General features: G+C 66.5%; 206 protein-coding genes, 9 tRNA genes and 2 pseudogenes (1 of these 217 only partly in view). 89 read left to right on the plus strand and 128 right to left on the minus strand.

Going from position 1 to position 220,530, the window contains the following annotated elements:
* Positions 1-816, minus strand: partial view of a M48 family metallopeptidase gene (locus tag AC5P8C_RS03930; protein WP_019660530.1) — the 5' portion only. The gene continues 81 nt to the left of window position 1, outside the view; the window shows 816 of its 897 coding nt (coding positions 1-816); its start codon is at positions 814-816; the stop codon falls past the left edge of the window.
* An 88-nt stretch (positions 817-904) separates the two neighbouring features.
* Complete coding sequence (locus AC5P8C_RS03935) at positions 905-2,791, minus strand: formylglycine-generating enzyme family protein (protein ID WP_021202163.1); 1,887 nt, start codon at positions 2,789-2,791, stop codon at positions 905-907.
* Between the two features lie 84 nt (positions 2,792-2,875).
* Between AC5P8C_RS03935 and rnd the strand changes: the two genes are divergently transcribed.
* Entirely contained in the window at positions 2,876-3,955 is a 1,080-nt protein-coding gene (rnd, locus tag AC5P8C_RS03940; protein WP_019660532.1) for a ribonuclease D, read from the plus strand.
* Positions 3,956-4,087: 132 nt separating this feature from the next.
* Here the strand turns inward: rnd and AC5P8C_RS03945 are convergent, their stop codons facing one another.
* A complete protein-coding gene (locus tag AC5P8C_RS03945; protein ID WP_428702216.1) occupies positions 4,088-6,418 on the minus strand; it encodes a TonB-dependent receptor domain-containing protein in 2,331 nt (776 codons plus the stop codon).
* Positions 6,419-6,598: 180 nt separating this feature from the next.
* Positions 6,599-7,180 carry a TetR/AcrR family transcriptional regulator gene (locus AC5P8C_RS03950; protein WP_010486565.1) on the minus strand — a complete coding sequence of 194 codons (582 nt, stop codon included), beginning with the start codon at positions 7,178-7,180 and terminating at the stop codon, positions 6,599-6,601.
* Positions 7,181-7,281: 101 nt separating this feature from the next.
* On the opposite strand from AC5P8C_RS03950, the gene AC5P8C_RS03955 reads away from it, so the two are divergent.
* The 4 genes from AC5P8C_RS03955 (at position 7,282) to AC5P8C_RS03970 (ending at position 10,338) form a co-directional block, all read left to right on the plus strand.
* Positions 7,282-8,337: a sugar phosphate isomerase/epimerase family protein gene (locus AC5P8C_RS03955; protein WP_495218356.1), complete on the plus strand. Its 1,056-nt coding sequence runs from the start codon at positions 7,282-7,284 to the stop codon at positions 8,335-8,337.
* A 21-nt stretch (positions 8,338-8,358) separates the two neighbouring features.
* Positions 8,359-9,252, plus strand: coding sequence for an alpha/beta fold hydrolase (locus AC5P8C_RS03960; RefSeq protein ID WP_019660535.1), 894 nt, complete (start codon positions 8,359-8,361; stop codon positions 9,250-9,252).
* A complete protein-coding gene (locus AC5P8C_RS03965) occupies positions 9,242-10,168 on the plus strand; it encodes an alpha/beta hydrolase (protein ID WP_100478501.1) in 927 nt (308 codons plus the stop codon). The genes AC5P8C_RS03960 and AC5P8C_RS03965 overlap by 11 nt, the downstream gene beginning before the upstream one ends.
* 94 nt (positions 10,169-10,262) lie before the next feature.
* Positions 10,263-10,338 (plus strand) — tRNA-Ala (locus AC5P8C_RS03970).
* A 62-nt stretch (positions 10,339-10,400) separates the two neighbouring features.
* Here the strand turns inward: AC5P8C_RS03970 and AC5P8C_RS03975 are convergent.
* Entirely contained in the window at positions 10,401-10,571 is a 171-nt protein-coding gene (locus tag AC5P8C_RS03975) for a hypothetical protein (protein ID WP_019660537.1), read from the minus strand.
* Between the two features lie 159 nt (positions 10,572-10,730).
* Between AC5P8C_RS03975 and AC5P8C_RS03980 the strand changes: the two genes are divergently transcribed.
* Positions 10,731-11,216, plus strand: coding sequence for a hypothetical protein (locus tag AC5P8C_RS03980; RefSeq protein WP_233653915.1), 486 nt, complete (start codon positions 10,731-10,733; stop codon positions 11,214-11,216).
* A gap of 6 nt (positions 11,217-11,222) precedes the next feature.
* On the opposite strand, the gene AC5P8C_RS03985 is transcribed toward AC5P8C_RS03980, so the two are convergent.
* Positions 11,223-11,984: an SDR family oxidoreductase gene (locus AC5P8C_RS03985; protein WP_233653914.1), complete on the minus strand. Its 762-nt coding sequence runs from the start codon at positions 11,982-11,984 to the stop codon at positions 11,223-11,225.
* 132 nt (positions 11,985-12,116) lie between these two features.
* On the opposite strand from AC5P8C_RS03985, the gene AC5P8C_RS03990 reads away from it, so the two are divergent.
* Positions 12,117-12,959 (plus strand): bifunctional transcriptional activator/DNA repair enzyme AdaA, encoded by an 843-nt coding sequence (locus tag AC5P8C_RS03990; protein WP_233653913.1) that lies wholly within the window; start codon positions 12,117-12,119, stop codon positions 12,957-12,959.
* 73 nt (positions 12,960-13,032) lie between these two features.
* Here AC5P8C_RS03990 and curA read toward each other — a convergent pair whose 3' ends face one another.
* Positions 13,033-14,058 (minus strand): NADPH-dependent curcumin/dihydrocurcumin reductase, encoded by a 1,026-nt coding sequence (gene curA, locus AC5P8C_RS03995; protein ID WP_495218357.1) that lies wholly within the window; start codon positions 14,056-14,058, stop codon positions 13,033-13,035.
* A gap of 364 nt (positions 14,059-14,422) precedes the next feature.
* Between curA and AC5P8C_RS04000 the strand changes: the two genes are divergently transcribed.
* From AC5P8C_RS04000 to dxs, 7 genes are all read left to right on the plus strand, one after another.
* Positions 14,423-14,498: transfer RNA gene (locus tag AC5P8C_RS04000), tRNA-Phe, on the plus strand.
* 71 nt (positions 14,499-14,569) lie between these two features.
* Positions 14,570-14,645, plus strand: a tRNA-Phe gene (locus AC5P8C_RS04005).
* A 160-nt stretch (positions 14,646-14,805) separates the two neighbouring features.
* On the plus strand, positions 14,806-15,357 hold the full coding sequence (locus tag AC5P8C_RS04010) for a lipocalin family protein (protein ID WP_495218358.1): 552 nt from the start codon (positions 14,806-14,808) through the stop codon (positions 15,355-15,357).
* Positions 15,358-15,519: 162 nt separating this feature from the next.
* A complete protein-coding gene (locus tag AC5P8C_RS04015) occupies positions 15,520-15,996 on the plus strand; it encodes an LEA/WHy family protein (RefSeq protein WP_010486516.1) in 477 nt (158 codons plus the stop codon).
* A 65-nt stretch (positions 15,997-16,061) separates the two neighbouring features.
* On the plus strand, positions 16,062-17,852 hold the full coding sequence (locus AC5P8C_RS04020; RefSeq protein WP_495218359.1) for an acyl-CoA dehydrogenase C-terminal domain-containing protein: 1,791 nt from the start codon (positions 16,062-16,064) through the stop codon (positions 17,850-17,852).
* 598 nt (positions 17,853-18,450) lie between these two features.
* Positions 18,451-19,116: an HNH endonuclease gene (locus AC5P8C_RS04025; protein ID WP_019660544.1), complete on the plus strand. Its 666-nt coding sequence runs from the start codon at positions 18,451-18,453 to the stop codon at positions 19,114-19,116.
* A 107-nt stretch (positions 19,117-19,223) separates the two neighbouring features.
* Positions 19,224-21,131 carry a 1-deoxy-D-xylulose-5-phosphate synthase gene (dxs, locus tag AC5P8C_RS04030; protein ID WP_032953273.1) on the plus strand — a complete coding sequence of 636 codons (1,908 nt, stop codon included), beginning with the start codon at positions 19,224-19,226 and terminating at the stop codon, positions 21,129-21,131.
* 143 nt (positions 21,132-21,274) lie between these two features.
* On the opposite strand, the gene AC5P8C_RS04035 is transcribed toward dxs, so the two are convergent.
* From AC5P8C_RS04035 to AC5P8C_RS04045, 3 genes are all read right to left on the minus strand, one after another.
* Complete coding sequence (locus tag AC5P8C_RS04035) at positions 21,275-21,478, minus strand: hypothetical protein (protein ID WP_005417823.1); 204 nt, start codon at positions 21,476-21,478, stop codon at positions 21,275-21,277.
* 168 nt (positions 21,479-21,646) lie between these two features.
* On the minus strand, positions 21,647-22,210 hold the full coding sequence (locus tag AC5P8C_RS04040) for a DUF3011 domain-containing protein (RefSeq protein ID WP_346469268.1): 564 nt from the start codon (positions 22,208-22,210) through the stop codon (positions 21,647-21,649).
* 133 nt (positions 22,211-22,343) lie between these two features.
* A complete protein-coding gene (locus AC5P8C_RS04045; protein ID WP_495218360.1) occupies positions 22,344-22,550 on the minus strand; it encodes a hypothetical protein in 207 nt (68 codons plus the stop codon).
* 401 nt (positions 22,551-22,951) lie between these two features.
* On the opposite strand from AC5P8C_RS04045, the gene AC5P8C_RS04050 reads away from it, so the two are divergent.
* Complete coding sequence (locus tag AC5P8C_RS04050) at positions 22,952-23,236, plus strand: hypothetical protein (protein WP_019660548.1); 285 nt, start codon at positions 22,952-22,954, stop codon at positions 23,234-23,236.
* Positions 23,237-23,248: 12 nt separating this feature from the next.
* Complete coding sequence (locus AC5P8C_RS04055; RefSeq protein ID WP_019660549.1) at positions 23,249-23,482, plus strand: DUF1653 domain-containing protein; 234 nt, start codon at positions 23,249-23,251, stop codon at positions 23,480-23,482.
* Between the two features lie 141 nt (positions 23,483-23,623).
* On the opposite strand, the gene AC5P8C_RS04060 is transcribed toward AC5P8C_RS04055, so the two are convergent.
* Positions 23,624-23,818 carry a hypothetical protein gene (locus tag AC5P8C_RS04060; protein WP_495218361.1) on the minus strand — a complete coding sequence of 65 codons (195 nt, stop codon included), beginning with the start codon at positions 23,816-23,818 and terminating at the stop codon, positions 23,624-23,626.
* Between the two features lie 113 nt (positions 23,819-23,931).
* Between AC5P8C_RS04060 and AC5P8C_RS04065 the strand changes: the two genes are divergently transcribed.
* Complete coding sequence (locus tag AC5P8C_RS04065) at positions 23,932-24,264, plus strand: SMR family transporter (protein ID WP_019660551.1); 333 nt, start codon at positions 23,932-23,934, stop codon at positions 24,262-24,264.
* Positions 24,265-24,286: 22 nt separating this feature from the next.
* On the opposite strand, the gene AC5P8C_RS04070 is transcribed toward AC5P8C_RS04065, so the two are convergent.
* The 5 genes from AC5P8C_RS04070 to AC5P8C_RS04090 form a co-directional block, all read right to left on the minus strand.
* Positions 24,287-24,460, minus strand: coding sequence for a DUF1328 domain-containing protein (locus AC5P8C_RS04070; RefSeq protein WP_021202178.1), 174 nt, complete (start codon positions 24,458-24,460; stop codon positions 24,287-24,289).
* Between the two features lie 94 nt (positions 24,461-24,554).
* Positions 24,555-25,196, minus strand: coding sequence for a LysE family translocator (locus tag AC5P8C_RS04075; protein WP_495218362.1), 642 nt, complete (start codon positions 25,194-25,196; stop codon positions 24,555-24,557).
* 98 nt (positions 25,197-25,294) lie between these two features.
* A complete protein-coding gene (locus AC5P8C_RS04080) occupies positions 25,295-25,903 on the minus strand; it encodes an ATP-dependent Clp protease proteolytic subunit (RefSeq protein WP_111102443.1) in 609 nt (202 codons plus the stop codon).
* 37 nt (positions 25,904-25,940) lie between these two features.
* Entirely contained in the window at positions 25,941-26,291 is a 351-nt protein-coding gene (locus tag AC5P8C_RS04085) for an SRPBCC family protein (protein WP_019660555.1), read from the minus strand.
* Positions 26,291-26,647, minus strand: coding sequence for an ArsR/SmtB family transcription factor (locus AC5P8C_RS04090; RefSeq protein WP_227845061.1), 357 nt, complete (start codon positions 26,645-26,647; stop codon positions 26,291-26,293). Before AC5P8C_RS04090 ends, AC5P8C_RS04085 begins: the two co-directional genes overlap by 1 nt.
* Positions 26,648-26,688: 41 nt before the next feature.
* Here AC5P8C_RS04090 and AC5P8C_RS04095 point away from each other — a divergent pair, with 41 nt between their 5' ends.
* Complete coding sequence (locus AC5P8C_RS04095; RefSeq protein WP_026347077.1) at positions 26,689-27,381, plus strand: aspartate/glutamate racemase family protein; 693 nt, start codon at positions 26,689-26,691, stop codon at positions 27,379-27,381.
* A 24-nt stretch (positions 27,382-27,405) separates the two neighbouring features.
* On the opposite strand, the gene AC5P8C_RS04100 is transcribed toward AC5P8C_RS04095, so the two are convergent.
* Positions 27,406-27,801: a hypothetical protein gene (locus AC5P8C_RS04100; protein ID WP_019660558.1), complete on the minus strand. Its 396-nt coding sequence runs from the start codon at positions 27,799-27,801 to the stop codon at positions 27,406-27,408.
* Positions 27,802-28,044: 243 nt separating this feature from the next.
* Here AC5P8C_RS04100 and AC5P8C_RS04105 point away from each other — a divergent pair, with 243 nt between their 5' ends.
* Both AC5P8C_RS04105 and AC5P8C_RS04110 read left to right on the plus strand, forming a co-directional pair.
* The gene (locus AC5P8C_RS04105; RefSeq protein ID WP_019660559.1) at positions 28,045-28,554 is read left to right on the plus strand and encodes a DUF3011 domain-containing protein; all 510 of its coding nucleotides are present in this window, start codon (positions 28,045-28,047) and stop codon (positions 28,552-28,554) included.
* A gap of 85 nt (positions 28,555-28,639) precedes the next feature.
* Positions 28,640-29,089, plus strand: a complete 450-nt coding sequence (locus tag AC5P8C_RS04110) for a GNAT family N-acetyltransferase (RefSeq protein WP_495218363.1) — start codon at positions 28,640-28,642, stop codon at positions 29,087-29,089.
* On the opposite strand, the gene AC5P8C_RS04115 is transcribed toward AC5P8C_RS04110, so the two are convergent.
* The 5 genes from AC5P8C_RS04115 to AC5P8C_RS04135 form a co-directional block, all read right to left on the minus strand.
* Entirely contained in the window at positions 29,068-29,409 is a 342-nt protein-coding gene (locus AC5P8C_RS04115) for a low molecular weight protein tyrosine phosphatase family protein (protein WP_019660561.1), read from the minus strand. The two genes, AC5P8C_RS04110 and AC5P8C_RS04115, sit on opposite strands and share 22 nt — an antisense overlap.
* Positions 29,406-29,606 (minus strand): hypothetical protein, encoded by a 201-nt coding sequence (locus AC5P8C_RS04120; RefSeq protein WP_495218364.1) that lies wholly within the window; start codon positions 29,604-29,606, stop codon positions 29,406-29,408. Before AC5P8C_RS04120 ends, AC5P8C_RS04115 begins: the two co-directional genes overlap by 4 nt.
* Positions 29,607-29,723: 117 nt before the next feature.
* Positions 29,724-29,793: transfer RNA gene (locus tag AC5P8C_RS04125), tRNA-OTHER, on the minus strand.
* A gap of 229 nt (positions 29,794-30,022) precedes the next feature.
* Positions 30,023-30,586 (minus strand): M35 family metallo-endopeptidase, encoded by a 564-nt coding sequence (locus AC5P8C_RS04130; RefSeq protein WP_180876562.1) that lies wholly within the window; start codon positions 30,584-30,586, stop codon positions 30,023-30,025.
* 38 nt (positions 30,587-30,624) lie between these two features.
* Positions 30,625-31,323, minus strand: coding sequence for a hypothetical protein (locus AC5P8C_RS04135; RefSeq protein ID WP_495218365.1), 699 nt, complete (start codon positions 31,321-31,323; stop codon positions 30,625-30,627).
* 988 nt (positions 31,324-32,311) lie between these two features.
* On the opposite strand from AC5P8C_RS04135, the gene AC5P8C_RS04140 reads away from it, so the two are divergent.
* Positions 32,312-32,773 carry a carboxymuconolactone decarboxylase family protein gene (locus AC5P8C_RS04140; RefSeq protein ID WP_019660562.1) on the plus strand — a complete coding sequence of 154 codons (462 nt, stop codon included), beginning with the start codon at positions 32,312-32,314 and terminating at the stop codon, positions 32,771-32,773.
* 115 nt (positions 32,774-32,888) lie between these two features.
* Here AC5P8C_RS04140 and AC5P8C_RS04145 read toward each other — a convergent pair whose 3' ends face one another.
* Both AC5P8C_RS04145 and AC5P8C_RS04150 read right to left on the minus strand, forming a co-directional pair.
* Entirely contained in the window at positions 32,889-33,371 is a 483-nt protein-coding gene (locus AC5P8C_RS04145) for a RidA family protein (RefSeq protein WP_495218366.1), read from the minus strand.
* Between the two features lie 31 nt (positions 33,372-33,402).
* Entirely contained in the window at positions 33,403-33,690 is a 288-nt protein-coding gene (locus tag AC5P8C_RS04150; protein ID WP_019660564.1) for a hypothetical protein, read from the minus strand.
* Here AC5P8C_RS04150 and AC5P8C_RS04155 point away from each other — a divergent pair.
* Positions 33,623-34,315 carry a tyrosine-type recombinase/integrase gene (locus AC5P8C_RS04155; protein WP_233653906.1) on the plus strand — a complete coding sequence of 231 codons (693 nt, stop codon included), beginning with the start codon at positions 33,623-33,625 and terminating at the stop codon, positions 34,313-34,315. The two genes, AC5P8C_RS04150 and AC5P8C_RS04155, sit on opposite strands and share 68 nt — an antisense overlap.
* Positions 34,316-34,397: 82 nt before the next feature.
* Here AC5P8C_RS04155 and AC5P8C_RS04160 read toward each other — a convergent pair.
* The 9 genes from AC5P8C_RS04160 to thrS all read right to left on the minus strand — a co-directional run bounded on the left by AC5P8C_RS04160 (position 34,398) and on the right by thrS (position 42,241).
* Positions 34,398-34,474, minus strand: a tRNA-Pro gene (locus AC5P8C_RS04160).
* Between the two features lie 68 nt (positions 34,475-34,542).
* A complete protein-coding gene (locus tag AC5P8C_RS04165; protein ID WP_005410431.1) occupies positions 34,543-34,899 on the minus strand; it encodes a MerR family transcriptional regulator in 357 nt (118 codons plus the stop codon).
* A complete protein-coding gene (locus AC5P8C_RS04170; RefSeq protein WP_005410432.1) occupies positions 34,880-35,179 on the minus strand; it encodes an integration host factor subunit alpha in 300 nt (99 codons plus the stop codon). The genes AC5P8C_RS04165 and AC5P8C_RS04170 overlap by 20 nt, the downstream gene beginning before the upstream one ends.
* A 27-nt stretch (positions 35,180-35,206) precedes the next feature.
* Entirely contained in the window at positions 35,207-37,603 is a 2,397-nt protein-coding gene (pheT, locus tag AC5P8C_RS04175; RefSeq protein ID WP_495218367.1) for a phenylalanine--tRNA ligase subunit beta, read from the minus strand.
* A 121-nt stretch (positions 37,604-37,724) separates the two neighbouring features.
* Positions 37,725-38,720: a phenylalanine--tRNA ligase subunit alpha gene (gene pheS, locus AC5P8C_RS04180; protein ID WP_019660567.1), complete on the minus strand. Its 996-nt coding sequence runs from the start codon at positions 38,718-38,720 to the stop codon at positions 37,725-37,727.
* Positions 38,721-38,913: 193 nt separating this feature from the next.
* Positions 38,914-39,273, minus strand: a complete 360-nt coding sequence (gene rplT, locus AC5P8C_RS04185; RefSeq protein WP_005410435.1) for a 50S ribosomal protein L20 — start codon at positions 39,271-39,273, stop codon at positions 38,914-38,916.
* 11 nt (positions 39,274-39,284) lie between these two features.
* The gene (gene rpmI / locus AC5P8C_RS04190; protein ID WP_005410436.1) at positions 39,285-39,482 is read right to left on the minus strand and encodes a 50S ribosomal protein L35; all 198 of its coding nucleotides are present in this window, start codon (positions 39,480-39,482) and stop codon (positions 39,285-39,287) included.
* Positions 39,483-39,748: 266 nt separating this feature from the next.
* Complete coding sequence (gene infC / locus AC5P8C_RS04195; RefSeq protein WP_019660568.1) at positions 39,749-40,291, minus strand: translation initiation factor IF-3; 543 nt, start codon at positions 40,289-40,291, stop codon at positions 39,749-39,751.
* 48 nt (positions 40,292-40,339) lie between these two features.
* Positions 40,340-42,241: a threonine--tRNA ligase gene (gene thrS, locus AC5P8C_RS04200; RefSeq protein ID WP_019660569.1), complete on the minus strand. Its 1,902-nt coding sequence runs from the start codon at positions 42,239-42,241 to the stop codon at positions 40,340-40,342.
* Positions 42,242-42,671: 430 nt separating this feature from the next.
* On the opposite strand from thrS, the gene AC5P8C_RS04205 reads away from it, so the two are divergent.
* The 3 genes from AC5P8C_RS04205 to AC5P8C_RS04215 are packed head-to-tail and all read left to right on the plus strand — an operon-like array spanning position 42,672 to position 44,801.
* Entirely contained in the window at positions 42,672-42,968 is a 297-nt protein-coding gene (locus tag AC5P8C_RS04205; RefSeq protein ID WP_019660570.1) for a hypothetical protein, read from the plus strand.
* Positions 42,968-43,231, plus strand: coding sequence for a hypothetical protein (locus AC5P8C_RS04210; protein ID WP_019660571.1), 264 nt, complete (start codon positions 42,968-42,970; stop codon positions 43,229-43,231). Before AC5P8C_RS04205 ends, AC5P8C_RS04210 begins: the two co-directional genes overlap by 1 nt.
* A gap of 10 nt (positions 43,232-43,241) precedes the next feature.
* Positions 43,242-44,801, plus strand: a complete 1,560-nt coding sequence (locus AC5P8C_RS04215; RefSeq protein WP_019660572.1) for a PepSY-associated TM helix domain-containing protein — start codon at positions 43,242-43,244, stop codon at positions 44,799-44,801.
* A gap of 126 nt (positions 44,802-44,927) precedes the next feature.
* On the opposite strand, the gene AC5P8C_RS04220 is transcribed toward AC5P8C_RS04215, so the two are convergent.
* The 28 genes from AC5P8C_RS04220 to AC5P8C_RS04355 all read right to left on the minus strand — a co-directional run bounded on the left by AC5P8C_RS04220 (position 44,928) and on the right by AC5P8C_RS04355 (position 74,039).
* Positions 44,928-46,118, minus strand: coding sequence for a glycoside hydrolase family 18 protein (locus AC5P8C_RS04220; protein WP_233653903.1), 1,191 nt, complete (start codon positions 46,116-46,118; stop codon positions 44,928-44,930).
* A 281-nt stretch (positions 46,119-46,399) separates the two neighbouring features.
* The gene (gene pnp, locus AC5P8C_RS04225) at positions 46,400-48,508 is read right to left on the minus strand and encodes a polyribonucleotide nucleotidyltransferase (RefSeq protein ID WP_005417884.1); all 2,109 of its coding nucleotides are present in this window, start codon (positions 48,506-48,508) and stop codon (positions 46,400-46,402) included.
* A 151-nt stretch (positions 48,509-48,659) separates the two neighbouring features.
* Complete coding sequence (gene rpsO, locus AC5P8C_RS04230) at positions 48,660-48,920, minus strand: 30S ribosomal protein S15 (protein WP_005417886.1); 261 nt, start codon at positions 48,918-48,920, stop codon at positions 48,660-48,662.
* A 174-nt stretch (positions 48,921-49,094) separates the two neighbouring features.
* Entirely contained in the window at positions 49,095-50,003 is a 909-nt protein-coding gene (gene truB, locus AC5P8C_RS04235) for a tRNA pseudouridine(55) synthase TruB (RefSeq protein ID WP_019660574.1), read from the minus strand.
* 108 nt (positions 50,004-50,111) lie between these two features.
* The gene (rbfA, locus tag AC5P8C_RS04240) at positions 50,112-50,495 is read right to left on the minus strand and encodes a 30S ribosome-binding factor RbfA (RefSeq protein WP_019660575.1); all 384 of its coding nucleotides are present in this window, start codon (positions 50,493-50,495) and stop codon (positions 50,112-50,114) included.
* A gap of 165 nt (positions 50,496-50,660) precedes the next feature.
* Positions 50,661-53,303: a translation initiation factor IF-2 gene (infB, locus tag AC5P8C_RS04245; RefSeq protein ID WP_019660576.1), complete on the minus strand. Its 2,643-nt coding sequence runs from the start codon at positions 53,301-53,303 to the stop codon at positions 50,661-50,663.
* 92 nt (positions 53,304-53,395) lie between these two features.
* Positions 53,396-54,907 (minus strand): transcription termination factor NusA, encoded by a 1,512-nt coding sequence (nusA, locus tag AC5P8C_RS04250; protein ID WP_019660577.1) that lies wholly within the window; start codon positions 54,905-54,907, stop codon positions 53,396-53,398.
* A gap of 4 nt (positions 54,908-54,911) precedes the next feature.
* The gene (rimP, locus tag AC5P8C_RS04255) at positions 54,912-55,502 is read right to left on the minus strand and encodes a ribosome maturation factor RimP (protein WP_019660578.1); all 591 of its coding nucleotides are present in this window, start codon (positions 55,500-55,502) and stop codon (positions 54,912-54,914) included.
* A 365-nt stretch (positions 55,503-55,867) separates the two neighbouring features.
* Positions 55,868-55,944: transfer RNA gene (locus AC5P8C_RS04260), tRNA-Met, on the minus strand.
* Positions 55,945-56,026: 82 nt separating this feature from the next.
* Positions 56,027-56,103 (minus strand) — tRNA-Met (locus tag AC5P8C_RS04265).
* A gap of 127 nt (positions 56,104-56,230) precedes the next feature.
* Positions 56,231-57,691: an NADH-quinone oxidoreductase subunit NuoN gene (gene nuoN, locus AC5P8C_RS04270; protein ID WP_019660579.1), complete on the minus strand. Its 1,461-nt coding sequence runs from the start codon at positions 57,689-57,691 to the stop codon at positions 56,231-56,233.
* A gap of 15 nt (positions 57,692-57,706) precedes the next feature.
* Positions 57,707-59,215 (minus strand): NADH-quinone oxidoreductase subunit M, encoded by a 1,509-nt coding sequence (locus tag AC5P8C_RS04275; RefSeq protein ID WP_019660580.1) that lies wholly within the window; start codon positions 59,213-59,215, stop codon positions 57,707-57,709.
* 23 nt (positions 59,216-59,238) lie between these two features.
* Entirely contained in the window at positions 59,239-61,407 is a 2,169-nt protein-coding gene (nuoL, locus tag AC5P8C_RS04280) for an NADH-quinone oxidoreductase subunit L (RefSeq protein WP_019660581.1), read from the minus strand.
* A gap of 7 nt (positions 61,408-61,414) precedes the next feature.
* Positions 61,415-61,720 (minus strand): NADH-quinone oxidoreductase subunit NuoK, encoded by a 306-nt coding sequence (nuoK, locus tag AC5P8C_RS04285; RefSeq protein ID WP_005417921.1) that lies wholly within the window; start codon positions 61,718-61,720, stop codon positions 61,415-61,417.
* A complete protein-coding gene (locus tag AC5P8C_RS04290) occupies positions 61,717-62,373 on the minus strand; it encodes an NADH-quinone oxidoreductase subunit J (protein ID WP_019660582.1) in 657 nt (218 codons plus the stop codon). Before AC5P8C_RS04290 ends, nuoK begins: the two co-directional genes overlap by 4 nt.
* 9 nt (positions 62,374-62,382) lie before the next feature.
* Positions 62,383-62,871: an NADH-quinone oxidoreductase subunit NuoI gene (gene nuoI / locus AC5P8C_RS04295; protein ID WP_005410456.1), complete on the minus strand. Its 489-nt coding sequence runs from the start codon at positions 62,869-62,871 to the stop codon at positions 62,383-62,385.
* Between the two features lie 4 nt (positions 62,872-62,875).
* Positions 62,876-63,970: an NADH-quinone oxidoreductase subunit NuoH gene (gene nuoH, locus AC5P8C_RS04300; RefSeq protein ID WP_058982298.1), complete on the minus strand. Its 1,095-nt coding sequence runs from the start codon at positions 63,968-63,970 to the stop codon at positions 62,876-62,878.
* On the minus strand, positions 63,967-66,201 hold the full coding sequence (gene nuoG / locus AC5P8C_RS04305) for an NADH-quinone oxidoreductase subunit NuoG (RefSeq protein WP_495218368.1): 2,235 nt from the start codon (positions 66,199-66,201) through the stop codon (positions 63,967-63,969). The genes nuoH and nuoG overlap by 4 nt, the downstream gene beginning before the upstream one ends.
* Positions 66,198-67,538, minus strand: a complete 1,341-nt coding sequence (nuoF, locus tag AC5P8C_RS04310) for an NADH-quinone oxidoreductase subunit NuoF (protein WP_005417934.1) — start codon at positions 67,536-67,538, stop codon at positions 66,198-66,200. The genes nuoG and nuoF overlap by 4 nt, the downstream gene beginning before the upstream one ends.
* Before the next feature lie 4 nt (positions 67,539-67,542).
* The gene (nuoE, locus tag AC5P8C_RS04315) at positions 67,543-68,070 is read right to left on the minus strand and encodes an NADH-quinone oxidoreductase subunit NuoE (RefSeq protein WP_014647867.1); all 528 of its coding nucleotides are present in this window, start codon (positions 68,068-68,070) and stop codon (positions 67,543-67,545) included.
* Between the two features lie 97 nt (positions 68,071-68,167).
* The gene (locus tag AC5P8C_RS04320) at positions 68,168-69,475 is read right to left on the minus strand and encodes an NADH-quinone oxidoreductase subunit D (protein ID WP_005417935.1); all 1,308 of its coding nucleotides are present in this window, start codon (positions 69,473-69,475) and stop codon (positions 68,168-68,170) included.
* A complete protein-coding gene (locus AC5P8C_RS04325; protein ID WP_005410462.1) occupies positions 69,472-70,221 on the minus strand; it encodes an NADH-quinone oxidoreductase subunit C in 750 nt (249 codons plus the stop codon). Before AC5P8C_RS04325 ends, AC5P8C_RS04320 begins: the two co-directional genes overlap by 4 nt.
* A 33-nt stretch (positions 70,222-70,254) precedes the next feature.
* On the minus strand, positions 70,255-70,809 hold the full coding sequence (locus tag AC5P8C_RS04330) for a NuoB/complex I 20 kDa subunit family protein (protein ID WP_005410463.1): 555 nt from the start codon (positions 70,807-70,809) through the stop codon (positions 70,255-70,257).
* Complete coding sequence (locus tag AC5P8C_RS04335; protein ID WP_010486426.1) at positions 70,800-71,156, minus strand: NADH-quinone oxidoreductase subunit A; 357 nt, start codon at positions 71,154-71,156, stop codon at positions 70,800-70,802. The genes AC5P8C_RS04330 and AC5P8C_RS04335 overlap by 10 nt, the downstream gene beginning before the upstream one ends.
* Before the next feature lie 111 nt (positions 71,157-71,267).
* Positions 71,268-71,352 (minus strand) — tRNA-Leu (locus AC5P8C_RS04340).
* 51 nt (positions 71,353-71,403) lie between these two features.
* Positions 71,404-71,841: a preprotein translocase subunit SecG gene (secG, locus tag AC5P8C_RS04345; RefSeq protein ID WP_019660586.1), complete on the minus strand. Its 438-nt coding sequence runs from the start codon at positions 71,839-71,841 to the stop codon at positions 71,404-71,406.
* A gap of 31 nt (positions 71,842-71,872) precedes the next feature.
* The gene (gene tpiA / locus AC5P8C_RS04350) at positions 71,873-72,628 is read right to left on the minus strand and encodes a triose-phosphate isomerase (RefSeq protein WP_019660587.1); all 756 of its coding nucleotides are present in this window, start codon (positions 72,626-72,628) and stop codon (positions 71,873-71,875) included.
* A 433-nt stretch (positions 72,629-73,061) separates the two neighbouring features.
* The gene (locus AC5P8C_RS04355; RefSeq protein WP_050563262.1) at positions 73,062-74,039 is read right to left on the minus strand and encodes an isopenicillin N synthase family dioxygenase; all 978 of its coding nucleotides are present in this window, start codon (positions 74,037-74,039) and stop codon (positions 73,062-73,064) included.
* Positions 74,040-74,191: 152 nt separating this feature from the next.
* Here AC5P8C_RS04355 and AC5P8C_RS04360 point away from each other — a divergent pair, with 152 nt between their 5' ends.
* From AC5P8C_RS04360 to AC5P8C_RS04370, 3 genes are read left to right on the plus strand one after another with little or no spacing between them, the layout of a single operon-like run.
* Positions 74,192-76,078, plus strand: coding sequence for a DUF3413 domain-containing protein (locus AC5P8C_RS04360; RefSeq protein ID WP_019660589.1), 1,887 nt, complete (start codon positions 74,192-74,194; stop codon positions 76,076-76,078).
* A 20-nt stretch (positions 76,079-76,098) separates the two neighbouring features.
* The gene (locus AC5P8C_RS04365; protein ID WP_019660590.1) at positions 76,099-77,244 is read left to right on the plus strand and encodes a glycosyltransferase family 4 protein; all 1,146 of its coding nucleotides are present in this window, start codon (positions 76,099-76,101) and stop codon (positions 77,242-77,244) included.
* Complete coding sequence (locus AC5P8C_RS04370; protein ID WP_019660591.1) at positions 77,237-78,094, plus strand: polysaccharide deacetylase family protein; 858 nt, start codon at positions 77,237-77,239, stop codon at positions 78,092-78,094. Before AC5P8C_RS04365 ends, AC5P8C_RS04370 begins: the two co-directional genes overlap by 8 nt.
* 79 nt (positions 78,095-78,173) lie before the next feature.
* Here AC5P8C_RS04370 and glmM read toward each other — a convergent pair whose 3' ends face one another.
* The 5 genes from glmM to trpB all read right to left on the minus strand — a co-directional run bounded on the left by glmM (position 78,174) and on the right by trpB (position 83,339).
* Positions 78,174-79,535, minus strand: a complete 1,362-nt coding sequence (glmM, locus tag AC5P8C_RS04375) for a phosphoglucosamine mutase (protein WP_019660592.1) — start codon at positions 79,533-79,535, stop codon at positions 78,174-78,176.
* Positions 79,535-80,410 (minus strand): acetyl-CoA carboxylase, carboxyltransferase subunit beta, encoded by an 876-nt coding sequence (accD, locus tag AC5P8C_RS04380; RefSeq protein ID WP_019660593.1) that lies wholly within the window; start codon positions 80,408-80,410, stop codon positions 79,535-79,537. The genes glmM and accD overlap by 1 nt, the downstream gene beginning before the upstream one ends.
* A 214-nt stretch (positions 80,411-80,624) precedes the next feature.
* A complete protein-coding gene (gene trpA / locus AC5P8C_RS04385) occupies positions 80,625-81,434 on the minus strand; it encodes a tryptophan synthase subunit alpha (protein WP_019660594.1) in 810 nt (269 codons plus the stop codon).
* Position 81,435: 1 nt separating this feature from the next.
* Positions 81,436-82,125 (minus strand): hypothetical protein, encoded by a 690-nt coding sequence (locus tag AC5P8C_RS04390; protein WP_233653899.1) that lies wholly within the window; start codon positions 82,123-82,125, stop codon positions 81,436-81,438.
* On the minus strand, positions 82,122-83,339 hold the full coding sequence (trpB, locus tag AC5P8C_RS04395; protein ID WP_014647880.1) for a tryptophan synthase subunit beta: 1,218 nt from the start codon (positions 83,337-83,339) through the stop codon (positions 82,122-82,124). Before trpB ends, AC5P8C_RS04390 begins: the two co-directional genes overlap by 4 nt.
* Before the next feature lie 96 nt (positions 83,340-83,435).
* Between trpB and AC5P8C_RS04400 the strand changes: the two genes are divergently transcribed.
* Entirely contained in the window at positions 83,436-84,323 is an 888-nt protein-coding gene (locus tag AC5P8C_RS04400; protein ID WP_019660596.1) for a LysR family transcriptional regulator, read from the plus strand.
* A gap of 48 nt (positions 84,324-84,371) precedes the next feature.
* Here the strand turns inward: AC5P8C_RS04400 and AC5P8C_RS04405 are convergent.
* The 9 genes and pseudogenes from AC5P8C_RS04405 to prmB all read right to left on the minus strand — a co-directional run.
* Positions 84,372-84,800 (minus strand): annotated as a pseudogene (locus AC5P8C_RS04405) (peptidoglycan-binding protein); the annotation flags it as partial.
* Between the two features lie 68 nt (positions 84,801-84,868).
* Positions 84,869-85,525, minus strand: a complete 657-nt coding sequence (locus tag AC5P8C_RS04410; RefSeq protein ID WP_019660598.1) for a phosphoribosylanthranilate isomerase — start codon at positions 85,523-85,525, stop codon at positions 84,869-84,871.
* Entirely contained in the window at positions 85,522-86,292 is a 771-nt protein-coding gene (gene truA / locus AC5P8C_RS04415) for a tRNA pseudouridine(38-40) synthase TruA (protein WP_019660599.1), read from the minus strand. Before truA ends, AC5P8C_RS04410 begins: the two co-directional genes overlap by 4 nt.
* Before the next feature lie 32 nt (positions 86,293-86,324).
* A complete protein-coding gene (locus AC5P8C_RS04420; RefSeq protein WP_019660600.1) occupies positions 86,325-86,687 on the minus strand; it encodes a VOC family protein in 363 nt (120 codons plus the stop codon).
* A 26-nt stretch (positions 86,688-86,713) separates the two neighbouring features.
* Positions 86,714-88,774, minus strand: a complete 2,061-nt coding sequence (locus AC5P8C_RS04425) for a FimV/HubP family polar landmark protein (protein WP_233653897.1) — start codon at positions 88,772-88,774, stop codon at positions 86,714-86,716.
* Between the two features lie 130 nt (positions 88,775-88,904).
* Complete coding sequence (locus tag AC5P8C_RS04430; protein WP_019660602.1) at positions 88,905-89,933, minus strand: aspartate-semialdehyde dehydrogenase; 1,029 nt, start codon at positions 89,931-89,933, stop codon at positions 88,905-88,907.
* A 91-nt stretch (positions 89,934-90,024) separates the two neighbouring features.
* On the minus strand, positions 90,025-91,062 hold the full coding sequence (locus AC5P8C_RS04435) for a 2-hydroxyacid dehydrogenase (protein WP_019660603.1): 1,038 nt from the start codon (positions 91,060-91,062) through the stop codon (positions 90,025-90,027).
* Positions 91,055-92,158, minus strand: coding sequence for a chorismate synthase (aroC, locus tag AC5P8C_RS04440; protein ID WP_019660604.1), 1,104 nt, complete (start codon positions 92,156-92,158; stop codon positions 91,055-91,057). The genes AC5P8C_RS04435 and aroC overlap by 8 nt, the downstream gene beginning before the upstream one ends.
* Entirely contained in the window at positions 92,155-93,084 is a 930-nt protein-coding gene (gene prmB, locus AC5P8C_RS04445) for a 50S ribosomal protein L3 N(5)-glutamine methyltransferase (protein ID WP_021203410.1), read from the minus strand. Before prmB ends, aroC begins: the two co-directional genes overlap by 4 nt.
* A 122-nt stretch (positions 93,085-93,206) precedes the next feature.
* Here prmB and AC5P8C_RS04450 point away from each other — a divergent pair, with 122 nt between their 5' ends.
* Positions 93,207-93,857, plus strand: a complete 651-nt coding sequence (locus AC5P8C_RS04450; RefSeq protein WP_019660606.1) for an SCO family protein — start codon at positions 93,207-93,209, stop codon at positions 93,855-93,857.
* The gene (asd, locus tag AC5P8C_RS04455) at positions 93,854-94,696 is read left to right on the plus strand and encodes an archaetidylserine decarboxylase (RefSeq protein WP_021203408.1); all 843 of its coding nucleotides are present in this window, start codon (positions 93,854-93,856) and stop codon (positions 94,694-94,696) included. Before AC5P8C_RS04450 ends, asd begins: the two co-directional genes overlap by 4 nt.
* Before the next feature lie 107 nt (positions 94,697-94,803).
* Here asd and AC5P8C_RS04460 read toward each other — a convergent pair whose 3' ends face one another.
* Complete coding sequence (locus AC5P8C_RS04460; protein WP_019660608.1) at positions 94,804-95,151, minus strand: ribonuclease E inhibitor RraB; 348 nt, start codon at positions 95,149-95,151, stop codon at positions 94,804-94,806.
* A gap of 24 nt (positions 95,152-95,175) precedes the next feature.
* Positions 95,176-96,780 carry a transglycosylase SLT domain-containing protein gene (locus AC5P8C_RS04465; protein WP_233653895.1) on the minus strand — a complete coding sequence of 535 codons (1,605 nt, stop codon included), beginning with the start codon at positions 96,778-96,780 and terminating at the stop codon, positions 95,176-95,178.
* A 122-nt stretch (positions 96,781-96,902) separates the two neighbouring features.
* On the opposite strand from AC5P8C_RS04465, the gene AC5P8C_RS04470 reads away from it, so the two are divergent.
* Together AC5P8C_RS04470 and greB are read left to right on the plus strand one after the other, a co-directional pair.
* Positions 96,903-98,408 (plus strand): helicase HerA-like domain-containing protein, encoded by a 1,506-nt coding sequence (locus AC5P8C_RS04470; protein ID WP_495218369.1) that lies wholly within the window; start codon positions 96,903-96,905, stop codon positions 98,406-98,408.
* A 93-nt stretch (positions 98,409-98,501) separates the two neighbouring features.
* Positions 98,502-99,008, plus strand: a complete 507-nt coding sequence (gene greB / locus AC5P8C_RS04475) for a transcription elongation factor GreB (protein ID WP_019660611.1) — start codon at positions 98,502-98,504, stop codon at positions 99,006-99,008.
* 158 nt (positions 99,009-99,166) lie between these two features.
* Here the strand turns inward: greB and AC5P8C_RS04480 are convergent, their stop codons facing one another.
* Together AC5P8C_RS04480 and rimO are read right to left on the minus strand one after the other, a co-directional pair.
* Positions 99,167-99,997: a DUF3025 domain-containing protein gene (locus AC5P8C_RS04480; protein WP_495218393.1), complete on the minus strand. Its 831-nt coding sequence runs from the start codon at positions 99,995-99,997 to the stop codon at positions 99,167-99,169.
* Positions 99,997-101,358, minus strand: coding sequence for a 30S ribosomal protein S12 methylthiotransferase RimO (gene rimO / locus AC5P8C_RS04485; protein WP_495218370.1), 1,362 nt, complete (start codon positions 101,356-101,358; stop codon positions 99,997-99,999). Before rimO ends, AC5P8C_RS04480 begins: the two co-directional genes overlap by 1 nt.
* A 204-nt stretch (positions 101,359-101,562) precedes the next feature.
* Between rimO and AC5P8C_RS04490 the strand changes: the two genes are divergently transcribed.
* Genes AC5P8C_RS04490 through AC5P8C_RS04500 form a run of 3 tightly spaced genes read left to right on the plus strand, consistent with a single transcriptional unit; the run spans position 101,563 to position 102,836 of the window.
* Positions 101,563-102,234 carry a dienelactone hydrolase family protein gene (locus AC5P8C_RS04490; protein WP_312545096.1) on the plus strand — a complete coding sequence of 224 codons (672 nt, stop codon included), beginning with the start codon at positions 101,563-101,565 and terminating at the stop codon, positions 102,232-102,234.
* The gene (locus AC5P8C_RS04495; protein ID WP_019660615.1) at positions 102,231-102,653 is read left to right on the plus strand and encodes an HIT domain-containing protein; all 423 of its coding nucleotides are present in this window, start codon (positions 102,231-102,233) and stop codon (positions 102,651-102,653) included. Before AC5P8C_RS04490 ends, AC5P8C_RS04495 begins: the two co-directional genes overlap by 4 nt.
* A 15-nt stretch (positions 102,654-102,668) precedes the next feature.
* Positions 102,669-102,836, plus strand: coding sequence for a LiaI-LiaF-like domain-containing protein (locus AC5P8C_RS04500; RefSeq protein ID WP_005410498.1), 168 nt, complete (start codon positions 102,669-102,671; stop codon positions 102,834-102,836).
* 95 nt (positions 102,837-102,931) lie between these two features.
* Here AC5P8C_RS04500 and dcd read toward each other — a convergent pair whose 3' ends face one another.
* Both dcd and apbC read right to left on the minus strand, forming a co-directional pair.
* The gene (gene dcd / locus AC5P8C_RS04505) at positions 102,932-103,504 is read right to left on the minus strand and encodes a dCTP deaminase (RefSeq protein WP_005410499.1); all 573 of its coding nucleotides are present in this window, start codon (positions 103,502-103,504) and stop codon (positions 102,932-102,934) included.
* A gap of 75 nt (positions 103,505-103,579) precedes the next feature.
* Positions 103,580-104,434, minus strand: coding sequence for an iron-sulfur cluster carrier protein ApbC (apbC, locus tag AC5P8C_RS04510; protein ID WP_031270225.1), 855 nt, complete (start codon positions 104,432-104,434; stop codon positions 103,580-103,582).
* Positions 104,435-104,647: 213 nt separating this feature from the next.
* Between apbC and AC5P8C_RS04515 the strand changes: the two genes are divergently transcribed.
* From AC5P8C_RS04515 to AC5P8C_RS04555, 9 genes are all read left to right on the plus strand, one after another.
* The gene (locus AC5P8C_RS04515) at positions 104,648-107,443 is read left to right on the plus strand and encodes a TonB-dependent receptor domain-containing protein (RefSeq protein WP_019660618.1); all 2,796 of its coding nucleotides are present in this window, start codon (positions 104,648-104,650) and stop codon (positions 107,441-107,443) included.
* 353 nt (positions 107,444-107,796) lie between these two features.
* The gene (locus AC5P8C_RS04520; RefSeq protein ID WP_019660619.1) at positions 107,797-110,604 is read left to right on the plus strand and encodes a TonB-dependent receptor domain-containing protein; all 2,808 of its coding nucleotides are present in this window, start codon (positions 107,797-107,799) and stop codon (positions 110,602-110,604) included.
* 381 nt (positions 110,605-110,985) lie between these two features.
* The gene (locus tag AC5P8C_RS04525; protein WP_058981090.1) at positions 110,986-113,793 is read left to right on the plus strand and encodes a TonB-dependent receptor domain-containing protein; all 2,808 of its coding nucleotides are present in this window, start codon (positions 110,986-110,988) and stop codon (positions 113,791-113,793) included.
* 169 nt (positions 113,794-113,962) lie between these two features.
* On the plus strand, positions 113,963-115,996 hold the full coding sequence (locus AC5P8C_RS04530) for an alpha/beta hydrolase family protein (RefSeq protein WP_495218371.1): 2,034 nt from the start codon (positions 113,963-113,965) through the stop codon (positions 115,994-115,996).
* A 180-nt stretch (positions 115,997-116,176) separates the two neighbouring features.
* Positions 116,177-119,038: a TonB-dependent receptor domain-containing protein gene (locus AC5P8C_RS04535; protein WP_019660622.1), complete on the plus strand. Its 2,862-nt coding sequence runs from the start codon at positions 116,177-116,179 to the stop codon at positions 119,036-119,038.
* A 188-nt stretch (positions 119,039-119,226) separates the two neighbouring features.
* Positions 119,227-121,329 (plus strand): M13 family metallopeptidase, encoded by a 2,103-nt coding sequence (locus AC5P8C_RS04540; RefSeq protein WP_019660623.1) that lies wholly within the window; start codon positions 119,227-119,229, stop codon positions 121,327-121,329.
* Positions 121,330-121,551: 222 nt separating this feature from the next.
* The gene (locus AC5P8C_RS04545; protein ID WP_019660624.1) at positions 121,552-123,558 is read left to right on the plus strand and encodes a M13 family metallopeptidase; all 2,007 of its coding nucleotides are present in this window, start codon (positions 121,552-121,554) and stop codon (positions 123,556-123,558) included.
* A 125-nt stretch (positions 123,559-123,683) separates the two neighbouring features.
* Positions 123,684-124,178 (plus strand): VOC family protein, encoded by a 495-nt coding sequence (locus tag AC5P8C_RS04550; protein WP_019660625.1) that lies wholly within the window; start codon positions 123,684-123,686, stop codon positions 124,176-124,178.
* Positions 124,179-124,254: 76 nt separating this feature from the next.
* Positions 124,255-125,838 (plus strand): phytoene desaturase family protein, encoded by a 1,584-nt coding sequence (locus AC5P8C_RS04555; RefSeq protein ID WP_495218372.1) that lies wholly within the window; start codon positions 124,255-124,257, stop codon positions 125,836-125,838.
* Positions 125,839-125,942: 104 nt separating this feature from the next.
* Here the strand turns inward: AC5P8C_RS04555 and AC5P8C_RS04560 are convergent, their stop codons facing one another.
* The 7 genes and pseudogenes from AC5P8C_RS04560 to AC5P8C_RS04590 all read right to left on the minus strand — a co-directional run bounded on the left by AC5P8C_RS04560 (position 125,943) and on the right by AC5P8C_RS04590 (position 131,466).
* A complete protein-coding gene (locus AC5P8C_RS04560; RefSeq protein WP_164144891.1) occupies positions 125,943-126,617 on the minus strand; it encodes a rhomboid family intramembrane serine protease in 675 nt (224 codons plus the stop codon).
* Between the two features lie 93 nt (positions 126,618-126,710).
* Positions 126,711-127,049 (minus strand): MGMT family protein, encoded by a 339-nt coding sequence (locus AC5P8C_RS04565; protein WP_239502454.1) that lies wholly within the window; start codon positions 127,047-127,049, stop codon positions 126,711-126,713.
* The gene (locus AC5P8C_RS04570) at positions 127,046-127,966 is read right to left on the minus strand and encodes a DMT family transporter (protein ID WP_019660628.1); all 921 of its coding nucleotides are present in this window, start codon (positions 127,964-127,966) and stop codon (positions 127,046-127,048) included. Before AC5P8C_RS04570 ends, AC5P8C_RS04565 begins: the two co-directional genes overlap by 4 nt.
* 159 nt (positions 127,967-128,125) lie before the next feature.
* Positions 128,126-129,484, minus strand: coding sequence for a glutathione-disulfide reductase (gene gorA / locus AC5P8C_RS04575; RefSeq protein WP_019660629.1), 1,359 nt, complete (start codon positions 129,482-129,484; stop codon positions 128,126-128,128).
* Positions 129,481-129,624 (minus strand): annotated as a pseudogene (locus AC5P8C_RS04580) (amino acid dehydrogenase); the annotation flags it as partial. The gene gorA and the pseudogene AC5P8C_RS04580, both read right to left, overlap by 4 nt.
* A 15-nt stretch (positions 129,625-129,639) precedes the next feature.
* Positions 129,640-130,884 (minus strand): DUF418 domain-containing protein, encoded by a 1,245-nt coding sequence (locus tag AC5P8C_RS04585; protein WP_495218373.1) that lies wholly within the window; start codon positions 130,882-130,884, stop codon positions 129,640-129,642.
* Positions 130,885-130,983: 99 nt separating this feature from the next.
* Positions 130,984-131,466 (minus strand): FKBP-type peptidyl-prolyl cis-trans isomerase, encoded by a 483-nt coding sequence (locus tag AC5P8C_RS04590; RefSeq protein WP_111098588.1) that lies wholly within the window; start codon positions 131,464-131,466, stop codon positions 130,984-130,986.
* 111 nt (positions 131,467-131,577) lie between these two features.
* Here AC5P8C_RS04590 and AC5P8C_RS04595 point away from each other — a divergent pair, with 111 nt between their 5' ends.
* Positions 131,578-132,117: a C40 family peptidase gene (locus AC5P8C_RS04595; RefSeq protein WP_031270212.1), complete on the plus strand. Its 540-nt coding sequence runs from the start codon at positions 131,578-131,580 to the stop codon at positions 132,115-132,117.
* 131 nt (positions 132,118-132,248) lie between these two features.
* Positions 132,249-133,022 carry a C40 family peptidase gene (locus AC5P8C_RS04600; protein ID WP_005414115.1) on the plus strand — a complete coding sequence of 258 codons (774 nt, stop codon included), beginning with the start codon at positions 132,249-132,251 and terminating at the stop codon, positions 133,020-133,022.
* Between the two features lie 220 nt (positions 133,023-133,242).
* Here AC5P8C_RS04600 and AC5P8C_RS04605 read toward each other — a convergent pair whose 3' ends face one another.
* The gene (locus AC5P8C_RS04605; RefSeq protein ID WP_019660634.1) at positions 133,243-134,577 is read right to left on the minus strand and encodes a dicarboxylate/amino acid:cation symporter; all 1,335 of its coding nucleotides are present in this window, start codon (positions 134,575-134,577) and stop codon (positions 133,243-133,245) included.
* Positions 134,578-134,730: 153 nt separating this feature from the next.
* Between AC5P8C_RS04605 and AC5P8C_RS04610 the strand changes: the two genes are divergently transcribed.
* The 5 genes from AC5P8C_RS04610 to AC5P8C_RS04630 all read left to right on the plus strand — a co-directional run bounded on the left by AC5P8C_RS04610 (position 134,731) and on the right by AC5P8C_RS04630 (position 139,986).
* Positions 134,731-136,437, plus strand: a complete 1,707-nt coding sequence (locus AC5P8C_RS04610) for an alkaline phosphatase (RefSeq protein ID WP_019660635.1) — start codon at positions 134,731-134,733, stop codon at positions 136,435-136,437.
* A complete protein-coding gene (locus AC5P8C_RS04615; RefSeq protein WP_019660636.1) occupies positions 136,434-136,979 on the plus strand; it encodes a WG repeat-containing protein in 546 nt (181 codons plus the stop codon). The genes AC5P8C_RS04610 and AC5P8C_RS04615 overlap by 4 nt, the downstream gene beginning before the upstream one ends.
* Positions 136,980-137,534: 555 nt before the next feature.
* Positions 137,535-138,821 carry a tRNA lysidine(34) synthetase TilS gene (gene tilS / locus AC5P8C_RS04620; protein WP_233653889.1) on the plus strand — a complete coding sequence of 429 codons (1,287 nt, stop codon included), beginning with the start codon at positions 137,535-137,537 and terminating at the stop codon, positions 138,819-138,821.
* 36 nt (positions 138,822-138,857) lie between these two features.
* Positions 138,858-139,118 (plus strand): exodeoxyribonuclease VII small subunit, encoded by a 261-nt coding sequence (locus AC5P8C_RS04625; protein WP_005410522.1) that lies wholly within the window; start codon positions 138,858-138,860, stop codon positions 139,116-139,118.
* Positions 139,108-139,986 (plus strand): polyprenyl synthetase family protein, encoded by an 879-nt coding sequence (locus AC5P8C_RS04630; protein WP_233653888.1) that lies wholly within the window; start codon positions 139,108-139,110, stop codon positions 139,984-139,986. The genes AC5P8C_RS04625 and AC5P8C_RS04630 overlap by 11 nt, the downstream gene beginning before the upstream one ends.
* 111 nt (positions 139,987-140,097) lie before the next feature.
* Here the strand turns inward: AC5P8C_RS04630 and AC5P8C_RS04635 are convergent, their stop codons facing one another.
* Both AC5P8C_RS04635 and pmbA read right to left on the minus strand, forming a co-directional pair.
* Positions 140,098-140,469 (minus strand): DUF4870 domain-containing protein, encoded by a 372-nt coding sequence (locus tag AC5P8C_RS04635; RefSeq protein WP_019662100.1) that lies wholly within the window; start codon positions 140,467-140,469, stop codon positions 140,098-140,100.
* 87 nt (positions 140,470-140,556) lie between these two features.
* Complete coding sequence (pmbA, locus tag AC5P8C_RS04640) at positions 140,557-141,924, minus strand: metalloprotease PmbA (RefSeq protein ID WP_019662101.1); 1,368 nt, start codon at positions 141,922-141,924, stop codon at positions 140,557-140,559.
* Between the two features lie 67 nt (positions 141,925-141,991).
* Here pmbA and yjgA point away from each other — a divergent pair, with 67 nt between their 5' ends.
* Entirely contained in the window at positions 141,992-142,582 is a 591-nt protein-coding gene (yjgA, locus tag AC5P8C_RS04645) for a ribosome biogenesis factor YjgA (protein WP_019662102.1), read from the plus strand.
* A gap of 41 nt (positions 142,583-142,623) precedes the next feature.
* Here yjgA and tldD read toward each other — a convergent pair whose 3' ends face one another.
* Genes tldD through AC5P8C_RS04665 form a run of 4 tightly spaced genes read right to left on the minus strand, consistent with a single transcriptional unit; the run spans position 142,624 to position 150,103 of the window.
* Positions 142,624-144,069 carry a metalloprotease TldD gene (gene tldD / locus AC5P8C_RS04650; protein WP_019662103.1) on the minus strand — a complete coding sequence of 482 codons (1,446 nt, stop codon included), beginning with the start codon at positions 144,067-144,069 and terminating at the stop codon, positions 142,624-142,626.
* A gap of 60 nt (positions 144,070-144,129) precedes the next feature.
* Positions 144,130-147,984, minus strand: a complete 3,855-nt coding sequence (locus AC5P8C_RS04655; RefSeq protein ID WP_495218374.1) for a YhdP family protein — start codon at positions 147,982-147,984, stop codon at positions 144,130-144,132.
* Positions 147,985-148,014: 30 nt separating this feature from the next.
* Entirely contained in the window at positions 148,015-149,502 is a 1,488-nt protein-coding gene (gene rng, locus AC5P8C_RS04660; protein ID WP_019662105.1) for a ribonuclease G, read from the minus strand.
* The gene (locus AC5P8C_RS04665; RefSeq protein WP_021204306.1) at positions 149,495-150,103 is read right to left on the minus strand and encodes a Maf family nucleotide pyrophosphatase; all 609 of its coding nucleotides are present in this window, start codon (positions 150,101-150,103) and stop codon (positions 149,495-149,497) included. Before AC5P8C_RS04665 ends, rng begins: the two co-directional genes overlap by 8 nt.
* Before the next feature lie 130 nt (positions 150,104-150,233).
* On the opposite strand from AC5P8C_RS04665, the gene AC5P8C_RS04670 reads away from it, so the two are divergent.
* The 4 genes from AC5P8C_RS04670 to AC5P8C_RS04685 all read left to right on the plus strand — a co-directional run bounded on the left by AC5P8C_RS04670 (position 150,234) and on the right by AC5P8C_RS04685 (position 156,409).
* On the plus strand, positions 150,234-150,971 hold the full coding sequence (locus tag AC5P8C_RS04670) for an SIMPL domain-containing protein (protein ID WP_021204307.1): 738 nt from the start codon (positions 150,234-150,236) through the stop codon (positions 150,969-150,971).
* Between the two features lie 216 nt (positions 150,972-151,187).
* Complete coding sequence (locus AC5P8C_RS04675; RefSeq protein WP_019662108.1) at positions 151,188-151,838, plus strand: energy transducer TonB; 651 nt, start codon at positions 151,188-151,190, stop codon at positions 151,836-151,838.
* Between the two features lie 191 nt (positions 151,839-152,029).
* Positions 152,030-154,858, plus strand: coding sequence for a TonB-dependent receptor (locus tag AC5P8C_RS04680; RefSeq protein ID WP_019662109.1), 2,829 nt, complete (start codon positions 152,030-152,032; stop codon positions 154,856-154,858).
* Positions 154,859-154,987: 129 nt separating this feature from the next.
* Complete coding sequence (locus tag AC5P8C_RS04685) at positions 154,988-156,409, plus strand: basic amino acid/polyamine antiporter (RefSeq protein WP_207049889.1); 1,422 nt, start codon at positions 154,988-154,990, stop codon at positions 156,407-156,409.
* Positions 156,410-156,509: 100 nt separating this feature from the next.
* Here the strand turns inward: AC5P8C_RS04685 and AC5P8C_RS04690 are convergent.
* The 8 genes from AC5P8C_RS04690 to AC5P8C_RS04725 all read right to left on the minus strand — a co-directional run bounded on the left by AC5P8C_RS04690 (position 156,510) and on the right by AC5P8C_RS04725 (position 163,398).
* Positions 156,510-156,586, minus strand: a tRNA-Asn gene (locus AC5P8C_RS04690).
* 22 nt (positions 156,587-156,608) lie between these two features.
* Positions 156,609-157,079 carry a 23S rRNA (pseudouridine(1915)-N(3))-methyltransferase RlmH gene (gene rlmH, locus AC5P8C_RS04695; protein WP_019662111.1) on the minus strand — a complete coding sequence of 157 codons (471 nt, stop codon included), beginning with the start codon at positions 157,077-157,079 and terminating at the stop codon, positions 156,609-156,611.
* Between the two features lie 64 nt (positions 157,080-157,143).
* On the minus strand, positions 157,144-157,554 hold the full coding sequence (rsfS, locus tag AC5P8C_RS04700) for a ribosome silencing factor (protein ID WP_005410536.1): 411 nt from the start codon (positions 157,552-157,554) through the stop codon (positions 157,144-157,146).
* Between the two features lie 58 nt (positions 157,555-157,612).
* On the minus strand, positions 157,613-158,278 hold the full coding sequence (gene nadD / locus AC5P8C_RS04705; protein ID WP_019662112.1) for a nicotinate-nucleotide adenylyltransferase: 666 nt from the start codon (positions 158,276-158,278) through the stop codon (positions 157,613-157,615).
* A gap of 3 nt (positions 158,279-158,281) precedes the next feature.
* Positions 158,282-159,319: a DNA polymerase III subunit delta gene (holA, locus tag AC5P8C_RS04710; protein WP_019662113.1), complete on the minus strand. Its 1,038-nt coding sequence runs from the start codon at positions 159,317-159,319 to the stop codon at positions 158,282-158,284.
* Between the two features lie 9 nt (positions 159,320-159,328).
* Positions 159,329-159,913 (minus strand): LPS-assembly lipoprotein LptE, encoded by a 585-nt coding sequence (locus AC5P8C_RS04715; protein WP_019662114.1) that lies wholly within the window; start codon positions 159,911-159,913, stop codon positions 159,329-159,331.
* A 134-nt stretch (positions 159,914-160,047) separates the two neighbouring features.
* Positions 160,048-162,690, minus strand: a complete 2,643-nt coding sequence (gene leuS / locus AC5P8C_RS04720) for a leucine--tRNA ligase (protein ID WP_026347280.1) — start codon at positions 162,688-162,690, stop codon at positions 160,048-160,050.
* Between the two features lie 105 nt (positions 162,691-162,795).
* Positions 162,796-163,398: a DUF998 domain-containing protein gene (locus tag AC5P8C_RS04725; protein ID WP_019662116.1), complete on the minus strand. Its 603-nt coding sequence runs from the start codon at positions 163,396-163,398 to the stop codon at positions 162,796-162,798.
* Between the two features lie 125 nt (positions 163,399-163,523).
* Between AC5P8C_RS04725 and trxA the strand changes: the two genes are divergently transcribed.
* The 4 genes from trxA (at position 163,524) to AC5P8C_RS04745 (ending at position 168,341) form a co-directional block, all read left to right on the plus strand.
* Positions 163,524-164,381 carry a thioredoxin gene (gene trxA, locus AC5P8C_RS04730; RefSeq protein ID WP_019662117.1) on the plus strand — a complete coding sequence of 286 codons (858 nt, stop codon included), beginning with the start codon at positions 163,524-163,526 and terminating at the stop codon, positions 164,379-164,381.
* 107 nt (positions 164,382-164,488) lie between these two features.
* Positions 164,489-166,189 carry a FecR family protein gene (locus AC5P8C_RS04735; protein ID WP_019662118.1) on the plus strand — a complete coding sequence of 567 codons (1,701 nt, stop codon included), beginning with the start codon at positions 164,489-164,491 and terminating at the stop codon, positions 166,187-166,189.
* Positions 166,186-167,811 carry a CHASE2 domain-containing protein gene (locus AC5P8C_RS04740; protein WP_233653884.1) on the plus strand — a complete coding sequence of 542 codons (1,626 nt, stop codon included), beginning with the start codon at positions 166,186-166,188 and terminating at the stop codon, positions 167,809-167,811. Before AC5P8C_RS04735 ends, AC5P8C_RS04740 begins: the two co-directional genes overlap by 4 nt.
* A 77-nt stretch (positions 167,812-167,888) precedes the next feature.
* Positions 167,889-168,341, plus strand: coding sequence for a DUF4442 domain-containing protein (locus AC5P8C_RS04745; RefSeq protein ID WP_019662120.1), 453 nt, complete (start codon positions 167,889-167,891; stop codon positions 168,339-168,341).
* Between the two features lie 7 nt (positions 168,342-168,348).
* Here the strand turns inward: AC5P8C_RS04745 and AC5P8C_RS04750 are convergent, their stop codons facing one another.
* A complete protein-coding gene (locus AC5P8C_RS04750) occupies positions 168,349-169,665 on the minus strand; it encodes a hypothetical protein (protein ID WP_233653883.1) in 1,317 nt (438 codons plus the stop codon).
* A gap of 76 nt (positions 169,666-169,741) precedes the next feature.
* Here AC5P8C_RS04750 and AC5P8C_RS04755 point away from each other — a divergent pair, with 76 nt between their 5' ends.
* The 9 genes from AC5P8C_RS04755 (at position 169,742) to rnfB (ending at position 178,843) form a co-directional block, all read left to right on the plus strand.
* A complete protein-coding gene (locus tag AC5P8C_RS04755; RefSeq protein ID WP_005414135.1) occupies positions 169,742-170,437 on the plus strand; it encodes a DUF502 domain-containing protein in 696 nt (231 codons plus the stop codon).
* Positions 170,434-171,219: a queuosine precursor transporter gene (locus AC5P8C_RS04760; RefSeq protein ID WP_010482923.1), complete on the plus strand. Its 786-nt coding sequence runs from the start codon at positions 170,434-170,436 to the stop codon at positions 171,217-171,219. The genes AC5P8C_RS04755 and AC5P8C_RS04760 overlap by 4 nt, the downstream gene beginning before the upstream one ends.
* Before the next feature lie 95 nt (positions 171,220-171,314).
* Entirely contained in the window at positions 171,315-173,255 is a 1,941-nt protein-coding gene (locus AC5P8C_RS04765; protein ID WP_495218375.1) for a DUF885 domain-containing protein, read from the plus strand.
* A 16-nt stretch (positions 173,256-173,271) separates the two neighbouring features.
* On the plus strand, positions 173,272-174,342 hold the full coding sequence (locus AC5P8C_RS04770; protein WP_019662123.1) for a serine hydrolase domain-containing protein: 1,071 nt from the start codon (positions 173,272-173,274) through the stop codon (positions 174,340-174,342).
* Entirely contained in the window at positions 174,339-174,743 is a 405-nt protein-coding gene (gene gloA2, locus AC5P8C_RS04775) for an SMU1112c/YaeR family gloxylase I-like metalloprotein (RefSeq protein WP_019662124.1), read from the plus strand. Before AC5P8C_RS04770 ends, gloA2 begins: the two co-directional genes overlap by 4 nt.
* A 367-nt stretch (positions 174,744-175,110) precedes the next feature.
* Positions 175,111-175,554: a DUF2147 domain-containing protein gene (locus AC5P8C_RS04780; RefSeq protein ID WP_012480941.1), complete on the plus strand. Its 444-nt coding sequence runs from the start codon at positions 175,111-175,113 to the stop codon at positions 175,552-175,554.
* A 99-nt stretch (positions 175,555-175,653) separates the two neighbouring features.
* Positions 175,654-177,735, plus strand: a complete 2,082-nt coding sequence (gene metG / locus AC5P8C_RS04785; protein WP_019662125.1) for a methionine--tRNA ligase — start codon at positions 175,654-175,656, stop codon at positions 177,733-177,735.
* A 78-nt stretch (positions 177,736-177,813) separates the two neighbouring features.
* Positions 177,814-178,404 carry an HAD family hydrolase gene (locus AC5P8C_RS04790; RefSeq protein ID WP_495218394.1) on the plus strand — a complete coding sequence of 197 codons (591 nt, stop codon included), beginning with the start codon at positions 177,814-177,816 and terminating at the stop codon, positions 178,402-178,404.
* A gap of 25 nt (positions 178,405-178,429) precedes the next feature.
* A complete protein-coding gene (rnfB, locus tag AC5P8C_RS04795) occupies positions 178,430-178,843 on the plus strand; it encodes an Rnf electron transport complex subunit RnfB (protein WP_019662127.1) in 414 nt (137 codons plus the stop codon).
* Positions 178,844-178,995: 152 nt separating this feature from the next.
* Here rnfB and AC5P8C_RS04800 read toward each other — a convergent pair whose 3' ends face one another.
* The gene (locus tag AC5P8C_RS04800) at positions 178,996-179,343 is read right to left on the minus strand and encodes a RidA family protein (RefSeq protein WP_005410556.1); all 348 of its coding nucleotides are present in this window, start codon (positions 179,341-179,343) and stop codon (positions 178,996-178,998) included.
* A gap of 192 nt (positions 179,344-179,535) precedes the next feature.
* Here AC5P8C_RS04800 and mprF point away from each other — a divergent pair, with 192 nt between their 5' ends.
* Complete coding sequence (gene mprF, locus AC5P8C_RS04805; RefSeq protein ID WP_233653880.1) at positions 179,536-182,100, plus strand: bifunctional lysylphosphatidylglycerol flippase/synthetase MprF; 2,565 nt, start codon at positions 179,536-179,538, stop codon at positions 182,098-182,100.
* A 29-nt stretch (positions 182,101-182,129) separates the two neighbouring features.
* Here the strand turns inward: mprF and AC5P8C_RS04810 are convergent, their stop codons facing one another.
* From AC5P8C_RS04810 to AC5P8C_RS04825, 4 genes are all read right to left on the minus strand, one after another.
* Complete coding sequence (locus AC5P8C_RS04810; RefSeq protein ID WP_275949214.1) at positions 182,130-183,476, minus strand: AcvB/VirJ family lysyl-phosphatidylglycerol hydrolase; 1,347 nt, start codon at positions 183,474-183,476, stop codon at positions 182,130-182,132.
* Positions 183,477-183,554: 78 nt separating this feature from the next.
* A complete protein-coding gene (locus tag AC5P8C_RS04815) occupies positions 183,555-184,172 on the minus strand; it encodes a DUF998 domain-containing protein (RefSeq protein WP_019662131.1) in 618 nt (205 codons plus the stop codon).
* The gene (locus tag AC5P8C_RS04820; protein ID WP_080112560.1) at positions 184,169-184,342 is read right to left on the minus strand and encodes an oxidoreductase-like domain-containing protein; all 174 of its coding nucleotides are present in this window, start codon (positions 184,340-184,342) and stop codon (positions 184,169-184,171) included. The genes AC5P8C_RS04815 and AC5P8C_RS04820 overlap by 4 nt, the downstream gene beginning before the upstream one ends.
* Before the next feature lie 50 nt (positions 184,343-184,392).
* Positions 184,393-184,995 (minus strand): HD domain-containing protein, encoded by a 603-nt coding sequence (locus AC5P8C_RS04825; protein ID WP_019662132.1) that lies wholly within the window; start codon positions 184,993-184,995, stop codon positions 184,393-184,395.
* 228 nt (positions 184,996-185,223) lie between these two features.
* Here AC5P8C_RS04825 and AC5P8C_RS04830 point away from each other — a divergent pair, with 228 nt between their 5' ends.
* A complete protein-coding gene (locus AC5P8C_RS04830; RefSeq protein ID WP_019662133.1) occupies positions 185,224-186,378 on the plus strand; it encodes a transglutaminase domain-containing protein in 1,155 nt (384 codons plus the stop codon).
* A gap of 6 nt (positions 186,379-186,384) precedes the next feature.
* Here AC5P8C_RS04830 and AC5P8C_RS04835 read toward each other — a convergent pair whose 3' ends face one another.
* A complete protein-coding gene (locus AC5P8C_RS04835; RefSeq protein WP_019337002.1) occupies positions 186,385-186,720 on the minus strand; it encodes a zinc ribbon domain-containing protein YjdM in 336 nt (111 codons plus the stop codon).
* Positions 186,721-186,901: 181 nt separating this feature from the next.
* On the opposite strand from AC5P8C_RS04835, the gene AC5P8C_RS04840 reads away from it, so the two are divergent.
* From AC5P8C_RS04840 to AC5P8C_RS04850, 3 genes are all read left to right on the plus strand, one after another.
* Positions 186,902-188,263, plus strand: coding sequence for an Hsp70 family protein (locus tag AC5P8C_RS04840; protein ID WP_111098030.1), 1,362 nt, complete (start codon positions 186,902-186,904; stop codon positions 188,261-188,263).
* Between the two features lie 228 nt (positions 188,264-188,491).
* On the plus strand, positions 188,492-188,785 hold the full coding sequence (locus AC5P8C_RS04845; RefSeq protein ID WP_080112561.1) for a YkgJ family cysteine cluster protein: 294 nt from the start codon (positions 188,492-188,494) through the stop codon (positions 188,783-188,785).
* Positions 188,786-188,796: 11 nt separating this feature from the next.
* Positions 188,797-188,979, plus strand: coding sequence for a hypothetical protein (locus AC5P8C_RS04850; RefSeq protein ID WP_005410566.1), 183 nt, complete (start codon positions 188,797-188,799; stop codon positions 188,977-188,979).
* Between the two features lie 49 nt (positions 188,980-189,028).
* Here AC5P8C_RS04850 and AC5P8C_RS04855 read toward each other — a convergent pair whose 3' ends face one another.
* From AC5P8C_RS04855 to AC5P8C_RS04865, 3 genes are read right to left on the minus strand one after another with little or no spacing between them, the layout of a single operon-like run.
* On the minus strand, positions 189,029-189,910 hold the full coding sequence (locus AC5P8C_RS04855; protein ID WP_019662136.1) for a DUF4097 family beta strand repeat-containing protein: 882 nt from the start codon (positions 189,908-189,910) through the stop codon (positions 189,029-189,031).
* 10 nt (positions 189,911-189,920) lie between these two features.
* A complete protein-coding gene (locus tag AC5P8C_RS04860) occupies positions 189,921-190,454 on the minus strand; it encodes a hypothetical protein (protein ID WP_019662137.1) in 534 nt (177 codons plus the stop codon).
* Complete coding sequence (locus tag AC5P8C_RS04865) at positions 190,451-191,029, minus strand: RNA polymerase sigma factor (RefSeq protein ID WP_019662138.1); 579 nt, start codon at positions 191,027-191,029, stop codon at positions 190,451-190,453. The genes AC5P8C_RS04860 and AC5P8C_RS04865 overlap by 4 nt, the downstream gene beginning before the upstream one ends.
* 124 nt (positions 191,030-191,153) lie before the next feature.
* Here AC5P8C_RS04865 and AC5P8C_RS04870 point away from each other — a divergent pair, with 124 nt between their 5' ends.
* Together AC5P8C_RS04870 and AC5P8C_RS04875 are read left to right on the plus strand one after the other, a co-directional pair.
* Positions 191,154-191,333 (plus strand): hypothetical protein, encoded by a 180-nt coding sequence (locus tag AC5P8C_RS04870; protein ID WP_019662139.1) that lies wholly within the window; start codon positions 191,154-191,156, stop codon positions 191,331-191,333.
* Positions 191,334-191,368: 35 nt separating this feature from the next.
* Entirely contained in the window at positions 191,369-191,962 is a 594-nt protein-coding gene (locus tag AC5P8C_RS04875) for a mechanosensitive ion channel domain-containing protein (RefSeq protein ID WP_019662140.1), read from the plus strand.
* 272 nt (positions 191,963-192,234) lie between these two features.
* Here AC5P8C_RS04875 and AC5P8C_RS04880 read toward each other — a convergent pair whose 3' ends face one another.
* Entirely contained in the window at positions 192,235-192,501 is a 267-nt protein-coding gene (locus AC5P8C_RS04880; protein WP_495218376.1) for a DksA/TraR family C4-type zinc finger protein, read from the minus strand.
* A 169-nt stretch (positions 192,502-192,670) separates the two neighbouring features.
* Positions 192,671-193,228 (minus strand): DUF2058 domain-containing protein, encoded by a 558-nt coding sequence (locus tag AC5P8C_RS04885; RefSeq protein ID WP_019662142.1) that lies wholly within the window; start codon positions 193,226-193,228, stop codon positions 192,671-192,673.
* Positions 193,229-193,291: 63 nt separating this feature from the next.
* On the opposite strand from AC5P8C_RS04885, the gene AC5P8C_RS04890 reads away from it, so the two are divergent.
* The 3 genes from AC5P8C_RS04890 (at position 193,292) to AC5P8C_RS04900 (ending at position 196,200) form a co-directional block, all read left to right on the plus strand.
* Positions 193,292-193,792, plus strand: coding sequence for a M48 metallopeptidase family protein (locus tag AC5P8C_RS04890; RefSeq protein ID WP_021203991.1), 501 nt, complete (start codon positions 193,292-193,294; stop codon positions 193,790-193,792).
* 47 nt (positions 193,793-193,839) lie between these two features.
* The gene (locus tag AC5P8C_RS04895; RefSeq protein WP_019662144.1) at positions 193,840-194,538 is read left to right on the plus strand and encodes an RNA pseudouridine synthase; all 699 of its coding nucleotides are present in this window, start codon (positions 193,840-193,842) and stop codon (positions 194,536-194,538) included.
* A 69-nt stretch (positions 194,539-194,607) separates the two neighbouring features.
* On the plus strand, positions 194,608-196,200 hold the full coding sequence (locus AC5P8C_RS04900; protein WP_026347283.1) for a phospholipase D family protein: 1,593 nt from the start codon (positions 194,608-194,610) through the stop codon (positions 196,198-196,200).
* 3 nt (positions 196,201-196,203) lie between these two features.
* Here the strand turns inward: AC5P8C_RS04900 and AC5P8C_RS04905 are convergent, their stop codons facing one another.
* Positions 196,204-197,280, minus strand: coding sequence for an HDOD domain-containing protein (locus AC5P8C_RS04905; protein WP_019662146.1), 1,077 nt, complete (start codon positions 197,278-197,280; stop codon positions 196,204-196,206).
* A gap of 277 nt (positions 197,281-197,557) precedes the next feature.
* Here AC5P8C_RS04905 and AC5P8C_RS04910 point away from each other — a divergent pair, with 277 nt between their 5' ends.
* A complete protein-coding gene (locus AC5P8C_RS04910; protein WP_019662147.1) occupies positions 197,558-198,655 on the plus strand; it encodes a Glu/Leu/Phe/Val dehydrogenase dimerization domain-containing protein in 1,098 nt (365 codons plus the stop codon).
* 46 nt (positions 198,656-198,701) lie between these two features.
* On the opposite strand, the gene AC5P8C_RS04915 is transcribed toward AC5P8C_RS04910, so the two are convergent.
* Positions 198,702-201,542: a S8 family serine peptidase gene (locus AC5P8C_RS04915; protein ID WP_495218377.1), complete on the minus strand. Its 2,841-nt coding sequence runs from the start codon at positions 201,540-201,542 to the stop codon at positions 198,702-198,704.
* A 183-nt stretch (positions 201,543-201,725) separates the two neighbouring features.
* Here AC5P8C_RS04915 and AC5P8C_RS04920 point away from each other — a divergent pair, with 183 nt between their 5' ends.
* The 3 genes from AC5P8C_RS04920 to AC5P8C_RS04930 all read left to right on the plus strand — a co-directional run bounded on the left by AC5P8C_RS04920 (position 201,726) and on the right by AC5P8C_RS04930 (position 203,934).
* Positions 201,726-202,901, plus strand: coding sequence for a thiolase family protein (locus tag AC5P8C_RS04920; protein WP_019662149.1), 1,176 nt, complete (start codon positions 201,726-201,728; stop codon positions 202,899-202,901).
* Positions 202,902-203,025: 124 nt separating this feature from the next.
* Positions 203,026-203,367, plus strand: a complete 342-nt coding sequence (locus AC5P8C_RS04925; protein ID WP_019662150.1) for a hypothetical protein — start codon at positions 203,026-203,028, stop codon at positions 203,365-203,367.
* Positions 203,368-203,523: 156 nt separating this feature from the next.
* Complete coding sequence (locus tag AC5P8C_RS04930) at positions 203,524-203,934, plus strand: hypothetical protein (RefSeq protein WP_019662151.1); 411 nt, start codon at positions 203,524-203,526, stop codon at positions 203,932-203,934.
* 447 nt (positions 203,935-204,381) lie between these two features.
* Here the strand turns inward: AC5P8C_RS04930 and AC5P8C_RS04935 are convergent, their stop codons facing one another.
* On the minus strand, positions 204,382-206,019 hold the full coding sequence (locus AC5P8C_RS04935; RefSeq protein ID WP_019662152.1) for an acyl-CoA dehydrogenase family protein: 1,638 nt from the start codon (positions 206,017-206,019) through the stop codon (positions 204,382-204,384).
* 113 nt (positions 206,020-206,132) lie between these two features.
* Here AC5P8C_RS04935 and AC5P8C_RS04940 point away from each other — a divergent pair, with 113 nt between their 5' ends.
* The 4 genes from AC5P8C_RS04940 (at position 206,133) to pdeM (ending at position 211,822) form a co-directional block, all read left to right on the plus strand.
* Entirely contained in the window at positions 206,133-207,131 is a 999-nt protein-coding gene (locus AC5P8C_RS04940; RefSeq protein WP_019662153.1) for a ligase-associated DNA damage response exonuclease, read from the plus strand.
* Positions 207,128-208,735: an ATP-dependent DNA ligase gene (locus tag AC5P8C_RS04945; RefSeq protein ID WP_019662154.1), complete on the plus strand. Its 1,608-nt coding sequence runs from the start codon at positions 207,128-207,130 to the stop codon at positions 208,733-208,735. Before AC5P8C_RS04940 ends, AC5P8C_RS04945 begins: the two co-directional genes overlap by 4 nt.
* A gap of 77 nt (positions 208,736-208,812) precedes the next feature.
* Positions 208,813-211,191, plus strand: a complete 2,379-nt coding sequence (locus tag AC5P8C_RS04950) for a ligase-associated DNA damage response DEXH box helicase (protein WP_425605114.1) — start codon at positions 208,813-208,815, stop codon at positions 211,189-211,191.
* The gene (gene pdeM, locus AC5P8C_RS04955; RefSeq protein ID WP_019662156.1) at positions 211,181-211,822 is read left to right on the plus strand and encodes a ligase-associated DNA damage response endonuclease PdeM; all 642 of its coding nucleotides are present in this window, start codon (positions 211,181-211,183) and stop codon (positions 211,820-211,822) included. Before AC5P8C_RS04950 ends, pdeM begins: the two co-directional genes overlap by 11 nt.
* A gap of 1 nt (position 211,823) precedes the next feature.
* On the opposite strand, the gene AC5P8C_RS04960 is transcribed toward pdeM, so the two are convergent.
* From AC5P8C_RS04960 to rlmD, 9 genes are all read right to left on the minus strand, one after another.
* Entirely contained in the window at positions 211,824-212,093 is a 270-nt protein-coding gene (locus tag AC5P8C_RS04960) for a hypothetical protein (RefSeq protein ID WP_019662157.1), read from the minus strand.
* Positions 212,094-212,273: 180 nt separating this feature from the next.
* The gene (locus AC5P8C_RS04965) at positions 212,274-213,542 is read right to left on the minus strand and encodes an FAD-dependent oxidoreductase (RefSeq protein WP_019662158.1); all 1,269 of its coding nucleotides are present in this window, start codon (positions 213,540-213,542) and stop codon (positions 212,274-212,276) included.
* Positions 213,543-213,644: 102 nt separating this feature from the next.
* The gene (locus AC5P8C_RS04970; protein ID WP_005410590.1) at positions 213,645-213,851 is read right to left on the minus strand and encodes a cold-shock protein; all 207 of its coding nucleotides are present in this window, start codon (positions 213,849-213,851) and stop codon (positions 213,645-213,647) included.
* Positions 213,852-213,939: 88 nt separating this feature from the next.
* A complete protein-coding gene (locus AC5P8C_RS04975) occupies positions 213,940-214,686 on the minus strand; it encodes an S-methyl-5'-thioinosine phosphorylase (protein ID WP_049430529.1) in 747 nt (248 codons plus the stop codon).
* 82 nt (positions 214,687-214,768) lie between these two features.
* On the minus strand, positions 214,769-215,323 hold the full coding sequence (locus tag AC5P8C_RS04980) for a hypoxanthine-guanine phosphoribosyltransferase (protein ID WP_005410592.1): 555 nt from the start codon (positions 215,321-215,323) through the stop codon (positions 214,769-214,771).
* The gene (gene nagZ, locus AC5P8C_RS04985; RefSeq protein ID WP_495218378.1) at positions 215,323-216,330 is read right to left on the minus strand and encodes a beta-N-acetylhexosaminidase; all 1,008 of its coding nucleotides are present in this window, start codon (positions 216,328-216,330) and stop codon (positions 215,323-215,325) included. Before nagZ ends, AC5P8C_RS04980 begins: the two co-directional genes overlap by 1 nt.
* A gap of 127 nt (positions 216,331-216,457) precedes the next feature.
* Entirely contained in the window at positions 216,458-217,150 is a 693-nt protein-coding gene (locus AC5P8C_RS04990; protein ID WP_233653871.1) for a DsbA family oxidoreductase, read from the minus strand.
* Between the two features lie 128 nt (positions 217,151-217,278).
* Positions 217,279-217,764: a CYTH domain-containing protein gene (locus tag AC5P8C_RS04995; RefSeq protein WP_031270571.1), complete on the minus strand. Its 486-nt coding sequence runs from the start codon at positions 217,762-217,764 to the stop codon at positions 217,279-217,281.
* 34 nt (positions 217,765-217,798) lie between these two features.
* Positions 217,799-219,133, minus strand: a complete 1,335-nt coding sequence (gene rlmD / locus AC5P8C_RS05000) for a 23S rRNA (uracil(1939)-C(5))-methyltransferase RlmD (RefSeq protein WP_155029934.1) — start codon at positions 219,131-219,133, stop codon at positions 217,799-217,801.
* A gap of 127 nt (positions 219,134-219,260) precedes the next feature.
* Between rlmD and AC5P8C_RS05005 the strand changes: the two genes are divergently transcribed.
* A complete protein-coding gene (locus AC5P8C_RS05005) occupies positions 219,261-219,989 on the plus strand; it encodes a response regulator (protein ID WP_031270573.1) in 729 nt (242 codons plus the stop codon).
* Positions 219,990-220,418: 429 nt separating this feature from the next.
* On the opposite strand, the gene AC5P8C_RS05010 is transcribed toward AC5P8C_RS05005, so the two are convergent.
* Positions 220,419-220,530 (minus strand): IS3 family transposase (locus tag AC5P8C_RS05010; RefSeq protein WP_288042072.1); only part of this gene is annotated, 112 nt, incomplete at its 5' end.

The following is a 220,530-nucleotide window of genomic DNA, read 5'->3' on the forward strand; positions in this document are numbered from 1 at the left end:
CGGGTTCGGGTGAGTCGACGCGAACTCCGGCGGTGACTGGCCACCACTGGCCTGGCCCATGCGCTGCCACAGCGGCACCGCCTCGCGCGGGTCGAAGCACGCCGCTGCGGCCAGCATCAGTCCCACTTCATCGGCCTGCGTCTCGTGGCTGCGCGCATAGGGCAGCAGATACCCGTAGCCCATCGCCGACATCATCATCTGTTGCTGCTGCGCATCCATGCCGCTGGCGGCGCCGGCCATCTGCCCGATCTGGGTCAGCTTCTGCTGCGCCATCCGCTGCGCACCGTGGCGCAGCAGCGCATGGGCAATCTCGTGGCCCATCACCACCGCCATCGCGTCGCGCGTGCGCGCCACCGGCACCAGGCCGGTATAGACCGCCATCTTGCCACCAGGCAGGCAGAATGCGTTGGCCTGTTCAGATGGGATCACGTTGACTTCCCACTGGAAATCACGCGCGAAATGCGCCGGCTGAACGCCGTGCTCCTGCGCCAGTGCAGTCTCCACCACATCAACCTTGGCAATCAGGCGCTGGGCGATGTCGCGCACATCGCGCGCGATCGGCGCGTTGGAGTCCATCGGCGGCTCCTCCGAGAGGATCTGCTGGTAGGCCTGCAGGCCCAAGGCGGTCTCCTGGCGGGCGTCCAGGCTGCTGTCAATCATCACCTTCTCGCCAGTGTAGGGGTCCACCGTGCGATTGGAAAACCAGTAGAAGAGCGCATAGCCGGCGGCCAGCAACAGCACCCACCAGCGGATGTTGCCAAACAGGCCGCGACGCTGCGGGCCTTGGGGCGAGCGGGAAAAGGGATCATTGCGCATCAGGTGTCGTCCAGCAGGCCCCGCCGGCCGGCGGGCACGGCGCAATCTTAGTGCGCGGGCGCCAGCAGCGGGTGAAGCCCGGTGCCGCTCAGATGCCCCGCACCAGGCGGAAACCGATGCGCGCGCTGGTGGTGTCCGAATCCTGCGACTGCCGCCACGCCGCACGGGTCTGCTCCGGCGCGTTGGCCCAGTTGCCCCCGCGGATCACCCGTGCGCGGCAGCCCGGGTTGAACCAGGCCGCGCCATCGGAGGGCGCGCGCCGGTAGCTGGCATGCCAGCAATCGGCCACCCACTCGCTGAGATTGCCCGCCATGTCGTGCAGGCCGAAGGCATTGGCCTGGAAACTGGCCACCGGCGCGGGCCCCCACCAGCCATCGCCATAGCCGATGAAGGCGTTGTGCCAGTGCCGTCCCGATGGCGAGACATCCTTGCTGCCAGTGAAGTTGCCAGCACCGGGCGGCGGCGTGCCGGCGGCGCCCCACGGATAGCGGCCACTGCTGCCGGCGCGCAGCGCGTATTCGAACTCGGCCTCGCTGGGCAACCGGTAGCTGCGCCCGGTCTGCTCGGACAACCACGCCGCATAGTTTTCGGCATCGCGGATACTGACATGCATCACCGGCGAATTGGCCATCGCGAGGCCACCGTCGTAGTCCGAACGCCAGTCCACGCCGCTGCGGCGGATGAAGTTGCCGCTGCGTTCGTCATAGACCACCGAATGGCCGCGACGGGTCGCACGCGGGCGCGCATTGGTCGCCTTCACGTAGCGCTGGAAATCGCTGACCGTCACCTCGGTGATCGCCATCGCGAAGCCTCGATCAAAGCGTACATAATGCGATGGCCGCTCGGCATCGCTGGCGCCCGGCTCGGCATCACCGGCCCCCATCTGGAAGCCGCCGTGCGGGACCACCACCATCTGCGGCCCGCGCCCGCCATCGCGCATGGCATCGCTGAATACCTGCCCCGGGCGGAAGCTGCCGTAGTGCGTGGCCAGGTCAATGCGCTCACGCAGCTGGGCCACCACCGGGTCTCCCGGCAGGGCGATGCGCAGGGCCTCGGCCAGTTTCTCGCGTGCCGGCTTCAGGCCCTGCGGCGTGGACAGGTCGCGCAGGCCGTCATCGCGCAGCTGCAGCAACACCGCCGCACGGATCTGCTCGATGCGCTCGAACGCGTCGGCAATGGTCGGCGATGAGTCGCGCACCTTGCTGGCTTCGGCCAACCAAGTGCCCGCGCTGGCGAAATCGCGCGCGCGTGCAGCATCTTCGGCGCGGCGGATCAGCCCGCTTTCGGCTGCGGCCAGTCCCTGCCGCGCACGGCTGTTGTTCCCATCCAGTGCCAGCGCCTCGCGGAAGTTGCCAATAGCCCCGTCCCCGTCTTCGCCGATCCGGCCCGAGCGCAGGTCCTCTTCACCAGCGCGGTTGTAAGCCACCACCCGCTGGGCAAGCTCCACCCGTCCCTGCAGCGCGCGCACCTTCCCGTCCTTCGGCGCCAGCGTCAGCAGAACCAGCGCCTGGCGGCTGGCCTCGGCCAGCGCCTCGCGCTGCCTGAGCGGCCGCACCAGCAGCGCATCCGCCTGCTGCTGCAGCCGCTGGCGGGCACGCTGCAGGCCTTGGCGGGCCTGGCGGTCATCCGGATCCTCTTCCTGTACCGCCAGCCACAGTGGAATGGCGGCATCGGCATCCTCGTACAGCCGGCCCTCGTTGAAGGCCTGCCCGGCCGCGCGGCGCAACTGCGCCAGGCTTCGCCCCTGTCGGTCCACCCGCGGCGGCGTCCATTGCTGCACATCCTCGGCGGCATCCTCGCCGGCGATGGTCACGCTGCCCTGCCCGGCCTGTGGACGCTCGTCGCTGTCCGTGTTCGCAGACAGGCGCGTCCCTTCCCCGGCACTCGGGTCCACTGCCGTGGGGGGCGACGGCGTGCAGCCGGCCAGGGCCACGGCCACGGCGGTGCACAGCACGGACGACAGCGGAAAACGCAAGCAGGATCTCCTTCGGCAGGGACGCGCACCGACGTTAGGCTATTCTCCCCTGCCTGAGCAAACCCGAGTAGTAGGCCCTGACCCGTGGCAACCTGGATCACCACCCCCGCCGAGCTGGATGCGTACTTCCAGCAGCGTCCGGCCCGCATCGGCCTGGACACCGAATTCATCCGTGAACGCACCTTCTGGCCGCAGTTGGCTTTGGTGCAGATGGCGGTCGGGCAGGACATCCTGCTGATCGATCCGCTGATTCCCGGCATGACCGAGGCGCTGGCGCCCTGGCTGGCCGATGAATCGATCACCAAGGTGATGCACAGCGCCAGCGAAGACCTGGTCGCCTTCAAGTGGACCTGCGGCGTGTTGCCGCGACCGCTGTTCGACACACAGATCGGCGCCTCGCTGGCCGGCATTGGTGGCGGCATGGGCTACCAGAAGCTGGTCGCGGAAATCACCGGCGTGGCGCTGGCCAAGGGCGAAACCCGCTCGGACTGGATGCGCCGTCCACTCTCGGAGTCGCAACTGCAATACGCCGCCGACGACGTCGAGCACCTGTTCGCACTGCATGACGCCATTGATGCCAAGTTGCAGGCACTGGGCCGCCAGCAGTGGCTGCACGACGACGGCGAGCGCCTGCTGGCCAGCGTCGCCAATGACGAGGACCGCTGGCCGCATCTGGCGATGCGCTCAGCGCAGTTTCTCGATGCTCCCGCGCAGCGCCGCCTGCTGCGCCTGCTGCGCTGGCGTGATGTGCAGGCACGCAGCAGCGACCGCCCGCGCAGCTGGATCCTGGACAACGAACTGGCCGCCACGCTGGCACGCACGCCACCGGCCGATGCCGCCGCGCTGGCCACGCTGTTTGAACAGTTCCCGAAGGCACCGCGCAAGCTCGCCGGCGCGGTGTGGCAGGCGCTGGACACGCCGCTGGCCGATGAGGCCGAGGCACCGCTGGCGTTGCCCGCCAACGACACCAACAAGCAGGCACTGAAGAGGCTGCAGGACGCCGTTGCCGAGCGCAGCCGCGAGCTGGGCCTGCCGGATGGCGTGCTGGCCTCGCGCAAGCATCTGGAAAGCTACCTGGAGCGCCGCCAATGGCCGGCCGCTCTGGCCGGCTGGCGCCAGCAGGAACTGGAGTCGCGGCTGCAGGCGCTGCTGCCGGCACGCTGAAGCAGCGGGCACGGCGCCGGATTGCGGTCCGGCTACCGTCGAAGGCCACGAAAAAGAGCGACGCGGATCACCGGGCCGCCCTTTGCATTCCAGCAGTGCGATGGCGGGAAGACCCGCCACCGTGGCAACGCCTTACCAGTTCATGTTCAGCGAGACACCGACGGTGCGCGGTTCGTTGTAGACCGCGGCCATGTAGTTCTCGATCACACCCTTGAGGTTCTTCTCGTTGGTGATGTTGCGCGCGAACAACGCCACTTCGTAGGCACCGTAATTGCCCGAGTAGCCGATCTTCAGGCCACCTTCGAAGTCACCCTTGGAGTTGAACTCCTTGCTGTCGTACAGCACGAAGCTGGTGTAACCCTGCTTGTTCCAGTCGGTGGACACGAACATGGTGCCAGCGTCGCTGACCGGGAAGTCGTAGCGGGCAGCCAGGTTCACGTTGTACTTCGGTGCGTTCGGCAGCGGGTTGCCGTCGATCTGCGCGAAGGTGTTGGCGCCGACCTTGATGGTCGGGTCATTCACCGTGCACACCACCTGGCCGTTGAGGCCGCAGACCTGTGCGTAGACGCGCTTGTCCTTGATTTCGCTGTGCAGCAGGCTCAGGCCGGCGCTCAGGGTCAGGTTCGGGATCGGGCGCAGCTCCATGTCCGCTTCGAAGCCGTAGGCCCTGGCCTTGTCGGCGTTGAATAGCACGCCGTTGCCGTCCGAATCGTTGCCGTTGAGCTGGATGTCGTTGACGGTGTAGGTGAACGCGGTGGCGTTCAGGCGCAGGCGGTTGTCCCACAGGCTGCTCTTCACGCCCGCTTCCCAGGACAGGATCGTCTCGGAATCGGCGGTGGTGAAGTCGGCATTGAACACGGCCGAGCGGCCCTGGATGGTCGGGCCGCGGAAGCCGCGGGCGACCTTGGCATAGACGCTGACGTCCGGCGTGACCTGATACATCGCGCTCAGATCCCAGCTCGGGGTGGTGTCGGACATCTTGACGTCGGTGCGGCCCTTGTAGGTGACCACGCCAGCGGCAGTGTCAGCCGTCTTCAGCAGGCGGGTGTGCTTCTCGTCCCGGGTCTGGCGCAGGCCGGCGGTGACGGTGAACTTTTCGGTGAAGGCATAGCTCAGCTGGCCGAAACCGGCCCACGAGGTGTTCTTGTTGCGCAGGCGCACCCAGTTGTTCGGGTTACGTGCCGGGCCCTGCAGGAACCACGCGCGCTGGTAGAAGTCGGTGGTGTCGCTGCCGTTGAAGTAGAACGCACCGGCCTGCCACTGCAGCGCGCGGTCGTCATGGCTGGCCAGGCGGAATTCCTGGGTCCACTGGTCCAGGTCGCGGATGCGGCCCATCGACTGGCCGTAGCCGTTCGGCACGCCGTTGACCGGGAAGTTCGCCGCGGCGCCACCGTCGGTGTCACCACGGCTGTAACCGGAAGTGGTCTCGTAGGCGGTGATCGAGGTGAAGTCGATCGCACCGAAGTCGTAGCGTGCCTTCACCGAGCCGCCGTAGGTCTTGTAGGCCTGCGGGTTGTTGTCGGCCTCGTCGTAGGCGACCTTGTCGCGCGGCACGTCGGTCTTGTTCGAGCCCTTGGTCAGCGCACCGCGCAGGAACAGGGTCGAGGTGCCTTCATAGTCGCGGGCGTGGGCCGAGGCCAGGATCGAGAACTGGTCGCTCGGGGTCAGCAGCAGCTGGGCGCGCACGTTGCGGTCGTCGAAGCCGCCCATGGCGTTCTTCTTCGGGCTGACCGTGCCATCGGCGCTCGGGCCCTTGTAGGTGTTGTCGACGTAGTCATCGCGGTGCTGGTACAGCGCCGACACGCGGAACGAGGCGATGTCGTTGATCGGGCCGCCGAAGCCGCCGTCGATCGACACGCTGTTGTAGGTGGCGTAGCTGGCGCTGACGCGGCCGGTGTAGTCCTGGGTCGGCTTCAGGGTGTCGAACTTGACGATGCCGGCGGTGGTGTTGCGGCCGAACAGCGAGCCCTGCGGGCCGCGCAGCACTTCCACCTGGTCTACGTCATAGACCGGGTTGGACTTCAGCACCACGTGCTCCAGCACCACGTCGTCCTGGATGATCGACACCGGCTGCGAGGCTCCCAGGTAGAAGTCGATGTTGCCCAGGCCGCGGATGTAGAAGCGCGGAAAGATCCGGCCGGTGGTGGTTTCCGCATACAGGCTCGGCACGCGGCCGGACAGTGCCAGCAGGGTGTCGTCGCCGCCGGCGGTGAAGTCGCGCATGCGCTCGCCCTGCACCACACCCACCGAGACCGGCACTTCCTGCAGGTTCTGCTCACGGTGTTCGGCGGTCACGGTGATCGTGTCCAGGCCGGTTGGGGTCGGCGCGCTGTCCTGCGCGGCGGCACCGAAGCTGCCCGCCAGGGCCAGGCCAGCACAGGCCAGGGCCAGCGGGTGACGGCGGAAGGAAACAAAGGAAGACGACAGACCCGACAGGCGGCGGGAATCGGAATGGGAGGGCATGGAATGCTCTGAGGAGGCGTCCGTGCGGCCTGCGCGAGCCGGGCGGCAAAAGGGAGGAGAACTGCGCAAGCGGCCATTATCCCCCAAATTGTTACGATTTCGTTGCGCAGCACCCAAACCCGGCGAAACAAGCGCTTTCGGCACAGTTACAGGGCATTCCGCACGCCCTGAAGGCTTGACTCAGGGCAGCGGGGTCAACGCGACATCGACCATCGCCAGCAGGCGCTCGCGGCTGATGCCGTCACGCGCCTGCACCGAGATGCCATGCAGCACCGTGGCGAAGTGGTCGCCCAGCGCCTGCACCGCCGCGTCGTCGGCCAGCTCCCCCTCGGCCTGCGCCTGCTGCAGCCGCGCGATGATCGCCGCCGTGCGCTGGCGACGATGACTGGCCAGCCAGTCCCGCACGCCTTCGCCATCGGGCGACACGCTGCTGGCCGAGGACACCACCAGGCAACCATGCGGGCGCCCGCGACGGGTGTAGGTCATCACCGCCTCGCGCAGCATCGAACCGATCGCCTCACGCAATGTTGCCTGCTCCAGCGCGCGCGGCGCGAAACCGCCCTCGCCTTCTTCGTACAGCGCCACGGCTTCGCGGAACAACTGCTCCTTGCTGCCGAACGCGGCGTAGATGCGTGCAGAGGCAATGCCCAGTGCTTCGACCAGTGCCGACATCGACGTGCCTTCATAGCCGTGCTGCCAGAACAGCAGCATCGCCTTGCGCAACGCCTGGTCCCTGTCGAATTCGCGCGGTCGCCCTGCCATCTGCCTGCCTGCTCCAGTGAGGCGCGCAGTGTAACGCGGGTGTTGACCATCGCGAGAGTCGCGCCTATTCTTTGTCGATCGACAAATAATTGGAGCAACACATGCAGACCCTCAAGGGCCCCAGCCTGCACCTGGCGCAGTTCGCCGGCGACCAGGCCCCGTTCAACTCACTTGCCAGCATTGCCGCGTGGGCCGCCGGCCACGGTTTCAAGGCGCTGCAGATTCCCGCGTGGGATGCACGCCTGTTCGACCTGGCCACCGCCGCCGACAGCCAGGACTACTGCGACGACATCCGTGGCACCCTGGCCGAGCACGGCCTGCAGGTCAGTGAGCTGACCACCCACATCCTCGGCCAGCTGGTGGCCGTGCATCCGGCCTACGATGAACTCTGCGATGGCTTCGCGCCGGAAGCACTGCGCGGCAATCCGCAGGCCCGCACGGAATGGGCACAGCAGCAGCTGCACCTGGCCGCTCGCGCCTCGCGCCGTCTTGGGTTGCAGGACATGGGCACCTTCTCCGGCTCGTTCGCCTGGCCCTACCTGTTCCCGTTCCCGCAGCGCCCGCCGGGCCTGGTCGATGCCGCGTTCGATGAACTGGCGCGACGCTGGCGACCGATCCTCGACACCTGCGAGGACAACGGCATCAACCTCTGCTACGAGATCCATCCCAGCGAAGACCTGCACGACGGCACCAGCTTCGAGCGCTTCTTCGAGCGCGTCGGCCAGCACGAGCGCTGCCGCATCCTGTTTGATCCCAGCCACTTCGTGCTGCAGCAGCTGGACTATCTGGAGTATCTGGACATCTACCACCCACTGATCCGCATGTTCCACGTCAAGGATGCGGAGTTCCGCCCCAGCGGCCGCCAGGGCATCTATGGCGGTTATGCCGACTGGACCGAGCGCGCAGGTCGCTTCCGCTCGCTGTGCGATGGGCAGGTCGACTTCAAGTCGATCTTCTCCAAGCTGGCGCAGTACGGCTACCAGGGCTGGGCAACGCTGGAATGGGAGTGCTGCCTGAAGGACCAGGAAGCTGGCGCGCGCGAAGGCGCCGCGTTCATCCGCGACCACATCATTCCGGTCACCGACAAGATCTTCGACGACTTCGCCGGTGCACCGATCAGCACCGCACAGATGCAGCAGATGCTCGGCATTGCCTGAGCCCCAACGGAGCATTCCCCCATGACCACCTTCCTTTCCGCCGGCGCTGCCGGCGACGCTTCGCTGCGCCACCACTACCTGCGCATCGATGGTCAGCGCGTGCATTGCGTCTCCGCCGGGCACGGTGCGCCCGTGCTGCTGATTCCCGGCTGGCCGCAGACCTGGTACGCGTGGCGCCACGTGCTGCAAGCACTGGCCGAGGCCGGTTTCGAAGCAATCGCCGTTGATCCACCGGGCATCGGCGAATCCGACCGTCCCGCCCACGGCTACGACACCGGCAGTGCTGCCGCAGTACTGCACCAGACCATGCTGGCGCTTGGCCACGACCGTTACCAGGTGGTCGGCCATGACATCGGCATGTGGATAGCCTATGCACTGGCCAGCGACCAGCCGCAGGCCGTGCGCCAGCTGGCGGTCACCGAAGCGGTGATTCCCGGCCTCGCGCCGGAACCCGGCATTTTCGCCGCACCGGCCGACAACATCTTCCTCTGGCACTTCATGTTCAACCAGGTGGCCGACCTGCCCGAGGCGCTCATCAGCGGACGCGAACGCGCCTACCTGGAATTCATGTTCGACCGCTGGTCGTACCGGCGCGATGCGGTGGCCGCCGATACCTACATCGCCGCCTACAGCCGCCCCGGCGCACTGCGGGCAGGCTTCGCCTGGTACCGCGCGATTCCGGAGACCATCCGCCAGAACAAGCTGCGCGCGCAGCGCCGGCTGCCGATGCCGGTGCTCGCGATCGGCGCCGAACACGCCACCGCCGATGCGCCGATGCTGACCCTGCAACCGCATGCCGATGATGTGCGCGGCAGCATCGTGCCGGGCTGCGGCCACTTCATCATGGAAGAAGCGCCCCAGGCGTTCCTCGAACAGTTGTTGCCGTTCCTGCAGGAGGCACGCCATGCTGCTTGAGCCGGCACTGCAGCAGTTCGTTGACGCCGTCGCGGCCCATCCGCTGCCGGAGGACCTGCGCGAACTGCGCGCGATCAGCGAGAACGCGCTGCCACAGCTGCAGGGCGCGCCCCAGCCGGTAGCACATGTGGTCGAACACACCGTGATCGCTCGCGACGGGCAGGCGCTGGAGCTCCGCCTCTACACGCCGCAAGGACTGTCCCATGGGCCCGCGCCGGCCCTGCTGTTCGCTCATGGGGGTGGCTGGTTCCAGTGTTCGCTGGCGGTCTATGACGGTCCTTGCCGTGCGCTGGCCAATGCCAGCGGCTGCGTGGTCGCCGCCGTGGGCTACCGGCTGGCGCCGGAGCACCCGTTCCCAGTGCCGCTGTACGACATCGCTGACGCCTGGCAGTGGCTGCAGGACCACGCCGAGCGCCTCGGCCTGGACCCACAGCGGCTGGCGATCGGGGGCGACAGCGCCGGTGGCAACCTCGCGGCCGCCTGCTGCCTGCTGCTGCGCGAACTGGGCCTGCCGCAACCGTGCCACCAACTGCTGCTGTATCCGGCGCTGGATGCCGGCATGGACAGCGATTCCTACCGCGACTACGCCGCTGGCTACTACCTCAGCGCCGAACTGATGCAGCGCTGCTGGCAGGCCTATCTGGGGGATCTGGCCGAGCCGCCGGCGCTGGCTTCGCCGGCCCACGCAACCGACCTGAAGGGGCTGGCGCCCGCCTCCGTGCTCAGCTGTGAGCACGACCCGCTGCGCGACGAGGCCGAATACTACGCGCGACGCCTGCAGGCTGCGGGTGTCGGCTGCACGCTGGAGCGGCTGCCGGGGATGATCCACGCCTGCATGCACCTGCAGGCGGTGAGCACCGCCACTGCAGTGGCGGTACAACGCGCGGGCGATCTGCTGCGCCACGCCTTGGCCTGAAACGGCCCGGGACGGCGGTGGATCCCGTCCCTGCCCCGTCCCGGCCGGGCGCTTGGCAAGCGCGGCAGGCGGCGCTACACTGAAAGCCTGCCGTGGGGCCATAGCTCAGCTGGGAGAGCGCGTCGTTCGCAATGACGAGGTCAGGAGTTCGATCCTCCTTGGCTCCACCACTCTTCAGAAGAACCCGCAGATCGCCATGATCTGCGGGTTTTTTCTTTTCAGCGCCTCCGGCTCAGGCCGGCTCCTGGTCTCCATCCTTGCGTTGCGGGCCGCGCGAGTGCGTATCACGCACCTGTTGATCGCGCTGCCCCGGCCGCTGCTTGGCCACATCGTCCTGCTTCCTGTCCTGGCGGCTTTCCTGGATGCCCTGCTTCGGGTCCTGATCCCTGCTTTGCTCGTTCATCGAAAACTCCCTCGCCGGCAGCAGGCCAGCGCTGCCACCACGCTAGAGGTTGCCGGGTGAGCCGCAGGTCAGTCCCGCGCCAACATCCTGTGCAGGAAGCGGCTTGCCGCCACCGCCCCGCCCAGCCAGAATCCGGGGCACCACGCTCACCGGTGTGCCATGCCCTCCTCTGCCCAGCACGCAGCCCACGCGTTGCCGATGCTCCTCAATGCGACCGACGGCAGCATCCAGCTCGGCAACCTGCCAGCATTGATCGGCCCCACCTTGTTACTGGACGAAGCGCGTGCCGCCTTTGCCCCGCTGGTCCGAGGGGAGCGCGATGTCGGCACCGGCTGTCGCTGGCTCAGCCTGCACCGGCTCAGCCTGGGCGGTGTGCCCGCTGGCATCAGCCTGTGCTTCCACGGGCAACAGCTCGACATGGTGACGATCGGCGTCGATCTGCCTGGTGCGACACTGGAAGACGGCTGGCCGACCCAGGCCGCGATCGATGCCGAAGTCGCTTTCATGCGGCGCACCTTGGCCACGGCACTGGGGCGCAAACTGGCAGGTGGCCGCGCCCGGTTCGACTGGGGCGAAGCCTGGGCCGGTTTCGATCCGAAGGGCTTCATGGCCAGCAGCGGCATCCGCTACGCGCCACGCTCATGACGCCGCTCAGGTACGTGTGATCGACACCCCACCTTCCACACGCATCGCGGTTCCGGTAACGAAACTGCTTTCATCGCTGGCCAGGAACAGCGCCGCGTTGGCGATCTCCTCCGGCTCGGCCATGCGCTTGAGTGCATGCAGCGAGCGCACGAAGTCGCGGGCATCGCCGGTCGGTGCGGCCTGCCGGCCCATTTCGGTATCGGTGCCACCGGGCAACAGCACATTGCTGCGTACGCCGCGCGCGCCGTACTCGGCCGCGATCACTTGGCTCAGGCCGATCAGCCCCGCCTTGCTCGACGCATAGGCCGCCATGCCCGGGAAGCCCACGGTATGGCCGACAAAGGTGCCGACAAACACGAGCGAGCCGCCGCCGCGCGCCAGCAGTGCCGGCAACTGCGCGCGTGCCCCGTGGAAAGCGGCATCCAGATTGGTCGCCATCACTTCGCGCCAGGCGTCCACCGGGAACTCCGCCGCAGGTACGCCCGGGCCGAGCATGCCAGCATTGTTGAGGGCGATATCCAGGCCGCCGAAGGACTGCTGGGCCAGATCGACCAGCGCTTGTGCCGTGCCCGGGTCAGCCACGTCAGCGGCATGCGCCACGGCTTCGCCACCGGCGGCGCGAATCTGCTCGACCAGCGCCTGCAGCGGCTCCGGCCGCCGTGCGTTGAGCACCAGCTTCGCCCCTTCGGCGGCGAAGCGCAGCGCGCTGGCGCGGCCAATGCCAGCGCTGGCACCGGTGATGAGAGCGATCTTGTTGTTCAGGCGCATGGTCGTGGTGCCGGTTGTGAAGTGGCCGCCACGATGCCGCGCCTTCGGCCTGCCAACACTCCGTTTCCGGGCCTGGCCCGTCGGTGCAGGAAACGGAGTTTCCGCAGAACCGGCGCGTGCCAGAATCCGGCCATGGACAGTACCGCCACCACCGCCCTCGATGCCCGCGTCGAACGGGTCTGCCGCCACCTGCAGACCAGCCTCGACGAACCCTCACTGCAGGAACTGGCCGACATCGCCGGCTGCAGCCCGACCCGGCTGCACCGCCTGTTCAAGCAGGCCACAGGGTTGACCCCGAAGCAGTACGCTGCCGCGCTGCGCGCCGACCGCCTGCGCACCGGGCTTGAACAGCAGGAACGCATCACCGATGCCTTCCATGATGCCGGCTTCGGCTCCAGCGGACGCTTCTACGAGAACGCACCGAAGTTGCTGGGCATGACTCCCAAGCAATGGCGCGCAGGGGGGCGTGGCGAAGTCATCCATTTCGCGCTTGCCGAAAGTTCATTGGGCAGCGTGCTGGTGGCCAGCAGTGCCACCGGCGTGGTCGCGATCCTGCTCGGCGACGATCCGGAGACGCTGCTGCAGTCATTGCAGCAACGCTTCCGCCAGGCCGTACTGGTCGGCGCCGACCAGGGCTATGAACAACTGGTGGCACAGGTGGTGGGCCTGGTCGAGGATCCCACGCGGGGCGCCACACTGCCGCTGGACATCCGCGGCACCGCGTTCCAGCAACGGGTATGGCAGGCCTTGCAGCAGATCCCACGTGGCCAGACCGCCTCGTATGCCGACATCGCCGCGCGCATCGGCGCGCCGCGATCAAGCCGTGCGGTGGCTCGCGCCTGCGCCAGCAATCCACTGGCGGTGGCCGTCCCTTGCCACCGCGTCGTACGTCGCGATGGGGACCTGTCCGGCTATGCGTGGGGCGTAGCACGCAAGCGCGAACTGCTGCGCCGGGAAAAGGCCTCGACTGCCTGACGTGGGTGCCGACCTTGGTCGGCACGCCCAGCTTCCGGGAGGTGCCGACCTTGGTTGGCGCACCGCCAAGCCCTCAATCCAGCTTCACCACCAGCTTGCCGAAGTTGTGCCCCTTCAACAGCCCGAAGAACGCCTCCGGCGCATTCTCCAGCCCTTCCACCACATCCTCGCGGTACTGGATGCGGCCTTCGCGCAGCCACTGCGGCATCTCGCGTTCGAAGTCCGGCCACAGGTGGTTGAAGTCGTGCACGATGAAACCGCGCACGGTCAGGCGCTGGCGCAGGATCTGGCTGAACAGTGCGGGCAACCGGTCCGGACCGGGCTGCTCGACGCCGCGCTCGTTGTAGGTGGCGATGGTGCCGCACACCGGAATGCGGGCGAAGTTGTTGAGCAGCGGCAGCACTGCATCCAGCACGTGCCCGCCCACGTTCTCGAAATACACGTCGATACCCGCAGGAACCGCTGTGCGCAGCTGCGCGGCGAAATCAGCGGCGCGATGATCCAGCGCCACGTCCACCCCCAACGTCTGCAGGTAAGCGCGCTTGGCTTCGCCACCGGCGATGGCGACCACGCGCGCGCCCTGCAGCTTGGCCAGCTGCGCCACGGTCGCACCCACCGGCCCGGTCGCGGCAGCCACCACCAACGTCTCGCCCGCCTTCAAACGGGCGATTTCATGCAGGCTGGAATAGGCGGTGAAGCCGGGCATGCCATATACCCCCAGCGCCGTACTCAGCGGCAGCCCGGCCGGATCCAGCCGGCGCCCCAGTGCCTTGGCCGGCAGCACCGCGTGGGTCTGCCAGCCACCCGGTGCCAGCACCAGCTCACCTGTGGCTACGCCCTCGGCGTTCGACTGCAACACCTCGGCCACGGTCTGCCCTTCCATCACCGCGCCCACCGCCACCGGCGCGGCGTACGACGGGCCCTCGTCCATGCGTCCCCGCATGTACGGGTCCAGCGACAGGTAGCGGTTGCGCAGCAGCACCTCGCCGTCGCCCAAGGGCGGCAGCGCGGCATGCTCCAAGCGGAAATTGGCTGCAGTAGGCGCCCCCAGCGGACGCGACGCCAGCACGATGCGGGTGGTGGTCGATGAGTCAGACATGACGACGATCTCTGCTGTTGCCAGCGTCAGGAAGAGAACGCCGACACTACGCCGCAGCGTGCCCCAATGGCGGTCACGAAAACAGCGTTCCATGTCAGGTGTCGGTGCCGTCCAAGCGCTGGCCCCGCCACACCGCTTTTGTCGATCACCGTGGCCCGCTGAATTCCGCCGCAGGCGATGATCACCGCGCCGCCGCGCCCGGATGAATCGGCATCCAGCGCGCCCCCGCCCCGCGACGGCGGATCAAGTACTTGCGCCTGCGCAGACGGCAATGTGAAGGTTTTTTGCCAAAATGCTTGCCGTAGGCGACTGACCTCCGTAATATGCGCGTCCTTGGCAGCGACCTCGCTGCAATGAACTACGTGGCCGAGTAGCTCAGTTGGTAGAGCAGGGGATTGAAAATCCCCGTGTCGGCGGTTCGATTCCGTCCTCGGCCACCACGTTCGACAGCCTGCAGAAATGCGGGTCTTTTTTTCGGGAATCGCAGTTGATCGTGATTGCCACACAGTTTGGCCGAGTAGCTCAGTTGGTAGAGCAGGGGATTGAAAATCCCCGTGTCGGCGGTTCGATTCCGTCTTCGGCCACCATCTTTCGAGACCTGCAGAGATGCAGGTCTTTTTTTTGTCCGTGCTTCGCGCACTGCACAAGTTGCGGATGCGGCGCCTGCGCACACGCCTGGTTGACGAAACATTTACACCGGCATGCGCGGCGGCACCTACGCTCCAGACTCCTGCCTGGAGCCTAACGATGCCTCTGCGCCCTGCCCTGCTCGCATTCCTGCTGCTCGCCACCTGCCCGGCCTTGGCCGCCGAGCCGGTGCGCGCGGTCGACGCGCTGGATATTGACCGCTATGCCGGCAAGTGGCACGAGATTGCGCATCTTCCGGTCTCGTTCCAGAAGCAGTGCGTGAGCGAGATCACCGCCAACTACGGACTGCGCAGCGATGGCCGCATCAGCGTCACCAATGCCTGCCGCAACGGCGACGGAGAACGCGTGGTTGCTGAAGGCGTGGCGCGCCCGGTTGCCGGCCATCCCGGCCAGTTGCAGGTGCGATTCGTTCCGGACTGGCTGAGCTGGGTGCCACTGGTCTGGGCCGACTACTGGGTCCTGGCACTGGACCCGGACTATCAGTGGGCGTTGGTCGGTGAACCGGACCGAAAGTACCTGTGGATCCTCTCGCGCCTGCCGGAAATGGATCGCGCCCAGTTCGAACAGCTGAAAGCCAAGGCCGAGACGATGGGCTACGACCTCGGCCCGCTGCGCCTGATGGCCCCGATTCGCGATACACCCGCCGACTGAACCTCCCCGCATCCGGCGCACCACGCGCGCGCCATCCGGCGCCGCGCACGCCCGGCCGCCATCTTCACGCGCTACCCTCTGCGACGGGTCGCCACAGGCGATCCAAACGACCATACGCCGTAGTATGCTTATCCAACGCACCCCTTCAGAGGAACTGCGCCCATGCTCCACCGTTTCCGTATCGCCTTGATCGTCCTGTGCACCCTCGCCCTTGTTGCCTGCAACAACGGCATCGTCAAGCGTGTTTCGGAACCGGCGGCCAGCCTCCAGCAGCTGACCGTGCGCGCCGACGGCAACTGGACCGTGGCCCTGCGCCTGCAGAACTACAGCTCCATGCCCATGACCTTCGATGACGTCGCGCTGGCGCTGACCGTCGGCGACAGCGACGCCGGCACCCTGCAGGCCAAGCCGGGCATCTCCATTGGCGGCACCTCAGCCGATGTCATCAATGTTGACCTTGTGCCCAGCTCGGCCGCACGCCTGGTGGTGGCCGACGCGCTGGCCAGCAACCGCACCCTGGCTTACGGCCTGAAGGGAACGGTGGCGGCCACGCCGCAGGAAAAGAAGCAGCGCAGCTTCGATATCAGCAGCCGCAGCACCCTCAACCAGGCGCCCGGCCTGCCGGGCGTGCTGCGCTGATTTCCACCTTCCGTCGCGGCGCCTGGCGCCACTCTCCCCTGCCCTGATCAAACCGAGACGTACCGATGAGCAGCTACACCGCCCCGCTTTCCGACCTCCGTTTCGCCCTGCACGATGTGCTCAAGGTCGAACCCCTGTTCGCCCGCCTGGGCTTCACCGACGCCACCGCCGACGTGGTCGATGCCGTGCTGGAGGAAGCCGGCCGCTTCAGCTCCACCGTGCTGGCCCCGCTCAACAGCGTCGGCGACGAGATCGGCTGCGTGCTCGACCAGGCCACCGGTGAAGTGACCACCCCGCCCGGCTTCAAGCAGGCCTACGACCAGTTCGTCGATGGCGGCTGGACCGGCCTGACCGCCTCGCCGGAACTGGGTGGGCAGGGCCTGCCGCACACCCTGGGCGTGCCGCTCAACGAAATGATCAACGCCGCCAACCTGGCGTGGGGCAACTTCCCGCTGCTCTCGCACGGCGCCATCGAAGCGCTGAAGCAGCACGGCGAAGCCTGGCAGCACGAGGCCTTCCTCAAGCCGCTGATCGAAGGCCGCTGGACCGGCACCATGTGCCTGACCGAACCGCACTGCGGCACCGACCTGGGCCTGCTGAAGACCAAGGCCGAGCCGAATGCCGATGGCAGCTACGCGATCACCGGCACCAAGATCTTCATCACCGCCGGCGAGCACGACCTGACCGGCAACATCGTGCACCTGGTGCTGGCCAAGCTGCCCGACGCCCCTCCGGGCGCCAAGGGCATCTCGCTGTTCGTCACCCCCAAGTTCAAGGTCGACCGCGAAGGTAACGTCGGCGAGCGCAACGCACTGCGCTGCGGCTCGATCGAGCACAAGATGGGCATCAAGGGGTCGGTCACCTGCGTGATGAACTTCGATGGCGCACAGGGCTACCTGGTCGGCCAGCCGCACAAGGGCCTGCAGGCGATGTTCACCATGATGAACACCGCGCGCCTTGGCGTTGGCCTGCAGGGCATCGGCCTGTCCGAGCGCGCCTACCAGAACGCACTGAAGTACAGCCGTGAGCGCCTGCAGTCGCGCGCCCTGAGTGGCGCCAGGTTCCCGGACAAGCCGGCCGACCCGATCCTGGTCCACCCGGATGTGCGACGCATGCTGCTGACGGTGAAGTCGCTGGTCGAAGGCAGCCGCCTGCTGGCGCTGCACGCTGCCACCCTGATCGACATTGCCCACCATGCCGGGGATGCCGCCGAGCGCGAGCGCGCCGACACCCTGGTGAGCTTCCTCACGCCCATCTCGAAGGCCTGCCAGACGGAATGGGGCATCGAGAACACCTACAACGCCCTGCAGTGCTTCGGTGGCCACGGCTACATCCGCGAACACGGCATGGAACAGCTGGCCCGCGATGCGCGCATCACCACGCTGTATGAAGGTACCACCGGCATCCAGGCGCTGGACCTGATCGGCCGCAAGACCGCGTCCAGCCAAGGCGCCGGCCTGAAGCTGATGCTGGCCGAGATCGAAGCCTTCGCCAAGGAACACGAGGGCAACGAAGCGCTGGCCGAGTTCATTGGCCCGCTGCGCGCCAAGGCCGCCGAATGGGGCAAGCTGACGATGGACGTGCTGCAGCGCGCGGCCGGCAATCCGGACGAACTGGGCGCAGCCAGCTACGACTACCTGTTCTATTCGGGTTACGTGGTGCTGGCCTACTGGTGGGCCCGCAGCGTCGCCGCCGCCGATGCCAGCGCGCACGGTGCCGCTTTCGCCCAGGGCAAGCGCGAAACCGCGCGCTTCTACTTCGCCCGCGTGCTGCCGCGCACCCTCAGCCACGCCGCCGCCATCCAGGCCGGCGCCGCCCCGCTGATGGCAATGGACGACGAGCGCTTCGGCGCCTGAGCCAGGCTGCCGCCCGGCACCCGCGGTAGTGCCGGGCGCTGGCCGGCAACCGCAATAGGAACAGCTGGATCCCGGTGGATGGCGGGGCGGTGTGGGCTGGCAGGACACGCCGTAAACCCCGCTCCGCGGTCCGGCCCAGCCGCTGGCGGCTGGGCGTTCGGGCGCTTGCGAAGCAGTGCTTCGCAAGCAAAGCGCCCTCACCCCTGGGGGCTCGATGGCGCCTTGCTCGTGTGCGCTGTCCTGCGCACACGGCAAGACCGGGGTTGGGGCGTCCTGCCCAACCCGCCCGAGGCATGCCTCGGGCCCATGGCGCCAACGGTCCTGCCAACCCACACCGCCCCGCCTCTGACAGTTCCCCGCGATCTGCGTAAATCCACGCCGCGCGTGGATGAAGGCCACCGAAATCCCTCTGGGGAAAAGCCCCCCTTTGTTAAGGAGGGCGCGCCGATGGCGCAGGGGATAGGAGGAATGCGTGGGCATCCCAACCCGCCATCGGCGGGCTGGGATGCGGAATGCGCGGACCTGAATCTTGCGATTTGGGTTTCGCCCACAGGGCGATACCCAAATCGCAATGATTCAGGTATAAGCTGTTCTCCCGATGGAGACAGACACTACACGCTTGGGTCTGATCGAAGCCGGAGCTCCGCTTTCTGCTCCGGGCGCCGAAGCATCGCCCAACGCCACGACGCTGCATCGCCCCGGTTCGGTCCGGCTGCTCTCGCTTGATGCCCACGGACGCGTACTGGACTGGATCACCTGGCAGGACGCAGCCTGCCTCTACGCCCGCGAAGCGGTTGCCTGGACGCTGGGTGATCCCTGCCTGCACATCCACGGCGGTACCAACCGCTTCAGCGGCCTGCAGAGCGGCATGGACCTGCACCCGATCATTGCCGCCCGCGGCCACGCCCGCTCCCGCGCGATCGATCCGACACCGAACCTGACCAACCCGGCCCTGTTCGCCCGCGACGCCCATCTGTGCATGTACTGCGGCCAGCAGTTCAACCGCCCCACGCTCACCCGCGACCACGTCGTGCCGCTGTCCAAGGGCGGCCTGGACTGCTGGGAAAACGTGGTCACCGCCTGCTTCCACTGCAATTCGCGCAAGAGCGACCGCACCCCGCAGCAGGCCGGCATGCCCCTGCTGGCAGTCCCCTACCGGCCCAGCTGGATCGAGCACCTGATCCTGTCCAACCGCAACATCCTGGCCGACCAGATGGCCTTCCTGAAGGCGCAATTACCCAAGCGGTCGAAACTGAGCACCTGAACGCCTGAAAAAATGCAACCCTCACCGTCCTGTCACGGGCGGCGGCGTTTGCTTGCCCCACCCCCGTTTGAGGGCGAAAATGGGCGTTCAGAAAAAGTGCGAACATGATGATCGACTCTGCCCGCTATCCCCGCCTCGCGCGCATCCAGACTCCGGATGACCTTCGCACGTTCGACGAATCCGAATTGAGGGCGGTCGCCGACGAACTGCGCGCCTACCTCATCGAATCGGTGGGCAAGAGCGGCGGCCACTTCGCCGCCGGCCTGGGCGTGATCGAGCTCACCGTGGCCCTGCACTACCTCTACCAGACTCCGGTCGATCAGCTGGTCTGGGACGTGGGTCACCAGACCTACCCGCACAAGATCCTGACTGGCCGCCGCGACGAGATCCATACCGTCAAGCAGAAGGACGGCGTCGCGCCGTTCCCGAAGCGCGAGGAAAGCGAGTACGACACCTTCGGCGTCGGCCACTCCTCGACCTCGATCTCGGCGGCACTGGGCATGGCCATCGCCCGCCAGTCCGAAGGCGACGACCGCAAGATCGTGGCCGTGATCGGTGACGGCGCGATGACCGCCGGCATGGCGTTCGAAGCGCTGATGCATGCCGGCGGCATGGAGCCGGAACCGAACCTGCTGGTGATCCTCAACGACAACAACATGTCGATCTCCGAGGCGGTCGGCGGCCTGACCAAGATGCTCGGCCGTGCTACCGGCAGCCGCACGCTCAATGCGCTGCGCGAAGGCGGCAAGAAGATCCTCGGTGACAAGAAGAACAACCCGGCGCGCTTCGTGAAGCGCTGGGAAGAACACTGGAAGGGCATGTTCGTGCCGTCCACGATGTTCGAGGAAATGGGTTTCCACTACACCGGCCCGATCGACGGCCACGACATGCCCGCCCTGCTGTCCACGCTGAAGACGCTGCGCGCCTCCAAGGGCCCGAAGCTGCTGCACGTGATGACGACAAAGGGCAAGGGCTACGAGCCGGCTGAAGGCGATCAGATCGGCTACCACGCGGTGGGTCCGTTCGATCCGGACAAGGGCCTGGTGGCCAAGGCCGGTGCCAAGAAGCCGACCTACACCGATGTGTTCAGCGACTGGCTGTGCGATGCCGCCGCCGCCGAACCGCGCCTGTACGGCATCACCCCCGCGATGCGCGAAGGCTCCGGCCTGGTGCGTTTCAGCAAGGAATACCCGCAGCGCTACTTCGACGTGGCCATTGCCGAACAGCACGCGGTCACCCTCGCCGCCGGCATGGCGACCCAGGGGGGCAAGCCGGTGGTGGCGATCTACTCGACCTTCCTGCAGCGCGCGTACGACCAGTTGGTGCATGACGTGGCCATCCAGGACCTGGATGTGCTGTTCGCGATCGACCGCGCCGGCGTGGTCGGCCCGGACGGCGCGACCCATGCCGGAAACCTCGACCTGAGCTTCCTGCGTTGCGTGCCGAACATGGTGGTGATGGCCCCCTCCAACGAAGCAGAATGCCGGCAGATGCTCAGCACCGGCCTGCAGCACCCCGGCCCGGCAGCCGTGCGTTATCCGCGTGGCACCGGCACCGGCGTGGCTGCCGGCACCGACCTGTCCACCCTGCCGATCGGCAAGGGCGAGCTGCGCCTGCAGGGCAGCCGCATCGCCCTGCTGGCCTTCGGCAGCACGGTGGCCGCCGCCGAGCAGGTCGGCCGCGAACTGGGCCTGAGCGTGGTCAACATGCGTTTCATCAAGCCGCTGGACCGCGAGCTGTTGCTGGCTGTGGCCGCCCAGCACGAGGGCCTGGTGACGATCGAAGACAACGTGGTGGCCGGTGGCGCCGGCTCCGGCGTCGGTGAGCTGCTCAACGCCGAAGGCGTGCTGCGCCCCATCCTGCACCTGGGCCTGCCCGACAGCTACCAGCACCACGCCAGCCGTGAAGACCTGCTGGCCGAAGCCGGTATCGATGCCGCGGGCATCCGCGCGGCGGTACTCAAGCGCTGGCCGCAGCTGGCCGCCGGCACACCGCCGCTCAGCGCGGCCGGCTGAGGCCGATTGCCAATCCGTGGATCCACGCATGGCGTGGATCTACTGCGGAACAGAGGCGCAGACCCACGCCAGATGCAAAGTAGATCGACGCCATGCGTGGATAGCGGGGTCCCAGAACCGGATCTGGCCGGAAGCCCCAACCCTCAGCCGTAGCTGACCGCTTCCACGAAGGCGCCGCTGGCTTCCACCCGCACCGCAGCGCGCTGCCCGGTGTCGACGAAGTGGAGACGTGCAAGGGTCTCGGCGAAATCATAGGCTCTGGCACCGTCGCGGAACTCGATCGGTTCGGGCCGGTCCGGGTGCAGCACGCGCCATTGGCGTTGCTCGCATTGCAGGCGGATCAACATGCAGCTCACTCCTTGAGGCAGCGTATCGACGGTGGCGGGATGGGCGTGCCGGTTACGGCAGACTTCATCGCGACGGATCAGGGGCACGCAGGGGTGCCCTGATTCGCAGAAGATACGACGTTCAAAATGTGAGCTGTATCAGATTATTCTGATTTTCGAGGGGCGCGCTCAATTCACCTGGAACTGCGCCCGGCAGCCGTCGCTGACCCAGATGCCACGGCGATCCCAGCCCCAGGTCTGGCCTTCGATGCAGGCACTGCGTGAATCCTGGCGGACCAGGCGCACGCCACGGCGGATGCGGGCATCGCAGTATTCCTGGCGGTGACCGTTGGAATGGCAGGTGATCACCTCGCCCCCGCCCCAGCCATTGCCACCATTGCCCCAGCCGTTGCCATGGCCACCACCCCAGCCACCGCCGCGGCGGTACTCGCCGACGAACTCGGCACGGCAGCCCTGGGTGACCCAGACGCCGTAGCGCGATTGCCCCCAGGTCTCGCCTTCCACGCACGGCGAGCCGGACAACTGGCGGATCATCCGGGCACGGCCTTCCAGGCGGCATTCATTGCTGCGGTTCTTGATCGATTCGCAGCGTACGATGCCGCCGCCGTCGCGACCGCCATAGCGATCGTCGTCATAACCGTAGCCATAGCTCTGCGCCTGCGCGCCGCCTGCGGCGGCCAACATCGGCAGCAGCGTGCAGGCCAGGGCGCGCCAGGTGAGTGCCTTGCCCATCGGAATCTCCACATGAATACGATGGCGCAAGCATCCGGGATTCGCGGCCCGACGGACAGGGGGCGCCCCCAAGGCGGTTCTTTCCCCATTCAAACAGCTCAACCGTGGCTGACTGCACCTCGGCCGGGTGGTGTCAACGTCCGAAGTGGAGTGCGTCCACGGAATTGCCAAGCGCCTCGACTCGTACCGTGCTGCACTGGCCGGTGCGGCGGTGGTGCTCCTGGGCCCGCGCTGCGGCGACATCGAAGGCCTCGGCGCCCCGTGCATAACGGGTTGCGTCATGCGCCTGCGGGTCCAGTACGGACCAGTGCCCGGCATTGCATTGAAGGGTAATGACCATTGGAGACTCCTGCGGAATGGGTCAAGCCGGCGACGGAAGGCCCTGAGCACCGGTACCCCATCAGGCTAGCGATCGCCTCCGGGATGGCCCATCAGATTTGTACGAAAATGCCGCGCCGCGCTGTCAGGGCGCCCCGCCATCACATCCCTGAGGCCGTTTAGTGAGTCCCCTTTCGTGACCCTTGTCACGGAGTTGGCGGAGCTTCACACTACCGTCACCAACAGGGGCCCCTTCCACATGCGCACCTTCTTCTCGCAGCAGCGTTGGACGCTGCTGAAGTTCTACTTCGTGGCCAGCTACCTCGTGCTGATCGAGGAACTGATCCGCGCCGCCATGCACTGAGCGCTTGCTGCAGGGCTATTTGCGGCAGACACTGTCGCTTTAGGCACGGAGCCCGCCCGATGAAAGCGCTTCTTCTGATTCCAGCCCTGCTGGTGCTGTCCGCCTGTGCCAACCAGCATCAGGCCGCTGCGCGTGCCGATACGGCGGCCACTTCGCCTGCCACGCCGAAGATCGGTGGCGACCGCGATGCCCACGGTTGCATCGGTTCGGCCGGCTACCAGTGGTGCGAGCACAGCCAGCGTTGCGAACGTCCGTGGGAACTGGCGCAGGCACAGGGTCTGGCCAACACCGCCGAAGCCATCGATGCCTACTGCGCGAAGCCGGCCAGCCCGGCGCGCAAGTGAGTCGCGCCGCCCATGGCTGAGTTGAGTCCGCTACCCACCCTGGCCCCGGGCCGCTACCGCCACTTCAAGGGCGGCGAGTACGAAGTGCTCGACATCGTCCGCAGCAGTGAGACCCTGCAACCGATGGTGCTGTACCGCGCGCTGTATGGCGAAGGTGGCCTGTGGGTACGCCCGTACGCCATGTTCGTCGAGCAGGTGCCGGGCGAGCACGGACCGCAACCGCGTTTCGCCCGCATCGACGCATGATGGCTCCGCTGCCGGCCTTGGCCGGCAGCGCGCGGCAACGCGGTGGGCCTGCGCTACAGTCGTACCGTCCAGTCGGTTTCTTCCCGCCACGCCGGTATCCGCTCCTGTTCGCGCTGCAAGGCAGCCGACCGCGTGCGCCAATCACTGCTGCGGGCCACCATCGAAGTAGCCTGCCGTAATGGCTTGGCTGCTGGTGGATGAAGCCACCGGCGCGCTGATCGGCGATTTCGAAGCGCGGGCAACCCGATGGAACCAGCGCTGCCTGCGCTTGATGTCCTGGAAGCGTGCGATGCTGGCCGAATCCTGGCGACGCCAACGGTACGCGGCGCGCTGCACGCTGCCAATGGCTGCTGGGCCACGGCCTACCCGCTGGACGCGCAGGAACGTGCCAGCGCATTGACCATGGCCGAACAGGCGCTGAAACTGAGCGCAATGAGCTGGAGCGGTCAATGAATTCCTATCTCTACCTTGCCGCTGCCATCGTGCTGGAAGTGATTGCCACATCACTGCTGAAGGCGTCCGACGGCATGAGCCGGCTGGCGCCGACACTGGGCGCACTGGTCGGCTATGGACTGTGCTTCTACCTGTTGTCGATGACCATGAAGTCGATCCCGACCGGCATCGCCTACGCGATCTGGTCCGGCGTCGGCATCGTGCTGATCTCGCTGATCGGGCTGGTGGTGTTCAAGCAGCGCCTGGATGCACCCGCGCTGATCGGCATCGGCCTGATCTGCGCCGGTGTACTCGTGATCAACCTGTTTTCGCGCAGCAGCGCGCACTGAGCACGCTGCTGCGCGATCAACGCTAGCTGACCTTCTTGGCCACGGTCATGCCGAGCAGGAACAGCACCACGGCGATGATGATGCCGGCCCAGAACAGGAACTTGGCGATGCCGACCGAGGCACCGGCGATGCCACCGAAGCCGAGCACGCCTGCGATCACACCGATGATGGCGAAGATGATGGCCCACTTGATCATGTCAAACCTTTCCCTGCGGGGACTGCGTACTGGATGATCAGGCTAGGCCGTCACCGATGCGGCAGTCGTGAACAGGCCGCGTGCGCGGCGTGAATCAGCGCGGACGAAAGCGCAGCAGCGCGACGGCAAACGCCAGGAACACGCTACCGACCAACCGCTCGAACCAGCGTCGCGCAAAGGGTTCGGCCAGCCAGCGGCGCAGGCCATGGCCACCGGCTGCATACATCACGTACCAGAACAGTTCGCAAGCGGCGAAGGTGGCCACCAGCACGCTGTACTGAAACGCCTGGCCACGTGACGGGTCAACGAACTGCGGCAGGAACGCCGCCGCGAACAGCAGCAGCTTGGGATTGCTCAGGCCCACCAGAAGGCCACCACGGAACACGGTCCAGGCACCAAGCGTCGGCATCATCGGCAGTGCGGCATCCACCGTCACCGTAGGCGCGGGACGGCAGCTGTCGCGCCATGCCTTCAGGCCCAGCCAGGCCAGGTAGGCCACGCCCAGATGGCGCAGCACTTCGAACAGCATCGGCGAGGAATGAAGCAATGCGCTCAGGCCAGCAGCGGACGCGGCCAGCACCAGCAGCATCGCCAGCAGGCAGCCGGCCATCGCCGGTACACTGCCGCGGAAGCCGAGTCCGACGCTGCGGCCGAGGATATGCAGCATGTTCGGCCCCGGCGTGCCACACAGAACGAACACCGTGGCGAGGAACCACCACCAGGTATGCAGGGCCATGGCGCACATCCACTTCAGAAGACCGTACCAGCATAGAGTGCGTCTGCAACGCGCGGCACATACAGCACAGCGTGGATGTGGTGGTTACAGAGGCAGGCTCAGGCCGCGTGCGCGTCGCGCCGTACCAGTACCTGGTCGATCAGGCCCCATTCGCATGCCTGCTCGGCACTCATGAAACGATCGCGGTCCAGGGTCTGCTCGACCTCCTCGACACTGCGTCCGCAATGCTGCGCATACAGCCGGGTGATGCGCTGCTTGGTGCGCTGCATTTCCTCGGCGTGGATGAAGATGTCCGAAGCCTGGCCCTGCACCCCGCCCAGCGGCTGGTGCACGTGCAGGCTGGCATTGGCCAACGCCGCGCGGTGACCCGGCTCGCCGGCCATCAGCAGGAACGACCCCATCGACCGCGCGGTGCCCATGCACAGCGTATGCACCGGAGCAGAGATGTATTGCATCGTGTCGTACATCGCCAAGCCGCTGGAAATGACTCCGCCTGGCGAGTTGATGTACAGATGGATCGGCTTCTCCGGGTTTTCCGATTCCAGGAACAGCAGTTGCGCGCAGACCAGCGCCGATACGGTGTCATCGACTTCGCCGTTGAGAAAGATGATGCGCTCGCGCAGCAGCCGCGAGTAGATGTCATAGGAACGCTCGCCGCGCTCGCTGCGTTCCACCACCATCGGTACCAGCTGCATCCTGTCCCGCATGTGCCTGCTCCTTGTCCGGTGGGATTGAGGCGTCGCCTCACGCCGCGCGCATCATGGTGCGATGATCGTCGTTGGCGGCCAACGGCCGCAGCGCGCGCAGGTCGGTGAGCCGATGCACGATGGTCAGCACCGTTCCCCCGCCGTCATCCGCGCGCAGCCGGAAACACACCTGGCTGTGCAGATGCGGGGGATGCGCATCGCGCAGGTGGAACCCCAGCTCCCGCCCCTCCTCGCGCAGGCAAGGCTGCGGATCGGCAAGATCGGCCGCAGGCAACCAGCGCTCACGCAGCGCCGGGTCCAACAGTGCGCGCCAGACCCGTTCCGGTGGCGCTGGCAGCCACTGCTCCATCACCAACGCAGGAGCCGCTTCGTTCAGAACGTCGTCCATCAATCCATCTCCTTCAGCAGATCCTGCAAGGCATCCATACGCGCGGGCCAGTAGGCCCGGTAGCGCTGCAACCAGCGTCCGATGTGAGCCAGCCCGCGCGGATCGACCTCGTAGTAGACGAAGCGGCCTTGGCGCTGTTCGCTCACCAGCCCGGCATCGCGCAGCACCGCCAGGTGCTGGGACATCGCAGACTGGCTGATCGCCATGCCCTCGCGCAGCGCGCTGGCATGCTGCCCGCCCTCGGCCAGCTTTTCGAAGATGTGGCGGCGGGTGGGGTCGGCCAGCGCTTTGAAGAGGGCGTTCTCGATCATGACCAATACATTAGCAATCACTAATGTGTAGTGCAACTCCCGCATCGGCTGTGCTGCAATGACGGCTCCCCGGCATGGAGCTGTGCATGAAGACCCTTGGCCTGATCGGCGGCATGAGCTGGGAAAGCTCGGCGCAGTATTACCGGCTCATCAACGAGGACGTGCGGCAGCGCCTCGGTGGCGCACATTCGGCGCAGCTGCTGCTGTGGTCGGTGGACTTCGCCCCGATCAAGCAGCTGCAGCACGACGGCGACTGGGATGCACTGGGCGACCACATGGTTGAGGCCGCACGGCGCCTGCAGGCCGGTGGTGCCGAACTGCTGCTGGTCTGCACCAACACCATGCACCAACTGGCCGACCGCATCGAGGCGGCCTGCCCACTGCCACTGCTGCATATCGCCGACCCCACCGCCCAGGCCATCGTGCAGGCAGGGGCGCGAAAGGTGGGCCTGCTCGGCACCGCCTTCACCATGGAGCAGGACTTCTACCGCGGCCGGCTGCAGGATCGCTTCGGATTGGAGGTCCTGGTTCCCGAAGCCGATGATCGTCGCAGCGTGCACGACATCATCTACCAGGAACTGATCGCCGGCGTGGTCAGCGAACACTCACGACAGGTCTACGCCGGCGTGATCGAGAGACTGGTCGCGCGCGGCGCCGAGGCCATCATCCTCGGCTGTACCGAGATCATGCTGCTGGTACGGCCGGAGGACAGCACAGTGCCGCTGTTCGATACCACTGCACTGCATGCGCGGGCCGCCGTGGACGCGGCGCTGGCGTGAATCAATGCGCGCCGGAACGCGGAATCAGTCCGCGCCCTGCACTTCCAGCGCGGTGATCAGCCATTCGACCACCGCCTGGGAATCGCACAGGAAGAAGATGGCATCGCCGGAGCGCGCTTCGGTAAGCAGGCGATAGACCGTGATCGCCACCGCCGACTGGTTGGCGATGAACACTTCCGGGCTGCGCGGCCCTTCGCTGTGGCCGGCAACCGCGTGCAGCGCCTTGCGTGCGGCCACGGTCGCAACCGGGTCCGCGCTGCGGGTCAGTTCCGGCCCCCGCAGGCCCCAGGCAGTGAACACGTGCTTGCCCTTGAACGTGGTGTCCAGGACCCGCACCTCGGCGCCGCCTGCGTCGGCCGAGCGATGAATGACGGTACTGCTGATCAACGCAACCCCCTGTGGTCGTCGTGGTCCGCGCATCCTCCCGCACAGGCCGCCCGCACACCAGTGACGGCAGCCACAGGCTGCGCCGACAGGCGTGGAAGACATGTAAGAAGGCGTAAACCGATGCGATCGGATGTGCAGCGATGATACGGGATGTAAGCCTCTGCATGGGCCCGTGCGCACTACTAAATCCTTACTGAGCCACTTCCGGAACGATGCGTTCCGACGGCCCCGTGCTGGGTCATTCTTGCCGCCCGAATCCCCCGCTCGAGGCTCCCCATGACCCTTCGCCCGCTGCTGCCGATCACCGGTGCCGTCCTTGCCCTGCTGCTGGCCGCCACCGCCGTGGCCGCCCAGGACCACGACACTGATCACATTCCAGCGCTGCGCTGCGAATCCCAGTTCAACAAGACCGAGCAATGCCCCATTGAGGGCCCGATGCGCCTGGCCAGGCAACTGTCGGTCACCCGCTGCGTGGAGAACCAGAACTGGGGCCAGAGCCGCCGCACGTTATGGGTGACCGACGGCTGCCGCGCCGAGTTCGTCGCCGACGGATACGGGCGCTGGCCGGGACGTGGCCGTGGCCGTGATCGCGACAACGAGGGTGAACGCCTGGTCTGCGAGTCCTACGAGAACAAGGACAAGCAGTGCCGCATCCGCGTCCGCCACGAGGTGCGGCTGGTCAAGCAGAAATCGGTGACGACCTGCATCGAGGACCGCAACTGGGGATGGGACCGTCGCGGCGTGTGGGTCAGCGACGGCTGCCGTGCCGAGTTCCGGGTGTATTGACTGCCTGCCACGCGCTGGCTGTGGCGCATGCGCGGACACGGCCGACGTGATCGATAGACTGGGCGCAACCAGCCCAGGAGCTTCGATGGTGCCGCCCGATCCTTCCTCGACGACGCTGCATATCCGCGAGGCAATGCCCGCCGACGTTCCCGCGTTGATCGCGCTCGACAGCGTTGCGTCCCACGATCCGAGGCGCGCACGGCAGATCAGCGACTGGCAGGCCAGCGGTGGCATGCACGTGGCCGAACGGTCCGGCCAGCTGGCCGGTTACCTGGTCATCCATCGTCACTTCTTCGGCGAAGCCTTCGTCGAGATGCTCATGGTGGCGCGCGAACAACGCAGACAGGTCGCCGGCGCCGCCCTGCTGCGCCATGCCATCGCGCTGCTGGGGCAAGGCAAGCTGTTTACTTCGACGAATGCATCCAACACCAGCATGCAACGCCTGCTCGCCGCCTCGGGTTTCATCGAAAGTGGCATCGTGCATGGATTGGACGAAGGCGATCCGGAACTGATCTACTGCTTTGCCGGCAGCTGATCGAGATACACGTCCACCTTGGCGTCCAGCAGGTCCATCAACAGCGGATCCATGCAGCGATAGTCGTCGGGGATGTCCAGGCAATGCAGGCGCTTGTGTTCCAGCAGGCGCGCGCACGTGGCCTGCAGGCGATGCTGGTGCTTGGCCTCCATCACGAAGATGACATCGGCCCAGCGGATATCCGCCGGGCCGATGGGGCGTCGTGCGTGCGGGCTGGTACCGGCCGACAGCGCGTTGAAGCCGGGCCGCCGTCGCCACATGGCTTCGGCGGTCGGGCTGCGCAGCTGGTTGCGGCTGCAGACGAACAGCAGGTTGATCATTCCTGTTCCTGCAGTTGGCGGGCGCTGAGGACCGGATAGGTGAAGCCCAGCTGGCGTGCGCGCGCGAGCTTGGCATCGCGCGTATACAGCAGCTTCCAGTTCTTCTCGGGCTTGTAGCTGTAGGCGGTCGTGGCGCGGTCGCCACCACGGTTGCGGGCCTGGCTGCGACGCCAGGCACGGTTTCTTGCAAATTCCATGATGTGTTCTCGTGAGTACCGGGTTCAGCAGCCGCGGTAGTACGAGTGGCGCGCAGCATACACCGCACGCACAAAAAAACCCACGCATCGCTGCGCGGGCTTCTTGATTCATCACAGTGGTCGGGACGGCCGGATTCGAACCGACGACCCTCTGCCCCCAGGCATCATCACTGGTTGCCCCATCCCGTTGATCTATAAGGGTTTCAGGCCTGCACCGGGCCTCCCATAAGTGCCGATTGAGGCCCAATTCAATCAATTACTTCCGCGCTGATAGGGTTGCAGCCACCGGGACTAAACATGGCTCCGCATCTGCTGCGGCCCTGCCCTCATCTACGCCCTACGGGCGTCGCTCGGACGGAGCTTGGTCACCGGCGGCGGCTTGGCGGGCTCCAATGACCGCACCCTCCTGCCTCGGACTATTCCGGCGGAGAAAAACCGTGTGCTTGACCCAAAACGAAAAACTTGTACGCGTTCGGGAATCGAACAGCGCCTGGATGTGAGCTGGCCGCCAACTCTAGTGCGTACGAAAGAGATGAGACATTCTTGCCGGGGACCGGCGGATGCCGCAGCGCCATGCCCTTGTCGTCAGTAAAATGAGTGAACTCGTGGACCATCGTGCCAACCTTTGAGGGTTCACCAATGTGATTGGCGGGCAGCATAGATAGGGACCAAAATACAGGGCATGCGTGAATTACGTATGGAGCACCTGACTGCACATAAGCAATGGTGTCTGCCGGCACTTCGTCAGCATTGCACCGGCAGGAGAGGGACACCGGCGGCTTCGGGGTCACTCCGTCTCCCGAAATTCTCCAGATGATCGCCATCAAAGTGCTATCAACCAGCGCATCATCTTCGTTGACATCTTCACCGGCAACGACGTTGACGTCCGGGCCATGCTCCCCGAAGTAGCGCGTATAGTGAACTGAGGGGCTGAACCTCAGCCACAACTCAGTTTCAGATGTTGTATCGACCTCAGTCATCTGCTGGAGCTGGCTCAGCGCATTTCCTGCACCAATCGTTACCCCAGCCAATACACTCTGAAAAATTGCACTTTTTTGGCCGAAGGCGGGGTGCCGGCCGGATCGACACATGCCACAGGTTCAAGAAACTCCCCCGCCCGGGCTTGCTTCATTGTTCTTCCAGTAACGGGTACAACAACCGTGCGGGGTGCGGGATACGCACTTTGCCACTTGCCTGATTGCCGCTTTATGGGCCCAGCTTCCGCATTCCTGCCGTCGGCGGTGCGATAGGAAATCGGGGCTCGCAAGCCAATGGTGTAACTCAGCCCTGGCGACAGACTATAGCCACTTGCAAGATTTATATCTAGGCTGAAACTGCCGCCAGGAGGTATGGACAAAGAACTCGGAGTTTCGGAGAGCGTATCCCTCATTATCCCGAAGAACTGGACTTCGCGCCCATCCTGCTGTTTCACTATGAAGGGATCATCCAACAACATTTTGCGAGCATTGAGCGTCGGCAGAGAAGACTCAGCGACTACCGCAACCTGGTCACCGACATTCGAGAGCTTCAACGCGATTGAAGTTTCTCCCAGGTCGCCCTTCAGCGGAACTATTTCGACTTGTAGCCGAGCGTCGGCCATCGCAACATTGCTGCTACAAAGCGCGATGAACAGCATTGCCACTTTAATGGGTGATTTCATTCCGCCACCCGCCTTCTTCCATGATTCAAGATGCGTTATTAACATACAGATCAGCATTTTCCAACCCGAACCTCAGCCATCGATCTGTAGGACTTCCCCGAACCGCAGATTAAATTTTCGAACCGCCATAAGAATCACGTTTTTGCAGGCACTGACCTCCAGGACCTTTTGCTACCGCGCCTACGCCACTGTGCCGAGCTCGGCCATGATCGCAAAGGCCATCGCCGGCGAGACCGTTGGACTTCAGTGAAGCGTCGAAGAACTACGCCTTTCGCCTGGCAATCGAGCGCATCAGCGGAGAGCCGCGAGTTCCAGGACGTCCGCGAGTCAATCAGCTTGGATCGGCATGCATCAGGTGTCACTCCAGGAGATCCGCAGGCTTGGCGGTGCTCTTCCACACAACCGTCGAGGTTGGTCGGAAGAACAAGTGCAGCACCTTCTCACACACAGCTCGCCGGCGATGACCGAGGTGTATCTGGAAGGCCACGAAAGGCCGTGGACCGAGATCAACACGGGCATCCTCGCCATTCGATAGGGTGGCGATAGGGTGCACAACGAAGAAGGGCCTGCACCGTATGGCGCAAGCCCTTGTTCTATCGCTGCTTTTGGTCGGGACGGCCGGATTCGAACCTACGACCCTCTGCCCCCCAGGCATCGTTACTGTTCGGCCCATCTCGTTGATTGGCAAGGAATCTTCATAACAATGAAGCTCCCCAAAAGTGTCGATTGCGACACTAGCAATCAATCACTTACGAGCCGATAGGGTGCATATGGCGGCTCTACCCGACGCCATCCGAACGGCGGCGATGCGATCCCCCCTTCAGCCAATTCCCCTTCCCTGTCCCGCCAATCGAGGATCTTCTCCGGGTGCTCCCCGCCGCGCCCCGTATCTAGCGCCCCACGGCCAGCATCCCCTTCCTCGGCGAGCGTACATGCAGCGGATCGCGACGAGCCTAGGCAGGTGTCACGAACTGCTGCCCGTCGGCGTCCTTGCTTCGGGTGGGGCGATTCCGGCCCCACAGATACCCGAAAAGGACCCATTAAAATGAATCGAGCGAACTGGTTCGTAGTCTCTCCCGAGGGCGCCAAAGCCGTGGGGCAACTGCATCACTTTGTGACCGCGGGCACCTCTCTGCCGCCGAAACTGGTGCATCTGGTGTTTTTGCGTGTGTCGCAGCTAAACGGCTGCGCCCACTGCATCGACATTCATACCCGTGATCTGCTTAAGGAAGGCATGCCGTTCGACACAATCGCTCTCCTACCTGTTTGGCACGAGGCCGCCTATCTATTCTCGGAACAAGAGCGCGCCGCACTGGCATGGGCAGAGGAAGTGACGCTCGTGAGCGAAACCCATGCATCTGATGAGGCGTACGAAAAAGTAGCCGCAGTATTCGGCGAGAAAGACCTGGTCGACCTCACGCTCACCATTGCGGCCATGAACGCGATCAACCGGATGGGCGTGAGCTTTAGATTGAAGCCCCGCGCCAAGCCCGCTGCGGAGAAGTAGCGTACGGCACGCCGGAGATCGTCCTGGCTTTGTCCGGGCCGAGGCGCTCGTAGGAACCATCGGTGGCCTACTCACCGCAAGGAACGGGCGGAGCAAGCCCCGCCCACATAGTGCCTTAACCCTGGACTTCCGCCCGGAAGGCAATCTCAATCAGCTGCTCGGGGAAGGCCAACGCCGAGACCCCGATCAGGTTGCTGGCCACCTGCGGCACCGGCTGGCCATACACGGCCGGCCGGACTTTGCTACTGGCCGCGAAAGCGGCCGGAACGTCGATGACGAACAGCGTTTCCTCGACCACGTCAGCGATCGACCCACCCAGCTCTGCCAGCAGCACCTGCGCGTTCTCGTAGGTGCGCCTCATCTGGGCTTCCATGGTGTCGAAGTCGGCGGGCTTGCCGTCGGCCCCCAGCTCCGCCGGCGCAACCAGCTCGCCCTGCGGCGTGTGCGAGAGCTGGCCGGACACGAAGATCGTGTTGTTGACGCGGACGGCCTGTACGTACCCGTAGGCCGATTCCCACGGCACTCCGAAGCTGGCGGTCTTTCGATTGGTAGCGTTCATCATTGCTCTCTCTGGTGAAAGGGCAAGTGTGGCAAGCATTTTGAGTCGACCGCCTCCCCTGAACGGGGGATCAGATTCGAGCACGGGACAGCTGCTCTCTACCTGCCTTGACCCACGCCTTCATCGGATCCCTCGCCCTGGGCTTGGTCTCCTTCGGCGGTCGGCGCGGTTCCAGCGCTTCCTTGATCCGCGCCAGTTCCAACCGCCCGGCCTCGGCTAGGCGCCGGGCCTGTTGCTGCTGCTCACGAGTCGGCGGCAGGCCGGGCAGTGGCGGGGGCAACTGAATCGGAGTGCTGTCGGTCAGCCGGGCGACCGCCTCACGCAGAGGCAGCTCGGGATACAGCCTGGCGGCGCACAATCCCGCGCTGGCGACTCGCCGGTTCCAGCACGAGCGGAAGCGCGTGCGCCTGACCTTGGACGTGTACCGGGCCATATGGGACCAGGCCGCGCCGTGGCTGCGCAACGCGATGGACCTGTCGTTGGTGACGCTGCTGCGCCGCGAGGACGTGGTGACGGTGAAGTTCGCCGACGTGCGCGACGGCCACCTGTGGGTGGTGCCTTCGAAAACCGAGGGCTCGACGAACGTTCGGCTACAGATCGCCGTGGCCGGGCCCCTGCTCGACCTGCTGGCCCGGTGCCGCGATGACGTGGTTTCGCCGTTCGTCATCCACCGGCTGCCGGAGAAAGCCAGGCCCAGCGACAAGCGCGCAAAGGACCGAGCGCACCACACGCAGGTGTTGCCCGAGCAGCTGTCGCGTGCGTTCGCAAAGGCGCGCGATGCTGCCGGCGTGGGCGGCGAAGCGCCGCCAACTTTCCATGAGATCCGCAGCCTGGGTGGCGCGCTGCTGCGCGATGCGGGCTGGACCACGGAACAGATTCAAGCGCTGATGGGGCAAGGCAACGCATCGATGACCGAGCATTACCTGGGTGGCCACGAAGCGCCGTGGCAGTCGGTTACCACGGGTATCGCGCTGCCACGATAGTGGTGGAATAGTGGACACGTAGTGACCACAACGAAAAAGGGCCTGCACCGTATGGCGCAAGCCCTTGTTCTATCGCTGCTTTTGGTCGGGACGGCCGGATTCGAACCGACGACCCTCTGCCCCCCAGGCAGATGCGCTACCAGGCTGCGCTACGCCCCGACTGATGCTGCGATGTGCCCGCCAGTGCGGCGGGCCGTGAAGTATAGCGGATTACGATGGAAATGGGATCAGCGGCGCAACAACTGCAGCACTTCTTCCAGCTCCATGCGCACCTGCTTGATGATCTGGTTGCTCAGCGCCGATTCCTCGCGGGCATCGGGGCCGTCCAGACGCAGGCGTGCACCACCGATGGTGTAGCCCTGTTCGTACAGCAGGCTGCGGATCTGCCGGACCATCAGCACGTCGTGGCGCTGGTAGTAGCGGCGGTTGCCTCGGCGCTTGGCCGGCTCAAGGCTGGGAAACTCGGTTTCCCAGTAGCGCAGGACGTGCGGCTTGACGTCGCACAGCTCGCTGACTTCACCGATGGTGAAGTAGCGCTTGGCCGGAATCGGCGGTAGTTCGCGGTTACTGCCCGGATCCAGCATAAGCTTCCACCCTCTCCTTGAGCTTCTGGCCCGGACGGAAGGTGACCACCGTACGGGCGGAAATCGGAATTTCCTCGCCGGTCTTGGGGTTGCGACCCGGGCGCTGGTTCTTGCGCCGCAGATCGAAATTACCGAAGCCCGACAGCTTCACCTGACGTCCCTGTTCCAATGCTTCACGCAGCACATCGAAAAACGCGTCGACGAATTCCTTGGCTTCCCGCTTGTTCAGACCGACTTCGTCGAACAGCTTTTCCGCCATCTCCGCCTTGGTCAATGCCATTGCCTGCTACCCCCGAGTGCTGCCCGCTCAGCCGCGGATCCGGGCGTGGTGTTCACGCTCGATGGCAGTGACCGCCTCGGCCACCACCGCTTCCACGTCGCGGTCCGTCAGAGTGCGCGACTTGTCCTGCAAAATCAAGCCCATAGCGAGACTCTTGAATCCCGGCTCGACGCCCTGGCCGACATAGCGGTCGAACAGGTTCAGGTCGCGCAGCAGCGGGCCGGCGGCCTGGCGGACGGTCGCCGCCAGATCGGCCCAGGCCACCTGTTCAGGCACCAGGAATGCCAGGTCGCGGCGCACCGCCGGGAAGCGCGACAGTTCGCCGGCACGCGGCAGGCGGCGGGCGGTCAGCGGTTCCAGGTCCAGTTCGAAGGCGTAGACGTCGGCTTCGATGTCCATCGCCCTGGCCAGGCGCGGGTGAACCTGGCCGATCCAGCCGATCGCCACGCCATCGCGCAACACCTCGGCCGAACGCGCCGGGTGGCCGTAGGCGCGGGTGGACGGACGGAACTCCAGCCGCGCGCCACTGGCGGCCGCCAGCGATTCAAGGTCACCCTTCAGGTCATGGAAATCGACCTTGCGGGTCGGCAGGCCCCACTGCACCGCCTGCGCATCACCGCAGACCGCAGCGGCCACGCGCGGGGTTTCCAGCGGTGCCGGCTGGCTTTCGCCAAGCGACGCATCTCCGGCCTGCCGGGCGAACACCCGACCCAGCTCGAACAGGCGCACGCGGCCGAGCTGGCGAGCGGCATTGCGGCCTAGGGTGGCAACTAGGCCCGGCAGCAGCGACGGGCGCATCACCGCCAGTTCGGCCGACAGCGGGTTGGCCAGCGGCACCAGAGCGTCGCGCAGCTGCCACTGGGCCAGCAGTGCGTCGTCGACGAAGGCGAAATTGACTGTTTCCTGCAGGTCGCGAGCGATCAGCTGGCGGCGCACGCTCAGCGCGTCCAGCTGGGTCTCGCTCGGCATCGCCACGCGCGAGGCACCGCCCGGCAGCGTGGTCGGGATCTGCTCGTAACCGTGGATGCGGGCCAGTTCTTCGATCAGGTCCTCTTCGATGGCGATATCGAAGCGGCGGCTCGGCGCGGTGACCTGCCAGCCGTCGGCGGTGGCGGCCACGTCCATGCCCAGCGCACGCAGGATGCGCTCGACTTCGGCATCGTCAATGGTGATGCCAAGCACGCGGGTGATGCGCGTGCGGCGCAGCACGATCGTGGCCGGCTGCGGCAGATCGGCCTCGCGCACAGCTTCGGTGACCGGCGCCGGGGTACCGCCGGCCAGGTCCAGCACCAGGCGGGTGGCGTACTCGATCGCGGTACGCGGCAGTGCCGGATCGACACCGCGCTCGAAGCGGTGGCCGGCATCGGTGTGCAGGCCCAGCTTGCGGCCACGGCCCATGATCGCGGCCGGCGCGAAGTGCGCGGCCTCCAGGAACACGGCGGTGGTCGCGTCGGTGACACGGGTGTCGAAGCCGCCCATCAGGCCGGCCAGGCCGACCGCACGATCGGCGTCGGTGACCACCAGGAAGCTGTCGTCCAGCGCGGCATCGCGGCCGTCCAGCAGCTTCAGCGTCTCGCCCGCGCGCGAACGGCGCACGGCAATGCTGCCCTGCAGGGTGGCCAGGTCGTAGGCATGCATCGGCTGGCCCAGTTCCAGCATCACGTACTGGGTGATGTCGACCAGCAGCGAGACCGGACGCACGCCACTGCGGCGCAGGCGCTCGGCCATCCACAGTGGGGTCTTGGCGGCAGCGTTGACGCCCTCGATCACACGGCCCAGATAACGCGGCGCTTCGGCGCCAGCGTCGAGCTGGATGGCCAGCTCACGGCTGCCGGCAGCCGGAATGGCGTCGGCGGCGAAATCCAGCACTTCACTGCGGGTAGCGGCGGCGACGTCGTAGGCGATGCCGCGCAGGCTGAAGCAGTCGGCGCGGTTCGGGGTCAGCTTGATTTCGATACTGGCGTCCGGCAGGCCCAGGTACTCGACCAGGGTCTGGCCGACCGGGGCGTCATCGGGCAGTTCCAGCAGGCCGGAGGCATCGTTGTCCAGGCCCAGCTCCTTGGCCGAGCACAGCATGCCGTTGGACTCGACGCCACGCAGCTTGGCCGGCTTGATTTTCAGCTCGCCGATCTGCGCACCGACCATCGCCAGTGGCGCGACCAGGCCCGCGCGGGCGTTCGGCGCACCGCAGACGATCTGCAGCAGCTCGCCCTGCCCGGCATCGACCTTGCACACCTGCAGGCGATCGGCTTCCGGGTGGCGCGCGGCCTCGACGATGCGTGCCACGACCACGTGATCGAGGCCTTCGCCCAGCGCGGATACTTCTTCCACTTCCAGGCCGATGGCGGTCAGCACCGCGCTCAGCTCATCGCGCGAGGCGGAGGTCGGGACGTGGCTGCGCAGCCAGTTTTCGGAGAATTTCATGGTGTCACCCTGGTGGGAGGCGTGCCTCCCGTTGCGGTTTTTGTGGTCGCCCAGCGCATGCGCAAGGAGGCGTCCATCCAGAAAGGCAGCCGAGCATGGCCCGGCTCTACACGGTTGCGGCTTACGCGAACTGCTTCAGGAACCGCACATCGTTCTCGAAGAACGCGCGCAGGTCGTTGACGCCGTAGCGCAGCATCGCGAAACGCTCCACGCCCATGCCGAAGGCAAAGCCGGTGTAACGCTCCGGATCGATGCCGACATTGCGCAGCACGTTCGGATGCACCATGCCGCAGCCGAGCACTTCCAGCCAGCGGGTGCTGCCATCGGGCTGCTGCCAGGCGATGTCCACTTCCGCACCCGGTTCGACGAACGGGAAGTAGCTGGGACGGAAGCGCATCTCGAAATCGCGCTCGAAGAACGCGCGCACGAATTCTGCCAGCGTGCCCTTCAGGTCGGCGAAGGTCGAGTGCTCGTCCACCAGCAGGCCTTCGACCTGATGGAACATCGGCGAATGGGTCTGGTCGCTGTCGCTGCGGTACACCTTGCCGGCAGCGATCATGCGCAGCGGCGGCGCGTGGTCGCCCATGTAGCGCACCTGCACACCGGAGGTATGCGTGCGCAGCAGGCGGCCGTCGCCGAAGTAGAAGGTGTCGTGCATGGCGCGCGCCGGGTGGTGCGGCGGGAAATTCAGCGCCTCGAAATTGTGCCAGTCATCCTCGATCTCCGGCCCTTCCGACAGCTCGTATCCCAGCCGGCCGAAAATACCGGTGATGCGTTCCAGGGTACGGGTGATCGGATGCAGGCCAGCGCGGTCGCCATTGCGGCCCGGCAGGGTGATGTCGATGGCTTCGGCAGCCAGCCGCGCGTCCAGTGCGGCGTCTTCCAGCAGCGCCTTGCGCTCGGCCAGCGCACGGGTCAGTGTGTCGCGGGCCTGGTTGATCGCTTCACCGGCGGCCTTGCGCTCCTCGGCCGGCAGGGTACCGAGCTGCTTGAGCTGCGAGGTGATGCTGCCGCTCTTGCCAAGCAGGGCCACGCGCAGCTGTTCCAGCACGTCAGGGCTCTGTGCGGCGGCCACATCGGCCAGCGCCAGGGTGGTGAGGGATTGGATGTCGCTCATGGGGGGCCGGAACTCCAGTCGATCTGCCATCGCGATGCGCGAAGGGCCGACCCCTGTCGCCACCGCCGTCCCCGCGCTGCCGCTGTGGCCGCACCGGGACCCAAAAAAGAATGGGGAAGGACTTGCGCCCTTCCCCATGCATTGCCTTGACCTGACACCGTTCCGAGTGAACGGTTACGGCATCGGGAAGGACTTATGCCGCCAGCGCGCCCTTGGCCTTTTCGGCCAGCGCGGCAAAACCGGCTGCGTCGTGCACCGCGATGTCAGCCAGGACCTTGCGATCCAGGGTGATGCCGGCCTTCAGCAGGCCGTTCATGAAGCGGCTGTAGCTCAGGCCGTTGATGCGGGCAGCCGCATTGATGCGGGTGATCCACAGCGAACGGAAGTTGCGCTTCTTCTGCTTACGGCCGATGTAGGCGTACTGCTGTGCCTTGATGACCGCCTGCTTGGCAACGCGGAAGACCTTGCGACGGGCGTTGTAGTAGCCCTTGGCGAGATCCAGAATCTTCTTGTGGCGGCGACGCGCCTGTACGCCACGCTTAACTCGTGCCATTTTTCAGTTCCTCAGAGGTAAGGGAGCATGCGGTCCAGACGGCCTGCGTCTTCTGCACGGACATGGCCCGTCTGACGCAGATTACGCTTACGCTTGGTCGCTTTCTTCGTGAGGATGTGGCTACGGTTGGCGTGGCCGCACTTGTACTTGCCCGAGGCGGTCTTGCGGAAACGCTTGGCCGCTGCCCGGTTGGTCTTGATCTTGGGCATTGCAATGTCCTTGATGGGATTTGACCCTGGTTTCTGACTGATCTGGCGGCGGCTTGGGCCGCTCTTTCCGTCCTGCCATGATCGGCGTACGACCCGTCCTGGGTGGGTCGAGCCGGGCATGATACAGGCAAAACGGCCCTGCCACCAGCCCCTGCCCGCCTTTCATCCGCAACCCGCCGGCCCGCCACAAAAGCAAAGGGACGCCAGCGGCGCCCCCTTACCCTGAACCATTCAGCCAGGCGCCCCGAAAGGCAGCCCGTCAGGCCTCAGGTCTTCTTCTTCGGCGCGATCATCATGACCATCTGACGCCCTTCCAGGCGCGGACGGGATTCAATGACGATGTCCTCGCCCAGATCGGCCTCGATCCGGTTGGCCATTTCGCGGCCCAGCTCCTGGTGGCTCATTTCACGGCCACGGAAGCGGATGTTGACCTTGATCTTGTCACCATCTTCGAGGAACCCGCGCATCTTGCGCAGCTTGATCTGGTAGTCGCCCTCGTCCGTGACCGGACGGAACTTCACTTCCTTGATCTCGACCTGCTTGGTCTTCTTCTTGGCCTCGCTGGCCTTCTTCTGCGCTTCGAACTTGAACTTGCCGAAGTCCATGATCTTGCAGACCGGCGGATCGGCCTGCGGCTGGATTTCGACCAGGTCCAGGCCTTCATCTTCGGCCATGGACAGCGCTTCGTCGCGCGACAACACGCCGATCATTTCTCCGTCACTGCCGATCACGCGGACGCGCGGCACACGGATTTCCTGATTCTTGCGGTTCTGTTTGTTGTCAGGGGTGCTGATATTACGTTCTCCCAAGGGTATCGAACCGGCCCGGGTGCCTGTGCCCCCGGACCGGACCTTTGCTTACGCGCCCTCGGCGTGGAGCCGCTCGATGAAGGCCTGCAGGCTCATGCTGCCCAGGTCTTCGCCAGAACGCGTACGCACCGCCACAGCCCCATTTTCCTTCTCGCGGTCACCGATGACCAGCAGGTAGGGCACGCGCTGCAACGTATGCTCGCGGATTTTATAGCCGATCTTCTCGTTACGCAAATCCGAGCTGACGCGGAAGCCTTGCTCCGCAAGGGTTTTGGTCACGCCCGAGACATAGTCGGCCTGGGCGTCGGTGATGTTGGCCACCACCACCTGGGTCGGCGCCAGCCAGGCCGGGAACTGGCCGGCATGGTGTTCGATCAGGATGCCCAGGAAACGCTCCATCGAGCCGACGATGGCCCGGTGCAGCATCACCGGGTGCTTCTTCTGGCTGTTCTCGTCCACGTACTCGGCGCCCAGGCGGCCAGGCATCATGAAGTCGACCTGCATCGTGCCCAGCTGCCAGGTACGGCCGATGGCATCCTTCAGGTGGTACTCGATCTTCGGGCCGTAGAAGGCGCCCTCGCCCGGCAGCTCCTGCCATTCCACGCCACAGGCGGTCAGCGCCGAGCGCAGCGCGCCTTCGGCCTTGTCCCAGGTGGCGTCGTCACCCAGGCGCGATTCCGGGCGCAGCGCGATCTTGATCTGGATCTCGTCGAAGCCGAAGTGCTGGTAGACCGCCAGCGCCTGCTGGTGGAAGGCAGTCACTTCCGACTCGATCTGGTTTTCCGTGCAGAACACGTGGCCGTCGTCCTGGGTGAAGCCACGCACGCGCAGGATGCCGTGCAGCGCGCCGGACGGCTCGTTGCGGTGGCACGACCCGAACTCGCCGTAGCGGATCGGCAGGTCGCGGTAGCTGTGCAGGCCCTGGTTGAACACCTGGATGTGGCCCGGGCAGTTCATCGGCTTGACCGCGTAAGTGCGTTTCTCCGATTCGGTGAAGAACATGTTGTCCTGGTAGTTGTCCCAGTGGCCGGACTTCTTCCACAGGCTCACGTCCAGAATCTGCGGGCAACGCACTTCGCCATAGCCGCTGTTGCGGTAGACCTTGCGCATGTACTGCTCGACCACCTGCCACAGCGCCCAGCCCTTCGGGTGCCAGAACACCAGGCCCGGGGCTTCTTCCTGCAGGTGGAACAGGTCCTGCTGCTTGCCGATGCGGCGGTGGTCGCGCATTTCGGCTTCTTCAATGCGCTTGATGTACGCCTCCAGCTGCTTCTTGTCGGCCCAGGCGGTGCCGTAGATGCGCTGCAGCTGCTCGTTCTGCGCGTCACCGCGCCAGTAGGCGCCGGAGATGCGGGTCAGCTTGAAGGCCTTCAGGAAGCGCGTGTTCGGCACGTGCGGGCCGCGGCACATGTCCACGTATTCCTGGTGGTAGTACATGCCCATCGCCTGGATGTCGTCGGCCATGTCCTCGATCAGGCGCAGCTTGTAGTCCTCGCCACGGGCCTTGAAGATCTCGATCACTTCGGCGCGCGGCGTCATCTTCTTGATGACGTCGTAGTCCTGGGCGATCAGTTCACCCATGCGCTTCTCGATCGCGGCCATGTCGTCCGGGGTGAACGGGCGCTCGGAATAGATGTCGTAGTAGAAGCCTTCGGCGATCACCGGACCGATCACCATCTTCACATCCGGGTACAGCTGCTTGACGGCGTGGCCGACCAGGTGGGCGCAGGAGTGGCGGATGATCTCCACGCCCTCCTCGTCCTTGGCGGTGATGATGCGCAGGCTGGCGTCGTGGTCGATGACGTCGCTGGCATCGACCAGCACGCCATCCACGGCACCGGCGATGGTGGCCTTGGCCAGGCCGGCGCCGATCGACTGGGCAACCTCCATGACGCTCACAGGGTTTTCGAATTCGCGGCGGCTGCCGTCGGGAAGGGTAATGTTGATCATCGCAGTGGCTTCGTGCGGGGCCCGCCGGGCGGGCTGGAAAGCGTTCCCGGGCCGTTGCCCGGGCAATAAAAAAGCGCCGCGAGGGCGCCTGGAACGCAGGGCCTTCGGGGGCAGGTCAACAGTGGGCGGTGGTAGTGCTCATGTCGCACGCTCGGCCGGCGCTGGGCGCGGGCCACCTTGTTCCAGTCAGGGGTTCTGCGATGATCTTAAACCAGCGCACCGGAAAGCCCAAGGGCCACCGTACGGCCCGCTGAATGAGCCGCGCTGGCGGCGTGAAAACGCAATGATTACCATGTGCGCGCAGCCCGCCCCGTGCCAGCCTGCCCGCTTTCCCCCAGGACCTCGTGATGCGCCACCCGCTTCGACCGGCTGCCGCCGGCCCCGCCCGTGCCCCGCGTTCGCCGACCCGCCGCCGCGCAGGCTGCCCGCGATGATCACCGTCGGCCTCTCCACGCTGGGGTTCTGCAGCCTGGGCATGCTGGCGGCGATGTTCTCGGCACTGGCCTTCTATGCGGCCTCGCCCCACTGCCGCTGGCCGCGCCTGCGCCGCGCCGGGCGTCTTGGCCACCAGATCGGCCTGGTCGCCGCTGCGGCCGCGCTGTGGCTGTGGATGGCCGAACTCGGCTTCGCCGCCGGCCTGGTGGCAATGCTGTGCACCTGGATGCTCGCGGCGATGCTGCTGCCGACGCTGGCCTCCTGGCACCGACCAGGCACGGAGTTGCCCTGATGTGGGCGCGCGCCTTCGCCGGCATCATCGTCGGCTTCCTGCTTGCAGCCGCCGTTACCGGCCTGCTGGCCTGGCTTCCGCCGGGCCCTTGGCAGCGAGCGCTGGTACCTACCCTGATCGCCTTCATCCCGCTGTGGATGCTGGCCGCCCTGTGGGCGTTCAGCTTCCGCAGCGCGCTGCGCGCCTGGCTGGTGCTGGGCGGCAGCGCCGCCACCGGCTTCATCGTGCTCGGGCTGCTGCGCCTGACCGGCGCGGTGCAATGAGATCCACGCCATGAAGTTCAGTTCGCAGACCCTGCGCACGTTCACCACCCTGCACACCTGGGTCGGCCTGGTGGCCGGCTTCGGCCTGTTCGTGGCTTTTTACGCAGGCTCGCTGACCCTGTTCCACCATGACCTGCCGCGGTGGCAGACACCGGGCGCCGCCACGGCACTCCCGGCCAGCCTGGATGACGCCCAGTACCTGCTGGAGGACGTGCTGGCGGCGCATCCGGAAGCGCGCCGCCACGTCGGCATGACCTTCCCCGGCACCGAACACCCGCAGCCTCTGGCGTACTGGCAGGCCGATGACGGCAGCTGGCGCTATGCGTGGCCGGGGCAGATCGCCGGCAGCCCCGCGCCGCCGCAGTCCGGACTGGCCGAACTGGTAAACGAACTGCACTACAGTCTCGGCCTGCCGGTGGCCGGCATCTACGTGATGGGCATCGTCAGCCTGCTGTATGGCATGGCGTTGCTGAGCGGCCTGGTGATCCACCTGCCCAGGCTGCTCGGCGACCTGTTCGCACTGCGGCCGGGTCGCAACCTGAAGCAGCTGTGGCAGGACGCGCACAACGTGGTCGGTGTGCTCAGCCTGCCCTTCCACCTGATGTTCGCGGTCACCGGCGCCCTGCTCTGCCTGGTGTTCGTGCAGATGGCCCTGCTCAATCCGCTGATCTACGACGGCAACGCGCTGCAGGCAGTACCGACTGCGATGGACACCGCGCCGGTGCGAAATGCCAGTGGCATCCCGGCACCGCCGGGCAGCCTGCGCGTGCTGCATGCGCGCGCACTTGAAGTGGCCCGCGCACAGGGCGTGGCCAACTTCGAACCGGCCTATCTGAAGCTGGCCAATGGCGGCGATGCCAACGCGACGATCGAGATCACCGGCGAGGCAAGTGGCACCCTCGGCCCGCTTGGTGCCGTGGCATTGGACGTCGCCACCGGCAATCTGCTCGCGTCGCAGCTGCCGGGCCAGCGCGACGCCAACCACGCCACGCTCAGCGCCGCCTACGCGTTGCACTTCGGCGAATTCGGCAATGGCGTGGTGGTCTGGCTGTACTTCCTGCTCGGACTCGGCGGTGCGTTCCTGTTCTACTCCGGCAACCTGCTGTGGATCGAGTCGCGGCGCAAGCGTCGCCAGCCGCAACAGCCACGTGCCGGTGTGAACATGGCGCGGGCCACGGTCGGCGTGTGCATCGGCCTGTGCGTGGCGATCTCCATCACGTTCGGCACCGCACTGGTGCTGGAGCGGCTGGCACCGTCGGCGGTCGACCACGGCATCCGCTGGGCCTGCTTCGGCAGTTGGGCGGCCTGCGCGCTATGGGCCGCGCTGCGCCGCCCGGCGCAGGCGGCACGCGAACTGCTGTGGGCGGCGGCGGTCAGTACCGCGCTGGTGCCGGTGCTGCACGGCGCACTCAATGGTGACTGGCTGTGGCGCGCCGCCGCAGGGGGGCACTGGCCGCTGTTCTGGGTCGATGCCATCGCGCTGGCGATGGCCTTCGGCTTCGCGCGTCTGGCCGTGGCCAGCCAACGCCGCGCCCGCAACGGCGATCCCAACAGCGTCTGGGCCGATTGAGCCTTCGCCGGGCATGGCCCGGTGCTACTGGAAGTCGGCTTGGCATGGGCAACGACGTACACCGCAGTGTGTGTATCAGGTCGGTGACGTTGCGGCATGGGCCCAGCACGACGCGCCACCCGATACTCAATCGCCGATGCGCGCCTTCTGCCAGGGGCCCAGCATGGCATTGAGCAGGCTGGCCTGTTCGTCATCGCCGGTCAGTTCCCACATGAACACCCCGGCCAGGCCCTGCTCACGGGCGAACTGCGCACGCAGCCCGATCGAGCGCGGGTCTTCATAGCTGATGAAGATCTTCTGCGCGGCGTTGTACAGCCACGGGCTCTGCGCCTGCGGCTGCCAGTGTTTCGTCCAACCCGGCTGGTCGAGATAGCGCGCCTTGATCACCCGCCAGTCGCCGGCATCAGCCGGCGCACTGTAGGCCTGGTACAGCCCATCCGGGGCGTCGCCGGTGACCTTGAAGCCGCGCCCGTAGAACGGTACGCCCAGCACCAGCTTCCCGGCCGGCACGCCGTGCTCGCGGTAGAACTGCACCGCGCCGGCCACGTTGTTCCAGCGCCGCAGCTCCGGCGCCAGCGGATCGGCCGGCACTTCATGCAGAGGCGCATTGAAGGTCGACACCGAGGAGAAGCCGGTGCCCATGTCGTAGCTCATGAGGTTGATGAAATCGAACACCTTGGCCAGCGCCGGCAGGTCATAGCTCGCTGCTGGATCGTAGGGGCCATCGGTCTGCAGGCGACCGGCGGCCAGCGCGGCAGTCAGCAGCATCGACTGCCCCGTCCGGCGGCCGCGCGCATCGAGTGCCGCGCGGAAGGCCTGGGCAAGCCGGGTCAGATTGACGCGATCCTGCGGGCGATGCGCCAACTCCTTCGGTCCGCCACTGACCGGGAACTCCCAATCGATGTCCACGCCGTCGAAGCTGCCGGCATGGCGATCGAAGAACAGCGCCACGCACGAATCGACCAAGCGCTTGCGGCTGGCCTCGGTCAGCGCTGCATCGGAGAACCCACCCGCACCCCAGCCACCGATCGAAATCAGCGTGCGCAGGTGCGGATGCGCCTTCTTGAGTTCGGCCAGTGCGGCGAAATTCTTCGGCGCTTCCGCACCGATCGTGCAGCGCCCGTCCTCGATGGTGGAGAACGCATAGAACAGATGCGTCAGGCGCTCGGCTGGAATGCTCGAGACCGGATAGCGTTCGGCCGAGCCGCCCGGGTAGTAGGCGCCGAAGATCGGCGGCTGCGCGGGCGCCGCGTGCGCGGCGGTGGGCAAGACACCGGCAATCAGCACGGCAAGGACGGCCACGGTCTGGCGGAACATGCAGATCTCCCGATTCGAAGGCGCCGCCACGTTAGCAAACCGATGGGGCTGCGGTACGGGTGTCGCGGCATGTTGTCCCATGGACAGGCGCGATCCGTGCAACCGAGACAGAACGATGGCCGCGTGGCGGCCCTCATGCACTGCAGCAGGACATGCAGCGACCTGGATGAGCTTCTCTTCGCAACATCGAGGCAAAGAAAAAGCGGGCCGAAGCCCGCTTTTTCATTTGCGAAAGCGTGAGGACCAACGGTCCTCACCCACCGCACGATCAGCAGTACCGATTATTCGGCGCTGGCGCCTTCGCCTTCTTCGACGGCCTTCATCGACAGGCGGATACGGCCCTGCTTGTCGACTTCCAGCACCTTGACCTTGACCACATCGCCTTCCTTCAGCTTGTCGCCGACCTTCTCGACGCGCTCGCTGGAGATCTGCGACACGTGGACCAGGCCGTCCTTGCCCGGCAGGATGGTGACGAACGCACCGAAGTCCATGATCTTGGCGACCTTGCCTTCGTAGATGCGGCCCGGCTCGACGTCCGAGGTGATCTGCTCGATGCGGGCCTTGGCAGCCTGGGCAGCGATGGCGTTGACCGACGCGATGACGATGGTGCCGTCGTCCTGGATGTCGATCTGGGTGCCGGTTTCCTTGGTGATGGCCTGGATGGTCGAGCCGCCCTTGCCGATCACTTCGCGGATCTTGTCCGGGTGGATCTTGATGGTCAGCAGGCGCGGCGCGTAGTCCGACAGCTCTTCACGCGGAGCGGTCAGGCCGTGGGCCATCTCGCCCAGGATGTGCAGGCGGCCAGCCTTGGCCTGCTGCAGGGCCTGCTTCATGATTTCTTCGGTGATGCCTTCGATCTTGATGTCCATCTGCAGGGCGGAGATGCCCTCAGCGGTACCGGCCACCTTGAAGTCCATGTCGCCCAGGTGATCTTCGTCACCCAGGATGTCGGACAGGACCACGAAACGATCGCCTTCCTTGACCAGACCCATGGCGATACCGGCCACCGGGGCCTTCACCGGCACGCCGGCGTCCATCAGGGCCAGCGACGAGCCGCAGACCGAGGCCATCGACGAGGAACCGTTCGACTCGGTGATTTCCGAAACGACGCGGATGGTGTACGGGAAGGCTTCCAGCGACGGCATGACAGCCAGCACGCCGCGCTTGGCCAGACGACCGTGGCCGATTTCGCGGCGCTTCGGGCCCATCATGCGGCCGCACTCGCCCACCGAGAACGGAGGGAAGTTGTAGTGGAACAGGAAGTTTTCCTTGTACTCACCGGCAACGGCGTCGATGACCTGGCCATCACGGGCGGTGCCCAGGGTGATGGTCACGATGGCCTGGGTTTCGCCGCGGGTGAACAGCGAGGAACCGTGGGTACGCGGCAGCACGCCGGTCTTCACGGTGATCGGGCGGACGGTGTCCAGCGCACGGCCGTCGATGCGGACCTTGGTGTCCAGCACCGAGTCACGCATGGTGCGGTATTCCAGCTCGCCGAATTCCTTCGACAGCTCGGCCGGGTTCCAGCCTTCGGCGGCCACGCGGCCCGCCAGGGCTTCGAACACGTCCTTCTTGATCGCCGAGATGGCGTCGCGGCGCTGCAGCTTGTCACGCACCTGGAAGGCTTCGCCCAGGCGCGGGCCGATGGCTTCCTTCAGGGCGGAGATCAGCGCGTCGTTCTTGGCCGGGGCTTCCCAGGTCGACGGCTTGGTGCCGGCTTCGACGGTCAGCTCGTTGATCGCGTTGATGACCTTCTGCATTTCGCGGTGACCGAAGGTCACGGCGCCCAGCATCACTTCTTCGGACAGCAGCGCGGCTTCGGATTCGACCATCAGCACGGCGTTGGAGGTACCGGCGACGACCAGTTCCAGCTGCGAGTCAGCCAGTTCGCTGACGGTCGGGTTCAGGATGTACTCGCCGTTCTTGTAACCGACCTTGGCAGCGCCGATCGGACCCATGAACGGGGTACCGGCCAGGGCCAGGGCAGCCGAGGCACCGATCAGGGCCGGGATGTCACCGTCCACGTCCGGGTTCAGCGACATCACCGTGGCGATGATCTGCACTTCGTTCTTGTAGTCTTCCGGGAACAGCGGGCGGATCGGACGGTCGATCAGGCGCGAGATCAGCGTTTCCTTCTCGGTCGCACGGCCTTCACGCTTGAAGAAACCACCCGGGATACGGCCGCCGGCGTAGAACTTTTCCTGATAATCGACGGTCAGCGGGAAGAAGTCCTGGCCTTCGCGCGCGCTCTTGGCGGCGACGGCGGTGACCAGCAGTACGGTGTCGTCCATCTTGACGATGACGGCACCGCTGGCCTGGCGGGCGACTTCGCCGGTCTCAAGCGTGACGGTGTGCTTGCCGTACTGGAAGGTTTTGGTGATTTTTGCCACGGAGGGTGTCCTTGGGGATGCTGTCTGCGAATTTGGACCGTCGGCGACCCTTGCCGCCAGCGGGTGACCGGATCGTTCCGGCCTGAATCGGGGATTGCGGTACTACAAAACAAAACCGCGGCGCATCGCTGCGCCGCGGGGAATTCGTTGCTTAGCGACGCAGGCCAAGCTTCTCGATCAGGGCCTTGTAACGCTCGACGTCCTTCTTCTTCAGGTAGTCGAGCAGGCTGCGACGGCGGTTGACCATCTGCAGCAGGCCGCGGCGGCTGTGGTGGTCCTTCTTGTGGGTCTTGAAGTGGCCGGTCAGCAGTTCGATGCGGGCGGTCAGCAGGGCCACCTGGACTTCCGGGGAGCCGGTGTCAGCGGCGCTGCGCTTGTTGTCTTCAATGACCTTCTGGGTGTCGATCGACATTTCTTTTTTCTCTGTGATGCGTGGCCGGCAGGAACGCGCTTCGCGCACCGCCAGGCTCGCCGTGGACTACGAGGATGAAACCTGCACGAGGCAGGCTGCCGGAAAACGGCCGCGAAATTGTAACGGCCAGGGGCTTCCGGGACAAGGACCGGGGCTGAACCGCCCTGGCCCCGGTCAGAGGTTGAAACGACGCTGCGGAGCCAGCAGGCCACTGCCATCGACCTGGCCCAGCCCCTGGACAGCATCGCCCGGACCGAACACCGCCACCAGGCCGTGGGGCCAGGACGGGTCGCGCTGGCGCTGGCCGACGCAGAAGCGATGGGTCTGGTCGGCATCGAGATCGACCCGCGGGTATTCAGCCAGGCCGGCCGCCAGCGGCAGCAGCAGCGCATCCATGGCCGCCTCGTCGCCGGCCTCGGCCATCGCCCGCAGCTGGTCCAGGGTGACCATCGCCGGTTCGCGGAACGGCTCCACCCAGAGCCGGCGCAGCGCACTGATGTGTGCGCCACATCCCAGCGCCTCGCCCAGGTCGCGGGCCAGGCTGCGGATGTAGGTGCCCGAACCGCAGGTCACGCGCAGCCGCAAGCGCTCAGGCTGCTGCTCCAGCACGTCGATGGCGTGCACCTGCACCTCGCGTTCCGGCGCCTCGATGACGTCACCACGGCGGGCCTTCACATACAGCGGCTCACCACCCTGCTTCAGGGCCGAATAGACCGGGGCACGCTGGCGGATGTTGCCGGTCAGCGGCGCCAACGCGGCCTGCAGGGCCTCGGCACCGATCGCCGGTACCGGGCGCTGCAGCAGCACCTGGCCCTCGGAATCGTCGGTATCGGTCGTCTGGCCGAGCACGATCTCGGCATCGTAGGCCTTGGCCGACCCCAGCAGCAGCCCAGCGATCTTGGTCGCCTCGCCGAAGCACAGCGGCAGCAGACCGGTGGCCAGCGGGTCGAGGCTGCCGGTGTGGCCGCCCTTCTCGGCACGGAACAGGCGACGGGCCACCTGCAGGGCGGCGTTGGAGCTCATGCCGGTCGACTTGTCGAGCAGCAGGATGCCATCCAGGCGGCGGAACTGAATTCGGGTCATGACAGATACGGGTAGCGCCGGGCCATGCCCGGCGAGCGCGAAGCGCGGCCAGCGTCCGGCCTCGCACGGTCAGAATGAAAAGACGCCGGGCATGGGCCCGGCGCTGGCTTATTCTTCGTCGCTCTCGCGACGCTTCTCCGCGGCCAGCGTATCGGGCAGGTCGCGCAGGAGGTTGTCGATATGCTCGCCACGATCGACCGAGTCGTCGTAGTGGAAATGCAGCTCCGGCACATGGCGCAGCTTCATTGCCCGGGCCAGGTCCATGCGCAGGCGGTAGCCCAGTTCCTTCAGGCCGGCCACCGCTTCCGCCGAACGCTCCGGCATCAGCGCGGTGACGAAGACCTTGGCATGAGCCATGTCGCGGGTGATTTCCACGTCGGACACGCTCACCGAGGGCAACCCGTGCTCGCGCACGGCGTTGTGCACCAGGGTGCCGAGTTCGCGGCGCAGCTGGGCAGAGACACGGTCGGTTCGATGGAAAGTCTTGGGCACGAGGAGCTCTTGGTTCAGTTGTCGCCCGACCAACGGTCGGGCGCTACCTTTGATTCGATTGTCGCCCGGCCAACGGTCGGGCGCTACATCTACCATGGTACCCGACCGTTGGTCGGGTTCTACATCACGGTAGGGCCCGACCGTTGGTCGGGCCGCCTTGCAGCATTACAGGGTGCGCGGCACTTCGATACGCTCGAAGCACTCGATCTGGTCACCCGGCTTGACGTCGTTGTAGGCCTTCACCGCGATACCGCATTCGGTACCGTTGCGGACTTCCTCGACGTTCTCCTTGAAGCGACGCAGCGATTCCAGCTCGCCCTCGAAGATCACCACGCTGTCGCGCAGCACGCGGATCGGCTTGTTGCGCTTGACCACGCCCTCGATGACCATCGAGCCGGCAACAGCGCCCAGCTTGGAGCTGCGGAAGACGTCGCGGACCTCGGCGATACCGATGATCTCTTCGCGGATCTCCACGCCCAGCAGGCCGGAGGCCACCTGCTTCACCTGATCGATCACGTCATAGATGATCGAGAAGTAACGCAGGTCCACGCCGTTGGATTCGATGATGCGACGGGCCGAAGCATCCGCACGCACGTTGAAGCCGATGACGGTGGCCTTCGAAGCGGCCGCCGAGTTGGCGTCCGACTCGGTGATGCCGCCCACGCCGGAGTGGATCACGTTGATGCGGATGTCGTCGTTGGACAGCGCGACCAGTGCCTGGCTCAGGGCCTGCACCGAACCCTGCACGTCGGCCTTGATGACCAGGTTGAGGACCTGCTGGCCCTCGCCCTTGCCCAGGGTCGCCATGATGTCTTCCATGCGGCTGCCCGCAGTGGCGACCAGGCGCGATTCACGGCGCTTGGTCTCACGCTGCTGGGCAACGTCCTTGGCCAGGCGCTCGTCCTCGACGACCACGAAGTCGTCACCGGCTTCCGGCACGCCGGACAGGCCCAGGACCTGCACCGGGATGGACGGGCCGGCGAACTCCGGCTGCTTGCCGGTTTCGTCGAACAGCGCACGCACGCGGCCGTACTGGATGCCGCACACCAGGTAGTCGCCCTTCTTCAGGCGACCCTGCTGCACCAGCACGGTGGCGACCGGGCCACGGCCCTTGTCCAGCGACGATTCGATCACCACGCCCGAGGCCCGGCCTTCGTCGACCGCCTTCAGTTCCAGCAGTTCGGCCTGGATCGAGATGGCGTCCAGCAGGTCGTCGATGCCCAGGCCGGTCTTGGCCGAGATCTCCACCATCTGGGTGTCACCACCGAAGTCCTCGGCCACGACCTGCTCGGACAGCAGTTCGTTCTTAACCCGCATCGGGTCGGCGTCGGACTTGTCGATCTTGTTGATCGCCACGATCAGCGGCACACCCGCCGAACGGGCGTGCTGGATCGCTTCCTTGGTCTGCGGCATGACGCCGTCATCGGCAGCAACGACCAGCACCACGATGTCGGTCAGCTTGGCGCCGCGCGCACGCATCGAGGTGAACGCCGCGTGGCCCGGGGTATCCAGGAAGCTGATCACGCCCTTGGGCGTATCCACGTGGTAGGCACCGATGTGCTGGGTGATGCCGCCGGCTTCGCCGGTGGCAACCTTGGTGCGGCGGATGTAATCCAGCAGCGAGGTCTTGCCGTGGTCGACGTGGCCCATGATGGTGACCACCGGCGGACGCTGGGTGGCTTCGCCCTGGTTTTCACCGGCCGAGGCCAGCAGCGCGTCTTCGGCGTCGTTGTCGTTGGCACGGATCGCCTTGTGGCCGAGTTCTTCGGTCACCAGCGCGGCGGTGTCATGGTCGATGGACTGGGTGATGGTGGCCATCACGCCCATCTTGAACAGCGCCTTCACCACCTCGCCACCCTTCAGCGCAAGCTTCTGCGCCAGGTCGGCCACGGTAATGGTGTCGCCGATCGCCACTTCACGCACCACCGGCGCGGTCGGACGTTCGAACGCGTGCGGGCCGGCGTTGTTGCCACCACGCGACATGTCGCGACGGCCACCGGCCTGGTTGCGGCCGCCCGGACGACCACGGGTGTTGCTGTTGTTGCTGTTGCCACGACGCGCACGATCGGCCGCGGACAGGTGCATCTGGCCGGCGAAACGATCACCCGGGCCACGCTCGTTGCGCGGCGCGCTGCGGTTGTTGCGGTCGTCGTTGCGCGGCGGCGGCGCACTGCGCGGCGCAGCCGGGGCTGTCGCCGGGGCGCGCGGCGGGCGCGGCGCGGTTTCGTCGATCGGAGCACGCTTGGGCTTGCTGGCAGCCAGCGTCTCGGCCGCCTTGGCGGCAGCCGCAGCCTCCTCGGCGGCCTTCTTCTCGGCCTCGGCGCGTTCCTTGGCGGCGGCCTCTTCCTCGCGGGCACGGACGATGGCTTCGTCGCGCAGACGATCCTTTTCGGCCAGCGCCTGCTGTTCGGCGAGGTTGCGCGCACGCGACTCTTCCAGCTTGCGCAGGATGTCGGCGCGCTCTTCGTCCGGCGTCATGGCGCGAGCACCATCCTTGACGTAGGTACGCTTCTGGCGCACCTCGACATTCACGGTCGTCTTGCTGCGACCGGAACTGACCGTCACTTCCTGCTGTTTCCGGCGGTTGAGCGTGATCTTCTTTGCAGACTGATCCGTCTCTTCCGGGGCCTGCTCGGGCTTGCCGTGCGAACGACGAAGGAAGCCCAGGAGCTTCACCTTCTCGGTACTGGTCACGACCTGGTCGGGACCGCTGAACTTCATGCCGGCACCGGCCAGCTGTTCCAGCAGTTTTTCGACCGGCGTGTTGACCAGTTCGGCAAGCTTGCGGATGGTGGTTTGCTGCGACATTCGGATCCTATGATCTTGTGGGCGCCCCCCCGCATCTGGAGGTGGCGCGGATTCTACGCCCTGAGCGGCTCAGGGCCCTGTTCATTGCCGGCTCATTCGCCGCGTTCCAGTCGGGCGATCTCCTCGGCACGCGCGGCCAGGATCAGCGCCGCAGCGCGCTCCTGGTCCAGCCCTTCAATGCCGAAGTCCATGACCTCGTCGGCGGCCAGGTCGGACAGGTCCTCGCTGGTACGCACGCCGTGGCCGGCCAGCGCATACGCGGTGGCTTCGTCCATGCCCTTCAGGGACAGCAGGTCCTGCGCCGGCTGGCCGTCTTCAAGGCCTTCCTCGACTGCCAGGGCCTCATTGAGCAGCGCATCGCGGGCACGAGCGCGCAGCTCTTCGACGATGTCTTCGTCGAAACCTTCCACGGCCAGCAGTTCGCCGACCGGGACATATGCGATTTCCTCGACGGTGCCGAAGCCTTCGCTGACCAGGATGCCGGCGATCTCTTCGTCCACTTCCAGCTTGTCCATGAACAGCTGGCGTGCGGCGGCCTGCTCGGCCTCCGACTTGGCGGTGACCTGGTCCTGGGTCATCACGTTGAGCTGCCAGCCGGTCAGGCGGCTGGCCAGGCGCACGTTCTGGCCGCCCTTGCCGATCGCCTGGGCGAGACGGTCTTCGGCAACGGCCAGGTCCATCGAGTGCTTGTCTTCATCGACGATGATCGACTGGACTTCGGCCGGCGCCATCGCATTGATGACGAAGTTGGCCGGATTGTCGTTCCACAGCACGATGTCCACGCGCTCGCCGTTGAGCTCGTTGGACACGGCCTGCACGCGCGAACCGCGCATGCCGATGCAGGCACCGATCGGATCGGTGCGCTGGTCGTGGGCCAGCACGGCGATCTTGGCGCGATCGCCCGGATCGCGCGCACAGGCCTTGATTTCCACCAGGCCCTGGCCGACTTCCGGCACTTCCAGCTTGAACAGCTCGATCATGAATTCCGGGGCGGCGCGGCTGATGAACAGCTGCGGACCACGCGGTTCCGAACGGACCTCGGCCAGGTAGCCGCGCACGCGGTCACCGGCGCGCAGCACGTCGCGCGGGATGCCCTTGTCCTTCGGAATGAAGCCTTCGGCGTTGCCACCGAGGTCGACATAGATGTTGCCACGCTCGGCGCGCTTGACCACGCCGGTGATCAACTCACCGACACGATCCTTCCACGCGTCCACGACCTGCTGGCGCTCGGCTTCGCGCACGCGTTGGACGATGACCTGCTTGGCGGCCTGGGCAGCAATGCGGCCGAAGTCCGGGTTCTCGATCTGTTCTTCGATGTAGTCGCCGACCTCGACGCCTTCGGCTTCGTCGACGGCATCCATCAGGCGGATCTGGCGGTCGGGCGACTCCATGACCACATCATCGGCCACCACTTCCCAGCGGCGGAAGGTTTCGTAGCTGCCATCCTTGTGGTCGATGACCACGCGGGTCAGCACTTCCTCGTCGGGATAGCGCTTCTTCGCTGCCGAGGCCAGAGCGGCCTCGATGGCATCGAAGATCACTTCACGTGGCACGCCCTTCTCGTTGGCGACTGCGTCGACTACCAGCAACAGTTCCTTGCTCATTGGCTCACTCCGCGCGCGGCTTCTTTGCCGCCGGCTCGTTGGAAGAAGAATTCGTGTTCGGCTTCGGACGCTTCGGTGCCGGACCGGTCGGCTTGCTCGGGGCCAGCCCCAGCGCCACCCAGTCGGGCATGATCCGTGCCTTGTCGATGTTGTCGGCCGACACCACCACTTCGGCCTTGTCGACGATGAAGGTGATGGTGCCCGCAGCCTCGTCGGTCGCCTCGATACGCCCCTGCAGGCGACGACGGTTGTCCTGCGGCAGCTTCAGCGTGACCTTGGCCGATTCACCCTGGTGGCGAGCGAACTGCTCCAGGTTGAACAACGGGCGATCCACGCCCGGCGAGGACACTTCCAGCGTGTAATTGCCGCTGATCGGGTCTTCGACGTCCAGCTGCGCCGACACTTCGCGGCTGACCCGCTCACAGTCGTCGACATTGATGATGCGCTCGGGCTGTTCAGCCAGTGGCACGTCGATGTAAAGGCGCAGGGTCGCACCGCCGGGGGCCGGCAGATACTCAACGCCCAGCAGCTCCAGGCCCAGCGACACAACGGTCGGGGCGAGCAGATTCGCGATGTCGGTTGCCTTGTCGCTCACAGCCTGCCTTGATCTCTTGGTTGGGTGCCGGCCTTGGCCAGCGTGAAAACATGACGCCCCGGAAACGACAAAGGGCCCGCTGGGCCCCTTTTCCGGAAAGACTCCGGTGACTGGATTCCGGTTGCAACCTGCATTGCCTGCCGGTCGCGGCCCTCCTTCCGGATCCGGACTCCCGCTGGGAGGCCGCCTTCAGGGGTACTGCTAGGCCGCTGATGATAGCGGCTGCACCGCGCTGGTGCAAGGTGCGGGCCTGGGGGCAGCCCCTTTTCCGCACCGGCAGTTCGGGCATGGTTCGACTCTACAGAAACGGGCCAGCCCAAAGAAAAACGCCTTCGAAGGAGGACTTCGAAGGCGATCTCTTTACTTGGTAGCGGGGGCAGGATTTGAACCTGCGACCTTCGGGTTATGAGCCCGACGAGCTGCCAGACTGCTCCACCCCGCATCAGGAGCGGAATTATGAGCGCTTGCTTCGAAACATGCAAGCTTTCCCTCATTCATCAAATCGGTTGGCACCGATCCGACGTTGGTAGCGGGGGCAGGATTTGAACCTGCGACCTTCGGGTTATGAGCCCGACGAGCTGCCAGACTGCTCCACCCCGCACCGGAAGTGTTTGAACTGCTGCCGCGCTCTTTCGAGGACGGCTACCGCAACGATGTTCTGGCTGAACCGCTGCAGTGACAACTCAGGCTGCGCATATTACACGAATTGCGCAGCTTTGTGTCAATTTTTATGCAAGATGCGCAAATGCCTGCTGGCACCAGACCATGATCGGGTTCCAGGCAAGGCCCAGCGCCAGCAGTGCCAGCGCGTTCACGCCCAGCACCAGGCCCAGCACGCGGTCGTTGCTGCGCGGCATGGCCTCGCCCACCGGCTCATCGAAGTACATGACCTTGATGACGCGCAGGTAGTAGAAGCAGCCCACCACGGCGCACAGCACGCCAAGGATGGCCAGCCACAGCAGGCCGCCGTTGACGGCCGCGCCCAGCACCGCCAGCTTGGTCCAGAACCCCAGGAACGGCGGGATGCCGGCCAGCGACGCCATGATGCACAGCACCAGGCCGGCCATCCACGGATTGCGGGCGTTGAGCCCCTTGAAGTCCTCGATGTTCTCGGCTTCGAAACCGGCGCGCGACAGGGCGATGATCGCACCGAAGGCAGCGGTCGACATGATGGCGTAGGCCAGTGCGTAGAACAGCGCGGCGGCATAGCCCTGCGCGCCGCCACCGGCGATGCCCATCAGCAGGAAGCCGATGTGCGAGACGGTGGAGAACGCCAGCATTCGCTTGAGGTTGCTCTGCGCGATGGCCATCAGGTTGCCGATGACCAGCGAGACTGCGGCCAGGCCGGCAATGAGCAGCTGCAGCTCGGTCGACAGCGGCCCCACGCCCATTTCCAGCAGGCGGTAGGCCATGCCGAAGGCCGCCAGCTTCGGCGCCGAGCTGATGAACAGCGCGATCGGTGCCGGGGCACCCTGGTAGACGTCCGGCAGCCACATGTGGAACGGCGCGGCGCCCAGCTTGAAGGCGACGCCGGCGATCATGAACACCGCACCGGTGATCAGCAGCACGCGCTCTTCCGAGTGCGGGATGGCATCGCGGATGACGTCCAGGTGCAGGCTGCCGGTGGCGCCGTAGATCAGCGACATGCCGTACAGCAGCAGGCCCGAGGCCAGCGAGCCCAGCACGATGTACTTCATCGCCGCTTCCGAGGCCAGGCCGTTTTCACGATTGCTGGCGACCAGGGCGTAGGAGCACAGCGCCAGCAGCTCCAGGCCCAGGTAGACCATCAGCAGGCTGCCGGCCGAGACCAGGATCATCATGCCGGCGGTACCGAACAGGATCAGCACCGGGATCTCGCCCTGGAACAGGTTGCGGTCACGCAGGTAGCGCCAGCCGTAGATCAGGGTCAGGCCGCTGAGCAGCACGATCCCGGTCTTCATCACGTCCGCGGCGGTATCGCGCACGAACATGCCATGGAAGACCTCCCCCTGCCCGCCCACGCCGGTGGCCAGCATGAACAGCACCACGGCCAGCGCAGCGAGCGCGAACAGGTGGGTGACGATCTTGTTCCGGTTGCTGACGAACAGGTCGAGGATCATCAGGGCGAAGGCGCTGCCGATCAGCACCAGCTCGGGAGCGAGCGGTGGCAGGTCAGCGGCGGTCAATGGCAGCAGCGGCGAGGTGGTCATCATCAAATCCTGGAATTACAGCAGCTTGCTGGATGCGATCTGCATCGCCAGCTTCGCGATCGAGGGCTCCATCAGGTCGGTCAGCGGCTTGGGGTAGATGCCCAGGGCCAGCACGCCGATGGCGAACACGCCCAGCACCAGCCATTCGCGGCCGTTGATGTCCTTCAGTTCGGCCACATGGCTGTTGGCCACTTCGCCGAAGAAGATGCGCTTGTACAGCCACAGGGTGTAGGCGGCGCCGATGATCAGGGTGGTGGCCGCGCCCAGGGCGATCCACGGATTACGCTGGAAGGCCGAGAGGATGACCATGAACTCGCCGACGAAACCGCTGGTACCCGGCAGGCCAGCATTGGCCATGAAGAACAGCATGGCGAAGGTGGCGAACCACGGCATCACGTTGACCACGCCGCCGTAATCGGCGATGCGGCGGCTGTGCATGCGGTCGTACAGCACGCCGACGCAGGAGAACATGGCGCCGGACACGAAGCCGTGCGAGATCATCTGCACCATGGCGCCCTGCAGGCCCAGGCGGGCGGCATCGGCGTTGCCGGCTTCACGCACCAGCCACAGGGCGATGAAGGTGCCGAGGGTGACAAAGCCCATGTGCGCGATCGACGAGTAGGCGATCAGCTTCTTCATGTCGTCCTGCACCAGGGCGACCAGGCCGACATAGATCACTGCGATCAGCGACAACGCGATCACCAGCCAGGCCCATTCCTGCGACGCGTCCGGAACGATCGGCAGGTTGAAGCGCAGGAAGCCGTAGCCACCGATCTTCAGGGCGATCGCGGCCAGGATCACCGAACCGGCGGTCGGCGCTTCCACGTGGGCATCCGGCAGCCAGGTGTGGACCGGGAACATCGGCACCTTGACCGCGAAGGCGATCAGGAAGGCGAAGAAGATCCAGGTCTGTTCCTTGGCCGACAGCGGCAGTGCGTACAGGTCGGCCAGCTGGAAGCTGCCGCCCTTCATGTACAGGTAGATCAGCGCCACCAGCATCAGCACGGAGCCGAGGAAGGTGTACAGGAAGAACTTCAGCGCGGCGTAGATGCGGCGCGGGCCGCCCCAGACACCGATGATCAGGAACATCGGAATCAGCATCGCTTCGAAGAACACGTAGAACAGCATCGCGTCCGTCGCAGCAAAGATGCCCACGGTGACGCCTTCCAGGATAAGGAAGGCCGCCACGTACTGGTTCACGCGCTTGTCGATGGCGCTCCAGGCGCCGATCAGGGCAAGCACGCTGACCAGGGTGGTCAGCAGGATCAGCGCCACGGCAATGCCGTCCACGCCCAGGTTGTAGCCGATCTTGTACGCCGGGATCCAGGCGTGGGTCTCGACGAACTGCAGACCGTCGACGCCCGCGTTGTAGCCGCTCAGCAGCGAGAGGCTCGCCACGAACGTCAGCACCGCTACGCCCAGCGACGCCCAGCGGGCGGTCTGCGCATCACGGATCGCAAGAATCAGGGCACCACCGATGATCGGCAGCCAGATGAGGACACTGAGTAGAGGCCAGTTCGACACGTCTTCTTATTCCGTACAGGTCATCAACGCAGGTAATGCATCAGCACGCCCAGCAGGGCAATCAGGCCGATGATCATCGCGAAGGCGTAGTGATAGAGGAAACCGGATTGGGTACGACGCAGCACGCCGGCTGCGACGTCCACAACACGTGCCGAGAGATTGACCACGCCGTCGACGATGTTGCTGTCGATCCAGCGCGAGACCTTGCCCAGCTTGACGCTGCCACCGGCAAAGCCATCGATCCACAGCTTGTCGAAGCCGTACTTGTTTTCCAGCACCGAAACCAGCGGAGCGAAGGTCTTGCGGGCCTTGCCCGACAGGTCCGGCTTCCACAGGTAGAACAGTGCGGCCAGCAGGAAGCCCGCAACGGTCAGCACGAACGCCGGCGCCATCATGCCGTGCAGCGCGAACGCGACCGGGCCATGGAACTCCTCGCCCAGGAAGCCGATGGTGTTCTTGGCCGGATCGTAGAAGTCCACGATGCCGGTGAAGAACGTATGCGCCTGTCCCTTGATGGCGTCGTGCGCGTGGTGGCCGGCCCAGTCGGTGCCATACAGCATCGGACCGATGCTGAAGAAGCCGATGGCGATCGAAGGGATGGCCAGCAGGATCAGCGGCAGGGTCACCACCCACGGGGTTTCGTGCGGCTCATGAGGACCGTGGCCATGGCCGTGGTCGTCGTGATGCGCATCGCCGTGGTGGGCATCGGCGGCATGGTGCTCGTCATGGCCATGGCCATGCGCGTGGTCATCATGCGTGTCGCGGAATCGTTCCTTGCCATGGAAGGTCAGGAACAGCAGGCGGAAGCTGTAGAAGCTGGTGACGATCACGCCGCCCAGTACGGCCCAGTAGCCGTAGGTGGCCACCCAGTTGTTGGACAGGTGCGCGTGCAGCTCGGCCGCCTCGATGATGGTGTCCTTCGAGTAGAAGCCGGAGAAGAACGGCGTACCCACCAGCGCCAGGGTACCGATCCACATGGTGATGAAGGTGATCGGCATGTACTTGCGCAGGCCGCCCATCTTGCGCATGTCCTGCTCGTGGTGCATCGCGATGATGACCGAGCCGGCGCCCAGGAACAGCAGGGCCTTGAAGAAGGCGTGGGTCATCAGGTGGAACACGGCGGCCGAATAGGCCGACACGCCCAGTGCAACCGTCATGTAGCCCAGCTGGGACAGCGTGGAATACGCGACGACGCGCTTGATGTCGTTCTGCACGATGCCGATCAGGCCGGTGAAGAACGCGGTGGTGGCACCGATGAACAGCACGAAGTTCAGCGCGGTCTGCGACAGCTCGAACAGCGGTGACATGCGGGTGACCATGAAGATACCGGCTGTCACCATCGTCGCGGCGTGGATCAGTGCCGAGATCGGGGTCGGGCCTTCCATCGAGTCCGGCAGCCACACATGCAGCGGGACCTGGGCCGACTTGCCCATGGCACCAATGAACAGGCAGATGCAGATGACGGTGGCGATCGACCAGATCACCGGCTCGTTCAGCAGCTGCATGCCCAGGATGGTGCCGTCCCAGATCTGCAGCTGGGCGCGCGGGTCAGCCAGCATGCCGGCCTGCGAGAACACCTGCGAGTAGTCCAGGGTGCCGAACACCCACAGCACGCCGGCGATGCCCAGCAGGAAGCCGAAGTCACCGACGCGGTTGACCAGGAACGCCTTCATGTTGGCGAAGATCGCGGTCGGGCGCTTGAACCAGAAGCCGATCAGCAGGTACGACACCAGGCCCACCGCTTCCCAGCCGAAGAACAGCTGCAGGAAATTGTTGCTCATCACCAGGGTGAGCATCGAGAAGGTGAACAGCGAGATGTAGCTGAAGAACCGCTGGTAGCCCGGGTCGTCCTGCATGTAGCCGATCGTGTAGATGTGGACCAGCAGCGACACGAAGGTCACCACTACCATCATCATCGCGGTCAGCTTGTCGACCATGAAGCCGACGTGCGCCGAATACTGGCCGACTTCAAAGAACGTGTAGATGTTCTGGTTGAACGGCTGCGCGCCGCCCCACATCAACTGGTAGAACGTGTACATCGACAGGCCGCAGGCCACCGCGACGCCGAGGATGGTGATGGTCTGCGCGCCGAAGCGCTTGACCTGGCGACCGAACAGGCCGGCGATGATGCTGCCGAACAGCGGTGCGAGCACCACTGCGATCAACAGACTCTTGGAGAGAGTGATTTCCATCTGTGGATCAGCCCTTCAACGAATCGACTTCGCCGACATTGATCGTGCGGCGGGTACGGAACAGGGTCACCAGGATCGCCAGGCCGATGGCGGCTTCCGCGGCGGCGACGGTCAGGATGAAGAACACGAACAGCTGGCCGGACGGATCGCCCAGCTGGCGCGAGAAGCCGACGAAGTTGATGTTCACCGACAGCAGCATCAGTTCGATCGACATCAGCAGGACGATGACGTTCTTCCGGTTGAGGAAGATGCCGGCCAGGCTGATGGCGAACAGCACCGCGCCAAGCGCAAGGATGTGGCCAAGGGTAATCACGGCTGGGTCTCCTCGCCGGTGGCCGGCTTGCTGTTGCTGTGCACGACCGGGGCCTCGGCACCCATCTTGACCATGCGCAGACGCTGGCCGGCCTTGACCATGGTCTGCTCACCCGGGTTCTGGCTCTTGACGCCGGTGCGGCGACGCAGGGTCAGCATCACGGCAGCAACCACGGCCACGGTCAGGATGACGGCGGCGAACTCGAACGGAAGCAGGTACTCGGTGAACAACGTGCGCGCCAGCCAGGTGATGTTGGACGTGTCGGCGGCGACCGCAGCGGCGTTGTCGGCCGGGAACGGCGTGGCCGAACGCGCCTTGACGCCGATCAGGATCAGCATCTGCACCAGCATCGCGACGGCGACGATGAGGCCGACCGGCAGGTAGCGCACCCAGCCCTCACGCAGCTTGGTGGGGTCGATGTCCAGCATCATCACCACGAACAGGAACAGCACCATCACCGCGCCGACGTAGACCAGCACCAGCGCCACACCGAGGAACTCGGCGCCCACCAGCAGCCACACGCAGGCAATGGAGAAGAAGGTCAGCACCAGGCAGAGCACGGCGTGAACCGGGTTGCGCACGCTGATCACCGCACCGGCCGAAACCGTTGCCGCGATGGCGAACACCCAGAAAGCGATATTTACCCAATCCATCTCTCGACCTCAGCGGTAAGCGGCATCGGCGGCACGACGCTCGGCGATCTCGTTTTCGAGACGGTCGCCCAGGGCCAGCAGCTGCGGCTTGGTAACGATGTTTTCGCCACGATTCTCGAAGTGGTACTCGAGGATGTGGGTTTCGACGATCGAGTCCACCGGGCAGCTTTCCTCGCAGAAGCCGCAGAAGATGCACTTGAACAGGTCGATGTCGTAGCGCGTGGTGCGGCGGGTTCCGTCCTCGCGCTTGGCCGAGTCGATGGTGATGGCCAGCGCCGGGCACACCGCTTCGCACAGCTTGCAGGCAATGCAGCGCTCTTCGCCGTTGGGGTAACGGCGCAGCGCGTGCAGGCCACGGAAGCGCGGCGACTGCGGGAACTTCTCCATCGGGTACATCATCGTGTATTTCGGCTTGAAGCTGTACTTCAGCGTCAGCCAGAGGCCCGCCAGCAGTTCGAGCAGCAGCAGGCTCTTGAAGTAATGGGTAATCCTGTTCATCACTTTAGACGCCCTTTTGAATCACGCCGAAGAACACCATGACGGCGGTAACCGCGATCCACAGAATGGCCAGCGGGATGAAGACCTTCCAGCCCAGGCGCATGATCTGGTCGTAGCGGAAGCGCGGGAAGCTGGCACGGAACCAGATGTAGGCACTGGCGAAGAAGAACACCTTGACGAACAGCCACGGCGCGCCGCCCTTCCAGACCCAGTCGACCAGCGGCGAGACATCGCCGAAGTTGACCCAGCCCTGGACCGGGCTCAGCCAGCCGCCGAGGAAGAAGATCGAGATCAGGAAGCTGATCAGGATCATGTTCGCGTATTCGGCCAGGAAGAACAGGGCGAACGCGCCGCCGGAGTACTCGACCATGTGGCCGGCGACGATTTCCGATTCGCCTTCCACCACGTCGAACGGCGCGCGGTTGGTTTCAGCCACGCCCGACACCCAGTAGATGACGAACAGCGGGAACAAAGGCAGCAGGAACCAGTCGAAGAAGCCGGAACTGCCGGCCTGCGCCATCACGATGTTGCTCAGGTTCAGGCTGCCCGAGGCGATCATCACGCCGACCAGGGCAAAGCCCATGGCGATTTCGTAGCTGATCATCTGTGCCGAGGCGCGCATCGCACCCAGGAACGCGTACTTCGAGTTGGACGCCCAGCCGGCCAGGATGATGCCGTAGATGCCCAGCGAGGTCATCGCCAGCAGGTACAGCAGGCCGGCGTTGGCGTTGGACAGCACGATCTGCGAATCGAAGGGGACCACCGACCAGGCCGCGAAGGCCGGGGCCAGGGTGATCAGCGGGGCCAGCAGGTAGATCGCCTTGTTGGCGCTGCTCGGCTGGACCACTTCCTTGAACAGCAGCTTGAAGACGTCGGCGAAGGCCTGGAAGATGCCCATGCCCACATACATCGGGCCGTGGCGGACGTGCATCCAGCCGATCAGCTTGCGTTCCCAGACCACGTAGAAGGCCACCGAGATGATCACCGGAACGGCGATCACCAGGATCTTCAGGATGATCCAGATCAGCGCGCCGATGTCACCGAGGCCCAGCAGCCACTGGTGCAGCGGGTCGACCGCGTTCAACAGCAATTCGTTCATGCAGCCACCACCGATACGCGAGCGGCACCCAGCGGCGCGGTCGCGCCGTGGCCCGATTCAATCCAGACCGAACCCGCTGCGACGCGGGCGTCGACCACCACCGGCAGGGTGGCCTTGCCGGCATCGGTGCCGACCTTGGCCATCTGCCCTTCCTGCAGCTGCAGGCGAGCGGCATCTTCAGCGTTCAGCACGATGCGCGGGGCGTTGCTGAGCGGATGCGACTGCAGCGCCGGCGCGCGACGGACCACCGCATCGGTGCGGTAGATCGCGGCGGTCGAAGCCACTTCCAGGCCTTCACCGGCAACCGCCGGCTGTGCCGAAGCGGCAATACTGACCGACACAGGGGCCAGGCTGGCACGCAGTCCGGCCAGGTCGGTGAAGTCGAAACCGGCCAGCGCCATGTCGCCGCCCAGGGCGCGCAGCACGCGCCAGCCTTCACGGGCCTCGCCCGGCAGCTTGCCGCCGGCACGGGCCGACTGCTCGCGACCATCGAGGTTGGTCAGGGTGGCATCGATTTCCGGCAGCGCACCGATCGGCAGGATCACGTCTGCAACGTCGCGGGTCGAGGCGCAGGCGAAGTGGCTGAACGCAACCACCTGGGCACCCACCAGCGCCTTGCGCGCGGCCGGTGCATCGGCGAAGTCCAGGCCCGGCTCCAGCCCGTACACCACGTAGGCCTGGCGCGGCTGCGCCAGCATCGCGGCGACGTCCTTGCCGGCCGGCAGCACGCCGGCGCGGGTCAGGCCCACGGCGTTGGCGCCCTGCGGGATGCGGCACAGCTTGGCACCGGTCGCTGCGGCGAAGTCACGCGCCGCGGCGCGGATCGCGGCAGCCTGCGGGTGATTCTCGGCGATGCCACCGACGATCAGCACGGTGTTGTTGCCGCCCTGCACTGCCGAACGCAGCTCGCTGCTGGCCAGCGCATCGACGAACTTGGACGGTGCGACGATCTGCTTGCCGGCAATGCTGAAGGCAAAGTCGAAGTCCACCGGATTGATGACGTGGATCTTCGCGCCCTTGGTGGTCTGCGCCTTGCGCAGGCGGGCGTGCAGCAGCGGCAGTTCGTGGCGGATGTTGCTGCCCAGGACGACGATGCGGTCGGCGCCTTCGATCTCGGCCAGCGGCATGCCGAACACTTCGGCGGTTGCGGCGTCGGAGAAATCGCGGTTGTTGATGCGGTGGTCGATGTTGCCCGAGCCCAGGCCCTTGGCCAGGCGGGCCAGCAGCGCACCCTCCTCGTTCGAGGTCGACGGATGCACCAGCACGCCCAGGTTGTCGCCCTGGTTCGCCTTGAGGATCTCGGCGGCTGCGGCCAGGCCTTCGGCCCAGCTCACTTCCTTCCACTCACCATTGACCTTGCGCAGCGGCTTGACCGCGCGGTCTTCGCTGTACAGGCCCTGGTGCGAGTAGCGGTCGCGGTCGGACAGCCAGCACTCGTTCACCGCTTCGTTGTCGCGCGGCACGGTGCGCAGCACTTCGCCGCGACGCACGTGCAGGAACAGGTTCGAACCCATCGCGTCGTGGTAGCCCAGCGACTCGCGCGCGGTCAGCTCCCACGGGCGGGCGCGGAACTGGAACACCTTGTTGGTCAGCGCGCCGACCGGGCAGACGTCGACGACGTTGCCCGACAGCTCGGTGGTCAGCGGCTTGCCGTCGAAGGTGCCGATCTGCAGGTTCTCACCGCGGTACATGCCACCCAGTTCGTAGGTACCGGCAACGTCGGCGGTGAAGCGGACGCAGCGGGTGCACTGGATGCAACGGGTCATCTCGGTGGCCACCAGCGGCCCCATGTCCTCGTCCGGCACCACGCGCTTGCGCTCGTTGAAACGGCTGACCGAACGGCCATAGCCCAGCGATACGTCCTGCAGCTCGCACTCGCCGCCCTGATCGCAGATCGGGCAGTCCAGCGGATGGTTGATGAGCAGGAACTCCATCACCGAGCGCTGGAACTTCAGTGCCTTCTCACTGCGGGTGGCGACCTTCATGCCGTCCATCACCGGGGTAGCGCAGGCCGGCGCCGGCTTCGGCGACTTCTCCACGTCCACCAGGCACATGCGGCAGTTGGCGGCGATCGGCAGCTTCTCGTGGTAGCAGAAGCGCGGAATCGGAATGCCGGCCTTGTCGGCCGCCTGGATGATCATCGAACCCTTGGGCACGACCAGCGACTTGCCATCGATCTCGATGGTCACGTGGTCTGGTGGCACGTTCGGGTTTACGGGTTGCGCGCTCATGCGGCGGCTGCCTCCACCTTCTTGCCGTCAACCATCGAATGACCGTTGACGATGTAGTACTCGAATTCGTCCCAGAACTGGCGCAGGAAGCCCTGGATGGGCCATGCAGCCGCTTCACCGAACGCACAGATGGTGTGGCCTTCGATCTGGCCGGCCACCGCCTTCAGCTGGTGCAGGTCTTCCATCGTGGCCTTGCCGGCGACGATGCGCTCCAGCACGCGGTGCATCCAGCCGGTACCTTCACGGCACGGCGTGCACTGGCCGCACGATTCCTTGTGGAAGAACTGGCTGATGCGGCAGGCGAACTTGACGCAGCAGACGCTGTCGTCGAGCACCACGATGGCCCCCGAACCCAGGCCGGAGCCCAGCGCACGGATGGTGTCGTAGTCCATCGGCAGGCCCTTCAGCTCGGCCGCGGTCAGCACCGGCATCGACACGCCGCCCGGAATCGCGCCCTTGAGCTTGCGGCCCGGACGCAGGCCACCGGCCATTTCCAGCAGGTCGTCGAAGGTGGTGCCCAGCGGTACTTCAAAGTTGCCGCCGTTCTGCACGCAGCCGGACACCGAGAAGCACTTCGGGCCGCCGTTGGCGGTCAGGCTCAGGCCCTTGAACCACTCCGGGCCGTTGCGGATGATCGCCGGCACCGAACCGTAGGTTTCGGTGTTGTTGATCGTCGACGGCTTGCCGTAGAGGCCGAAGTTTGCCGGGAACGGCGGCTTGTAGCGCGGCTGGCCCTTCTTGCCTTCCAGCGATTCCATCAGCGCGGTTTCTTCACCGCAGATGTAGGCGCCGGCGCCCAGCGCACCGTAGATGTCGATGTCCACGCCGCTGCCGAGGATGTTCTTGCCCAGCCAGCCGTTCGCATAGGCGTCGGCCAGGGCCTGCTCGAAGTGCTCGAACGGCTCGTGGTGGAATTCACCGCGCAGGTAGTTGTAGCCCACGGTCGAACCGGTGGCGTAGCAGGCGATCGCCATGCCCTCCACCACCGAGTGCGGGTTGTAGCGCAGGATGTCGCGGTCCTTGCAGGTGCCCGGCTCGGATTCGTCCGAGTTGCAGAGGATGTACTTCTGCATGTTGCCCTTGGGCATGAAGGACCACTTCAGGCCGGTCGGGAAGCCGGCGCCACCGCGGCCGCGCAGGCCCGAGGCCTTGACCATCTCGATGACCTGCTCCGGCGGGATCTTCTCTTCGAGGATCTTGCGCAGGGCAGCGTAACCACCGGTCTTCAGGTAGCTTTCGTACGACCACGGGGTGTCGTAATGCAGGGTGGTGTAGACCACCTGGTGCGGCAGCGGCGCGGGGCCGACCGGACCCTTGGATTCGTGGTGATGTGCCATGCCCTTACTCCAGCCCGTCCAGCAGCTCGTCGACCTTTTCCAGGGTCAGACGCTCATGGTAGTGACCGTTGATGACCATCATCGGTGCGCCGCCGCAGCCGGCCAGGCATTCTTCCTCGCGCTTGAGGTAGACGCGGCCGTCCGGGGTCGATTCACCGTGCTTGATGCCCAGCTTCTTCTCGCAGTGGCGCACGATGTCTTCGGCGCCATTGAGCCAGCAGCTGATGTTGGTGCAGATGGCCACGTTGTTGCGGCCCACCTTCTCGGTCTCGAACATCGAGTAGAAGCTGGCGACCTCGTAGGCCCAGACCGGCGGCAGGTCCAGGTACTTGGCCACGGCGGCGATCAGCTCGTCGGTCAGCCAGCCCTGGTTCTGCTCCTGGGCCGCATGCAGGCCCTGCAGCACGGCAGAGCGCTTGCGATCCGGCGGGAACTTGGACAGCCAGTGATCGATGTGAGCGCGGGTCTTGTCGCTCAGCACCACCATCGGGTCGACGTCGCGCGCCGCCTCGAAATTACCTGTCGCCTTCATCGGCCGACCTCAGCGAAATGCATAACGTGAAATTCCAGAAACTGCGGCGCCGGCTTGCGCCGGCTGCCTGCAGCGGGCGTTGGCGTAGCGGACGGCATTACCGGTCAACCTCGCCGAACACCAGGTCGTAGGTACCGATCATCGCCACCACGTCGGCCAGCATGTGGCCGCGCACGACCGAATCGATCGAGGACAGGTGGGCGAAGCCCGGCGCGCGCAGGTGCACGCGGAACGGCTTGTTGGCGCCATCGGAGACCAGGTAGCAGCCGAACTCGCCCTTCGGGGCCTCCACCGCCGAGTAGGTCTCGCCGGCCGGTACGCAGTAGCCTTCGCTGAACAGCTTGAAGTGGTGGATCAGCGCTTCCATGTCGTCCTTCATGTCCTCGCGCCTGGGCGGAGCGACCTTGAAGTTCTTCACCATCACCGGGCCCGGGTTGGCCTTCAGCCACGCCACGCACTGCTTGATGATGCGGTTGGATTCGCGCATTTCGGCAACGCGGACCAGGTAGCGGTCGTAGCAGTCACCTTCCTTGCCCAGCGGGATGTCGAAATCGACGGCATCGTACTTGGCGTACGGACGCTTCTTGCGCAGGTCCCAGGCAATGCCCGAGCCGCGCAGCATCACGCCGGTCATGCCCCACTGATGGGCCAGCTCGGGAGTGACCACGCCGATGCCGACGGTACGCTGCTTCCAGATACGGTTGTCGGTCAGCAGGGTTTCGTATTCGTCGATGCGCTTGGGGAACTCGACGGTGAAGTTCTCCAGGAAGTCCAGCAGCGAGCCTTCGCGCGAAGCATTGAGCTGCTTCAGCGCCTTGCCCTTGTGCCAGCGCGATTCCTTGTACTTCGGCATGTGGTCCGGCAGGTCGCGGTAGACACCGCCCGGACGGTAGTACGCCGCGTGCATGCGCGCGCCGGAAACCGCTTCGTAGCAGTCCATCAGCTCTTCGCGTTCGCGGAAGGCGTACAGCATCACCGCCATCGCGCCCAGGTCGAGCGCGTTGGAGCCCAGCCACATCAGGTGGTTGAGGATGCGGGTGATTTCATCGTACATGGTGCGGATGTACTGGGCACGCTCCGGCGCCTCGATGCCCATCAGGGTCTCGATCGCGCGCACGTAGGCGTGCTCGTTGCACATCATCGACACGTAATCCAGGCGATCCATGTAGCCGATCGACTGGTTGAACGGCTTGGACTCGGCCAGCTTTTCGGTACCACGGTGCAGCAGACCCACGTGCGGGTCGGCGCGCATGATGGTTTCACCGTCCATTTCCAGGATCAGGCGCAGCACACCGTGAGCGGCCGGATGCTGCGGGCCGAAGTTCATGGTGTAGTTGCGGATTTCCTGCCGGCTTTCGGCGGCGTTGCTGGCGAACGCTTCGCCAGCCTGGTGTACGTGGCTCACTTCACTGCCTCCTGCGCGCGCTCACCTTCTGCGGTCTGCAGACGGGCGTCGTCGCGGATCACGCGCGGCACGCCGACACGCGGCTCCACCGAGGTGACCGGTTCGTAGATCACGCGCTTCTTTTCTTCGTCGTAGCGGACTTCGACATTGCCGATCAGCGGGAAATCCTTGCGGAACGGATGGCCGACGAAACCGTAGTCGGTCAGGATCCGGCGCAGGTCCGGGTGGCCTTCGAAGATCACGCCGTACAGATCGAACGCTTCGCGCTCGAACCAGTTCAGGCCCGGCCAGATGCCGGTCAGCGAGGACACCACCGGCAGCGCTTCGTCAGGGGCGAAGCAGCGCAGGTGCATCATCAGGTTGTGCTGGTACGAACGCAGCTGGGCGACCACGGCGAAGCGCTGGGTCGGCATGTGCTGCGGGCGGGCACCGTCGGCACCGTTTTCCTCGGTGGGGAACTCGCCCCACGCGAAGCGGCCCTGGGCCTTGCCTTCGACGCCACGGCTGAAGCCCTGCGAGGACACATCGGCGGTGTCCCACTCGTCGGAGCCGTAGCCGAGGTAGTCGACGCCGCACAGATCCACGGCCTGCTCGAAACCAAACTCGTCACGCAGCGCCAGGGCGGTGGCGTGCCACTCGGCGGCAGGCACTTCCAGCGTCACTTCGCCGCGGGGTTCGACCACGATGACCTTCGCACCAGCGAAACGTGCGGACAGTCGGTCGATGAAGGATGCTTGCTCTGCCATGGGGGCTTGGCGCGCTCTTGTCAGGTGAAGGGGTCAGCGGGCGATGGTCTGTGTACGCCAGATCTTCTTCTGCAGCTGCAGGATCCCGTACACCAGCGCCTCGGCGGTCGGCGGGCAGCCCGGGACGTAGACGTCCACCGGCACCACGCGATCACAGCCGCGCACCACAGAATAGGAGTAGTGGTAGTAGCCGCCACCGTTGGCGCAGCTACCCATCGAGATGACCCACTTCGGGTCCGGCATCTGGTCGTAGACCTTGCGCAGCGCCGGGGCCATCTTGTTGACCAGGGTGCCGGCCACGATCATCACGTCGGACTGACGCGGCGACGGGCGGAACACCACGCCGTAGCGGTCGAGGTCCAGGCGCGCGGCACCGGCGTGCATCATCTCGACGGCGCAGCAGGCCAGGCCGAAGGTCATCGGCCACATCGAGCCGGTGCGCGCCCAGTTCAGCAGTGCATCGACGCTGGTAGTGACGAAGCCCTTCTCCAGCAGCGGGTTGTCGCCTTCCGGCCGCAGGATGTCATCAACCCGGCCTTCCGGCGTGGGGTTGTTCATGAGGCCATCGAGAGTCTGAATCACTCCCATTCCAGCGCTCCCTTCTTCCAGACGTAAATGAAACCGAGGAACAGCATGCCGACGAACAGGCCCATGGTGATGAGCGAGCGGGCGCCCAGTTCCATGAAGACCTGGGTCCACGGCACGATGAAGATGATTTCCAGGTCGAAGACGATGAACTGGATCGCGATCAGGTAGTAGCGCACATCGAACTTCATGCGCGCGTCTTCGAAGGCCTCGAAGCCGCACTCGTACGGCGAGAGCTTTTCCAGATCGGGGCGGCGGGGACCGAGGAATCGACCAACCAGCATCAGCGTAACGCCGATACCGGTGGCAACGATCAGAAACAGCAGAGACGGCAAATATTCGGCCAGCACAGCGATTCTCTCTTGCCTCTGCCGCCGCGCCTGCAGGCGCTTTGGCATGGGGGAGTGGACGGGAATCTGCCTGGCGCCTTGCGCGCCAGACGAACCCGCTTTACTTACAAATGGTGCCCAAGAGGGGACTCGAACCCCTACGACTTGCGTCGCTACCACCTCAAGGTAGTGCGTCTACCAATTCCGCCACCTGGGCAAACGATCACATCAGACTATCTTCCCGATGCGCCGCGTATTGTAACCGGCTTCAGTGTTTCTGGGAGCCTTCCGAAGGCTTTTCTTCACCAGAAACCGAAGATTCCGCCTGAGCCGGCACATTCGCCGCCGGAACCGGGGCGGCCGGGACCGCATCGGCCTTCGGAACGGCCGGCAGTTCGCCCGCCGGAGCCGCCGGCGCGCTGGCCGCCGGGGCGGACATCAGGCCCAGATCCTGGTCGGCCGCCGGGCGGCTACCGTGACCGGCATACCAGGCCATGAAGAGACTGATGCCGAAGAACACCACGGCCAGCCACTTGGTCGACTTGGACAGGAAGTTCGAGGCGCCGCGCGCACCGAACACCGTGCCCGAGGCACCAGCACCAAAGCCCGAACCTGCCGCCGCACCCGAGCCACGCTGCATCAGGATCAGCGCGATCATGGCCACAGCGACCAGCACGTAGACGACATTGAGGATCAACATCAGCATTGGAAACCGCCCTCGGACAATACTTCTAGGATTAGTTCGCGGCCGCCGCCCGTGCGATGGCCAGGAAGTCCGCGGCCACCAGGGAGGCGCCGCCGACCAGCCCACCATCGACATCCGGCTGCGCGAACAGTTCCCCGGCATTGTCGGGCTTCACGCTACCGCCGTAAACAATGGGCAGTGAATCAGCGATTCTAGCATCGATGCGCGCGACTTCGCCACGGATGAACGCGTGCACCTGCTGTGCCTGTTCCTTGCTGGCGGTACGGCCGGTACCGATGGCCCAGACCGGCTCGTAGGCGACCACAGCATTGGCGAAACCTGCCGCGCCCACCAGCTCCAGCACCGGCGCCAGCTGGCTGGCGATGACCGCTTCGGTCTGCCCGGCCTCGCGCTGTTCCAGGGTCTCGCCCACGCACAGCACCGGCACCAGGCCGGCGTGCTGGGCGGCGGCGAACTTGCGCGCGACCAGCTCGCTGCTCTCATGGTGGTACTGGCGGCGCTCGGAATGGCCGACCAGGCCATAGCGGGCCCCAACCTCGACCAGCATGGCCGCGCAGACCTCGCCGGTGTAGGCGCCCTTCTCGTTGCTGCTCACGTCCTGCGCGCCAAAGGCGAGGCCAGTCGCGCCGAAGTCCTCGACCAGCTCACCCAGGTACGGCAGCGGCGGCAGGATCACCACGTCCACGCCCTCCAGCGGAAGCCCGGCAGCCACCTGCCCCAGCAGTTCATTGGCGAATTGACGGCTGCCATGCAGCTTCCAGTTTCCGGCGACGATCTTGCGGCGCATGAGCGGGTGGCTCCTGTGTGAAGTCAGCCGGTCATGATACCCGTTACGGCAAAAATCCGTTCCCGTGTAAGCGGTTACATGGATTTTCAGCCAACGGCGCAGCGCCTCGTGGCGGGAGTTTGGTTGGGTTGGTCGCGGAAAGCCCGGTTGGATTGGCGGGCTTGGCCGGGCGGATGGGGATGGCGGGGGACGCCGTAAACCCCCAGGCCGGCCCAGCCGCTAGCGGCTGGGCCGGTCTGGGGGTCCACGGCGCCCCCGCCATCCGACACCTCCCCGCCTCCCCACGGAACACCCCAGAGCCGCTTTGGCTTTGACTTTGGCTTTGGCCTCTGCGGGTGAAGGGTGCAACCCTGCCGAACACCCTCCGCTGCGCTCGCCGGGCATGGCCCGGCGCTACCCGTAATGAAAAAGCCGCCTTTCGGCGGCTTCTTCATTACTTCAGCTTGATCTCGCGCAGGCGTTCTTCGAGGAAGCCGTGGGCGGTGATCGGCTCCGGGTACCGGCTCGGGTTCTCCGGGGTGATGCACGAGGGCAGCACGTCGATCAGGAAGTCCGGGTTCGGGTGCAGGAAGAACGGCACCGAGTAGCGCGGCTGGCGCGCCAGCTCGCCCGGGGGATTGACCACGCGGTGGATGGTCGACGGATACACGTGGTTGGTCAGGCGCTGCAGCATGTCGCCGATGTTGACCACAATGGTGTCCGCGTCTGACGTGAACGGCACCCACTCGCCATCATGAGACTGCACTTCCAGGCCTGCGGCACTGGCACCGACCAGCAGGGTGATGAAGTTGATGTCGCCATGGGCACCAGCACGCACGTTCGGGATGTCGTCGGTGGTGATCGGCGGGTAGTGGATCGGGCGCAGGATCGAGTTGCCGAAGTTGGTCTTGTCGGCGAAGAAGTCTGCCGGCAGGCCGATATGCAGGGCCAGCGCCGACAGGACGCGCGACCCCAGGTTGTCCAGTGCCTGGTACAGGCCGTAGCCGCGCTCACGGAAGCCCTCGACCTCGGTCGGCCACAGGTTCGGCGCCATCACATCGCGGTACTTGGAGTCGTCGGCGATCTCGCGGCCGATGTGCCAGAACTCCTTCAGGTCGAAGTGCTTGGAGCCCTTGGCGGTCTCCACCCCGAACGGGGTGTAGCCGCGGGCGCCGCCGCTGCCGGCCACGTGGTACTTGCGCTTGACCTCTTCGGGCAGGGCGAAGAAGGCCTTGAAGGCATCGTAGGCCGCATCGATGTCGGCCTGCGGAATGCCGTGGTTGCGGATGCCCGCGAATCCCCATTGGCGGTAGGCCGCGCCCAGCTCGGCCACGAAGGCCTCGCGGTCGCTGTCGAAACGGGTGATGTCGAGGGTGGGGATCTGGCTCACAGCGGTTCCTGGCTTGTCATTGGGTCTGGGGGGCCAGCGCATTCATGGCCCACCTGAACATTGTGACAGATCGCCCGGGGGACGCCACCCGATACGAAGAAACAAACAGATACAATGCGCGACCCGCGCGCGGCCCCACGATTCCGTCACCCCGGGGATCCCGCCGCCTGCATCACCCGCCGCCCCAGTCCCTCATGCGCCCTGCTGCTCCCTCTGCCGACACCGCCCTGCCCTCCGGCCCCGCACGCCACTGGCGCCGCCTGGCCTGGTGGTCGCTGTTCGTGGCCGGCAACGCGCTGCTGGCCATGGCGATCACGCTCGGCAACGTACCGCTGGCAGACAACCCGGGGGGCAGCGTGGGCCTGGCCTATCTGGCCGTTGCCCTGCCCGGTCACCTGCTGGCATTCGGCGCCCTCGCCGGCCTGCTGCCGCTGCTGATGGGCCTTTGGCCGCGCAGCGCACGCCCCCTGAGCCTCAGCGCCGTGCTGCTGCAGGGCCTGTGGCTGTGCCTGTTGCTGGTTGATGCAAAGGTTTTCACTCTGTATCGGTTTCACCTCAATGCCATGGTGGTGAACATGGTGTTCGGCGGTGCGCTGCAGGACCAGGTCGCGTTGTCGTGGAAGACCTGGCTGCAGGCCGGACTGCTGGTGGCCGCCATCTTCACGGCTGAAGGACTGTTGGCCTGGGCATGCTGGAAGCTGCTGCCCGCCCGGCCGCGCCGCCGCCGGGTCCTGCAGGGGTGGGCCATCGTTGCGCTGCTGATGGCCGGCGGCCAAGCCGCCACGGCCTATTACGATGCCCGCGGCGACCGTGCCGTCATCGCGCAGTGGAACTACCTGCCCTGGGCACAGCCGATCACCGCCAAGAGCTTCATGCGCAGGCTCGGGGTCATAAGCGAACAGCAGGCGGGCCTGCCCGACCCGCGCCATGCGCAGCTGCTGTATCCGCTCCAGCCCCTGCGTTGCCAGAACCCACACCGCCCCAATGTGCTGATGGTGGTGCTGGAATCGCTGCGCCAGGACGTGCTGACGCCGCAGCTGATGCCCAACACGTCGGCGCTGGCGCAGGACGCGCGCGTGTTCGATCGCCATTTCAGCACCGGCAATGCCACCCGCTACGGCCTGTTCGGCCTGCTCTACGGCCTGCCCGGCGGCTACTGGCAGAGCATGCTGGACGAACAGCGCGGCTCGCAGCTGTTCCAGGTGCTGGGCCAGCAGGGCTACGACCTGCACCTGTACGGCAGCGCGCCGTTGTACAGCCCGGAATTCGATCGCACGGCATTTGCCGATGTGCGCGACCGGCTGCACCAGGGCCCTTCCGCCCTGACCCCCGACAAGCGCGACGCAGCCATCGTCGCCGCGCTGCGGAATGACATCCGCAGCAGCCAGGCGGCGCAGCACCCATGGTTCGGCTTCGTGTTCCTCGACTCCACCCACGCCGGCTACCACCTGCCCGCCAGCTACCCACCGGTAGCCACGCCGATGGCCAAGGAGATCGACTTCCTGTCCTTCGGCCCGGACCACGACCCGACGCCGGAACTCAACCGCTACCGCACTGCCGTGCACTATGCCGACAGCCTGATCGGTTCGCTGCTGGACGACCTGCGCGCGCAGGGCCTGGCCGAGGACACCATCGTGCTGGTCACCGGTGACCATGCCGAAGAGTTCAACGACCTCAAGCTGAACTACTGGGGCCACAACGGCAACTTCTCCGATTACCAGCTGCAGGTCCCGTTCGTGCTGCATTGGCCAGGCAGGGCCGCTGGCCGCGACGTCCGCACCAGCTCGCACGAAGACTGGGTACCGACGCTGATGCGCCATGCGCTGGGCTGCGAGAACGCATTGACGGACTTCAGTACCGGCCAGGACCTGCTGGCCACGCCCGCCGCCAGCGAACGTGCACTGGTGGTGGAGAGCTGGTCGCAACGCGCTGTACGCCATGGCGATGCCATCTACGTATTCGACAAGTTCGGCAACGCCACCGCGCTCGACCGGCACTACCGCCCGCTGCCGCAGCAGGCTCCGGACGCCGCAGCCATCCGCTCTGCATGGGAAGCGCTGACCCGCTTCCGCAACCGCTGATCTTCAAGGACCGATCCTGCATGAACCGTCCTCTGCGCATCCTGCATACCGAAGCCGCCAAGGGAATGGGCGGGCAGGAGATCTACATCTTCCGGCACATGCAGGTGATGCGCGCGCGTGGCCATGAGGTGTCATTGCTGTGCCAGCCCGATGCACGCCTGGCCACACTGGCACGCGAGGACGGATTCACCGTGCATACGCTGCGCATGGGCGGCCTGGCACGCCTGCTGCGCGGCATGTGGTCGGTATCGCGGCTGGTGCACCGCGAACGCTTCGACGTGGTCAATACCACCAGCCGCCGCGATGCGCTGATCGCCGCCGCCGGTGCACGCCTGGGCGGCACGCCGCTGGTGGTGCGCTCGCGCCATCTGATGAGCCCGGTCAACTCGTTGCTGACCTATACCAAGCTTCCACACCGGGTGCTGACCGTCAGCAGCTTCGTCAAGCAACTGCTGGTCGACCGCGGCATTCCAGCCGAGCGCATTGGTATCGTGCCGCCGATCGCGGTGCCTCCGCGCTGGAGTGATATCCGCAAGGCCGATCCTTGGCAGTGCCTGCAGGACGTACGCGCGGAAGTGCGTGCCGAGCTTGGCTTCGGCGAGCAGGACATCGTGGTCGGCTGCGTGGCCGTGCTGCGTGAGCCCAAAGGCCATGCCGACCTGCTGCAGGCGATGGTGCCGCTGTGCAAAGCCAACCCGGACCTGCACCTGGTGATTGTCGGTGATGGCCAGGCCGTGACGGAACGACTGCAGGCGATGTGCGCCGAGCACGGGCTGCAGCGCCAGGTCCACCTGCTCGGCTACCGCGATGGAGCCTGCAGGCTGATGGCCGGCTTCGACATCTTCGCACTGGCTTCGCACAAGGAAGCGGCCGGCACCGTATTCCTGGAAGCGGCCTACGTGGGCGTACCGATCGTCGCCACGCGGGTGGGCGGCGTGCCGGAAATGGTGATCGATGGCAGCAATGCGATTCTCACCCGTTTGGGTGACAATGCCGCCCTGACAGGTGCATTGCGCCTGCTGGTGGACGACCCGGAACGGCGACGGCAGATGGGGCGCGCTGGCTGGGAGTGGATGCACGGCGCACATCGCTTCACGCCGGACGGCCACGGTGAAGCGACCGAACACTACTACCACCAGTGGCTGAAGGAGCTGGGACATGGCTGATGCACGAACCGTTCCGGTGCTGATGCACCACCACGTCAGCCCTTCGCCGGGCATGATCACCGTGTCGCCGGAGAACTTCGAAAGCCAGATTGCGTGGCTGGCAGCCAATGGCTGGACCTCACTGACGCTGGAGCAGTACGCCGGCTTCCTGGCCGGCAAGCCGGTGCCGCGCAAGTCGATCGTCATCACCTTCGACGATGGCTATCTCGACAACTGGGTGTATGCGCACCCGATCCTGCAGAAGTACGGCATGCACGCGGTGGTGTTCGTGGTCACCGGCTGGATGGGCGAAGGCCCGGAACGTCCGCACGCCGGCATTGCCGGCGCGGCACTGCCGTCGACGCCGGACCATCGTGGCTGCGAAGCGGCGATCTACGAGCAGGACCGCAGCGACGACGTGATGATGCGCTGGAGCGAAGCACGCGCAGCCATTGCCGCCGGCACCTTCGAAGTGCATTGCCATACCCACACCCACACCCGCTGGCTGCGCCGCGACGATCTGGACCGTGCGCAGCGCCGTGCGGGCCTCAGCCGGGATCTGGCGATCTCGCGCAACGTCCTGCAGGACAAGCTCGGCGAGGTGTCCGATACGCTGTGCTGGCCCTACGGCGATTTCGACCAGGACCACATCGAGGTGGCACGCGAGCAGGGCTTCCGCTACCTGCACACCACCCACCCGTTCGGCCGCAACGTGGTCGGCGGTGATCCGGAGCGGATCTACCGCTTCGCGATCCGCAACCGCCCGGCCAGCTGGCTGCGCAAGCGCATCGCGCAGAGCTACAACCCGCTGATCGCGCCACTGTTCAATGGCTTCAAAGCGCGCCAGAAGAAGATGGTGCCGGGGCCATAAGCACCACGCTCCTGCCGGTTGAATGAAAAACGCCCCGGCTTTGCGGGGCGTTTTTCGTTGGTGCGAATGTGCACGCGCTTCAGGCAGCGGCTTCACGCACCGCTGCGGACAGGCGGTCCAGCGTGTCCTGCATCAGCGTGGCGTCATCGGCCTCGACCGTGACCCGCACCACCGGCTCGGTACCGGACGGGCGCAGGAACGCGCGGCCACGGCCGGCGACAGCCTGCTGCGCCACAGCCAGCGCGGACTGCACGCTTTCAGACTGCACCGCGGTCTTGGCCGGGACATTGCCCAGGCGCACGTTGACGGTCTTCTGCGGTACCCGCACAAGGCCCTTCAGTGCCTGGCGCAGGGTCTGCCCACTGCTGCGCAGCGCGACCAGCACCTGCAGGGCGCTGACGATGCCGTCCCCCGTGGTGGCGCGGTCCAGGCACAGCAGGTGGCCGGAGGCTTCACCGCCGAGCACACCACCGCCTTCGATCAGCGCCTGGTGCACGTAGCGATCGCCGACATTGCTGCGAACGAATGGAATCTGCAGGTCGGCGAGGGCCTTCTCGATGCCATAGTTGCTCATCAGCGTGCCGACCACCGGGCCGCGCAGGCGGCCTTCGGCCTTCCAGGCACGGGCCAGGATGTACAGCAGGTCATCGCCATCGACCGGGTTGCCCTGGTCGTCGGCCATCAGCACGCGGTCGCCATCACCATCGAAGGCGATACCGAGATCGGCGCCGGTCTCGCGGACCTTGGCCGCAAGGTTGTCGATATGGGTGGAGCCCACGCCGGCGTTGATGTTGATGCCATTGGGCTCGGCGCCGATGCCGATCACCTCGGCACCCAGTTCGCGGAACAGCAGCGGCGCGATCTGGTAGGTGGCACCATGCGCGCAATCCAGCACCAGGCGCAGGCCACGCAGATCGAATGTGCGCGGCACGCTGGCCTTGCAGAATTCGATGTAGCGGCCGACCGCTTCGCGTGCACGGAATGCCTTGCCCAGCTTTTCCGATTCGGCGGTGGTGAACGGAACGTCCAGCGCCGCCTCCAGGGCCAGCTCGGTGGCATCGTCGAGCTTCTCGCCCTGGGCCGAGAAGAACTTGATGCCGTTGTCGTAATGCGGGTTGTGCGAGGCGCTGATGACGATGCCGGCGTCCACGCCCAGCGTGCGGGTCAGGAACGCCACCGCCGGGGTCGGCATCGGACCCAGCAGCTGCACGTCGGCACCGGCGGCGACCAGGCCGGCCTCCAGCGCCGCCTCGAACATGTAGCCGGAAATGCGGGTGTCCTTGCCGATCACCACGATCGGCCGGCGTCCGTCCTGGCCACGCTGGGCGAGCAGGACACGGCCCAGCGCATTGCCCAGGCGCAGCACGAAGTCGGCCGAGATCACGCCCTGCCCGACCCGGCCACGGATGCCGTCCGTGCCGAAGTACTTGCGGGCACCCATCAGGCTACCTGCGGCGCGGGCTGCCGACCCAGCATGGCGAGCAGATCGGACAGGCGGTCGCGCAGTTCGCGGCGATCGCAGATCTGGTCGATGGCACCGTGCTCCAGCAGGAACTCCGAACGCTGGAAACCTTCCGGCAGCTTCTCGCGCACGGTCTGCTCGATCACGCGCGGGCCGGCGAAGCCGATCAGTGCCTGCGGTTCGGCGATGTTGATGTCGCCCAGCATCGCGAACGACGCCGAAACGCCGCCGGTGGTCGGATGGGTCAGCACCGAGATGTACGGCAGCCCGGCTTCACGCAGCTTGCCCAGCGCAGCGGAGGTCTTGGCCATCTGCATCAGCGAGAAGAGGCCTTCCTGCATGCGCGCGCCGCCACTCTGCGAGAAGCACACGTAAGGCGCACCGATCTCGACCGCGGTTTCTGCGGCCAGCGCGAAACGCTCGCCCACCACCGAGCCCATCGAGCCCCCCATGAAGGCGAAGTCGAACGACGAGGCGACCAGCGCACGGCCCTTGAGCAGGCCGCGCATGGCGATCAGCGCGTCGTATTCGCCGGTGTTCTTCTGCGCGATCTTGATGCGCTCGCTGTACTTCTTCTGATCCTTGAACTTGAGCAGGTCGGTCGGTCCCAGGCGCGCACCGATCTCGGTGGTGCTGTCGGCGTCGAACAGCGCCGCCAGGCGCGCACGCGCGCGGATCGCCATGTGGTGGCCGCACTTCGGGCAGACCTCCAGGTTCTCTTCCAGTTCCGGACGGTACAACGCGCTGCCGCAGTTGCTGCACTTTTCCCACAGGCCCTCGGGGACACTGCGCTTCTTGCTGGGGGTGTTGTCGGTGCGGATGCCGGACGGCATCAACTTGCTGAGCCAACTCATGCGGGAGGACACTTCCGTTCAGGGCGGCCCATGGGCCGCAAAGGCGGACAGTCTAGCTCCGCTTTCCCCGGCCGTGCACCCCCTTGCCACCTACGGGGCAGCCGGAAAAACCATGCTGGGACGTACGTTTAGGTGCTGCGCGGTGCCGGCCGCTGGCCGGCGGCCCTGCACGCGGGTGGGTACGGACGATGCCGGCCAGCGGCCAGCATTACCGCTACGCGTCCAGCGCCTGCCGCAGCGGGGCGAGGAACGCCCGCGCACGCTGGGCCGCGTCTTCAGCCGAGCCCGCTTCGGCCAGCGCCGCCACCAGCGCACTTCCGACCACCACGCCATCCGCCTGGCGGGCCATGGCTGCGGCACTGCCGGCGTCCTTGATGCCGAAGCCCGCCACCACCGGCACCGAGGCGCGCGCGCGCAACGCCTGCAGGCGGGCGCTGGCGGCGTCGCTGTCCAGGCGCTCGGAGGCGCCGGTCACGCCGGCAAAGCTGACGTAATAAAGGTAACCACGGGCCAGGGCCAGCAGCTTGTCGGCACGCGCCTGGCTGGTGGTCGGCGACGCCAGCAGGACCAGCGCCAGGCCCGCTGCATCGAAGGCCTGCTGCGCTTCAACGGCTTCTTCCGGCGGAAGGTCGACCAGCAGCACCCCGTCCACGCCAGCCTGCACGGCCGCCCCGGCGAAGGCAGCGTAGCCGTGGATCTCCACCGGGTTCAGGTAGCCCATCAGCACCACCGGGGTGTGCGCATCACGCTCCCGGAACTGCGCCACCGCCTGCAGCACATAGCGGCTGCCGGCTCCCCGCGCCAGCGCGCGTTCGGAACTACGCTGGATGGTCGGGCCATCGGCCATCGGATCGGAGAACGGCACGCCCAGTTCAATCACGTCGGCACCAGCATCGACCAGCGCGTGCATGACCGGCACGGTGGCTTCCAGCGAGGGATCACCTGCGGTGATGAAGGGAATCAGCGCCTTGCGCTGCTGTTCGCGCAGGCGCTGGAAGCAGGCATCGAGTCGGGATACGGACATGTCAGGTACATCCTTCGATCAGATCAACGGCGCCGCTGGCGCCCCAGTACATTCGGGAGATGGTGCCGTCGACGATCTCCACACGGATCGCTAGGTCGGAACCGGGGTCCTGCCAGAGCAGGCTCTCGCCGGCCTCCGCATCATCACCATAGGGTTGCGTGGAAACGCCCTTGGGCAACTGCTGGAGTGCCTGCGCGCGTGGCATGCCCAGATGAAGGCCGAACGGCCCCGGCTGCAGCACCACCTGGCCGGAATCGTCGATGGGGGCCAGGTCGAAGCGCACCACGTCGCCGTCCTGCACCATCATCGCCACGCCCTCGGGCAGCGTGCCGCGCTCGTAGTACTCGCAACGCCCAGCGGTCGACTCGCCCAGCCCGGCCGAGTGCCACTGCGCCTCGCCCTGCAGTTCGCTGAAGGGCTGGCCGATCAGCACCTCACCGGCATGGTCCAGGGCCACCGACACCACCGCCCGGGCCGCGTGGTCCTCGCCGCCGTCGCCTGCCGTGGACATCGCCGCGCCCTCGATCGGGCGATGTGCGGCCTCATCGTCGTTGCTGGCCGGTTCGCGTGCCAGGGCGATCGCCGCGGGGGCGGCCGGGGCCGGGGCAAGCACCGGTGGATCGGGCGGCGTGCAGCCGCCCATGCCGATCACCAGCACCAGCGCCCCGCCGTGGCGCAGCACGTGATTCACAGCACAAGCCCTTCGCGCGCGGCGATGGTGTGCACGTCCTTGTCGCCGCGGCCGGACAGGTTGCACAGCACGATCTGGTCACGCGGACGCTCACGCGCCAGCTTGATTGCCTGTGCCAGCGCATGGCTGGATTCCAGCGCGGGCAGGATGCCCTCGGTATGCGCCAGCAGATGGAAGGCCTGCAGCGCTTCCTCGTCGGTGATGCCGAGGTAGCGCGCGCGGCCGGTATCGGCCAGGAACGCGTGCTCCGGGCCGACGCCCGGATAGTCCAGGCCGGCCGACACCGAATGGGTCTCGATGATCTGGCCGTCATCGTCGCACAGCACGTACGTGCGGTTGCCGTGCAGCACGCCGGGGCGGCCTGCCGCGATGGAGGCGGCATGGCGACCGGTACTGATGCCATCACCGGCGGCTTCGGCGCCGACGATCTCGACCTGGCGATCGTTGAGGAAGGCGTGGAACAGGCCGATGGCATTGCTGCCGCCGCCGACGCAGGCGGTGATCGCATCGGGCAGGCGGCCGTACTCGGCCAGCATCTGCTCACGCGCTTCGCGGCCGACGATGGCATTGAAGTCGCGCACCATGCGCGGGTACGGGTCCGGTCCAGCCACGGTGCCGATGATGTAGAAGGTGTCCTGCACGTTGGTCACCCAGTCGCGCATCGCTTCGTTGAGCGCGTCCTTCAGGGTGGCCGAGCCGGAGGTGACCGGCACCACCGTCGCACCGAGCAGCTTCATGCGGTAGACGTTGATCTTCTGCCGCTCGATGTCGGTGGCGCCCATGTAGACCACGCATTCCAGGCCCAGACGCGCGGCAACGGTGGCACTGGCCACGCCATGCTGGCCGGCACCGGTCTCAGCGATGATGCGCTTCTTGCCCATGCGTGCGGCCAGCAGTGCCTGGCCGATGGTGTTGTTGATCTTGTGCGCACCGGTGTGGTTCAGGTCCTCGCGCTTGAGCAGGATCTGCGCGCCGCCGACGTGATCGCTCAGGCGCTGGGCGTGATAGATCGGGCTCGGCCGGCCCACGTAGTGCGCCAGGTCGCGGTCATAGGCCGCCTGGAACGCGGGGTCCTGGCGGGCCTGGTCATAGGCCTGGGCCAGTTCCTGCAGCGGGCCGACCAGGGTTTCGGCAACGAAGCTGCCACCGTAGCGGCCGAAGTGGCCCTGGGCATCCGGGAAGGCGTGGTAGTCGGCAATGGGGGAGGCAGACATGGATACGACCGGTGGTTCAGACAGGTGGATACTCTAGCGCACGGGTCAAGACCGGAAAATGGATATTATCTGGCACATATCGTCAGGAAATCTCACGTGAGCCGCTCCCTGCTGCCTCCCCTCAATGCGCTGCGCGCGTTCGAAGCCACTGCCCGCCTTGGCGGCGTCGGGCGCGCCGCACAGGACCTGCACGTCACCCACGGCGCGGTCAGCCGGCAACTGAAGCTGCTGGAGGATCACCTCGGCCTGGCGCTGTTCCAGCGTGCCGGTCGCGGCCTGCGCCTGACCGCTGCGGGTACGCGCCTGCAGGCAGCGTGCAGCGAGGCCTTCGCCGGGATCGAAGGCTGCGTGCGCGAGCTGCGGCGGCCTGCGGCCTCCCCAGCACTGGTACTGGGCTGCAGCGGCAGCGTACTGGCACGCTGGATGATTCCGCGCCTGCCCGTGCTGCAGGCCGCCCTGCCCGGCGTGCGCCTGCAGTGGTCGGCGCTGGACGGCAGTTTCACCGAAGCGCAGGCGGCGCTGGACGCCGTGCTGTTGCTGGCGCAGGGACCGTGGCCACGCGGCTGGCAGGTCCGCGAGCTGGCACCGGAACGGGTCGGTGTGGTGGTGGCCCCGTCACATGCGGCGGCGCAGCGCCTGCGGCAGGCACCGCCCTCGGCACTGCTGCAGGAAACCGTGCTGCACACCACGTCACGTCCACAGGCTTGGCCCGCCTGGGCGCAGGCACACCGCCTGGACCCGTCAAAGCTGCAGCTGGGCACCGCTTTCGAACATCTCTATTACCTGCTGGAAGCAGCCGTGGCCGGGCTGGGCCCGGCAATCGCGCCCGAGCCGCTGGTGGCCGAAGATCTGGCAGCAGGCCGGCTGGTCGCACCGTGGGGGTTTGCGGCCACCGGCGGCTTCTGGGTGCTGGCGCGGCCGGATGGCCCGGCCGATGCACGGGTAGACGCCCTGGCCGACTGGGCAGCAGCGCAACTGCGATGAGACGAGGCCCCGGGCGGCATTCACCTCCCGAAGCCGGCAACGCAGGCCTCAGCGACCGCCCATCGCGACCCGCTGCTGCTCCTCATGCACCTGCTGCTGGTGCGACGGATCTGCCAGCAGCTTGGCACTGGTCTGCTCCAGCGACGGCAGCGCCTGGGCCAGATCGACAGCGGTGCGGAAGCCAGGCGTCGTGCCCATCACGAACGGCTTGCCATCCTGCACCGTGATGCTCTGCAGCTTGTGGGCCGCGTCGATACCGTTCTGCTTTGCATGCAGGGTGATATGGGCCGCAGCCTCTTCGGAAAACACGCTGGGAAGCTTGCTGCGGCCAGCGTTGTGCAGTGCGTGGTCCGGATGCGATGCATCGTTGAGCGACGGCCCTTTGGGCACAGCCGCTGCGGGTTCATGACCCTGCACACGCCCCGCCGCCAGGGCGGCAGCGGTGTGGCGACCGACGATGCCGTCGGCGGACAGTCCCTGGTTGAGGGTCTGCTGCAAGGCTCACCGTCGACGATGACATCCCGGCGCCCCTCAGGTGACGCGGATCACTCCAGGACGGTGCAATCGGCGCGCCGCACTTCCTCGACGAAGGTGCGCATCTTGTAACCGTCCTTGATGCCCGGCTCCAGTTCGATACCGCTGGAGACGTCCACGCCCCACGGCAGCGTCGCCAGCACGGCGTCGTAGACGTTTTCCGGGTTCAGGCCACCGGCCAGCAGGAACGGCCGATGCAATCCGGTCGGGACGCGGCCCCAGTCGAACGCCACGCCGGTGCCGCCACCGCCACCCGGCGCGTGGCTGTCGAACAGGAAGCCGGCAGCGCTGGGATAGCGCAGTTGCAGGGTGCGGGCATTGACCTCTTCGCGCCCCCCCATGGCGATCGCCTTCAGGTACGGCATGTTGAAGCTGCGGCAGAAGCTCTCGTCCTCCTCGCCATGGAACTGCAGCAGCGTCGGTCGTACCGTGCGCAGCACCTCGCGCACTTCTTCCTTGCTGTTGTTGCGGAACAGCGCAACCACGTCGACCATCGGCGCGATTGCCTGGCGCATCGCGCGCGCCTCGGCAGGCGCGACCCGGCGGCTGCTCTCGCGGGCAAAGATGAAACCCACCGCGTCCACGCCCAGCTCACCGGCCAGGCGGACATCGCCGGCGCGGGTCATTCCACAGAACTTGATGCGTGTACGGTAGTAGGAACGGCTCATAGCGTGACCTCGGCGGGCAGATGCCAGTTGTCGGGGTACAGGGGCCCAAGGAACACCAGGCCCTGCGGCGGTGCGGTGGGACCAGCTACGGTGCGGTCGCGCCCAGCCAGCAGTTCGGCGATCCATTCCACCGGTTTTTCGCCGCTGCCCACCAGGATCAACGATCCGACGATATTGCGGACCATGTGATGAAGAAATGCATTGCCACGCACTGCGACTTCGATCACTTCGCCCTGGCGGCTGACCTGCAATGACTGCAGCTCACGCCGGGCATGCAGCGCCTGGCACTGCACCGAACGGAACGCGCTGAAATCGTTCTCGCCGAGCAGGGCCTGGCCGGCGGCGTGCATCAGGGTCTCGTCCAGCGCGCGGCGCTCCCAGCTCAGGGTCTGCCGGTCCAGCGCGGGCCGCACCTCGCGGTTGAGCAGCCGATAGCGGTAGCGGCGCGCACGTGCCGAGAAGCGCGCATGAAAATCATCGGCCACCGGCACGCACCAGCGCACCGCGATCGAACGCGGCAGGCGGGTGGTGGTGCCGAGCATCCAGGCGCGCGGGTCACGCACCACGTCAGTGTCGAAATGCACGACCTGGCACTGGCCGTGCACACCGGCATCGGTGCGGCCGGCGCAGACCACCTGCAGCGGCGCATCCGCCACCGATGACAAGGCCTGCTCGAGGCTGGCCTGCACGCTGGGACCACCCTCGCCCAGGTTCTGCCAGCCCCTGAAATCGCTGCCGTCGTACTCGACGCCAAGCGCATAACGCATGTGCTACCTCGATGTTGCGGGTGGGGCGGCGCTCAGGCCGGATCGCGTTCGGACCAGACCGCCAGTTCGTTGCCACCGGGCTCGACGAACTGGAAGCGGCTGCCACCGGGGAAGGAAAACACCGGGCGTACGATCTGGCCGCCGGCGTCGCGCACGGCGGCCTCGACCGGAGCCAGATCGTCGGCATACAGCACCAGCAGCGGTGCACCGCTGTCGCCGGCCCGCTGCGGCTGGCCACGGAAGAAGCCGCCCTGCAGGCGGCCATCGTCGAAAGCCGTGTAGTCGCTGCCGTAGTCGACGAATGACCAGCCGAACGCCGTTTCGAAAAAGGCGCGGCTGGCGGCCGGGTCGCTGGAGGCGAATTCAACGTAGTCGATACGGCGCTCGCGGCTCATGGCAGGGTCCTTGTCGGCGGGTTCGGTCACGGCAGGCGGGCGAGCAGTTCGCGGGCCTGCGCCTGGCTGTGCAGGTCACCGCCCTCGGCCACTTCCAGCAACAAGGTGCGCGCCGTCTGCGCGTCACCCAGATCGAGGTAGGCAATGGCCAGTTCCAGGCGCTCCTGGCCGGCACGTGGCGACCAGCCCGCGTCATCGGCAGGCGCGGGTGCGCTCGACGCGGTGTCGTCGGAATGAGCAGCCTCGGTGCTGACACGGTCGATGCCGTCGATGGCTTCGGGACCTGCGGCATCCGCCGGAGACGGGTTCTCATGCGCGTCGGCCGGCAGATCGAACACACCGCGGAACTGCGGCTGCCGTTCGGCATGCAGTGCGTAGTCGGGCACCACCACTTCGGCCGGCACCTGCGGTACAACGCGATCGTCCTGCAGCGGCTCGGCCGGGACCACCTCGTCGCCGGTGGTTGCGGGATCGTCCCAGCGCGGCAGATCGGTCACCGCTTCGGGCAATGCCACCGCGTCCTGGTCGCGCAGCGTGTCGGACTCCTGGTCGGCCCGCACCGCGTGCTCAGCGGTGGGTTCGGCGACCACCACGTCGTGCACTTCGGTTCCGGCCGCCCACGCAGGCATCGCCGGTTCCTGGCGGCCGTTGCCTGCATCAGGCGACGACCACGAGGACTGCTCGGCCAGCGCATCCAGCGCGGCACCTGCCGGCACCGCTGCGGCCAGGCCGGCGGCATCGTCTTCCTCACGCAGCGGCGGCAACGGCGACGGCTTGCGACGACGCAGCAGCCAGGCCGCCCCCGCCACCAGCAGCAGTACCGGCAGCCCCAGCCAGTACCACGGTGTCGCCGCATCACGGGCACCCGGCGCCTGCGCCAGACGCTGCTGCGCAGCGGCCAGGTCGTTGTCCTTCATCGCGATCAGCGACTGCTGCTGTTCCCTGAGTTTCTCCAGGTCGGCCACGCGCTGCTTCAGCTCGCCGATCTCGGCATCACGGGTGGCGATGTCCTCACGCGCCTGGCGCAGTTGTTCGTTGCCCAGCATGTCACCCTCGCTGCCGGCAGCGGTGCCGGTGGTTGTGCCCGCGTGCGCGGCGTCTGACGCCAGCGCCGGAGCGATCTCAAGCCGTGGCCCGTTGGCCGCAGCCGGGGAAGAAGCGTTCGTGGCTGCCGCCCTGGCAACCGGTGCGAGCATGCCCGCCGGTTGCGGCACGGTACGCGCCTGACGCCATTGCGCGGCGTGCTCGCGCACCAGCGTCGCCGCTTCGGCGGCGTCGACCGCCGCAAGCGCATCGCTGCCCGGCATGCGCAGCACCGCGCCCTGCTTGAGCAGGTTGACGTTGCCACGGATGAAGGCTTCGGGATTGGCACGCAACAGGGCGATCATCGCGCGGTCGCGACTGACCTGGTTGCCACGCGCCACCACCCTGGCGATCTGCGACAGGGTCTGACCGCGCTGTACGGTGACGCTGCCATCGGCCGCCGGTGCAGCGACCGGCGCGGAGGCCGCACGCGGGCGTGCTGCTGCAGCCGCCACCGCAGATGGCGGCGCAGCGGGCGCCTCTGCGGCTGGCACCGTTGCCAAAGCCGGTGCAGGTTCGCGCACGATCGTATTGGAGAGCGTGCCTGCCGGCGCGACGATTTCCGGCTCGGCCACGGCCAGCGCACTGGGCGGCGCATCGACCAGCGCCGAGTACTCGCGCACCAGGCGGCCCTGGCCCCAGTCGGCTTCGATCAGGAAGCTCAGCGACGGCGTCTCCACCGGTGCCTGCGAGGTCACCCGCACCACCGCTCTGCCCTGCGTGTCGCGGGTCAGCTCGAACTGCAGTTCGCTGACCAGTCCGGTCGGCCGCTGCAGGCCGACACGCTCGAAAGTGACCGGCGAGGCCAAGGCCACCCGCAGGTTTTCCAGCTCGGACGGATCGGCCGAAACGACCGGGATTTCTGCCAGCAGGGGCTGGCCCGGCCTGGACAGGACGCGGATGTCGCCCAACCCCAGGGCGAGCGCCGAACTGCTGGCCAAGGCGAGCAGCGCTGCGGACAGATAGGTGAGCGGGCGCTTTGCGCCCCTGGCCCGTTTATTCATGGGCGACACTATAAAGCGTGCGGACCGGGGTCCGCACCCATGTAGAGCCGAGCCCATGCTCGGCTGCATGGCCTGAGCCGAGCGTAGGCTCGGCTCTACAGAAAAGGTCGGGCATTGCCCGGCCTCTCCATCAGCGCTGCTCGGCGGCAACCAGCTCGGCCAGCTGTACGGCATTCAGGGCTGCGCCCTTGCGCACGTTGTCCGACACGATCCACAGGTTCAGGCCACGCGGGTGCGAGAGGTCCTCGCGGATGCGGCCGACGTACACCGCGTCGGTGCCTGAGGCGTGGGTGACCGGGGTCGGGTAACCACCGGCCTCGTGGCGATCCACCACTTCGATGCCCGGCGACTGCTCCAGCAGCGCGCGCGCTTCGGCGACCGTGACCTTGTCTCGGGTCTCGATCGCCACCGACTCGGAGTGGCCGTAGAACACCGGCACGCGCACCGCGGTCGGGTTCACCAGGATGCTGTCATCGCCGAGGATCTTGCGGGTCTCCCAGATCAGCTTCATTTCTTCCTTGGTGAAGCCGTTGTCCTGGAAGTCATCGATGTGCGGGATCAGGTTGAAGGCGATCTGCACCGGGAAACGCTGCGGATCGATCTCCTGGAAGCTGAGCAGCTGGCCGGTCTGCTTGCCCAGTTCCTCCATCGCCGAGCGGCCGCCGCCGGACACCGACTGGTAGGTGGACACATTGATGCGCTCGATGCCGTACTTGCGGTGCAGCGGTGCCAGCGCCACCAGCATCTGCATGGTCGAGCAGTTCGGGTTGGCGATGATGCCGCGCGGACGGTTGGCGACCTGTTCCGGGTTGACCTCGGACACCACCAGCGGCACGTCATCGTCGTAACGGAAGGCCGAGGAGTTGTCGATCACCACCGCGCCTGCTGCGGCGAACTTCGGTGCGTATTCCTTGGACACGCTGCCACCGGCCGAGAACAGGGCGATCTCGACGCCGGTGGGATCGAAGGTGGCCAGGTCCTGGACCTTGACCTTCTGGCCGTTGAACTCGATCTCGCCGCCGGCCGAACGCTCGGAGGCGAGAACGCTCAGGGTGCCGACCGGGAAATCACGCTCGGCCAGGATCGACAACATGGTCTCGCCGACGGCGCCGGTGGCACCGACGACGGCGACGTGGAAACTGCGCTGTGCATTGCTCATGGGGGAACTCTCACGAAAACGGGAATGGGGAAGAAACACGCACGACAGCTGGATTCGGGGAACCTCCTCAAGCGGGGCGCGCGGAGGTTCCCTATCGTTTCCCGGTTTTTTTGCCCAGCGTCACGCGCGCGGCCATCGCCGCGTCAGCGTTGATCGCGCTCGGCATCCACGACGGGCCGCCGTCCAGGCCGAGCCCGGCAAGCAGATTATCCACGGCCAGCTGTACCATCGCCGTGCGCGTGGCCAGCGAGGCGCTGCCGATGTGCGGAGTGAGCACGACGTTGCGCAGCGCCAGCAGTTCCGGGCGAACCGTTGGCTCGCCCTCGTACACATCCAGACCCGCCGCAGCCAGGCGACCATTGGCCAGCGCGTCGGCCAGCGCGATCTCATCGACCAGGCCACCGCGGGCGATATTTACCAGCGTCGCCGACGGCTTCATCTTCGCCAGTGCGGCGGCATCGATCAGATGATGCGAGGCCGGCGTGTACGGCAGCACCAGCAGCAGGTGGTCGGACTGTGCCAGCAGCGTATCCAGATCCACATAGGTCGCACCCAATTCCGCCTCGGTCGCCGCCGGCAGCTGCGAACGGTTGTGGTACAGCACCTTCATGCCGAAACCGTGCGCGCCGCGACGGGCGATGCCCTGGCCGATGCGGCCCATGCCAAGGATGCCCAACGTGCTGCCGTGGATATCGGCACCGAGCATGGTCTGGAACGACCACTGCTGCCACTGCCCTTCGCGCAGCCAGCGCTCGGACTCGGTAATGCGGCGCGCGGTGGCCATCAGCAGGGCGAAACCGAGATCGGCGGTGGTTTCGGTCAGGACGTCCGGCGTGTTGCTGGCCAGGATGCCGGCCGCGCTGAGCGCGTCCACATCCAGGTTGTTGTAGCCCACCCCGACATTGGCGATCACCTGCAGCTGCGCGGCGCCGGCCACCTGGGCCGCGCCGATGCGCTCGTTGAGCGTGATGATCGCGCCGTCGGCGCTGGCCAGTTGTTCGGCGATCTGGTCCGGCGCCCAGGCGGTGACGGTGTCGGTGCTGCGCAGCTGCACGCGATCGCGCAGCGGCGCGATGGCCGCGTCGATCAGCGGCTGGCTCACCCACACGGTCGGCCGCGTGTCAGCCATCGATCTGCCCGGGAATGCGCGGGGTGACCGTGCCGACATCGCCGCACTGCGCGCGGTGGCGCAGCGCCTGGTCCATCAGCACCATCGCTACCATCGCCTCGGCGATCGGGGTGGCGCGGATGCCGACGCAGGGGTCGTGGCGGCCGGTGGTGACCACCTCGACCACGTTGCCGGACGTATCCAGCGACGGGCCCGGCAGGCGCAGGCTGGAGGTCGGCTTCAACGCGATCGAGGCGACCACCGGCTGGCCGGTGGAAATGCCACCGAGGATGCCACCCGCGTGATTGCTGGCGAAGCCCTGCGGGGTCAGCAGGTCGCGGTGTTCGGTGCCCTTCTGCGCGGCGCTGGCGAAACCGTCGCCGATCTCCACGCCCTTCACCGCGTTGATGCTCATCAGCGCGGCAGCCAGTTCACCGTCGAGTTTGCCGTAGATCGGCTCACCCCAGCCCGGCGGCACGTTGTCGGCGACCACGTCCACGCGCGCACCGACCGAATCTCCGGACTTGCGCAGCGCGTCCATGTACGCCTCCAGTTCGGGCACCTGTGCAGCGTGCGGCCAGAAGAACGGGTTGTCTTCCACCGCCGACCAGTCGAAACCGGCCGGGGTGATGTCGCCCAGCTGCGACAGGTAGCCGCGCACAGTCACGCCGAAGCGCTCGGCCAGCCACTTCTTGGCGACCACCCCGGCGGCTACGCGCATGGTGGTTTCGCGCGCCGAGGAACGGCCGCCACCGCGCGGGTCACGGATGCCGTACTTGTGCCAGTAGCTGTAGTCGGCATGGCCCGGCCGGAACTGCTGGCCGATGTTGGCGTAGTCCTTGCTGCGCTGGTCGGTGTTGCGGATCAGCAGCGCGATCGGGGTGCCGGTGGTCAGGCCCTCGTACACGCCAGAGAGGATCTCGACCTCGTCGGCCTCGCGCCGCGCGGAAGTGTGCCGGCTCTTGCCGGTGGCACGGCGCTGCAGGTCGTGGGCGAATTCGGCCGCGTCCAGCGCCAGCCCCGGAGGGCAGCCATCGATCACGCAGCCGATGGCCGGCCCGTGCGACTCGCCGAACGTGGTGACGGTGAACAGCTTGCCGAACGAATTGGAGCTCACGGGCGCTGCGCCGCCAGTTCGGTGATGCGTGCGCTGTGGGCGATCAGCTCGCGGCATTCGACCGCGAAGATACCCATCTGGCCGACCTTGAACTCGATCCAGGAAAAATCGACTTCCGGCAGCAGCTTGATCAGGTGCTGCTCGGATTCGCCCACTTCGCAGATCAGCAGGCCGTCCTCGCTCAGGTGCAGCGGCGCGTCACGCAGGATCTTCAGCACCAGGTCCAGGCCGTCGTCGCCGGCACGCAGGCCCATCTCCGGCTCGTAGGAGTATTCCTGCGGCAGGGCGTCGGTCTCGTCGTTGGTGACGTACGGGGGGTTGGTGACGATCAGGTCGTAGTGGCGGCCGGTCAGGCCGTTGAACAGGTCCGACTTGATCAGGGTGACGTTGTGCGCCTGCAGGCGTTCCTTGTTTTCCTCGGCCAGCGACAGTGCTTCGTCACTGAGGTCGACGCCATCCACTTCCCAGTTCGGGTAGTAGTGGCCCATGGCGATGGCGATGCAGCCCGAACCGGTGCACAGGTCCAGCGCACGGCTGACATCGCGGCCGGCGAGCCACGGCTCGAAGCCGCATTCGATCAGTTCGGCGATCGGCGAACGCGGCACCAGCGCGCGCTTGTCGCTCTTGAAGCTCAGGCCGGCGAACCAGGCCTCACCGGTCAGGTAGGCGGCCGGGATGCGTTCATCGATGCGGCGCTGGAACAGTTCCAGCACGCGCAGCTTTTCGGCCTGCAGCAGGCGCGCCTGGCCATAGGCCGGGCCCAGATCGTGCGGCAGGTGCAGGCTGTGCAGCACCAGCTGGGTGGCCTCGTCCAGCGCATTGTCGTAGCTGTGACCGAAGGTCAGCCCGGCTTCGTTGAAACGGCTGGTGCCGTAGCGGATCAGATCGATGATCGTGTGGAGTTCGGCGGCCGTTTCAGCGGTCATGGCGGTACTGCGGGCAAAGTGGGCCCCGATTATAGGGGCTGGCGCCCGCGGCAGCATCCGTTGCGGCGGAAACGATCCGGCCTCACCCGGTATGATGGAGCCCACTTCGCGCGGGGGCACCCATGTTCAATCGCAATGCCGGCATCATCCTGCTGATCGCCCTGGCGGCGGGCCTGGGCCTGCTGGCCGCCCAGCAGGTGTTTGCGCCGAAGCCGCCGGCCAATGCCCCGGCCACCGAAGCGATCACGCTGTACCCGCAGCCGCGCGAACTGCCCGACTTCAACCTGGCCCAGTCCGACGGCACCCGCCTGATACCGGGCGAGCTGAAGGGCCACTGGACGCTGGTGTTCCTGGGCTTCACCTTCTGCCCGGACGTCTGCCCGACCACCCTGGCCGAGCTGGCTGGCGCGCAGAACCAGTGGGAGGCCCTGCCCGACAGCCTGCGCCCGCGCGTGCTGTTCATCTCGGTCGACCCGGATCGTGACAGCGCCACCCGGCTCGGCGAATACGCGCACGGCTTCCACAAGGACACCCTGGCCGCCACCGCCGATATCCCGTCGCTGGAGCGCTTCTCCACCTCGCTCGGTTTCGTGTTCCAGAAGGTGCCGGGCAAGCACTTCGACGAGAACCCCGAGGATTACACCGTCGAGCATTCGGCCAGCCTGGCCGTGCTCGACCCGCAGGGCCGCCTTGCCGGCCTGGTACGCCCCCCGTTCAACGCGCCGGCGATCGCCCGCGACCTGCAGAAGCTGACCGAGAAAACCGCCCCATGAGCCTCACCACCGCCCTGACGTACGCCCTGCCCCACCGCCTGCTGTCTTCGATGGCGCGTTCGCTGGCGTACTCGGACGATCCGCGCGTGTCGCGCTGGCTGATCGACACGGTCACCCGCAAGTTCAACGTGAACCTGGACGAAGCGGCCAACCCGGACCCGCGCAGCTATGCGACCTTCAACCAGTTCTTCACCCGCGCGCTGAAGCCGGGCGCGCGCGTGGCCGACGCCGATCCGCGCAGCCTGGTGATGCCGGCCGACGGCCGCATCAGCCAGCTCGGCAGGATCGAGGCCGGCCGCATCTTCCAGGCCAAGGGCCAATCGTTCACCGCCGCCGAACTGCTGGGCAGTGACGAGGATGCCAAACCGTACAACGACGGCCTGTACGCGACCGTGTACCTGTCGCCGCGCGACTACCACCGCGTGCACATGCCGTGGACCGGCACCCTGCGCGAGACCGTGCACGTGCCGGGCCGCCTGTTCAGCGTCGGCCCGGCCGCAGTGAACGGCGTGCCGCGCCTGTTCGCCCGCAACGAGCGCCTGGTCTGCCACTTCGACACCAGCTTCGGCCCGATGGTCAGCGTGATGGTGGGTGCGTTGCTGGTATCGGGCGTCGAAACCGTGTGGAGCGGCGAGGAAATTCCGCATTATGGCGACCGCATCACGCGCAAGGACTACCGCGGCCAGGGCATCAGGCTGGAGCGCTTCGCCGAGATGGCGCGCTTCAACTACGGTTCGACCGTGATCGTGCTGCTGCCGCCGGGCGTGGCTGAGTTCGCCCCGCAGCTGGCCGCTGAAAGCCCGGTGCAGCTGGGCCAGGCGCTGGCGAAGCTGCGCTGAGGTACATGTAGAGCCGAGCCCATGCTCGGCTACTGGCTGCAACCGGGCATGCATTTCTGTGGGCAAAGGAAGCCGAGCATGGGCTCGGCTCTACAGCCAGAAGCGCGTTACTGCAGGACCGGGGCCGGACCGACGTCCATGCCGTCGTAGTCTTCCACGCCCTTCTCCGCGGCCAGCGCTGCGAATTCCTGGTTGCGGCGGTCCAGCGAGGCTTCGTCGTGGATCTCCACGCGCTCTACATGCAGCACGTGGAACGGCGCGTCGCCCTCTTCCGGCTCCTGCTCGAACAATTCCACGAAGGTATAGCCCTCCGCCTGCAGGTGCTCTGCCAGCGCCTGCAGCGGCTCAGCGGTGGAGTGCACGAAGAAGTACCCCCACAGCAACGGGCCCTTGATGTCCCAGTCGGTGTTTTCGCGGAGGTTGGCGAACAGGTTGCGGGTGTCTTCGAGGTCCATTGCAGATTCCAGCGGTCATGGGAATTACTTGTCGCAGCCCTGCAGCTTCAGCGTCTGGCCCTGGCGCAGGCTGTAGGCCGGGGCCTTCAGGCCGTTGGCGCGGGCCAGGGTCGGCACATCGCACTGGAACTTCGCGGCAATGGCGCCCAGGGTTTCACCCCGGCCCACCTTGTGGCTGCGCGGCGGCTTTGGCCGTGCGGCCGGGCGCGGCGCGGCCACCGGAGCGACCGGGGTGGTCGGCACGCTGGTGGAGGCTGCGGCGTCGGCCACCGGCACCACGCCGCCCACGGCCACGCTGCCGGTGTAGCCGGCGGCGGCCGGGCGCTTGATCGCCGCGTTCAGGTCGGCGGTGATCAGGGTACGGGCCAGGTCGGCACGCGGGCCGCTGACGCAGTTGCGCTGGTACAGGCCGGCGATGCGGGTGGTAGCGTTGATCAGCGTGCCGGCCGGAATCCAGCCGTCGGCTTCATAGCGCGGGTTGAGGTTGCGCAGCGCGCGCATGTAGCCATCGCGGGTGCCGTGGCTGCCCAGGCAGATGGTCAGTTCGTAGATGGTGGTGGACTTGGCCAGGCGCAGCGTGGCCGGCTGCGCGCTGATCTTCGGGAATTCCACGCCGTACTGCTGCGGGTGCAGGAAGATCCAGGCCGCGGCGATCACCATCGGCACGTAGTCCTTGGTCTCGCCGGGGAACTGGTTGTAGACGCTGTCGGTCCAGAAGCTCTGCCCGGCGCTCTGCTTGAACACGCGCGCGGCGCGGCCTTCGCCACCATTGTAGGCGGCCACCGACATTTCCACGTTGTTGTTCAGTTCGCGCAGGCGCTCGTTGAGGTAACTGGCGCTGGCTTCGGCGGCGCTGCGCGCGTCAAAGCGGGTGTCGAAGCCGGTGCCATCCGGCCCAAGGCCGAAGCGGCGGCCGGTAGCCGGCATGAACTGCATCAGGCCGGCGGCGCCGGCGCGCGAGGAGGCATGCACGCGGCCGTTGGACTCCTTGGCCATGATGCCGAACAGCAGCGCCTCGGGCAGGCCGCGCTTTTCCCACTCCGGCCACATCACCGCACGCAGGTTCTGGTAGTTCTCGTAGCTGGTCAGCAGCGCCGGGCGCATGTCGGTCAGCCAGCGGCGGATGCCCGCCTGCACGGCCGGGTTGTATTCGACCATGCTGTCGAAGGCGTGCCGCTTGTCGTTGAGCAGCGCGGCAGCGCGCGCGGCCTCCGGCACGTCGGCGGTAAGCGGGCCGATATGGTCGGGGTCGGCTTCCAGCCGGTCACCGCCCTCGTCGGCCACCTCATCGCTGCCCGCCGCATCGGCGTCGTGCTTGAGCAGGCGCTTGTAGCTGGCCAGCAGCGTGCCCATCTGGCAGCCCTTCTGCTTCACGCAGTCGTTGAGAACGTCTTCCATGTCCTCCAGCGCCGCGTCGGCCTCGTTGCTGCCCTTGGGGTCGGCATTGGCGACCAGCAGCAGCGCATCGCTGTAGCGCTTCTCGGCGACGGTCATGCGCTGCTGCAGCGCATCCACCTTCGCCTTGTCCCGGGCCGAGACCCGCTGCGCATGGGCGTCGGGCGCCAGGGAAACCAGGCCGGCCAGGGCCAGCAGCGGCCAACCGCGGGAAATCAGGACAGGAACGGGCATTGATGGCACTGTGTGCGAAACAGGCAGGCAGAGTAGCGGCGCCGCCAAGGTCGGGGCAAGCCGACCTTCGGACCGTCACCGCCGGCGGTTAACATTGGGCTATTCACCACAAGGGCTGGACCATGGATCCGATTCTGCTCGGCAAAGGCATCACCGACGATGTGGCCGTCACCCTGCTGCCGAAACTCGGCAACCGCCACGGCCTGGTGGCCGGCGCCACCGGCACCGGCAAGACCGTGACCCTGATGACCCTGGCCGAAGGCTTTTCGCGACTGGGCGTACCCGTATTCCTCGCCGACGTGAAGGGCGACGTGTCCGGCCTGGCCGTGCCAGGCACCGGCGCGGAGAACCTGCTCAAGCGCGCCGCCGAGATCGGCGTGGCCGACTACGCACCGGCCGCCAGCCCGACCATTTTCTGGGACCTGTACGGCAAGCTGGGTCACCCGGTGCGCACCACGGTCAGCGAGATGGGCCCGACCCTGCTCGCGCGCATCCTCGAGTTGAACGACACCCAGTCCGGCGTGCTCGACATCGTGTTCAAGCTGGCCGACGACCGTGGCCTGCTGCTGCTGGACATGGACGACCTGCGCGCCCTGCTTGGCCTGGTGGCCGAGGAGCGCAAGGACATTTCCACCGAATACGGCCTGGTCAGCGCGCAGTCGATCGCTGCGATCCAGCGGTCGGTGCTGCGCCTGGCGCAGGATGGCGGCGAGAACTTCTTCGGTGAGCCGGCCCTGGAACTGGCCGACATCATGCGGGTCAATCACGACGGCCGCGGCATGATCGGCATCCTTGCCGCCGACCAGCTTGTGCTCAAGCCCAAGCTCTATTCCACCTTCCTGCTGTGGCTGCTGTCGGAGCTGTTCGAACAACTGCCGGAGGTGGGCGACCTGGACAAGCCGAAGCTGGTCTTCATCTTCGACGAGGCCCACCTGCTGTTCGACGACGCACCGCCGTCGCTGGTGCAGCGCATCGAGCAGGTGGTGCGCCTGATCCGCTCCAAGGGCGTGGGCGTGTACTTCTGCTCGCAGTTCCCCGACGACGTGCCGGGCAACATCCTCGGCCAGCTCGGCAACCGCGTGCAGCACGCGCTGCGGGCGTTCACCCCGCGCGACCAGAAAGCGGTGAAGACCGCGGCCGAGACGTTCGTGCCGAACCCGAAGCTGGACGTGGCCAAGGTACTGAGCCAGCTCGGCACCGGTGAGGCCTTGGTTTCCACGCTGCAGGACAAGGGCGTGCCGATGCCGGTGCAGCAGACGATGATCGCGCCGCCACGCTGCCGGATGGGGCCGATCACCGAAGCCGAGCGCGCCCAGGTGCGTGCCGGCAGCCCGGTCGGCAGTCGCTACGACACCGCGATCAACCGCGAATCGGCTGCCGAACTGCTGGCCCGGCGCGCACAGAAGAGCGTCGAGCAGGCGCAGGCGCCAGCCGCGCGCAGCCGCGAACAGGACGATGCGCAGGAAGGCGGTTTCGGCCAGGCGATCAAGGATGCGATTTTCGGCACCAAGCGCCGCCAGGGCATGATCGAGACCATGGCCAAGCAGACCACGCGCACGGTCGGCACCAAGCTGGGCAACCAGATCGTGCGCGGCCTGCTGGGCGGCATCTTCGGTGGCAAGCGCTGATCTGATCCGCCGCTGCTGGGGTCAGAGCCCTTCCCGCGGAAGCGGAGTCTGACCCCACCCTCCGTTCGTCCTCCGGAAAAGAAGTCGTATTGCATGTCGCGCTGGCGTCCCCCTGCAGAAAAGAGCACCGCCCTGATCACCGCCTCCGGCCACGCTCGGCTGAAGGCCGAACTGGATGACCTGTGGCGGGTACGGCGACCCGAAGTGGTGAAAGCACTGGCCGCAGCCGCCGCAGAAGGCGACCGTTCGGAAAATGCCGAGTACACCTACCGCAAGAAGCAGCTGGGCGAGATCGACCGCCGCGTGCGCTACCTGACCAAGCGGCTGGAATCACTGCGCGTGGTCGACACTACGCCAACCGATCCGCTGGCGGTGTTCTTCGGCGCGTGGGTGGAGCTGGAGAACGTGGACAGTGGCGACACCAGCCGCTACCGCATTGTCGGCCCGGACGAGACCGACGCAGGCCTGGGCTGGATCAGCATCGATTCGCCGCTGGCGCGTGCGCTGCTGAAGAAGCGGCTGGATGACGAGTTTTCGGTGGAGCTGCCCGGCGGGCGGTTCACCTTTGCGGTGATCGGCGTGGAATACGAGACGGTGTAGAGTCGCCTGTCAGTCGACTACCGCGCGAAGCGCGGCACTAAACCTCCACAGCGGGACGGCAAACGCACCGCGATCTTCATCGCGGTTGATGACTCGCCAAAGCCATCTGTCAGGCGCTCACGGCCTCGGAACGAAGAGCAGTCGACTGACAGTTGACTCTACATGGCCCCGTGCAATGGCGGCGGGTACGCGCGGCCGGCACGCAGCGGGCGGAAGTAGTCGGCATTGCGATAGAAGGCGGCATCCTGTCCCTCGTGCCACCCCGGGATTCCAGCCAACGGCAGCGGACGCAGCTGCAAGGGATCGGTCACCGCCCTGCCCTCGGCGATGGCCACGGCCACCGCGTCAACGCAGGCCGCATCGGCATCGCTGTACACCACCACGCACTTGCCCACCAGCAATCGCCCTGGCAGCAGTGCCTGTTCCATCAGCGCATGCCCGAATACCGCGGTGATGGCGATGTCATCGCTCTGCCAGTTCACCGGGTCAAACAACGCGGGCCAGTCGTGTGCATCCCAGGCAGCCCGCAGTGAGTCATCGCGCACGCGCACGATCACTCCGGTTTCGTCGAACTGGGTCAACGCGGCCTGCGCGCGGTTGCGCTGGCCAGGCGTCATGGCCTCGATATGCCGGCACTGCTGCACATTGAGCGCACGCTTCAGCTGTGGGCATGAGGCCCAGACCAGCGCATTGAACAGGTCGTGCCAGTTGTCGGCGCGGGTGGCGATGCGCCCCTGCGCGATGCGGGCTTCGTAGTGCAGGCCATCGGCCAGCAGCGCGGCGTCCTGTTCAACCAGGCGCTTCCCGGGCAATGCCAGGCGCGCATCAAGTGCAGCGATGGACGGCCAGCGAGGGCCGAGCAGCAGATCCCGGAAATCCTGCAATCCGGCAAACAACGGATGCGCGAACACCTGCGGATCGACCGCCGCACGCGGCGGCGGCACGAAGCGCCGGACACCGCTGCCGTCACCAGCGGCGGCCGTTGCGATCACAGTACCTTGAGGTCGAACGCCGGGCGGGCATTGGCCGGCAGCGCATCGCCGTACAGGTCGTGCTCGTCGCTCTCGGTGATTTCCACGTCGACGAACTCGCCCACCCGCAGCGGCACCTGATCGGCGTTCTGGATATGCACCAGGCCGTCGATCTCCGGCGCATCGGCCCTGGAGCGGGCCACGGCGATATCGCCTTCGATGGCATCGACCAGGCACTGCTGCACGGTGCCGATCTTGGCTTCCAGGCGCGCGGCGGAAATCTGCGCCTGCTTCTCCATGAAACGGGCCAGGCGTTCCTGCTTCACCTCTTCCGGCACGGCGTCAGGCAGGTCGTTGGCGGTGGCACCCTCGACCGGTGAGTAGGCGAACGCACCGACGCGATCCAGCTGCGCTTCGTCAAGGAACGACAGCAGTTCCTCGAACTCGGCTTCGGTTTCGCCCGGGAAGCCGACGATGAAGGTCGAACGCACAGTGATGTCCGGCGCGATACGGCGCCAGTTCTGCACGCGCTCCAGGGTCTTCTCCACCGCGCCGGGGCGCTTCATCAGGCGCAGGATGCGCGGGCTGGCGTGCTGGAACGGGATATCCAGGTACGGGAGGATGCGGTTCTCGGCCATCAGCGGCACCACTTCGTCCACGTGCGGATACGGGTAGACGTAGTGCATGCGCACCCACGCATCCAGCTCCGACAGGCCTTCGCACAGCGCCTTCAAACGGGTCTGGTAGGCCTTGTCGCGCCACATCTTTTCGGCGTACTTCACGTCCACGCCGTAGGCCGAGCTGTCCTGCGAAACCACCAGCAGCTCGCGCACGCCGCCACGCACCAGGCGCTCGGCTTCACGCAGCACCTCGTCGACCGGGCGCGAAACCAGCTTGCCGCGCATCGACGGAATGATGCAGAAGCTGCATTTGTGGTTGCAGCCCTCGGAAATCTTCAGGTACGCGTAGTGCCGCGGGGTCAGCTTGATACCGTAGTCGGGCACCAGGTCCACGAACGGATCGTGCTTGGGCGGCAGTGCTTCATGCACCGCTTCCATCACGCTCTGGTAGTCCTGCGGGCCGGACACCGCCAGCACGTTCGGGTAGGCCTCGCGGATCTGCTCCGGGCGCTTGCCCAGGCAGCCGGTGACGATGACCTTGCCGTTCTGGTTCATCGCCTCGCCGATCGCGTCCAGCGACTCGGTCACCGCAGAATCGATGAAGCCACAGGTGTTGACCACCACCACGTCGGCCGAATCGTAGGACGGGACGATGTCGTAGCCTTCCGAGCGGAGCTGGGTGAGGATGCGCTCGGAATCGACAAGGGCCTTCGGGCAGCCAAGGCTGACGAAGCCGACTTTGGGGTTCAGCTGGGACATGGAATCGCGGGACTCTGGGGGCCTGGGCCCCTGCCGGCATGGCAGGGGTTCCTGGGGGCCGGGGCCTGAAAGGGCGCCAGTATACCGGGGTTGGCGACCTCGCTCTGAACGGCCAGCCGCCCGATCGCGCACAGCCGCTGACACCGCGCTAACCGGCGCAGCACCGACAATGCGGTCCTGTCCCTGCAACGAGAGTAGATGACGATGGCCGAGTGGATCACCCTGGATACGCACCACGGCACGGTACGGGCCTGGCAGGCACTCCCCGAGGGCACCGCGCGAGGCGGGCTGGTGGTGGTGCAGGAAATTTTTGGTGCCAACCCGCACATCCGCGGCGTGGCCGAGCGCTTCGCCGCCGAGGGCTATGCGGTGCTGGCTCCTTCGTTCTTCGACCTGGTCGATGGACCCGATGCCGACCCGGATGCCCTGCCCTACGACGCCGACGGCGTGAAGCAGGGCCTGGAAAGGGTCAGCGCGCTGGGCATGGAGAAGGCGCTGGAAGTGGTCCGCGCGGCGGCCACCCGGCTGGCCCCCTACGGCAAGGTCGGCACCGTCGGCTACTGCTGGGGCGGCACGGTGGCGATGCTGTCGGCGCTGCGGCTCGGGCTGCCGTCGGTCAGCTACTACGGCGCACGCAACGTCCAGTTCCTCGATGAGACACCCAAGGCGCCGGTGATCTTCCACTTCGGCACCCAGGACAGGAGCATCCCGCCGGAGGCCGTCCAGGCCCACCGCGACAAGCTGCCGCAGATGGCCACTTTCGTCTATCCGGCCGACCACGCCTTCAACCGCGAGGTCGGACATGCGTATGATCCAGACAGCGCCGCCCTGGCGCTGCAACGCACCCTGGACTTCTTCTCGGAGCATCTTGGATGAGCGAATTCGAACTCGATTCACGCCTGGCCACCGATAGCGTGCTGGTGGCGGAAGGACCGTTGTCGCAAGTGCGGCTGATGAACGACGAACGATTCCCCTGGCTGGTGCTGGTACCACGCCTGGCCGGGGTGACCGAGTGGATCGAGCTGGACGGCGAGCAGCAGGACAAGCTGCGCACCGAGCTCAACCGCGCCTGCAAGGCCCTGAAGGGCCACGACGGCGTGGAGAAGATCAATATCGGCGCGCTGGGCAACATCGTGCGCCAGCTGCACTTCCATGTGATCGGCCGCCATGACGGCGATCCGGCCTGGCCCGGCCCGGTCTGGGGCAGCGGCCCGGCGCACCGCTACGAGCCTGCGGCGCTGGACCAGCATGTCGCCTACTGGAAGGAACGGCTAGGATATCCAGCCCGTTCCTGAGCCTTGCCCGACCCGATGCGATTCAACCTCGTTGCCGCCATCCTGCTGATCCTGATCGGCCTGTTCATGCTCGCCAGCAACCTGGGCTGGACGCACCTGAACCTGTCCAAGCTGCTGCTGACCTGGTGGCCGGTGGCACTGGTGGGCGTGGGCATTGCGATGCTGTTCGGTCGCGGCAAATGACGTAGCGCCGGGTCGTGCCCGGCGAACGCACCGCGTGGACCACGCGAAAACGCCGGGCACGGCCCGGCGCTTTCGTCATGCAATGACGCGGGCGATCAGGTCCGCGGCAGGGTCACGCCGGTCTGGCCCTGGTACTTGCCGCCACGATCGCGGTACGACGTCTCGCAGATGTCATCGGCCGCGGCCTGGAAGAACAGCATCTGCGCCACGCCTTCGTTGGCATAGATGCGGGCCGGCAGCGGCGTGGTGTTGCTGAATTCCAGGGTGACGTGGCCTTCCCACTCCGGTTCCAACGGGGTCACGTTGACGATGATGCCGCAGCGCGCGTAGGTGCTCTTGCCCAGGCACACCACCAGGGTGTCGCGCGGAATGCGGAAGTACTCCACGGTACGCGCCAGGGCGAAGCTGTTCGGCGGGATGATGCACTCATCGGCCGTGATGTCGACGAAGCTGCCCGAATCGAAATGCTTGGGATCGACAATCGTCGAGTTGATGTTGGTGAACACCTTGAACTCGCGCGAGCAACGGACGTCGTACCCGTAGCTGGAGGTGCCGTAGCTGACGATGCGCTCGCCATTGGCCTGCTTGACCTGCCCGGCCTCGAACGGCTCGATCATGCCGTGCTGCTCGGACATGCGGCGGATCCAACGGTCACTCTTGATGCTCATGCTTTGTCCTGGGTACGAGGGGGCGCGTGGATTCTAGCAGGGGGCCGGGCGTCGCCGGCGGCCCTGCCCTGGCACCTACAGCAGCGAAGAGAGAATCGGAATGGAGGCACGCGGGCGCTTGCCCACTTCCTCGATCAGGCGCTGGGCGGCATGGCGGTAGGCCTGGGCTGGCACCGAATCGGGCTGCGCCACGGTGATCGGAGTGCCAGCATCCCCCTGCTCGCGGATGCCGATCTGCAGCGGCAGCGAACCCAGCAACGGCACACCATACTGCGCGGCCATGCGCTCGCCGCCGCCCTCGCCGAACAGGTGCTCGACATGCCCGCAGCTGCTGCAGGTATGTACTGCCATATTCTCGACGATGCCCAGCACCGGCACCTCCACCTTCTCGAACATCTTCAGCGCCTTCTTCGCATCCAGCGTGGCGATGTCCTGCGGCGTGGTAACGATCACCGCACCGGCCAGCGGAATCTTCTGGGTCAGGGTCAGCTGGATGTCACCGGTGCCCGGCGGCAGGTCGATCAGCAGGAAATCCAGGTCATCCCACAGCGTGTCATTGAACAGCTGGGTCATCGCCGAGGTGGCCATCGGCCCACGCCAGATCATCGGCGTATCCTCTTCGATCAGGTAGCCGATCGACATGGTGTCCACGCCGAACGCGCGCAGCGGCTCGATGCTCTTGTTGTCAGGGCTTTCCGGACGACCGGACAGGCCCAGCATGGCCGGTACGCTCGGCCCATAGATGTCCGCGTCAAGCACGCCCACGCGTGCGCCGAGCTGCTGCAGCGCCACGGCCAGATTGACTGCGGTGGTCGACTTGCCGACGCCGCCCTTGCCCGAACCAACCGCGATCACGTTGCGGATGCGGGCATGCGGCGTGAGTCCCTTCTGGACCTGGCTTGCATGGGGACGGCGGGGAGAACTGTTCACAACGAGCACCGGCGGGTCAGGGGGAATAACCCAACATCATACAAGCTGGACACAAGCTGACTGAAATTCAGGATTGCTACAGATTCGTGCACAGGTTGTTAAGTTCATGTTACGTTCGCTAAGCACTGGTTTTGGGCTGCGTCGCTGTTTCATTGCACGCACGATGGCGCATGCGCAGTGCCGTATTTGTATTTGCTCTTTGAACGGAACTACATGAAAGACCTTCGCAATTCCGCACGTCGCAACACCCTCGCCGTCGCCTTGATTTCCGCCCTGGTCGCCGCCTCGCCGGCAATGGCCCAGGACAAGGCCACCAACCTGGACAAGATCACCGTCACCGGTTCGCTGATCCCGCAGACCCAGGTTGAGACCCAGACCCCGGTCATGACCATCAGCGCTGAAGCCATCCAGTCGCGCGGCTTCAACAGCGTCGCCGAAGTGCTGCAGCAGTCTTCGCTGACCACCGGCGGCATCCAGGGTGGCCAGACCTCCGCCTCGTTCACCCAGGGCGCTGAAGCCGCTGGCATGTTCGGCCTGAATCCGGGGTACACCAAGTACCTGATCAACGGCCGCCCGATGATGTCCTACCCGGCGCTGTACAACGGCGGCGACGCGTTCAACAACATCAGCGGCATTCCGATCGACATCGTCGAGCGCATCGAAGTCCTGCCGGGCGGCCAGTCCTCCCTGTACGGTTCGGACGCGATCGCCGGCGTGGTCAACATCATCCTGAAGGACCACATGGAAGGCGGCAGCCTGTCCGTGCGTGGCGGCACCTCCACCGAAGGCGGTGGCAGCAGCTTCCGCATCAGTGGCGCGCACGGCTTCTCGGCGCTGGACGACCGCTTCAATGCGCTGGTCAACGTGCAGATCGAAAGCAGCAACCCGATCTGGGGCTACCAGCGTGACCTGACCAAGCAGAACAACACCCACGGCTATACCGCACAGCTGCCGTCGAACGACTTCGCCGTCATCGACGCCAAGACCAATGCGCTGTACATGATGGACCCGGGCAACTGCGCCAATGTCGCCGGCCAGTTTGGCGGCACCACCGTGCTGGCCAACCGCCCGACCGGCCAGTCCTGCGGCTCGGTGTTCGGCGCCGGTTACAAGACCCTGAAGAACGGCAAGGACAGCGGCCAGTTCTATTCGTCGATGACCTTCGACGTGAACGACAACTTCCAGCTGTTCGCCGACGTGCTGTACAGCAAGGAAAAGACCGAGTACACCTCGGGCTCGAACTACCTGTGGTGGGGCACCAAGAGCACCATGGGCGGCTTCTACGACCAGGCGTCAGGCAAGCTGGTCAACCTGCAGCGCGCCTTCGCTCCGGAAGACATCGGCGGCGAAGGCTACAAGAGCATCCTGAACAACGACAAGAGCCGTGCCTATCAGGTCACCCTGGGCGGCAAGGGCGCAGTGGGCAACTGGGACTACAGCCTGAGCTTCACCCGCGGCGAATATCGCCTGGATGAAAGCAAGTTCCAGCGCTTCGGCAATGCCATCAACAGCTACTTCGCCGACAAGGTGCTCGGCCCGCAGCTGGGCACCAAGGATGGCTTCGGCATCTACAACACCAACTGGGGCGCGTTCTACTCGCCGATCTCGCCGGAAGATTTCGCTGGCTTCACCGGTTACACCACCAACCACAGCCGCACCTGGCAGAACCTGGCTCGCGCGCAGGTCACCAACGGTTCGCTGTTCTCGCTGCCGGGTGGCGATGCGGGCCTGGCCGTGGTCGTCGAAGGCGGCAGCGAAGGCTGGGACTACAGCCCCGACCAGCGCCTGCTGGACGGCGACGTGTGGGGCTCGTCGGCTGTTGCCGGCAACGGCCACCGCAGCAACTATGCGGTGACCAGCGAACTGCGCATGCCGCTGCTGGAGTCGCTGACGGTGACCGCTTCCGGTCGCTATGACGCCTTCAAGATCGCCGACAACACCGTCGACAAGGCCACCTACAGCGTGGGCGTGGAGTTCCGTCCGATCGAAAGCCTGCTGTTCCGCGGCAAGTACGGCACCGCCTTCCGCGCGCCGACCCTGCCCGACGCCTTCCAGGGTCGCAGCGGCTACTATGCTGCCAACTCGACCGACTACTACCGTTGCGGCGAGCTGGGCTACACCCCGGGCAACACCGACGCCTGCCGCTACGCCGACAGCGTCTCGGTCTATTCCGAGCGTGCCGGCAACCCGGACCTGGAGCCGATCACCGCCGACGTCTGGAACGCGGGTATCGTCTGGGCACCGATGGCGAACCTGTCGATCTCGGCCGACTACTACAACTGGAAGATCGAGAACGAAGTCGATACGGCCAGCACCGACCAGCTGCTGCTGGCCGAGTACTACTGCCGCAACGGCCTGCCGAATGGCTCCTCGGCCACCTGCCAGAACGTGGCCGACTGGGTCGTGCGCGATTCGGCCGGCAACCTGAGCTCGCTGTACACCCCGAAGATGAACGTGGCCCGCCAGAACCTGCAGGCCGTGACCGTCGGCTTCAAGTACCTGCAGGACATCGGCCGCTTCGGTTCGCTGCAGTTCTCGGGCAACTACACCAACATGCTGAAGCGTGAAGTGCAGGCGCAGCCGGGTGAGGACTTCCAGGACCTGCTGGGCAACCCGAAGTCGATGTGGAACTACGACAGCTACGCCAAGGTCCGTTCCGACGCGTCGGTGGCCTGGTCGCTGGACAAGTGGACCACCACGCTGTACGCGAACTACATCGGCCACACCCCGAACTACCTGGCAGGCCTGAACGGCTACGAGTACACCCACGCCGCATCGGGCTACAAGGCAGGCAAGTGGGGTTCGTACACCACCTACAACCTGAGCGTGAACTACCGTGCGCAGGATGACCTGACCCTGTCGCTGATGGTCAACAACGTGTTCAACAAGATGCCCGAACAGCAGGCCCACAGCTACCAGGGCACCTCCGGCACGCCGTTCAACAACTACCTGTACAACGTCTACGGTCGCACCGTGTACGTGCAGGCCAAGTACGACTTCGGCAAGTAATCCCGTCGTTTTCCGGGTTTGATTCCGGACCAGGCCCCGCTTCGGCGGGGCCTTTTTTTTGGATTGATATTCAGCGCGGAACAGCGACTTCCGCCGCCAGCCAGCATTTATTTACTCATCATTCATTCAGCCAGATTCGGCAAAGTCCACTGATTAATGCAACCAGTTGTTTTTTAAAAGAAAAATATTATTCAAGGCCAGCCCCAGCTCAACACATTACAAAGTCGCGCAAATCAGGTTAAGCGTGTGTTACGTTCGAAAAACGCCGCCATTCTGGTTTTGAAGGCTGCTGAACCATCCATGAGTTCCCAGGAAAGGGAAAACGCGTTTCTCACGACCACACGGAGTACCGCATGTCTCGTAATGGCTTCCCGCGTCACCCGCTCACCCGCGCCGTCCTCAGCGGCCTGATCCTGGCCGGCAGCAGCGCGATCGCGCTCGCCCAGGAAAACACGCCCACCGATCTCGGACGCGTAACCGTCACCGGCTCACTGATCCCGCAGACACAGATCGAGAACCACACGCCGGTCCTGACTGTTACCGCCGAGGACATCCAGACCCGCGGCTTCACCAGCGTGGCCGAAGTACTGCAGCAGAATTCGCTGACCACTGGCGGGCTGCAGGGCGGCCAGACCTCAGCTTCGTTCACCCAGGGCGCCGAAGCCTCAGGCATGTTCGGCCTCAGCCCGAGCTACACCAAGTACCTGATCAACGGGCGGCCGATGCTGTCCTACCCCGCTCTCTACAACGGCAGCGACACCTTCAACAATCTCAGCGGCATCCCCATCGACATCGTCGAGCGCATCGAGATTCTGCCGGGCGGCCAATCGTCGCTGTATGGCTCGGACGCGATCGCCGGCGTGGTCAACATCATCCTCAAGGACCACATGGACGGCGGCGTACTGAACGTGCGCGGCGGCGCCTACACCGAGGGTGGCGGCAACGATTTCCGAGTCAGTGGCGCGCATGGCTTCAACGCCTTCGATGACCGTTTCCATGCGCTGGTCAACGTGCAGTACGAGAAGAGCAGTCCGATCTGGGGTTACCAGCGCGACCTGACCAAGCAGAACAACACCCGTGGCTACACGCCACAGGTTCCGACCAACGACTTCCTGGTCTACCTGCCGGACCAGCAGAACGCCTACGTGATGATGGATCCAAGCCGCTGTGCCAACGTGGCCAGCCAGTTCGGCGGCACCACCGTACTGGGCACGCGCGCGGTCGGTGAATCTTGCGGCTCGCCCTTCAGCGCTGGCTACAAGACGCTGAAGAACGGCAAGGAAAGCAGCCAGATCTATTCGTCGATGTCCTTTGATGTCAACGACAACTTCCAGCTGTTCGCCGATGCGCTGTACAGCCTGGAGGAGGTCCAGTACAACGCCGGTTCGGGCTACGCGTTCTGGGGCAGTGATGTCGGCTTCGGTGCGTTCGTCGACCAGGCCAGCGGCGAATACATGAACCTCCAGCGCGCGTTCGCGCCGGAGGACATCGGTCCCGCCGGCTACCGTGACACGATGAGCACTGATCGCAACAAGGCCTACCAGGTCACGTTGGGAGGGCGTGGCAACTTCGGCAACTGGGATTACAGCGCCAGCTTCAGCCGAGGCGAGTACAAGCTGACCGAGCGCAGCTTTGCGCGCTGGGCGAACGAGATCGACAGCTACTTCGAAGACCGCGTGCTGGGCCCGGTACTGGGCATCACCGACGACGGCTACAACATCTACAGCCCCAATTGGAACGCGTTCTATTCGCCGCTGCCGGCCGGTGATTTCCAGACCTTCACCGGCTTCACCTACAACAAGAGCCGCACCTGGCAGAACCTGGGCCGCGCGCAGATCACCAACGGTTCGCTGTTCAAGCTGCCTGGTGGTGATGCCGGACTGGCCGTGGTGGCCGAAGCCGGCAGCGAAGGCTGGTCGTACACCCCTGACCAGCGCCTGCTGGACGGTAGCGTGTGGGGCACAACCTCGGTGGCCGGTGCCGGCCATCGCAGCAACTACGCGGTGACCAGCGAGCTGCGCATGCCGCTGCTGGAGTCGCTGACCGTGACCGCCTCCGGACGTTACGACGCGTTCAGGATCGCCGAAAAGACCGTCGACAAATCGACCTACAGCATCGGTATCGAGTTCCGCCCGATCGAAAGCCTGCTGTTCCGTGGCAAGTACGGCACCGCCTTCCGCGCGCCCAGCCTGTCCGACGCGTTCCAGGGGCGCAGTGGGTACTACGCCAATGGTTCGATCGACTACTTCCGCTGTGGACAGCTCGGCTTCAACCCCAGCGACACGGTGGGTTGTCCCTATGCCAATGAATCGGTGTTCGGCGAGCAGTCAGGCAACCCGGAGCTGGAAGCGATCACCGCCGACGTCTGGAATGCCGGCATCGTGTGGGCGCCGATCAACAACCTGTCGGTGTCGGTGGACTACTACAACTGGAAGATCAAGAACGAGGTCAATACGCTCAGCTCCGACCAGTTGCTGCTGGCCGAGTACTACTGCCGTAATGGCCAGACCAACAACACCTCGGCCAGTTGCCAGAACGTAAACGACTGGATCACCCGCGATGGCGCCGGCAAGCTGGAACAGATCTACACGCCCAAGATGAACATCGCCAGCCAGAACCTGCAGGCGGTAACGGCCAGCTTCAAGTACGTGCAGGACATCGGCCGCTTCGGCGCGCTGCAGTTCTCCAGCAACTACACCAACATGATCAAGCGCGAGCTGCAGCCGCAACCGGGCGATGAGTATCTGGACCTGCTGCGCGACCCATACGCGATGTGGAACTACGACCAGTACGCCAAGGTGCGTGCCGACGGTGCGGTGGGCTGGGCGAAGGACAAGTGGACTACCACGTTGTACTTCAACTACATCGGCAAGACGCCAAACCGCATGGCGTACCTGGGCAAGGGCTACGACTACGTGCATCCGTCCGGCTACCAGGCCGGCAAGTGGGGCTCATACACCACCTACAACCTGAGCGTGAACTATCAGGCGATGGACAACCTGACGCTATCGATGATGGTCAACAACGTGTTCAACAAGATGCCCGACGGTCAGGCACACAGTTACGCCGGCAACGTCGGCGCTCCCTATAACAGCAGCATCTACAACCCTTACGGCCGCGCCGTCTACGTGCAGGCCAGGTACGAGTTCGGCGGGAAGTAAGCAGCACACGTCTGTTGGACCAACGGCCCCGCTTCGGCGGGGCCTTTTTTTAACAAATGTTGCACGAATCCACATCCTCACCATTTGTTAATATTTCATTAGCATGCCGGTCATTACGTAAGCTATTGATTTATATATTGAATGTAAAAGTGAACAACACCGTTCCGCAGCGCAACATTTTGAAACATTCCCAAACAAGCAGCCTTAGCTTCTGATTTAAAAGAACTTTTTCAGAGAAAGCCAGCCTGTTGTTGTGACTGGACTATTTTGTCTACGTGAACGCCGTGTTACGGTCCAGCTGAATGGATTGCAACTGAACAAATCATGAAAGCTGTCAGGGAGGACGTCAGCCAGCCGACAACGCTCATACGGGGATCCATCATGTCTTGCCATCGCTCCACGCCGCTGCGCCACCCACTGACCCTCGCCCTGCTTGGCACCCTGCTCGCCTCCGGTACCGCGCTGGCGCAAAGCGGCAACGCACCGACCCAGCTTGACCGCGTCACCGTCACCGGCTCGCTGATTCCACAGACCGAAATCGAGAACCACACGCCGGTCCTGACCGTCACCGCCGAGGACATCCAGACCCGCGGCTTCACCAGTGTGGCCGACGTACTGCAGCAGTCCTCACTGTCCACGGGCGGCCTCCAGGGCGGCCAGACCTCGGCCTCGTTCACCCAGGGCGCCGAAGCGGCCGGCATGTTCGGCCTCAGCCCGGGCTACACCAAGTACCTCATCAATGGCCGCCCGATGCTTTCGTATCCAGCGCTGTACAACGGCGGCGATACGTTCAACAACATCAGCGGCATTCCCATCGACATCGTGGAGCGCATCGAGATCCTGCCGGGTGGCCAGTCCTCCCTGTATGGCTCGGATGCGATTGCCGGCGTGGTCAACATCATCCTCAAGGAACGCATGGACGGCGGCGTTCTCAACGTCCGTGGCGGCGCCTACAGCGAAGGCGGTGGCAACAGTTTCCGCCTGAGCGGCGCACACGGGTTCAATGGCGTCGATGACCGCTTCCACGCGCTGGTCAACGTGCAGTACGAAAAGACCAGCCCGATCTGGGGTTACCAGCGCGACCTGACCAAGGTCAACAATCCAGACGGCTACAGCCCGCAGTACGTTTCCAACGATTTCCTGGTGCTGCTGCCGGCCGCCAACAACCGCTACGCCATGATGGACCCGAACCTCTGCGCCAACGTGGCGGGCCAGTTCGACGGTACCACCGTACTGGGCACCCGCCCGACCGGCCAGGCATGCGGCTCGGTGTACGGCACCGGCTACAAGACCATCAAGAACGGCAAGGAAAGCGCACAGATCTACAGCTCTGCCACCTTTGACCTCAATGACAACCTGCAGCTGTTTGGCGATGCGCTGTACAGCCTGGAAGAGGTCAAGTATGCGACCGGCTCCAACTACACCTGGTGGGGCACCTCGTCCGGCTGGGGTCGCTTCTACGACCAGGCCAGCGGCCAGTACATGAACCTGCAGCGCGTGTTCGCCCCGGAAGACATCGGCGGCGCCGGCTACCGCGACATCATGAACACCGACCGCAACAAGGCCTACCAGGTGACACTGGGCGGCCGCGGCACGGCCGGCAACTGGGACTACAGCGTCAGCTTCACCCGTGGCGAGTACAAGCTGACCGAGCGCAACTTCGTGCGCTGGAACGATCCGATCAACGACTACTTCGAGCAGCGTGTGCTGGGCCCGGTGCTGGGTACCACCAGCACTGGCTACAACATCTACAGCCCGAACTGGGAAGCGTTCTATGCGCCACTGCCGGCAGGTGATTTCCAGACGTTCACCGGCTACAGCTACAGCCAGAGCCGTACCTGGCAGAACCTGGCCCGGGCCCAGGTCACCAACGGGTCGCTGTTCAAGCTGCCAGGTGGCGACGCCGGCCTGGCGGTGGTGGTTGAGGGTGGCAGCGAAGGTTGGGACTACACTCCCGATCCGGGCCTGATGGATGGCAGCGTCTGGGGCACCACGGCGGTCTCCGGCGCCGGCCACCGCAGCAATTACGCCGTGACAGGCGAACTGCGCCTGCCGCTGCATGACATGCTGACCGTGACCGGATCCGGCCGCTACGACGCCTTCAAGATCGGCAGCAACACCGTCGACAAGTCCACCTACAGCATCGGCATCGAGTTCCGCCCGATCGAGAGCCTGCTGTTCCGTGGCAAGTACGGGACGGCCTTCCGCGCGCCGACCCTGTCCGATGCCTTCCAGGGCCGCAGTGGCTACTATGCCAACGGCTCCACCGACTACTACCGTTGCGGCCAGTTGGGGTATGCCCCGAGCAACACCGCTGGCTGCCCGTATGACAGCGTATCGGTGTTCGGTACGCGTTCGGGCAACCCGGACCTGGAGCCTATCACCGCCGACGTCTGGAACGCGGGCGTGGTGTGGGCTCCGATCAATAACCTCTCGCTGTCGGTTGACTACTACAACTGGAAAATCAAGAACGAGGTCGACACGCTCAGTTCGGACCAGTTGCTGCTGGCCGAGTACTACTGCCGTAACGACCAGGCCAACAACACCTCTGCAAGCTGCCAGAACGTCAACGACTGGATCACCCGTGATGCATCCGGCGTGCTGGACGAGATCTACACCCCGAAGATGAATGTTGCGCGCCAGAACCTGGAAGCTTTGACCGCCAGCTTCAAGTACGTGCACGACATGGGTCGCTTCGGTTCGTTGCAGTTCTCGGGCAACTACACCGACATGCTCAAGCGCGAGCTGCAGCCGCAGCCGGGCGATGAGTTCCTGGACCTGCTGCGTGACCCCTACGCGATGTGGGTGTACGACTCTTACGCAAAGGTGCGCGCGGACGGCTCGATCGGCTGGGCCAAGGACAAGTGGACCACTACCCTGTATGCCAACTACATCGGCAAGACGCCGAACTACATGGCATACCTGGGCAATGGCTACGACTATGTGCACAGCTCCGGCTACAAGGCGGGCAAGTGGGGCTCCTACACCACCTACAACCTGAGCGTGAACTATCGCGCGCTGGACAACCTGACCCTGTCGCTGATGGTCAACAACGTCTTCAACAGGATGCCGGACAACCAGCGCTTCAGCTTCGCCGGCACCAGTGGCCAGCCGTACAACAATTACCTGTACAACGCCTACGGGCGAGCCATCTACGTGCAGGCCAAGTACGAGTTCGGTGGCCGCTGATCCGCTGACGCCACTTGTGCTGCAGAAGGCCCCGCTCCGGCGGGGCCTTCTGCTTTGGAACGCAACCAGGGCCGGCCAGAGTTGTAGATTTCACGCCAAGTTGACGAACCGGGCGCCCTCGTTCATCTTCAGGTCATCTTCCAGTCAAACTGCCAAGGATGCCCTGTACATGAAAGCCACACGCCTCTTCGCCCATGTGGGCGCTGCTGCTACGCTGCTGGGCCTGGCCGTGGGCCAGGCGCTGGCTACACCGCTGCCGGTCGACGACTTCGCCAAGATTCCCGCCATCCAATCGGTCACCATGAGCCCCGATGGCAAACAGCTGGTTGCGATCATCGCTGCCCCGGGAAGCAACAACGGTGACACCGCGCTCGCCAACTGGAACCTGGACAATCTCGGCGCAGGCCCGGTGGCCATCACGCCCTCCGGCGACCGCATGAAGTTCATCGCCGCCAGCGCATTGAAGGCCGGCCGCAGCCTTGTCATCGGCCGCCAGGAACTTACCGCGCAGCTGGCCGGTTGTGGAGAAGGCAACTCGGTGGGAAACACCAAGACTTTCCTATCGAAGGCTTACCTGACCGACACTTCCCAGACCAAGTTCGACGAAGCATTCGCCGACAATTCACGCAAGCTTGGCATCAGCGAACAGACACAACGCTGCCTGGAACTGGCGGGAACTGCATCACTGGTTCACTCGCTCCCAATGGACCCTGACAAGGTCATCATTTCACAGATCAATCAGTCAACGTTCTCGGCAGGCTACTACCTGTTCAATCTCAAGACCGGACAGACCGAGCTGCTCTTCCGTGGCGACGCGCGCTCGACGCCCGGGTTGTTCCATCCCCGCAGCGGCGAACTCCTGACAAGGACCCAGATCGAACCGGCCGGGTCGAGCGAGTACGAACAGCAGATCCTGATCAAGGACAAGGCAAGCGGAAAGTTCGAGAAGCACGATGCGCTGACAACCAAGCTCAGCGAACGCTACACGATGGACGTGGCGGGCATCGATGACCAGACCGGCAAGCTCTACATCCTCACCGACAGATTTTCCGAGCAGGTGCAGGCCCGCCTGTACGACCCAGCAACCCGGACCTTCGACAAGGAGCCGCTGGCCGCCCACCCGCAGTATCCGATCAGCGGCCTCATCCTCGGCAGCAAACCCAGCAACTTCAATCAGGTTCTGGGCTTCTATGTGGATGGGCCGCGGCGCGAAGCGATCTATGTCGATCCGCAGATGAAGGCCCTCTTCGACGGCCTCAAACAGGCCTATCTGGGGAAGTACGTCGCCATCACCGGCTACAACGACGATCTCTCCCGCGTGCTCTTTACCACCAACAGTGCCGACACGCCGACGACCTATCACATACTCAGCGACCGCAAACAGGTGACCACCCTGGGCAGTGAGCGACCCTGGATCGATGGCAGGCAGATCGGCCAGCAACGCTGGGTCACCTATACCGCCCGCGACGGACGAAAGATTCCCGCCATCCTTGATCTGCCTGCGGGCTGGAAGGAAGGGGGAGAACCACTTCCAGCGCTCGTGCACCCGCACGGTGGCCCATGGGCTCGTGACTATGCCGGCTGGGATGCATCTGGCTGGGTGCCTTACTTCACCTCGCGTGGCTACGCTGTCATCCGCCCCCAGTATCGAGGCTCAACCGGCTTTGGACGCGACCACTGGCTCGCGGGTGACAGGCAGTGGGGGCTGACCATGCAGGACGACAATGACGATGCGGCTGCGTGGCTGGTGCAGCAGGGCATCGCCGCAAAGGACCGCCTGGCCATCTTCGGGTACTCCTATGGCGGCTTCGCAGCCGCTGCAGCCACGGTCCGCAGCCCCTCGCCTTTCCAGTGTGCCATTGCCGGAGCGCCCGTCACCGATCTCGGCAGAGTCGGCATGTCATGGAGCGAGAACCGCCTGCAGCGCATCCTGCAGGGGCAGACCGTCAAGGGAATGGACCCGATACAGAACACGGCCAAGGCGACCATCCCGGTACTGCTTTACGTCGGAGATCGTGACGTACGTACTCCGGCGTTCCACGCCCGATCGTTCTACAACGCAGTCCAGGGCAAGGTTCCGGCGAAGTTCGAGTTGATCGCCGACATGCCGCACAGCATGCCGTGGTACCCGAGCCACTACCGGGCCACGCTGCCGCTGATGGCCGACTTCCTGGCCAAGGACTGCGGCCCAGGCGGCCTGTAGGCCGCCCAGGGAGGCACCCTGCCGTCGTCCACGCAGCTGGGGAGCTCTCCAGCTCCCCACCGGTACATGAATACGCCATTAGCAAAAGCGCGTTACATACGGGTAATGTTCATGTTGCATTTACTTTACGCCGTACATACACTCCGTTAACCGAAGCATAACAAGTGGGGATCCGACACAATGCGCAAGACCAACCGCCTTATTACGCCCAGCCGCCTGCCGCTCGCTCTGGCAGTGATTGCCTGCCTGCAGGCAGCCCCGGTGCTGGCCCAGGAATCCACCCGCGAGGAAGCAGCGGCGTCAAGTGCTTCGACGTCTGACAAGAAGGCCACTGATCTTGACAAGGTTACGGTCACCGGCTCCCTGATCCGTCGCGCGGACTATGAAACCACCTCGCCGGTGTTCACCATCGACACCGAGCGCAATGCCGCCCAGGGCCAGACCAGCGTCAGTGAATTCCTGCAGAAGTCGGCGATCGGCGCCGCCGAAACGCAGATCACCAATCAGTTCGGCGGCTTCACCACCAATGGTGGTACCGGCGTACAGACGTTCTCGCTACGCGGCCTGGGTGCCAATCGCACGCTTATCCTGCTTGATGGCCAGCGTCCGGGCCCGGCCGGTACCCGCGGCGCGGTCGGCGCGTTCGACCTGAACGTGCTGCCCACCGCCGTCCTGCAGCGTGCCGAGATCGTGAAGGACGGTTCGTCCTCCATCTATGGCTCCGATGCCGTCGCCGGCGTGGTCAATCTGATCACCAAGAAGAACTTCGACCGTCCCGAGCTGACCGTCAGCGGTCGCGTTCCGACCGAAGGCGGCGGTGAAGTATTCTCGGCGTCGCTGGCCAACGGCTGGAACTTCGACAATGGCAGCATCGTCGCCGCCGTGGAATGGTACCGCCAGAACGAACTGACCCGCGGTGACCGCGATTTCTTCAAGTGCGCCGAAGATATCGTCTGGGACGACAAGGGCAACCGCATCGACCGCGTCGACCGCTCCATCCTGGCCGGCACCAACCTGGCCAACTGCCAGAACATGCTGCACAACGTCATCGACGTCGGTTCCGTCCGTTACGTGCCGAGCACCGATGGCAGCACGGTTGGCCCGTTCCCGGGCTATCGTCCGCGCGCCAACCAGACCTATGCCAACGGCAACCCCGTGGCGACGTATCAGGAGCCGTACAACTTCCAGGCTTACGGCCAAGCCCAGATCATCAACCGCCAAGAGCGCAAGACGGTCTACTTTGCCACTGACTTCGGCTTTGATTCGTTCAACTGGAAGACCCAGTTCCTCTACAACAACCGCACCACGGACAACTTCTCGTGGCGCCAGTTCTTCCCGACAGTGCTGATCCCCGGCACCACCACCCGCGCTCAGCCGGTGCTGCCGTTCAAGTCTGCTTCCGAGACCGAAGTTGATTACTACTACTTCGCCAACAAGTTCGATGGCGGCTTCGGCAGCAGCACCTGGGGCTGGGAAGTCAATGCCAACTACAGCCACTCCAGTGGCAAGTACAGCAACCTTGGCATCCGCAACTCGATCAGCGGCGACATCGGCCGTCCGGGTACCGGCACTGCAGCTGCGAACTACTTCGACCCGGGCTATCTGAATGGCTCGAAGGTCGACGAGCTGGTCTCGATCCTCGGCGTCTGGGCCAAGGGCAAGACCACCTACGATCAGACCACGGTCAACGCCGTGTTCAGCGGTGAGCTGTTCGATCTTCCGGCCGGTGCCGTGGCTTCCGCCGTCGGTGTCGAGTACCGCAACTACAAGATCGACGACCAGCCGGGTGCCGATTTTGCCGACATCTGGGGTTCGACCACCGCCGGTCGCACCAAGGGCGACGAGAAGGTGAAGGAAGCGTTCGTCGAACTGGATGTGCCGGTCTTCAAGGGAGTTCCGGGCATCGAGTCGCTGTCGCTGAACGGCTCGGCCCGCGTCTTCAAGTACGACACGGTGTCCGGTTCGGACAAGGTGTGGAAGTTCGGTGTCAACTGGCAGATCATCCCGTCGCTGCGCCTGCGCGGCACCATCGGTACCTCCTACCGTGCACCGGGCCTGTATGAGCTGTACCTTGGCAATCAGACCGGCTTCCAGGCGCAGACCGCGATCGATCCCTGCATCCGCTGGGCTGAAGGCAACAACAGCAACGCTGCTGCCAACTGCGCCGCTGCCGGTATCCCGGGCGACTACACCGCCGCAGGCAACAGCAGCGCCACCGTCTTCACTCGTGGCGGCGCTGGCGGCGACCTGAAGCCGGAAACCTCGCGTGCACGCAGCATCGGCCTGGTGTTCACCCCGGAATTTGCTGACCTGAGCGTTGCGATCGACTACTTCGACTACGAAGTCAGCGACCAGATCACCGCGCTGAGTGCAGCGTCCATCCTGGAAGGCTGCTACGAGTCGACCACCTATCCGAACCGCTACTGCGACCTGATGCGTCGTAATCCGAATTCGGGTACCAACGCGAACATGATCACCGAGGTGTATGCGCAGTACCTGAACATCAACCGCCAGCGCACCCGCGGCTGGGATCTGACCCTGAACTGGGAACACGAGTTCAGCTTCGGCAAGTTCTCGCTGGACTCGCAGGTCACCTACACGGTTGAAGACACCGCCGAGCTGTTCGACAGCGCAGCGGCCAGCGGCCTGTCCTCGTCGGACCAGCTGGGTGATTTCGGTCGCCCGGACCTGGTCGGCAACCTGGGCCTGAGCCTGGAGCGTGGCGACTGGACCTACAACTGGATGACCCAGTACATCGCGTCGACCAAGGACCCGGACCTGCTGGAGACGTTCACCTATCAGGGCCGTCCGAATTCCTACCGCGACATCACCGCTGGCAGCCGCTGGTATCACACCGCCTCGGTGAGCTACGAGCAGGCCGATTGGCAGATTCTGGTGGGCGTCTCCAACGTGTTCGATGCCAAGCCGCCGCTGATCTCCAGCAGCGTCTACTCTTCGCGCTACGGCAACACCCACCCGTTCGCCACCCAGTACGACTACTACGGTCGCACCCCGTTCGTGCGCCTGAAGTACAAGTTCTGATCCACCGCTGACCGCAACACCCGACAGACCCGGCTTTTGCCGGGTCTGTCTTTTCCGGGCCACCAAGCGGCCCCCTTGCACCCGGCCATGACCTTCGACACCCTTGCAGGTCTGGCCGGCGGCGTATCGTTCGGCCCACGGCCGTCCCACGGCCTTTCCCTGACTCACTCGGCCTGGAGGCCATCAAAGTGACCCGTACTCCCAAGATCGTGCTGCTGACCCTGGCCGTTTCGGCCGCGCTGGTCGGCTGCGGCAAGACTGAAACCCCGGCCAAGGACGCCACCGCCTCCACGCCGGCCGCGGCCGAAGCCACCAACTACACGCTGGACGAAAGCAAGCTGCCGGCCTACAACGCTTTCCAGCCCAGCGATCTGGATACCACCAAGGACGCCTGCGGCGCCTTCGGCGACTATGTGAACAGCAAGTGGCTGGCCGCCAATGAAATTCCGGGCGACCGCACCAGCTGGGGTGCGTTCACCATCCTCGACGAGCGCTCGGTGGCCGTGCAGCACCAGCTGGCCGAACAGGTGGCGCAGGTCAAGAATCCGAACCACATCGAGAAGATCGTCGGCGACCTGTGGGCCACCGGCATGGACGAGGCCAAGATCAATGCCCAGGGCATCGAGCCGCTGAAGGCCGACCTGGCCGCCATCGACGGCCTGCAGGACAAGGCGGCCATCGCCGATTACCTGCGCACCAGCGCGGCCAGGGGCGACAACGTCCTGTTCGGCTTCGGTGCCGAAGCCGACTTCAAGAACTCGGCCGTGAACATGGCCTACGCCAGCCAGGGCGGCCTGGGCCTGCCGGACAGCACCTATTACACCGACGCCAAGAATGCCGACAAGCTGAAGGCCTACCAGGCGCACGTCGCCAAGGTGCTGGAGCTGTCCGGTGTCGCCGCTGCCGACGCCGCCAAGCAGGCCGAGGACGTGGTCAAGTTCGAGACCCGCCTGGCCAAGGCCTCCAAGTCGCGCGTGGAGCTGTCGCGCAACGTCGAGCTGTACTACAACCCGGTCACCCTGGCCGATGCCGACAAGCTGACCCCGAACTTCAGCTGGACCGAGTTCTTCAAGTCGCAGGGCGTGGCCGCGCCGGAGAAGTTCTCGCTGGCCATGCCGGCCTTCCATGAGGAAGTGAGCAAGGCGCTGGGCGATACCGACCCGTCGGTGTGGCGCGCCTACCTGCGCTTCCACACCGTGGACAGCGCCTCGCCGTACCTGGCCGATGCCTTCGTGCAGGAAAACTACGAGTTCTACGGCAAGACCCTCAACGGCCAGAAGGAACAGAAGCCGCGCTGGAAGCGCGTGCTGGGCACCATTGAAAACGATGCGGGTGAAGCCTTCGGCCAGCTGTACGTGAAGGTTGCCTTCTCGCCGGAAGCCAAGGCGAAGATGGAAGAACTGGTGAAGAATCTGGCCGCCGCGCTGAAGGAACGCATCCAGGGCTTGAGCTGGATGAGCGAGGAGACCAAGGCCAAGGCCATCGCCAAGTGGGAAACCTTCACCCCGAAGATCGGCTACCCGGACAAGTGGCGTGACTGGTCGGGCCTGCAGACCCAGCGCGACAGCTTCCTGGGCAACGTGCGCGCGGCCAACGAGTTCAACTACAAGTTCAACCTGTCCAAGATCGGCAAGCCGGTGGACAAGACCGAGTGGGGCATGACCCCGCAGACGGTCAATGCCTACTACAACCCGCTGCAGAACGAGATCGTGTTCCCGGCCGCCATCCTGCAGCCGCCGTTCTTCGACCCGAAGGCCGACGACGCATTGAACTACGGCGGCATCGGCGCGGTGATCGGCCACGAAATGACCCATGGTTACGACGACCAGGGCGCGCGCTTCGGGCCGACCGGCAACATGGAAGACTGGTGGACCGCCGCTGACAAGAAGAACTTCGAAGGCCTGACCGGCAAGCTGGTCAAGCAGTTCGACCAGTACAAGGTCGACGGCCAGGCGGTGAACGGCCACCTGACCCTGGGTGAGAACATCGCCGACCTGGGCGGCCTGGCTACCGCCTACGATGCCCTGCAGAAGGCCAGCGCCGGCAAGGAAGACCCGAAGGTGGACGGCTTCACCCGCGACCAGCGCTTCTTCTTCAACTGGGCCACCGTGTGGCGCACCAAGTACACCCCGGAGAACGCCAAGGTCCGCCTGGCGACCGACCCGCACGCCCCGGCGCAGTTCCGCGCCATGGGTGCACCGTCGAACCTGCCGACCTTCGCGGCCGCGTTCCAGTGCAAGGCCGGTTCGCCGATGGCCCGCACCGGCGAGCAGCAGGTGGTGATCTGGTAAGTCCTGGCTGACGCTGTTGCAGACCTGCAAAGGCCCGGGAATTCCCGGGCCTTTGTTTTTCCGGGGTGTCTTTCATCCACGCATGGCGTGGATCTACTGATCCCGGCGCTTCCCGGTAACTGCCGACCTTGGTCGGCGAATGCACCGCGACGCGTGCATCCCGCGCCCATGTCCGGCTTGCTATAGTGCGCGCGCCCTCAATCCATCACGGATTCGTTCCACATGCCCAACTTCCGTCCGCTTGCCATCGCCCTGGGCATCAGCCTGGCGACCCTGGTCCCGACTCACGATGCGTTCGCCGCCAAGAAGAAGGCCGCACGCGCTCCGGCCGTCAGCGCCCAGTGCAGCGACTTCTACGACGCCACCAATGCAGGCTGGCTGAAGGCCAACCCGGTGCCGCAGACCGGCGCCGTCACCGCGCTGGGACAGCTGGTTGACCGCAGCCGCCAGCAGCAGCGTGAACTGCTCGACGCCGCGATGAAGTCGCCGCAGGGCAATGTGCAGAAGCTGCTGGGCGACTTCTGGGCCAGTGGCCTGGACGAAGCCGCCGTGGAAGCAGACGGCTCCAATCCGATTGCGCCGCTGCTGACCCGCATCAACGCCATCAAGAAGGCCAAGGATGTGCCGGCCTCGATCGCCGCGCTGCACCAGGTCGGCATCCCGGTGGCCTTCAACTTCGGCCCGGACGTCGACCTGAAGGCGCTGGATCGTCACATCGGCTACTTCATGCAGGGCGGCATGGGCCTGCCGGATCCGGCGTTCTATACCCGCACCGACGCCGACACCGTGGCGCTGATGGGCCGCTACCGCAACTACGTCAAGCAGATCCTGGCGCTGACCGGTACCCCGGCCGCCAAGCTGGATGCCGAGTCGCAGGCGGTGATCGCGCTGGAAACCGAACTGGCACGCAATGCGCAGTCGCTGGCCGGCATCAACAACCCGTTCAACAACTACGCGCCCATCTCCACCAAGGAGCTCAACAGCCGCTACCGCAACCTGCAGCTGGACGCGTTCCTGAAGGCACAGGGCGTGGACGATGACCTGGTCTCGCTGGCCGACCCGGGCCTGTTCAAGCAGCTCGATGGCATGGTCACCAAGCTCAAGCCGGAGCAGTGGAAGGCGTACCTGCGCTGGCGCGTGGGCGACTCGATGGCGCCGTACCTGTCCAAGGCCTACCGCGACGCCGAGTTCGAATTCCGTGGCCGTGTGCTGCGTGGCCAGACCCTGCCGCCGCAGCGCTGGGAATCCGTGCTGGATGCAATCAATGTGGCCGCCGGCCCGATGGTCGGTCGCGAGTACGCCGCCCGCTACCTGTCGGCCGAAGATCGTCGCCAGGCCGCATGGATCGTCGACAAGGTGCGCGAAGTACAGATCGAGGCGGTAAAGAACAGCAGCTGGATGAGTGCCGAAGCCAAGACCGAAGCGCAGGCCAAGCTGGCTGCGCTGAAGATCGAGATCGGCACTCCACTGCGCGACCTGGACTACAGCGTGCAGCCGATGGGCCGCGGCTCGTTCGGTGGCAATATGCTGATCGCGTCGACCTGGCGCCATCGCGAGGAAATGAAGCGAATCGGCAAGGGCAACGCCGACCGTCGCTGGGACGTGCTGCCGCAGCAGCCGTCGCTGGCCTATGACCTGGCGCAGAACCGCCTGATCGTCACCGCCGCGATCCTGCAGGGCCCGGTGTTCAACGCCAAGGCCGACGCCGCCGACAAGTTCGGCAGCTTTGGTGGTCTGGTCGGCCATGAACTGACCCGTGCGATCGATGCCAAGGGCGCGCTGGTCGATGCCAAGGGTGAGCTGCGCAGCTGGTGGACTCCGGCCGACAAGACCGCCTGGACCCTGCTCGGCAATCGCGTGGCCGCGCAGTACAGCGCCTACGACTTCCCGGGCGTGAAGGGTGCCAAGGTCAACGGCACGCTCACCCAGGAAGAGAACCTGGCCGACATCGCCGGCCTGGAACTGGCCTGGGCCGCATACACCGCGCAGGAGCCGAAGGCCAAGCCGGCACAGCAGCAGGGCTTCTTCCGCGCCTGGTCGACGTTGTGGGCGCAGCAGCTGTCGCCGAACGAGGCCGCGCGCCGCCTGACCGCCGACATCCGCGCGCCGGGCCTGTGGCGCAGCAATGGCACGCTGGCCAACTTGCCGGCCTTCGGTGCCACCTTCAGCTGCAAGGCCGGCCAGCCGATGCAGCGCAGCGAAGCCGAGCAGATCAAGGTCTGGCGCTGAGCCAGCCGTCACGCTGGGGATGCAGAGGGCGCCTTCGGGCGCCCTTTTTTTTGCGGATGCAGCACGATCCCGGGTTAACACCGCCCGTGCTATCGCTGCGCCTTCGTCCGCTGCGGAGCCCGACCATGGCACACAAGAACACGATCTGTATCTGGTACGACAACGGCGCGCTCGAGGCCGCCACCTTCTATGCCAACACCTTTCCCGACAGCGCGGTGAGCGCTGTCCACCACGCCCCGGGCGACTACCCGGACGGCAAGGAAGGCAACGTACTGACGGTCGAATTCACGGTCTGCGGCATCCCCTGCGTCGGCCTCAACGGCGGCACCGCGTTCAAGCACAGCGAAGCATTTTCTTTCCAGATCCAGACCGAGGACCAAGCCGAGACCGACCGCCTGTGGAACGCGATCGTCGGCAACGGTGGCCAGGAGAGCCAGTGCGGCTGGTGCAAGGACCGATGGGGCGTTTCCTGGCAGATCAGCCCACGCATGCTGATCGAAGCGGTGACCAGCCAGGACAAGGCACTGGCCAAGCGCGCCTTCAACGCGATGATGCCGATGAAGAAGATCGACATCGCCACCATCGAAGCGGCAATCAAAAAAGGGGACGGAGGGGATTAAGTCGTTATTCCCCATTGTCTGTGACCCAATGCGAATTGCGACTTAATTCCCTCCGTCCCCTTTTTCCGAGGTGCTGATGTCCTGGGATGCGATCATCATCGGTGGTGGCCACAACGGCCTGGTCTGCGCGGCCTATCTCGCACGCGCTGGCAAGAAGGTGCTGGTGCTGGAACGTCGTGGCGTTCTCGGCGGCGCGGCGGTCACCGAGGAATTCCACCCCGGGTTCTGCAACTCGGTGGCGTCCTACACGGTGTCATTGCTGCAGCCGAAGGTGATCGACGACCTGCAGCTGCATGCGCATGGGCTGCGCATCATCAATCGCCCGGCCAACAACTTCCTGCCATTGCCGGACGGCCGCTACCTGCTGTCCGCACCGGGCCGCACCCAGGTCGAGGTCGCGAAGTTCTCCGAGCGGGATGCACAGCGGCTACCCGAATACGAAGCGCGCCTGGAGATCTTCGCCGACGTGCTGCGCGCCTGGGCCCTGCGCGCGCCACCGGACCTGGGTGTAGCAGGCGGTTGGCGTGCGCTGCCCGCGCTCTGGCAGATGGGCCGCCTCGGCCGCGAACTGGCAACGCTGGATGCTTCGCTACGCCAGGAACTGCTGGACCTGTTCACGCTGTCGGCCGCCGAGTACCTGGACCGCTGGTTCGAAAGCGAGCCGATCAAGGCCCTGTTCGGCTTCGACGGCATCGTCGGCAACTACGCAAGCCCGTATACACCGGGCAGTGCCTACGTGCTGCTGCACCACGTATTCGGCCAGTGCAATGGCATGAAAGGTGCGTGGGGCCATGCGATCGGTGGCATGGGCGCGATCAGCCAGGCCATCGCCACTGCCGCGCGGGAGGCCGGGGCCGAGCTACGCGCGGATGCCGGTGTGCAACGCCTGCTGATCGAGCAGGGTCGTGTCGTGGGCGTGGCACTGGCCAACGGCGAAATCCTGCGCGCACGCGCGATGATCGCCAACGTCAATCCAAAGCTGCTGTACGAGCAGATGCTGGCACCGGAGCAGGTACCGGACGCAACGCGCGAACGCATGGCGAACTGGCGCTGCGGTTCCGGCACGTTCCGGATGAATGTCGCGCTGTCGCAGCTGCCGGACTTCCGGGCTCTGCCCGGTCCCGGCGATCACCTCAGCGCCGGCATCATCATGGCCCCAAGCCTGGATTACATGGACCGTGCCTGGCTGGATGCGCGTCGCAATGGCTGGTCACGCGAACCAATCGTGGAAATGCTCATTCCCAGCACGCTGGACGATTCGCTGGCGCCGCCGGGGAAGCACGTCGCCAGCCTGTTCTGCCAGCACGTGGCGCCCGTGCTGCCCGGTGGGCGTCACTGGGATGATCATCGTGAAACGGTGGCCGATCTGATGATCGCCACCGTTGAACGGTATGCGCCGGGTTTCGCTGGCAGCGTACTGGGCCGCCAGGTGCTGTCACCGCTGGACCTGGAGCGCACCTTCGGCTTGATCGGCGGCGACATCTTTCACGGAGCGCTCAGTGCCAACCAGTTGTTCTCGGCACGGCCGATGGTTGGCCAGGCTGGCTATCGTGGCGCCCTGCCCGGCCTGTATCTGTGCGGGTCGGGAACACATCCCGGGGGCGGCGTGACCGGTGCGCCGGGGCACAACGCGGCACAGGTAGTGCTGCAGGATCTCTAGAGCCGTGCCGACCAACGGTCGGCACCTACCGCGTCAGATGATCCTGGCCAAGGTGTGCCAACCGAGGTTGGCACCTACCCGCGTGAAGCGAGGCGCATCGCGCCTCACTTCACGCTGCGCAGATGGTTCGGGCGCTTCGGCGGGCCGGGCGGGCGGCGATTGTTGAACGGCGGCTGCCCGCGCCAGTAGCGGATCAGCAACCAGCCAAACAGCATGCCGCCCAGGTGCGCGAAGTGGGCCACGCCTGGCTGCCAGCCGGTCATGCCCAGCACCAGTTCGCCCACACCGAACAGGATCACGAAGGTCCGTGCCTTCATCGGGATCGGCGGGAACAGCAGCATCACCCGCTGGTTCGGGAACAGCATGCCGTAGGCCAGCAGCAGGCCGAACACGCCGCCGGAGGCGCCCAGCACCGTGGCCGGATTCTCCAGCAGCGTTCCCACCAGCAGCTGGCAGACACCGGCACCGGCCACGCAGACCAGGTAGTACAGCAGGAATCGCTTCTCGCCCCAGGTCTGCTCCAGCGGCGCACCGAACATGAAGACCGCCAGCATGTTGAAGAACAGGTGGCCGAAGCTGCCATGCAGGAAGCCATAGGTCAGCAGCTGCCACGGCTGGAAGTTGCCGCCCGGCGAGAACGCATCGAAGCCCTGCTGCAGCGGTTGCAGCATGAACGGCTCGAAGGTCTGCATGCCGAGCAGGAACGGCTGCTGCAGCAGGAACAGGATCGCGTTGGCGATCAGCAGGGCCTTGGTGACGGTTGGCAGTCGCGGGAACATGGGAGCACCGGCATGGAACGACCTCCATCATAGCCGCAGCACCGCGCCTTGTTGGCGACCCGCAGGTCCGGCCTGTTCAGTCGCCAGCGGCGCTCAGCCCGGCCCCCATACGGCAGCATCCAGCGCTACCGTCGGATCGGTCGTGGGCATCCGCACCCGGCCGTTCTCAACCACCACGCCCTCGGCACGCAGCCGCTGCGATTGCTCACGCCAGCCCGCCGACCCTTCTTCCATGGCAATGCGCCCATCCGAGCGCAGCACGCGGTGCCAGGGCAGGTCCGGGTCGTCGTTCTGGCCCAGGATGCGCGCGGTCAGGCGTGCTCGCCCGGGCAGGCCCGCGCGCATCGCCACCTGTCCGTAGCCCATCACCTGCCCAGCCGGGATCGCGCGGATCACCGCCAGGATGCGCGCACGCGCCTGCTCCGGCGTCAGCGCCGCAGGCGGGTCACCAGCAGAACGCCGATCAGCACCAGCACGGTACCGGCGATCTGTGCCGGCCCCATCGGTTCGTCGAGCAGCCATAGGCTCATCACGATGGTGGAAACAGGGCCCAGCATACCGACCTGCGCGGCAAGCGACGAACCCACGCGCTGCACCGCCAACATGATCGCCAGCACCGGCAGCACCGTACAGACAGTGGCATTGACCAGCGACAGCCACTGTACCGGCGCCGGTGCCTGCCACAGCAGTGGCAGCGGATGGGTCACCGCGAAATGCAGCAGCACCAGCACGCTGGCCACGCAGCTGGCATAGGCGGTCAGCCGCACTGCACCGATGCGCGCGACCACCTGCCCGCTGCCGAACAGGTACAGCGCGTAGCTGAGCGCACTGCCCAGCACCAGCAGGCTGCCGACGATGATCTGGCCGCCCTCGCGCTGCAGGTCGTGCCCGAAGGCCAGCAGCACGCCGAGGTAACTCAGCACCAGCGCGCCGATCTGCCAGCGTCCCGGCCGCTGGCGCGCCAGCAGCACGTTGATCAGCAGTACCAGGGTCGGGTTCAAGTACAGGATCAGCCGCTCCAGGGTCACGCTGATGTACTGCAGGCCCTGGAAGTCGAGCAGGCTGGACAGGTAATAGCCGGTGAAGCCCAGCCACAGCACGCGGGCGCGATCAGCCCAGGACAGCGGCTCGGCCCGGCGCGCGGCCCACAGGGCCATCAGTACGAACAGCGGCAGCGCCATCAGCATGCGCAGCGCGAGCAGCGTGGTGGCATCGACGCCATGGCGCAGGCCGAGCTTGACGATGATCGCCTTGCCCGACGCGGCAATGGCACCGATCGCGGCGAGGCCGATGCCGCCCAGCGCAATGCGTGGGGAAGCCGTAGCGATGCGGGAAGCGGGAGTGGACATCAGGACGACGGCGGGCCGCGCAGGGCGGCCCGGTAAGACGTGGGGACGCCCATTGTCGCACGGGGGCGCCCGCTGCCCTGTAGAGCCGAGCCCGCGCTCGGCTTCGCCAGGCCGGGGCGAAAGGCAGCCGAGCAGGGCTCGGCGCCACAACGGCCCGGCTCAGCGCATCAGCACCACTTCTTCGGCCGAGGTCGGGTGGATCGCCACGGTGTCGTCGAACTGGGCCTTGGTCGCGCCCATCTTCACCGCCACGGCAAAGCCTTGCAGGATCTCGTCGGCCGCTTCGCCCAGCAGGTGGATGCCCACCACGCGTTCTTCCGGGCCGGCACAGACCATCTTGAACAGGCTGCGCTGGGGGCCGTTGGCCAGCGCCTGCAGCATCGGGCGAAAGCGGCTGTGGTAGACGCTCACCTGGTCGAAACGCCGGCGCGCTTCCTCCTCGCTCATGCCCACCGCGCCCAGCGGCGGATGCGAGAACACCACGCTGGCCACGTTCTCGTAATCCATCTTCGACTGCGGGCGGCCCCCGAACAGCCGGTCCATCAGCCGCCGCGACGCGGCCACCGCTACCGGGGTCAGGCCGACCTTGCCGGCGATGTCGCCGACCGCATGCACGCTCGGCACACGGGTGGTCTGCCACTCGTCCACCTGCACCTGCTCGTGCTCGCCGATGTCGATGCCGAGCGCTTCCAGACCCAGGCCACGGCTGTTGCCGCGGCGGCCGGCAGCGAAGAACACCGCATCGAACACGCTGTCGAGCGGGCCATCATGGCCGAATGCACGTACGCGCTCACCATCGCGCTGCAGTTCGCGCAGGCGATAGCCGAAATGGATGCGCACGCCCTGCTGCTTCAGGTTCTCGGCCAGCTGATCGGTCAGCTCGTAGTCGAAGCGATCCAGCAGCCGCTGACCGCGCACCAGCAGGCTCACCCTGCTGCCCAGTGCCTGCAGCAGGCCAGCCAGCTCCACCGCGATGTAACCGCCACCGATGATCGCCACCTCGGCCGGTGCCGCGCGCAGATCGAAGAAATCATCGGAAACCAGGCCCAGTTCCGCGCCGGGAATGTCCGGGCGCAGCGGGTGCGCGCCGGTGGCGATCAGGATGTGTTCGGCGCTGTAGCGCACGCCATCGCTGCAGGCCACGGTGTGCGCATCGAGCAGATGGCCGCGCGCCGGAATGCGCACCACGCCGGTTTCGTCCAGGCGCTTGTGGTAGCTGGTATGGATATTGCTGATGTAGGCCTGGCGATGTATCACCAGTTCCTTCCACGACAGCGCCGGGCGCGCTTGGACATCGAAGCCCATCGCACTGGCCAGGCCGATGCGCTCATGCAGGTCAGCTGCCAGCCACATGGCCTTCTTCGGCACGCAACCGACGTTGACGCAGGTCCCACCCAGTTCGCCCGGCTCCAGCAGCGCCACGCGCTTGCCGTGCTGCGCGGCGCGGATCGCACCGGCCAGGCCGGCGGAGCCGCCGCCGAGGACGATCAGGTCGTAGTCATAGGGTGCAGTGCTCATCGGAATCGCTCGGGTCGGTAGGGGGCAGGGTCGATCACCGGCGTACGGACGCAGACGAGATCGGCGATCAGCTGGCCGTTGCCAGCGCTCATGCTGATGCCGAGCATGCCATGCCCAGCTGCAAGCCAGACGTGAGGATGCGCGCCCTGCATCGATCAGCCCTGCCCGGCTCCACGCCGCATCGGTGGCCACTGGCGATAGGTCATTGCACGCCATAGCCATTCCACCGGACCAAAGCGGAAGCGCGCCAGCCACGCGTGCGAAACAGCCACCTGCGCTGCGAATACCAGCAGCGCGAACAGCAACTGCACGCTGCGCGGCATCCGCTCGAACCTGCCCAGGCCATAGTGGTAGAACAGCCAGGTACACAGCAACGACTGGGCCAGGTAGTGGGTCAATGCCATGCGCCCCACCGGCGCCAGCCATCCCAGCCGCGCGCGCCAACGCACGATCCACGCCAGGTAACCCAGGCACATCGGCAGCCCGCCGATCGTCACCAGTGCCATCGCTGCGGTCACCGGCAGGTCGTAGGCGCCCGGTGCCAGATACGGCTTCCAGGCAACGCCGAGCAGCGTGACCGCCAGGCCCAGCGGCAGCGCCACCCAACGCAACAGCACGTACAGCCGTGGGAAGCGCTCGGGTGATACCAGTGCACCGCTGCTGGCGAACCAGCTGCCGATCAGGAACATGCCCAGCACTTCCGGACCGGTAATCAGCAGCGCGCCCATCGACGATCCGAACTCGTGCAGGCGCTGCGCGGTGGCCTGCATCCAGCTGCCGTGCCCGTACACCAAGCGCTGCTGCGCGATGGCCTGCTGTGCTTCGGCAAGCATCTTCTGCATGTCTTCGGCCGAAGCCATCGACACCATCGCGCCCACCAGCAGCATCAGCGCAACGCCGCCCAGATAGACGATCACGCCCATCCACGGCAGCCAGCTGCGCGGCGCCTCGCGGCAGGCCAGCAACGGCAACGAGACCAACGCGTACATCACCAGGATGTCGCCGGACCAGACCAGCAGCGCGTGGCACAGGCCGATCAGCAGCAGGCCGGCGCTGCGGCGCAGGTAGAACGGGGTGAAGTCGCGCCCGGCCACCTCGGCGCGTTGCGCCATCACCGCAAAGCCGGCACCGAACAGCAGCGAGAACAGGGTGAAGAACTTGCCCTGCACGAACACATAGACGAAGGCGTCGGCCCAGTAATCGATGCCCCGCCAGTGCAAGTCAATGCCGGTGAAGGCCAGGTCCAGCGGACCGCTGAAGGCCTCGATGTTCATCAGCAGGATGCCCAGCAGCGCGGCACCACGCAGCACGTCCAGCACGGCGATGCGTTCGCCGGAAGCCACCGGCTGCAGGGAAGGAGAGACAGCGTTCACGGGGCGTCCGTCAGGCAGGTCCGCCATTATGCCGCCGGCCCGCGCGCCATGGATGGCCGCGCCATGTTCCAGAAACGCAACGGCCCGCCGAAGCGGGCCGTCGCATCCATCACGATCGCGCTGCGATCAGTGCTGGTGACCACCGTCGCCGTGGACGTGGCCGTGGTCGAGCTCTTCCTTGCCGGCTTCGCGCACATCGACGATTTCCACGTCGAAGTGCAGGTCCTTGCCGGCCATCGGGTGGTTCAGGTCGACGTCCACGACGCTCATGCCGACCTTCTGCACGGTCACCGCACGCGGGCCGAAGTTGGTCTGCAGCACCACCTGCTGGCCCGGGGCCAGCTTGGTGTTGCCGAAGTGCTTCTTCGGCACGCGCTGGGACAGGCCCTCGCGGCGCTCGCCGTAGGCATCGGCCGCCTTGACGTCGACGCTGAAGGTCGCGCCGGCTTCCTTGTCCATCATGGCGTTTTCCAGGCCCGGGATGATGTTGCCATGGCCGATCAGGATCGCCAGCGGCTCGCCGCGGTCCTTGGACGATTCAATCGGCTCCTGGCCGACTTCGGAAACGGTGTAGTGGAAGCGGACAACGCGGTCTTTTTCGATCTTCATGCGCAACTCTGTCTGGATCTGCCGGAGGCAGGCGGGTTGGGGCGGGTTGTCGCCCGACGGGGACGCCGCCATCATGACGGCCATTCCAAGGTGGCGCATTATCCGGAGATCATGCACATCACGCCAGTTTCGTCCGGCCCGCGCCGGTTTCTCGCCCCGGCCCTGCTGCTGGCCCTGCCCGTGTTGATGACCGCCTGTGGCGGCGGCAAGGCCACCCGCCCGGCGCCGCCCCCGCCGACGGCGAACTGGCCGAAGACCGTGCCGGACAACCCCGAGGCCGCCAACTCGGTGCTGATGCGGGCCATCAGCCTGGTCGGCACGCCCTACCGCTATGGCGGCAACACCCCGGACTCGGGCTTCGACTGCAGCGGGCTGGTCGCCTATGTCTATCGCGAGATGCTGGACCTGCGGCTGCCGCGCACCTCGCGCGACCTGGCGGCGGTACAGGGCCCCAGGATCGATCCGCAACGCCTGGCCACCGGCGACCTGGTGTTCTTCGGCAGCCGCGGCAGCGTCACCCACGTGGGCATCTATGTAGGTGAAGGGCGTTTTGTGCACGCGCCGAGTACCGGCGGTACGGTTCGCCTGGACTCGCTCAGTGGCCCCTACTGGAAAGACCACTACACGGGCGCGAAACGTGTCCTTCGCTAAGCTGAACAGGCGATATATCTAAAACTGTGAGATACGTCACTATATAAATAACGATTTTATAACGGAATTTTTAACTTATCCGCGCTTTTACAGGGCATGATGCCCCATCGTTTTTTTCCTGTGACCGACGCGTGACGACTGACGACCTGAAAAGCGAAGGCCAGACTTCCGTATCTTCACGTAGTGCCCGCCCGCTGTTGCTTGGCCTGGCACTGTGCCTGACCAGCCTTCCGGCCTGGTCGCAGACTGCTCCAAACCGTTCCGATGTGACCCCGGCCCCGGTGGCCGAGAGCACCGCCCGACCGGCCGCCAAGGCCGAGGCTGCCGCTCCGCAGCGCAGCCGAGTCGATGCCGCCGCCAGTGCCACGCTGGCCGCCCTGCTGCCGCACCTGGCCGCCAACGACACCATTCCGCTGATGGATCGTTCGGCCGTGGTGGCCGGTGACCTCAGCCGCCTGCTCGCCAACTACGACACCAGCAGCGCCGCCAATGGCAGCGTCGTCGGCACCGCCGCCGACAACGGCAAGGTGCAGTCGCTGCTGCGCCGCGCGATGACCCTGCTGGGCACCCCGTACCGTTGGGGTGGCAGCAACCCGGACAGCGGTTTCGACTGCAGCGGCCTGGTCGGCTATGTGTTCCGTTCGGCGCTGGGCATCGAGTTGCCGCGCGTCTCGCGCGAGATGGCGCACGATGACAACGCCGAACTGATCAACGACCGCACCGCGCTGGCGGCGGGCGACCTGGTCTTCTTCGGCCGCAAGGGCCGCGTCGACCACGTCGGCATCTATGTCGGCGACGGCCGCTTCCTGCACGCCCCCAGCTCGGGCAAGGATGTGCGCGTGGACACCCTGCTCAGTGGCTACTGGGGCAACAAGTTCATGCAGGCCCGCCGGGTGGATCTCTGACCCCTGGCGCTACAGCGCCGCCTGATGCAAGAAGCCGCTGCCCTGCAGCGGCTTTTTTGTTGGGCCCGTAATGGTGGGTGGCTGCCGACCTTGGTCGCCACCGGCTCCATCCATGCATGGTGTGGATCAAGCGGAGGCCGCCTTGGCCGACACCGCCTCGGCCATCCCCCAAACAAAAGGCCCGCCGGTCAGGGCGGGCCTTTCAATTCAGCACACCACCTCAGGCGCGCGGTGGTGTCGGGTCGGGATCATCCACGCCCACGTTGCTGGACGGGTTGTCGTACACCGCCTGGTCAAGCAGCCCGGTCTCCTTGGCCACGATCACCGGTACCAGCATCTGGCCCGTCACGTTCGTCATCGTGCGCATCATGTCCAGGATGCGATCAATGGCATACAGGTAGCCGATGGTCTCCAGCGGCAGGTTGGCCGCACTCAGCACCACCGTGGCCATGATCACCGCAGTACCCGGCACGCCGGCGGTACCGAAGCTGCCCAGCACCGAGGCGATCAGCACCACCACGTACTGCTCCGGAGTCAGCGGCACACCGCTGTACTGTGCGATGAACACCGCGCACAGCGCCGGGTAGATCGCGCCGCAGCCGTCCATCTTGATGCTGGCGCCCAGCGGCACCGCAAACGAACCGTAATCCTTGTTCACGCCCAGGTTGTGGGTGATCGAACGCAATGCCACCGGCATCGCCGCGAAGCTGGAAGAGCTGACGAACGCAACCTGCATGCCCGGCGCCGCACCGCGGAAGAACTTCAGCGGGTTCAGTCCGTGCGCCAGCAGCAGTGCGCTGTAGACCACCACGATGTGCAGGGCGCAGGCCACGTACAGCGCCAGCACGAAATGCCCCAGCGGCAGCAGCTTCTCGAACCCGTAGCTGCCGACCAGACCGGCGATCAGGCCAAAGGTGCCGATCGGGGTGACTTCCAGCACGAAGCGGGTCACCTGGATCATGATGTCGCTCATCTGGCCGACCAGCTTGCGCGCCTCGGTCACCTTCTCGCCGAGCTTGACGATGGCGAAGCCGACCAGGCCAGCGAAGAAGATGACCGGCAGGATCGAGCCACGGCCGGCGGCCAGCACGGTTTCGCCGGCCGCGTTGACCTTGGTGCCGATACCGGACAGCGCATAGAAGACATTGGCCGGTACCACGTCCAGCAGCACCTGCACCACGCTGGGCACTTCGCGCGGCACGTAATTGCTGGCCATCGTCAGCTGCAGGCCACCGGCGCCGGGCTGCAGCACGGTGCCCACGCCCAGGCCGACGCACACCGCCAAAGCAGCAGTGATCACGAACCACAGGAAGGTGCGGCCACTGAGCGCGGCAACCGACTTCTGGCCGTGCAGCGACGAGATCGCATTGATCACCGCGAAGAACACCAGCGGCACGGCGATCATCTTGATCAGGGTGACGTACAGCTCGCCAAGCGGGCCGAACCACGTTTCCGCGGCCGGGCCGAGCGCCCAGCCGGCCAGCGCGCCGAGCACGAAGCCACCGACCACGCGCTGCCAGAATGGAATCCGCAGCCAGGCAGAGACCAGCTTCATAGGCAATCCAGAGGGAAGGAAGGGATGCTGGCACGATAGCCCATCAACGGCTGGGGAACGACCGCCCGACCGGCAAATCAGTGTGTCATCGGCGTGCCTTGCGAGGGCGGGCATAATGAACGTCCCGTTACAGTTTGTGAGATCCCAGCGTCCATGCGCCGTTCCGTCTCCCTGTTGGCCGCCTGCGCCACCACCCTGCTGCTAGGCGCCTGCGCCAGCACCACCCCCGCCTCTGCCCCGGCCGGCCTGAAGGTCGCCGTCGATCCCGTCGCCCATCCGGCCGGCGAAACCCCGCAGTGGTGGTACCGCAGCGGCGCTGCCCAGGCCGCCGCCAACGGCGCGATGTCCGGCAAGGCCAAGAACGTCATCCTGTTCCTCGGCGACGGCATGAGCCTGACCACCGTGGCCGCCTCGCGCATCTACGAGGGCCAGCGCAAGGGGGGCTCCGGTGAAGAGAACCTGCTGTCCTGGGAGCGCTTCCCGGCCACGGCGTTCAGCAAGACCTACAACACCGATTCGCAGACCCCGGATTCGGCCGGCACCATGACCGCCATCACCACCGGTGTGAAGACCCACATGGGTGCGATCGGCGTCAGCGCCGGCAGCCGCACCGACTGTGCCGACAGCCTGTCCAAGGGCCTGCTGACCTGGCTTCAGCTGGCCGACAGCGCCGGCCTGGCCACCGGCGTGGTGTCCACCGCGCGCCTGACCCATGCCACCCCGGCCGCGACCTACGCGCACTCGCCCGAGCGCAACTGGGAAAACGATACCGACCTGACTGAAGCGGCGAAGGCGGCCGGCTGCAAGGACATCGCCCAGCAACTGCTGTCGACTTCGCGCTACGGGCGCGGCCCGCTGGTCGCCCTCGGCGGCGGGCGCGGGGAATTCACCACCGTGGAAGAGCGCGACCCGGAGTACGACGACAAGGTCGGCCAGCGACTGGATGGGCGCAGCCTGGTGCAGGAATGGCAGCAGGCCCATCCGCACGGCGCCTACGTGTGGAACAGCAAGCAGCTGGCCGCCGCCGCCAACGCACCGGCGATCCTCGGCCTGTTTGAACCGGACCACATGCGCTACGAGTACGAGCGCCCGCAGGATCCGGGCGGTGAGCCGAGCCTGGCCGAACTGACCGCAGCGGCGATCAAGAATCTGTCGAGGCACCCGGAAGGCTACGTGCTGATGATCGAAGGCGCACGCATCGATCACGCCAACCACAGCGGCAACGCCTACCGTGCACTGACCGAAACCGTGGCGCTGTCCGATGCGGTGCGCGTGGCCAGCGAGCTGACCTCGGCCGACGACACCCTGATCATCGTTACCGCCGACCACTCGCACACGCTGAACTTCGTCGGCTACCCGGCGCGCGGCAACCCGATCCTGGGCAAGGTGAAGGACAAGGGCGGCGAAGATGGCGCCGGCAAGCTGGACTACGCACTGGACGGCACCGGCCAGCCGTACACCACGCTGAGCTACGCCAATGGCCCGGGCCACACCGGCAGCAGCAACCAGCAGCCGGCCGGCCCGAAGCGCTATCCGCACAACCCGAGCAGCTTCGAACCGGCCAACGGCCGCCCGAACCTGCGCGAGGTCGACACCGAGCATCCGGACTACATGCAGGAAGCGCTGGTGCCGATGAAGTCCGAATCGCACGGTGGCGAGGACGTCGGCATCTGGGCACGCGGCCCGGGCAGCAAGGCGATCCGCGGCACGCTGGAACAGAACGCGATCTATCACATGATCGTGCAGGCCACCCCGGCCCTGCGCGAGCGCCTGTGCCAGGCCGGCACCTGCGATGACAAGGGCGTGCCGGTGCAGCTGCCGGCACCGACCGCGTTCGAGCGCAAGGCCGAGGCCAAGTGATCGCACGGCAGGCCCGCCCTGACGCTGCCAGCGGCCGCTTCGCGCGGTCGCTGGCCCTGCTTGGCATGCTGGTCAGCGCCACTGCAGCGGCACAGGCACCGGCATGCAAGCTGCTGACCGACGAACACGGGTTGTGGCCGCTGCCCAACTGCGAGGTGATCGATCACCGGCCGAAGATCAGTGCCGACACGCTGAAGGCCCTGAATTACGACGACCACGGTCTGGCAGTGGTGTACGCCGACCAGGGTTTCCACTACGTCGACCGCAAGGGCCGCAGCCTGCCGGTGCTGACCTGGGACAACGGCCCGGAAACGCCGCAGGAAGGCCTGCTGCGCGCCCGCGTAGGCAACCGTGTGGGTTACTTCGACCTGACGTTCCGCCAGGTGGTACCCGGCACGTTCGATTTCGCATGGCCGTTCCAGGACGGCGTCGCCGAGGTCTGCAATGGTTGCCGTCGTGGTACGCCGGATGCCGATGGCCACACGCCGATGGAAGGCGGAGAGTGGTTCCGCATCGACCGTTCGGGCCGTCGGGTGAAGTAGGGTTTTCGGCAGGGCTGCGCCCTGCACCTGCAGACGCAACGGCAACGGCAACGGCCGGAAGCAACAGCAACAGCGTGCATTCCGTGGGATGGCGGGGCACTGTGGGTGTGCGGGGACGGCGCGAGTACGTCCATGTAGCCTTGGTCGCCGCATCCATGCGGCTCACACCCCGCAAACCCACAGTGCCCAACCTTCGACAGTTTTCCGGCGGCTGTTGGTAGGTGTCGACCTTGGTCGACACATCTGTCAGATATCGAATGAGTCATCCACGCATGGCGTGGATCTACTGTGTCCACCAAGGTCGACACCTACCAAAGCGGTGCAAGACGCCGTTCCGACAGATCGCGGCAATCTGTCGAAGGCGGGGTGGGTCCGGTTGCGGGGGCGTGAGCCGCATGGATGCGGCGACCGAGCTTACATGGACGTACTTGCAGCGTCCCCCGCAACCGGACCCACCCCGCCATCCCTCAGCAGACCAGCTGTTGCTGTTGCTCTGGCTCGTAGCAGGTGCAGGGCGCAGCCCTGCCAAGCAAACCCCACCCTATACTTGCCGCCGTGACTGCCTTCCCTGCCCTCGTTCCGCTGGATGCGCCGCTGCTGGTGGGTTACAGCGGCGGTGTCGACTCGACCGTGCTGCTGCACTGGCTGTGGCGCTGCGCACAGGCCTCCGGCACGGCGCTGCGTGCGGTGCACGTACACCATGGCCTGCAGGCCGATGCGGACGCCTGGGTGCTGCATTGCCAGCAGCAATGCGCGGCACTGGGCATTGAACTGGCCGTGCATCACGTGCAGGTCGACAAGCGCGCGGGCCTCGGCCTTGAAGGCGCGGCGCGGCAGGCACGACGTGCAGCGTTCGCCGCCGAACTGCGCGACGGCGAAACACTGGCACTGGCGCAGCACCAGGACGATCAGGCCGAGACCTTCCTGCTGCGGGCCCTGCGCGGATCCGGCGTCGATGGCCTTGCCGCGATGTCCGCACACAGCCGCCTTGGCGAACAGCCTCTATGGCGGCCGCTGCTGGCGGTGCCACGCAGCGCACTGCTCGACTACGCGCGGCAGCACGCGCTGCGCTGGATCGAAGACCCCAGCAATGGCCACGACCACGCCGATCGCAACTTCCTGCGCCTGCAGGTGCTGCCGTTGCTGCGCCAGCGCTGGCCGCACGCGGCGTCGGCATTGGCCGGCAGCGCGACGCATTGCCGGCAGACCCGCGAACTGCTGGACGAGGAAGACGCCGAGCTGATCGCGCATCTGGAAGTGGCACCGCGCGTGCTGTCATTGGAACTTCTGCGCCAAGTGTCGCCGGGCCGCGCCGCACGCGTGCTGCGCGCCTGGGTGCTGGGCCATGCTGCAGCACCGTTGCCGGCCACGGTGCTGAAACAGGCGCTGGACGAACTGCTGCCGGCCGGCAACGATCGCCAGGCCCGTGTGCGCTGGCACGATCACGCGATCCAGCAATGGCGCGACCACGCCTACCTGCTGCCAGCCCGGCTACCTGCGCTCCCCCCCGCGTGGCAGGCCGAATGGGACGGACGCGCGCCATTGGCGCTGCCCGATGGCGGACAACTGCGCCTGCAGGGCGCCCCGGCCTTCGAACGCCCATTGCAGGTACGTGCGCGCGCGGGCGGTGAGCGCATCCTGCTACCCGGTCGCCAGCATTCGCACGCGCTGAAGGACTGCCTGCAACGTGAGCGTCTTGCCCCGTGGCGCCGCGCGCAGCTGCCGTTGATCTTCGATGGCCCGCAGTTGCTCGCCGCCGCCGACGTGGTCATCGCCGCGCCCCTGCAGGCCTGGTTGCAGGCGAACGGGGCACAGCTGCGTTGGCGTCCCGGCGGCTGGTGAATTGACCCCCGCGCGCAGCCCGTCCACACTTGCCGCATGGCCAAGAAGTCCCCCGAAAACGCCTCCCCGGTCGCCCAGTTCGAGCAGTCGCTTGAATCGCTGGAACAGCTGGTGGAGCAGATGGAAACCGGCGAGCTGAGCCTGGAAGCCTCGCTCAGTGCTTACGAACGTGGCGTCGGTCTGTATCGCCAGTGCCAGCAGGCGCTGGAACAGGCCGAACTGCGCGTGCGCCTGCTCAGCGATCCGGCGCAGCCGGAAGCATCCGAGCCGTTCGATCCGCCCAGCCATGACGGCTGAAGCCCTGTTCGCGCGCTGGCGCGACCGCATCGAGAGCCAGCTCGACGCCGCCCTGCCCTCGCCCGCCGAGGCCCCGCAACGCCTGCACCAGGCGATGCGCTACTCGGTGCTGGGTGGCGGCAAGCGCATGCGGCCGCTGCTGGTGTACGCCAGTGGCCACCTGTTCGGCGCGCAACTGGATCACCTGGACGCGGCCGCGATGTCCGTCGAGCTCATCCACGCCTATTCGCTGGTGCATGACGACCTGCCGGCGATGGACGACGATGCCCTGCGCCGCGGCAAGCCGACCACCCACATCGCCTTCGACGAAGCTACCGCCATCCTCGCCGGTGACGCCCTGCAGACCCGTGCCTTTGGCCTGCTGGCCGATGCGCCGCTGACGGCCACGCTGCGCGTGGCCTGCCTGCAGACCCTGGCCCACGCGTCCGGTGCCTCCGGCATGTGCGGCGGCCAGGCGCTGGACATCGATGCCACCGGCCAGCAACAGACCCTGGCGGCACTGACCCGCATGCATGCACTGAAGACCGGCGCACTGATCCGCGCGGCGGTGCGCATGGGTGCGCTGTGCGGCCAGGCCCACGAACCGCAGCTGGCCCAGCTCGACAGTTTCGCCGATGCACTCGGCCTGGCCTTCCAGGTCCGCGATGACATCCTGGATGTGGAAGCCAGTTCTGAACAACTGGGCAAGACCGCCGGCAAGGACCAGGCACAGGAAAAGAGCACCTTCCCGGCGCTGCTGGGCATGGACGGCGCCAAAGCACAGCTGCGCGAACTGGCAGCGCGCATGCAGGCAACCCTGGCCGGCCATGGCGAGGAAGCCGATCCGCTGCGCGCGCTGGCAACGCTGGCGGTGGAGCGCAATCACTGATTGCTGGCGGCGACGCTGCCGCACTGCGCTCACCGCGCTTGGCCCGGCACGAGCGCCAAACAACAACGCCCGGCAATGCCGGGCGTTGCATGTATCCGCGTGCGGACGAACTTACTTGATCAGGCGCAGCGCGAACGGGTAGCGGTACGCCTCGCCGTTGTTGGCCTTGACGGCGGCAATGATGCAGAACACCAGGCTGACCAGACCAACGATCGGCATCAGGATCGCGCCGATGACGACGATGGTCAGGATCATGCAGATGACCATGGCGATGGCCACGGTGATCTGGAAGTTCAGCGCTTCCTTGGCCTGGTCGGTCACAAAGGCCTTGCCCGCATCATCCTTGTTGATCAACCAGATGATCAGCGCGCCGATGAAGCCGGTGAAGATGCCCAGCAGGTGCGCAGCCAGCGCCATCGTGCGCTGGTCGGCCGGGGCCTCGGTGGTCGCCGGCGGCGGCGGGACGTTATCGAATTCGCTCACGACAAAACTCCTTTTCATTGGGTGGTCTTGACCCACCAGCACCAAGCTGGCTGCGTCAGGCGGGCATAGCTTACGCCATCGACGCCATCAATCATTACCGGCAATGGTCATCCGCCCCACCAGGATCGAGCCGGTGCGGATGTGCGAGCGCGGGTCAACATCACTGCCCACCGCTTCGATGCTGCTGAACATCTCGCGCAGGTTGCCGGCGATGGTGATGCCATCCACCGGATACTGGATCTCGCCATTCTCGACGCGGAAGCCGCCGGCGCCCCGCGAATAGTCGCCGGTCACCCCGTTGACGCCCTGCCCCATCAGCTCGGTCACCAGCAGGCCATTGCCCATCTGCCGGGCGATGTCCTGCAGCGCGCCAGCATTGGCGGCCAACTGCAGGTTGTGCACGCCACCGGCATTGGCGGTGGTCTGCAGGCCCAGCTTGCGTGCCGAGTAGCTGCCCAGCACGTAGCGCTGCAGGACGCCGTCACGGACCAGCGCCGAAGCTCGGGTGGCCACGCCATCGCCATCGAAGGCGGCCGAACGCAGGCCACGGCGCAGGTGAGGCAGTTCCTCGATCTGCATCCAGCCGGGGAACAACTGCAGGCCGACGCTGTCCAGCAGGAAGCTGGCCTGGCGGTACAGGGCACCGCCGGACACCGCCGACAACAGGTGGCCGACCAGGCTGCGCGCCACTTCCGGGGCGAACAACACCGGCATGCTGCCGGTGGCCATCGAGCGAGGCTGCAGGCGGGCGACGGTGCGCTCGGCAGCACGACGACCGACCAGGCCCACCTCCTCCAGATCCTCGCGGGCCAGCGCACTGGTGTACCAGCCATCGCGCTGCATGCCATCGCCCTGGCCGGCAATCAGCGCACAGCCCACCGAATGATGGGTGCCGCGCTCACGGCCGATGAAACCATGCGAATTGGCATAGACCGACAGGCTCTGCATGCTTGACACCGAAGCGCCGTCGGAATTGCGGATCTGCGCATCGGCCTCGCGGCCTGCGTTCTCACAGGCCAGGGCCAGGTCCACCGCCTCGTCGGCCTGCAGCGCCCACGGGTGCCAGGCATCCAGATCCGGGAAGTCGGTGGCCATCAACGCGGCCTCGGCCAAGCCGGCAGCCGGGTCATCTTCGGTATGCCGGGCGATCGCACAGGCCTGTTCGACCGTGGCGGCAAGGCTGGCCTCGTTCAGGTCGCCAGTGCTGGCACTGCCCTTGCGTTGCCCGAAATAGACGGTGACGGCGATACCGCGGTCACGGGTGGACTGCACGGTCTCAACCTCGCCAAGGCGGACATTGACCTCCAGGCCACGATCCTCGCTGCAGCTGACCTCGGCCTGGCTGGCGCCCAGCGCGCGGGCACGGTCGAGCAGCTGCTGGGAGAGGTCGGCCAGCCGTTCCAGCCGGGCCGCGCTGTCGTCGCCGACGGCCACTTCAGGGGCGATCACGTTCAATGCTTTATCCTGTACGGGTTGGGCCCGGCATCACGCCGGGCGACTTTTTTGAAATCAGGTATGGACGATGCGCGGACGCGACGAAGAAACCGGTGAATTCCACGACAAGAGCCGCAGCCAGAACCGGCGCGACGCGCTCGACGTCCTGGCCCTGGGCGAGAAGCTGGTGTCGTTGACCCCGGCCCAGCTGGCGCGCCTGCCGATCCCGGAAGACCTGCTGCCGCATATCGCCGAGTGCAAGCGCATCACCGCCCACATCGCCCACAAGCGCCAGCTGGCGTTCCTGGCCAAGCACATGCGGCGCGAAGAAGAGGCCACGCTGGATGCGATCCGCGACGCGCTGGACGCCAACAGCGAGACCGGCCGCCGCGAAGTGGCAATGATGCATCGCGTTGAGGACTGGCGCGACCGCCTGCTGGCCGAGGGTGACAAGGCACTGGCGGCCCTTCTCGACGATTATCCGCAGGCCGATCGCCAGCAGCTGCGCACGCTGGTGCGCAACGCGCAGGCCGAAAAGGCTAGGAACAAGCCGCCGCGCGCCTACCGTGAGATTTTCCAGGTGCTGCGCGGCCTGATGCTGCCGGCCGCGCTTGGCCTGAAGACGGCGGGCGACGAAGACGCCGGCCACGTCGAGACCGACGAAGCCGACGAGGACTGAGTCCGCGCCGGTCGGGGCGGTGGCGCTGGCCATCGCCCGGCTCAGGCCTGGGTACCGCCGACGGTGATGCCCTCGATCAGCAGCGAGGGCTGGCCGACACCCACGGGCACGCTCTGCCCGTCCTTGCCGCAGACGCCCACGCCCTCGTCCAAGGCCAGGTCATTGCCGACCATGCGCACCTTCTGCATGGTTTCCGGACCGTTCCCGATCAGGGTCGCGCCCTTCACCGGCGTGGTGACGCGGCCATCCTCGATCAGGTAGGCCTCGGTCGCCGAGAACACGTACTTGCCGCTGGTGATGTCGACCTGGCCGCCGCCGAAGTTGACCGCGTACAGGCCCTTCTTCACCGAACGGATCATCTCCTGCGGGTCGTGCTGGCCGGCACGCATGTAGGTGTTGGTCATGCGCGGCATGGTCATGTGCGCGAATGATTCGCGGCGGCCATTGCCGGTAGGCGCCACGCCCATCAGGCGCGCATTGAGGCTGTCCTGCATGTAGCCGACCAGGATGCCGTCCTCGATCAGCGTGGTGCACTGGCTGGGATGGCCCTCGTCGTCGATGTTCAACGAACCGCGGCGTCCGTCCAGCGTGCCGTCATCGACGATGGTCACGCCCGGGGCGGCAACGCGCTCACCGATGCGGCCCGCGTAGACGCTGGTGCCCTTGCGGTTGAAGTCGCCTTCCAACCCGTGGCCAACCGCTTCATGCAGCAGCACGCCCGGCCAGCCCGGACCGAGCACCACCGGCATCACCCCGGCCGGAGCCGGAACGGCGTCCAGGTTCACCAGCGCCTGGCGCAGCGCCTCGCGGGCGAAGGCCTCGGGGCGCCCGTCCGCAAACAGTTCTTCATACCCGTAGCGGCCACCGCCGCCTGCATAGCCGGACTCGCGGCGACCGTGGTGCTCGACGATCACCTGTACGTTCAGGCGCACCAGCGGCCGCACATCAGCACCCAGCACACCGTCGCTGCGTGCGATCAGCACCGTGTCGACGCCGCCGGACAGGCTCACCATCACCTGCTTCACGCGCGGGTCGGCGGCACGCAGGTAGCCATCCAGGCGCTTGAGCACCTCGACCTTGGCCTCGTTGCCGATACCATCGATCGGGTCCAGCGCCGGGTACAGCGCGCGCGCGTTGCCACGCAGTAGCGATCGCCCGGATTGGGCACCGCCTTCGCGTGAGATCGCACGTGCCGACTGCGCCGCCGCCAGCAGCGCGTCGGCGTGGATGTCATCGGAATAGGCGAAGCCGGTCTTTTCGCCGGAAATTGCCCGCACGCCCACGCCCTGTTCGATGGAATGGGCGCCATCCTTGACGATGCCGTCTTCCACGCTCCAGCTCTCGCGGCGGGCATGCTGGAAGTAAAGATCACCGAAGTCCACACCGGGGCCAAGCAACTGGCCGAAGGTGCGCTCCAGGCCAGCGGTATCCAGGCCGCCGGGGCGCAGCAGGCGGTCTTGGGCAAGCGTCAGGGCGATGTCAGTCATGGTTCTCGATCTGGGGATGCGGGGGCGCTCAGGCAAGCCCCGTGAACAGGAAGGCCGCGCTCACCGCGGGCGCGGCAGGCCGGTGACGGTCGGTGGAATGGCCGGCGCCGGTGCCGGCGCGGGTGGTGGAGCCTTGTCGCGGCTGCGTTCGATCACTTCCACCTTGGGCTCCTTCCATGGACCGGTCACCTTGTAGGTACGGGCGCCAATCTCGCCCAACGGCTTGGACAATACCGCATTGGTGGCCGCGCCCAACGCCGCTCCCACCGGGCCACCGGCCACTGCCCCCACCACGGTCAGCAGGTTGCCGGCACGCGGGTTGACGTCGATGGTCTGGTCGAACTGCTGGTTGCGCAGGTCGGCCTGGCCGCGGATGGTGATGTTGGCTGCCGGGCCTTCGATCAGCACCTTGTCGGTGCGCGCCATGCCCTGGCCGAACTGCATGCTGCCGTCGATCTGGTTGAACGCGAAGCCCTTGGAGAAGAAGTCGCGGAAGTCGAACATCAGGCGCCGCGGCAGCTGGGTCACGCTGAGCAGGCCCAGCACGCGGCCAGCACCCGGCTCCAGCTCCAGCAGCTGGCCGTTGCGTGCGTGCAGGTCCAGGCGGCCCTGCAGGTTGCCCAGCTGGAAGTCCGACGGCCCCCCGCTCCAGGTGGCCTGCAGCTGGGCCTGGCCGGAGCCACCACGCAGCTGGCCGCCGTAGTCCAGGTTCTGCATCAGTCCGCCCAGATCCTCGCTGCGCACCTGGGCGGTCAGCTCGGTGCGGGCTCCGCCGGCACGGCCCAGCCAGCGACCGCTGATGTCGATCTCCTGGTCCGGCGCGCGGAAGCGCAGCTCGTCCACGTTCAGGCCATTGGCCAACGGTCGTGTGCGCAGCACCGCCTGGCCCAGCACCACCTTGCCGAACTTGAGGTCGGCGATGTCCAGCGCGAACGGCGGCAGCTTGGCCGGGTCCATATCGTTGGCGCCGGCCTGGACCCGGGCCGGTGCGGCCGGTGCATCCGGAGCTGCCGGCAGCGATTGCCAGTGCACACGGTCGAGCTGGCCGCTGATGGTGCCGCCGTCAGCATTGGGGACAGTCAGGCGCCCGGCCAGCGACGGGCCCGCCAGGCGCACGTCCAGCGCCTGCGCGCCCGGATGCAGCTGCAACCGGGTCTGCTCGAAAACGCCACCGATCAGCTTCAATTGACCGACCTGCACGTCCACCGCACGCAGCGGCATCGTGTTGTCATCGCTGCCGCCCCGCGCCAGGCCGATCCACTCCAATGCGTCCAAGGTCGGGCTGCGGCCGTTGACGGTCAATCCGCTGGGCGGCGGCTCGCGATCGACATGGTCGCTGCCCAGCGTCACCTGCACGCCGGTCTGGTTGTTGTGGCTGCGCGCGGCCAGCGCCAGGCGCTGGCCGAACGCCACATCGATGCGGCCGGCACCCATCGGCAGCTGTGCGGCCACGGTGGTCGCCAGCGGCTCGGCAGCCGGTTTGTCCAGCGGCGCCGGCAGATCCAGCCGGGTGCCGACCAGATCGGAGCTCAAGCGCAGCTCGCTGGGCGGCGCAGGAGCACCTGGCGCCACCTTGGGCAGGTTGACCGCGATGGTCCACGGCGAGGTCCCGGTGATGTAGGGCTTGAGCCAGGCCATCTCCGGTGCGCGGTCGATCAGCACGCCGGCGTCAAGCGTGGCCGACAGCTTCGATTCGAAGGCCAGTCTGCTGTCGTGCACGTAGCCACCAGCACGCAGGCTCAGGCGGCCGTCCTGGCCGAGGTGGCGCACCGACAGTTCCTCGGCATCGAAACCGCCATTGCTGTAGCGCGCCTGCCCGTGCATGTTGTCGAAGGCGAGCTGGAAACGCTTGTCGACCAGCTTCACGCCGGCCAGGTCAACCGTCCCCTGCAGATGGCCACCGCCTTCATCGTGGTGCAGCGGTTGCAGCAGATCGAAGGTCACATGCGTCGGGCCCGCTGCGGTGAGGTTGTCCAGGGTATCGCCATAGTCCTTGTGCAGCGGGCTCTGCCGCAGCATGGCCAGCAGTCTGCCGGCCTCGCTCTGTGCATCGGCGCGCACGTACAGCGGCTGCTGCCCGAAATCCTGGATGCCCGCCTCGAACTTCTGCACCGCCACGCCGGCCAGGTCGCCGCGCCCATGCATGTCGAAGCCGGGGCCGATGAAGGCGATATCGGCATCGACCTGGCTCATCAGCGGCCAATCATGCTGGAAGCGGATGTCGCCATTGGTGATGTGGCCGGTGGCCTCGAAGCGGCCATCGTTGTTGTCGAACGGCCAGTCGTCCAGGTCACCGGTGACCAGGCCGACGCCGCCACGTACCTGGCCGCCGGCCAGTGCCATGTCCAGCCAGTCGGTGGCGCCCTTGCTCATCTTGGAGTGGATCCAGAAGCGCTTGGCCGCCGTCATCGGCACGTCGTCCAGCTTGGCGGCCAGCTGCAGCCACGGCCGCGTACCGTCGCCCTGGAACCACACACCGCCGCGCACGTCGGCCGCATAGTCGGTACCTTCCACACGCATCGCCGGCGTCCCGATCCGCCAACCACCGCCCTCGTCGCGCCAGCCCACGATCTGCCCGGCCAGCTGCAGGTCGTGGCGCACGCCGAAGCCGGTGGGCCAATCGAACTGCAGCTGCCGTTGCGGCTGCAGCTGCAGGCTGAAGCCGTTGGCATCGCCTTCGAAACGCCCGCCAAGGCCGCGCAGCCCCGGTGAATTGCCGACGCTTGCAAAGCCCAGCGACTGCAGTTCACCCTGCGCCCACAATGGGCCATCGCGTTCGCCGGCCAGCTGCAACGCGCGCACGTCCAGCTGCGGCCTGGACAGGAACAGCCAGCGACGCAGGCCCGGCTCAAGGCGATCGCTCAGGGCCAGCGCACGCAGCGCGATGCCGGCCTGCACTTCACCGGAACGCACCCGCAGCTGTTTGCCGACCTGCAGCTGCAGGCCATCGAGGCGCTGCTCGCCGTCTTCATTCTTCAGCCGCAGGCGCGGTACCTGCAGCGCCCAGCCCTCGGCCTGGCGCTGCCAGCGCAGGCGGGCCTGCAGTCGCTGCAGCTGCAGCTGCGGCGCCGCCATGCCGGGTATCGGTGCGCCATCGATGCGCACGTCGCGCAGGTCCGAATCCGTGGTCACCGCCACCGGCACGAATTCGCGCAGGGTCAACCACAGGTTGAGTTCGCCCTTGCCCTCGCGCAGGCGCACACCGCCGGCCGCCAACAGCGGAGACCAGGCATGGAAATCGACCGGATCGGCGCCCAGCCAGGCCTCGCCGTTGCCACGCGTGCGGTCCACATCCAGCACCGCAGTCAATGGCAGCGCTTCGGCCTGGGCCCAGGCGCGCACGCCCACGCGCAGGCGATCGCCATTGACCCGCAGGCGCAGGTCGATGCGCGGCAGCGTGGTGTCGATGCCCAACGTCGGCGAGTGCACGCCCAGGCGCCCCCCGATCACCTGCAGCTCGCCCAGCCGGCGCAGCGCATCCAGCGGATCTCCACCGTCGGCGGACTGTGGCAGCCCACGCACCGACCAGCGACCGCTTGCATCCTGCTGCAGATCCAGCGCCAGCCCACGCAGGCGCAACTCGGTCAGCGAACGGCCAGGCAACAGGCCGCTGTACATCGATACCAGCACCTCGGCCTCGCCAATGGCCAGGCCGCGGCCCGCGCCGATATGCAGGCCTTTGAGCTGCAGCAACGGGCCACGACGGGTCCAGGCCGTCTGCAGCTGGTCGAAACGCACCGGCTGGCCGGCACGTTCGCTCAGCCAGGCCGCAATCCTGTCGGGGTGGCGCTCGGCCAGCGGCAGCAGCTGGCTGAGGGTGCCCACCAGCAGTGCCAGCCCGACCAGGCCCACCGCGCAGGCGGCAATGAGATGACGGCGGATCCTTCGCAGTCGCAGGCGCGGCGGCGCGCTCATCGGCCACCGCCGGCCTGCAGCCGGCGAGGATCAGAGCAGAACGACATCGAACTGCTCCTGCAGGTATTGCTCGTCCGCCTGGAAGCGGATGCTCTTGCCGAGGAATTCCTCCAGCTCGGCCACCGCCGCCGATTCCTCGTCGGTGATGCGCGCGACCACCTTGGTCGAGGCGATCACCAGCAGGCGCGCGGCGTCGAACTGGCGCACCGCGCGGGTGATCTCGCGGAAGATCTCGTAGGTCACCGTCTCGGTGGTCTTGATGCTGCCGCGGCCGCTGCACTGCGGGCAGGTTTCCGACAGCTGGCGCTCCAGGCTTTCCACCGTGCGCTTGCGGGTCATCTCCACCAGGCCCAGCGGCGAGAAGTCATAGACTGTTGTCTTGGCATGGTCGCGCGCAAGCGCCTTTTCCAGCGTGCGCAGCACCTGGCGGCGGTGCTCGGCATCATCCATGTCGATGAAGTCGATGATGATGATGCCGCCCAGGTTGCGCAGCCGCAGCTGCCGCGCCACCGCCTGCGCAGCCTCCAGGTTGGTGCGGAACACCGTTTCTTCCAGGTTGCGCTGGCCGAGGAACGAACCGGTATTGACGTCGATGGTGGTCATCGCCTCGGTCTGGTCGATCACCAGGTAGCCACCGGATTTCAACGGCACCTGCTTGTCCAGCGCGCGGCCGATCTCGTCCTCCACCCCGAACATGTCGAAGATCGGGCGATCGCCGGAATACAGCTCCAGCTTCTCGGCCAGCACCGGCATGTACTTGGCGACGAAGGCCTGCAGCTGGCCGAAGGTCTCCTTCGAGTCCACCTTCACCTTGTCCACATCCTTGCGGATCAGGTCGCGCACCGAACGCAGCGGCAGGCTCAGGTCTTCATAGATGATGCTGCACGAGGGCGCTTCGCGGCCACGGCGCTCGACCACGTTCCACACGCGCGACAGGTAGGCGATGTCCTCGGCGATGGCCTCGGCCGGCTGGCCTTCGGCGTTGGTGCGCACGATGTAGCCGTAGCCGCCGTGCTGCGCCGACAGCTCGGTCACCAGCGCCTTCAGGCGGGCGCGCTCGGCTTCGTCCTCGATGCGCGCCGACACGCCCACCACCTTGGACTGCGGCAGCAGCACCATGTAGCGCGAGGGAATGCTGATCTGCGTGGTCAGGCGTGCGCCCTTGGTGCCGATCGGGTCCTTCACCACCTGCACGACGATGTCCTGGCCGTCACGCAGCAGCTCGACAATCGGCACGCTGGCCGGCGGCGGCAGGGTGGTGTTCTCGGTATCGGCACTGGCCACCGGCGCCGGCCGCACCACGTCATTGGCGTGCAGGAACGCGGCGCGCTCCAGCCCGACTTCGACGAAGGCGGCCTGCATGCCGGGCATGACCCGCTGCACCTTGCCCTTGTAGATGTTGCCGACCACACCCCGGCGCCAGCCACGCTCGATGTGCAGTTCCTGCAGCATGCCATTTTCGATCACCGCGACCCGGGTCTCGCGCGGGGTCACGTTGACCAGGATTTCCTCAGACATCTGCAGCCTCCCTGGCGGCATCGGCGGTGGGGGCCGGCACGCCGCAGCGCGCCAGCAAACGATCGGTGTGCAGCAACGGCAGCCCCATGACGCCGGAGTAGCTGCCGGACAGGTGCTCGATCCAGCGCTCGGCCCCGCCCTGGATGGCGTAGGCACCGGCTTTGTCCAGCGGTTCGCCGGTGGCGACATAGGCGGCGATGTCGGCAGCGTCGATCGGGGCGAAGGTCACTTCGGAAATGACCAGTTCGCTGTCCAGCCCGTCCGCGCCGACCACCACTACGGCCGTCATCACCTGGTGGGTACGCCCGGCAAGACGCGCCAGCATCCCCCGGGCATCGGCAGCGTCGGCGGGCTTTCCAAACACCTCGCCATGCAGCACCACCTCGGTGTCCGAACCAAGCACCCTCGCCTGCGGGTCATTGGCCAGCACCCGGGCCAGGCCGGCGCGCGCCTTGTCGGCGGCGACCCGGCAGACGTACTGTTCGGCGCTTTCAGCGGGCGCACGCTGCTCGACGACCTCCAGATCCAATGCCTGGAAGGGGCGTCCGAGTCGGGCCAGCAGCTGGTTGCGTCGGGGGGAGCGGGAAGCTAGGTAGAGCATCGGCACAGCATAACCTGAGGCCGCCACCTGAATCGTCGGCAACCCGTCCCGGAACGCGTTCAACCCCGAACGGACTCACAACGCGTTCATCGCTACGACACCACCCTCAACGGCACAACAAGGAGATCCCATGCGCCTGACTGCCACCCCGCTGCTGCTCGCCCTGTCCCTCGCCCTTGGAACCTCGATGACCGCCCATGCCGCTCCGTCCTCGCCATCGATCGCCGCACCGGCCGAGGGCACGCTGCTGAACATCTCGGCCAATGCCGAGGCCACCCGCGTGCCTGACGTGGCCACGCTGTCGGCCGGCGTGGTGAGCCAGGCTGCCGATGGCAACAGCGCCATGCGCCAGAACGCCCAGCAGATGGACAAGGTGCTGGCCGCGATCAAGGCCGCCGGCATCGCCGAGCGCGACGTGCAGACCAGCGGCGTCAGCCTCAACCCGCAGTACCGCTACGCCGACAACGAAGCGCCGAAGATCACCGGTTACCAGGCCAGCAACACGGTCAGCCTCAAGGTGCGCGACATCGCCAAGCTCGGCAAGGTGCTGGACGCGCTGGCCGCGCAGGGCGCCAACCAGATCAACGGCCCGAGCTTCGAGATCGACCAGCCGGAACCAGTGTATGACGAAGCCCGCCTGGCTGCGCTGAAGAAGGCCCAGGCCCGCGCCCAGACCTATGCCAAGTCACTGGGCCTGCAGGTGCGCCGCATCGTCAGCATCTCCGAGAACAGCAATGGCGGTTTCCGCCCGATGCCGATGATGCGCACCATGGCGGCCGGTGCGGCGATGGACAAGGCCACCCCGGTCGCGCCGGGTGAATCCACCGTCTCGGTCAACCTGGACGTGGTGTTCGAACTGGGTCGCTGAGCCGTTGGTCATTGCCGACAGAGGCGGGTTCCCCAGGGGACCCGCCTTTTTTCGTGCATTCCGACGGCAGTGGCTGAAGGCCAGCCCAACACGGGTGCCCCTGCCTCTATGCAGTGGCCGCCCGGGCGCGCTACTGATGCACTGCCAGCCGCGTGCGGCAACCCCGCCACGGGCCCTGGTGCGTTGAGGACTTCGTCACTGGCATGGAGGTGGACCATGGTTCGTACGTATCCCGTTGCATCCCTGCACTTCGACCCCGCCCGCGTTGCCGCCTGGAGCGCGGCGATCGCCCTGCACCTGCTGGCCTTCCTGTTGTTGCTCATCCCTGCGACCTACCAGGCCGTGCAGGCCCCGCGTGAAAAGACCACGGTCAGGCTGATCGAGAAGATCCCGCCAACGCCGCCGCCCCCGGTGCTGGAACAGCCCAGGGAGGTCGCCCGGGTCGTACCGAAGCCACAGACGCAGCCGGCCGCGCCGCCGCTTCCAGCTCCTACCGCAACCGTGGAAGAAGCCCAGGGCATCGCGCTGCCGGCCGCCGAACCTGCCCCGCCCCAGCTTGCACCGAGCATCGATACCTCCGCACCACTGGCCGGTGCCCAGCTGCAGTACCGCAGCGCCCCGCCGCCGGCCTATCCGCTGGCGGCATTGCGCAACCGCGAACAGGGCACTGTGCTGTTGCGGGTAGAGGTGGACACCCGCGGGCAGCCGACGGGGGTCAGCATCGAGCGCAGCAGCGGTTCGCGCAGCCTGGACCAGGCCGCGCGCCTGCAGGTGCTCCGGCACTGGCGCTTCGAGCCGGCCCAGCGTGATGGCGTGGCGGTACCGGCCATCGGCATGGTGCCGGTGCAGTTCTCGCTGCCGGAGTGAAGTGATCGCCGGCCCGGCCACCTGCCGGGCCGGCGCTTCCCTGCACGTGCCAACGGACGGAACCGGATCAACCGTTACCGATTAAGCAAAAATTCACGACTTCGTCACCTACCGGAAACCTAGATTGATCCGTCCCGGAATCTTCCGGAGACAGCCCTCAACGCTACGGTTTTCCAGTTAGGAGAGAAGCTGTGAAACACCTGATCCAACGGCCCGCCAGCCGCCGCCGCAGCACTCTGGCATCGTCCATCACCCATATCCTTACCGGCAGCACCCTGTTGCTGGTTGGCGCCGCGGCTTCCACCTCCGCCTTCGCGCAGGACAAGGCCACCAACCTGGACCGCATCACGGTCACCGGTTCGAACATTCCGCGCACCAACACTGAAACGCCGTCGCCGGTGCAGGTAGTAACCCGCCAGGAAATCGACCGCACCGGCAAGACCACGGTTGCCGAATACCTGCAGACCCTGACCGCTGATGGCTCCGGCTCCATCCCCAAGACCTTCGGCAACGGCTTTGCCGGTGGTGGCGCCGGCATTTCGCTGCGCGGCCTGGGCGCGGGCTCGACCCTGGTCCTGTTGAACGGCCGCCGCATGGCCACCTACGGCCTGGCCGACGACGGCCAGAAGGTCTTCACCGACCTGAGCACCATTCCGCTCGATGCCGTCGAGCGCGTGGAAGTGCTCAAGGACGGCGCCTCGGCAATCTATGGCTCCGATGCCATCGCCGGCGTGGTCAACATCATCCTGCGCAGCGACTTCCAGGGCGCCATCCTGCGTGGCTCCTATGGCCTGTCCGGTGACAGCGATGGCGACGCGAAGAAGGCGACCCTGACCGCCGGCACCGGCGATCTGGCCACTGACGGCTGGAATGCCTTCTTCAGCCTGGACGTCGGCAAGACCGACGCGATCAAGATCAGCGATCGCAAGAACCGCAAGTGGATCGGCACCGGCGACATCCGTCCTTGGGGCTATGGCAACAATGCCCAGTTCCTCGGCGGCGCCTACCTCAATGGCCGCACCAGCGGAGGCGTCGGTCCGAATGGCTCGGTGTATGACGACCGCAATGTCACAGCGACCAATCCGGCAAGGCTCGTGCCACTGCCCGGCTGCCAAGGCCTGACCACCATCCCGGGCCAGACCGACGCGTCAGTGGCGGCTCAGGGCTGCCTGTGGGATCCGGCGCAGCAGTTCCGTGATCTCACGCCTGAAGAGAAGTACGTCAACGTGTTCGGCCGCGCCAGCTTCGCCTTCGGCGAAGGCGGCGAGGTCTACACCGAGATCGGCTACTCGAAGAAGGAAACGATCTTCAGCAACACACCGTCCGGCGTCTCCGGCAGCTGGGGCTATCCCCTTGGCCCGCGCAATGCCAGCAGCGGCCCGGGCGCCGTGGTGCTGTCGCCGACCCATCCCGACAATCCGATCCAGGGCCAGGCCTCGCGCCTGCGCTACTCGGCCTGGGATGTCGGCCCGCGCGTGACCAACAACACCAATGAGTTCAACCGCTTCCTGGTCGGCGTCAAGGGCAACTGGGGTGACTGGAGCTACGACACCGCCTACCTGCACTCCGGTACCGATCTGGTGAACAAGCGCACCGGGTTCCTGCGCTACAGCGCTGTACAGTGCGCGCTGGGCAACCCGAACTGTGCCGGCGGCGTGTGGCGTATTGGCGACAATGCCAACCTCAACTCGCAGGCGCTGTACGACTACATCTCGCCGACCATCAGCGCACGCGCCAAGTCCAGCCTGGACATGTTCGACTTCACCGTGTCGCGCAGCCTGATGGACCTGAAAGGTGGTCCGCTGGGCCTGGCAATCGGTACCGAGTGGCGCAAGACCAGCAACAGCCTGACCCCGCAGACTTACACCGACCAGGGTGACATCATTGGCCTGGGCTATTCGGCCTATGACGGTACGCAGAATGTCTACGCCGGCTACGTCGAACTGTCGGCACCGGTGCTGGAGCAACTGGAACTTTCCGGCGCGCTGCGTTACGACAAGTACGAAAGCGGCGAAGGCAAGGCCACGCCGAAGCTGGGCATCAAGTGGACCCCAGCCGACTGGATCGCTCTGCGTGCCAGCTACGCCGAAGGCTTCCGCGCCCCCAACCCGGCCGAGAACGGCGATGGTGGCCTGGCCGCCTTCTCCAACGCCCGCGATCCGGTGCGCTGCGCCGTCAGCCCGCCGGCCGATGTCGGCACCAACTGCAGCTCGCGCCCGGTCGCGATCATCACCCGCCCCAACAAGGACCTGAAGCCGGAAGAGTCCAAGAGCTACTCGGTGGGCATCGTGCTGCAGCCGACCTCCACCACTTCGATGACCGTGGATGCCTGGCAGATCAAGCGCACCAACGAAATCGCCCAAGGCTCCACGGCCGATGCCATCGCCGCCGGCAACGTGCTGCGTGATATCGACCTGATCAACGGCATCGCTGGCACCGGCAGCATCCTGGCGGTCAACACCGCGTACATCAATGCGGCATCCACGCGCGTGCGCGGTATCGATACCGATATCCGCCAGACCTTCGATATCGGCCCGGGCCAGCTGGAAATGGACCTGCAGTGGAGCCATGTGCTGAAGTACGAGCGCACCGACTCCGACGAGACCTTCGACTATGCAGGCACCCACGGCAACTGCGACGTGACCAACTGCATCGGTACGCCAAAGGATCGGATCAACTTCGGTACCACCTGGCGTCAGGGGCCGTGGAGCGTGAGCGGCGTCGCCAACTACATCTCCAAGATGGACAACAAGGATTTCCGTGGTCCGGAGGGTTCGTACCAGTTCTCCTACGCCGACGGTACCGACGTCACCAAGATCTCCTCGTTCACCACCTTCGATCTGTCCGGCCGCTGGAACATCACCGAAGCCTTCGAACTGAACGCCTCGGTGCAGAACGTGTTCGATCGCATTGCTCCGCTCGATCCGACCACCTACGGTGGCGTGAACTACAACCCGCTGCACTTCAGCGGCGCCATCGGTCGCTACTTCACCGTCGGCGCCAAGTACACCTTCAAGTAATACCGTTCAACGCATCAACTTCGGAGGCCCGGGCAGCAGCCCGGGCCTTCGTCGTTGCACGCCTTGCATGCATGTTCACAGGCACGTGGCTACCGTGTGCAAGCGGCACTACCGCCGCAGGGGATCACCATGGCCACGACATCGCAACGCCTGGGCCTGCCCGCGTTGACTGCACTGGTAGTTGGCTCGATGGTAGGCGCCGGCATCTTCTCATTGCCGCAGAACGTAGCGCGCAGCGCCGGTCCGGCGGCGGCGCTGCTCGGCTGGGCGGTCAGCGGCGCCGGCATGCTGATGCTGGCCTTCGTGTTCCAGGCCCTGGCCAACCGCCGGCCGGATCTTGATACCGGCATCTACGCATACGCGCGTGAGGGCTTCGGCAACTACATCGGGTTCTCTGCGGCCTGGGGCTACTGGGTCGCCTCGGTGCTTGGCAATGCCAGCTTCTTCGTGCTGATCTTCAGCGGCCTCGGCCATTTCCTGCCAGTGTTCGGCGAAGGCAACACGCCTGCCGCCGTGGCGGCGTCGTCAGTGCTGCTGTGGACCGTGCACCTGCTGGTGCTGCGTGGCCTGCGTACGGCGGCCATCGTCAATGGCCTGGTGACGGTGGCCAAGCTGCTGCCGATCACGCTGTTCCTGATCCTGGCAGCAGGTGCGTTCCGCATGGAGGTGTTCCGTGCCGATTTCCTTGGCACACCCGCGCTCGGCGATCTCGGCCAGCAGCTGCGCGGCATGATGCTGGTGACCGTGTGGGTATTCATCGGCATCGAGGGCGCCAGCATCTATTCACGGCGTGCGGCGCGCCGCGCCGACGTTGGCCGCGCCACGGTGATCGGTTTCCTGGGGGTCTGGCTGCTGCTGGTGCTGGTCAGCCTGCTGTCGATGGGCGTGCTGTCGCAGGCCGAACTGGCCGGGCTGCCCAATCCGTCGATGGCCTATGTGCTGCGCGCCATCGTCGGCGAATGGGGCGCGACGGTAATCATCATCGGTTCGATCATCTCCGTCCTCGGTGCATTGCTGGCCTGGGTGCTGCTGTGCGCCGAAGTGCTCTATGCCGCCGCAGGCGACGGCACCATGCCCGCCTTCCTCGGCCGCGAGAACGCGCGTGGTGTGCCGGCCAATGCACTGTGGTTGAGCAATGGCCTGATCCAGTTGTTCCTGCTGCTGGTGCTGGTCAGTTCGGGCAGCTACACCGGGCTGGTGCTGCTCGCTGCGTCGATGAGCCTGGTGCCCTACTTCCTGTCCACGGCATTCGGCGTGCAGCTGGCCTGGCGCGGGCAGGCCTACGCCGATGAGCCCAGTGTGCGCTGGCGTGATTTCGCGGTTGCGCTGCTGGCCAGTGCGTACGCGCTGTGGCTGGTGTATGCCGGCGGCCTCGACAACCTGCTGTTGTCGGTTTTGCTGTACGTGCCCGGCGTGGTGCTGTTCGCACTGGCCCGGCGCCAGCGCGGCGAGCTGGTATTCACGCGTTGGGAATGGGTGCTGTTCGGCGCGATCCTGGCGGTGGCGATCGCCACGCTGGTCGCGTTCTGGAAGGGCCTGATTACGCTGTAGCGCCGAGCCCATGCCCGGCCTCGAGGATGCAGCCGAGCATGGCCTCGGTTCTACAACACGACAAAAAAAACCTGCATCTTGCGATGCAGGTTTCTCAAGGTGGCGCCCGAAGTTGGACTCGAACCAACGACCCCCTGATTAACAGTCAAGTGCTCTAACCGGCTGAGCTATTCGGGCAGACGACTAGTATAACCATTCTTCACGCGCGATGGTAGGGGTGATTGGCGATCATTGCGGCAGCCCGATACAGCTGCTCGGCCACCACCAGCCGCACCAGCATGTGCGGCAGCGTCAATGGTCCAATCGACCACTTCTCATCGGCCAACGCGGATACTTCCGGCGAATGCCCTTCCGGGCCACCGATCAGGAACGCCAGGTCCCTGCCCTGCCCGCGCCAATGCTCCAGGCGTTGTGCCAGCTGTTCGGAGCTGAGCTGGCGGCCCGGCACATCCAGCGCCACCACATAAGCGTTCTTCGGCAGCGCAGCGATTACCCGCCTGCCTTCATCCTCCGTGGCGCGACGCGGATCGCGGCCCTTGCCGCGCAGGCCAGGCTCGATTTCGACCAGCTCGAACGGCAGCCAGTGCGACAGCCGCTTCTGGTACTCGGCGAAGCCCTGCGCGACCCAGCTGGGGGCGCGTTCACCGGTGGCGATCAGGCGGGCTTTCATCAGCGGTCCTCCAAAACGTCGACGGCGCCATCGGCGCCGTCGAAGGGATGCATCATCGTGTGGCTCAGGCCACTTCGTCGTCGCTGGACGGCGGCTGGTCGCCGACGGTCCACAGGCGCTCGAGGGCGTAGAACTCACGCACGCGCGGCAGCATCACGTGGACGATCACGTCGCCCAGGTCGACCAGCACCCACTCGGCCTCGCGCTCGCCTTCCACGCCCAGTGGCATCACGTCCAGGTTCTTGGCGAAGCGCACGACTTCATCGGCAATCGACTTGACGTGGCGGGTCGAGGTGCCCGAAACGACGATCATGTAATCGGCAACGCTGGACCGGCCGCGCACGTCGATCTCGACCAGGTCCTTGGCCTTCAGGTCTTCGGTGGCTTGGCGGACGCTGGCCAGCAGTTCCGGCACGGACGGCGGCGGGCTGGGAAGATCGACCTTGATGGTCTGGGGCTGGGTCTGGTTGCTCAAAGTGGATCGACTCGATAAACGTGGGGGCGATTATACGGGGATGGCGCGGCCGCGCCATTCACGCCGTGGCCGGGCGGTACAGCCCGTGTGCAGCGACATAGTCGGCCACGGCCGGTGGCAGCAGTGCGCGCCAGGGACCGCCAGCGGCAATCTGCGAGCGCACGGCGCTGGCTGATTCCTCGCGCAGCGGGTGGTGCAGGCGCAGGACGCGCCCGGCCGGGCTGGCGAACAGGGCCTGCTCATTGTCGGCCCAGCGCCCTTGCAGGGCACGCCCCAGCTCGCCATCGATCGACGCCTGCAACGGACTGCCCGGCCGTTCGGCCACCACGAAGTGAGCCAGGTCGAACAGGGCCTCCCATTCGTGCCAGCCGGACAGGCCCAGCAGGCTGTCGGCGCCCACCAGCCAGGCCAGCGGCCGGCTCGGGCCCAGCTCGCCACGCAGCTCGCGCAGGGTGTCGACGGTGTATGACGGACGACCGGGGCAGCGGGCGGCACGATCCAGTTCGCGGCGGTCCAACAACAGCCCCGGCTCGTCGCCGATGGCCAGCGACAACATCGTGCAGCGCTGCTCAGCGGTGGCACCGGGCACCGCGCGGTGCGGCGGATCGGCGGCCGGCAGCAGGCGCACGGCGACCTGCAGTTCATCACGGGCCGCACGCGCGATCGCCAGGTGCCCCAGGTGCACCGGATCGAAGGTGCCCCCGTAATAGATCCGCAGGCTCATTGCTCAGGCCCGCGCCAACAGGCGCACGGCACGCGGTTCGGCCACCACCACCAGCAGGCGCTCCAGCGCCAGCCAGGCATCACCCTCGGCGCGGCCCTTGGCGATGCGGTCAACCAGCCCGGCTTCGGCCACGAAGCGTTCCCAACGCTTGCTTTCCGGATGCCGCTGCAGCGCGCGCTTGTACGGGGCCTGCCGCGATTCCCAGATACCGCGCGATTTCATTTCAGCCGCCAGGTTGCCGCCACGGGCCTGCACCCGGGCCAGGCCAGCGCCCGCCAGCAGCTCGCGGATCACCATCGGCATCAGCGCAGCCACCGCCTCGCCCTCGCCGCGCAGTCCGGCCAGCATGCGCAGCACCGCCGGCGGTTGGCCGGAAAAGGCCGCTTCCACCAGCCGGAACACGTCATAGCGGGCGGCATCGGCCACCAGCGACTCCATGCGCTCCACGTCCAGCGGCTGGCCATCGGCCAGCAACGCCAGCTTGTCGATTTCCTGGGCAGCAGCCAGCAGGTTGCCTTCCACCCGCTCGGCCAGGCGCTGCACGGCGGCAGGATCGGCACGCAGTCCCTTGCCACGCAGGCGGCGCTCGATCCAGTCCGGCAATTCATGCGGCTTGACCGCCCAGGCCACCGACAGCACGCCGATGCGGTTGATCGCTTCGGCCCACTTGCCTTGGTGGGCCTTGCTCCATTCACTTGCGGTGATCATCAGCACCACGTCCGGCGCCGGGTTGGCACAGAACTGGCTGATCACTTCGGCCCCGTCCTTGCCAGGCTTGCCGCTGGGCAGGCGCACCTCAACCAGGCGGCGGGCACTGAACAGGCTGGGCGCGTTGAAGCTGGCGTCGAGCTGGTTCCAGTCGAAATCACGGCCATCGGCGTCGAACACTTCACGTTCGCCGATGCCGGCGGCGCGTGCGCGTGCGCGGATGGCGTCAGCTGCCTCCAGCACACGCAGGGTTTCCGGGCCGGCAATCAGGTAGACCGGCGCCAGCGCGGTATCAGCGCCCTGGCTGGCCAGCTGCTCCGGACGCAGTTCCATGGCTGCGGCTCAGTGCTTGGCTGCGGGGACCGGCTCGGCCGGTACCGCGCCTTCAATCGGCTTGGCTTTCGGCGCCGACAGGCTGCCGCCCTTCTCGAGCTCGGCACGCACCACGCTGTCGATGCGGCGGATGATCGAGGCGGACATTTCCCGGCGCAGCTCGTTGGCCAGGATCTCGCGTTCGGTGGTGGTACCGGTGGCGTCGGTCGGTGGCGACACGTAGTCACGCGAGAGCTCGATCACCTGCTGCGGCACCAGTTCGCTGCCATCCTCGCGACGGAAGATGAAGATCACCGCATAGCGCAGGCTGTACTCCTGGGCGCGGCCCTGCGAGTCGATGGCGATCGGCAGGTCGCCCCAGCGCTCGGACAGCACCTGCAACTGGGTACTGGGTTCGTTGCTGTCCTCATCAGCCAGCCTGGCACCGGAAGCCAGCAGGCTGCGGTTGAGCAGCTTGACCAGTTCACTGTACGGGGCGGTGGATACCACCTTCACCGGGGCGGTGTCGGTGGGCAGCATCAGCTTGTTGCGCAGATGGAAGCCGCAGCCGGCAAGGCCGAGGACAAGAACGAGGGCAAGCAGGATTCGGGTCATGGAGACAGTCTGGCGGAGCCGGGCGATCACGGCAACACACAGCCTGCCCGAAGCCGCGTGAATGCAGGGCCATCAGACGCCTGGCCCTGCACCGGAATGGCACCGGCCACCTCGCGGGCGCCGGTGCGGATACATCAGGCGGCGACGATGTTCACGATCTTGCCCGGCACGATGATGATCTTGCGCACCGTCAGGCCTTCCAGGAACTTGGCCGCGTTGGGCTCGGCCAGCGCCAGTGCCTCCACCTGCTCGCGCGCGGCGTCGGCCGCCACGTCGATGGTGCCACGCAGCTTGCCGTTGACCTGCACCGCCAGGGTCAGCGCGTCGCGCACCAGCGCACTGGCATCGGCCTGCGGGAACGGTTGGTCTTCCAGCAGCGTCTCCGCGTGACCCAGCACCTGCCACAGGGCGTGGCTGGCATGCGGGGTGATCGGGTTCAGCAGCAGCACGATGGCCTGCAGCGCTTCCTGGCGCACCGCACGGCCCTGCTCACTGCCGTCCTCGAACTTGGCCAGTGCGTTCATCAACTCCATCACCGCAGCGATCGCGGTGTTGAAGCTGTGGCGGCGGCCGTAGTCGTCACCGACCTTGCCGATGGTTTCGTGGGTCTTGCGGCGCAGCGCCTTCTGGTTGGCGTCCAGTGCTGCAACATCCAGCGCCGGGGCGGCGCCGTCGGCGGCATGCTTCTGCACCTGGGCCCAGAGGCGGCGCAGGAAGCGGGCCATCCCGTCCACGCCGGCCTCGTTCCACTCCAGCGACTGCTCCGGCGGCGCGGCGAACATCGAGAACAGGCGCACGGTGTCGGCGCCGTACTTGCCGACCATTGCCTGCGGGTCCACGCCGTTGTTCTTCGACTTGGACATCTTCTCGGTGCCACCGACCACCACCGGCTGGCCGTCGGCGATCAGGGTGGCGCCGGTGATGCGGCCGCGCTCGTCGCGCTGCACTTCCACATCGGCCGGATTGATCCAGTCCTTCGAGCCGTCCGGGTTCGGGCGGTAATAGGTTTCGGCGATCACCATGCCCTGGCACAGCAGGTTGCGCGCCGGTTCGTTGCTGTCCACCATCCGCGCGTCGCGCAGCAGCTTGTGGTAGAAGCGGAAATACATCAGGTGCAGGATCGCGTGCTCGATGCCACCGATGTACTGGTCCACCGGCAGCCAGTAGTTGCCGCGCTTGTCGACAGCGTCACGGGCACCCGGCGAGGTGTAGCGGGCGTAATACCAGCTCGATTCCATGAAGGTGTCGAAGGTATCGGTCTCGCGCTCGGCCGCACCGCCGCAGTCCGGGCAGGTGGTCTTGCGCCATTCCGGGTCGGTCTTGATCGGCGAACCGGTACCCGAGAACGCCACGTCCTCCGGCAGCACCACCGGCAGTTGTTCTTCCGGCACCGGCACCGCGCCGCACTTGGCGCAGTAGATCACCGGAATCGGGCAGCCCCAGTAGCGCTGGCGGCTCACGCCCCAGTCGCGCAGGCGGTAGTTGACGCGGCGCTGGCCCTGGGCCTTGCGCTCGAAGCGTTCGGCCAGCGCCTCGAACGCGCCCTGGAAGTCCAGGCCGTCGAATTCGGCCGAGTTGACCAGCTCGAAGGCACGGCTCTTGTCGCTGTACCAGTCCTGCCAACGGCTGCCGTCCCAGGTGCGCTCTTCGTCGGTGCGCGGATCCTTCAGCGCGATGACCTGCTTGATCGGCAGCCCGTACTTGTTGGCCACTTCATTGTCGCGCTGGTCATGGCCCGGCACCGCCATCACCGCGCCGGTGCCGTAGCCCATCAGCACGAAGTTGGCGACCCACACCGGGACCGGCTCGCCGGTCACCGGGTGCAGCGCGCGCAGGCCGGTATCCATGCCGCGCTTTTCCTGGGTTTCCAGCTCGGCTTCGGACACCCCCCCCTGCTTCAGGTCGACCAGCAGCGCGGCCAGTTCCGGATTGTTCTTCGCCGCGTGCAGCGCCAGCGGGTGTTCGGCGGCAATCGACACGAAGGTCACGCCCATCACCGTGTCCGGGCGGGTGGTGAACACACGCAGCGGGTCCAGCGCGCTGCCGTCGACATCGCGCACGTCGAACTGGATTTCCAGGCCTTCGGAACGGCCAATCCAGTTACGCTGCATGGTCTTGACCGATTCCGGCCAGCCGTCCAGCTCGTCCAGGCCATCCAGCAGCTCCTGGGCATAGTCGGTGATGCGCAGGAACCACTGCGGGATCTCGCGCTTCTCGACCAGGGCACCCGAGCGCCAGCCGCGGCCGTCGATGACCTGCTCGTTGGCCAGCACGGTCTGGTCGACCGGGTCCCAGTTCACCACCGCATTGCGGCGATAGGCCAGGCCCTTGCGCATCAGGCGGGTGAACATGCGCTGCTCGTGGACGTAATAGTCCGGGCGGCAGGTGGCGAACTCGCGCGACCAGTCGATGGCGTAGCCCAGCGACTTCAGCTGGCTGCGCATGTGGTCGATGTTCTTGTAGGTCCACGCCGCCGGCGCGGTCTTGTTCTTGATCGCGGCGTTTTCCGCCGGCAGGCCGAACGCGTCCCAGCCCATCGGCTGCAGCACGTTGTGGCCGGTCATGCGCTTGTAGCGGCTGATCACGTCGCCAATCGTGTAATTGCGCACGTGGCCCATGTGCAGCGCACCGGACGGGTACGGAAGCATCGACAGGCAGTAGTACTTCGGCTTGTCCGAAGTCTCGTCGACCTCGAAGGCACGGGTAGCGTCCCAGTATTGCTGGGCGGCGGATTCAACCTGCTGCGGGTCGTAGGCGTTGGTTTCAGCGCTGGTCATGGAACACGCGGATGCGGCGGCAAAGCGGTACAGCGTACCGCAGTGCGGCAAACGTCTCCAATCCTGCCCGCCGGAGGTAGGCGCCGCGACGCCCCGGGAGGCGTCTCAGCGTGGGCGCGACAGCGGCAGGGCCGCCCCCAGCCAGACTGCCCAGCACGCAAACGCCAGCCGTTGTGCCAGCGGCGCCGGCAGTACGCCCTGCAGGGCAAACGCGGCCAGCGCGGCCAGCATGCCGCAGCCCAGCGCCAGTACGCCCAGCGCGCGGCCATGCACCTGGCGCAGACCGGATACGGCCAGCAGCAGGGTTCCGGCGACAAAACCCAGCACCCAGATCATCCAGGCGCTGGCATGCAGTTGGCTGGCCGGCCCGTGCAGGTCATCCACATCCAGCGGCAGCAACCCCATCGCGGCGAAGGCCAACCCGGCCAGCAGCAGCATCTGGCTGCCCACCCGTGGCGCCCAGCCGGCGGTTGCCGGCAGCCCGCGGCGCAGGCACTCGGCCACGATCGCCGCCAGCAGGCCCGGCAGCACGAAGCCCAGCAGATTGAAGGCCAGCGCATGCGGCACCCCCTGCGCGCCCAGCAGTGCCACCGGATGACGGGCTTGTGCGTAGCCGTCCAGGCCGGCGCCGAAACCGATCACCGCCAGTACAAACAGCAGCGCGGCGACCAGGCCAGGCAGGCGCAGCAACGGGGACAGGGACGACATGCAGACTCCGGAAAGTACGGCGAGAGGAAGACTGCATTGTCAGGCATTTACCACAACCCGGGTTGAGACCGGCATCGATCGTCACCATAGAATCGGACTCCAGACGCCAAACGATGCCTCCCCCCATGACCGAGACGACCTACGTATTCGACGCCACCACTGCGACCTTCGAGGCCGAAGTCCTGCAGAAGTCGCTGCAGACGCCGGTGCTGGTCGACTTCTGGGCCACCTGGTGCGGGCCGTGCAAGACCCTGGGGCCAATGCTGGAAAAACTGGCCGCCGAGTACAACGGCGCCTTCGAACTGGCCAAGGTCGATGTCGACAAGGAACAGCAGATCGCAGCGGCCTTCCAGATCCGCTCGGTGCCGACCGTGTTCCTGGTCAAGGGCGGCCAGCTGGTGGATGGCTTCCCGGGCGCGATTCCGGAAGGCCAGCTGCGTGAGTTCCTGGCCCAGCACGGCATCGTGCCGGCCGATGTCGGCGACGCCGCGCCCGAAGATGACGCCCCGCTGGACCCGCAGGCGCAGGTCGATGTGCTGCGTGCCCAGATCGCCGCCGAGCCGGACAAGGACGAACTGAAGCTCGACCTGGCCCTGGCCCTGCTGCAGATCGGTGGCGTGGACGAAGCCGGCACCCTGATCGACGGCCTGCCCGCCAATCTGGCCACCGACGACCGCGCCGTGCGTGCCCGCGCCCGCCTGGCCTTCGCCGCCGCGCTGAAGGATGCCCCGGCCGCTGAAGTGCTGGACGCCCGCATCGCCGCCGATGGCAAGGACCTCAAGGCCCGCCATCTGCGCGGCGTGCAACTGTTGCTCGGGGGCCATGACGAAGCTGCGTTGGCCCAGTTCCTGGAAATGCTGCGGATCGACCGCACGTTCGAGGAAGGGCTGCCGCGCAAGGCCCTGATCGACGCCTTCAATGTGATCTCCGACGAGGACCTGGTCGGCCAGTACCGTCGCCGGATGGCCTCGCTGCTGTTCTGAACGGGAGCCGTCCTCGTTCAGAATCCCTGCACTGAACGCGGGCAATAATGCACTGGATGGCGGCCGTGCGGCCGCCACGATCCGTTCGGGGGGATGAGGTCGGGGCCATGGGGTCTTGCAGCTGCGCCCCCGCATTGCCGGGATTGCAAACTGTGACCTTCGTCCGCTCGCTGTCGTTCGCCATGCGCTTCCAGGGCGCGCTGCTCTGCGCTCTTCTCTTCCTGCCGGCCATTGCCGCGGCCCAGGACTGGAACTACCGGGTCCGTCCCGGCGATACCCTGTGGGACCTGGGTGGCCTGTATCTCAAGCCCTCGGTACGCTGGCAGCAGCTGCAACAGCACAACCGCATCGACAACCCCTACCAGCTGCCGCCGGGGCAGCTGCTGCGCTTCCCGATCAGCTGGCTGCGCATCGAACCAGCCCCCGCCCGCGTGCTGTCGGTAAGGGGCAAGGTCGAACTGTCCGGCGCCGATGGCAGCGCCACGCGCGCGCTACTGGCCGGGGAACAGCTTCGCATCGGTGACACGGTGCAGACCGAGGGCGACTCCAGCGTCACGCTTGAATTCGCCGACGCTTCCCGCCTGCAGCTGCGCGAGCATTCCCGGCTGCGCCTGGACCAGCTCAGCCGTTACGGCCACACCGGCATGGTCGATACCCGCGTGCGCCTCCAGCAGGGCCGCGCCAGCAACCGGGTGACGCCTGCCCGTGGCCCCGCCTCGCGCTACATCATCGATGCACCTACGGCGACCAGCAGCGTACGCGGTACCGTATTCCGGGTCAGCGCCGGTGACGCCGGCCACGTGGCTGCCACCGAAGTGCTGCAGGGCAAGGTGCAGGTCGGCAACATCCACGGCAAGCGCCTGGTCCAGCCTGGACAGGCCAGCCTCAGCAGCAGCGCCGATACGGCGCCGGATGCTGTCTCCGCGCTTCTTCCAGCACCGCAGCTGCGCAGCGACGGCATGCGCCTGGCGCCCTTGCCGGCCCTCCTCGCCTGGGACCCCGTCGACGGCGCCGCCCGCTACCGCGTTGAAGTGGTGCTGTCGGCAACGCCGGAAATCCTGCTGTTTGCCGCCACCACCACCGATACCCGGCTGGCGATCGGCGACCTGCCCCCCGGCCAGTTGCGCATCCTGTTGCGCGCCGTGGATGCGCAGGGTGTGGAAGGCCTCGACGCCAGCGCCGATTTCGAACTCGGCGACCAGCCCCCGCCGCCACTGACGGTGGCCCCGCTGCACGGGCAGACCATCAACAGCGACCGACCGCGCTTCCGTTGGAGCCAAGCGCCCGGTGCGCGCAGCAGCGTGCTGCAGATTGCCGCCGAGCCGAACTTCGAGCAACCGCTGCAGGAACAAAGCACCCCGGTCACCGACCTGCGCCTGGCGCAGCCGCTGCCGCCCGGCCAGTACTTCTGGCGGGTGGCCTCGCGCGATGGCAACGGCCACCAGGGCCGCTATGGCCAGGCCCTGCCCTTGCAACTGAGCAATGAACCGGTCGACCCGGCCCTGCAGCCGCCTGAGGTCACGCGTGGCGAACTGACCCTCCGCTGGCAGGCCGGCAGCGAAGGCCAGCGGTACCGGGTGCAGGTGGACCGTCGAGGCGACTTCCGGGCACCCCTGGTCGACCAGACCGTAAGCGAGCCGCAGGTCAGCTTCAAGCAGCCGTGGAGCGGCACCCTGCATGTGCGCGTGCAGTACATCGACGACGACGGGCATGCGGGCGAGTACTCGCCGGCCCAGCAGATCAAGCTGCCTTGCCGTCTGTGCTACGGCGCTGGTGGCGGCGCCCTGCTGCTGTTGCTGTTGTTATGAGGCGCTCGCCGCTGCCGTGGTCGAAGCGGATTCTGCTGGCACTGCTGGCCGGCGTGCTGACGGTGATCGCCAGCCACGGCCAGTGGCTGTGGCGCCAGGACGAAGCCGCCTATGACGCCATGGTTGGGAATTGGGAGTACCGCCCCGACCCCAGCGTGCTGATCGTGGCCATCGACGAGGGCAGCCTGCAGCGCATCGGCCAATGGCCCTGGCCCCGTTCGGTCCATGCGCGCCTGCTGGACCGGCTGACCGACGCCGGCGCCGAGCGCATCGCACTGGACCTGATGCTGTCTGAGCCGGATCGACGCGACAGCCAGCAGGACGATGAACTGGCCACAGCGATCCGCCGCAGTGGCCGGGTGGTGCTGCCAGTGCTGGCGGCGCCGGCCGCCGGCGACCGCATGGCCGAGGAAATGCTGCCGATTCCGCAGATCGCGAGCAGTGCTGCGGCAATCGGCCATACCGATGTGGAAGTGGACGGCGATGGCGTCGCGCGCGGTGTGTATCTGCATGCGGGCATCGGCAAGGCCCATTGGCCGGCATTGGGCCTGGCGCTGGCCGACCTGCCGCCGGGCACGGTGCACGGCCTGCCCGATCCCGATCCGCAGATCGGTTCGCCCTATCAGTGGCGACGCGACGACTACGTGCGCGTGCGCTATGCGGGGCCGCCCGAGCGCCTGCCGCAGGTGTCCTATGCCGACGTACTTGATGGTCACGTGGACACGGAGATGCTGCATGGCCGCCGCATCGTGGTGGGCATGACGGCCAGCGGCATCGCACCGCGGCTGTTGACCCCGACCACCCGCGAGTACTGGATGAGCGGCAGCGAATACCAGGCCAACATCGCGTCGATGCTGCTGCAGCACAAGCAGATCGATCTGCTGCCACGCCTCTGGCAGCACGCCATCAGCGGCGTGCTGGCCGCGTTGTGCGTGCTCCTGCTCGGCCTGCGCCTGCCATGGCTTGCCGCACTGTGCTCGCTGCCGCTTCCACCGCTGCTGAGCTGGTTGCTGTTGCGTGCCGGTGACCTGTGGTGGGCACCGGCAAGCGCAATGCTGGGCATCCTGCTGGTGTTGCTGTCCTGGGCGATCTGGCGGATCTCGGCCTGGCACCGCCAGGCCAACCGTGATGCGCTGACCGGCCTCGGCAATCGCCTGCGTTTCGAGCAGTCACTGCAGCAGGAATGCGATGCCGCGCGCCGCAGTGGCAGGTCCTTGAGCCTGGCACTGATCGACGTCGACCATTTCAAGCGCCACAACGACCGCCACGGGCATCAGGTCGGCGACCGCGTGCTGCGCGATGTTGCACGGCTGATCGGTGCGCATGCTCGGCGCCCACGCGACATGGCCGCGCGCTACGGTGGCGATGAGTTCGCACTGGTGCTTCCGGATACCCCGGCCGAAGGCGCACGCCAGGTCGTCGAGGACCTGATCGCCTGCGTGCGTGTACTACCGGCCCCCGGTGATGGCAGCGACGGTGCCGTCACCCTCACCATCGGCGTGTTCACCCGCGTGCCTGACGGCACGCTGCAACCGCATCATTTCGTCGAAGGCGCCGACGCCGCGTTGTACCAGGCCAAGGCCAACGGCCGCGACGGGTATGTGATCGACGACAAGGCGTGACCCTCGCCGCCGCCGGGGTGCAACATACGCATGCGAATGGCTAGACTGGGCGCCTCGCCCTGCGTCCCCGCACCCGCATGAATGCCCACCTGTTCCGCTTCGGTATCAATCTCTGGCCACCGTTCCTGTTCACCGGCATCCATGTCACCCGCATCACGCCGGACTACCGGCAGATAGATGTCGAGCTGCGCCTGCGGCCATGGAACCGCAACTACGTCGGCACGCACTTTGGCGGCAGCCTGTTCGCGATGACCGATCCATTCTGGATGCTGGGCCTGCTGCACATCCTCGGGCGCGACTACTACGTGTGGGACCGAGCAGGCGCCATCGACTTCCTCAAGCCCGGCCGCGGCACCGTACGCACGTCATTCCGCATCGACGACGCGCTGCTGGATGAACTGCGCACGGAAGCAGCCAGTGGTGAGAAGGTGCTGCGCTGGTTCAGCAACGACGTGGTCGATGAGAGCGGCGAAGTGGTCGCCCAAGTGCGCAAGCAGGTCTACCTGCGGTTGAAGCCACACGCACGCTGAGCGCGCCTCAGTCGCGCGCCAACGCAGCCGAAGCTGGCTCCGCCTGCAGCGGTACCGTCAGCCACGGGTTCTCATCAGCGCTGCGCGCTGGAGAACGACGCGGCACCAGCAGATGGCGGCCATCGACGGACAGCCGCGGCGACCGCACCGGCGACCGGAACTCCGCAGGCAACCGCTGCAGCGCCTCAGCCGGGTCTTGCGCCTGCTGCCGCAACCAGCGCTGGGCGCCAAGCAGGCGCAGCATCGCCGCCGCGTCCTGGGACCGTGACGAATACGCAGGATAGACGGGCGCGGCAATCTCGGTCAGCACGCACCCCATCACATTGGACAGGCAACCGAAATCCCGCTGCGGCGGCGCTTGTAACGGCAGCGGCCGATCGGCCTCCAGCGCGGCCGTGGCGGCTGCGCCACAGGCCCAGCCAAGATTGCCGGCCACGCGCGCCAACGTGCTGCGCCGGTCAAGCACCAGGACGCCACCAAATTCCCGGGCCGAGGACTCGATCGCCGCCCGGCTCATCGCGTACTCGCCCTGCATAGCACGGCACAGGCTCTGTTCCTCGGCCCGCAACGGCTGCATGGCCTGTTCGCACTCGGCCGGCAGGGGGTGGTCGGCAGGCAGTTCAACCAGCATGTCGGCCAGCAGCTGGGCATTGGCCTGCACCAGGCTGGCACCGATGATGCTCTCGACCAGATAACTGCTGCCGGGCACCAGCCGCCGGCCCAGCTGCAGGCCACGGCAGGCACCACGCAGGGCACCGTCAATGTCACCCTGCACATAGGCCAGCGCGCGTGCACTGGTGGCGTCCATCACTACGCCATAGGCCGGCAACGGGACCAGAATGCCCTCGCCCTTCGGTGGGAACGGCGACGCGAAGTAGTCGGCGTCGGCCAGCTGATCCAGCCGCGCATGCAACTGCTGGTGCCCGGCGTGGGCCTCCACGAAGCGTTGCGGGTCCGCGCGGACCTGGGCGAGACAGCCGCTGGCGGCCGGCCCGCAACTGGCCCCGGGCCGCGAGTGCAGCTCGGCATGGTTGGCTACCAGGTGTGTCCGGCCGCTGCTTCCGCCATGTGCATCGGCTTCCCAGCGCCGTACATCCTCGGCCAGCGCCTGCTCGCGCTGCTGGGCATCCAGATCGTCGAACGGCAGCGTCCACAACAGTGCATATCCATTGCGGCCGCTCACCGGCAGGCGTGCTTCCAGTCGCTGCTGCGCCTGCAGGCGCGATTCGGGCACCGGCCACATGCGCGAGGCGCACCACACCACGATGGCCAGCACCAGCAGGCCTGCCAGGGTCCAGCCCAGTCCGCGCAGAATCTTCAACACAGCTTCCCTTCCATGTGCCGTTGCCGCAGTCGATTCCCCAGCGTAATCGACCGGCCGTGACCGCTACAATGCGCGCATGTCGCTCGAAGCCCCCGCCCTGGTCCCCCGCCCCTCCCTGCAGCGCCTGTTCCTGACCGGCCTGCTGACCCTGCTGCCGATCTGGCTGACCTGGGTCGTGGTCAAGTTCGTGTTCGTGCTGCTGTCGGGTATTTCCAGCCCGCTGGTGGTGCCGCTGTCCGAACAGATCGCAACCAGCTTCCCGCACTATCTGGGCTGGGTCCGCGCCGAGTGGATCCAGGACACCATCGCCCTGCTGGCCACCCTGCTGGTGATCCTGGCGGTGGGCGTGGCCAGCCGCCGCGTGCTCGGCCAGCGCCTGCTGCGCTGGGTCGGCGCGGTCATCAAGCGTATTCCGTTGGCCAGCATCATCTACGACAGCGCCAAGAAGCTGCTGGACATGCTGCAGACCGAACCGGGCAGTACCCAGCGCGTGGTGCTGATCGACTTCCCGCATCGCGACATGAAATCGGTCGGCCTGGTAACCCGCGTGATCAAGGAACACGGCACCGACCGTGAGCTGGCCGCGGTGTATGTACCGACCACGCCGAACCCGACCTCGGGCTATCTGGAAATCGTGCCGGTGGAACTGCTGACCCCGACCGACTGGACCGTCGATCAGGCAATGAGCTTCATCATCTCCGGCGGTGCCGTGGCACCGTCCAGCGTGCCGTTCACCCGCGCCGGCGAACGCACCGGCGAACGCACCGAATGACCCCGGCGCCGATCGAGCGCCCGCTGCAGGACCGCGCGGTCCTGTTGTTCATCGTGCTGGCCGCGTTCTTCTGCGGCAATGCGGTGCTGGCCGAGCTGATCGGGGTGAAGATCTTCGCACTGGAAGACACCCTCGGCATCGCTCCGCTGAACTGGAACCTGTTCGGCCAGACCGGCTCGCTCAGCTTCACCGCCGGCACCCTGCTTTGGCCGGTGGTGTTCATCATGACCGACACCATCAACGAGTTTTTCGGCAAGCGCGGCGTGCGCTTCATCTCGTGGCTGGCGGTGGTGCTGATCGGCTACGGCTTCCTGTTCGCCTTCGCCGCCATTTCACTGGCGCCGGCCAGCTGGTGGGTCACGTCGATGGATGGCCACGGCGTGCCCGATTACCAGGCCGCGTTCGCAGCCGTGTTCGGCCAGGGCATGTGGACCATCGCCGGTTCGCTGGTGGCCTTCCTGCTCGGCCAGCTGATCGACGTGGCAGTGTTCCACCGCATCCGCCAGGCCACCGGCGAGCGCCACGTGTGGCTGCGTGCGACCGGATCCACCGCGATCTCGCAGGTGGTGGACAGCTTCGTGGTGATCTGGATCGCCTTCGTGCTCGGCCCGCAGCACTGGCCGACCTCGCTGTTCCTGGCCGTCAGCAGCGTCAACTACATCTACAAGATGGGTTTTGCGATTGCCTTGATTCCGCTGCTGTACCTGATGCGGCGTGCGATCACCCGCTATCTGGGCGCAGACAGGGCGGCCGCGCTGCGGGCCGCCGCCGCGGCTGACTGAAGCCCCAGCAGCGGAAAGCTGACTGCGCCTTCACGCTGGCCGTACGCGGCCGGATCGTGCAAGCTCCACGGTCTGTGTTCCACGGAAGCTTCTTGATGCCGTATTCCCCCCGCGTACTGGCCGCCGCCATTGCCGCGTTGTTCCTGTTCAGCGCCGTACCGTCGGCCGAAGCAGCGAAAAAGAAGGCCAGCCGCCCTGCCGCCGCGCAGACCCGCCAGGCCGCCAAGCCCAAGGCCCGGCCCGCCCGCGCCACCGCGCCGGCCCGTGGCAGTTCGGCGCGCCGCGCCGCGCCGCGTCCGGCCGCAGCGGCCCGGGCCGTGCCCAAGCAGGTGCAGCTGGAGCGCCTGTACGACGAATACTGGGATGCCTCGATGCGGTTGAATCCGCTGCAGGCAACCTTCCAGGGCGAGGCCCGCTACAACGACCAGCTGCCCAACATCCTGTCCGCCGCGTGGCGCCAGCAATCGCACGACTTCACCACCGAGTGGCTGGGCAAGGTCGAGAAACTCGGCAGCGACGGCCTGCAGGGCCAGGACCTGCTCAGCTACGAGATCTTCGTGCGCGATGCGCGCGCCTCGCTGGCCGCCGAACGCTATCCGAGCTGGATGATGCCGATCAGCCAGTACTACAACGTCGGCAGCATCATGGCGATCCTCGGCGCGGGCGCCGGCGCACAGCCGTTCAACACCGTGCAGGACTACGACACCTGGTCGCGTCGCTCGCTGGGCATTCCCGAGCTGTTCGACCAGGCCATCGACAACATGCGCCAGGGCATGAAGGCCGGCGTGGTGCAGCCGCGCGACCTGATGGAGAAGGTGCTGCCGCAGCTGGATGCGGTCATCAAGCCGACTGCTGAAGAGAGCATCTTCTGGTCGCCGATCCGCACCATGCCCAACACCATCGCGGCAGAGGACAAGGCGCGCATCAGCGCCGAGTACAAGCGCATGATCGAGCTGCGCATCATGCCAGCCTATCGCGCCCTGCGCGGTTTCATCGCCACCGAATACCTGCCGGCCACGCGCACCAGCAGCGGCCTGGGCGCACTGCCCGATGGCCAGGCCTGGTACGCCAACCTGATCGTGCAGACCACTGCCAGCGACCAGACCGCCGCGCAGCTGCACGCACTGGGCGAACAGCGCGTGCAGGAGCTGCAGGCGCAGATCGCCACCGTGATGAAGGATGCCAAGCTGCGTGGCACGCCGTCCAAGCTGTTGCGCAGCATGCGCAACGATCGCCAGTTCCAGTACGGTGACGCCAACGCATTGCTCAACCGCTACCGCCAGGTGCAGCAGCAGGTCAACGCACGCCTGCCGCAGGTGCTCGATACCCTGCCCAAGTCCACGCTGGACGTGCGCGCAGTGGAACCGGAGCGTGCGCTGACCGCTGCAGCAGCGGCCTACCAGCCGTCTGCGGCCGGGCAACCGGGCGTGCTGTACGTAAACACCCGCGACCTGCCCAGCCGCAAGCGCTGGAACGTGCCGGTGCAGTACCTGCATGAAGCAATCCCCGGCCACCATGTGCAGCTGGGCCTGCAGCAGGAGCTGGCCAAGCTGCCGCACTTCCGCCGCCTCGGTGGCGACCTCGCCTTCGTCGAAGGCTGGGGGCTGTATGCCGAAACGCTGGGTGAGAACCTCGGCATCTACACCGATCCCTACGACCGCATCGGCTACCTGTATTCGCGCCTGCTGCGCGCTGCCCGCGTGGTGGCCGACACCGGCGTGAACGCCCAGGGCTGGAGCAAGCAGCAGGCCGTGGCCTACCTGCAGAAGACCGTGGACATGAGCAATGACGACGCCAACGCCGAAGTCGAGCGGATCATGGCCCAGCCCGGCCAGGCGCTGTCCAACGTGGCCGGCCTGACCACCATTGTCGCCCTGCGCGACAAGGCCAAGGCACGCCAGGGCGCCGCCTTCGACCTGCGCCGCTTCCACGCCGAACTGCTGAAGGACGGATCGATGCCGCTGGACGTGCTGGACCGCAAGATGGAACGCTGGATGGCGCAGCCCGCCAGCGCCACACCAGCCCCTTCACCCTGACCCCTCCGGAGCTGCCATGCGCCCTGCCGTCGCCCTGTTCGCCGTCGTGCTGGGCCTGCTGCCAGTGGCGGGCTCCGCCGCGCCGGTGCTGACCCCACCGGATGCGGGCATCGACGGCCTGATGCAGGCCTACGATGGCCGGGTGCCCGGCGCCGCCGTGCTGGTGCTGCATGACGGGCAGCCGGTGTTCCGCCGTGGCTACGGCCTGGCAGTGGTGGAGGACGGTACTGCGGTCACTGCCGCCAGCAACTTCCGGCTGGCCTCGGTCAGCAAGCAGTTCACCGCTGCGGCGGTGCTGCTGCTGGTGGAGGATGGACGGCTGGGGTTGAATCAGCCTGCACGACAGTGGCTGCCCGAACTGCCGCCGGCTGCAGCGGCCATCACGATCCGCCAACTGCTCTCGCACACCAGCGGCCTGCTCGATTACGAAGACCTGATGGACCCGGCTGACACGCGGCAGGTGCATGACGCCGACGTGCTGACCCTGCTGTCGCGCGAGGACCGCCTGAATTTCGCACCCGGCACGCAGTACCGCTACAGCAACAGCGGCTACGCGCTGTTGGCACTGATCGTCGGCCGCGCGTCCGGGAAAGATTACGCGACCTTCCTGCAGGAGCGCATCTTCCGCCCGCTGGGCATGGCGCATACCGTGGCCCACCAGGACGGCGTGGACACGGTCGCCGCACGCGCCTATGGCTACAGCCGGATCGACGGCCGCTGGCAGCGCACCGACCAGAGCACCACCAGCGCCGTACTGGGAGACGGCGGGATCTATTCCTCGCTGGACGACCTCGCCCGCTGGGATGCGTCGCTGTACGACGACCGCCTGCTGTCGAAGGCCTCGCGCCAGGCGATGTTCAGCCCGGCCACATCGACGCCCGAAGCCGACGTGCCGCACTACGGCTTCGGTTGGCGCTTGAATGGCCCGGTGCAATGGCACAGCGGCGAGAGCATCGGCTTCCGCAACGTGATCGTGCGCCACCCGGAAAAGCACCTGACCGTGATCGTGTTGACCAACCGCAACGATCCCGAACCCTATCCGCTGGCGCAGAAGATCGCCCAGCGCTGGCTGGACACCCTGCAATGACCCCCGGTTCCGACGCCCTGCTGGGCATCCACCACGCTGCGCTGATCTGCAGCGACTACGCACGCTCGAAGGACTTCTACGTGCGCATCCTCGGCCTGCGCGTGCTGGCCGAGAACCATCGCGCCGCGCGCGACTCCTGGAAGCTGGACCTGGCCCTGCCCGACGGCGGCCAGCTGGAGCTGTTCTCCTTCCCCTCACCACCACCGCGCCCCAGCCGCCCCGAAGCCCAGGGCCTGCGCCACCTCGCGTTCCGGGTGGCTGCACTGGAACCCTTCATCCAGCGCCTGGCCGCGCATGGCGTCGCCTGCGAACCGATCCGCGTGGACGAATACACCGGCCGCCGCTTCACCTTCTTCGCCGATCCGGATGGCCTGCCGCTGGAGCTGTACGAAGCCGGTTGAGCGTTTTTCAATCGTGATTCATCCATGCATGGCATGGATCTACGTGTCGACCAAGGTCGACACCCACCAAGAGCAGGCCGTTCCATTCCGGCAGATCGCAGGACTCTGTCGAAGGCGGGGTGGGTCCGGTTGCGGGGCGTGAGCCGCATGGATGCGGCGACCGAGCTTACAGGGACGTACTTGCAGCGCCCCCCGCAACCGGACCCACCCCGCCATCCACGGAATGGCCGCTTTTGCCGTTGCCGTTGCTGTTGCCTCTGCGGGTGCAGGGCGCAGCCCTGCAAAGCCCCCTTCCCCATACCCCGCCGAATGGGTATACAGTCGACCCATGCCGGCACCGTGCCGGAATGAACCCTGGGAGGGGACCATGCGCAACACCTTCAAGACCCTGCTGCTGGCACTGCCGCTGTGCCTGGCCGCGCTCTCGGCGCAGGCCGCCGATGGCGCCGCCGGCCGCTGGAAGACCATCGACGACAAGACCGGCAAGGTGAAGTCGATCGTCGAGATCACCCAGGCCGCCAACGGCACCCTGACCGGCAAGGTGGTCGACATCCTGCACTCGGACAAGGGCCCGAACCCGGTCTGTGACGGCTGTGAAGGCGCCAACAGGAACAAGCCGGTGAAGGGCATGACCATCCTCTGGAACCTGAAGGCCGACGGCGCCAACAAGTGGTCCGGCGGCACCATCCTCGATCCGGCCAATGGCAAGACCTACAAGTCGAAGATGGAACTGCAGCCCGGCGGAACCAGGCTTGACGTGTCCGGCTGCATCGCCTTCATCTGCCGCGCGCAGACCTGGCAGCGCGAATAAGCGCCCCCCCTGCTTCACCCCCGTGACCCGGCCCCGGCCGGGTCACCTCGTTGCGGGCATGCGATACTCTGCGGTTCCCCTCGGCTTCACCCCGCGACCATGACCCGTACCGCGCTCGTCACCACCGCCCTGCCCTACGCCAACGGCCCGCTGCACCTGGGCCACCTGGTCGGCTACATCCAGGCCGACATCTGGGTGCGTGCGCGGCGAATGAGCGGCGGCAAGGCCTGGTTCGTCTGCGCCGACGACACCCACGGCACGCCGATCATGCTGGCCGCGGAAAAGGCCGGGGTCACCCCGGAAACTTTCATCGCCAACATCCAGGCCAGCCACGAACGTGACTTCGCCGCCTTCGGCGTGGCCTTCGACCACTACGACTCGACCAATTCGGCGGCCAACAAGGCGCTGACCGAGCAGTTCTACCTGAAGCTGGAAGCGGCCGGTCACATCAGCCGCCGTTCGGTGGCGCAGTTCTACGACCCGGCCAAGGGCATGTTCCTGCCCGACCGCTACGTCAAGGGCATCTGCCCGAACTGCGGCAGCCCCGACCAGTACGGCGACAACTGCGAAGTCTGTGGCGCGACCTATGCGCCGACCGACCTGAAGGAACCGCGTTCGGTGATCTCCGGTGCCACGCCGGAAATGCGCGATTCGGAGCACTTCTTCTTCGAGGTGGGCCACTTCGACGCGTTCCTGCGCGAATGGTTGGCCGGCGACGTCGCCCTGCCGGGCGTGAAGGCCAAGCTCGGTGAGTGGCTCAATGCCGAAGGTGGCCTGCGCGCGTGGGACATCTCGCGCGATGCACCGTACTTCGGTTTCCAGATTCCCGGCCAGCCGGGCAAGTACTTCTACGTCTGGTTGGACGCGCCGATCGGCTACCTGTCCAGCTTCCAGACTCTGTGCGGCAGGATCGGCGAGGACTTCGACGCGCACCTGCGCGCCGGCACCGCCACCGAGCTGCACCATTTCATCGGTAAGGACATCGTCAATTTCCACGGCCTGTTCTGGCCGGCCGTGCTGCATGGCACCGGCCATCGTGCGCCGACGCGCCTGCACGTGAACGGCTACCTGACCGTGGACGGCGCCAAGATGAGCAAGTCGCGCGGCACCTTCGTGATGGCCCGTACCTTCCTCGACGCGGGCCTGGAACCGGAGGCACTGCGCTACTACTACGCCGCCAAGTCCAGCGGTGGCGTCGACGATCTCGACCTGAACCTGGGTGACTTCATCGCCCGCGTCAACGCCGACCTGGTGGGCAAGTTCGTCAACCTGGCCAGCCGCTGCGCCGGCTTCATCAGCAAGCGCTTCGAAGGCCAGCTGGCCGCGCAGCTGCCTGATGCCGCGCAGTACCAGCGCTTCGTCGACGGCCTGGCACCGATCCGTGAAGCCTACGAGCGCAACGACCCGGCTGCGGCGATCCGCCTGACCATGGCCCTGGCCGACGAAGCCAACCGCTACATCGACGACGTCAAGCCGTGGGTCATCGCCAAGCAGGAAGGCGCCGACGCGCAGCTGCAGGCCGTGTGCAGCCAGGGCCTGAACCTGTTCCGCGTGCTGGTCACCGCATTGAAGCCGGTGCTGCCGGCCACCGCCGCGCAGGCCGAGGCCTTCCTGGCCGCGCCGGTCAACGACTGGACCGAACTGGCGCAACCGCTGCTGGGCCACCGCATCACCGACTACACCCCGCTGTTCACCCGTATCGACCCGAAGAAGATTGACGCCATGATCGACGCCTCCAAGGACACCCTGCAGCCGGCCGCTGCTGCCGCCCCCGCCGCCAAGACCGAAGCGGTCAAGCCGGCCGCCTCGGCCCCGGCCAAGGACGACGCAAAGAGCGCCGACGCCCCGGCCTACATCGGCATCGACGATTTCGCCAAGCTCGACCTGCGCATCGGCAAGGTGCTGGTCTGCGAGTTCGTGGAAGGCTCGGACAAGCTGCTGCGCTTCGAACTGGACGCAGGTGAACTGGGCAAGCGCCAGATCTTCTCCGGCATTCGTGGCAGCTACGGCGAGCCGGAGCAGCTGGTGGGCCGCAACGTGGTGTTCATCGCCAACCTGGCCCCGCGCAAGATGCGCTTCGGCCTGAGCGAAGGCATGATCCTGTCGGCCGGTTTCGACGGTGGCGCGCTGGCGCTGCTGGACGCCGACAGCGGCGCGCAGCCGGGCATGCCGGTGCGCTGATGCCTGCAGCGGGCGCGGCCACCGCCGCGCCCGCCGGCAGCACCGGCCACCGGAGGCAACGCGATGGGAGGCAACGGAATGGAACTGGCGCTGTTCGACTTCGACCACACCGTGACCACCTGCGATACCTACGGCCGTTTCCTGCGCCGCGTGGCCACCGCCGAACAGCTGGCACAGGCGTGGTGGAAGGTCGGCCCGTGGCTGGCCGCGTACAGGCTGAAACTGATCTCGGCCGAACGCATCCGCGCACGCGTCACCCGTTTGACCTTCAGTGACCGCCACAGCGATGACATCGCCATGCTGGCGGCCGGCTTCTCGCGTGAGTTCCTGCCCGACGTGGTACGCCCGGAAATGCTGGAGCAGATCCGCTGGCACAAGGAACAGCAGCACACCGTGGTGATCGTGTCCGGTTCGCTGGACCTGTACCTGCGGCCATGGTGCGAGCAGCTGGGCCTGCGGCTGATCTGCAACCGGTTGGAGAGCCGGGACGGACGCCTGACCGGACGTTACGTCGGCGGCGACTGCGGCCCGCGCAAGGCCGAGCACATTCGACGCCGGTTCGATCTGTCGCGCTACGTGCGCATCCATGCCTACGGTGACAGTGCCGAAGACAGGCCGATGCTGGCGCTGGCCCACGAGCGCTGGTTCCGTGGGAAACCCTTGAAGTGAACTTGACGCGCAGCCTTCGCCACGCATGAGCCTGATTCCGCCCCTGACCGAACGCCTCGACCGCCTGCTGCCGCAGACCCAATGCGGGCAATGCGGCTACGACGGCTGCCGCCCGTATGCTCAGGCCATGGCGCGCGGCGACGCGGGCGTGGACCGCTGCCCGCCGGGCGGAGATGCCGGTGCGCGTGCGCTGGCGCAGGTGCTGGGCGTACCGGCGATTCCGTTCGATCGTTCGCGCGGCCAGCACAAGGCACCGCAGGTGGCAGTGATCGTGGAAGCCGACTGCATCGGCTGTACCAAATGCATCCAGGCCTGCCCGGTGGATGCCATCGTCGGTGGCGCCAAGTACATGCACACGGTCATCGCCGACCTGTGCACCGGCTGCGAGCTGTGCATCCCGCCATGCCCGGTGGACTGCATCGAGCTGGTGCCAGCGTAGCCACCGGACCAACCGGCAGTGGAGCGGCGGGGTAGAGTCGACTGTTAGTCGACTGCTCTTCGTTCCGGCGGCGCAAAACCGCGCGCTGCGCGCGATAGTCGGCCAACAGTCGACTCTACCCCCTCCCTGGTGGGAGGTGACCTTGCCTGCCGTTACGGTACTGCCGCCGTCACCACGATCTCGACCTTCCAGTCAGCGTGGGCCAGCTTGGCCTCGACCGTGGCACGTGCCGGGGTCGCGCCTTCAACCACCCACTCGTCCCACGCCTTGTTCATGCCGTCGAAGTCGGCCATGTCGGCCAGGAACACTTCGGCGCGCAGCACGTGCTGGCGGTCACTGGCGACCAGCGCCAGCAGCTTGTCGATCTCCGCCAGCACCTGCCGGGTCTGGCCGGTGATGTCCTGGCTGGTGTCTTCCGGAATCTGGCCGGAGAGGTAGGCGACCTTGTTGTATACGGTCATTTCGGACATGCGCGGTCCGACGTCGTAACGCTCCATCATGGGCGTGGCTCCTGCGGTTGATCAGGCCTGCATTGTCCTCCAAACCGGTCGCCGGTGGGTGCACGGGTACCCTCCGCGACACGTCACTACCGGGCTCCGACGGTCCCACTGGTCAAATGACGATGACAGGCGCACGATGCGCCACGCCCGCGTTGACACCGCCCTCGCCCCTCCTGCCGCACCCTTGCGCCGATGACCGCCCCCGTCGATTCCACCACTGCCCCTTCCACGCCAACCTGGAAGCGGGTTGCCACCATCGTCATCCCGCTGCTGATCCTCGCCCTGGCCCTGCACGGCCTGGCCAATGAGTTCGACGAGCACGGCTATCGTGCGATCCGCCAGGCGTTCCGGCAGCTCAGCGGCACGCAGATCGCACTCACCGTGGTACTCGGCCTGGCCAGTTACGCCTGCCTGATCGGCTTCGATGCCATCGGCCTGCGTCGCAGCGGCATCCGCGTGCACCCCGCGCGCGTCGGCATCACCGCGTTCCTTGCGCACACGCTGGGCCAGACCGTGGGCTTTGCCGCGTTGACCGGTGGCGCGGTGCGCCTGCGCGGCTACCGCAGCGCCGGCCTGGACCTGGCGCAGATTGGCCAGGTGGTGCTGATGAGCACGCTCGGTTTCGTATTCGGTGCATGGCTGTTGATCAGCGTGGCCCTGTGCATGGAACCGGCGGCGGCAGCGTTGGCATTGCCATTGAATCCCGATGCCGTGCGCATCGTCGGCATCGTCGCCCTGCTCGCCTATCTCGGCACCGTGCTGCTGGTCGGCCGCGATGGACGGCAGTTCAGCGTGTTCGGCCATGCCTTGTGGCTGCCCGACCGCCGCACCATGATCGGTGTCACCGTACTCAGCGTCATCGAGCTGGTGCTGGCCAGTGCCGCGTTCTACGTGCTGCTGCCGGACTCCACGCCGACCGGCCTGCCAGGCTTCGTCGGCCTCTACCTGGTGGCAGTACTGGCCGGTCTGGTCTCCACCGTGCCCGCAGGCCTGGGTGTGTTCGAGTGGAGCCTGCTGAAGCTGTTGCCGCAGGTGCCACCGGCAGCGGTGCTGGCGGCAGCGCTGATCTACCGCGTCACCTACTACGTGCTGCCGCTGGTGCTGGCCACCCTGCTCGCCCTTGCGCCGGCCCTGCGTCAGCCGCTGCAGGCCAGCGCCGGAGCAACCCGTGCCGGCTGGAACGCGCTGCGCCCGTGGCTGCCGCAGATCATCGCACTGGCGGTGTTCAGCATCGGCGCCGCGCTGGTCATCGACGGCACGCTGCCGACGCCACGCCGTCACCTGGTGAACGCGTCGCTGCCGATCCTGGAAACCTCGCACCTGATCGGCAGCCTCAGCGGCGTCGCCCTGCTGCTGATCGGCCAGGGCCTGGCCCGGCGCAGCCACGCCGCGTGGGTGCTGGCAATGGCGGTGTGCGTGATCACCCCGTTGCCGCTGTGGCTGCGGGGTGGCCAACTGTTGATCGCTGTCTCGGCAGTGCTGGTGGCGATGGCGCTGTGGGCCGCACGTCGCGAGTTCTACCGCCAGGGTGCGCTGCTGGACGAAGCCTGGTCGTGGCCGTGGTTGCGCAATCTCGGCCTGGTGCTGGTCGCGGTCACCTGGCTGCTGTTCTTCACCTACAGCCATGTCGAGTACCAGAACGAGCTGTGGTGGCAGTTCGCGTTGTCCGGCAACGCACCGCGCGCGCTGCGTGCGTTGCTGGTGGTGGCGATCGCGCTGGTGATGTTCGGCCTGGCCCGCCTGCTGCACAGTACGCGCAGCCCGCTGCCGGCCGCTGACGAGGCCACGTTGCAGTCGCTGGCACCGGTGCTGGCCGGGGCCACCGATACCCAGGCCTGCCTGGTACTGACCGCCGACAAGGCGGTGCTGCGCGATGATGCGAAACAGGGCTTCGTGATGATGCAGCGCTATGGCGGTTCGCTGATCGCGATGGGTGATCCGGTCGGCCCGCCGGACGTGGCCCGTGCACTCATCTGGCGCTTCCGCGAAGAAGCCGACCGGCTCGGCCTGCGCCCGGTGTTCTACCAGGTGGGCGAGACCTACTGGCAGACCTATCTCGACCTCGGCCTGGGCCTGGTCAAGTTGGGCGAGGAAGCGATCGTGCCGCTGCACGATTTCGGGCTGGAAGGCCGCGAACGCGCCGATCTGCGCCAGGCCTGGAACCGCGGCAGGCGCGGCGGCCTGTCGTTCCGCGTGGCACCGGAGGAGGAGGTTCCCGGCCTGCTGCCACGTCTGCATGCGATCTCCAACGCATGGCTGGAGGACAAGGCCGGCGATGAGAAGGGCTTTTCGCTGGGCAGCTACGACCCGGATTACCTAATGCGCTTCCCGGTGGCACTGGTCGAAGCCGAGGGCCAGATCGTGGCATTCGCCAACCTGTGGCAGGCACCGGCCGGTGCCGAGCTGTCGGTGGACCTGATGCGCCACGTCAACGAAGCGCCGAAGGGGACGATGGACTTTCTCTTCATCGAATTGTTCCTGTGGGGCCGCGCGCAGGGCTATGCGCGGTTCTCGCTGGGCATGGCGCCGTTGTCCGGGCTGGCCCAGCATCGGCTGGCCGGTCGCTGGAACCGCCTGGCCGGCCTGCTGGCGCGGCATGGCGAACGCTTCTATGGCTTCAGTGGCCTGCGCCGCTTCAAGTCGAAGTTCGATCCGCAGTGGCGGCCACGCTATCTCGCGGCGCCCGGCGGCATGCATCTGCCGGCCGCGCTGCTGGATGCCACGCGCCTGATCTCGCTGGATCCGCGGCGGAACTGAAGCCGCGATGCGTCGGGCATGGCTTGACGCTACGCCCCGCCCTTGAGGATCACTTCGGCCAAGCGATCGTAGTCACCCCCGAAATGGTGATCGCCCGGCAGCTTCACCTTCCTCACGCCATCATTGGCCGGCAGGTCCGGGCACAGTGCGTCCTCATCCTTGTCGCCGTACACGCACAGCGTTTTCTCCGCCGGCAGCCTGGCCACTTCCGGCGCGATCGGCAGGCCGTCGCCGCCACCGCCCAGCCAGTTGCTGACATGGAATTCGAAGTCGGCCTTCCTGCCCACCGACAGCAGCACGATGCGCTCCAGCGCCTCGCGGGTACCGGCGTCGAGCTGGTTGATCGTGGCCGGCAGCACGTCGGCGCCCTGCGAGAAACCGATCAGCATCACCTTGTCGCGGTGCCACTGCTGGCGGTAGTGGTCGATGATCTTCTGCAGGTCGCCCGCAAAGCCCTTCGGTGTGCGCTCGCTCCAGAAGTAGCGCAGCGAATCGATGCCGACCACCGCCACGCCATGCTCGTTGAGTGACGACGCCACGTTCTTGTCCAGGCCAGCCCAGCCACCGTCGCCGGAGACGAACACCGCCAGCGTATCGCCGTTGCCGGTCGCCGGCATTTCCACCACCGGCAGGCCCTTCAGTGCAGCAGGCGGGGGGGCCAGGCTGACGCCGGCCTGCGCGCCGATCACCCGTGCCGCAGCCACCAGGCCCGGTGACGCATCACCGCGCGCAGTGCGCTTGAACTCGCGCGCCATGGCGACCTGCTGCACGAACTGGTTGGCCTGGCCCGCCCTGCAGCCGTTGTCACCTGCCGCGCTCAACCACGGAAAATTCAGTTCGGCAGGCTGCAGCCTGTTGTGCTTCACACCATCGCCGCAGACCATGCGCTGGTGGTTGTGGTCCGGGCAGAAGCCGGTGGTCAGCACACCGGCGAAAACCTGGGTGTCGGCCTGCGCTGCCAGCGCGTAGGCCATTTCGGCACCTTCGCCATCACCGCCGACCAGCGGCAGGTGGTAGCCGGGCAGATGCAGCGAGGCCTGCAGCCAGCGCGAGAAATTCTCGACGTCACCGGAACCGAACGAACAGGTCGGGTCACCCTCGCGCTTGAGCACACCGCGCAGATGCGCAATGTCCACTGCCGCCACCAGCGCGCCGTCGGCACGCAGGGCCTCGATCGGCAGGCGGCTGGTGTCACCGCCGGCAGTGGGTTCGTGGAACCAGATCACCACCCGTTGCGGCGTGCCGGCCGGCATGTGCACCGGAATCTGCTCGAACCGCCCATGGCTGAACTGCTGCGGGGTCACCGCCGCCGTTGCCGGCAGCGTGGCCAGCGCCAATACCACACCCATTGCCCTGCCCAGCCCTGCTCGCTTCATGTCGCATCCCCGATGGAATGCGCACACGATACGCCGCCGCCGCGTGCACGGCACGTACCGGCGCAGGCCGTTGGGGATTCAGTCGGCCGCGGCCTGGCGGCTGCGACGGTACAGGGCCGTCGCCAGGTACAAAAGCCAGCCGACGATCACTGCGATCACCACTTTCTGTCCGAGCCCGCGCGGTGGCCCAGCGCGCCACAGCACGTGCAGCCACAGCAGCACGAAGGCCAGCCATGCCCAGCCCCAGAGCAGGTCAGCGGCGGGCTGCCAACCCGGTTCCCGGCGCAGGTACCACGCCTGCAGCAGCATGCCGACGCTGGCACACAGGAACGCCGTGTTGGCTGCCAGCCCGTGGATGAACGGCGCCAGCAACGGGGTCGCTTCAGGTAGCCAACTGTCGCCGATCGCCACCGTCGCCAGGCCCAGGGCGGAAACCGTGAACAACAGCGGTGCGGCCGCACTGCGCCGTGGGCCGATGCTGCCGCGATACAGCGCAACGCCGAGTGCCGCAATGGCCAGCGCCAGCACGCAGTAGGCAGCGCGCAACGCCAGCCCCCACGGCCCGTGCAGATACAGGCTCAACGTCGCCCGCACCCAGTCCAGATCACTGCGCGCAACCTGGGTCCACAGCGCGGTTGCCACGAACAGCAGCAGCGCCACCAGTGCCAGCACCGCCATCGGACGCGCACGGCTCATGCTGCGTCCTCAGGATGCCGCGTCTTCCATTCGGCCAACGCCTTGCGGTAGCGCTGCAGCTCATCGGAATACAGGTCCAGCACGCATAGCGGGCAGCCACTGCCGCAGCACTCGTTGGGACCGGGCTCTTCCGGTGGCAGCGGGCGGGGATCGGGATCAGGAACGGACACGGTCGGAAACAACAATCATTGGAAACAGGACACCAGTGTACCGGGCCGGCTCAACCACCCAGTTGGCGACGCAGGTTGTCACGGGCGGCCGCGTCCAGGCGCTGGTGGAAGAACTCACTGAGGAAGATCCGCGGTGCGCGCAGCAGGCCCTGCAGGAATCGGCGACGGCCGGCACGGTACAGGAAGCCGGGCACCACGCCCTTGTATTCTTCGGCCACGCCACGGTCATAGGCGGCGAACACCGGCTCCGGTGCAGCCAGGATCGCCATGTCGCAGTCCAGGAACAGCGCCGCCTCGGCATCCACATCCTCCGGACCCAGCGCGCCATGGCGGGCGGTCAGCAGGATCAACTGCTCCACGCGAGCAGCGTCGACACCGGCAAGCGCCGGCGCCTGTGCGATCGCCTGCAGGGCCATCTGCGCCGAACGTGCTTCGTTGTCCTTTCGCCCCGCCACGTAGATCGCATCGTGGTAGAGCACGGCCAGGTAGACCTCGGCCGGCTGCTGCCAGCCGGGGCCGTCGGCCACCTCCTGGCAGTGCTGCAGCACCGCGCGCACATGGCCGAAGTGGTGGTAGGCGCGTGGCGGCGTGGCATAGCTGTCCTGCAGCGCCTGCCACTGCGCCGGGGCAAGCGTCAGCGGTGAGAAGTCCATGCCCGGATCATCCCGCCTGTGCCGGCGCCGGGCAAGCTGGCGGTTTTTTCACCACACACTCACAACGCTTGCCAGGCGAGGCCCGGAGCCAGTTGTCCACAGCTTTGTCGCGCGCTGGTCCACATCGGTTGTGGATGAACGCGGCGCCGACCAACGGTCGCTGCAGCTGGGCATCCATGGGAATACACTCGCCCCAGGCGGGAGCGCCCGCCGCTGCCGGGAACCGTCATGTACCGTTCTGCCGCCCATTGCCTCACCCTTTCGCTGCTGGCCTTCTGTGCTCCTGCCTTCGGCGCAGGCCAGGCACCGCCCGCCGATGTGGTGACGACCCCGACCATCACCGTGTCGGCCGCACGCGTGCCGACCCCGGAAGAAGTGTTCGCCATTCCCGCGGACCTGCGTGCGATGCTCCAGAAGCAGGTGATCCAGCGCAGCTACTCCCGCGACCAGCGCCTGCAGGCGCTCGTGGAGATGATCTTCGACCAGCACGGGCTGGACCTGCAGTACGACGCCAATGCGACCTACACCGTCAGCGATATCTGGCAGCACCGCCGCGCCAACTGCCTGGCCTTCACCCTTCTGTTCGTGACGCTTGCGCGGGAGGCGGGCATCCAGGCCCGCGTGCAGGAAGTCGGGCAGGTGGTGTCCTGGTACCAGGACCAGGACGCGGGCGTGGTCTACAGCGTCGGCCACGTCAATGCCGGCGTCGATGTCGGCGGGCGTTTCGGTACCGTTGATCTGGATCGCAATGTGCTCTATGACCGCCGCGGGCCGGTTCCCGTCAGCCGTGCGCGGGCATTGGCGCATTTCTACAACAACCGGGGTGCGGAGCGCCTCGCCGACGGTGACTTCGGCGGCGCCCGTGCATTCTTCGACGCATCCGTGGCTCAGGACAGCGGGTTCGCTCCAGTGTGGAACAACCTCGGCGTGCTCGACCACCGCGAAGGCAACAACGAGGCGGCGCGGCAGGCGCTGGACCGGTCGCTGCAGCTGGACGGCCGCCAGGATGCCGCACTGACCAATGCCTCCGCGCTGTTCCGCAGCCTGGGCTTGACCGCGCAGGCGCAGTCACTTGAGCGCCGGTTGAAATCGGTGCAGCGCGAAGACCCGTTCGCGCAGTACATGTTCGGCGCCAAGGCCGAACGGGCCGGCCAGCTGGACCAGGCGATCCGCTATTACCGGCAGGCCGTGCGCCTGTATGACACCGCGCATCAGTTCCACTTCGGGCTGGCGCGGGTCTATTTCCTGGCTGGCCAGCTCAAGCGCGCCGATCGCGAACTGCTGCGTGCACAGGAACTGGGGGGCGCGCCGGAGCAGGCGCGCTACCAGGCCAAGCTGGACAGCCTGGCCCGCTGGCGCGCGCAGCAGCAGGCCAGGCGCTGAAGGCGGTCAGGCCTTCTTGAGGAAGCAGGTCTTCAGGACCAGGCCCTTGATCTTGTCCGAGTTGCCTTCGATGTGCTCGGCATCATCCTCGACCAGGCGGATGTTGCGGATCACGGTGCCCTGCTTGAGCGGGATCGAGGAGCCCTTGACCTTCAGGTCCTTGATCACGGTGACGGTGTCGCCGGCCTGCAGGGTATTGCCGTTGCTGTCACGCACGACCAGGGCGGACCCGGCGCTTTCCTCGGCGGTCCATTCGAAACCGCAGTCGGCGCAGATCCACAGCGCACCATCGGCGTAGGTGTTTTCCAGGGTGCACTGCGGGCAGGCGGGGGCAGAAGACATCAGCAAATACCTCAAAGTGAATCAACAGCCGCCATTGTAACCGGCCGGCTTCCCCGGCCCTTTTCCGGGCGGGCTCCGGGCTGCCCACTGGACCCGGACCAGAACAGCACGCCCCTGGACCTTGCAGTCGGCGGCGAACTGCAGCAGAGTGCGCGGCCCCTGATCGCCCCCGGAACTCCCCATGCGCCTCGGCATCGACTTCGGTACCAGCAACTCCGCCGCCGCCATCGTGCATGAGGGAAAACTGCTGCCGATCCGCTTCGGCGATGCCGAGCAGTTCCGCACCAGCGTGTACTTCCCCGGCGTGGTGCCCGATCCGGACGACTTCCAGCTCGATGACGGCCAGGAACACCAGCTGCAGCAGATGATCGACAGTGCCGCGCGCGCAGCCCGTGCCGCCGGCCAGGAACGCACGCCACAGGCACTGCGCCGCGAAGCCCTGCGCGCACTGCGCCGGGAATGGATGGAAGCCCGCGCCGGCAAGGAACGCAGCGCCAGCGACCTGCTGCAGAACGCGGTCTACGGCGATGACGCGCTGGAAGCCTATTTCGAGGAACACGAAGGCAACCTGGTGCAGAGCCCGAAGTCGATGCTCGGCTACAACCTGCACCCGCGCGCGAAGCAGACCATCACCGGCATCGCCGCACACATCCTCGAGCACATCCGCCTGACCGCCAGTGCCCAGCTCGGCCAGCCGCTGCGCGCCGCCCTGCTCGGGCGCCCGGTGCAGTTCCGCAGTTCGATCGGCGCAGCCGGCAACGACCAGGCGCTGGACATCCTGCGCGAGGCCGCCACCCAGGCCGGCTTCGACCAGATCGATTTCCTCGAGGAACCGGCCGCGGCGGCCATGCATTACCACGCCGAAAGCCGCGAGCGGCACCAGGCGGTGATCGTCGACATCGGTGGCGGTACCACCGACATCGCCCATGCCGAAGTCGGCGGCGACGACGCCCCGCGCATCCACCGCGCCTGGGGTATCGCCCGCGGCGGTACCGACATCGACCTGGCGCTGAGCCTGTCCAGCTACATGCCGCTGTTCGGCCGCGGCATCACCCGCGTGCCCGCCCACCACTACGTGGAAGCGGCCACGGTGCAGGACATGACCCGCCAGCGTGACTTCCGCCAGCACAAATACGATCACGTCGACGATCCGTGGCGCGCGCGCCTGCAGGCCCTGCAGGACACCGGCAATACCGCCCGCCTGTACCGCGATGTGGAACGCGCGAAGATCGCCCTCAGTGCCGCCAGCGAGCACCGCAGCACGCTGGACTACATTGCCCGCGACCTGCATGCCGACAGCAGCGCCGCCGGCCTGGCCGCTGCCGCTCACGGCTACCTGGAACAGATCCGGGAACTGCTGGCCCAGGTCCGCAGCGACATTGGCGGCGACCCGGATGCGGTGTTCCTGACCGGCGGCATGTCCCGCGCCGGCTACCTGCGCCAGGCCGTGGCCGAGGCCTTCCCGGGCGCCCGCATGGTCCACGGCGAGCCCTCGCTGGGCGTGGTCCAGGGCCTGGCACTGGCGGCAGCCAGCCCGGATTAACAAAACGTTACGCGGTCTAAGTTACTCTTGGTCGGCTAGAACCCCGCTGCACCTTCCACTGGCCACGCCGGTGTGTGTCCACGGTGCAGCCTGGCCCGCCTGCGGGCCTAGCGGCCATGCCTTCCTGGCTCGTTCATGGTCCGCGCAGCACCTGAGCCGCCATCGAGACCCGCTTTGGGCACCCGCCAGGCCCCTGTGGCCTTACAACCTGACGCAGCACCTGCACCCATCGACTGCCGCCGTTGTGACGCGGTCTGTTGTCGGCTGCCCGTGCTGCTGCAGCCCGGCGACCACGTGCCTGGCCAGTTCCTGTCACGCGACTCCCACGGCCGTGCCGTGATGGCGCGCAACGAGGAAGGCTGGTGCGCGGCGATCGATCCCTATCACCTGCGCTGCACGATCTATTCGCAGCGCCCGGCGATCTGCCGCCAGTTTTCGATGGGCGGCGATGACTGCCGCCGCGAGCGGCAGGACTACCTGCGCCAGGCTGATGCCTGGTCGCTTTCCTCCCCTTCCACCTGACAGGAGCAACCATGCCCCGCAAGGCAAAGACCCCCGCGAAGGCCAGCAACAGCATCCGCAGCGAACGCAAGGGCGCGGCCGCCAGCACCGTGGTCAGCAGCGATTCGATCGCTTCGGACCTGGCAGCGTTCCGCAAGGCCGGTGGCAAGATCGAAGTCCTCGGCACCACCTGGGCGCTGAAGAAAGCCAGCTGACCCAGCACCGACCGCGGCGGCGCTGCCGCCGCGGCCTGCCGGACCGCGCTCAGCGATCCAGGCGTACCCTCACACTGCCCGAGTGCGACTGGATGCGGATGTCTCCATCACCGCCGCCCAGACGCGTGTCGAGATGGCTGCCCGGCCCATAGCGCGGCCGCTCCACCTGCCCGGCATCGCTGTTGATCGAGCCGCTGAAGCTGTTCACCGACAGCTGTGCCGACACCGTGCGCGGCAGGCTCAGCGTGACCGGGGCACTGACCGATTCGACATTGATGCGGCCACCGGGCGCCAACCCGGCTGCTGCCAGATCGATGCTGCCCGAGACGGTCTCCACCGCCAACCGCTGCACGCGTCCGGCCTCCACCGCAACCCGGCCGGATACCGTCTGCGCACCGATATCACCGGACACGCCGCCGCCGGCCTCGATCCGGCCACTGACCGTATTTACGTCCAGCTTCGGCGTCTGCAGGCGTGCGCTGACACTGCCACTGACCGTGTTGAGTTTGCTGTCGCCGCTGCGGCCAGCCGCGCTGAGGCTGCCGCTGACGGTGTCGGCCTGCAGCCGTCGCACATCGATGCCACTGATGTCCTGGCTGGCGCTGACCGTGCTCAACAGCAGTTCCACCGAGCGCGGCACGTTCAGCACCAGCGTCGCGCCACCATTGTTGCTGCGGCGCGGGTATTCAATCTCCCAGCGCACCCGGTTGGCGCTCTTTTCCTGGCGCAGCTGCAGGCCATCGCTGAGCGTGCCGGTGAGTTGCACATCATTGCGGTCCCAGCCACGCACGGTCACCTTGCCGGCCACGTTGCTCAGTTCGATGCGACCGCCCGCAGCCAAGGTGTGGCGCTCGTCGATGCGGGTGTCGGCCAGCGCCACGGCAGGGGACAGCAGCAGTGCGACACAGCAGGAAATCAGGGTTCGGGTCATGGGGGTCTCCTCAGGTCGTCAGGCCGGACTCGGCGGCATAGGCCGCCTGCCGGGTCAGTTCCAGCCGCAGCGCATAGGTGCGCTTGAGCTGGCCAAGCAGGTGCGGCGCGCGCGGGTCCTGCGCCAGTGCGGCACGGATCTGCGCCGCGCTTTCATCCAGTTCGTGCAGGGCCGGCTGCCATTCCGGCGCGCGCCCATCGGGCAGCGAGGCCACGGCCTGCTGGTACTGCTCGGTCATCGCAGCCGCCTGCAACTGCAGCGTGGACGGCACCGGTGTATCCGGCTGCGCATGCCACCAAGGGGCCACCGCGTAGATCGCCAGGCTGGCAGCCAGGGCAGCGCCGGCCGGCAACCACCAGCGGCGCCGCGAACGCGTTGCCAGGGCCACCACGTTGCCCGTTGGCGCAGGTGCTGCCTGTGGTTCACGCGGCGGCAGCCGGGCAGACAGGCGTGCCCAACCATCAGTGGGCACTTCGCGCTCATTCGGCAGCGCACGCAGCCGGGCCAGCAGGTCGTGATCGAAATCGTGTTCGTGCGTACTCATGTCATGTCTCCCAGCCGTGCGCGCAACAGGCCGCGCGCACGATGCAGCTGTGCCTTGGAACTGCCGACGGCCATCTGCAGCTGCTCGGCGATTTCCTGGTGTTTCCAGCCTTCGATGTCGTGCAGCACCAGTACCGCACGCGCCCGTGGTGGCAGTGTCGACAGCGCGCGCTCCAGGTCGCGCTCGGTGCCGGCGCAGCGGTCACGCACCGCCAGTTCCTGCAGGCCCCCGTCGACGTCGTCCAGACTGTCGTGATCCTGCCCGCCCGCCCGGCCACGCAGCTCCATGAGCGCGGCGTTGACGCCCAGTCGATGCAGCCAGGTCGACAGGCTGCTCTCGAAGCGGAACCCCGGCAGCGCTTTCCAGGCCTGCAGGAAGGCCTCCTGCAGCGCATCCTCGGCACGTGCCTGCTGGCCGCCACACAACCGCCACAGCACAGCGAATACACGCGGCGCGTGACGCCGGTACAGCAGTTCGTAGGCAGCAGTGTCTCCCGCAGCGGCCGCCCGCACCAGGGCGGGTTCGTCGACGGGGTCGTTGGCGGCAGGCAGCGCTGGCATGGTGGTGTCGAGCATATCGCTTGGATGCGGCGGCCCGGAAAAAGGTTTAGAGGTGATCGGCGATCAGGGACATGCAACCTTTTCGACGATGGCTGCATCCATGAAAGGTCTTCGAGAAAACACCTCCGGGAGTCCAGTCATGTCCAGCCCCGCCTGCGCCGCCGTGCTGGTGATCGCCGCCTGCGTCGTGCTGCAGGCATTGGGCCTGTCCCTGCAGCTGCGCACGGACAGTGGCCGCGCCTGCCTGCAGCAGCATCGCCAGGAACTGGTGTGCCTGGCCTGGGCACCGGCAGTCGAATCCACGGCAGGCGCCGGGTAACATCAAGGGCCGTTATTGCCACCTGTTGTCGCGCCATGATGTTGTCGCTGAAGGATCATCTCCCCGCCTGGACCCACCCCTGGCTGCATGACGTGGGTATCGCCGTGAAGATCCTGCTGACCCTGCTGGCCGCGTGGCTGCTGCGGGTGCTGGCACGGCGCCTCATCCGGCGTTTCGCCGAGCACTACACACTGCCACCGGAGATGGCGATGGGCGCCCGTCGGATCACCAGTTTCGTGGTCTATTTCAGCGCCCTGCTGTACATCCTCAGCCTGCTGGGCGCGTCGCCTTCGGTACTGTGGACGGCGTTCACCGGCTTTGCCGCCGTGGGTGCGGTGGCCTTTTTCGCGGCGTGGAGCGTGCTCTCCAACATCTTCTGCACGCTGCTGATCTTCACCACGCGCCCGTTCCGCCTGCATGACTACATCGAGGTGCTGGAGAACGGCGAGAAGCCGGGCCTGAAGGGCCGGGTGATCGATGTGAACCTGATCTACACCACGCTGCAGGAAACCGGCGACGGCCACGAGGGCACGGTGCTGCAGTTGCCGAACAACCTGTTCTTCCAGCGCACCGTGCGCCGCTGGCGCGACCCGGCACAGGCGCCTGGCGGCATCCAGGGCGACGGTTGAGGGTGGAGTTTTCGGCAGGGCTGCGCCCTGCACCTGCAGAGGCCGAAGCCGAAGCAAGATCAAGAGCGGCATTCCGTGGGATGGCGGGGCGGTGTCGGAGTGCGGGGTGTCAGCCGCATGGATGCGGCTGCCAAGCCTACAAGGACGTACTTGCGGCGTCCCCGCACGCCGACACCGCCCCGCCAGCCCACCGGAATGCCAGCTTTTGCTGTTGCTGCTGCCTTGGCTTGAAGGCTTCGGCGGGTGCAGGGGGCAGCCCTGCCGAACAACCTTTACCTCAACTGGCTGTCCTTGCTGCCACGCCGGTTGTACCCGGCATGCGCCTGCTCTTCGTCATCCCGCGCCTGCTGGCACGCAACGCACAGCCGCACAGCAGGCACGGCCTGGCGCCGCGCCAACGGAATCGGCGCGTCGCATTCCTCACAGTGTTCCAGACCGGGTCCCTCGCGCAGCTGGCGCCGCGCGCGGGCGATCGCATCATCAACGGTGGCGTCGATCTGGTCCTGGACCGCGCCGTCTCCCGCCCAACCGGTGGCCATGGCCGTCCCCCGCAGGTGTGTCGCCTGATATGGGGACGATACACCCCGGTAAAAGGAATGCCTTCCTGTAGCGCCGAGCCATGCTCGGCGGGGCTTCAGCAAGCTGAGTGGAACGCGCACGGGTTCGATCAATCCGATTGCGACTTAATCCCCTCCGTCCCCTTTTTGTTTACCAGATCAGGTCGTCCGGTACCTGGAACTGCGCATAGTAGGCGTCGTCCTCGGCGTTGCCGGTGGAGATCTCGGCGGTCGAGCCCGGCTGGCCGTGGTCGACGATGATCGCTTCGGGCGCGCGTTCACGCACCTTTTCGGCGGCAGCACGCGGCAACACGGCGTAACCGTCACCATGGGCAACGATGACCAGAACGCCCACCGACAGCGCCTTGCGCAGCTTGGGGTCGATCAGCAGGGTGCGGATCGCCGTGCCATCGCTGAAGCGGTACTCGTCATCGCCCTTGTGGGGCACGGCATGGGCCGCGATGATCTGCTTCGCCTGCGCCTTCTGTTCAGCTTGCCTGGCCTGGGCATTGCGCTCGGCGGCCAGCGCGCGGTCGCGCTCGACCTTCTCGGCGCGGGCACGCTCAGCCTCGCGCTGGACCTCGGCCGACATCGATTCGGCCTTGCCTTGCCGCGCCTTGGCCTGCTCGCGCGCGGCGGCGCTGGCCTGCGACTTCTTGGCCAGGCCGGCCTTGAGCAATTGTTCCTGCAGCGCGTTGGGCTTTGCCATGGTCGGTGTGTACCGCGTGTAATCTTGGATGTCCCCATTCTACCGACGCCCCGCCACCCCTGCATGGCAGTCCTGAAGTACCTCACCGGCTATCCCGAACCCCTGGTCGCCCAGGTCAGCGACCTGCTGGCACAGGGCAAGCTCGGCCCATGGCTGCAGCAGCGCTACCCCGACCCGCACACGGTGCGCAGCGACCGCCAGCTGTACGACTACACGCAGGAGCTGAAGGACCGCTACCTGCGCAAGTCGGTGCCGCTCAACAAGGTCTGCTACGACAACACGCTGGAAGTGATCAAGCACGCGCTCGGCACCCACACCGCCATCTCCCGCGTGCACGGTGGCCGCCTCAAGGCCAGCCGCGAGATCCGCATCGCCACCGTGTTCCGCCAGGCACCGGCAGCGTTCCTGCGCATGATCGTGGTGCATGAGCTGGCCCACCTGAAGGAAGCCGACCACAACAAGGCCTTCTATCAGCTGTGCCAGCACATGGAGCCGGATTACCTGCAGCTGGAATTCGATACCCGCCTGTACCTGACCGAGCTGGCCAACCGCGGCCAGCGCTGACCGGCCGCAGCAGCTACACTGCGCGCCCACTGCCCGACCTGCCTGCCATGGAACCGATCCGTCTCGACAAACGCCTGTCCGCCCTGCTCGGCATCCCGCGCGGCGAAGCGCGGCGCTACATCGAAGGCGGCTGGGTCACGGTCAATGGCGAGGTGGTGGAACAGCCGCAGCGTCCGGTCGATGACAGCGCGGTGATCGTGGTGGCCGAGCAGGCCAGCGATGAAAAGGCCGAGCGGGTCAGCATGCTGCTGCACAAACCGGCTGGCGTTGCCGCCGAAACCCTGTGCGCGCTGGTCAGCAGTGACAGCCGCAGCGAGCTGGACGCCAGCGACATCCGTCCGCTGCAGCGCCACTTCCACGGACTGCAGCTGGCGGCCGCCCTTCCGGCCAGCGACAGCGGCCTGGTGGTGGTCAGCCAGGACCCGGCCACGCTGGCCCATCTTCAGCGCAACCTGGGACGCACCGAGCAGGAATACCTGATCGAGGTCGCCGAAGGCGGCCCCGAGCGTGGCCCATGGCTGCTGGCGCGCCTGCAGCAGGAATCCGGCGGTGCCAAGGTCAGCTGGCAGAGCGAGCAGCGCCTGCGCTTCGCGGGCAAGGGCCTGACCGCCAAGGGCCTGCGCGTGGCGGTCACCGCGGCCGGCCTGCAGGTGACGGCCGTGCGTCGACTGCGTATTGGCCGCGTGGCACTGGGACCGCTGCCTGCGGGGCAGTGGCGTTACCTGGGCAGCGACGAGCGGTTCTGACAGGGAAGTCCCTGTCATCCACGCATGGCGTGGATCTTCTGCGATGCACCGTCTGCCTTTGATCCACGCGTGGCGTGGATCTACCATCGGCGCATGAGCCTGCCCAAGCCCCTGTGGCGACGTCTGCTTCGCGTTGCTGCAATCATCCTCGCCACACTGGTGCTGCTGGTCCTGTCCGGGCTGCTGCTGGCCGACCATCTCACCCCGCAGGCACGGGGCACGCCCTCGCACGTGCTGCCGCTGCAGCCGGCACAGACGCGGATCGACCGGCAGATCGTTCCGTTGCAGGAGGCCCATCCCGGCCAGTCCGGCGTGGCCTTCCTCAGCGATGGCATGGATGCCTTCGCCGCGCGCGCGATGATCACCACCCACGCCGGGCGCAGCCTGGACCTGCAGTACTACATCTGGCACGACGACCTGATCGGCCACCTGATGGCCAAGGCGTTGTACGACGCCGCCGAACGCGGCGTGCGCGTGCGCATCCTGCTCGACGACATGAACGCCAAGGACAAGGACGCCCTGATGATGGCGCTGGACCGGCACCCCAACATTGAAATCCGCCTCTACAACCCGTTCCGCAACCGGACCGGCCTGCTGCGCATGGTGGAGATGGTGCAACGGTTCTTCAGCGTGAACCACCGCATGCACAACAAGAGCTGGATTGCCGACGGCCGCGTCGCGATCGTCGGCGGCCGCAACATCGGCGAGGAATACTTCAGCGCGCGCACCGACGTGAACTTTCAAGACCTGGACCTGCTGGTCGCCGGCCCTGCCGTGGACCAGGCCAGCCGGATCTTCGACGACTACTGGAACAGCGAGGCCGCCATTCCGGTATCGGCGCTTGCCTTCCATACCGATGCCCAGCTGCGCCTGCTGATACGCGAATCGGACCATGAGGCCCAGCGTGACGTGGCCCAGCCCTACCTTGCGCGCGTGGCCGAATCGCGCAGGCGGCAGCGCCCGAGTCCCGAGCCATTGCGCTGGAGCCGTGCAGTGCGCATCGTCTCGGACCCGCCGATGAAGCACCGCGGCGATGATCGCGGCGCGTGGCTGGTTTCGACGCTGACCAGCGAGCTGCAGGCCGCCCGGCACAAGGCCCTGTTGATCTCGCCCTACTTCGTGCCCGGCAACGAGGGCCTGGATGGCTTTTCGGCCATGGCCCGGCGGGGCGTGCAGGTCGGCGTGGTCACCAACTCACTGGCTGCCAATGACGTCGCCGCGGTGCACGGCGGCTACATGGGCTACCGCGTGCCGTTGCTCGAAGCCGGCGTCCACCTCTATGAGCTGAAGGCACAAGGACAGTCCGGCGATGCGGGCGTGTTCGGCAGCAGCGGCGCCAGCCTGCACACCAAGGCGTTCCTGGTCGATGACCGCCGCGGCTTCGTCGGCTCATTCAACCTCGATCCGCGCTCGGCCTACCTGAACACTGAAATGGGTGTGCTGTTCGACGATCCGTTGCTGGGTGCACAGCTGCGCGGCGAGTACCTGCGCCTGGCGGATCCCAGGCAGAGCTGGTGGCTGGCGCTGGACGACCGTCGCCGGTTGCGCTGGCTGGAGCGCGAACCACCACCGCACTGGGCGGAGGAAGAGCCAGGGGCAACGGCGCGCAAACGCTGGTTGTCGCGGGTGATCAGCTGGCTACCGCTGGAATCGCAGCTGTAACGCTCAGCGCCCCGGATCGGTGGCTTCCTGCCCGGCATCATCCAGCGTTTCCACACTGCGCCCATGCAGTCGCCGCCAGATCCAGCGCAATGCATGCGGCGGTGCCGAAGGCAGCTGTTCCAGCAGGGCCAGCATGCGGCTCTGGCTGGCATGCCCATGGCGGCACAGCAGGCTGGCCGCCGCAGCGGCGCTGGCCAGGCGCAGGCTGTCGGCCAGCGGGCCCTCGGCCTCCGGCAACAGCGCCTGATGCACCGGCTCGGGCAGCTCCCAGGCAGCCGCCACCCGTTGTGCCAGCGGTAACGACCACTGCTGAAGCAGCTGCAGTGCCAGCGCCGGCTCCACGGTTTCACCACGTGCCTGGGCTTCCTGCAGCAGCTGGCGCATCACCAGCGCCGCGCCCAGGCCCTGCACCAGGCCCAGCCACTGCGCGGCGAAAGCATCACCGAAGGTAACCGTGCGTGCGTGGTCTGCAGCCGCGCGCGAGGCCAGCAGTGCGTGCTCCCAGATGATCGTGCTGAACTGCGGGAACGCATCGCACTGCATCTGCATCACCGGCTGTACCAGTACCGCGCTGATGATCTGCCGAACGCCTTCGGTACCGACCAGGGTCACTGCCCGCTGCAGGCTTTCCACGGGCCGCTCGTGCACCTTGTAGGCGGGGCTGTTGGCGATGCGCAGCAGGTTGCCGGTCAGCACCGGGTCCTGGCCGATGATCGCGGCCATCACCCGCGCGGAGGCGGCATCGTCGTTGACGGTCTGGATCAGCTGCGGCAGCAGCTGCGGACGGCGCGGCAACTGCCGGGTAGCCCAGTCGCGGTCCTGCAGCGCGCGTGCCACCGCTTCCCCCAACGCCGGATCCTGTACAGGCGCCGGCTCACCGGCCAGTCGTGGGTACAACGCCAGCGCGTGCAGGCCGCGCTGCAGATGTGCGGCGATCTCCGCAGACGGCAGGGCCTCACCCTGCAGGCTCGCAGCCGCTGCCGCCACTGCCTGTCGCGATACCGCCGCCAAGCGGGACGGCGCAGCCCCGGTCGAGCGCGCCAGCCAGCCGCGCAGTGATCGCCACCAGGCCGCTGTCATCGCCGCCTGCCCTGTCGTTGTGGTGCCCTTGCCGTCACTGACCGCCTGCCTCTTCACGCGAATCCGGCCACCCGCCGTCGTCGCAGCATCGGCCGCACTTTCATCTTCTTTAACCGGAAGGCATGCGATGTCGACGGCACCGGCCGGGGGAATGGACTAGAATGGCGCCGCGCGACCCGTCCCCCTGCACCGACGACGTCGCTTTTTTTGTTTTGGGACCCTACCGTTCACTGGCCGTTCGCTGCAGTTCGCCGCTGATCGCGCCATCGGAGACGCCATGCTATTCGAAACCCTCGCCACCACCGGCCACGAACAGGTGGTGTTCTGCCACAACCACGACGCCGGCCTGAAGGCGATCATCGCCATCCACAACACCACCCTTGGCCCGGCCCTGGGCGGCGTGCGCATGCGTCCTTACGCCAGCACCGACGAGGCGCTGGCCGATGCGCTGCGCCTGAGCCGGACGATGACCTACAAGAATGCACTGGCCGGCCTCAACGTCGGTGGCGGCAAGGCGGTGATCATCGGCGACCCCAAAGCGGACAAGACCGAGGTGCTGTTCCGTGCCTTCGGTCGCTATGTCGATTCGCTGGGCGGACGCTACATCACCGCCGAGGACGTCGGCACCGATGTCAACGACATGGAGAACATCTACCTGGAGAGCCAGTTCGTAACCGGCGTGCACCAGGTCCATGGCGGCTCCGGTGATCCGGCCCCGTTCACCGCCTACGGCGCGCTTCAGGCGTTGATGGCGTCGATGCGCTTCAAGTTCGGCCATGAGGAAGTGGGCAAGACCAGCATCGCGGTGCAGGGCCTGGGTCACATCGGGATGGAACTGGTGAAGCTGCTGCGTGACCGCGGTGCCAAGCTGTATGTCACCGACCTGGACAGCGCGCTGGTTGACCGCGCGGTCAGCGACTTCGGCGCTGAAGCGGTCAAGCCGGACGAGATCCATGAAGTGAATGCCGATGTGTTCGCACCGTGTGCGCTGGAAGGCGCGATCAACGCCGACACCCTGCCGCGGATCAAGGCAAAGATCATCTGCGGCACCGCCAACAACCAGTTGTCGAGCCTGGAAATCGGCGACGAACTGCATGCGCGCGGCATCCTGTATGCGCCGGACTATGCGGTCAATGCTGGTGGCGTGATGAACGTGTCGCTGGAGATCGACGGCTACAACCGCGAACGCGCGATGCGCCTGATCCGCAGCATCTATCACAACCTCACCCGCATCTTCGAACTGTCGCAGCGCGAGAACATCGCGCCGCAGCGAGCGGCTGACCGCATCGCCGAAAGCCGCATCCTGTCGATCGGCAAATTGAAGATGCCGCTGGGCCGCAGCACCCCGCGCCTGGGCAACCTGCGCGGCGGCTGAGCGCGTCGATGTCGCGCCGGGGCTGGCGTCCCGGCGCGACTGTCACTCAGAACCCGGTGCTGTAGCGCAACGCCGCCTGGCGCGCGCCCTCGCCCCCGACGCGCTGGTCGAAGCCCAGGCTCAGGCGGCCACTGCGACCCCACCACGATTCCAGCGCCATGCCGATCAGCGCACTGCCGCGCGGCGCATTCCAGCCCGCCAGTGGTGCCCAGGCATCGACGCCGACGAAACTGGCCTGCCACGCCGCATCGGCACCCTCGAGCCGCTGCTGCCACTCGGCATGCCCGCGCAGGGTCCAGCGCCCCCAGCCACGCTCGCCGCGGATGCCGGCCAGCATCTGGCTGCGCTGCACGCGGTTGGCATCGCCACGCAGGCCGAAGCCGAACCCGCCCAGTTCGTTGAACGCATCGGTATCCACGCGCGTGGTGCTGGCGCCCAGATACGGTGTCAACGAGGCACCCGCGCGGCCGAAGCGATAGCCGCCTTCGACACTGGCACTGCTGAAGCGCCCGCCATAGCGGGCCGAAACACCGTAACTACCCGCGCCCAGCAGCAGTTGGCGATCCAGCGCCCGGGTGAACTGCCCGCTGCCGATCTGGGCCAGCGCATAGCCCCGGCCCAGATTCCAGCCCGCGTAAAGCTGTGCCTGCGCCTGGCGATCACGCCCGCGATCGCCGCCGAAGCTGCTGCCACCGTTGCTGCGGGTCTCGCCGAAGGCCACACCCATCAGCCCGGTGCTGCCCAGCGGCTGGTCCTGGCCGGCCATCCAACCGCGGCTGTCGGCGGCGTTGCCGGCAAAGCTGCCCTGCCCGGCCTGGCCGAGCGCACTCTGCCAGGCCCCGCGCAGGCGCGGCGCCGCCTGCACGCGATCAAAGCGCTCTGCGATGGCACGGCGTGACATGTCGATGCTGTCGAAGGTGACCGCTTCGGCCCGCGCGTGCGCCTGCCCGGACAGGCTCTGCAGACTAGCCTCGAGGCCGTTGCTGCCACCGCCGGTCCACTGCAGCGCCCCGGCGGCCGTACCGAAGGCCGATCCCTGCAGTCCTGCATTCTTGTCGAGCGCGGCAAATGCACCCTCCAGCCGCTGTGCTGCCGCCTGGGCGGAAGCCCCCAGGCCGCTGGCTGCCCCGGTGACACTGACCTGGGTCAGGTTCAACCAGGCGTTGTTGCTGTCGTAGCCATAGCTGCTCTGCAACAGCGACAGTCCCTGCAGGCCGCTGGAGGTGGCCGGCGTACTGAAGGCACCACTGAGTCCGCCGTCCGCATGGATCAGGTCCTGCCGGGTGCCGCTCTGTGGCACGTAGCCGGAGACGAAGCCATGCACGCGCACGCCACCGTCGAGGGTGGCCTTGCCGGTGACCTGCAGCGCATTGGCGCCGAGTGCGATCATCAACTGTGCGCCCGCCTGCTGGGCGTAGTCGCCCTCGATGGTGCCGGTGGTGTTGCCGGTGGTGAGGAATACGCTGCTGCCGTTGACCACGTTGCCGATCACGCGCGGCGCGCCGCCATTGAACTGCAGGCCGGTCGAATCCGGATCGGACTGGCCGAGGATGGTCACGTTGGAACGGATCACGCCACCGTCCTGCAGTGCCAGGATGCCGCGTTCGATGCGGGTGGAACCGGTATAGCTGTTGTTGCCGGCCAGCACCAGAGTGCCCCCGCCCTGCTTGACCAGGCCGCCGCTGCCGACGATGTTGTTGCGCCACGCCGAACCGCTGGAGGCCACATCCACGTTGGCAACCACATCCCCCCAGTCGAAGCGACCCGGACCGTTGATCGCACGACCGATGTCGAGCAGGCCGTAGCCGAACACCGGATCCACGCCCGGGGCGCCGATGTCCTTGGCAGTGCCCAGCAGGGTCTGCCGCACCAGGTCGTTGCTGAAATACGGATAGCGCTGCCAGACCAGCGCAGCGGCGCCGGACACCAGCGGCGCCGCGAATGACGTGCCGTAGTTCCAGTAGTAGCTGCCCCCGTTTGCATCGGGATAGACCGCGCTGCCCGGCGCTGCCAGGCAGTAGCGCGCGGCCTGGCCGCAGCCATTGGCGTAGCTGGCCAACGTGCCCGGTGCATAGGGATCCACCGCGGTCGCCACCAGCCAGCCGCGCTCCAGATCTGCCGCCGGCAGCGAGCCGGCAACGCCCAGCTGGCTGGGCAGCGCGGCCAGGCTGCTCGGTTCACTGCGGCCGTCATTGCCCGCTGCGAACACCACCAGCCCGCCGTGGTTGACCACGAAGGGGCGATACTCGGCGGCCACCTGCGCGGTGGTCGGCAGGTCGGTCCAGTACAGGCCGCCCCACGAGTTGTTCATCACCTTTACGTTGTAGCTGATCAGGTCCTGGTGCACCTGGGCCACGCCCAGCGGTCCGCTGAAGGAATTGCCCTTGCCGCTGCCATCGTCGGCGGGCGGCTTGTCGGCGATGATCCGCGCCGAAACGATCTGCGCACCAGGGGCGATGCCGCCTGGCCAGGACCCAACCGGCGCGCCGGCAGCCAGGCTGGCTACCGCCGTGCCGTGGCCCACCACGTCGTCCACCTGCAGGTTGTTGCGCGACGGATCGATGTAGTTGAGGTTGGCCACCACCCGCCCGTTCAGTGCCACCGCGTCGCGCTGCACGCCCGAATCGACGATACCGATGCGCACGTTCTGGCCGCTCAGGCCGGCGGCCTGTGCGGCACGCGCATTGGTGACCGACAGATGCGCGTCGAAGGCCGGCTCCTGCGGTTTTGCCGGCGGCGGCGGCGTCGGTGGCGGGGTCGTGGGTGGCGGCGGTGGTGGCGGTGTGTCAATGCGCACGTTGCCGCCCCCGCCACCTCCGCCACAGGCTGTCAGCGCCAGTGCCAGCGCGGTTGCCAGGGCAGATTTCACCGTCGTCGTGCGTTCCATCGATTCCTTCCCATGAACATTGGTCCGCCGTTGTCCCGGCAGGCATGCGGCGCCGTCCAGCGGCGGCCCTCCCCGACCCTCTATACTTGGGCCGACCCCCACGCAGTCTGCCGGGAAACCGGGGCGCTTCCAACGGCCCACGGTCTCCTTTCCGAACATTGCTTACGCATCAACGAGATTGCCATGTCCAACATCGTCATCGCCGCCGCCAAGCGCACCGCCATCGGCTCCTTCCTCGGCCAGTTCAACGGCGTGCCGACCCCGACCCTGGGCGCGGCCGCCATCGCCGCCGCACTGGAGCAGTCGGGCATCCCGGCCAGCGACGTTTCCGAAGTCCTCATGGGCTGCGTGCTGCCGGCCAACCTCGGCCAGGCGCCCGCCCGCCAGGCGGCGATCGCTGCCGGCATTCCGCTGTCGACCGGTGCCACCACGCTGAACAAGGTCTGCGGCTCCGGCATGAAGACCATCATGCTCGGTCATGACCTGATCAAGGCCGGTTCGGCCAGCATCGTTGTCGCCGGCGGCATGGAATCGATGTCCAACGCGCCGCACATGCTGCCCAACTCGCGCACCGGCAACCGCTTCGGCAACTTCCAGGCGGTCGATCACATGGCCCACGACGGCCTGGTCAACGCTTATGACGGCAAGGCGATGGGTGAATTCGCCGAATGCGCCGTGGACAAGTACCAGTTCAGCCGCGAAGAGCAGGACGCCTACGCCATCGAATCGGTCAAGCGCGCGCAGGCAGCCCAGGCCAACGGCGCGTTCGCCGATGAAATCGTCGCGGTGAAGGTCGCCACCCGCAAGGGCGAGGTCGAGATCACCACCGACGAGCAGCCCGGCCGTTCGGACATCGCCAAGATCCCGACCCTGCGCCCGGCCTTCAAGAAGGACGGCAGTGTGACCGCCGCCAGCTCTTCCAGCATTTCCGACGGCGCTGCCGCAGTGGTCCTGCTGACCGAGGAAGATGCGGCTGCGCGCGGCATCAAGCCGTTGGCCCGAATCGTCGGCCACGCCACCCATTCGCAGGAACCGGAGTGGTTCACCACTGCCCCGATCGGCGCGCTGCGCAAGCTGCTGGACAAGACCGGCTGGTCACTGGACCAGGTCGATCTGTTCGAAATCAATGAAGCCTTCGCTGTGGTGGCGATGGCGCCGATGCGCGAACTGGGCATTCCGCACGACAAGCTCAACGTGAATGGCGGCGCCTGTGCACTGGGCCATCCGATCGGTGCCTCCGGCGCACGCCTGGTGGTGACCCTGGTCAATGCCCTGCGCACGCGCGGTGGCAAGCGCGGCATTGCCACCCTGTGCATCGGCGGTGGCGAAGCAACCGCGATCGCCATCGAATTGATTTAAATGGATTTAACGATGATTTCGCAAAAATGAATGCGGGATCGCTTGACACCCAATCTTGGCTTGTCATCATGTTGTCGGCGCGCAGCATGCGCGTTGCCTAATTCTAACGACGAGGATTTACACAATGAGCATCAACAAGCTGCTGGTCGCGATGTCCCTGGCTCTGGCCCTGGCCGCCTGCTCGAAGCAGGAAGCTGCCCAGGACGCCGCTGCTTCGGCCAACGAAGCCGCCACCGAAGCCCAGGCTGCTGCCGACCAGGCCGCCGCTGCTGGCGCCCAGACCGCCGACGCTGCCCAGCAGGCCGCTGACACCGCCGCCACCGCTGCCGACGCTGCGACCGACGCTGCTGCCAACACCGCCGCTGCTGCCACCGACGCCGCTGCTGGCGAAGCCAAGGACGCCGCCAAGGCTGCCGAAGCTACCGCTGAGCAGGCCAAGGACGCTGCTGAAGAAGCCAAGAAGTAATCACTTCTTTCTTCACGCTGTTCCGGAAAAGCCGCTGGTTCGCCAGCGGCTTTTTCTTTGCGCCCGTGGATCGCGACTGAGCGCGCTCCGCGACCCCGTCTTCACAACGGCATGAATAGGCTGGCGTCCCCATCCATTGCAGTACCGGAGACCGCCATGAAGATTCGTCCGATCACCACCACCCTGCTGGCCGGCTCCCTGCTGCTGGCCCTGGCCGCCTGCAAGGGCCCGGAGGCCGAACAGGCCAAGCAGGACGCGCAGCAGGCCGCCGACAGCGCTGGCGTCGCTGCCCGCGATGCCGTCGACCGGGCCGCTGCCGCAACCCGCGACGCCGCCGACAAGACCGCTGCTGCTTCCGAGCAGGCCGCCGCCGATACCCAGCAGGCGCTGGACAAGGCCGCCGACGCCACCGCCAATGCCGCTGACCAGGCCAAGGTCGCCGCCACCGACGCGGCCGCGCACGCCAGCGACGCCACTGCCGACGCCGCGCAGAAGGTCGCCGACAAGGCGCGCGATGTCGCCAATGACGCCAAGGCCAACGCCGCCAAGGAAGAAGCCAAGCACTGAGCCTTGCCGGCAGCCGAGCACCGGCTCGGCGCTACAGTAAAGCCGCGGCATGGCCGCGGCTTTACTGTTTTTCGCTCCCTGCCTTTGCTGTTGATTCCGTAGTGTGCGGCCACGGAAATTGTCCGCGGCCGCGCGGGTGGGTTGCGCAGGGGCGTGAGCCGCATGGGCCCGAGGCATGCCTCGGGCGGGTTGGGCAGGACGCCCAACCCCGGTCTTGCCGTGTGCGCAGGACTGCGCACACGAGAAGGCGGCGACCAAGCTTACATGGGTAAGGGCGCCTTGCTTGCGAAGCACTGCTTCGCAAGCGACCGAACGCCCAGCCGCCTGCGGCTGGGCCAGGCCCCGGAGGAGGACTTGCAGCGCCCCCTGCGCAACCCACCCGCGCGGCCCGCTCACGATGCAGGCTCCGCGCCGCCCACCACGAGGGGCACCGCCGTTGGCCATTGCCTACGGCAGCGCGCGCGCCAGCATCGCGGTCAGCTCCAGGCCCGCCGGCAGCGTCCCGAATGCCAGCCCGTGCTCTCCTTCCAGCCGGCTGCGCACGAACGCCTCGGCGATCGGGCTGCGCGCACGCAGCAGCAGCGCTGCCTGCAACAACAGCGCAGTGCGCTCGCAGAACAGTCGCGCCTGTGATTCCTCCGGTGCCGGTGCCGCTGCCCAGCGCTGCAATGCCGCTGCGTAGCGCGCATCACGGTCGGCCACCGCCGCCAGCTCGCCGCGCAATGCCGCCATCGCCTCCGGTTCACGGGCCAATGCACGCAGCACATCCAGACACTGGATGTTGCCGCTGCCTTCCCAGATCGAATTCAACGGTGCCTGCCGGTACAGGCGCGGCAGCATCGACTCCTCCACATAGCCCGCGCCGCCCAGGCATTCCTGCGCTTCATTGACGAAGGCCGGCGCACGCTTGCACAGCCAGTACTTGCCTAGTGCCGTCCCCAACCGTGCCATCGCGGCTTCATTGGCATCCACACCGGCACGATCCACCGCGCGTGCGATGCGGATCGCCAACACCGTGGCCGCTTCCGACTCCATCGCCAGATCAGCCAGCACGTTGGTCATCAACGGGTGCTCGACCAGCAGCTTGCCAAAGGTGCGGCGATGCCGTGCGTGATGCAGCGCCTGCGCCAGCGCCATGCGCATCTCCGCTGCGGCGCCCAGCATGCAGTCCAGGCGGGTCATCATCACCATGCCGATGATGGTGGCCACGCCGCGGCCCTCTTCACCCACCCGCCACGCCTGCGCGCCGCAGAACTCGACCTCGCTGGAGGCATTGGCCCAATCCCCAAGCTTGTCCTTCAACCGCATCAGGCGGAACGCGTTGCGGTCACCGTCTGCCAGGCGGCGCGGCAACAGCAGGCAGGTCAGTCCTCCCGGCGCCTGCGCCAGCACCAGGAAGCCGTCGCACATCGGCGCGGAAAAGAACCACTTGTGGCCGACCAGGCGATAGCGCTCGCCATCGATCGGTTCGGCGCGGGTACTGTTGGCACGTACATCCGAGCCGCCCTGCTTCTCGGTCATGCCCATGCCCAGGGTGATGCCGGCCTTGTCCGCCACCGGCACGTCGCGCGGGTCATAGACCGGCGCTGCGGCCTTGCGTGCCCACTCGGCCAGGTGCGGCTGCGTGCGCAGCACCGCTACTGCTGCATGGGTCATCGTCAATGGGCAACTGGTGCCCGCCTCGGCCTGGTGATGCAGGTAGCTCAACACCGCACGTGCCACGTGCGCGCCGGGCTGCGGCTCATGCCAGGACAAGCCTGCGACCCCGTGCGATTTGGCCGTGTCCATCAACTGGTGATAGGCCGGATGGAACTCCACCGTGTCGATGCGATGGCCCTGCGCATCATGCGTGCGCAGGCGTGGCCGATCGCGGTTGGCATCGAAGCCGACCCGGTACAGCTCATCACCCGCCAGCGCGCCATACACCGCCAATCGTGGCGCGAAGCTGCCAGCGCCTTCGCGCTGAACGGCTTCCATCAGCGCCGCGTCGTCGGTCCACAACTGCCGCCCCGCGAACGGCGGCGGCTGGTTCAGTACCACATGGGTTTCGTAGGGCGCGTTGCTGCTGAAGCTCGGTCCACTCATCCGGTCCATCCTGGCGGCAAGAAGTGTGCGGCCCGATTGTGCCGCATGACCTGCCAAGCCCGTGTTCAGGCCGGTTCTCACCCCGTGCACGAGCCGCAGGCCACAGTGATGGCATGGCAGGCAATGACGATCTGGTGGTGTTGCGCCCCGAGGGGCTGTACTGCGCTGCGGGCGACTTCCACATCGATCCCTGGCGGCCGGTGCCGCGCGCGGTCATCACCCATGGCCACGGTGACCATGCTCGCCCGGGCATGGGCGAATACCACTGCAGCGACGGCAGCCTGCCGATCCTGCGTTGGCGCCTGGGCGACGTGCCGGTGCAGGCGCATGCCGAGGGCACCCCGTTCCGCCTGGGCCGGGTGCAAGTATCACTGCATCCAGCCGGCCACGTGCTGGGGTCCTCGCAGGTGCGCATCGACGACGGGCGGCAGGTCTGGGTGGCCTCCGGCGACTACAAGCGCCAGCCAGACCCGACCTGCGCGCCGTTCGAAGTGGTGCCCTGCGATACGTTCATCACCGAGGCAACCTTCGCCCTGCCGATCTACCGCTGGCCGGACACGCCGGCAGTCGCTGCGGAGATCGTGGCGTGGCGCCGCGAATGCGAACAGCGCGGCGAGGCGGCGATCCTGCTGTGCTATGCACTGGGCAAGGCACAACGGGTGCTGGCCGAGCTGCGGCCGCTGGATGATCGCCCGGCCTGGCTGCATGGCGCCATCGCCAATGGCGTAGCGGTGTACCGGCAGGCCGGCGTACCGATGCTGGAGACGCTCACCGTGGCCGAACAGGGCCGTCAACCCGATGCCGCCGGCCAGTTGATCCTCGCCCCGCCCTCGGCTGCGGGCACGCCCTGGATGCGCCGCTTCGGGCGCCACCAGCTGGGCTTCGCCTCGGGCTGGATGCAATTGCGCGGCAACCGGCGCCGACGCAACGTCGATCGTGGCTTCGTCATTTCCGATCACGCCGATTGGCCAGCACTGCTGACGACGATCGAACAGACCGGCGCGCAGAGGGTGATCGCCACCCATGGCAATACCGATGCGCTGATTCCCTACCTGCGTGAGCGCGGCGTGGCTGCCGAAGCCTTCCGTACCGATTTCGGGAGCGAGGAATGAAAGCCTTCGCAGCGCTCTACCAACGCCTGGACCGCAGCACTGCCACGCTGGACAAGCGAGCGGCGCTGGTCGATTACTTCGGCCAGGCAGGCGCGCACGATGCGGCGTGGGCGCTGTACCTCCTCAGTGGTGGCAAGGTGGGCGGCGCACGCCGGAAGATCGCCGCCAGTGGCGAACTGCGCGCCTGGATCGCCGAGGAATCAGGGTTGCCACCGTGGCTGGTGGACGACAGCTATGCGCAGGTCGGTGACCTGGCCGAAACGCTGACCCTGCTGCTGGACGACCCACCAAACCCCTCGCCTGACCGCCCCCTGGCCGAATGGATCGAACAGCACCTGCTGGCGGTGGCCAACCAACCCGAGGCGGTGCGCCGTGCGGCGGTCGTCGCCGGCTGGCGGCAGCTGTGCAGCAGCGAACGCCTGGTGTTCAACAAGCTGCTGACCGGAGCCCTGCGCGTTGGCGTCTCGCAACGGCTGGTGCAGCAGGCGCTGGCCGAGTGGTCCGGCCTGGATATTGCCCGCATCGCCCAGCGCATGCTGGGCGAGTGGGTGCCCTCGCCCGGGCTGCTGGCCCAGCTGCTGTCGCCGGATGAGCTGCCGCTGGACCGGCAGCAGCCCTACCCCTTTTTCCTCGCCTCGCCACTGGAGGGCAGCCCTGCCGAACGACTCGGTGCGATCGACGACTGGCTGCTGGAATGGAAGTGGGATGGCATCCGCGTGCAGCTGCTGCGCCGGCGCGGCGAGGTCGCCTTATGGTCACGTGGCGAAGAGCGGCTGGATGGTCGCTTCCCCGAAATCGAACAGGCGGCGATGGCGCTTCCCGATGGCTGCGTGCTGGATGGCGAGCTGCTGGCCTGGGACGAAGCCGCGGACCTGCCACGTGCCTTCACCGCGCTGCAGACCCGCATCCAGCGCCGCAAACCCGGCGCGGCCACCCTGCGCAACACGCCGGTGCGCGTGCTCGCCTACGACCTGCTGGAACTCGATGGCGCGGACCTGCGCGAACTTCCATTGCAGCAACGGCGCGCGCGGCTCACCGAGGTCGTCGGTGCACTGGGCGATGCGCGCATCCAGCTGTCGCCCGACGTTGCCGCCGGCGACTGGCCGCAGGCCGCGGCGATGCGCGATGTGGCGCGCGAACGCGGTGTGGAGGGGTTGATGCTGAAGCGGCGCACGTCCTCCTACCAGGCGGGGCGACGACGCGGCGACTGGTGGAAATGGAAGGTCGATCCACTCACGATAGACGCGGTGCTGCTGTACGCACAGGCCGGGCACGGCCGACGCAGCACGCTGTACACCGACTACACCTTTGGCGTGTGGGACGGCGACACGCTGGTGCCGGTGGCCAAGGCGTATTCCGGCCTGGACGACAAGGAGATCCTCGCGCTCGACCGCTGGATCCGCGCCAACACCCGCGAGCGCTTCGGGCCGGTGCGCAGCGTACGCGCCGAACAGGTGTTCGAGCTGGGCTTTGAAGCAGTCAACCGCAGCAGCCGGCACAAGTCCGGCATCGCCGTGCGCTTCCCGCGCATCCTGCGCTGGCGCCACGACAAGCCCGCCAGCGAGGCCGATCAGCTGGCCAGCCTGAAGGCGCTGGCGCGATGACCCGCAGCCAGGCGCTGCGCCGGCTGGAAGACTGGTTTGGGTCCAGAGGCTGGCGCTCACTGCCGTTCCAGCGCGCAATGTGGCGCCACTACCTGGCGGGCGAATCCGGGTTGCTGCATACGCCCACGGGCAGCGGCAAGACACTGGCGATGTTCGGCGGGCCCCTGCTGCAGGCCATGATCGATCCGCCACCCTTGCCCCGTCGGGCCAGCGCGGTGCGCCCACTGCAGGTGCTGTGGGTGACGCCCTTGCGCGCGTTGGCCAGTGATACCGCACGCGCACTGCAGGACGTGGTCGATGGGCTGGGGCTGGGATGGCGTGTCGGCCTGCGTAGTGGCGACGCCAGCAACCGCGAACGACGACAGGCGCGCGAGGGCCGCGTCGACGTACTGGTGACCACGCCCGAATCGCTGGCGCTGTTGTTGAGCTATCCCGACACGCTGCCGCGCATGCGCCAGCTGCGCTGCGTGGTGGTGGATGAATGGCACGAACTGCTGGGCAACAAGCGCGGCGTCCTGCTGCAGTTGAACCTGGCGGTGTTGCGCGATGCCAGGCCGGCATTGCAGCTGTGGGGTCTGTCGGCCACGCTGGGCAATCTGCAGGAGGCGCGCGACGTGCTGCTGCCCGGTCAACCGGAAGCACCAATCGTGCAGGGCGTACGGCCGCGCACACTCAGCGTGCGCAGCCTGCTGCCAGACCCCGGCGAACGCTTCCCATGGGCGGGGCATCTGGGCCTGGCACAGCTGCCACGCGTGCTGGAGGCGCTGATGCAGGCACGCAGTAGCCTGCTGTTCACCAACACCCGTGCACAGGCAGAACTGTGGCATCAGGCGCTGGCCGCGGTGTGGCCGGAGGAACTGGACACGCTTGCGCTGCACCATGGCTCGCTGGATCCGGCCCTGCGCCAGCAGGTGGAAGACGGACTGCGCGCGGGCGCGCTGCGCTGCGTGGTTGCCACTTCCAGCCTTGACCTCGGCGTGGACTTCCCCGAAGTAGAACAGGTCCTGCAGCTGGGCAGCCCGAAGGGCGTGGCGCGCCTGCGCCAGCGCGCCGGACGCGCACGCCACCGCCCGGGTGCCAGCGGCGCCATCCTGTGCGTGCCCAGCCATGCGCTGGAACTGGCCGAGTACGCTGCGGTGCGCCGTGCATTGGCTGAAGGCGTGGTCGAAGCGCGCAGGCCGCCGACGCTGTCGCTGGATGTGCTGGCCCAGCACGCGGTCAGCCGTGCGCTGGCGGGCGGCTTCGACAGCACTGCGCTGCTGGAACAGGTCCGGCGTACCCATGCCTTCGCGTCGCTCGGCAACGACCAATGGCAGGCCGTGCTCACGTTCATCGTGCAGGGCGGGCAGGCCTTGGCCCAGTACCCCGATTTCCACAAGGTCGTGCGTGATGCCGATGGGTGGTACCGCATGCATGACCGCCGCCAGGCGCTGCGTCATCGGCTTTCGATCGGCACCATCAGCAGCGATGGCAGCGTGCGCGTGCAGTTCCTGCGCGGCGGCAGCCTGGGCGCCGTGGAGGAGCAGTTCGCCAGCCGGCTGCGACGTGGCGATCGTTTCCAGTTCGCCGGGCGCCTGCTGGAGCTGGTGCAGCTGCGCGACATGACCGCCTTCGTGCGGTTGGCACGAGGGCGCGGAGACGGCGTCGTGCCACGCTGGCAGGGAGGCCAGTTGCCGCTGTCGATGCCACTCGGTCGCGAGCTGGAGTGGGTACTGTCCGGCGCCGACAACAGTGCCGAATCACGCTGGCTGTCGCCCTTGCTGGCACTGCAGCAACAGTTGTCGGCGCTTCCCGGCCCGGACCACCTGCTGGTGGAACAGGTGCGGCGTCGCGAAGGCCAGTTCCTGTTCGTCTATCCCTTTGCCGGCCGCCACGTGCATGAGGCGCTGGCCGCCCTGCTGGCCTTGCGCTGTACCCGCCTGCAGCGCAACAGCATCGGCTACGCGGTGAACGACCATGGCCTGGTGCTGGCACCGGCCCAGGCGATCGATCTGGACGCAGCGCAATGGCGAGCATTGTTCACCCCCGATCAGCTGCTGGATGATCTGCGTGCCGCAGTGAACCTGGGCGAGCTGGCGCGGCGCCAGTTCCGCGGCATCGCACGTGTGGCCGGCCTGCTGGTGCCCAGCCTGCCCGGTGGCATGCCGCGATCGCTGCGGCAGTTGCAGGCGTCGGCGGGCCTGCTCTTCGATGTACTGCGCGAGCACGATCCGGGCCATCTGCTGCTGGCGTTGGCCGAACGCGAAGTGCTGCACGACAGCCTTGACCTGCCGGGCTTGCGGCAGGTACTGGCAAGGATCGGCACGCAGGCGCTGTCGGTGCAATGCCCGGCGTCGCTGACGCCCCTGGGCTTCCCGCTGTGGGCCGAACGCCTGCGTGGGCAGTTCAGCAACGAGGACTGGCGTACCCGCGTGCAACGCGCGGCCAAGCAGCTGGAGCGCCGCCATGGCCGATGAACTGCTGCTGCTGCGCGCGGGCGAATCGCTTGTGCTGCTTGGCGAGCGCGCGCTGTACTGGCCCACACGGCAGGCGCTGTTGATCGCCGACCTGCACTTGGGCAAGGCCGACGTATTCCGCCGTGCCGGCATCGCGCTCCCCAGTGGTGGCACCGGGGAAGACCTCAATCGCCTGCAGGCGCTGCTGGACAGGTATGCATGCCGCGAGCTGTGGATCCTGGGCGACATCCTGCATGGACCGGCGCATCGCGCCGCGTGGTACCAGCAATGGTTGGCATGGCGCGAACGCAACGCGGCGCTGGACGTGCATGTCCTGCGCGGAAATCACGACCGCCACCTGCCGCACGCCCAGCTGCTGGTACAGATCCACGATGAAGCACACCTGCATCCGTTCATGCTTCGCCATGAGCCAGTGGCCGATGCAGGACGGCATGTGATCGCTGGGCATCTGCATCCGCAGGTCGCCCTGTCGCCGTTGCGTCGGCGCTTCCCCGTATTCTGGCTGCGTGACGGGATGACGGTCCTGCCGGCCTTCTCTGCGTTCACTGCGGGAATCGTGCCTGTTCCCGCTCCCGGCGAGCAGAGGGTCGCCTGCGTCGAGGGCAGCCTGGTCGAACTGCCCGTGACGTGAATCAGGCGGGGCGGATCTCCAGCTGCGGCATCAACTGGAACTCGGGCGTGTCCCCTTCACGCCGCCGCGGCAAGGCCTGGATCCTCGCCAGCATTTCCTGCGCGCAGGCGCGGATGCGTGCATGGTGTTCCGGCGACGCGTGGCTGATCAGGCTGCCCACATGGAATTCAAACACGTCCTCCAGTACGTCGGGCTGGTCCTCGTGCAGCATCTGCAGCAGACCACGCAGCTTGCAGATTTCCGATTCCAGCTCCTCGACCGCGAACAACATGGCGTCCTCCTCTTCAACAACAGGCGGCGCGTCCGGGCCGCAACAGGCCGCAACGGCAGCGCCGCCCGGGCCACGCGCGATGTCGATCACGGAAAGGAAAACGGGCGACGCGCAATCGCGTGCAACCCACTTCTCGCATATCTGTAGTGACGCAGCCGTTAATTCACGTGACGACGCGCCTCACGCACTGGCCGTGATCGCGTTGCTGGGAGGCATTGCCATCGACGTGCCCAGTTCGTTGACGAATGCCGGGTCCAGTTGGATCGAGCCAAGCCAGCCATGCTGCGTGCCACTGAGTATGCGCAGCATATGCCCACGGCCACCGGGCAGGCGCCCCATCGGGCCAAGCAGCACATCACGCGCTTTCGCCCAAGCGTCGCGGTCGGACTGGAACAGTGGCGTCAGCCAGCGGCTCCAGCGCTGGTACACGGCCACATGCGCGCGCCGCTGCGCTTGGTAGGCCTGCAATGCCGCCGCACTGCCGCCATGGCTGCGCACGGCATCGCGCAGTGCCAGTGCATCGAGCAACGCCATGTTCACACCCTGCCCCAGCTGGGGGCTCATCGCATGCGCCGCATCACCGGCCAGCACCATGCGGCCTTGGTGCCAACGTGTCATCACCGCATCACGGTAAACGGCGCGCGCCATCTGGCCGGCATCGCGCAGATGGGCGAAGCGCGCACTGGCCTGCGGCCACAGCGCATGCAGTTCATCCAGCCAGGGCGCCATACCTTCGGCCTGCCACCGATCGAAATCGGCGCGTGGCAGGCTCCAGAAGAAGCTCAGGCGCGGCGTGTCATCACCGGGGCGGGTACCGACCGGCAGCAGCCCGATCATCTTGCGCGCGGCCACGTAGCGCTGGCGCAGCTCGCTCATGTGCGGCCAGTCCTCGGCCGGCAGCAGGCACCACAGCGCGCCCCACGGATAAACCCTGTCCAGCGCGATGCCCCGCTCGACGCCGCCGCGCAGCGTTGAAGCTGCACCATCGGCAGCCACCACAAGGTCGAACGGTCCGTGCTGGCGCCCCTCGCTGTCGCGCAAACGCCCCTGTGCGGCGTCGACGGAAACGATGGTGGTGCCGACATGCAGCTGGCCGGCGCCATCGCGGGCCTGGTCCAGCAGCGAAAACAGCGCCCCGCGCTGCATGCCCAGCCCATGCAGGCGTGCATCCAGCCCGGCATAGGCCATGTCCATCACCGCGCGCTCGCACGGCGTGTCGCCATACAGGCGGTGCACCGGCGCGGCATGTGCACGCACGGAATCAAGCAGGCCCATCTGCCACAGTACCTGCAGGCCGCTGGGCTGCAGCAGGAAGCCGGCGCCAACCGGTCCCGGCGTGGGCACGCGTTCGAAGATCTCCACCTCGTGGCCGTCACGGGTGAGCAGGATGGACACTGCCTGTCCAGCGGTGCCGTAGCCGATCACGGCGATGCGCAGTCGTTCCTTCATGGGCGCATTGTGCCCGAGGTGGGTGGATCGCGAACGGGCCGCGAGCGTGCCGCGCAAAAAAAACCCCGCCGGAGCGGGGTTTTCAACGCACTGTCGAGTGGATCACTCGGCCGGCGTGATGTTCGAAGCCTGGGCACCCTTCGGGCCCTGGGTCACGTCATAGGTGACACGCTGGCCTTCCTGCAGGCTGCGGAAGCCCTTGGAGTTGATGGCGGAGAAGTGCGCGAACACGTCGGCGCTGCCATCCTCCGGCGAGATGAAGCCAAATCCCTTGGCGTCGTTGAACCACTTGACGGTACCGTTCGGCATGGTGATGCGAGACCTTATGCAATGAATGGGTGGTGTACGCTGAACCCGCGCACAAGCTGAGTATGCAAAGCTTGCTCGGCGAAGACAATCACCCCCGTGCCAATTCACCTACCAGTTCCGGAAGTCCGTTGCTGGCGGCCTGCACGTTGGCAAGTACTTCAGCCATCGTGATCTCTTCACCATCGCCACAGCCGGCAGCCCAGTTGGCGATGATCGCCAGGCAGGCGTAATCCAGCCCCAGCTCCCGTGCCAGTGCGGCTTCCGGCATCCCGGTCATGCCCACCAGATCGCAGCCGTCGCGGCGCATGCGGGCGATCTCGGCGATGGTTTCCAGGCGCGGGCCCTGCGTTGCGCCGTAGCAGCCGCCGTCATGGACCGTGACACCGGTCACTTTCGCAGCGGCCAGGATCTTGCTGCGCAGCATCGGCGTATAGGGGTGGCCGAAATCGACGTGGACCACGTCGGTGCCTTCTTCTTCACAGATCGTGCTGATGCGGCCCCAGGTGTAGTCGATGATCTGATCCGGGCAGGCCAGCACGCGCGGACCAAAGTGTTCGGTGATGCCCCCCACCGTGTTCAACGCCAGCACGCGCTGCGCGCCCAGTTGCTGCAGTGCGGCCAGGTTGGCGCGGTAGTTGATCTTGTGCGGCGGCAGCGAATGGCCCTCGCCATGCCGCGCCAGGAACGCCACGCGGTGTCCAAGCAGCGTACCGACGCGTACCGGGCCGGACGGGCGGCCGAAGCGGGTGTCGACCTCGTGGGTCTGCACGTCGTCAAGCTTGGCCAGGTTGTAGACACCGGTACCGCCGATCACGGCCAGGGCGATCTGTTGCATTCAAAGCACTCCATGAAAAGACCAACGCCGGCACCCGAGGATGCCGGCGGCAGAAGAAGACGCGCCGCGGGCGGCTGCGCCGTTATTCCTTCATCGCGTAGATGGCCGGCACGCAGCGCAGGGTTTCATTGACGTCCATGCCGAAGCCGAACACGTAGCGGTCCGGCAGTTCGATGCCGGCGTAGTCGGCGGTCACGTCCGGCAGCGCGCGGTCGTGCTTCTTCACCGTCATCGCGGCGATGCGCACGTCGGTCGCGCCCTGTTCCAGGCACCAGGTGCGCACGCCCTGCAGGGTGTAGCCCTCGTCCAGGATGTCGTCGACCAGCAGCACGCGGCGGCCGAACAGCGAAGTGGCCGGCTTGTGCTTCCAGACCAGGTCGCCGCCGGTGGTTTCACCGCGGTAACGGGTAGCGTGCAGGTAATCGAACTGCACGTCCTGGCCGCGCGCGCCCAGCTCCAGCGCCAGCTGGCCGGCGAACGGCAGCGCGCCGTGCATGATTGACAGGAACAGCGGCACCTCGCCCTTGTAATCGCGCGCGATGGCGTCGGCGATACCAGCGATGGCCTTGTCGATGGTGGGGCGGTCGACCAGCAGGTCAGCCTGGGCCAGGGCCTGGGAAATGGTGAGGTTGGGCATCAGACGGTTCTTCCAAGGGTTTCAATCAGACGGGATTGGGTGTGGCCATGGCGGGCATCGGCCAGCAGGCCATCCCAGCCAAGCGCGCCGCGGCCGAGCAGGCCCAGCAGCGCAGCAGTATTGAGGGAGCGCCCCTGCACCGCGTGCAGGGCTTCATCAACCAGCTCCGGGTGGCAGACCAGCACCACGTCGCAGCCGGCGTCCAGGTGTGCGTGCACGCGCGCGGGCACGCCACCGGCACTGTGCGAGGCGGCCATGCCGATGTCATCGGAGAACACCACGCCGCGGAAGCCGAGCTCGCCACGCAGGATGTCCTGGATCCAGCGCGGCGAATAGCCAGCCGGTTCAGGCGCAATCTGCGGGTAGATCACGTGCGCCATCATCACCGCGTCGGCACCGGCGGCGATGCCGGCCTGGAATGGCACCAGGTCCTGCGCGCGCAGCTCGTCCAGCGCGCGCGGATCGATCGCGGTATCCACGTGGGTGTCTTCCAGCACGGTGCCGTGGCCGGGGAAATGCTTGAGCGTGGCGGCCATGCCGACCGCATGCATGCCGCGCACATAGGCTGCGGTGAACGCCGCAACCACCTGCGGGTCTTCACTGAAGGCGCGGTTGCCGATGGCGCGGTTGCCGCGGCCAAGATCGACCACCGGCGCGAAGCTGAGGTCCAGCCCGCTAGCGCGGACTTCACTGGCCATCAGCCAGGCGTGCTGCTCGGCCAGCGACAGGGCCTGCTGCGGGTCGGTGGCGTACAGGGCACCGATGTCCTGCAGTGGCGGCAGATCACTGTAACCTTCGCGGAAGCGCTGTACGCGGCCGCCTTCCTGGTCCACGCAGATCAGCTGCGGGCGCGGCGCAACGGCGCGGATCGCCGCGCTCAGATCGGTTACCTGCTGGCGCGAGGCGAAGTTGCGCTTGAACAGCACCACCCCGGCCACGGCATCGTGCTGCAGCCAGTCACGTTCCTGGGTGGTCAGTTCGGTACCGGCAACGCCGATCAGCAGCATGGTTGATCTCCACAGCGCGCGCCTCATGGCGCAGTGCCGCATTGTCGCAGAACCGGCCGACAGGCGCAGTGGTCAGACGAAGGGGAGTGTGGGGTCGGATCCCCGCAGGGGCTCCGACCCGATCTGCTCAGACCTTGCAGCCGTCCGGGCCGCAGGCCTCGTCGCCAGCCGGAGTGGCCGGGGCCCCCTGTTCGGCCGCGATCTGGCGCAGCGCGTTGGCAAAGGCTTCGGGGGGCTGCGCCCCGGAAATGGCCCACTTCCCATCGATCACGAAGGTCGGCACCGAGGAAATGCCCAATGCATGGGCCTGCGCCAGCTTGGCCTCCACCTCGGCCAGGCCGCGATCGGAGGCCAGCATCTGCGTGATTTCACCATCGTCCAGGCCGCCAGCCACGCCGGCGTTCACCAGCACGGCGGTATCGGCCAGATTCTGGCCTTGCTCGAAGTGGGCGCGGAACAGCGCTTCACCCACCGCGTCCTGCACGCCGTGCTCGCCGGCCAGCCACAGCAGCCGGTGCGCCGGCAGCGTGGTCACCCGCACCTGGCCTTGGCTGAAGTCCATCGGCAGGCCTTCGGACCGCGCCGTGGCCTGGGTCTGGTTGAGGATCTGCTCGGTACGCTCGACGCCACCGAACTTGCGCACATAGGCCTCGCGCAGCGGCACCGGAGTGGCGTCCGCATCCGGGTCCAGCTGGAACGGCTGCCAGTGGATATCGAGTTCAGGCGCATTGGCGCCCAGCAACTGCACACCCTGCTGGAAACGATGCTTGCCGATCCAGCACCAGGGGCAGACCACGTCGGAATAGATGTCGATTCTCATCCCCACCACATGGGGCCCCCCTTCCTCGATAAAAGGGGACCGAGGGGATCAAGTCGCTTTCTGCACAGGCGGGGTAAAGACGACTTAATCCCCTCCGTCCCCCTTTTTTCGTCCCCCTTTTTTGGGGTTCACCACTCTGAATACGGCCGGCTGGCCAGGGCAACGTTGTAGTAACGGGCGTCATCGGTCACTTCGGCACCGACCCAGTCCGGCAGGTCGATGGCTTGGTCGGCGCTTTCCAGCTCGACTTCAGCCACCACCAGGCCGGCGTTGTCACCGAGGAACTCATCCACTTCCCAGGTCAGGCCGGCGTGTTCGACCAGATGGCGGCGCTTGTCGATCAGGCCGCCGACGCACAGCGCCAGCAGTGCGCGCGCGTCCTCCACCGGGATCGGGTAGTCGAACTCCTGGCGGGTATGGCCGAGGGTGCGCGACTTCAGGTTCAGCGCGGCGTGGTCGCCTTCGATGCGCACGCGCACCGAGGCGTTCTGGGTGCCGCGGTCGAGCGCGCCCATGTCGTTGATGTAGCCCTGCGCCATCGGGATCACCCGATGCGCGGCGGTGCGCCAGCCATCGCTGCTGACCAGGAATTTGCGTTCGATTTCGATGCCCATGGCGCAATTATGCGCCACGGGTGATGACACCTGCTCAGCGCTTCTCGAATACCGCGATGCTTTCCACGTGCGCGGTGTGCGGGAACATGTCCATGGCACCGGCGCTGACCAGGGTGAAGCCCTGTTCGTTGACCAGATAGCCGGCATCGCGTGCCAGCGAGCCCGGGTGGCAGCTCACGTAGACAATGCGCTTGAACTGCTTCAGCGGCAGCTGCTGCAGCACTTCGATCGCGCCCGAGCGCGGCGGATCCAGCAGCAGCTTGTCGAAGCCCTGGCGCATCCACGGGGTGCTGCGCTGGTCCTGGGTCAGGTCGGCGCTGAAGAACTGGGCGTTGGCCAGGCCATTGCGCTCAGCATTCTCACGGGCGCGCGCGACGAGGCCGGCATCGCCTTCCACGCCAACGACCTCGCGCACGCGGCGGGCCAGCGGCAGAGTGAAATTGCCCAGGCCGCAGAACAGGTCCAGCACGCGCTCGTCCTCACCCGGCTCCAGCAGATCCAGGGCATGGGCGATCATCTTTTCGTTGAGCTTGGCGTTGACCTGGATGAAGTCCAGCGGGCGGAATGCCAGTTCCACATCCCAGGGCGCCAGCCGGAACGACAGGGGCACACCCTGCCCGTCCAGCGGCTGCACGGTGTCCACGCCACCGGACTGCAGGTAGATCACGAAGCCATGCTGCTGGCCGAAGGCAGCCCAGGCCGCACGGTCCGCATCGCTGAGTGGCTGCAGGTGGCGCACGGTCAGGACCACGGCCTGGTCGCCGGCGATGAACTCAATCTGCGGGATATCGCGCTTGCCATCGAGCGATTCGATGAAGGTGGACAGCGCCTCGACCTTGGTGCCGATCTCCGGGATCACGGTCAGGCACTGGCTGAGGTCGGCGACGAAACGCGGATCCTGTTCACGGAAGCCGACCAGGGTCTTGTCCTTCTTCTCGACCCGGCGCACGGAGAAGCGGCCCTTGCGACGGTAACCCCAGCTATCGCCGACCAGCGGCGCAAGCACGGTGCCCGGCTTCACATGGCCGATCCGCTCCAGGTTGTCCATCAGCACGCGCTGCTTGGCGACGATCTGCTGGTCTTCGTCCAGGTGCTGCAGCACGCAGCCGGCGCAGGTGCCGAAATGCGGGCACTTCGGGGTCACGCGCTGCGGCGAGGCCTGCAGAACTTCCAGAGTGCGCGCTTCGTCGAAATGGCGGCTGCGGGCCGTCTGTTCGGCCGTCACCACCTCACCCGGCAGGGCACCGCTGACGAAGGTGACCTTGCCGCCCTCGCCTTCACGGCGGGCGACGCCGCGACCATCATGGCTGAGGTCGAGGATTTCGGTCTGGAACGGGGTACGGTCGATGCGGGAGCGGGATCGGGCCACGTGGCAACAGGCTGCGGGCAAAAATGGGGGCGTATTGTCGCAGATCCTGACCGGCAGGGTCCGGACCCGCTTGCGCCCGCCGCCGCCGTGCTTGATGATTGCAGCAGCTGACATGGAGGCAGCCCTGATGCAGATGACCCCGCGGGCCAGCCGGCCCCGCTTCCTGCTTGTCGAGGACGACATCATCAGCCGCGGTTTTTTCAAGGCGGCGTTGGAAACGTTACCGGCGGATGTGGACACCGCAGATTCGCTGGCCAGCGCTTTGGCCAGCGCCGAACCCGGCGCGCACGACCTGTGGCTGATCGACGTCAACCTGCCTGACGGCAATGGCGCGCAGCTGCTGCGCGAACTGCGCCGTTCACATCCCGACACCCCGGCGTTGGCACATACCGCTGACGGTGACACGTCCATCCATGCCCGCCTGCGCGAAGCTGGCTTCAGCGACACCCTGGTCAAGCCGCTGGGCCGCGACCAGTTGCTGAAGGCGGTGCGCCGCGCACTGGTGAACAGCCCGGCGGGGATCTCCGTTGCCCCGGCCCCGGCAGCGGTCGAGCTGCAGGTACAGGACTGGGACGAGACAGCGGCACTGGCCGCGCTCAATGGCCAGCGCAACCACTTGATCGCCCTGCGCGAACTGTTCCTGGCCGAGCTGCCGGGGGTGCGTGACGCGGTCGAGCAGGCGGTGGACCAGCATGATGAGCGTCAGCTGCGCAGCCAGTTGCACCGGTTGCAGGCGAGCTGTGGGTTCGTGGGCGCGGCACGCTTGGCCCGGGCGGTACGCCAGCTGCATCATGCGCCGGAGTCCGGGCAGGCCCAGGATGGGTTCCGCGCGGCGGTGGCGGCCCTGCTGCATTGAGGGTTGGTCGGCAGGGCTGCGCCCTGCACCTGCAGAGGCTTCAAGCCAAGGCAACAGCAACAGCAATAGCTGGCATTCCGTGGGGTGGCGGGGCGGTGTCGGAGTGCGGGGACGCCGTAAACCCGTCCATGGGGGCTTGGCAGCCGCATCCATGCGGCTGACACCCCGCACTCCGACACCGCCCCACCTCTGACAGTTTGCCGCGATCGGGTAGATCCACGCCATGCGTGGATGAATTTCTGTCAGATATCGAAATCAATCTGGGGTCGGATCCGTTTTCCTGTGGAAACCGGATCCGACCCCATTGCCATTCCGACAGCTCGCGGAAAACTGTCGAAGGCGGGGTGGGTCCGGTTGCGGGAGTGTCCGCGGCATGGATGCCGCGGCCAAGCCCCCATGGTGAAGTGACCCCCGAGACTTGGACAGGGGTCAGGCGGCCGATTGGGCCTGTTGGGCCTGCTCCCGGTACTGTACCGGGCTCAGGCCCTTCAATTTCAATTTGATTCGCTCTTGGTTGTAGTACTGGATGTATTCCACCAGC

It is taken from the genome of Stenotrophomonas sp. YJH_SMC_46 (assembly GCF_059370315.1).

Bases quoted from the DNA above. Each gene is read 5' to 3' on its own strand.
- AC5P8C_RS03960 (WP_019660535.1), top strand. From the start codon at position 8,359: ATGACCACCTTCCTTTCCGCCGGCGCTGCCGGCGACGCTTCGCTGCGC.
- AC5P8C_RS04290 (WP_019660582.1), bottom strand. From the start codon at position 62,373: ATGGATTGGGTAAATATCGCTTTCTGGGTGTTCGCCATCGCGGCAACG.
- AC5P8C_RS04810 (WP_275949214.1), bottom strand. From the start codon at position 183,476: ATGAAGCGAGCAGGGCTGGGCAGGGCAATGGGTGTGGTATTGGCGCTG.
- leuS (WP_026347280.1), bottom strand. From the start codon at position 162,690: ATGACCAGCGCTGAAACCAACGCCTACGACCCGCAGCAGGTTGAATCC.
- nuoL (WP_019660581.1), bottom strand. From the start codon at position 61,407: ATGGAAATCACTCTCTCCAAGAGTCTGTTGATCGCAGTGGTGCTCGCA.
- AC5P8C_RS04935 (WP_019662152.1), bottom strand. From the start codon at position 206,019: ATGAGTGGACCGAGCTTCAGCAGCAACGCGCCCTACGAAACCCATGTG.
- AC5P8C_RS04015 (WP_010486516.1), top strand. From the start codon at position 15,520: ATGCTCCACCGTTTCCGTATCGCCTTGATCGTCCTGTGCACCCTCGCC.
- AC5P8C_RS04630 (WP_233653888.1), top strand. From the start codon at position 139,108: ATGACGGCTGAAGCCCTGTTCGCGCGCTGGCGCGACCGCATCGAGAGC.
- AC5P8C_RS04325 (WP_005410462.1), bottom strand. From the start codon at position 70,221: ATGGCAGAGCAAGCATCCTTCATCGACCGACTGTCCGCACGTTTCGCT.
- AC5P8C_RS04035 (WP_005417823.1), bottom strand. From the start codon at position 21,478: ATGTTGATCCGCCTGCAATGCGAGCAACGCCAATGGCGCGTGCTGCAC.
- AC5P8C_RS04020 (WP_495218359.1), top strand. From the start codon at position 16,062: ATGAGCAGCTACACCGCCCCGCTTTCCGACCTCCGTTTCGCCCTGCAC.
- AC5P8C_RS04145 (WP_495218366.1), bottom strand. From the start codon at position 33,371: ATGCTTGCCACACTTGCCCTTTCACCAGAGAGAGCAATGATGAACGCT.
- AC5P8C_RS03985 (WP_233653914.1), bottom strand. From the start codon at position 11,984: ATGCGCCTGAACAACAAGATCGCTCTCATCACCGGTGCCAGCGCTGGC.
- AC5P8C_RS04530 (WP_495218371.1), top strand. From the start codon at position 113,963: ATGAAAGCCACACGCCTCTTCGCCCATGTGGGCGCTGCTGCTACGCTG.
- AC5P8C_RS04595 (WP_031270212.1), top strand. From the start codon at position 131,578: ATGCACATCACGCCAGTTTCGTCCGGCCCGCGCCGGTTTCTCGCCCCG.
- accD (WP_019660593.1), bottom strand. From the start codon at position 80,410: ATGAGTTGGCTCAGCAAGTTGATGCCGTCCGGCATCCGCACCGACAAC.
- AC5P8C_RS04585 (WP_495218373.1), bottom strand. From the start codon at position 130,884: ATGGCGGACCTGCCTGACGGACGCCCCGTGAACGCTGTCTCTCCTTCC.
- AC5P8C_RS04115 (WP_019660561.1), bottom strand. From the start codon at position 29,409: ATGATCAACCTGCTGTTCGTCTGCAGCCGCAACCAGCTGCGCAGCCCG.
- nuoF (WP_005417934.1), bottom strand. From the start codon at position 67,538: ATGGCACATCACCACGAATCCAAGGGTCCGGTCGGCCCCGCGCCGCTG.
- AC5P8C_RS04120 (WP_495218364.1), bottom strand. From the start codon at position 29,606: ATGGAATTTGCAAGAAACCGTGCCTGGCGTCGCAGCCAGGCCCGCAAC.
- AC5P8C_RS03975 (WP_019660537.1), bottom strand. From the start codon at position 10,571: ATGAACGAGCAAAGCAGGGATCAGGACCCGAAGCAGGGCATCCAGGAA.
- AC5P8C_RS04090 (WP_227845061.1), bottom strand. From the start codon at position 26,647: ATGCGGGAGTTGCACTACACATTAGTGATTGCTAATGTATTGGTCATG.
- AC5P8C_RS04895 (WP_019662144.1), top strand. From the start codon at position 193,840: ATGGAACCGATCCGTCTCGACAAACGCCTGTCCGCCCTGCTCGGCATC.
- AC5P8C_RS04410 (WP_019660598.1), bottom strand. From the start codon at position 85,525: ATGAGCCGTTCCTACTACCGTACACGCATCAAGTTCTGTGGAATGACC.
- AC5P8C_RS04965 (WP_019662158.1), bottom strand. From the start codon at position 213,542: ATGAAGGAACGACTGCGCATCGCCGTGATCGGCTACGGCACCGCTGGA.
- AC5P8C_RS04100 (WP_019660558.1), bottom strand. From the start codon at position 27,801: ATGCGCGGACCACGACGACCACAGGGGGTTGCGTTGATCAGCAGTACC.
- AC5P8C_RS03950 (WP_010486565.1), bottom strand. From the start codon at position 7,180: ATGGCAGGGCGACCGCGCGAATTCGACAGGGACCAGGCGTTGCGCAAG.
- AC5P8C_RS04085 (WP_019660555.1), bottom strand. From the start codon at position 26,291: ATGGACGACGTTCTGAACGAAGCGGCTCCTGCGTTGGTGATGGAGCAG.
- nuoN (WP_019660579.1), bottom strand. From the start codon at position 57,691: ATGACCACCTCGCCGCTGCTGCCATTGACCGCCGCTGACCTGCCACCG.
- truB (WP_019660574.1), bottom strand. From the start codon at position 50,003: ATGACCCGAATTCAGTTCCGCCGCCTGGATGGCATCCTGCTGCTCGAC.
- AC5P8C_RS04500 (WP_005410498.1), top strand. From the start codon at position 102,669: ATGCGATTCAACCTCGTTGCCGCCATCCTGCTGATCCTGATCGGCCTG.
- trpA (WP_019660594.1), bottom strand. From the start codon at position 81,434: ATGTCCGTATCCCGACTCGATGCCTGCTTCCAGCGCCTGCGCGAACAG.
- thrS (WP_019660569.1), bottom strand. From the start codon at position 42,241: ATGATCAACATTACCCTTCCCGACGGCAGCCGCCGCGAATTCGAAAAC.
- mprF (WP_233653880.1), top strand. From the start codon at position 179,536: ATGACCGCCCCCGTCGATTCCACCACTGCCCCTTCCACGCCAACCTGG.
- AC5P8C_RS04855 (WP_019662136.1), bottom strand. From the start codon at position 189,910: ATGACCCGAACCCTGATTTCCTGCTGTGTCGCACTGCTGCTGTCCCCT.
- AC5P8C_RS04800 (WP_005410556.1), bottom strand. From the start codon at position 179,343: ATGATGGAGCGTTACGACGTCGGACCGCGCATGTCCGAAATGACCGTA.
- yjgA (WP_019662102.1), top strand. From the start codon at position 141,992: ATGCGCGGACGCGACGAAGAAACCGGTGAATTCCACGACAAGAGCCGC.
- AC5P8C_RS04080 (WP_111102443.1), bottom strand. From the start codon at position 25,903: ATGCGGGACAGGATGCAGCTGGTACCGATGGTGGTGGAACGCAGCGAG.
- AC5P8C_RS04045 (WP_495218360.1), bottom strand. From the start codon at position 22,550: ATGGTCATTACCCTTCAATGCAATGCCGGGCACTGGTCCGTACTGGAC.
- AC5P8C_RS04665 (WP_021204306.1), bottom strand. From the start codon at position 150,103: ATGCTCTACCTAGCTTCCCGCTCCCCCCGACGCAACCAGCTGCTGGCC.
- rpsO (WP_005417886.1), bottom strand. From the start codon at position 48,920: ATGTCGATCGACACCCAGAAGGTCATTGAAGACAACAAGCGCAGCGCC.
- AC5P8C_RS04545 (WP_019660624.1), top strand. From the start codon at position 121,552: ATGCCCAACTTCCGTCCGCTTGCCATCGCCCTGGGCATCAGCCTGGCG.
- AC5P8C_RS04605 (WP_019660634.1), bottom strand. From the start codon at position 134,577: ATGAAGCTGGTCTCTGCCTGGCTGCGGATTCCATTCTGGCAGCGCGTG.
- AC5P8C_RS04450 (WP_019660606.1), top strand. From the start codon at position 93,207: ATGTTCAATCGCAATGCCGGCATCATCCTGCTGATCGCCCTGGCGGCG.
- AC5P8C_RS04930 (WP_019662151.1), top strand. From the start codon at position 203,524: ATGAAGATTCGTCCGATCACCACCACCCTGCTGGCCGGCTCCCTGCTG.
- AC5P8C_RS04055 (WP_019660549.1), top strand. From the start codon at position 23,249: ATGGCTGAGTTGAGTCCGCTACCCACCCTGGCCCCGGGCCGCTACCGC.
- AC5P8C_RS04885 (WP_019662142.1), bottom strand. From the start codon at position 193,228: ATGGCAAAGCCCAACGCGCTGCAGGAACAATTGCTCAAGGCCGGCCTG.
- AC5P8C_RS04590 (WP_111098588.1), bottom strand. From the start codon at position 131,466: ATGAAGATCGAAAAAGACCGCGTTGTCCGCTTCCACTACACCGTTTCC.
- greB (WP_019660611.1), top strand. From the start codon at position 98,502: ATGTCGCGCTGGCGTCCCCCTGCAGAAAAGAGCACCGCCCTGATCACC.
- AC5P8C_RS03955 (WP_495218356.1), top strand. From the start codon at position 7,282: ATGCAGACCCTCAAGGGCCCCAGCCTGCACCTGGCGCAGTTCGCCGGC.
- nagZ (WP_495218378.1), bottom strand. From the start codon at position 216,330: ATGCTGCTGATCGGCGTTGCCGGTACCGAACTGACCACCCAGGAACGT.
- AC5P8C_RS04995 (WP_031270571.1), bottom strand. From the start codon at position 217,764: ATGGGCATCGAAATCGAACGCAAATTCCTGGTCAGCAGCGATGGCTGG.
- AC5P8C_RS04910 (WP_019662147.1), top strand. From the start codon at position 197,558: ATGCTATTCGAAACCCTCGCCACCACCGGCCACGAACAGGTGGTGTTC.
- AC5P8C_RS04535 (WP_019660622.1), top strand. From the start codon at position 116,177: ATGCGCAAGACCAACCGCCTTATTACGCCCAGCCGCCTGCCGCTCGCT.
- AC5P8C_RS04465 (WP_233653895.1), bottom strand. From the start codon at position 96,780: ATGCCCGTTCCTGTCCTGATTTCCCGCGGTTGGCCGCTGCTGGCCCTG.
- AC5P8C_RS04095 (WP_026347077.1), top strand. From the start codon at position 26,689: ATGAAGACCCTTGGCCTGATCGGCGGCATGAGCTGGGAAAGCTCGGCG.
- AC5P8C_RS04755 (WP_005414135.1), top strand. From the start codon at position 169,742: ATGTCGCTCGAAGCCCCCGCCCTGGTCCCCCGCCCCTCCCTGCAGCGC.
- AC5P8C_RS04040 (WP_346469268.1), bottom strand. From the start codon at position 22,210: ATGGGCAAGGCACTCACCTGGCGCGCCCTGGCCTGCACGCTGCTGCCG.
- rpmI (WP_005410436.1), bottom strand. From the start codon at position 39,482: ATGCCCAAGATCAAGACCAACCGGGCAGCGGCCAAGCGTTTCCGCAAG.
- AC5P8C_RS04435 (WP_019660603.1), bottom strand. From the start codon at position 91,062: ATGGCTGACACGCGGCCGACCGTGTGGGTGAGCCAGCCGCTGATCGAC.
- holA (WP_019662113.1), bottom strand. From the start codon at position 159,319: ATGGAACTGCGTCCGGAGCAGCTGGCCAGCCAGGGCGCTGATACCGCG.
- AC5P8C_RS04880 (WP_495218376.1), bottom strand. From the start codon at position 192,501: ATGGCCACCGGTTGGGCGGGAGACGGCGCGGTCCAGGACCAGATCGAC.
- AC5P8C_RS05005 (WP_031270573.1), top strand. From the start codon at position 219,261: ATGCAGATGACCCCGCGGGCCAGCCGGCCCCGCTTCCTGCTTGTCGAG.
- AC5P8C_RS04835 (WP_019337002.1), bottom strand. From the start codon at position 186,720: ATGTCTTCTGCCCCCGCCTGCCCGCAGTGCACCCTGGAAAACACCTAC.
- AC5P8C_RS04515 (WP_019660618.1), top strand. From the start codon at position 104,648: ATGAAAGACCTTCGCAATTCCGCACGTCGCAACACCCTCGCCGTCGCC.
- AC5P8C_RS04745 (WP_019662120.1), top strand. From the start codon at position 167,889: ATGAATGCCCACCTGTTCCGCTTCGGTATCAATCTCTGGCCACCGTTC.
- AC5P8C_RS04875 (WP_019662140.1), top strand. From the start codon at position 191,369: ATGATGTTGTCGCTGAAGGATCATCTCCCCGCCTGGACCCACCCCTGG.
- AC5P8C_RS04725 (WP_019662116.1), bottom strand. From the start codon at position 163,398: ATGTCGTCCCTGTCCCCGTTGCTGCGCCTGCCTGGCCTGGTCGCCGCG.
- AC5P8C_RS04135 (WP_495218365.1), bottom strand. From the start codon at position 31,323: ATGCTGATCTGTATGTTAATAACGCATCTTGAATCATGGAAGAAGGCG.
- gloA2 (WP_019662124.1), top strand. From the start codon at position 174,339: ATGACCCCCGGTTCCGACGCCCTGCTGGGCATCCACCACGCTGCGCTG.
- tpiA (WP_019660587.1), bottom strand. From the start codon at position 72,628: ATGCGCCGCAAGATCGTCGCCGGAAACTGGAAGCTGCATGGCAGCCGT.
- AC5P8C_RS04105 (WP_019660559.1), top strand. From the start codon at position 28,045: ATGACCCTTCGCCCGCTGCTGCCGATCACCGGTGCCGTCCTTGCCCTG.
- nadD (WP_019662112.1), bottom strand. From the start codon at position 158,278: ATGAGCCTGCGGATCTATTACGGGGGCACCTTCGATCCGGTGCACCTG.
- AC5P8C_RS04780 (WP_012480941.1), top strand. From the start codon at position 175,111: ATGCGCAACACCTTCAAGACCCTGCTGCTGGCACTGCCGCTGTGCCTG.
- AC5P8C_RS04460 (WP_019660608.1), bottom strand. From the start codon at position 95,151: ATGGACCTCGAAGACACCCGCAACCTGTTCGCCAACCTCCGCGAAAAC.
- AC5P8C_RS04430 (WP_019660602.1), bottom strand. From the start codon at position 89,933: ATGAGCAATGCACAGCGCAGTTTCCACGTCGCCGTCGTCGGTGCCACC.
- AC5P8C_RS04890 (WP_021203991.1), top strand. From the start codon at position 193,292: ATGGCAGTCCTGAAGTACCTCACCGGCTATCCCGAACCCCTGGTCGCC.
- AC5P8C_RS04555 (WP_495218372.1), top strand. From the start codon at position 124,255: ATGTCCTGGGATGCGATCATCATCGGTGGTGGCCACAACGGCCTGGTC.
- AC5P8C_RS04420 (WP_019660600.1), bottom strand. From the start codon at position 86,687: ATGAGCCGCGAGCGCCGTATCGACTACGTTGAATTCGCCTCCAGCGAC.
- AC5P8C_RS03945 (WP_428702216.1), bottom strand. From the start codon at position 6,418: ATGCCCTCCCATTCCGATTCCCGCCGCCTGTCGGGTCTGTCGTCTTCC.
- AC5P8C_RS04625 (WP_005410522.1), top strand. From the start codon at position 138,858: ATGGCCAAGAAGTCCCCCGAAAACGCCTCCCCGGTCGCCCAGTTCGAG.
- asd (WP_021203408.1), top strand. From the start codon at position 93,854: ATGAGCCTCACCACCGCCCTGACGTACGCCCTGCCCCACCGCCTGCTG.
- AC5P8C_RS04205 (WP_019660570.1), top strand. From the start codon at position 42,672: ATGATCACCGTCGGCCTCTCCACGCTGGGGTTCTGCAGCCTGGGCATG.
- metG (WP_019662125.1), top strand. From the start codon at position 175,654: ATGACCCGTACCGCGCTCGTCACCACCGCCCTGCCCTACGCCAACGGC.
- AC5P8C_RS04760 (WP_010482923.1), top strand. From the start codon at position 170,434: ATGACCCCGGCGCCGATCGAGCGCCCGCTGCAGGACCGCGCGGTCCTG.
- AC5P8C_RS04050 (WP_019660548.1), top strand. From the start codon at position 22,952: ATGAAAGCGCTTCTTCTGATTCCAGCCCTGCTGGTGCTGTCCGCCTGT.
- AC5P8C_RS04075 (WP_495218362.1), bottom strand. From the start codon at position 25,196: ATGGCCCTGCATACCTGGTGGTGGTTCCTCGCCACGGTGTTCGTTCTG.
- trxA (WP_019662117.1), top strand. From the start codon at position 163,524: ATGACCGAGACGACCTACGTATTCGACGCCACCACTGCGACCTTCGAG.
- AC5P8C_RS04490 (WP_312545096.1), top strand. From the start codon at position 101,563: ATGGCCGAGTGGATCACCCTGGATACGCACCACGGCACGGTACGGGCC.
- nuoH (WP_058982298.1), bottom strand. From the start codon at position 63,970: ATGAACGAATTGCTGTTGAACGCGGTCGACCCGCTGCACCAGTGGCTG.
- pheS (WP_019660567.1), bottom strand. From the start codon at position 38,720: ATGAGCGACATCCAATCCCTCACCACCCTGGCGCTGGCCGATGTGGCC.
- AC5P8C_RS04960 (WP_019662157.1), bottom strand. From the start codon at position 212,093: ATGTTGTTCGCGGTCGAGGAGCTGGAATCGGAAATCTGCAAGCTGCGT.
- tldD (WP_019662103.1), bottom strand. From the start codon at position 144,069: ATGACTGACATCGCCCTGACGCTTGCCCAAGACCGCCTGCTGCGCCCC.
- AC5P8C_RS04790 (WP_495218394.1), top strand. From the start codon at position 177,814: ATGGAACTGGCGCTGTTCGACTTCGACCACACCGTGACCACCTGCGAT.
- nuoE (WP_014647867.1), bottom strand. From the start codon at position 68,070: ATGAAGGCGACAGGTAATTTCGAGGCGGCGCGCGACGTCGACCCGATG.
- AC5P8C_RS03980 (WP_233653915.1), top strand. From the start codon at position 10,731: ATGCCCTCCTCTGCCCAGCACGCAGCCCACGCGTTGCCGATGCTCCTC.
- AC5P8C_RS04025 (WP_019660544.1), top strand. From the start codon at position 18,451: ATGGAGACAGACACTACACGCTTGGGTCTGATCGAAGCCGGAGCTCCG.
- AC5P8C_RS04865 (WP_019662138.1), bottom strand. From the start codon at position 191,029: ATGCTCGACACCACCATGCCAGCGCTGCCTGCCGCCAACGACCCCGTC.
- AC5P8C_RS04675 (WP_019662108.1), top strand. From the start codon at position 151,188: ATGGTTCGTACGTATCCCGTTGCATCCCTGCACTTCGACCCCGCCCGC.
- rng (WP_019662105.1), bottom strand. From the start codon at position 149,502: ATGTCTGAGGAAATCCTGGTCAACGTGACCCCGCGCGAGACCCGGGTC.
- AC5P8C_RS04825 (WP_019662132.1), bottom strand. From the start codon at position 184,995: ATGGACTTCTCACCGCTGACGCTTGCCCCGGCGCAGTGGCAGGCGCTG.
- AC5P8C_RS04560 (WP_164144891.1), bottom strand. From the start codon at position 126,617: ATGTTCCCGCGACTGCCAACCGTCACCAAGGCCCTGCTGATCGCCAAC.
- AC5P8C_RS04970 (WP_005410590.1), bottom strand. From the start codon at position 213,851: ATGCCGAACGGTACCGTCAAGTGGTTCAACGACGCCAAGGGATTTGGC.
- AC5P8C_RS04830 (WP_019662133.1), top strand. From the start codon at position 185,224: ATGTACCGTTCTGCCGCCCATTGCCTCACCCTTTCGCTGCTGGCCTTC.
- nuoG (WP_495218368.1), bottom strand. From the start codon at position 66,201: ATGAGCGCGCAACCCGTAAACCCGAACGTGCCACCAGACCACGTGACC.
- truA (WP_019660599.1), bottom strand. From the start codon at position 86,292: ATGCGTTATGCGCTTGGCGTCGAGTACGACGGCAGCGATTTCAGGGGC.
- AC5P8C_RS04330 (WP_005410463.1), bottom strand. From the start codon at position 70,809: ATGGGAGTGATTCAGACTCTCGATGGCCTCATGAACAACCCCACGCCG.
- AC5P8C_RS04425 (WP_233653897.1), bottom strand. From the start codon at position 88,774: ATGAATAAACGGGCCAGGGGCGCAAAGCGCCCGCTCACCTATCTGTCC.
- AC5P8C_RS04925 (WP_019662150.1), top strand. From the start codon at position 203,026: ATGAGCATCAACAAGCTGCTGGTCGCGATGTCCCTGGCTCTGGCCCTG.
- infB (WP_019660576.1), bottom strand. From the start codon at position 53,303: ATGTCGCAGCAAACCACCATCCGCAAGCTTGCCGAACTGGTCAACACG.
- AC5P8C_RS04975 (WP_049430529.1), bottom strand. From the start codon at position 214,686: ATGCAACAGATCGCCCTGGCCGTGATCGGCGGTACCGGTGTCTACAAC.
- AC5P8C_RS04940 (WP_019662153.1), top strand. From the start codon at position 206,133: ATGGCAGGCAATGACGATCTGGTGGTGTTGCGCCCCGAGGGGCTGTAC.
- AC5P8C_RS04770 (WP_019662123.1), top strand. From the start codon at position 173,272: ATGCGCCCTGCCGTCGCCCTGTTCGCCGTCGTGCTGGGCCTGCTGCCA.
- prmB (WP_021203410.1), bottom strand. From the start codon at position 93,084: ATGACCGCTGAAACGGCCGCCGAACTCCACACGATCATCGATCTGATC.
- AC5P8C_RS04905 (WP_019662146.1), bottom strand. From the start codon at position 197,280: ATGACAGCGGCCTGGTGGCGATCACTGCGCGGCTGGCTGGCGCGCTCG.
- AC5P8C_RS04655 (WP_495218374.1), bottom strand. From the start codon at position 147,984: ATGAGCGCGCCGCCGCGCCTGCGACTGCGAAGGATCCGCCGTCATCTC.
- trpB (WP_014647880.1), bottom strand. From the start codon at position 83,339: ATGTCTGCCTCCCCCATTGCCGACTACCACGCCTTCCCGGATGCCCAG.
- AC5P8C_RS04685 (WP_207049889.1), top strand. From the start codon at position 154,988: ATGGCCACGACATCGCAACGCCTGGGCCTGCCCGCGTTGACTGCACTG.
- AC5P8C_RS04525 (WP_058981090.1), top strand. From the start codon at position 110,986: ATGTCTTGCCATCGCTCCACGCCGCTGCGCCACCCACTGACCCTCGCC.
- glmM (WP_019660592.1), bottom strand. From the start codon at position 79,535: ATGGGTGCCCGCAAGTACTTCGGCACGGACGGCATCCGTGGCCGGGTC.
- AC5P8C_RS04470 (WP_495218369.1), top strand. From the start codon at position 96,903: ATGGATCCGATTCTGCTCGGCAAAGGCATCACCGACGATGTGGCCGTC.
- secG (WP_019660586.1), bottom strand. From the start codon at position 71,841: ATGCTGATGTTGATCCTCAATGTCGTCTACGTGCTGGTCGCTGTGGCC.
- AC5P8C_RS04715 (WP_019662114.1), bottom strand. From the start codon at position 159,913: ATGACCCGAATCCTGCTTGCCCTCGTTCTTGTCCTCGGCCTTGCCGGC.
- nuoI (WP_005410456.1), bottom strand. From the start codon at position 62,871: ATGAACAGGATTACCCATTACTTCAAGAGCCTGCTGCTGCTCGAACTG.
- AC5P8C_RS04220 (WP_233653903.1), bottom strand. From the start codon at position 46,118: ATGTTCCGCCAGACCGTGGCCGTCCTTGCCGTGCTGATTGCCGGTGTC.
- AC5P8C_RS04550 (WP_019660625.1), top strand. From the start codon at position 123,684: ATGGCACACAAGAACACGATCTGTATCTGGTACGACAACGGCGCGCTC.
- AC5P8C_RS04840 (WP_111098030.1), top strand. From the start codon at position 186,902: ATGCGCCTCGGCATCGACTTCGGTACCAGCAACTCCGCCGCCGCCATC.
- AC5P8C_RS03965 (WP_100478501.1), top strand. From the start codon at position 9,242: ATGCTGCTTGAGCCGGCACTGCAGCAGTTCGTTGACGCCGTCGCGGCC.
- AC5P8C_RS04130 (WP_180876562.1), bottom strand. From the start codon at position 30,586: ATGACTGAGGTCGATACAACATCTGAAACTGAGTTGTGGCTGAGGTTC.
- AC5P8C_RS04950 (WP_425605114.1), top strand. From the start codon at position 208,813: ATGTGGCGCCACTACCTGGCGGGCGAATCCGGGTTGCTGCATACGCCC.
- AC5P8C_RS04495 (WP_019660615.1), top strand. From the start codon at position 102,231: ATGAGCGAATTCGAACTCGATTCACGCCTGGCCACCGATAGCGTGCTG.
- curA (WP_495218357.1), bottom strand. From the start codon at position 14,058: ATGTCTGACTCATCGACCACCACCCGCATCGTGCTGGCGTCGCGTCCG.
- AC5P8C_RS04355 (WP_050563262.1), bottom strand. From the start codon at position 74,039: ATGCGCTGGCCCCCCAGACCCAATGACAAGCCAGGAACCGCTGTGAGC.
- AC5P8C_RS04110 (WP_495218363.1), top strand. From the start codon at position 28,640: ATGGTGCCGCCCGATCCTTCCTCGACGACGCTGCATATCCGCGAGGCA.
- pheT (WP_495218367.1), bottom strand. From the start codon at position 37,603: ATGAAATTCTCCGAAAACTGGCTGCGCAGCCACGTCCCGACCTCCGCC.
- AC5P8C_RS04980 (WP_005410592.1), bottom strand. From the start codon at position 215,323: ATGCCCAACCTCACCATTTCCCAGGCCCTGGCCCAGGCTGACCTGCTG.
- AC5P8C_RS04215 (WP_019660572.1), top strand. From the start codon at position 43,242: ATGAAGTTCAGTTCGCAGACCCTGCGCACGTTCACCACCCTGCACACC.
- AC5P8C_RS04210 (WP_019660571.1), top strand. From the start codon at position 42,968: ATGTGGGCGCGCGCCTTCGCCGGCATCATCGTCGGCTTCCTGCTTGCA.
- rnfB (WP_019662127.1), top strand. From the start codon at position 178,430: ATGAGCCTGATTCCGCCCCTGACCGAACGCCTCGACCGCCTGCTGCCG.
- AC5P8C_RS04365 (WP_019660590.1), top strand. From the start codon at position 76,099: ATGAACCGTCCTCTGCGCATCCTGCATACCGAAGCCGCCAAGGGAATG.
- AC5P8C_RS04945 (WP_019662154.1), top strand. From the start codon at position 207,128: ATGAAAGCCTTCGCAGCGCTCTACCAACGCCTGGACCGCAGCACTGCC.
- AC5P8C_RS04765 (WP_495218375.1), top strand. From the start codon at position 171,315: ATGCCGTATTCCCCCCGCGTACTGGCCGCCGCCATTGCCGCGTTGTTC.
- AC5P8C_RS04170 (WP_005410432.1), bottom strand. From the start codon at position 35,179: ATGGCATTGACCAAGGCGGAGATGGCGGAAAAGCTGTTCGACGAAGTC.
- AC5P8C_RS04870 (WP_019662139.1), top strand. From the start codon at position 191,154: ATGTCCAGCCCCGCCTGCGCCGCCGTGCTGGTGATCGCCGCCTGCGTC.
- AC5P8C_RS04570 (WP_019660628.1), bottom strand. From the start codon at position 127,966: ATGTCCACTCCCGCTTCCCGCATCGCTACGGCTTCCCCACGCATTGCG.
- dcd (WP_005410499.1), bottom strand. From the start codon at position 103,504: ATGAGCATCAAGAGTGACCGTTGGATCCGCCGCATGTCCGAGCAGCAC.
- pdeM (WP_019662156.1), top strand. From the start codon at position 211,181: ATGGCCGATGAACTGCTGCTGCTGCGCGCGGGCGAATCGCTTGTGCTG.
- AC5P8C_RS04370 (WP_019660591.1), top strand. From the start codon at position 77,237: ATGGCTGATGCACGAACCGTTCCGGTGCTGATGCACCACCACGTCAGC.
- AC5P8C_RS04815 (WP_019662131.1), bottom strand. From the start codon at position 184,172: ATGAGCCGTGCGCGTCCGATGGCGGTGCTGGCACTGGTGGCGCTGCTG.
- AC5P8C_RS04670 (WP_021204307.1), top strand. From the start codon at position 150,234: ATGCGCCTGACTGCCACCCCGCTGCTGCTCGCCCTGTCCCTCGCCCTT.
- rlmH (WP_019662111.1), bottom strand. From the start codon at position 157,079: ATGAAAGCCCGCCTGATCGCCACCGGTGAACGCGCCCCCAGCTGGGTC.
- AC5P8C_RS04070 (WP_021202178.1), bottom strand. From the start codon at position 24,460: ATGATCAAGTGGGCCATCATCTTCGCCATCATCGGTGTGATCGCAGGC.
- AC5P8C_RS04610 (WP_019660635.1), top strand. From the start codon at position 134,731: ATGCGCCGTTCCGTCTCCCTGTTGGCCGCCTGCGCCACCACCCTGCTG.
- dxs (WP_032953273.1), top strand. From the start codon at position 19,224: ATGATCGACTCTGCCCGCTATCCCCGCCTCGCGCGCATCCAGACTCCG.
- AC5P8C_RS04740 (WP_233653884.1), top strand. From the start codon at position 166,186: ATGAGGCGCTCGCCGCTGCCGTGGTCGAAGCGGATTCTGCTGGCACTG.
- AC5P8C_RS04920 (WP_019662149.1), top strand. From the start codon at position 201,726: ATGTCCAACATCGTCATCGCCGCCGCCAAGCGCACCGCCATCGGCTCC.
- AC5P8C_RS04520 (WP_019660619.1), top strand. From the start codon at position 107,797: ATGTCTCGTAATGGCTTCCCGCGTCACCCGCTCACCCGCGCCGTCCTC.
- AC5P8C_RS04010 (WP_495218358.1), top strand. From the start codon at position 14,806: ATGCCTCTGCGCCCTGCCCTGCTCGCATTCCTGCTGCTCGCCACCTGC.
- nusA (WP_019660577.1), bottom strand. From the start codon at position 54,907: ATGAGCAAGGAACTGTTGCTGGTAGTCGACGCAGTCGCCAACGAGAAG.
- AC5P8C_RS04850 (WP_005410566.1), top strand. From the start codon at position 188,797: ATGCCCCGCAAGGCAAAGACCCCCGCGAAGGCCAGCAACAGCATCCGC.
- AC5P8C_RS04915 (WP_495218377.1), bottom strand. From the start codon at position 201,542: ATGGAACGCACGACGACGGTGAAATCTGCCCTGGCAACCGCGCTGGCA.
- AC5P8C_RS04140 (WP_019660562.1), top strand. From the start codon at position 32,312: ATGAATCGAGCGAACTGGTTCGTAGTCTCTCCCGAGGGCGCCAAAGCC.
- rimO (WP_495218370.1), bottom strand. From the start codon at position 101,358: ATGTCCCAGCTGAACCCCAAAGTCGGCTTCGTCAGCCTTGGCTGCCCG.
- AC5P8C_RS04360 (WP_019660589.1), top strand. From the start codon at position 74,192: ATGCGCCCTGCTGCTCCCTCTGCCGACACCGCCCTGCCCTCCGGCCCC.
- AC5P8C_RS04735 (WP_019662118.1), top strand. From the start codon at position 164,489: ATGGGGTCTTGCAGCTGCGCCCCCGCATTGCCGGGATTGCAAACTGTG.
- AC5P8C_RS04165 (WP_005410431.1), bottom strand. From the start codon at position 34,899: ATGCTGGATCCGGGCAGTAACCGCGAACTACCGCCGATTCCGGCCAAG.
- AC5P8C_RS04065 (WP_019660551.1), top strand. From the start codon at position 23,932: ATGAATTCCTATCTCTACCTTGCCGCTGCCATCGTGCTGGAAGTGATT.
- gorA (WP_019660629.1), bottom strand. From the start codon at position 129,484: ATGAGCACTGCACCCTATGACTACGACCTGATCGTCCTCGGCGGCGGC.
- AC5P8C_RS03990 (WP_233653913.1), top strand. From the start codon at position 12,117: ATGGACAGTACCGCCACCACCGCCCTCGATGCCCGCGTCGAACGGGTC.
- AC5P8C_RS04990 (WP_233653871.1), bottom strand. From the start codon at position 217,150: ATGAGAATCGACATCTATTCCGACGTGGTCTGCCCCTGGTGCTGGATC.
- rplT (WP_005410435.1), bottom strand. From the start codon at position 39,273: ATGGCACGAGTTAAGCGTGGCGTACAGGCGCGTCGCCGCCACAAGAAG.
- AC5P8C_RS04860 (WP_019662137.1), bottom strand. From the start codon at position 190,454: ATGAGTACGCACGAACACGATTTCGATCACGACCTGCTGGCCCGGCTG.